This window comes from Microbulbifer maximicatervae (SeqCode) (genome assembly GCF_052468295.1).
Genome location: NZ_CP174340.1, coordinates 1036320 through 1267005, shown reverse-complemented (window position 1 = coordinate 1267005; position 230686 = coordinate 1036320). Strand labels below are relative to the sequence as shown.

Here is a 230686-nt window from a genome sequence, read left to right as displayed (position 1 = left end):
CGTGTGTCACTTGTATTGGCAATCTAGGCTGCACCACCAGATCAATAAACGTACAGAGAAAAGCAGCGTAGAAACCACATCCCAAGCTGTTAAATAGTACTTCCCCACAAAGTGTTACAGAAAAGAAAGTGCCCCCATGTCTGTGACACCTCTCAGTTATCAGCTGGAGCGCCAGATCTATACTCCGCCCCTCAGTCTTCTCACTTGTGAATCTAAAGCCCTACTAAGAAAAGGAAACATTATTTAAGCTTCAGGGTTATACTCCAAGCAATATAACTGTAATTGACAACAAAGACATTACTAATGGAAAACCTTGATCTAGAATCTATCGCAAACCAGCTTTCATGCCCTGAGGGAAAGGCTGGCATTGAAATGGGCAACAAAATGAGTGCTCTCAATCAGATTATTACCAATCAAGCTATTCAAAAACTATCACCGCAAGAAGATGAGTCAATCGTCGAAATCGGACCAGGTAATGGATCGCTGTCGCTACCGATATTGAGCGGATTAGGCATTAATGGGCACTATTTAGGTATTGAAATGTCAGAAGTTATGGCCAGCGAACTTCGAGAAAAACTGAGAGACAGCCAGTGTGCAGCGGAAGTAATTTGTGGTGACTGCCTGGAAGTCCGGCTTAAAGATGGAAGCGTTGACGGTGTTATCGGAGTTAATATTCTGTACTTTATCGACGATTTATTAAGCTTTTTTAGTCATATTAGCAACTGGCTTTCACCTGGAGGGCGAGCAATTTTTGGGATTCGTTCAGATAAATCGCTCAAAAAAATACCCTTTACTCAATTTAAATTTCATATACGCTCTACGGAAGAAATTAAATCTCTTATGAAAAATGCGGGCTTTGATACCGTAGAATCCTATTACTTTGACGAAGAACAAATTCCTTTTGAAAATACAACTGTATCAGCTGATTCGGTTATCATTGTTGGGAAAAAATCCATCTACACAGCTTGAAATACAAGCTCGCTTGCAGAGGCGGTATCTTGCTAAGTATCGCAAAGTAGATATCGCCTTTTGATGTTGCTGTTTACAAAATCTAGAATACTGAATAGGCAGCCAATTACCCTCTGATGCGCCCTATTATTTTCAACTAAAAAGCTCCCTCCGAAGTTGTCAATTGGTGCCACTACCCTCCTAGAGCATAAAGATTCCTAATTACCACTTATGCTAAGCCAATTTTTAGCAACCTTTCTGGCATCGGTGGTGTCCGAAGAGAGACGTAAATCAATCTTGGAATGAGTGCCGACAAATCAAACCTCCGATTAAAGCGATATTGAAATTCTGCCAAATAGCGCTGTGCATATTTCGGCCTAATAGCATGGTAAGTGCTACGTAGCGCACTCTTTAAATTACCAAGTACTGTATTTACCCAATAGAACTCAGGCTCTTCAACAGAAGCTCGGCCACCACCACAAACAATTTTGTCATGTACACAACCGGCCTCCTTAATGGCATTGAAGCATGGAAGACCATCTGAGATGACTGTGCTGCCACTGCAAAGGTACTTTTTACTCCAGGTTGAAATTTCACTGCTTTTGAAGCCCTTGATAATTGAGAGCTTAATACGGGTTGGGCGTCCCTCCTTGGTTGTTTCAACGGCCGCCACAAAGGGAGTTTTACCCTTGGCTCCGCGCCCGGGCTTGCATCCAGTACGCTCACCACCGAGATAGGCATCATCTAGTTCAATAAAACCGGACAGTTTGTATCGTTGGTCTCGCTCCATCATCACTTGCATGAGTTTCTGCTTCATACGCCATGCTGCGTTGTAAGAGATACCTAGATGTCGAGATAGCTCCATAGAGGAAATGCCCTTCTTATCCTGAGTAATCAGGAAAATACCGAGAAACCAGGTGGTGAGGGGGAGCTTCGTGGAGTCAAAAATTGTACGAGAGGTAATCGATGTCTGACGCCGACAATGGTTACATTGCTTAAGCTTGCGATAAGCGAGGTCGCAATGCTTGTCATGCCCGCAGTGAGGACAACTAAAGCCATTGGGCCAACGCCACTGCGACAGTGCATCGAAGCACTGTTCCTCGCTGCCGTACATTTTGAGGAATTGGGTCAAACTAATACCCTTCTGAAACTGTACCTTGTTGCGAGCCATGGCGTATTCCCTTGCAGATCAACGAGATAGCTGTATTTATATACAGTTACGCATAACTTAGCAAGAGTGGTAATTAGGTAAAGATTTACGTAAAATTTCAGCCAGCACTCCAACTATGCGATACTTCCGCCCCAAAAGAAGTGAAAAGAAAACAGGGAAGACCCATGACCAAATTCACACTAACTCTGGCAGCGGTTTTATTGGCTGGCTGTAGTTCAGTCACTCAGCTCTCGGAAAAAACGGCAGGGGAAATCAGACAGGCGGTATCTATACAAGCTAGTGGGGAAAATTCTGGTACTCAGTTCTCAGGGCCGAAATTACAGGCCACTACTGATGGCTCTGACCTGAACCTCTACTACTACAACCTCCGCGCATTTGAACCCGCTGCTAACGAACCAACGAAGTACCACCTACAGATCCATATCACCTATCGCATGGCGTGGCGTCACTATGAGTCTGCGGAGTTAAATGGCGGACAACCAGTAGAGACGGCCCCTATTAACAAAAATGTCCTTCAATGCGTAAGTGGCAATGAATGTATGCTTGAAGAGATTCTGGATATTGCTCTCACTGAGGAACAAATACAGGCTTCGGTGCGCAGTCGAGATAAACTCAAACTTAAACTGAGAGCAAGATCCGGGCACAGCTCTACCATTGAGGTTCCAGCAACCTACTTGCTTGGTTTTTACGCTGCGGTTGCCAATTACGAGGGGTGACTACCACTCTCCGTAGGAAATAAATGTTGACTAAGTGCTCTTTTGTGGGGTCTGAGAGCTTCCTGCCTGGCAATATGCCTGTGCAGTCTCCGCCAGACCTTCACCTAAGGCCACCGGGGGGGTCCAGTCAAGCAACTCTTTGGTTTTAGTGATATCCACTTGTAGTGAACCGCACAAGCGCTCGGCAACTGCCCCCTTTCCTATTAGCTTCAGCGCACTGGTGAGTGCGAATTGGGGAAGAGGCAATAGTCGAGCATCACATCCTATGGCATGGGATAAACCACGCAACAAATCTGTTACCGATACATCCATATCATCGGATACCAGAAATACCTGGTTTGCCGCATTGGGATGAGAAATACAAACGCGGATCAGGTCGATTAAATTGCCGATAGATACCAAGCTTCGGCGATTATGAATAGCCCCTAGTGGCAGCGGGATCCCCTTGGTAAGCCAACGCATCATCGCTTGGAAGTTCGCCTTGACCCCAGGGCCATAGACCAGAGGTGGTCGGATAATAACAACTTCCATCTCCGTAGACTCAGCCAGCTCAAGCAGTGCGTCTTCGGCCTCTTTCTTTGAAATCCCATAGGGATCCGTAGGATCACATTGTTCATCCGCATTAAATGGTAAGCGGTTGTCGGTTGACTCCCCGTTAACCTTAATAGAACTAAGATAAATAAAACGTCTAACACCAGATGAAGCCGCCTGCTGTGCCAGTTTGATAGTGCCCCCGACATTCACCCGACGGAATTCCTCCAGAGGGTTAGCAGAAGTCTCCGTCATTACATGGACACGTGCTGCGGTGTGAATGACTGTATCTATATCAACAAGCGCCTGAGCCCAATCCGTATTGCTTGACAGGTCACCGATCTGAAAGCCGCCCTCAACATCGCTGCGATACACCGGCAAAACCTGGTAACCGTCTTTGCGGAGCTGCGGCAAGAGTGCGGTTCCCACAAAGCCACTAGCGCCGGTTAGTAATATACGTCCTTTCAATGGAGGCCTATTTCTCAGCTGTAGAATTCACGTTAGTTTACACGGACCACTTTTTCGACACACCTTTATCTCGTCAACTACATAGCGAACATGACAAGCTATCAAAGCATCGCTGGCTATTAGAACTCTATTCAATACCACAAAGGCGTTCTTTGTCAGTAATAGCATTTTTAAGCCGAGCCCGGACATTCTTCAGGGCTCTCCCATGTGGAGCTTGAGTATCCGGCCTGCCCCAGCGGGCCTCCCAGGCTTCCCTGGCTTGTAAACAGGCTTTCGCTTGCTTGTACTTCCAGTTCGCCTCCTCGCAAAGAGACAACCCTTTGGGTGACTGACGATCACAAATCTGGTGGTATTTTTTATGGGCTATCTTTTCCTGAAAGTTCTTGGCAGTAGCACCTTCAAAGTGGCGGATCGGTGGCGCTTGTACTTTCCTATCCAGGCCAACCTGCTTATCCGCAGCACTATCCAGGTAGAGCACGCGAAAAGATGTAACAACCAAAAACTCTTGAATAGCATACTGATCACGACCGGAGCTGGTTAATAGCCCTAAGGGATGGGGGGTCGCAAGAACAAGGGGGGGCATTGCCAGCAGGAAAAGTAGCAAAGTCAACAACAACCAAAATGGCCGTCCAGTCGAGGTCTGTGTTGGCATTGAAGTGTGAAGCCTCCCTAAATTATCTACCTACGGCAGTGAATTACGCATTGTGAAGGCCAAATGAACAACACACAGAAGTTTAATGAACCACCTTATCACTCCCAAATCAGCCTGGAGCTACAACACTGGCTATGGACTACTGCACCCAATAAGTCAACACAACAGGCAAAATAAAAATGCTCATAATAGTTGAGAGGAAAATAATACCGGATATCTTCGGGGTATCTTGGGGGCGATAAATAGATATCCAGAGGTAAGTACTAACAGCGCATGGCATAAGGGATTGCAGAATAAGCACCCCTCGCATAGCACCCGTAAAATTAAACAGATTTGTCAAAATAAGCGCGACGGCGCCACCGAGAATTATATGCCCAATAGCAAAGACCAATCCAATCTTAGTATCACCCAGCTTAATTTGGGCCAAGCTATGTCCGAGGGTCAACAACATTAGAGGGATTGCCATACCGCCCAAAATATTAAGAGATGACATAACGGGCTTTGGTAAACTTATATTGAAAATCAATGCGACTATAGAAAAAACCACACTGTAAATTGCTGGGCTAAGCATAATTTCCTTGGCCGACCAGCTACCCGATGTTACTCCAGGAGCAACCACAAAGAAAAAAATCATTCCCACAACAACAAAAGCAATTCCGTATAGAACTCCCGCATGTCCAAATGCTAACGCACATACTGCGAGGCCGATATTGCCTACATTGTTCATACTTAGACAAGAAAAGTAAGTACGTATATTTTGCCTAAATAAAGATAAGAATAGAAGGGCTAGCACTGACATCAACGAGTACATCAGGAAGGCGGCCAACAGCATCCATAGAAATCTACCCAATACTATCTGCTGGCCCAGCATATGATCCAATATCAGCGCCGGATAACCAATATGAGCCATTAATTTGGATACCATTTTGGAATTTAATTCTTGCTTACTTGCTGCAAACAGGTATCCAATAAGAACGCAGATAAATACGGGAATAATAACTTCAAATACGTTCTCAAATAGGGTTCTCATCGAATATTAAACTCCCACCGCCCACTTCTCAGCACTGCGTAATAAGCACCCCTTTAATACGCTGACAATCCCCACCAGAACACACAAAAAAATCGATAATATATTTACCTTCTAACACCCCACAGAATTACGCAGGAAAAATTGCAATGCTCTGACAGATTTTCAAGTTAGAAACTGCAACCATAAAAAATACCTATAAATTCAACTGCAACTCTTTAAGGTTTAAGGTCGGAGTGATCCATATTTCAGCATCAAAGGCCGCAAAAAATTTTTCATTATAGGTCATCAGCTGATCTTGACAGTTCTCCTCAAAGATAAAAATTGCTGCCCGCTTTCCTTGCTCCAAAAAGAAGTAGGAAGCCTCAGGATTGGCTGAGGCGATAAAATCATTCATCGCCACAGACATACTATCATCAGCAATGGACTTATTGCCGGCCTTTGCCGGTATCAGGAGTTTCATTAAGAGGCGCATTTTGATCCTGGCTGTTGTCAAGGTTATAGGATCAAAACATAGCCTTTTCACTATCCAGCTGCGCTGCATTAAGTGACAATTCTCAGAGTATATCAGTGGTAATTTACAACTGATATTCAGTAAGTAGCCATTTCCTTCCTGCCAATAGGATTATTACCTGCAAGAATCATAAAACCTTAAAAGCACGACTCAAAGGAGAGCAGCTGTGCTTTAGGTAGTCACCAAGTCACTGGGATCGCCACCCTTCTTTGACTTACGCTCAACCCACTTAATCCACTTTAAGTCCTCTACCATGGTTGTATAGATGACCGGCACCAAGAATAGTGTTCCAAAAGTGGCCAGGATAAGGCCGCCAATTTGCGCAAAACATAATGGCCGCCAGAGAGGGCCTCCGTGAATGGCTAAGGGAATCAAGGCGAAGGTAGTCGCCGCAATGGTAATTAAAATGGGCCGCAGCCTAAGAATGCCTGCATCAAGTAATGCCTGACGAAGCGAATCTCCTGCGGCATGGCGCATCTCAATAAAATCAAACAAGACAATAATATGACTAACAATGACTCCTATTAGGCTCACTATCCCTAAAAACGCCATAAATCCAAATGGCTGACCGGAAATATATAGAGCCATCAATGCACCAACCATGCCCAATGGCACAGTGGCAAATACAACCAAAGGCTTTATTAAACTGCTAAATTGAAATACCAACGCTAAAAAAATTGCACTGGAAGAGACGGCCATAATCATTAGCAACTGCAAAAATCCATGTTTCGTACTGGCCGCATCTCCAGATATTTGCAGTTGATATCCCGCAGGAAGTGATTCAGAGAATTCTTTCAACTCATCTTTAATATTAGCCATAATATCTGATGAAATAAAACCGGCATATGGAAATGCATATACCGTAATCGTTCGAAACTTCTCCAATCGATAGATTCGCTCTGTCGAAAATAGAATGGAGGTAGTTGCCACCTGTCGCAGTGGGATATGAATATCACTATCAGATGCAAATACATATAGGTTATTGACGTCCTCCAGCTGCCCTCGCTCTGCCAGGCGAAGCTGAGCTACGATGGGAATTTCTTTATCTCCCTGTCGTAAGGTATCCACCTTGGAACCATTAAAGCCAGAGGATGACGCCATGGCAATATCAGCATTAGTAACCCCTGACATCTCAGCCCGATCTTCTATCACATTCATATTCAACACTAAGCTTTTTCCAGCCCAATCAGCGCGGACTACGCGAGCATAGGGAGATCTCTCAACAATTTCTTTAACTTTCGCGGCGTATTCTCGCAGGAGTGCAATATCCTTCTCTTCCTCCAAAGAACCTACAGCCACACGCCCCGAAACTCTTATTTCAACAGGGTGCTCTACTGTACTTGTCTGCAGTTGACGAACGTCCAATCCCGCCCCCGGAATACTCTCAGAAAGAGCACTTTGGATAAGTGGAATTAGGATAGATGTTAGATTTTTATCACTTAATCGGACAATAATCTGCCCATAGTTAGACTGCTTTTGCTGAGGGTTGGCTGTGTACCAAAAACGCGGCGCCCCACCGCCCAAGGTGCTGCTAATCCCCTCCAAAATAGGTGCAGACCCTTTTTTTGAGTGTTTTTGCTCATAGTCCTCAATAGTTTTTCTAATTATTTCTTCGGCTAATTTTGCAACATTATCTGTTGCATCAATACTCGCATCATTTTGTAGCCACACATCCACATAAAAAAGATACTGAACATCTGCCGGGAAAAATGCATTCCTTAACTGGGTCTTTATAACAACACCAAATACAAGCAATCCCAAGGCAACCCACAAAATAATCTTTCTATTACTAATAGCCCAGCCTGCCGCCCGATAGTAACTCCCTGTTAGTCCTTCTTTTCGCCTCACCTCCAAGCTCCGCTCCTTTTTCTCAGGGGGACGCAATAATGTGTTACCCAGATAAGGTATAAACGTCATAGAAACGATTCGGGATGCAGCTAAGGCACAAACCATAACAATAGGAAGGCTATGTAGAAAATCTCCCTGATTTCCTGTCAACAACAAGAACGGTAGGTAAGCAACGATATTAGTTAATGTCGCAAAAAATATGGCTTTCGCTAGTAAAGTTGGCCCCAACCAAGCGGCAATGATAGAGGGCTTACCGGATGCCATTTGCCGCTTGATCGCATCACTGGCAACAACAGGATCATCCACCAAAAGCCCCAAGGCTATAATTAGCGCCGCAATCGATACCTGCTGAATATCTATTCCCAACAACTGCATAAACCCAAAGGTCATAGTTAATGTTACTGGTATAGATATCATTAAAAGCACGGCGGATCGCCAGTCAGAGAATCCGATAAAAGCGATTATCACAACTAAAATAATGGCTTCAATCAATGCCTCCAGGAAGAGGCTTACACTTTCCCGGACCTGTCGAGGCTGATCAGAAACCCGGTCTATAATCAAGTCTGGCGGAAGATCTACCTTAACCTTGTCCAGTACCTCACTAACATTACGCCCCAGCTCCCCTATTTGTTTGCCATCCAGCATTTGCACAGATAAATTTATACTGCGACTACGCTGCCACTCTCCGTTTTCATCTTTATTGACATAGTAATTTAATAAGGGCGGCGGAGTTTCATACCCCATAATAACATCGACAATTCCGCGTAAGTATACCGGCGTTCCGGTGTTACTAAGAGCAACGGGAATATCGGCAATTTCCTCATGGTTACCAAATTCGCCACTAGGCATAATGGCGATACCCAAGTCATTCGAAATGATGGTGCCGCCAGGAATAGTCGTATTACGCGCATTAAGAATCGGGGCAATCATATCAGGTCGCAACCCATAGGAAGCCAGCCTCTCCTGAGAATACAGAAGTTTTACTTCCTGGGTAAGCACGCCAGTTCTCAACACTCTTTTCACTTCAGGAATAGTTCTGATATTTGCAGCAATAAGGTCAGAAAAATCATCAAGCTGCCGATAACTATATTTTGCACCGGCCACTTTCATTAAATGTTCACGAGTGTTGGCGAGATGGCGAACCACGAATGGATCCCAGGCATCGGGGAAAAAGCGCTGGGCGCTTAATTTGTCGGATAAGTAGCGTTTTGTAGCTGCTAGTATTTCGCTGTTACTCTTATCAGATAAGAAATCCACCCCTAAGTATCCGGCACCATTTAAGACTTCAAAATTTGTTCCATATCCCTGCTCTTCAAGCCAACTTGCAAAAATCCATAATCCTGTTGCAGAGTACGTATTAGCCAGTGACAAAGGGAGAGCAACAACAATACTGACACGCCCCTTACCATTCGATTCTTGTCCGCGAACTTCTGAAATACCTTCCCTAATGTCCTCTGCACGCAAGGTAATCTCTGTAGGGCCCGCTCGGGGGCTCGCCACGCTGAGTAATATAGCGGCTGTATCACCGAATTCTGAATTTAGGGAAATTTTGCCCGCACCAGACGGTAACTGCTGCTGTGCATCAATTAATTTCAGATTGAGATCATTAAATGCTTTAGTAACATCAGTTTTCGGTGCCAGCTGCGCTTGCACCATGGAGACACCATTTAGCGTTAAAGATTTTATTGCAAAAGTTCTCGCATCTGGCTCATGCAAGTATTCACTTTGCGCTATCGCTTCTTCAACCTTTCGCGTTACTAACTCTTCAACTCGAACTGCAGACTGACCAGGCCAATAGGTTGTTGCTATCGCTATACGCACAGGAATATCTGGATCTTTGCTTTTCGGCATGAAGAGATAAGCAACTACCCCCCATACCAGGATAGTGACTAGTAATGCAGCGGAAATACTCGGGTTGTCTACAAAAAAACGAGCAGTATTGAAACGGTGGTGACTTTCCGCCTCAATAATTTCTGCCTGTCTTTTTTCTTCCTGATCTGCCATTCCCTAGCCCTCAAGGCACGACAATTATGGCTTCCCCATCTCTGAGCTGAGCAGCACCCGTTGATACAACCTCCTCGCCCTCAGTTAACCCCTGGATAATGACAATATTATTGCCAACTACTTGTCCCGGGAGCACTTTCCTTAGTTTTGCTCGCAATACTTCCTTGTCTCTTTCCAGCACAAATACAGCGAACCCTTTAGATTCCCCGGGATGAGCGACTAGGCAGGATAGTGGTATAAGAACCCTATCTGGAGGTATCGGTATTTTATCCAAGGCCAGAGACATAATCATTCCTACCCGCAATTGCGCCTTGGGATTATCAACAGTAACAGTGACCGCAAAAACCCTGGTTCGGGGATCTGCCATGGGTGAGACTTCAGTGATCATTCCCTTAAAAACAAGATCCGGTAAAGACTCTGTACGCAATGACACTACACTGCCCAGTGGAGCATAACTCAACACGATGTCCGGTACGGAAAATACAACCTTAACGCGGGAAATATCAGCCACAACGAAGCCAACCGACTGCGAGTGAACCAATGTGCCCACCTCTATGTTACGCTGCAGGATAATTCCAGTCAGCGGAGAGCGCAGTACGGTATCTCGTAACTCTTCCTCTGCCCTGTCTAAATGGGCCTTACTGCCAACTACTGCCGCCTGCGCAATTTCATACTCTTCCCTGGCTGAATCATAATCAGGCGCGGTAATACTGGCAGTGGCAAAAAGCGCAGTTGCCCGTTTGTAATTGAGGTCAGCTTTACGCCTCTCTGCTTCTGCTTTACTCACATTTGCAGCGGATTCCACCACGCGATCTCTATATTGTTCGTCATCAATCTTCGCCAGTACTTCATGGCGTTTAACGTAGTCTCCTCCTTGCAGCAGACGAGTATGCCCAAGCGCCTTTCGCGAGGGAATTACACGTACATAGCCCTCTGTACGAAATGCTACATCAACTTGCGTATAAGGATTGACGACTGCAGAGTAGGGATAACCAGCTGCAGCGTCTTGCGAGCGGGCAACAAAAACTTCCACCGGTGTGGGCTTTCTCTCCGGTGGTTGGCGGTGGCAACCACCAACCACCACTAATATAGCGATAATACAGAGGCTGATAACACGCATTTATCACACCTCCCCCACCGACCTTTCATATTCAGCCAGTGTTCCCCATACAGACAGTACCGCTCGGTTGTAGTCGCTATTCGCACGGAAAAGCTGCTTCTCCGCCTCCAGGACATCACTCAGGACGGCAGCTTGTTCGCGGTAACGATTTGTCATTACCCGTACTTTTTCCCTATAAGCGGCTTGTAATTCCCGCGCAACCCCTACAGACTCTTGGGAAGTACGCAAGCGACGTAAACTCTCACGAACCTCGATTTCTATTCGATTGCGAACCTCTTCAGATTTTTTTTCAGCTTCGATAATTTTATTGGCACGACTGGACAGTTCATCGCGTTTCCGCCCCCAATCAAAAAACTCCCAACGCATTTCCAAAGCAATAAATGCTTCAGCATCTGGAATCAACCTGACGTCATAGAGCTTTAGGTACTCAATATTCAAATCAATATCAGGGATATATTCAGACTTCTTCACATCGTAACTATATTCAGCCCGCTCAATCGACAACTCTGATTCAGCGAGATCTGGACGCTGCTCAAAGGCAAGCCCTAAAGAGGTTTCGACATCGAACGCTAAATGATGTGGGTTTGGAAGGCTCTGAATATTGAAGGGGGTCTCAACATCCCGGGCCATCAATGCATTGAGACGCTCCTTCGCTGTCGCCATCTCATCGATAAGGCGCTGGCGCTCCAGCCTGCGCTGGGCCAGGCGTGCTCGCACATCCAAAAGTTCATACTCGAGGGCAACTTGTTGTGCAACATAATTCCCAACAAGTTCACTCAAAGAAGTCAGGAAGATAATGGCTTCATCTACGGCCTGTAAATCACCAAGGATTCTGCCGATTTCAAAATATTGAATCTTGGTGAGGTAGCCTATATCCTGTTGCACCAAGCGAACCTTTTCCTCCGCCATTTCGGTGACAACATACCCCTCACAAATCTCTAGCTCTATGGTGTACAACTGTGTGATAGGTTGAGTCGCGCTGACGGAGAAGGTCTTGGTCACACCTTCCTCTGATGTGATTTCTATGTCCCGAGGGGGGATAGGGCCTATCGGAGAATTCTGCATAAAAACGCCACGATCGAAGGTGTACCTCTCGCGTGTTAGGTTATCGATTATTCCCGCATTCATTTCCAGCCGGGGATAGCGCCTTGTTTTTAATGCCTCGACGTCATCCCAAGCCTCGTTAACTTCGAGCGCGGCCGCTTGAATCCGCAAATTAGCTGTCACTGCCAAATCGACGGCATCTTCCAGGGTCAAAACCGGCTCGCTGGCATAGCTCCAGGCTCCGCCGCCAGTCAGCAGTATTGCGAGCGCACACTCGAACAACGGCCACCTCTATTTCCAGCAACAATTTAAATCTGCTCACTACGCAAATAAATTTAGGATCGAGTAAGTATATCTGTTGACAGCCACTGCCCGGACTGCTGACCCCAGACTGGCGGATTCCTATTTATCCCCTTGGACAATATTCACATTTTTAATAACTTAGTAAGTTTATATTCCACCGACTCTCGACTAGAGATTCATTTTCGAAAACACCAGCATCTCTTAGAGCGGACAGCCCCCTCCCAGCAGTTTTCCGAACAGAAACTGTGTAGACGCCATAAAGAAGCATCACCTGTCGCGATCCTTTAGCTAGGCTAGTTAATGGCGGCAATCAAAACCGTATTTCTTTGGTTCCGTGGAAAACCCTATGGCGGTGAAGTTTATTCCTCTATTGATTCTCGCGGTTTGCACTATCGCCGTGGCTGGGGTGTTGAGCTTATTGGTTTATTTTGACCTGGATGATCAGATTATTGAGCTGATGCAGTGGCTCAATGAGCAGGGCTGGCAGACAAGTTTGCTATTTATCTTAATTGTGGCCGCAGCAATCGTATTTTTACTCCCTGGCGTAATTTTTACCATGGGGGCGGGGTTTGTATTTGGCGTTGTAAAAGGAACTCTACTGGTTATTGCCGGTACCGTACTTGGGGCAACCCTCGCATTTCTTATCGCCCGCTACCTTCTCGGCGAGAAGCCCTCTCGGTGGGTTATGTCTCATATCAAGCCCGCGACTGTTGGCGAAGTGATTCGTCGCGAGGGCTGGCAAATGATTATGTTGACCCGACTGGTTCCCCTATTTCCCTTCAAGTTGTCGAACTACTTCTTTGGACTGACTCCAGTTCGACTGCGTGACTTTGTGATCGGAAATTTCCTTGGAATTATCCCTCTTACATTGCACAACGTTTACATCGGCTCCATCGCAGCAGATCTCACCTCCCTGGGCAAGGTTGAGGAGCGCACTCCAATTCAGTGGGGATTTTATATTGCCGGATTCGCCCTGGCCGTCATCGCACTCATCGGGCTCACCCGAATGGCTCGCCGTGCATTGAAAAGAATTATTAAAGAAGAGGATCTCTGATGCCTTGGATGAAATGGCTACCTTGGCGCTTCTTCGTACGCCGCTTTGCCACCGCTCACGGTTTCCTTGATCCACTCACATTGATGGCGCATTTACAGCGCTTTGCCGAGCCTTCAGAGGTGAGTGAACCCATCGAGCTGCTACGCGCAGGGGCGGTATTTCACGCTCGAGCACTGATCAACAGCAAAGTCATACAACACAACCTGGACTGGGTGTGGCCCTACTGGATTCAGCGCCAGTTCGATCCCTATGACAAGTCGTTTATCCCCCGGGCTTTTTCCATTAGCCACTGCAATCTGAGCCACCGCAACTGGACTGCTGTAGGCATACCCGACTGCGAAGAACTGCCGATTGTCGACCCCCGAGGCCTGCTTACACCCCACTACGATGGTTGGTCTATCGATGTCTGGGTCATCAGTGATAGCGGTGAAGAGCTAATGCCTTCCACCCTCGGCTTCTGCAACCAGCACCAGGAACTGGGAGATGATATTGCGATAGTCACCGAATCCCACCGCCGGGGTCTTAAGTTACATAACAGGGCTTCAGCGAGCTTGCTCCAGGGCCATCCCCGCTGTGTGCTTGAACTCAATGCCCAGTGCCCGGGAGGCGGCTGGTTAATGGTGGTCTTGCGCCCCTGCAATCCGGAGGGCGTCAGCTTCATTCACAAGGTTCGCCTGGGCGATAGCGGGCGCAATTGGCTTATTGAAGACAAGTCTGCAGTGGAGTTCAGTCAACCGGTGGACAAGCACTTGGCGTCCAATTACAAGGGCGGCGACATCTACCTTCACCTCAGGGACAAGGAAAGCAATCGCGAGGGGCTCTGTGATATTGGTATGGCCTCTGCGGCCGCTATGTTTCGTATCGAAGACCGAAAATCCCGCAAGATTGAAGTTGCTATTCCACTGGTTACAGAGGAGAGTAAACAGCGCTCTCCCCTGTGCTGGGAACACGTCCTGGAAGGTCACTGCGCCCTGACTGTTCCCGACGAAAAATTTCAGTTTCTCTACGACTCGGCAATACGCACCCTTATTCTCCACTCTCCCAAAGATGTCTACCCGGGGCCTTACACCTACAAACGGTTTTGGTTTCGGGACGCGGCATTTATGATTCAATCGCTGCTTTTTGCCGGACTGACAGACCGTGCAGAAAGGGCCTTGGAGCAATTTCCCCACCGGCAAAAGCGGGATGGTTTTTTTCACTCCCAGGACGGCGAATGGGACTCCAATGGTGAAGCCCTGTGGATATTCAACCTCTATTGTGAATTAACCGGTAAACCCTTGAAGCAACCGTGGTGCGATCCTGTCGTCAGGGGTGCCAAATGGATTATCAACAAGCGCCTGCCGAATGATGGCAGCCCCTGTGGGGGGCTGCTACCAGCGGGATTCAGTGCAGAACACCTGGGGCCCAACGACTGCTACTACTGGGACGATTTCTGGGGTGTCGCCGGTCTGCAGAGTGCCGCCAGTATTTGCACGCGCGAAGGTATGGATGACAACGCCCATCGCTTCAATACCGCGGCCAGCGACTTCCAGCACACTATTGATCAAAGCTTGCAGGATGCACAGGACCGCCTGGGCCGCCCCGCGATGCCAGCCTCACCAAACCGGCGCCTGGATGCCGGTGCCGTAGGATCGATCGCCGCAGGCTATCCCTTGCAACTCTACCCACCAGAGGACCCGAGGCTGCTAGACCTGGCTGAATACCTGATGGAAAAGTGCTTTGTGAGCGGCGGATTTTTCCAGGACATGATCCACTCTGGAATTAACGCCTACCTCACCCTCCACATTGCCCAGGTATTGCTTCGCGCTGGAGATGCCCGTTGTATTGACCTTATGCGCAGTGTGGCAGAACTGGCATCGCCAACAGGGCAATGGCCGGAAGCCATCCACCCCCATTCTCTCGGCGGATGTATGGGGGATGGACAGCACGCCTGGGCAGCGGCTGAGTGGGTGGCGATGCAACGCAATTGCTTTGTCCGCGAAGAGCAGGACGCTCTGGTTCTCATCTCCGGGCTACCCCCCGAGTGGCTCAAAGGTACTGACTCAGATCAGCCCATCCGCTTTGGGCCCGCGCCAACCCGGTTTGGCTCGGTCACCCTGGAAATTCAACCAGGCTCCACACCAACGGTCTCTTGGGCTGCCGATTGGCATGGGAAGCCCCCACCTATCGCCATTAAGGCCATCGGCTTCCGGCCAGTGCTGATCACCGACGAATCGCAGAGTGCGGAGTTGAGCCCCAAGTGAATATCGTGATGCTCACCAACACCTACTTGCCTCACGTGGGCGGCGTTGCGCACTCCGTCGCCGCGTTTAGTGAGGAATATCGCAAACGTGGGCACAAAGTACTGGTGATCGCACCTGAGTTCCCGCAAAAGTCTGACGATGAAGAACATGTTCTGAGAATTCACTCCATCCAGAATTTTAATGGCACCGACTTTTCCATGGCGCTGCCATTTTCAGGGGTTTTGAATGATGCGCTGGATAAATTCCGTCCGGATATCCTTCATGCCCACCACCCTTTTCTTCTGGGGCTGACAGCCCTGCGCATTTCTCGCGAGCGCGAGCTACCGCTCGTTTTTACACATCACACATTGTACGAGCACTATACCCACAACTTGATGGGAGATTCACAAGCGCTCAAACGCTTTGTAATGGAAGTTGCCACCCGCTTCGCCAATAAAGCTAATCTGGTCCTGGCCCCAAGCCTGAGTGTTGTGAGACTTCTCCGGGAGCGAGGGGTACAAACTCCAATCGCGGAAGTCCCTACGGGAGTGCACCCAGAGCAATACGCCCATGGAGAAGGCAATAAGCTCAGGAAAAAACTGAAAATACCTGCATCAGCATTTTTGTTGGGACACCTGGGCCGCTTTGGGAAGGAAAAAAATCTGGTTTTTCTTTGTCAGGCCGTCGCCAAATTTTTACAGGAATATCCATCCGCACACTTTCTTCTCGCTGGCAGCGGCCCACTGGAAAATCAGCTCCAGCAGTTTTTTACCGACAAAAAATTAATACAACGTGTACATATGCCAGGGAAAGTCATTGGTGATGCCCGCCGGGATGTCTATAGCGCGATGGACACCTTCCTATTTACTTCCACTACTGAAACCCAAGGTCTAGTGCTGTCTGAGGCAATGGCCTCTGGAGTTCCCGTGATCGCCCTGGAAGCCAATGGATCGAGAGATATATTGAAGCAAGGAATTAACGGCTGCCTGGTAACCAAAGAATCGCTCAATGATTTTGTCGCCGCGATACGCTGGTTCCACAACCTGCCTGATGACCGCCGCCAGCAGATGATTAGGGAAGCCAGAATTACGGCCCAGGATTTTTCCATGAATAGTTGCGCCCAGCGAGCACTGGATCTCTATCAACCCCTCGTGCACTACAACTGGCCGCTTGATAACTCTATTTATGCGCGATGTATACGCACTGGAAAATTAATCACCATACAGTGGGAGATTTTCGAGGGCTTCACAGAAGCCGCAGGCGCAGCCTTGAATCAACCACCCAAGCGTTAGTCCAGAAACTATGTTAAGCCGTATCGGACTATCAATCAGACGCTGGCGCCGCCGACTCAGTCGCAGCGAGTGGATTACTCGCTTGCTCGGACTATCCACCAACCCAAATAGCCCCCATGCTCCGGGGCTAATTTTGATCCAGATTGACGGACTGGCCTACCCCGAACTTCTCAAAGCACTGGCCCGAGGGCGAATGCCATTTCTGAAGCGGCTAATTAGAAAAGAACACTATCGCCTGGAGCATATGTATCCGGGAGTCCCCTCGACAACTCCTGCGGTGCAAGCCGAACTTTTTTATGGAGTGCGCCAGGCCGTACCTGCATTTGGCTTCCTCGTCCACGAAACGCAAAAACTCGGACGGATGTACGATCCTGAGGTTGCCGCCCTGGTCGAAAAAAGAATTAAGACTCAACACCGCGACCCTCTTTTGCGAGGGGGCAGCTGTTATCTCAGCCTATTTAAAGCCGGAACAAAAACCGGTGAAGCGCACTTCTGCCCCGCCGACCAGGGATGGGGCCCGGCCCTACGCGAAGCCAGCCCCATGGCAATCGCCATCCTGATTGTCACCAATATTTGGAGCCTTGTTCGCACCACTGCATTAATTTTGATTGAACTGGTTCTATCCCTGATTGATTGCATACGCGGGATTATCGCCGGCCAAAACCTGATTAAGGAGTTGTTGTTTATCCCCACACGGGTAGGCATCACCATTCTCACTAGAGAGCTGTGCACCATGGGGGTAAAAGTTGATATCACCCGCGGCCTGCCGATTATTTATATCAACCTGCTCGGTTACGATGAACAGTCCCACCGGCGCGGGCCGCAATCGGCCTTTGCCCACTGGGTATTGAAGGGGATAGACAGTGCGATAGCCAAAATCTGGAAGGCCGCTCACGGCTCTGAGCGACGACACTACGACGTATGGATTTTTTCAGACCACGGCCAGGAACAAACAGTGGCCTATGAAGAGGTCAATGGGCGCAGCCTTGGCGATGCCCTTTCGGAAGCTCTATCCAATTTACCTTCAGCGCCGCAGATCAAATCTACCACCATCCCAAAAAAGGTCCGTTTCGAACGAGCTCGACTGTTCGGCAGTGAGTGGATGGACAAAAGCAGTATTGAGGAGGAATCCACGCAAGAGGGCGATAGAACACCCACCGCCATAGCGGCCCTGGGCCCAATCGCGATGCTGTACAACATTGATCTGAACGGTACCAGCCGGGCAGATGCCGCCAAAAGGATGGTGGAGCAAGCCAAAGTGCCCCTAGTACTCTATCTGGAAGACCCATCCTCCCCCGCCTCCTCACCAGTGCGTGGGTGGTGGAAAGATGGCCCCATCAAGCTTCCTGAAGACGGCCGCAAATTGATGGGGGACGAACACCCCTACCCGGTTGAAGCCGCAGAGGATATGGCCAGCCTGTGCCGGCACCCGGACTCTGGCGACTTTATGATGTACGGCTGGTGTGCCGGTATGCGGCAACCCATGACTTTCGCCATGGAAAATGGCAGTCACGGCGGCTCTGGCCCCAATGAAACCCATGCCTTCGCCCTGATGCCAGAGGATATCCAGCCCCCAGACCCCAGTCGGGGCTACTGGCGCCCGCAGGATCTGCGCTCCACAGCCCGCGCCTACCTCCGTGGCGCCCGCCCCATGAAGGTAGATAACCACAGGATGCCAAAAACTGTTTTGCGCATCATGACCTACAACGTGCACAGTTGCCGAGGGCTAGATGGCAAGCTCTCCCCACAGCGGATTGCCCGGGTAATTGCCCGCTATCGCCCGGATGTGGTGGCATTACAAGAACTGGATGTCATGCGCAAACGCACCGGAGGCCTCGACCAGGCCGAAAGACTTGCTCGTCTGCTGGCAATGGACCTGCACTTCCAGCCCACCATAAATATGAAAGAGGAGCGCTACGGTGATGCGATCCTCACCCATCTCCCCGCCCGGCTCATCAAGAAAGGGATTTTGCCCGGCCCTCCCTCCGGCAAAGGGGGACTTTTTAACCCCGCTGCAGACGAACCGCGTGGAGCTGTTTGGGTGGAAATCGAAGCCAATGGCAAACCTATCCAGATTATCAACACCCACCTGGGGTTATCCCGTGCAGAGAGGCTGCGCCAGGTGGATGCCCTTCTCGGCCCCGAATGGCTCAGCAATCCCCGCTGCACCGGAGAGCGAGTGCTACTGGGAGACTTCAACGCGCTACCCAACTCTGCCGAGTGCAAGCGACTCGGTGGCTATCTCAGGGATGCCCAGGAACAGGCGCCCCGCCACAACCCCAAAGGCACCTTCCTAAAGGTCCGTATTGATCACATGTTCCTAAGTGCAGGACTTAATGTGAAGCGGGTGCGGGTGCCCAAGACATCGCTGACCCGCCAAGCCTCAGATCACCTGCCGTTGATCGTGGATATCGACCTACCCATCAAGGGGGGAAAGTAATCGATCTCGGCTTATCGAGCCCCACACTCTTCGCACCCTCCAACCCGAGCGATAACACTTGAAAAATGCCCCACAGCCCCCACAATAAGCGGAGAATATTTGAATAAATCCTTTAAAAATATAGGGTTTTTGTGAATTCATAGAGACTGGCAGACGGACGCTAAAAGGGTTTTCCCGACTTGAAGGTCCCCACTGCGAGCTATATGATTCTTCTATCACTTAATAGCAGGAGTCGCTAAATGCAACCGCAAGCTTATACTCAAACCCGCGCACTGGATCGCTCGGAATCGGCGAAGGTGTTGCGCAATACCTATGCCCTACTGGCAATGACCGTTCTCTTCAGTGCCATTACCGCCGGTATTTCCATGTCTATTGGCATGGGTCGTGGCATGAGCCTGGTCTGCTCCCTCGGAGCCCTGGCCCTCATCTGGTTCGTATTACCGCGCACAGCAAACTCCGCCGCAGGTGTGGGTGTTGTGTTCGCATTTACTGGCTTGCTGGGTGCCTCCATTGGCCCATTGCTTAACCACTACCTGGGCATGGCTGGCGGCGGCCAGATCGTTATGCAAGCCCTGGGCACCACTGCCCTGATCTTCTTTGCCCTGTCTGCCTACGTACTGACTACCCGCAAAGACTTCAGCTTTATGGGCGGCTTCCTGGCCGTTGGCCTGATCGCAGTACTGGTATGTTTCTTGGGCGTTATCATCGCTGGCTTCTTCGGCATCCACATGCCGCTGTTTAGCGTGGCCCTGAGCGGCGTTGTTGCCCTGCTGATGTCTGGCTTCATCCTGTACGACACCAGCCGCATCATCAACGGTGGCGAGACCAACTACCTGATGGCTACCGCCTCCCTGTACCTGAACATCTTCAACCTGTTCACCAGCCTGCTGCACATCCTTGGATTCGCATCCTCTGACGACTAAGCATCAGCCTTGTTGAGCAAGTCACAATGCCCCGCACCGCGGGGCATTTTACTATTTGGCCCCCTATGAAGTTTTCCCTAGCCATCTACTCAGCCCCCCACAGCACCCAGTCTTCATCCAGTGCACTCCGGTTTGCCAAAGCCCTTCTAGAGCAAGGCCACGAAATTTATCGAGTGTTTTTCTACTGCGACGGCGTGCAAAACAGCAATGCCATTGCCGTCCCTCCCCAGGACGAAACTGATCTGACTTCAGAGTGGCAGGCACTGGGCCACCAGCACCAATTGGACCTGGTAGTTTGTATTGCCGCTGCGCAACGGCGCGGTGTGCTGAATCAGCGAGAGGCCGAGCGCCTGGAAAGACCCGCCGCCAACTTGGCAGAGGGCTTTGAGCTGGCAGGCCTCGGCCAACTAACCGATGCTGTCGCCAATTCCGATCGCCTGATTACCTTTGGAGGCTGAGCATGAGTACTAAATCATTGGCCCTATGCCGCACCGCCCCCTACGGCAATGCCCTGGCACGGGAAGGTATCGAAGCCGTACTGGCAGCGGCGGCGATGGAACAGGACATGGACCTGCTATTTCTCGGCGATGGGGTATTCCAGTTGCTGGACCAGCAATCACCTGCGGATATCGGCCAGAAAAGCCTGCGACGCAATTTGCAGGCTCTGCCGATGTTTGGCATTGAGCAGTTTTTCGTTTGTGAGAAAAGCCTTGCTGAACGCAATATCACCCTGGAGCAGATCCAGGTTGCCGGCGCCGAGACTAAAGCCGTAAAAGATACCGGCTCACTGATCGCCGCCTACCCCACCGTATTGAGTTTCTGATATGACTTTGCATATTGTCAGTAAATCCCCCTATACCAGCAGTGCCCTTAAGGAATGCCTGGGTGCTTTTTCTCAGGATGACTCGCTCCTGCTTATTGAAGATGGTGTCTATGCGCTGAGGCACGAGGCTCTGGAAACGGTGCCAAGTACCCAAATTTTCTGCCTTGAAGCAGACGCCACTGCCCGAGGCCAGCAGCAACTTGCAGTAAACATGGATAGAGTGGAAATGATCGATGATGCGCGCTGGGTACAGCTCTGTACCGAGCATCACCCCATAGTCAGCTGGTTTCGGTAACAAAAAATGAGCAACCTAGTAGTCAATGGCCAGGAAATCCCCTTGGACAAAGAGGGTTACCTGCGCAGCCTCAGCGACTGGAGCCGGGATGCCGCCCTTCAGTTAGCCAATGCTGAGGGCATCGAGTTAACAGAGGAACACTGGCAAGTTATTGAGCTGTTGCAAGAATTTTACCGCGAGTTTGAACTCTCCCCCGCTATGCGCCCGCTGGTGAAATATATTGGCCAGCATCTAGGCGCAGAAAAGGGCCGTAGTATTTACTTGATGCAGCTCTTCCCCCCAAGCCCAGCAAAAGTGGCCAGTAAAATTGCCGGCTTGCCTAAGCCGACCAACTGCTTGTAATCCCCTCGCAACACTTGGCCAGGTAAGCTAGAAACAACCTGGCCGGCAGACCACCTAAATGGATTTTATCTAATCACCATATAAGGTCAGTGCTTATTTGCGAGTTCTTTGCCTCTTAGACTCAAATCCATATGTGCTGCAAACAACGCCCATGACTCAGGGTCCCAGCGGTTTGCTAAACCTTACCGGGTTGAGGGCTTCCACCTCCAATTTTTTGCCGATTTAACTCGGCGCACGGGGTGTCCAAATCGTGTATCCCTAAAGCTCCAACAAACTCTTATCCTCCACATTAACTATTGCCCCACAAAGCACCAAAGCCTCACGAAAAACTTCAAGATCTCGGTGAAACCCGGTTGGGCCTTCAGCGTGGCAGCGTAGCCGATTACCCTGCTGTTCAAAATCATAAAAAGTAGGACGACCATAGTTGCACCAGTCGTCCAGTACTTTATCCATTAAAGTCAGGGAGTCAGGGTTAAGAGCTTCCAACCGCTCTTCGAGGTAAGCGCCCAACTGTCCACCACATAAACCTTGAATTAAAACCACCCAGTCTGACAATTGGTCCTGCGGGACAGTAATATCAATAGCAAAGCGATTATCACTCATGTTCAGAAACCACCTCTTGCCAAATTTTTTTAATACTAGGGTCTACTGGGTTATTAGCGACATGATCATAAAATCGCTTTAAAAAAGCTATTTGCTGTGACTGGTCATCCAATATAACTTTTGGATTAAATTCAAAATAATTATTCAAGAAGCGCCTTATAAAATATATACAATACTCAACAGACTTGGAATCGGAATTGGCAAGATCACCAAGAGCATCCAAACAAGAAAAAAAGTAATCTAGGCGCTTCATCAGTATAGTTGGATAACCTTTGCGCAAGTAACTCCCTATACACCCACACATTCGATCAAACAAATCATAAGGGTCAACATCCAACTCAACTACTTTCTGGTCTCTGCCGACAGGGACACGACTTTTAACCACTTGCTGATAGATTTCAGGGTGAAAGTAATCAAAAAAGCGAAGCTGAACCTCTTCACTTGGCATCCAGTTTTTATAAGTATTTTCTAACGAATCATAAAAAAACTTCTTAAAGAGCTCAGGCTTCAAGTATTCATTTTGAAATGCAAAATCCCAACCTTCAGCTGTCTGCAAAGGGTAATATATAACGATGGCGCCACTTCGCTCTGCATTTCTAAGGGTTGGAATATCATCACAAGTTCCTGTCAGATATAGCTGCTTAAATTGAGCAACCTTTGCACTGCGGTTATTCTCTTTTAAGTCTGCTTCAAGTGGCTTCCAATATCTTTCTCTTTGATTAATCCACTCAGAATCTTTGGTGAATTCTAAATCAGGCTGACTCGACATATCTAATCCTCTGCAACGGTCACATCAGCAACTTCATCAAAGCCTAGACAGGCTAAACTACTGATCACTTCGTTCGATAAAACCTGGCATTAGTCTTCTTCACATCCCACCGAAACCTGAGTTAAAAAATACTCCCGCACGTCATTTGGCAATACAGCTAACCATTCAGCCAAAGCGGTATTGTCATCATCACCTTCCCGGCTAAACTCCCCCCAAAAGCGCAGACCCTCTCGCACGGCATAGTATTCAATATTGCCGCCATCCCGCTCAATCACGCCATAAAGCTCTATATCTCTACCCTGCTCCACTAGCTTTTTTGCAAAATACATCCAGGCATCGGACAAACTATAAATCACTACACCATCAAAAGCCTCCTCTGCACCTTGCGTAGGCAGGGCTTCATTAACGAGGAGGGAATAGTCTAATTCCTCTAACGGTTCTTTAAACCCCGCTAATTGATAAAGCTCGGTCAGCGCTGACCAGCTAATACAATTGAAAGTTACCAATAGCTTGGGTAAAACCACTTTAGGATTCAGTATTAACAGCGTTCCATCAGCTTCCATAACCTAACCCCCCTACTCTTCTTCCAAGGCTTCGGCGATAAAGCGCGGGAAATCTTCACCCAGCTTGTCACTATGAGCATCAAATACGTCAAAAAAGTTTTTAGCCACTGTCACTTTATAATCACGTTTTTTATCGGTCGGATCTATCAGACCATGGGCATTACGGATTAATTGTTTCATACGGGATTTAGCCGGCCCAATACGCACCGGCAACTCAGGGGATAGTGTCTGCCTGATCTTATAATTCTTGAAATCAAATAACCGGGCGTCTAATAATGGCGGCATGGCATCCATAAAGCGTGGTAGATATTCTAAATAGCTTCCAACACTGTTATTGTCCGTATCTTTTAACCAGCCCGTAAGGTTTCGCATAGCACAACTATAGGCAAAGCTTGCGTCAAGCGGGACTATCGGTTCTTTTATCGGAATCTCTATGTCTATAATTGAATCTGGGAGCCAAGTATCACCCCAAAAGTTCCAAACATAATAGGCATCATCTTGAGGGTGAGCATACTCCCCAATCCTCCCCTCCAATAAAGCTTGTTGCAAGTCAGCAACCTGGTAAGGCTTTAATGGGTTGTCTTTAAAATAACTAAAGTAGTCTTTCCAGCCGGCAATCGTCTTCTTTGGATACAGCGCAAGGTTGCCAACATGATGAGGCTCAACTTTACGCCAATCAGTTTCATCAAATCCGTTATAGAAAAACGCCTTATCTTTTTGATTATAAACTTCCGCTCTTCCATCTTCCCGCTTAGAGACCTCAATTCTTTCCCACTGAGCATTTCTTTCGGTTTTAAACTGGTAATTCTCGAACATTTTAGCCTTCTAAGATAAATTCTTCAGATGCTTCTTTTATTAATTCAGAGCCTACGTCTTCGAGCGCCCCTTGAGCGGCATCAAAACTGCAGTGGCAAACAACATTTTTGGACACCCATCAAACATAAAGTATAAACCACCAACACCATTGACAAAAGAGCGCAAGTCCACAAAACACTGGATATTCCCCCCATATCAATACGTTTACAGTCGATAACTCTACCGCGAAGCACCCAAATATCTCTTGGCGCAACGCCTTATTACCACTGCCTATCCCGCTAAGTACAGCGAGCATTCCTCTGCGGCCGGGATAGTGTATCCGGCGAGAACCGACGCAAGTGGATTGAAAATCGTATGCATAATTTGGCTGAGATTTTTGCCCTGGACCTTGCCACCTATACAGTAATGAGCAACCACTAACATGTGGCACTCTACATTGACAAAAACTCTGCCGATAAGTGGTCTCTTTTTGAGGTGATTGATCGCTAGCAAAAATATTCAAGGCCTCTAATTTGGCCCGGCGCTATCTAAACGGCCATAGTTTGAACGCTACGAGCTTAAGACACTAGATCATGTCGCTTCGATATGGCGAGAACGCTTAACAGGTGTCAGCCGGTTCATGCGCTGTTTAAACGAGCCTATCGCTTACCAAGCTAATGCTGAAGACAAGTGCACGGGTCGCTGGAGCCTTAGCCAGTAAAGCTTCCCCCAACAATCTCTCTACAGGTCGTATCGCCCAGCAACAACCGGGCACTCTTAATGTAAACAAATTATTTAATATAATATTAGTTAATTATACTTTTAAACAACAAGATAGATTAAGGCTCTATAGAGCGCACTCAAATAGGACAAATCCTCTTCAAACACACGACAACCCCACTTAAAAAGAAAATATATTTTAATATAATTTTTATATAGCAATTAGACTGCAAACTTCACATGAACTTATAGCCTTAAATGCAAAATGACATTAGACTTGAACCAATAAACCTCAGAAATTAACCATTCAAAATTGCAGTAAGCCATCATGATTGACCGACGACTATTTATTAAGATGAGTTCCCTTTTGTTCGGAGGCTCCTTATTCGCAAAAAAAACATTAGCCACACAGAGCTTAGCCTATAGCTCGCTTCACATGCCTGATGAAAGTGGCCAACACAAAAGAACATGGATGGCTTTTGTTGCAAACAATTACATTTGGTCACACAAGCAAATTCCTGAGGTGAAAAGAAATCTGGCATTAATTGCGAATACAATTGCCAATTATGAGCCTGTATCTATCCTGGTGAGCAGAAAGGACTTACATGAAGCGAAAACACTACTGGATTTAGATGGTTCAAATTATGAAATTGAGCTACACACTTTTGAAATCGATGACTTGTGGCTCCGTGACACTGCCCCTATCTTCGTAAGATCCAGCTATGGAGAAAAAATCGCTTTAAACTTCAATTTCAATGGTTGGGGCAACAAACAGGAGCACTCACTAGACAAACATGTCGCCAAGTATATCGCTAATCGATCTGGAGCAATCCATGAGAGAGCAAATATCGTACTGGAGGGTGGATGCTTTGAGGTCGACGGCAATGGCACCGCCATAATGACTGAGAGCTGTATTCTCAATGAGAATCGCAATCCAGGATGGTCAAAGTCTGATATTGAGGAGGAACTCAAGGTACTACTCGGTTTACGGAAGATTATTTGGCTCAAAGGTATTAAGGGCAAGGATATCACAGATGGCCATACCGATTTTTATGCACGCTTTATTAAGCCAGGTGAAGTGATAGTTAGCCGAGATAATTATCAATCCTCCTATGACTATTGGGTTACTCGTGAAAACATCAAAACATTAAGCAATAGTGTCGACGCAGATGAAAACCCACTTAAACTACACATTTTGGATACGCCAGAAATTATTAACGAAAGATTTGGCACTAGAGACTTTGCCGCAGGCTATATTGGTTACTATATTTGTAACGGTGCAATAATCTCTCAAAAATTTGGTGATAAAAACGCAGACGCGAAAGCCAGAGCTATTTTACAAGGCGCCTTTCCAAATCATAATATTGAGCAAATAGCAGTTGATGGAATTGCCTCTGGTGGTGGCAGTATTCATTGTTCTACACAACAAGAAATTGTTATTTAAGGATCAAGTTACTAGACGCTCATCAAACGTAAAGTATAGATCGCTAACATTATTGATAAAGGAGCACAAATCTGCAAAACACTAATACTCGTACAGCCGATGACTCTACCGCGAAGCACCCAGATATCTCTTGACGCAAACCTTATTACCACTGCGTATCCCGCTGTGTACGGCGAGCATTTCTTTATGGTCGGAATAGTGTATCCAGGAAAGATTACGAGCATCGACGCGAGTGAATTGAAAATCGCATGCATAATTTGACTGAGGTTTTGCCCTGGATCTTGCCTCCTATGCAATAATGAGCAATCATTACCAAGTGGTACTCTACATTGATAAAAAAACTGCTGATAAGTGGTCTCTTTTCGAGGTGATTGATCGCTGGCAAAGAATATTCAAGGCCCCTAATTTGGCCCAGCGCTATCTAAACAGCGATACTCTTGATCCTTGCGAGTCTATCGCTGAAGATAAGTGCACGGAGCACATCTGAGAAGGACGCGTTAAATCCCAAGCTTTATTGAATGAAAAGGCTCTTGCCGCCTGTGTGGGCTATATCGACCTCAAACTCATCCGAGCCAATATGGCAAAAACTTCAGAAAATCCTGATCACACTCCCATTTTACAGCGTATTCGTGCAGTAATCTTAGAAGTGCAACCCAAAAAGCTACTGCCACTTGTAGGCGGTGAGCGACAGAATATGCCTAAAGCGCTTCCTTTTCGGCTGGATCACTATTTAGAGCTAGTTAATCGGAGCGGACGGCATCTAGCCCCCAGTAAGCGCAGAGCCATTGATGAAAATACTCCTCCCATACTCGAGCGGCTGGATATTCCACCAAGGCACTGGCTTTATCTCAGCCGTAATTTTGAAAGCCGCTTCAAACGTTTGGCAGGGTCTGCTGAGGCCGTACGACACGCTTGCAGGTGACTCAATAAAACTAGGTACGCAGCATAGGCGATTCTCAGCTACACCTTTCTGCAACACCCTGCTAGCCCCCCCGATTCTCTCGATGCTGTTTTCCATACTTGCCCATAACCGCAGTTTTCCTAAGGCCAGCATTGACCTTCAGCACTTCATCTCAACTTAACTAGGGAGCCTCTGAATAACTACGTAATACCTCAGCGGGTCTTGAAGGCTGCAGATGTTAGGCGCAGCTCGCCGCGAATGGCCGTAGCCCTTTGCAAGAGCTGCAACGCAGCAGATGCGGCCTTCAAGGCCCGCCCTTCGGGGCTTGCAGAGCGATTCACACTCCGCGTTGCGACTTCTTGAAAGGCCTAGACATTCCTGCGAAGCCGCGCCTTGATTGTGAACCACTCTGCATGCCAGAGACATCACGGAGTTATTCAGAGGCTCCCTAGCAAACAGAAAGAAATAGATACTGGGGTTAGCGCTAGCAACACTGTTAACGCCTTTCTCCAATCTATGGGTGTCCAGAATAATTTCTAATTTCCGATCGCCTGATTACCTTTGGAGGCTAAGCATGAGTACTAAATCATTGGCCCTATGCCGCACCGCCCCCTACGGCAATGCCCTGGCGAGGGAAGGTATCGAAGCCGTACTGGCAGCGGCCGCGATGGAACAGGACATGGACCTGCTATTTCTCGGCGATGGGGTATTCCAGTTGCTGGACCAGCAATCACCTGCGGATATCGGCCAGAAAAGCCTGCGACGCAATTTGCAGGCTCTGCCGATGTTTGGCATTGAACAGTTTTTCGTTTGTGAGAAAAGCCTTGCTGAACGCAATATCACCCTGGAGCAGATCCAGGTTGCCGGCGCCGAGACTAAAGCCGCTAAAGATACCGGCTCACTGATCAGCGCCTATCCCACTGTATTGAGCTTCTGATATGACTTTGCATATTGTTAGTAAATCCCCTTATACCAGCAGTGCCCTTAAGGAATGCCTGGGTGCTTTTACTCAGGATGACTCGCTCCTGCTTATTGAAGATGGTGTCTATGCGCTGAGGCACAAGGCTCTGGAAACGGTGCCAAGTACTCAAGTTTTCTGCCTTGAAGCAGACACCGCTGCCCGTGGCCAGCAGCAACTTGCAGCAAATATGGATAAAGTGGAAATGATCGATGATGCGCGCTGGGTACAGCTCTGTACCCAGCATCAACCCATAGTCAGCTGGTTTCGGTAACAAAAAATGAGCAACCTAGTAGTCAATGGCCAGAAAATCCCTTTGGACAAGGAGGGTTACCTGCGCAACCTCAGCGACTGGAGCCGGGACGCCGCCCTTCAGCTAGCCAATGCTGAGGGCATCGAGTTAACCGAGGAACACTGGCAAGTTATTGAGCTGTTACAAGAATTCTACCGCGAGTTTGAACTCTCCCCCGCGATGCGCCCGCTGGTGAAATATATTGGCCAGCATCTAGGCGCAGAAAAGGGCCGCAGTATCTATTTGATGCAACTTTTCCCCCCAAGCCCAGCAAGGGTGGCCAGTAAAGTTGCCGGCTTACCTAAACCAACTAATTGCCTGTAAATTTCTCCGCCGGCCAGGCGCACTTTGAAACAGCCTGGTCAATTTCCCCTCTAAATATCCGGCTGACCGCCCCCATCAATCACCTGCTCTAGACTCTGGTAGAAGCGTAATCTATCGCTCTCAATTTTAAATCTCACCAGGAGTCATCCAATGTTAAAGCTGCGCTTTGGAATAGTCGGCAGTGGCGCAATTGCCGACTTTACCTGCAAGGCAATCAGTCGTGCTAACAATGCCTGCCTCTCATCCGTTGCCAGCAGACGGTATTCGCAAGCCAAGGAGTTTGCCCATGAGCATCAAATTCCCAATACCTACGAGGATTGGAAATCCCTGCTAGAAGCGCAAGATTCGGATGCCATTTACGTGGCTAGCCCCACCACCAGCCGCGAGGAAATCTGCCTCTCGGCACTGGCCAACCATAAGCATCTTCTCTGCGAAAAACCTTTTCTCAATACTGCCTCGGTCGACAAAATTGCCGCCAAGGCTCAGTCTGAAGAATTGGCATTTATGGATGCCACACATTTCACCCATCACCCCCGCACTGCCAAGATTATTCAGCGGCAAAAAAATTATCTGGGCCAAGTTAATAGAGTTCACAGCGCCTTTTTTATCCCAATGATGGACCGCGACAATATTCGCTTCAATTCACAAAAAGAACCCACTGGCGCAATCGGGGATATCGGCTGGTACAACATGCGTGCAATCGTCGAATATATGCGCCCTACAGGAGCAATAAAGACAATTTCAGGAGCGATAAAGCGGGACTCACAAACAGGGACCATTATAAGCGGTGCGGGCCTGATTGAATTTGCCAGCGAGCAGACTTCAACTTTTGAGTTCGGCTATGACTCAGGCGTTTGGCAAATGGACCTGGACATTCTGGGAGAAAGCGGCCTAATCCAGCTAGACGACTTTGTACTCGACTGGAGAGACAGCGCTGCCTTTTACAATCCTGAATATACGCCAGAGTTTGTGGTTCGCCGAGGTCAGGCACCGCCAGATAAGTTCGAACACCAACAAGTCCCAATAGAGCAATCGCAGGCGGTACAAATGATCGAAAACTTCTGCTGCTTAACAGGACCAGATAAGCAAGTTGACCGTATCCAGGCTATCGAGAGGGCCCGCGCAACCCAGTCATTGATCGACCAATACTGTCAGGCAGTTGGCGTAGCCGTCTAGCTATCGCCACCAACGCGCCGTATTGAATCAGATATGCAGGATAACGTGCCGAGCCCCGTGGTGATGGCGGTGCTCCCAAAGGTAGATCCCCTGCCAGGTACCCAGCATCAAACGCCCCTTTTGCACTGGAATGGACAAGCTGGTCGCGGTAAGGCTGCACTTGATATGAGCCGGCATATCATCTGGCCCTTCAAGGGTATGGGTATAAAGCGAGTCATTTTCCGGCACCAGTCGATTGAGCCAGTTCTCAAGGTCACGGCGCGCACTGGGGTCGGCATTCTCCTGGATCAGTAAGCTTGCAGAGGTGTGCTGTATAAAAAGTGTACACAACCCCTCATCGAGAGCCTGCTTACTGACCCAATCAACTACACTGCCGGTAAACTCGTGAAGCCCCTGCCCATGAACCGGAATTTTTATCTCACCTATTGCCATACGGTTTCCTATATAATTCGCGCCCGCTTTTTGTACTGACACCGCATTGTAATATGGCACTGTACCGCGTTAATACTGACGACTACCCACAACAGCTTCAAGACAAGGCCGAGCGCCTGCAAGAGGCTTACAGCAAGTTCACTGACCTGGAGCCGGAACTCTTCCCCTCCCCGCCCATTCACTACCGCCTGCGCGCCGAATTCAAGGTGTGGCATGAGGGAGGTGTAGCCAATTACGCCATGTACCGCCAGGGTGAGTACAAGAAGCCCTTTATCATCAATGAATTTACCGTCGGCTCTGAGCTGATGAATCAGTTGATGCCGAAGGTGCTGGCTGCTGTCAATAATAGCGAAGTCCTGCGCAAGCGCCTGTTCTCCGCCGAGTTTCTTACCACGCTGAATGGTGATGCGCTGATTACGCTGATCTACCACAAGAAACTGGATGAGACCTGGGAGCAGGAAGCCAAAGCACTACAGGCACAGCTAGGATTCCCGATTTTGGGGCGCTCACGCAAGCAAAAAGTGGTTTTGGAGCGTGACTTCGTTACCGAGAAACTAGATATCGATGAGAAAACTTACCAGTACAAACAGGTGGAAGGTAGCTTTACCCAACCCAATGGAGAGATCTGTCGCTCCATGATCCAGTGGGCGAGAAGTGCCTGCGGAGATAGTGATAGCGATCTGCTGGAGCTCTACTGTGGCAATGGCAATTTCACCATCCCGCTCAGTGAGAAATTCCGTAAGGTCCTGGCCACTGAAATCTCCAAGGTATCGGTAAATTCCGCCCAGGAGAATATCGCCAACAACCAGATCACCAACCTGGATATCGTACGCCTGTCCAGTGAAGAGTTTACCCAGGCGATCGATAAGGTACGCCCCTTTCGCCGACTTAAGGATATAGACCTTGATAGCTACGACTTCTCCACCGTCCTGGTTGATCCTCCTCGAGCGGGCCTGGATGAAGACACCTGTGCGATGGTCGCCCGCTTCCCGAGAATCCTGTATATCTCCTGCAATCCGGAAACCCAATTGGAAAACCTGGAGTCGCTGACCAAAACCCATCGCATTGAACGATTTGCTCTGTTTGATCAGTTCCCTTATACAGATCATACGGAAACCGGGTTATTGCTAGTGAGGAAGTAGTGCCTCACTAGCTGAAGGCCTCCAGCATTCTGATCCTATTGAACGCTGGAGCCCTTCCTAAGTCCATTTATAAAATCACCATAAAGATTCAAAGCTCAGCAATACAAGTAGCTATTAAAAACTATACTCATTTCTCGATATTATCTGAGCCGAAGAGATTTCGGCTTACTTTCCAAACGATGAGCACCATTAAATAATCTACACACCCTGCTCAAGTCATTGCTGTATTAATCAATGGCCAAAACCAGCCACTCCAATAAGCTTGGGCTTTTTATACGAAGCAGGCTCGACGTAGCGATGCTCAATGTTCGACAACCATTCATAAAAAAGTACGGCTCACCTTTCAATATACATAACACCTTCGCGTATAAAAAATTAATTATCAAGACTTAGGGAGCCTCTGAATAACTCCGTGATACCTCTGGCATGCAGAGCGGTTCACAATCAAGGCGCGGCTTCGCAGGAATGTCTAGACCTTTCAAGAAGTCGCAACGCGGAGTGTGAATCGCTCTGCAAGCCCCGAAGGGCGGGCCTTAAAGGCCACAGCTGCTGCGTTGCAGCTCTTGCAAAGGACTACGGCCATTCACGGCGAGCTGCGCCTAACATCTGCAGCCTTCAAGACCCGCAGAGGCATTACGGAGTTATTCAGAGGCTCCTTAGAGCGTGACACCTAGTGCTGGTGAGTTTGTTAATTAATAAAAAACACCCAAGGGAATAAAGGTAACTGTGGGTAGAAAACTAAATACCAAACTTTAAACAACTATTTTTAGTTGTACCAAATCTTACACAAGACCTAAGATTAACTGTTTAACGCACCCAGCATCACAACTGACACACGATATCAATCTATAAGCCAGACCTATTAAATACACCGATCTAAATCACAGACATAAGGTGCGCCTTATCACATACTTCATGCGAAGTAAAACAGAAAGCTGAGAACAAGCTCATATCGCTGTCCTTTTTAACTTAAATTCATCCCTTCTGGACGCAGCATAACGATGCACATAAAAAATATAACTATTATGTCGCCCTACAAATCAAGCTAGAAAATTCATTCCCAACATTAGCCAAGAGCAATCATCACCAAAAAACAGCAGCACATACAAACAAAAGGACACACACTAAAAATAATAGTTAAATTATTTTTACCCCGAACCAAGCACACTTAACAAGAATTTTGAAATTCTCCTTTTGAATTAAAGAAAAAGTTCATTTCATCACTATTACTATATATAGCTGTTGATAAAACGAGAAATATATGGATCCGTATTTCAAGAAAACAATCAATCCACTGGCAAAAATCTATTTAACAGCATTTTTCGCCTTATTCATAATGGTATTGTCCGGATGTGGTGGTGGAGGCGGGGATAATAGCTCTGATGAAGACCCCACAGAAGCTACCCCCAACTCTCAGGGCAACGGCTCCACTGATGAAACACCGACTTCAAGCGGTGACCCGGATGAGTCCGACGAAGAGACACCAAATTCAAACAGTGATCCAGCTGAGTCCGATAAAGAGGTTGGACAAAACATTGCAGGTAGTGGAACTATCTCTTCCAGTTCTGGCAACGGGGTCCTTGCCATTGATGACCTAAGAAGGACACTTTGGGAAAGTGGTGATACTGCCAACACATCAAGCCTCACCCTTGACCTTAAATCTACACACTTGCTCAGCAAAGTGGTCATAGACTGGGGCGACCACAACGCAAAATCTTACGAGGTACTGGGCTCAAGCGACGGCACAACATGGACCACCCTGGCAACAGCTGATTCAGGAGAATATGGCCAACGCATTGATTCTCACCTAATTGGTGGAGAGTATCGCTATATCCAGCTAAACGGAACTGAACTCAGTGAGGGGAGTTCGCAATATAGTTTGTGGGAACTGATGGTTTTTGATCGTGCGGCAGAGGAAATTAATCAAACCGCGTCCATAGAATATACCCCTCTATTTGATACTGAGCAGCCAGAAGAAGAGTCTCAACACTGGTATATTCAGGAAGATGGCACCATTGTAACACTGGCAAGTGGCCGAGCACGTCTGCGACATGAATCCGAAGATAGTTTTTACGAGTTCCCGACCTTCTACTTTGAACACAGAACCTTTGGCATAGAGATTCACGACCATACGCCCGCCGGTGAGAACCTGATTGAGATCTTTTACTCTGCCGAATACGCGCTTTATCGGCCACCCGAATGCCGCTCCTCTTATTCAAATGAACACCGCGCTGACTTTAATAGCAACGCCAGATTTGATGAAACCCCTTACCGGGAAGCTGATGAAGATGGGAGAGGCCAAGTCTGGGTATGTCGTATCACCTACGATGCTCACGATGGTGATGACGGGCAGCTGGAAGTCGGCGAATGGATGGAGGTGGAGTTTCAGCAATTCATTGGCATTGAGGAGGGCGATGAGAATGTCAGTGGGCAGACAGTTTACTACACAGACACCTACCGCATTCTCCTGGGCCAACCCGGTATTCATATGGTTGCAGACCTGGAAACTGAGACCGCTGTTGAAAGTGCCGGTGAAGCAACCGCAGCATACATCAGGGCTACTGACCCGGTACCCGCTTCAGAAGTCATTTCAGTAAATACTGACGATAATACTCTTACCTACTACGCAGGCAGCGATGGTAAATGGGCAACGGCTTCCGACGCTGATGCCGTTGAAGTCACCTACCCAATACTGGATGGTATTGATGTCTATGATACTTACATCGTGGATAGCGGAATCGCCGACTGGACAGCCTACTTCAGAGAAGCCCTCAACATCCAGTGGGAGACACACAACGAGTTTCTAGATGGTCGCAGGATATTCCACACCCGGTTTAATACCGGAGAGCACGAGGAACTCGGGAACCCAGACTTCAACCAAATGGCAAACCTATCAGCAGGCTTAACCATTGAGCAATCATGTCTGGCGTGCCATATCAATAACGGCCGGGGCCCGGCCCCCTCAGAGGCTAGTGTTCCCAATTCGATGGTCTTTAAGCTGTCGTCCGGTGCAATAACCCAAGCAGGACAACCCCTGCCAAACCACTACTTTGGCCCTGTCCTCCAAACCCATTCACTCAATAGTGACATAGCCCCAGAAGGATCTATTCAAGTCACCTATAGCCCCATTCAAGGTAGCTATGCCAATGGGGATAGCTACACCCTACAGTCCCCCACTTATGTAGTAACAACCAATGAAGGTGAAAACACATCCGCTGATTACTTTTCGCCACGTATGCCACAAAACATCACTGGCTTGGGCTTACTTGAGGCGGTTGACGAAACAGAAATCCTTGAGTGGCACGACCCTAACGATTCCAATAGCGATGGTATCTCTGGGCGAGTATCACTGGTCGATACGGGCTCAACACCTCTTCCCCAGGTAGGACGCTTTGGCTGGAAGGCTACCCAACCGAGCTTGCGCAGCTTCTCAGCAGATGCGTTGAACAATGATATTGGCGTGAACACAGCACTGGAACCCAATGCAAACTGTGGTATCGAACAGCTGGAATGTAAAAAGCACAGTAATCACAACGAAGAGCTCACTGATTCTCACCTGGACGACCTAACTACTTATCTTCAGGCACTGGGCGCACCGCCCAGAAATCCCGATTTAATCAATGAATCCATCGTGGCTCAGGGTGAAGCTCTATTTGAATCGATCAACTGCTCATCCTGTCACCGGCCAGAGATGAACACCAATCACGCTCACCCTCTTGAGGAGTTGAGAGGCAAGGTCATTCGCCCCTATACAGACTTACTCCTGCATGATATGGGCGAAGGTTTGGCAGACAACTTGACAATTAGCGCGGAGTACAACCGCGAGTGGAGAACGCCTCCCTTATGGGGATTGGGTGTTAATAGCGCAGTGAATGGTCACAGTAATTTGTTGCATGATGGTCGCGCCCGGTCTATTGAAGAAGCCATTCTCTGGCACGGGGGAGAAGCTGCTGAGAGCCAACAGAACTATATTGATCTGTCGGCTTCAGAGCGAAACTCGCTACTCAAGTTCTTACAGTCGCTGTAAACCATAACCTAACCAATCACAAGGGTATCCAGCTAAGGTCATAGCTTGCTGGATACCTTTCTGGTGGAGATATACGTTATTGTTCACAGGAAAAATTCAAAGCTTTTACAGAAACGTCCATCCGCAAATAACGTGTTCTATTTTTATCAAAACTTAAAAAATCGATTCAGTAGCAATGGTGCGGCAAGCCTGCACTCTGCCAAAAAGACCTAGGCGCGTGGCTCGCGAAATTACAGCCGGTTAATGCTCCTCCCTCTTCAACTGAGTTATAACCGATTAATCGTTATACAACGACTACCATCTCTTCTGAGTGCTCGGCACCTCCAAAATCGATTAAATATTGGAGGTAGACGTATACACTTCCCTTTTTACTTGGATGACAGTTTAGAAATGGAGCCGTTGAGCTTAGTTACAAGGAAGTTAAACTAGTTTTCAACAGCCGGCATTAATAGCGCACTATTAAGACTCGCCATGATGGTTTCCCATCTCTTTTTCGCAGTTTCTTGTAATGCTTTTTTCTGAGGCCCGTCCATAAAATCCTGCTTGTGCTTACTTAGACGGGTGTAGTGCAGGGCTATTACCTCATATTTCTTATTGTCCTTGAATGCCTGGTAAACACTTTCGACATTCTCAAAACTGTCATCAATGAAGATAATGTTGGAAATTAGGTAGTGCTCACTACTATTAGCCGAAGAATTGTAGGATCGCAGCAAGCAGTCAAGCATAAAACCTTTATCTTGCCCGGCTAAGTACATAATACCTTGCCGATAGCTTACTGGCCTTGCCTCACTTAAATCACAGGGCTTAAACGGACTTGCAAGGCTAAATTGATTATTTGGACTGAAGTTGAGAGTATTTGACCGAATAAGCTCTAATAAATTTTGGTAGGACGTATTCGGGGTTGGCAAGCGTTTGAACTGTCTCTCGGTAGCTGAAACATCTGCATCGCCCCTTGCAGTTTCAACCATCAATCGCACCCCACTTTGCCTCAAACTGTCAAGTACCGGCACAATATTGTCATCTGTATATACCATATTGCTCACAGAGAAGAGCAAACCGGATATATTAATCAACTCCTCTTTTGTTTTTGCCACAAGGAAACCTGAATTAGGATCGGTTTCCAATAAAGTTTCTTGCCATGAGTACCAAGCTGCGCCACCAAGATATTGACATTGAGACTTTTCAGCGCAAGGCATCATACTCAAGGTGTCATCATTATCCATAACCAGTAACGTATTTATTGGGGTGGCTGATTCTTCAATTATATTCTGGACGTCCTCAAAGCTGTTCACCTCTTTCTTAATAGCACCGGCAGACACACAATGGGAAGCCACAATTAAAACAATCGAATACAGTAGAGAATTAAACTTGCTCATAAAATAAATTCCTTTTTACTTACCTTGACTATTAACACAAAAAAGTGAATGGTTTTGGCGTAGCTGGAGACAGAGACTGTACTGGCATGATGCCTAGACTAGATAGTACTTAACTTGTGCCCCTGAAAAATAGCAATTTATCATTCAGAGCCAGAAAAACAGAAAATCGAATCAAGTTCTGAGGGGGGTACCAAATAGGAAGCGTAAGCCGCCAGCTCTATTAGCAAAGAAATAATACTTAATCTGTGAATAATTTGAACAGAGCTTCATATTGTTGTCGTACAATACAACCACCAGCCCCTTAAAAGATATACTTTTCCCAAACCCGGATATTAGATTCTGCTATTAGCGGCATAAATTTGCCCCTCCCCCAACTCGGCATGCTGATAATTCGGCACGCCGGGTGCTTCTAAATAAGCTACTTCCCATTAAGCGAATCTGCGATCCAAATTCAAGGCACCACAGCCCCGACAGTGTTTTATAAACGCTTCTTCTATGCCCAGGGGCTCCTGGCAGTAAAAGCAGTGCCCAGATCTTACCGTTATATGAACAGCCAATTTTTTGCTGTAGAGCATAGGCAATTTAAGTTCACCGCTCAGCGCTTTTATCAAACTTACGCTAATACGCCCCTCAGAAAAATTCCGCGTAATTTTTTGAATGTTCGGCAGGGCCTTATCAGCAAACTCCCAAACTTCACCACAGTGGTCACAGGAAATCATCATTTCCCAATTTACTCCGCCTTTCCAAAGATACAATTATTTTAGTCCCAAAGGCTGAAGTATTTTCTCCATCTGCTTAAAGGAAAGGCGACACAGCAAAGAAGGAAATAATCTTTCCAGCCACCACAGCAACTTAAGTTTTGCTGGCACAACAATGATTTCTTTGTTCTTTGCAATTTGAGACAAAGCCTTTTCTGCAAAAGCATCAGCAGATATTGGCCCCAGAGGCTCGAACATTTCTGCCTGCTGTTGAGGAGGAATGGGAGTTGGCATCCGCCCACTGACGCCACCTCCCTGCAAAATCGGCGTTGATACTGCCCCGGGACACAAAACACTCACTCGTACACCGCAGGACTCGGCCTCAGGGCGAATAGCCTTTGATATTGCCACCACAGCACTCTTGGAGGCTGAGTAGGCGGCCATTGCTGGCGACGGAACTAAAGCCGCCATTGAGGCAGTATTGATAATATGGCCAGAGCCCTGGCGCTTCATGGCCTGGAAACCACATTGGAGCCCATGAATAACGCCAAACAAATTGATATCAATCGCCGCTTTCCAATCTTCAAGATTATGATCGGAAAAATATCCACCCACTCCTATACCAGCATTGTTAAAAAGGAAATCTAACGGAGATATTTCACTAATGACCTGAAAAAATTGATCAAAATTACGAACATCCAAGTGAACAAACGATGCTCTCCCACCGGACTCCTGTATTTGGCTGACAACCTGCGTAGCCAGGTCCCGCTGGATATCCGCGATAATGACTTGAGCCCCAAGTGCTGCCAGTCGACAGGCCAAGGCCGCACCGATTCCAGAAGCACCACCGGTAATCAGTGCCGTCTTGCCACTAAAGTAAGATACCTGATCCATAAGCGCTTTCCCTTCCTTGCTTTTACCACTTTATACCCCAGTTTCTGCTATCATCGCGCCCGCAAAACCTAAGGGGTGGCCTTGCCTGAGATGTCCGGGGATCAAATTGGTCCGTCGCGACAAACCCTTGAACCTGATCCGGTTAATACCGGCGTAGGAATAGGTAGACAAAGCAAAACCTCCCCACGTCGCACTCCGGGTCTCTTTCACTGCCGCTATTCGAGAGAGAACCATGAAAAAACAGTTTCCCACCCACCCTATTGCCTGGTCTGTCAGCCTTGCCAGCAGCCTGTTCGCTGGTATCGCCACCGCTAATACCGCAGAGACAGGGCTTGAGGAAGTGGTGGTTACGGCACAGCTACGGGAAACCAACCTTTTGGAGCTTCCTTCCAGTGTTACCGTGCTGGATGAAAGCGCGATCGATGCGCGGGGCGCGGCCAATCTGGACCAGCTTTTGAACATGGCGCCCAATGTGAATTTTTCCTCCGGCGCCTCCAGGGGACGATTTGTACAGATTCGCGGAATTGGTGAGCGCAGCCAGTTTATCGATCCGGTAAACCCCTCAGTTGGCCTGATCATCGACGGTATCGACTTTACTGGCCTGGGGCTCGCAGCCAGCACCCTGGATATCGATCAAGTGGAAATCCTGCGGGGCCCACAGGGCACCGTGTACGGCGCTAATGCCCTGGCCGGCCTGATCAACATGACCAGTGCAGCGCCCACCAGTGAGTCGACCACCAAGGTGTCCGCCGAGCTAAGCGAGTACAATGGGCAGAGCCTGTCTGCGACTACCAGTGGAGCTTTGAGCGATGCTCTTGGCTATCGATTGGCTGCCAGCAAACGCAAATCCGACGGCTATACCGAGAATGTGTATCTCAACCGCGATGACACCAGCAATATTGATGAGTCTGTACTGCGCGGTAAGCTGGCCTACTCCCCGTCCGACGATTTAAAGCTGGGCGTTACCCTCTTCTATATCGACGTTGATAACGGCTACGATGCTTTCTCTCTCTATAACACTCGCGAAACGCAATCTGACCAGCCCGGCTGGGATCGCCAGGAAACCTTTGCCGGCGCATTGACTGCTCAATGGTCTGGTAACGAGAACTTTACCCTAGAAGGCACCCTCAGCCTCGCCGATTCAGATACAGAATATGGCTACGATGAGGATTGGAGCTATGTCGGCTTTCATCCCTGGGAGTACAGCTCCACGGATAATTACCAGCGCGATAAAGACAATATCAGCATTGACCTTCGCGCACTCTCTACCGAAGAGTCCAAGTTATTCTGGGATCGCAGCCACTGGGTTGTGGGCCTTTATGGCCGCACGGAGCGCGAGGACCTGAATCGCAACCAGAGTTTCCGCAGCACTTTTGATACTGAAAACTCTGCCATCTACGGCCAGCTCTCTACGGAAATCACCCCTGCGATCAACTTGATTACCGGCCTGAGACTGGAAAGACGCGAAGCCGATTACTCAGATTCCTATAACATCGATGCAGATAATGGAGAAAATCTGTGGGGCGGCAATATCTCCCTGCAATACCATTACACCGACAACACCCTGCTCTACGCTACGGTTTCCCGGGGCTATAAAGCCGGCGGTGTAAACGGCAGAATCATCTCAGAATCAACAAGCAACACTGAAATCAACAATGACATGTTCGAGTTCGATACCGAACAACTGCTCAACTATGAATTAGGTATTAAGGGCAGCTGGCTGGAGAATCGTTTGCAAGCCCAGGTTGCGGCTTTCTACCAGGACCGGGATGACGTTCAGGCCAAGGTTTCTATCTTTAACCCTGCCGACTACTCATTTAGTGACTACCTTGCCAATGCTGCCGGCGGAAGCACTACTGGTCTGGAGGTGGAACTGAACTATCAGGCTACCGAAGCCCTGCGCTTTTTCGCCTCTGCTGGCTGGCTGAATGCGGAATTTAAAGACTACGAAAGCAGTTCCCATGTCGATGCCCGCGATGACTACGCAGGAACAGTGTTGGCTGCGGTTGATCTGGATCGCCGCGATATCGCTCACGCTCCCAACTACCAGTTCTTTACCGGTACAGAAATCGATCTGCTTCCCAACCTGATCTTGCGATTGGAGCTTGAGGGTAAAGACGAGTTCTACTTTTCAAATAGCCACGACGAAAAATCCACAGCCTACGAACTGGTCAATGCTCGCCTGACCTACCAGGGAGATAACTGGGATGTTGCCCTGTGGGGAAGAAACCTGACTGACGAAGATTACTATGTGCGCGGGTTTTACTTCAGTAACCAATATGGCAACAACCCGGCCAACGGCTACGCACCCGAGCCCTACTATCAGTATGGTGAGCCCCGGATTGCCGGGGTAACAGGCACCTACACCTTCTAATCACTCAGTGGCTTTGGGGCAGCACTTCGCTGCTCCAGAACTCTCTATCAAGAGGGAAATTATGCAGCTCTCTGTCGAAATCAGTATGTATCCGTTAAAGGACGAGTACATCCCGGCTATTCAAGCGTTTATCGCACAGCTAAACAGCCACCCAGAACTCAAGGTAATCACCAATACAATGAGTACTCAGGTGTTTGGCGATTACGATCTATTGATGGATGTGCTCAAGTTGGAAATGCGCAAATCCTACGAGCAGTTTGGCCGCGCCATTTTTGTATGCAAGTTTATTGACGGCGACCTGGCCCCGGGAGAAGCGCATGTTTGACCAAGATATCAGCACCGCAATCAGCGCTTCGATTGCAGCCATGTCCCTCTGGGAAGTAGCCGCTGTAATACTGGCTCTGGCCTATTTGCTTCTGGCCATGAGGGAGAAAATCATCTGCTGGTATGCCGCGTTTGTCAGTACGGCGATCTACCTGTTTCTGTTTTGGGATGTCAGCCTGTTAATGGAGTCTGCACTACAGGTTTTCTATCTGCTGATGGCAGTTTATGGCTGGTGGCAATGGAGAAATCACCGCAACCGGCAAGACGATTTAAGAATCCATCGCTGGAGCGGAAAAACCCACTCGATAGTTATTGGCGCTACCCTGATATTGACTTTACTGATCGGCTACCTGTTGGATCGCAACACCAGTGCCGCCCTCCCCTACCTGGATTCATTCACGACTCTGGGGGCAATCGTCACCACCTATATGGTCACCCGGAAGGTACTGGAGAACTGGCTTTACTGGATTGTCGTAGACGGAGCTTCAATCTACCTCTACCTGGACAGAGAACTCTACCTTACTGCCGTATTGTTTATGCTGTACCTGGTGCTGGTTGTGATTGGCTATTTCCAGTGGTTAGCCATTTTCCGAAAAGAGAAAAAACAACCCGATAGCGCTCCTCAAACAATGGCAGCGGCATAGTGACCAACTGATATGAGCCAGGACTTGAGCAACATCATCCCCAACGATTGGCATCATTGGAGCAAGGCCCGGCCCACGGTGGTCAGGGCCCTGGCTGGGGGGCTGACCAATAACGCCTTTCTGGTTGAGTCCGCCGATCAGCTGATGGTGCTGCGGATAAACTCCAGCATCAGCGATCAGCTCAATCTCGACAGGGCTGCTGAACAGCAGGCGCTGCAAGCTGCCACATATTCCGACAGCTGTGCCCCTTTGGTTTACTGTGACCCACATTACCGATATTTGGTGACCCGCTATATTGAAGGCACTCCCTGGGATCAAAATGTCGCCCACAGTTTGGAAAAACTTGCCGATCTGCTGCGCCGTATACACAGCTCCCCTGCAATTGATGTCCAATTAAACATCGGTGAGAAAATCTCTAGTTACAGGCAGTTTATCGACAAGCGAGCCAGTTATTTCCACTTGCTCGACACACTGCAAGAGAAACTTCCGCAATTAATTGATGCTGCTTATCGGATGGGCGACGAAATTTGCCTGTGTCACAACGATCTAACGGTTGGCAACCTGATCTGGGCTCCCTCTGACAAGCTATACGCTATCGACTGGGAATACGCGGCAATGGGGGATAAATTCTATGACCTCGCTGTTTTGGTAGAGGAACACAACTTGAATCAGCGAGAGCAAAATAGTTTACTGGAGTGCTATCTTAATCGCACCGTGTCACCTGAAGACAATCAGCGCTTGGGGTTATGGCAGCTGATCTACGGTTACCTTTGTATTCTCTGGCACGGGGTACAATGGAGTAACCAAACCCAAAGGTCCCCGGAGCAAGGGAGATATATCGGGAAAAAAGCCCAACAGTTATTGAAAGGCCTATCGGCTCACAGCCTCAGCTGAGTAAGCCCTGCTAGAATAGGCCCAACCCCTAAGAAGCGACTTTCAGTCACTGCGGCGCAATCCAAGTTGCTTTCGTGGTTGCTACCGAAGTAATTCAACTAGGGCCCGACTCGGCTAAAATACCCCCCCTTTTTTCACACCCCTAAAAAATAACCACAGAGGTACTCCTGTGATCAGATCATTTTTTGCAATACTACTTACCTTTATCGCAATCAACGCACAAGCGGTAGAGAAACCCGAAGGTTTTAAAACGATAGACGGGCTGTTTGCTGCGCTTTCAAACCTGGACCACCAGGCTATGCGAGACGGCGTCAGCGACGATTTTATACTCCTTGAGCACGGTGAAGTCTGGGATATTGAGGACCTTATCGCCGTAATAAAGCCCAAGCCCTCAAAGCTGGAAAGAATCAACTACTTCAGCATTATCAATTTTGAAGAGCGTGAGAACCTGCTGACCATCAACTACTGGACCAAGTCCATTTTTAAATCCAAGGATGGCAATAAAGAAGCGGTGTGGTTGGAAAGCGCCATTGTTAAGAAAATCGATGGCAAGTGGCTAGTAGCCCAATTGCACTCAACCCGCCTGCCCGCAGAGAAATTCCCCAAAGACGTCCAGTTCGAGCAGCAAGTCCTATAATAAAGTGCCTTACAGGCCCTGATCACACAGGGCCTGTGTCTATTTGATCGCTCTCAGCCCCCCCCAACTGGAACAACTACCGGATTTCAAAGCTTCCAAGTGCTAGTATGTGACTCTAAATTGCATATTAGTCTCCAGTTCTACAGGGCCACTCAATGAAGCTTAAAGTTTACCTCTCCGGCGAAATCCACTCCGATTGGCGTGCGCAAATTATCGAAGGTTGCCAAAAAGAAGGGCTGGATATCTCCTTCTCTTCCGCAGTCACCAACCACGATGCCAGCGATGCCGCTGGTGATGGCCTGGGTGAGGAGCAGAACGCTTTCTGGCGGGATCACAAATCTGCCAAAGTTAACGCAATCCGAATCAAGCACCTGATTGAAAACTGTGATTTGGCGGTGATTCGATTTGGCGAGAAATACAAACAATGGAACGCCGCATTTGATGCCGGCTTTTGTGCAGCCTTAGGCAAGTCCTATATCACACTTCACGATGAATCCTTGGTGCACGCACTCAAGGAAGTGGACGGTGCCGCCCAGGCCTGGGCACAGACACCCGCACAGGTTGTCGATATCCTGAAGTACTTAACCACCCAGGCCTAAAGAGCCTCTGGATCGTAGGCCGGCAGGCATCTACTGACAAAACTGCACAATCAGTAGGTGCCGCCAGCTAAAAGCCGTAATTAAGGACACCGGCATAGTTCGGCCGAGAGGCTGCCTCTGCTAACGGGTTGTGCACTAGCTCGCCGCTACGATTGATCGCATAGATTTCCGCACCGCAGTGCTTGCAGAATGCCTTCTCCCGTAAAGCCCCCTCTTTAAAGTGATATTTGCGCAGTGAGTTTTCAGGATCGCTGATATGGATAGCGACTTCAGTATCACCGTGCCCCCTTTGGCCCGCTGGTACAAACAGGGCATCTACAAGCTTGTTGAAATGAATCGCTCCACAATGACAAGTTAACGGATTCATAGCCTTATCTCCCTGGTCGATTAGTATGGGGAAGCAGTTTACTATTTACTTTAATTCAACAAAGGGGATATATTGAAAAGCTCTTTTAGCTTTAAGGAAACAGTCTGTGCGCAGAGAGTACGACAAATACCACTTGATCAACGTTTTTTGCAGTGTTGTTGATCACGGTTCCTTAAGCAAAGCTGCCAAGCACTTGGGCCTGTCTACGCCCACCGTAAGCAAGACTCTCGCCCAACTTGAGCAGGCCCTTGGCCAGGTATTACTCAATCGCACCACTCGGGCAATCGCTGTCACAGACGCCGGAAGGATTGCCTACCAGAAAGGGCAAAAAATAATCAGCTCATTCACCGAGCTGGAAGACCAGATTGCAGAGGCGGCAACGCTCACCCGAGGAAAATTAAAAATCACTTTTCCGGAAACCCTCGGCCTAAAAGTATTCAGTCATATCTGCAATGATTTCCAGAAAGCATTCCCCGATTTCAGCTTGGAGCTTATCTTCAGCCCCTATCACCTGGATTTAATCGAGGACGATATCGACATTGCTTTTCGCGTCTGGGAAACACTGCCCGATTGTCAGTTTTACGCCCAGCCCCTATTTAGTATCCGCCCTATTTTTATTGCCGCGCCAACCTATCTGGAAGAACACGGCTGCCCCAAATCCATTGCCGAGCTCAGCCAACACAACATCATGCTAACCCGCCTTGACGGCCTGGAAGATGGCTGGTCAATTGATGGGAAGTTCTACCAATTCAATGGTAATTTAATCTCCAATAAAACTTTCCATACCCGAGCAGCCGCATTAAACGGGAATGGCATTGCCAAGCTCCCCTCCTATTTTTGCCAACGGGATATCAAAAAGGGGCGACTGGTAGAGGTACTCCCTGACTTGGAGCGAAAAGATAAAACTGTAGGCGCTATCTATAAAGTAAAGCGAAAAGATTCAAAGAAAATTGACGTTTTTTTGAACTTTGCACAAGAGCGCTTGCAGGAGTATGACTTTAGCCTGTTTGATGAGTGAGAATGTGGCACTAAAGAACTCTGCAGCGATTAGAGATCCTCTGTGAAACACTCAGCTGTTTAGCACCACATTAGGTGGTACCATAGAACAATAATAAGCGGCTTGCTACTGGGGCTGAAGAGAGTGAAAACAATACTCTCGAAATACACTGTAGATACATCCCCTCTCCTTTATTGGTAAAGCCGCACAACAGTCATACATTGGAGCTTGAAGTGACAATCACTAAAGAGGTCGAACAAGGCCAAGCTGTCTATTCCAAACCCGTACTTTGGCTTTATGATATGTGGGTTCTGGGCATATCAAACCGCTTTATTTGGAAGTGCCCAACTCCTGGTATACTAGAGCACTTCAATCGAAATATATCTTCCAACCACTTGGATGTAGGTGTTGGAACGGGCTACTTTATGGACAAGTGCCATTTCCCCTCCGACAAAGTCCGCCTCGCCCTGATGGACCTGAACCAAAACAGCCTGGATATCTCAGCGCAAAGAGTGGCTCGGTATAATCCAACACAGTTCCGCTGCAATGTCCTGGATAAAATTACTTTAGAGACTGAAGTTTTTGATTCAATCTCCTTAAATTACCTATTTCACTGCCTTCCCGGCAAGCTGTCAGAAAAACTGGTTGCGCTGGATAATGTCGCAACCCTGCTATCGGATTCAGGCACCGTATTTGGTTCCACCATCCTGTCCGAAGGCGTACCGAAAAGTGGAGCTGCCAAGAAATTAATGGCTATCTACAATAAGAAAGGGATATTTTCTAATACCCAGGATTGTGAAGAGGACCTCAATACATTCCTTGCCAGTCGATTTAAGGAGTACAAAATAGAGGTTCGCGGGTGTGTAGCACTATTCAGTGCGCGGTACAAAATCACTGGCTAGAGTATCTATAGGGCAATTATGAGGATGAAGTTCTCGTTTAAGTTGGGGCTGAATAGTCCACTGATATTCCTTACCTTGATAGCTTTAGCAGTAGCTCCCACTTATTGCCTGGGCCTGCATTTCAGTGTGTTTGAAGATAAATTTGAGTGCATTGATATTCACAATTCTCTAAACTGTGCACGGTCAATCGAAAGTGGATTGAGTGATCAGGTCAACCATATCCAGCGGACGCAACCAGGGCACCTGACTATAGCCCTGAATAGCGGGAAATTACTGACGTACACAGACATCCTTCCCGCTAATAATCCCGCAGAACATATAGCCTACTCTGCAATTGAGCAAATAACTGATAACCTGCTACTGATTCATCAACAGCTCTGGGAAGCACACTCCTACATTTTGCTAGACTTAAGAAACGGCCATGAATATTCTCTTGCCGGCTACCCTTTGCTGTCTCCACAAGGCGGCTACCTTTTTGTTGCCGAACAAGACCTGGATGCCGGTTTTAATGAAAATGCCTTACAGGTTTACAAGCTATCTGAAAATACTTTGGACTTACTATACGAGCTAAAGCCTGAAAAGTGGGGGCCAGACCAAGTTTACTGGACGACAGAAAATACGACCTCTTTTATTAAAAAGCAGCTTAATCCCAACTACCTTTCAAGTAAACACCAGCCATTTAATATTGAGACTAAAGCTGTACTTTCTATTGCCCCTGATAGCCAAAGTGTAAACATTCGATATTTTGATTAAAATGCGCCTCTTTAATGTACCCGAAATATCTTGGAGCTATTTTGACAGCCAATTCAGATCTCTCGATATTATTTGTCTGCCTCGGTAATATTTGTCGCTCCCCCTTAGCGGAAGCTGTTTTCCGCACCAAGGCACAGCAGGCGGGTATTCCTGTTTCTGTCGACTCCGCGGGCATTATCAGCTACCACGCGGGTAAGCGACCAGATCCCCGAACTTTGGCTATTGGTGAAGAAAATGGCTATTCATTTGAAAATAGCTACGCTCGCCAGGTAGCCACTACCGACTTTACAAAATACGATCATATCTTTGCGATGGACAAAGATAACCTGGAAGCATTGCAATCCTTGCAGCCTGACTCATCAGACGCCCAACTAGGGTTATTTTTATCAGTGCTGCAAGATAGTGATTTCGCTGAAGTACCCGATCCTTACTATGGTGGTATTGAAGGGTTTCAACATATTCTCCAGCTTATAGAACAAGCATCTGATGCATTTATCGAGCAGCTTAAAAGCAGAAAATAAGTAAAGACCCCACAAATTCTACCGGGCTTGTGGGGGGAAACTTTCCTCCAAGGCAGACCTATCCCACATTCCTTTATCGGCTGCAGCTTCATAAGTACTCTGCAAAAAGTCAAACAGTGCCTCATCAGGGGAGCGTGAAGCTCTCACCGCATCATAGGGCAGTAAGAACTCCCCCAAATCTTTGGAATAGTAAGCCGAGGCGGGCGCGACCCTTGCTTCGGGAAATCCTTGGGGCTCTGGGTAAGTATATGAATAGAAGCAAGCACCATCTACACCACCGCCACCAGGCCAAAAACCGGCACTGCTAACTTCATGGGAGTAGGCTTCCCTGGCCACCCAATCGGGAAAGTGTGGAACGCCTCCAGGGTGCGGAGGCGCCTCCCTGCCAGAAAAACGGGTAAGTGCTAAATCAAAACTTCCCCAAAAAAAATGAATTGGACTGCACTTGCCAATAAAACGACTGCGAAACTCAGTGAAAACTCGATGAATTTGCACCAACGCCTGCCACAGCTGTTTAGCATATTCGGGATCATACTCGTAGTTATCCTGATCCCTCTCAAAGGGTATCGCGTCCGCCACTTCGGATGGCATGGTGTTAATCTCAACCGGTATACCTAGCTGCTTAAGTGCAGCCATTACTTCCCAGTAGAAATCAGAGACTGTGCGGGACTCCAAGGGTAATACCCATTCTCCCCCCTCAGTGGTCAACAGCTTCAGTACGTGATGATAGAAATCAAAGCCAATAGAAAACGACCGTCCTCCATAAGGGATAAGGGATGTCTCCAGCCCTCTAGCGGTAATATATAAAGGAACATGCCAGGAGTGATTGATCCAAGGGGTTTGTACCAGGCGAATCTTGCCAATAACTTGCATCCACATATGCAGGGTGGCAATCGTATTTACCGACTCAGCGTAGGGTAACTCTGGCCAGTCTTTACTCTCAGACCGATTCTTTAAGTTGCTCACTATACGTGCTCCATCTATCTTTTGACTCGCTCGATACCTAGTGCCTTCTGTTAACCGCCAAGCTTAGACTACTAAAAATACCCCGTCCGCAAAAAACTAAAAACAGATAAACAGCTCTCTTTTGATCATCATGAAAGACTACTTTAAATTCAGGCTCGACAGCCAAGCAACAAGCATTATCGAGACCCCATAGAGAACAATAATGATAAGGGTTCCGATAGTGTTGATTTTTGTTAGCTTTCCTGACTTGTCAGACAACCAAATATTAAAAGCTCTAGTGATCAGCGGCATCGCCACCCAAGTAAGCGATGCAACAATTAATAAGTTGATAAAGAAGTTAGTCGTCGCAAAGGGCCAACTCTCTACCAAAGGTAGCAACCACATCGTAATAACCATAACTATCGGATATAACATCAATAAAATGAGCATGGCCATTTTCCACTGCGAGGGCGCGGTGTCTTGAGCTCGGCCACGAGCCCGAGAAAACCAATCCTCAAAGCCATGCCCTATCCGCTTTATTTTTACATCTTCAAAAAAACCTTCACCACGTTTTACCAATCGCTTATGTTCATCAGAATTAAGCCAGTTATCTAAATGCTTATTGGAGTCAAATCGAAATATTGCAACCCACTCCTCTTGAACCCCCTTTATTGGCTTAGTTAGACCAGCACCCAAGAAGCCTGGATATTTTTTAAGTACTTTATCAATTTCTTTCTGCCACTGCATATATTCACGAAAAAATTCAGGCTTCACTTTTTTGGATATCACAATCGTTACGGGCACTGTTAGTTGATCTGCACCAGCGATAACTTGAGATACTACTTCAACCGAGAATTTCTTCTCTAAAAAAGCAATTAGATCTTTAAGTAAATTATTTCCAAGAAACGTTTCAAGGTGAGCAACCGTATCAAATTGAAATATTTGCACCCACTCATTTTGGATATTAGAAACGGGCTCTAACAAATTCACCTCGAGCAGCCCATCACAATCTAGCGCAACATCCACCAGCTTCTGATGCCATGATCGATACTCATCCCCCAGGTACTTTGGCACCTCCTGAGACAATACGAGACAAGCACTGGAACCCTCTTCCATTATCTGGCAGCAGCCTCCATAAAATCAGGCGGATGAACTAGAGATCAAAGTATTATGCAAGCAGAATGTATTTGTGTTCATTTTTGCGAATGAATGCTTTTACTAAAAACTATCGCAAAAAACAAACTTAGGCGAAATGTCAGGGTTGACATCAAGGGTAGCATTTGGGAAGTAACGCTCCGTACGAATGACGGAGCGGTCTGCGGAAGTGTCGCCTATTTGGGTGACACTTCCGCTAGAAAAATAAATGCGCAAGCAATCAGCCAGTCAGGCTTTCACTAACAACCAGTACTTTGCCGTCACGTCCACCTGCCGCAGCTATTCGTACCGCTTCTTTAATTTCAGACAGAGGGTATGTGCCATGAACTGGTGCAGATAACTTACCTTCCGCTACAAGCTTTGTGATAGTGCCAAAAACTTCCTGTTGCCGCTCTGGGGATGCCGAGCCGAACCATTTGGCCAACCAGAACCCGCGCACGGTGATATCTTTAAAGATGATCATCCCCGGTGCGATAACGCAGGGTTCCCCGCTAAGTGCGCCATAATTCACTAAGGTTGCGCCATTTGACAGAGCTTCGCCCATGCGAGCAGTTGCCATTCCACCAACAGCATCAATGCCTAGCTTGATCTCAGCACCACCAGTAGCCTCAGCCACTCGCTTACCCAGGTGCTCACCATCCACGAGAACCACATCAGCGCCTGCGGCCTTCATCGGCTCAATCAAAGACTCACGGCGGACGACATTGATCACTTTCAGGCCCCGCAACTTGGCCAGGGTTGTCAGATAAGACCCCACACCGGAATTTGCGGCATTCTGAAGAACCCAATCCCCCTCCTTGAGATCTACAAATTCGCTCAACAGCAAGTAAGCTGTTGGCGGATTAATCGTTATCATGGAAAGCTGTAGAGGGTCTACATTATTCGGGAGCGGAATCAGCCCCTGGGCATTGGCCACCATATGTGTAGCCCAGGTGCCGCTTCCTACCGGCAGGAGAACGACCTGGCCAATGGCTGGCGCGGTAACATTAGGTCCATGTTTGACGACCTTAGCAACACCTTCATTGCCTCCAACCGCAGGAAGAGGAGGCAACATCCCATAATCGCCCGTCAGGGTCAGAACATCTGAAGGGTTAATTGGTGCTGCCAGCATCTCCAGCAACACCTGCCCCTCTTGAAGTTCAGGGGTATCAAAGGACACCGCCTCAATAACATCCTGCGGCACTGGTCCGCGCTCTTGATATTCCGCCTTTAACATATCGCCGTATCCTTTTTTCGATTGATTATGAACAACGACCTTCACTCTGTACAAAATGTACCATGAACACTAGAGTTTGACGCTTATTAACAGTCGGGCCATTTAGATTCCTCCTGATAAATCAAACCCATTTACAAACCGCCATTTGGATCTACTTATGTGTGGTTCAAGCTAGCAATTTCAAGTCAGCCACTTGAAGATAAATCCAATGAAGCAAATTGCAGCAGCGATAACAATAAGCAGATAAGAAGTTAAATTAAGCAGGCCGGAGTAAACAACGGCACTTTTGTGTTCTACCCGATCAATTACCGCCTTAAGCACCGGGTCCGCAACAGCAAGTGCAGGGTCAGGCTCTATCACAGAATCTAGAATGGTATAATTCCTGCCCTTTATTGTTTCGAATACATGCAGTGTTTTTCCCATTGTTGTCCCCCCCCCAACTCCTGAGGCCTTGTCACCGCTCCTACCCACTGCAACCTCGCCCCCCTCCTCTAAAATTGCCCAATCGATAGCCAGCGTTTCAGAATGATCTTTATACTTCTCCTTATCAAGAAATTGAATACTCAACCGACAATTTTGCTCGCGAAAATCAAGCACCCTTTCTGTCTGCAACTCCAGCTCGTAGGGCACACTTAATTGCGATCGGAAGTTAAATTCACTTCTCCCCTTTTTTGTAACATCAACAGGATACTCAATCGCTACCCATTTATATTTTTTATAGGAAACAGTTGCATATACCAGAATCAAAACCGCAACATCAACTAACACCAGCGCTAATTTAACGGTTAATCCCACATCTCGCCCTAAATACCTTCCTTAATGCGTCACAGCTACATTCCTTGAGACCCAAGCAGAACCAAGAAATCACACAATGCAAGTCAAACTTAGCAATTCGCAGTACCGAAAAACAGCCTTAACCATTAAAGGCGCCGGGGGCTTTATAAAAATAGACTCTGGTGGGGTGACGATTTCCGGCACGAAAGTCAAAATCAATGAAGGCGGATCGCCGGGTAAAGGGAGCGCGCCTAATGTGGCTTCGCCACAAGAGCCCAATCAGCAGGCGCAGCCAGAGCCTGCCGATCAACGTTAACAGCCGTGAAAATATGTGTCTGTTTTTGCATGCCGTGTTTGAAGTGCAATGGGATAGAGCGTATTGAATGGTGTCAAACAGGCTGACTTTTACGCACTTTTTATAAGATTACCTTATCCAGATAGGGAAAACGAAAATAAGAATAAGGGATTTGCATGCCAAAAGCTGCGCGATTGGGTGATACGGCTGCCGGTCACGGCTGTATGCCTGCAACACCGATTATGGCGGGAAGTGGGGATGTCAGCATTAACGGTATGCCCGCAGCCCGTAAAGGGGATATGGTGCTATTGCACATGTGCCCTTGTCCTAATATGCCTCATGGTATTCATATGCGCAGCGTCAATGCGGGTTCAGCCAATGTCAGTATTAATGGTAAACCTGCAGCGAGAGTCGACGATGCTATTAATTGTGGCGGCAAGATTGCCGCAGGCTCCCCCGATGTGCTGATTGGTGATACGCCTTATCAATCCCCCTCTCATCAATGTGCAGAAGAGGCGGCGGCGTCTCATGCGCCTATGCTGAATTTTGAGCCTATGTTGGCGCCGCTGCTCGCCCAATGGTCAGAGTCTGCCGCTGAGGTGTTTGCGCCTAAGCAAGTCGTTTCAGCAGTTGAGCTGCGAAAAGCGCGATACGAATCAAGAAAGGCCTTAGTGGCCAGTGCCAGTGATAATAGTGACGCTGATATTAAAGCGGCCAGTGAGCGTCTCGCCATGAATAATGACAGTATTTTGCGCGCTGAAGCGGCGCAATATGTCTACCGCGTCGATGAGCATCGGCGGGCTCCTGACAAGTATCCATTGCCTGAGCAGCCAGTTGGGCTGGAATTACTCGATGGAAAAGATATTCCTGGGTTAGAGGATGCCGTTTTTATGGATAAAAAAACTGGCTTTGACGCCGCCTTGTTTCAATCAGAGATCAATGACGAAACCATGCTCACCTTTCGCGGTACCAACAATGGCGTGACAGGAAAGCAAGATTGGATGACCAATGGTACTCAAGGCATTGGGAGAGAGTCAATACAATATAATCAAGCCATGGATTTAGCTGAACTATTTTCTGATTCAGTAGATGATGTTGTTAATGTTGGGCATTCTTTAGGAGGAGGCCTAGCCGCCAGCGGAGTGGGAGTGACAGGCAATCAAGGCCATACCTTTAATGCCGCAGGCTTGCATCCTAAAACGGTAGCGCGCAATGGCGGCCTTAAAATGAGCGAAATTGAGCAATTAATGCAAACCCAATCCGTTAATGGGGAGGTGCTCACCTTGATACAGAGCAACCGTAAAGTAGCTGTGGCGGGTCTCATCGGGGGCACAAGCAGCTTGTTTGGCAATGTGAGCATGGCGGTGGGAGGCGTTCTAAGCGCGGCCGTGTTGGCCAGTGGCGCCTTACCCGAGGCGCCGGGCACCATGTCGCCTCTTGAGAGCATCGACGGCGGCAGCCCAGTGACCCGCCATGGCATGGATCAAGTGATAGCGGGTATTGAAGCGCAAAAAGAAGCCGATATTGCCACGCTTAACGTGAGTGAGTGAGTGAGTGAGTGAGTGAGTGAGTGAGTGAGTGACCAATGTAAGACACATTATTAAAAATGAATATAAAAGCATTTAATAAAGCGGATGCAAGTTATGATCTTGATAAATAAAATGTTGGTGATAAGCCTAGTACTCTTTATCGGCTTATTTACCGCGTGCGAAGGAGAAGGTGGGGCCATGTTTTCAAAAGATCAGTCTTCTAAAATCGATAAAAAAATGCAAGCTCAGGTGTTTTTTGAGCCTGAAATGGTCGAGGTGCTAGCCGCGCTACAACAAGGCAAGCAGGCACAAGCGCAAATGCTGCTTACTGAGCATGATCTCGATTTAAATGTTCACGGCAAAGAAGATATCACCCCCTTGCTATGGCTTATCATGGTTGCGAACGATAAACCTGCAGCAACATTAGCCTTGGATTTAGGCGCCGATCCTAATTTTAAGGATTCTGATGGTGACAATGCAGTGACTATGCTGGCCGGAGGCAAAGATCTGGCTTGGCTTGAGCTGATTTTAAACGCAGGTGGTGATGCCAATGCCATTGATAGGAATGGGCAGCCTGCCTTGTTTGGTGCCATAGGGGAAGCGAATTGGGGTAACATTCATGCCTTATTAGATCATGGCGCGGATGTGAATTTAAAAGATCGCAGTGGACGCAATAGTGCTCTTTATCCAGCCTATATTATGAAGTATGAGCTGAGTTATTTTTTTATACAAAAAGGGGCTACTCCTTTTGAATTTACAACAGGAGGAGCAGATTTGGCTTGGAATATTCATAAAAAATTGACTAAAGGGATTATTAAGCCCGATAGTCATCAATATCCTTGGGTGATGAAAATCAAGCAACACCTTATTGATCAAGGGGTGGTGTTTCCACCATTACCCCCCAAAGAGGTGCGGGCTAAATGGGCTAAAGAAGGTAAGCCAAACTAATGGCTATAAATGGTGTGCCTAATAGATAAGATTAACTGAGCAGTCAGTGAGGAGGAGCTGGAAAGGCTGTATGACGATAATGAGCAGACAGGCACATAAGTTGCCAAATAGTGCACTCCTACACTGCTCAACAAGCAATTATTTAAATTTATTAAAATAATCATCATGGAAAATAAAATATATAGCAAAACGTACCAGTTGGGAGTAGAGTCGCAGAGGCACCCCTAAAATAATCATTTAGATAGTTGCAAGATGTATTTCAAAAAAATTACAAAAAAATTTTAATTTTCCAGGAATTCATCCTGCCTCGCTTACAAAATATACAACCTGACCAAAGAGAACTTTTCAGTTCAGAAATTCTAGGCAAGTACAGAATACTATTATCAAAATCATATCGATTAATACCTTTAGCTTTATGCTGCGTACGTATTAATTTCCATTTAAGAAACTTCAAAAAGTCACAGCTTTTCTCAGCCACGATAATTCGTATTGCGAGCAGGACAGGAGAATAACAATGGGACTCTGCATTGACTCCAGTAATATCACGTTTATCACACAAGTAAGGGCTGCCCTGAATACTCTTGTCGGCGGTGTCGGTACCGCACTTACCTATACACAGGAGCGATACCGAACCGGGGGGCGACATGTGCTGCGAATTACAGAGGGAGTTGGTATTTTGACTGCAGCTGGCTTGAGGGCAAACAGCACCACTCTGCTACGCCGACTAATTACCAGCCGCCACGACACCAGAATTACTGAGCACCACGCTCTCGGATTTCGTCCCGACCAGTGGCTGATGGATCAGGTATGGAGCGGCTTTAAGAGCTACCTCCCACTAGTAAGCCCGGACAGAGGCTTTATGGCCAAAGTGATGAGCAGTGGCTCCAGCGGCGTAGTAATGTGGAACAATACAGCCCTGCAAACCGCCAACCTGGCCAACAACGGCACCGTAGCAATGGGGAATTGCCCCAGCTATATCACCCTGGCCCATGAATTGGTTCACGCTGACCGCTGTAATCGTGGGCGATACCTATCGGGCAGTGCTAATTCCACTTTCCTGGCGGATGAACGCCAGGCACCCATGGGTAGAGTGCTCCGCCAGCAAAATGCCCCCTTAACCATGGCCCGTATTGCCAATGGCGGTCTAAATATTGTTTATAACAATATAACTATCCCGAACCGCAACAACCTGATCTCAACCAGAGCTAGCGGCTGGATTTGGGTAGGTGGCTCCATGGAATTGCGTGAGGAGATCGCCACTGTCGGGCTCAGTGACGATGATGGTAATGTACCTACTGACCCGCTAGCCATTAACGAAAATATGATTCGGGCTGAACATGGCGTAGCGCAGCGGATGAAGTATGGCCAGATCAGAAACCTGAACTAATCTCGTGCATATGCGCCTCACCGGCACCAAAACCTGAGGCCGGCCCACCAAAGCAAACTGACAGATATGATCTGTACCTACTGCTAGCGGTATTAACTTATAAGATATCGCTAGCAGTAAGTTTCTTGCCTTCCCCGCTTTGCATATTGCATCCGACCACAGCATGTCGTTATGCTTTGGCGGCTAGAATCACACCTTCCCTTTGTCTGGAAGGCACACAGAACACCTTGGTCAACATACAGCCAGATCATAACCATGATTGATTATGCCCTTATAAAACACGTCCACATGACCGCCGCAGCGCTCAGTATCCTGCTGTTTACCATCAGAGTGGGATTGGAGTTCAGCCACAACACGGGCTGGCGAAATGGCCCTCTGCGCTGGGTGCCACACCTCAACGACACTTTGCTGTTAGCTGCGGCTGCCGGACTGGTAATTCTCGGCAGCTGGAACCCGGGCACATCGCCCTGGCTAGGTGCGAAAGTAGCCCTGGTATTTGGCTACATTATTGCTGGCGTCTTTGCTCTGCGCCCCAACTTTTCCAAGCCAATTAGAATCACTGCCTGTGTACTTGCCTTCCTGCAAGTAGTCGCTATTTTCTATCTGGCGATGCACAAGCCCAGCTTGTAACTGGATGGCATTGAGCACTCTTGGTATCAACCTCAAACTGGTATCAACCCCAAACATCGTGCTCAATGCCTTTTATTTTAAATTTACTTCCATTGAACACCGGCTCACGCACCCCGGAAGACAACTGACTCTCGTAATCTGCCATTACCTTAAAGGCCACACCAGACAAAAGTAAGATAGCTATAAGGTTTGCCGATGCCATAAAACCCATCGAGACATCGGCCATACGCCAAAGAAAGACAAAGTTTTCCGCACTTCCCGTATCTGCCACCCAAGCCCCAAAAAGCACGAACATTAAAAACAATAGCCGATAACATAAAATGGATGTTCGGGTATGGTAGAGGTAATAAATATTGGTTTCGCCGTAATAGTAGTTACCGATAATTGATGTAAAGGCAAAAAACATCAATGCAGTAGCAATAAAACTGCTTCCCCAGGTACCCACCTCACTCGCCAGTGCGTCTTGAACCAACTCAACCCCTTCCAAATTGCCGACCATAAAGACATCTGCCACCAAGATAATTGCTGCCGTGGAAGTGCAGATAATAATGGTATCGAGAAATACCGATGCCATTTGCACGTATCCCTGCACCATTGGGTGTTTTACATCTGCAGCAGCAGCGACATTGGGCGAGGAGCCAAGTCCAGCTTCATTGGAAAACAGGCCCCGCTTGATTCCATTGGCCACCGCCGCACCAAAGGCCCCCGCCCCAGCCTCCTGAAACCCGAAGGCATTTGCCAGAATTTCCAACAGCACCCCAGGTAATTCAGCAATATTGGCGACCAGAACATAGAATGCTACCAACAAGTAACCAATTGCCATAAAAGGGACAACAATACCGGCAAATCGCGCAATTGAACGAATACCGCCAAAAACAATAATCCCGGCAAAGAGCGCAATAAAAAAACCCACCCATAAAGGGCTTACACCCCAAGCTCCATACAATGCGGCAGCCATCGTATTTGACTGCACAGCATTAAAGGTAAATCCGTAACAAATCATGAGAAAAACTGAAAAAGTCAGGGACAGCCATTTCCACTGTGGTCCCAGCCCCTTTTCAATGTAATAGGCAGGCCCGCCGCGAAACGCCCCGGGAACATCGCCGCGCTCTTTGTAAGTTTGCGCGAGAGTATTCTCCACCAAACTGGTAGCCATCCCCAGCAAGGCCACCAGCCACATCCAAAACACCGCTCCGGGCCCGCCCGCGGTTATAGCCACAGCCACACCAGCAATATTCCCGGTGCCGATTCTCGCAGCTGCGCTAGTGGCAAATGCCTGAAATGCGGTTACTGAATTTTCATTTTCCTTATGGATGCCACGAATCATGACTTTGACCATATGACCAAAGTGACGAAATTGTATAAAGCGAGTGCGAATAGAAAAGTAGAGCCCCGCCGGCAGCAATCCTAAAATCAAGATTCCAAGCCACCAGATGCCACCGACGCCACCCCAGGCAAGCAGGTTTGCCCACTCGATCAGGGTAGTGAAATGATCCAGAAACCCTTGCATTGACCACTCCCAGGACAACTTATCGTTATTAAACAAATCTGTTATTTGGCTCTAAGACTAGCAGGCCAATCTACTAGTCACCTTGGAGTTAATGCTGGAAAAACAGAGCCCATCGGCTCCATATAACAGAGCCGCATCAGTATTCTGATGCGGCCCAAAAGGAGGAAAAGTAATAGCTGACAGTCTACAGCCTCGGAAAGTGATTCCGCAGCAAGGGGCCGGACGCAATCATTGGCACATGCTGCTTTTAGCAGAAAATCTCTCGCGCCCGACTCGGGGACACCACCTTTCGCCCTGTCTCTTCAGCTACAGCCGCAAGAGCCTCAATCAATTGACCATTCCCTGAAGTTCGCTCTCCTCCCGGCAAGTAAAAGGTATCTTCAACTCCTGTGCGCAAATGGCCGCCCAATTCTGCAGTCTTGCGATGCACCGGCCAGATTTCCTCACGGCCGATCACTGTGCTCTGCCATAAGCTCCCGGGCTTCATATATTTTGGAATAATTTCCAGTAAATCGGGATCGGCAGGCATACCTGAAGCCACTCCCATCACCAGGTTGTAGTTGGGCTTATCCACCATCCCTACATCCGCATACATTCCCACAGAGCGAACGATACCGATATCAAAGCACTCAAATTCCGGGCGGGTACCGGTCTCCCGACAAACTGCCAACAGCTCCTCTACCTTATCGACCGGGTTATCAAATACCATGGGTGGCCAAGCCCAGGTGCCGTTGGATCGGGCCTTTAAATAGTTCAGGCTTCCCGCATTACAGGCGGCAATTTCCGGCCTACCGGCACGCACACAACTCAAGGGGCCTTGCTGATCCCGTCCGATAGTGCCAGTTGAAAAATTTAGAATAACGCCAGGGCATTTATCGCGAATTGCATCGGCAATTTCCAAGGCTATTTGCGGGTCCCAGGTGGGTAAATGGCCTTTGTTTTCCTCTTGCGCGCGGAAATGAACATGCATAACGGAAGCCCCCGCATCGTAGGCTTCACGGGCGGATTCCGCCATTTCCTTGGGGGTTACCGGGACCGGGTGCTGCTGGGGGTTGGTAAGCACTCCGGTTAGGGCGCAAGTAATCACCACTTCATCAAACATCGCTGGCTCTCCTGAATTATCTTTGTTAAGGCCGCTGTTTACAGGGCTATCCAGCGTGTGCGCGTCGCTCCTACAGCACCAACTGATCGTAAAAGGACCAAGGCGAGTGGAAGAGCTGATTCTGGATAGCGCATCGACAAAATACAGCACCAAGCGCTTGCTTGGTTATACGAGACTATCATAGGGCCCCCGCCAAGGCACCTTGTTTCCCCGGATTCATCTCGGCAGAATGCGAAAAAACCCAATAAGGAAGTAAGTACCTCATGAGCGAGACTATCACTCCAACCATCGCCCCTTACGGCAGCTGGAAATCTGCAATCAACGCAGAACTTCTTGTGGAGGGCAGCGTTCGCCTGGCAGAAGCCAATTTAGTAGATGGCCGCTATTACTGGCTGGAGTCCCGCCCGTCTGAAAAAGGCAGGAATGTACTGGTGCAGTATTGCCCAAAAAATGGCCGCAAAGATCTCACCCCCGCCCCAATCGCCGTGCGCACCAAAGCCCATGAATACGGAGGCGGCAGTTATCTTGTTTACGGTGACACCGCCTATTTCGTACTGGCAGAAGATCAGCGCATTTATCGCATGAAGCTCGACAATGCGATCCCCGAAGCAATCACCGCAGAAAATAGCTCCCGCTACGCCGATCTGATTATCGATCCCCTGAGAAATCGATTAGTTTGTGTCGAGGAAGATACCAGTGGCCACCAGCAGGGCGAGGAACCCCGTGCACGCATTATCGCGGTAGACCTAAACAACCCACTGGCTAATCCACCGACAATCCTTCAAGAAGGGGCAGACTTTTATTCGAACCCAACCCTGAATCCGGCCGGTGATCAACTGGCTTTTCTGCGCTGGCACCACCCTAACCTCCCCTGGGACGCGACAGAGCTCTGTATCGCCAAACTCGATCAGGTGGGGGATATCGGTGAAGTCACCCAAGTAGCCGGCGGTGAGAATGAATCCGTCTTTCAGCCCCAGTGGTCTCCTGAGGGCGAACTCTGCTATGTCTCTGATCGCAACAACTGGTGGAACCTATATAGGCTGGGACAAAGCGAACCCTTGTGGGAAAAAGAAGCAGAATTCGCCACACCACAGTGGGTATTTGGGATGTCTACTTACGGCTTTATTAGCCCCACGGAAATCCTCTGTACTTACACCCAGAATGGCACTTGGCACCTTGGAAAGGTCGACATAAAAAGCGGAGAGCATCAAACTCTTCCCCAGCCTTATTGTGATATCGAAAGCCTGCACTGTGAAAATGGCAACGGGGTGATGATTGCCGCAGGTGCAGAGAGCTTTCCCGCTGTTATTAGCTTTAACCAAAAGGCGGGTAAAACGGAACAGATTGCCAGTAGCAATAGCAGCTCGCTGCCAACCAATTTGTTCTCCATCGCTCAAGCCGTCACTTTCCAAGTGGATAATCGTGCGGTACACGGATTTTATTACCCACCCCACAACCCCAACTTCCAAGCACCCAGTGGCGACAAGCCACCGCTGATTGTATTTAGTCATGGAGGCCCCACCGGCGCCACATCAGCAGGCCTCAGCCTGAAAGTTCAATACTGGACAAGCCGGGGATTTGCCATTCTGGACGTAAACTACTCCGGCAGTACCGGCTATGGCCGCGAATATCGGGACCGCCTCGCCGATAAGTGGGGCATCTACGACGTGGAAGATGTCTGCGCCGGTGCAGAATACCTGGTAGAAGATGGGCTCGCCGACCCCAATCGCCTGCTGATCAAAGGTGGTAGTGCCGGCGGTTACACAGTGCTGGCAGCGTTGACTTACCACGATACCTTTAAAGCAGGTGCCAGCCATTATGGAATTGGGGAATTGAGCAGCCTCGCCAAAGACACCCACAAGTTTGAGTCCCGCTACCTGGATAAACTGGTAGGACCCTGGCCTTCCGCAGAAAAAGTCTACCTTCAGCGCTCACCCATTAACGATGTGGAAAAGCTGAATTGCCCCGTGATTTTCTTCCAGGGCATGGAGGACAAGGTAGTACCACCCAACCAAGCCGAAACCATGGTGGATGCCCTGAGGGAGCGCGGCATTCCGGTGTCTTATATTACATTTGCCAACGAAGGACATGGATTCCGCAGTGGCGACAGTATCAAGTTGGCTCTTGAGGGAGAGCTTGAATTCTACAGCCGCATATTTAATTTTCCGCTCGCGGAACCCGGCCCGGGAATTACCATCGAAAACCTATAATTAAATAATGTTGCATTAAAAAGAGTTTAAAAAAATACTATGGGAAGATGGAGACCGCCGCGTCCACGCGGCTCCCGCTACATCACCGCAGAGGGTGCGCAGCGTATGCGCGCCGAAGTTAAGCACCTCTGGGAGGAGGAGCGCCCCCGGGTAACCCAGGCAGTTAGCGACGCCGCCAAGCTGGGAGATCGCTCGGAAAACGCAGACTATATCTACGGTAAAAAAAGACTGCGGGAAATCGACAGCCGCGTGCGCTTTCTAACCAAGCGCCTGGAAGAGATCACTGTTGTAGATCGAATACCAGACGATAAGGAAAAGGTTTTTTTTGGGGCCTGGGTAACGCTTGAAGATGATGAGGGAGAGAGCGTTTGCTACCGCATTGTAGGACCCGATGAATTCGATGTAAAAGCAGGCTTGATATCTATGGACTCCCCCGTTGCCCGTGCCTTATTAGGGCGCAAGCTCGATGATGAAGTGGATATCCGTCAGGGGGAAAAGTGGCAGACTTTCTATATTACTGACATTTGTTACGAGGAGTAGAGATCTTGGCTTTCTCAAATACTTAGCTTGAAGGAGTCAATTTAGCAATCCCGTAATTAAAAAGGCTTATTCCACAGAAATAAGCCTTCAAAACTAAACTGCAAGAACATCTTCAGAGATTATTATAATACTGAATCACACCAACAGTGCTTCCAGCAGAAAAAGCAGATTTAACCTGCTCTGAACTCATTCTAATTTTCAAAGCTGCATTGTTCACGTTGAACTCAATAAACAGGCTTCCCGCTTGGGAATAGGCATCATTCCACTCGGCCACCGCTTCGTTGAGGCCATTAATAACTGCTATATAGTTTGCCCCCTCTTCATCTGAAATCGCAGTTTGAATATCACTTATCGCACCGGAAACATCACTTTCAAGTGTTTGCCACTCTTGCAATACGACCTATAAATAATCTTCAACTTGCTGGGTTTCTTCTGCTAGCTGCCCAAAGCTCTGAGACAATATTTGTAGAGTGGATACATCAGCAGTGATCAGGTCCATCTCTGCCTGTTGATCCTGAATATTCTTTCCTAATTACCACTTATGCTAAGCCAATTTTTAGCAACCTTTCTGGCATCGGTGGTGTCCGAAGAGAGACGTAAATCAATCTTGGAATGAGTGCCGACAAATCAAACCTCCGATTAAAGCGATATTGAAATTCTGCCAAATAGCGCTGTGCATATTTCGGCCTAATAGCATGGTAAGTGCTACGTAGCGCACTCTTTAAATTACCAAGTACTGTATTTACCCAATAGAACTCAGGCTCTTCAACAGAAGCTCGGCCACCACCACAAACAATTTTGTCATGTACACAACCGGCCTCCTTAATGGCATTGAAGCATGGAAGACCATCTGAGATGACTGTGCTGCCACTGCAAAGGTACTTTTTACTCCAGGTTGAAATTTCACTGCTTTTGAAGCCCTTGATAATTGAGAGCTTAATACGGGTTGGGCGTCCCTCCTTGGTTGTTTCAACGGCCGCCACAAAGGGAGTTTTACCCTTGGCTCCGCGCCCGGGCTTGCATCCAGTACGCTCACCACCGAGATAGGCATCATCTAGTTCAATAAAACCGGACAGTTTGTATCGTTGGTCTCGCTCCATCATCACTTGCATGAGTTTCTGCTTCATACGCCATGCTGCGTTGTAAGAGATACCTAGATGTCGAGATAGCTCCATAGAGGAAATGCCCTTCTTATCCTGAGTAATCAGGAAAATACCGAGAAACCAGGTGGTGAGGGGGAGCTTCGTGGAGTCAAAAATTGTACGAGAGGTAATCGATGTCTGACGCCGACAATGGTTACATTGCTTAAGCTTGCGATAAGCGAGGTCGCAATGCTTGTCATGCCCGCAGTGAGGACAACTAAAGCCATTGGGCCAACGCCACTGCGACAGTGCATCGAAGCACTGTTCCTCGCTGCCGTACATTTTGAGGAATTGGGTCAAACTAATACCAGGGCTGTCCCATATAAATCGGTGTAAAAACGAACAAAATAGACCTAGAATAGCTATCTTTTTTGATAAATAGAGTGTTTTTCAGACAAAATGGATAGCGTTAGCCTTTTACATCACTTTGACGACATGGAAGATCCTCGAGTTGATCGGCACAAGCTGCACGCCCTGCCCGATATTTTACTTATCATGTTTTGCGGTGTTATTTGTGGTGCTGAAAGCTGTAGAGATTTTGTCGATTTCGCAGAATCTAAGATAGATTACCTAAAACGATTCACCCCGCTAAATAGCGGAATACCCTCAAAAAACACTTTTAGCCGTGTTATTTCAAGCTTAGACCCCGAACAATTTAAGCGCTGCTTTCTGCAGTGGGTCCAAGGTATTCAGCAAGAACTCGGTAACGTGATTGCGATCGATGGCAAGACGCTAAGGCGCAGCTTCGATCAGGCCAGTAAACGATCTCCTATACATATGGTGAGTGCTTTTGCGTCCGAGGCGCGACTTGTCCTTGCTCAGCAAAAGGTAGAAGAAAAGTCGAATGAGATTACGGCCATACCGAAGTTACTGGAGATTCTTGATCTTAATGGTGCGATTATTACGCTTGACGCCATGGGCTGCCAGAAAACGATCACTCAGAAAATTATCGAACGAGGCGGCGATTATGTGATTGCTGTGAAGGGCAACCAGGACAAACTGCACCAGCAAATTACCACGCATTTTAATAATTTGTTCGATATGCAGCACCACAAGCATGTCGATACTGATTGTGTGGAAGAGGTGAGCCGAGGCCGAATAGAATCCAGAAAATGTCTCTCTACTAACAGTATTGATTGGCTCGAAGGTAAAGAGCAATGGCACGGTCTAAGAAGTGTTATCGCAGTCCAGGCGAAACGAACTGTAGATGGGCGAACTAGTTGCGAAACGCGCTACTATATCAGTAGTTTAGAGCCGTGCTCAGCAGAACTCAATCATATTATTCGCTCTCACTGGGGTGTTGAAAACTCGTTACACTGGATTTTAGATGTGGTTTTTCGTGAGGATGATAGTCGCTTCAGATCAGGAAATGCACCAGAAAACATGGCGATCTTGAGGCATTCGGCACTCAATCAGTTGCAAGCGGCAAAGCCCAGCTTTAAAAAAGACATGAGCATTAAAAGGCTTCGGAAAAAGGCTGGCTGGGATAATGAAACCTTGGACAAGATAATTACAGCCACCATTTAGACTGATTTATATGGGACAGCCCTGAAACTAATACCCTTCTGAAACTGTACCTTGTTGCGAGCCATGGCGTATTCCCTTGCAGATCAACGAGATAGCTGTATTTATATACAGTTACGCATAACTTAGCAAGAGTGGTAATTAGGTATTCTTTTGATCGGCAACAATTTTTGCAGCAGCCACCGGCCCCATCACAAACCATTTCAACAAGCCCTCTGGAAAAGCCACGATAGAAGCAACCGTACCGAGAGAGATAACAGTGGCATCGGCAATATCCAGCGTAACGATGCTGGCAGTCAGGGGTTTGATATCTGCCTGTAAATTCTTGATATCCTGCCCCAGATCAGCAATTTTCTGCTCGTCAGCCTGGGAATCCTTTACAGAATTATCGAGATAGGTTGCTTCTTATAATGAATCGCAAGCAAAAATACATTTATATTCACATTGCTGCTATCAAATCAAACCCTCTAGTCCAGTAAGCACCGATCAGAATCACTCAGCCTGGCAACTATCTCCGTCAAATGCTGCAATCAAATCCAAGGCACCCCCAACCTCTTTATATATGATTAGCTTCCGACTATAGGAACCCAGCAACCATGAACCGCAGGCCACCCAGTAAGTGGCTTCTCTTGAGGTAACACAGAAGACGCATTGCGCATCAGATACACGCCAAAACAATCGTCCTTTGGAAAACCCCCTACTCTCGAGTCTCAAAACGCCAATATTATTCTGTTTAGCCCATTGAAGAATTTGCGCCCTGAAAAACTCAGATCTAATCGGCATTAACAAATAGGGAACCACACCCAACAGGGCCAATAGAGCCACTATTACATTGTTCCCCAGAGAGGGGCTAAACATATAGGCCAGCTTCCCCAAAGTTACCGATATTATTAATACAACAAATGGACGCATATTCACTGCCGCCGATTTCAGCTCCCTTTAGAAAGAATGGCAGATAAATATGCAGAGACAAGATTAAGCTACAGGGCGATCGAGTGATCCCGAGTTGGCATGCCCGCGCTATAGCATATTGAAACTAACAGGTAGAGATTGGTCGCATTGAGGCCAAACTCGTTAGAGCTTGACCCGCAGAGTGACTGCCTAACGACAGAGAAAATACACAATAAAGTACTGGAGCAATTTAGTTGCTCTCGATTAAACCCAACATTTCTTTTGCAACCAGTGCAGAAGAAGGTAAAAACATTGTAGAAACAATACGCTGATCAGATATTACATCATGCTTATCAGCAACATTATCCTTATTAATAATAATGGCTCCATTCTCACGAAGGCGTTCCTCTACCAAGAACGGTAATAAAGTACCCTGCTTAGCCCATGACTTCTCTTCTTCTGTAGAGTTCGGGAAACCGGCAACCTTCTTACCCTTTACCATATAATGGCCATCTTTCAGTTTCACATCAGCAAACGCACCTGCCCCATGGCCACAGCTGCCCACAACTCCCCCTTTCTGGTAAATCCCATAATATTTAGCAGCTCACGATTGGATGCCACATCAAATAAGGTTCCATAGCCTCCACCGATATAAACAGCTGCATAATTCTCTATAACTACTTGCTCAGGCTTTAGTGAACTATTTGCCCGTTCTAAAAAACCTTCATGTTTGATGGTGTAACTACTAATCCCCAGTGGATCCATCATAAACGGGACCACCCCACCTTTTGGCGAAACAAAGTCCACGTCATACCCATGGGAAACAAAAATATGGTAAGGCGGAGCGTACTCCCACAAATTATTTCTTGCATCGTGTTTCTCCGGATCACCCATATCCTGAAGATTAGAAGCAACGATTAGTATCCGCTTAGTCTCAGCTGCTTGTGAAGTTGCAATAAAGCCCATCACAAGAATTATCATAGAACAGATAAGGCTACAAATTTTTGCCGTTTTTCCCACGTTCAACTTCCCCATTCGAATAACTTTGATACGAAATAGATAGATTACATGAGTAACGTACAACCTTGACATAAGATCGATAGCTTGCAGGAGAAAAGCGATATAGCGAGGTCAAACTGCCCCAAAAGTAACAACGGCCAACATTTCTATAGCGCCAAGCCTACCACCACAAAGTTAACACCCTATTACCGAGCAGCCTTAATAGTTAGGGCAGTAACAACACCCCAAATCCAATTGAAAAACAACACCAGGACTGGTGTTAAGACTCCCAACTCAAATCCGGCAACACCCTTCCCAACCATCACAGGGAAAACCACAAACAATTGAAATGCAGAGGGAAACAAACTAAGAAGAGTTCCTTTTAAAAGTAACTTCGATGACCAGAACGGAAGAATAAATAGCAGTCCCCATAAGCCACCCCAAACAATACGAGGATAAAGCCACTCAGGAGATAGAGGAGGGGCAATTGATACGCCAAAAGCGGCATTAATCCCCAACTGGCCAAATAGCCACACCGCAATACTGTTTGCCAAAGCACCGAGGCTTCCGGCTGCAAAGAATATCAGTAGGTTTTTCATCTCCCTCTCCTAGAACTGTAGGACCACTGCAATATTTACTGGCGAATCACACCACAATATAGAAGAACCATCGTCACTCAATGGAAAATAACCTCGCGTACGAATCACAACCCCACCCGAGATGACAGAGTAACTTTTCTACTTTACCTACCCAATAATACAGAACATAAACCAGATTTATCTTGAGTACGCCTGCGTACCAATTAGACACAGCGGAAACGCCAGAAAAATTAGATAAAGCACTAGCCCCCTACTTCTCAAGAATGACCACTTAAAAAATATTTTCAATTTGAGAACCAGCAATATCCGCTGATCGTTTTTGCAACTAATCCCGAAAGAAAATAACTAGCTTCTCAAGCGCCAAATTTATGTAATAGATAAGTGGTACGCTTGTATTTATTTTATAAATCAATTAAAACCAAATAGGAACTAGTACTTATGAAAGTGCCATCAGCAGGAGTGCTGTACCCGATTTTATTAGGATTGGCGATTCAGTCAGCGACGTCTCAAGCCCAGTCCTTTGATGAGAGCGCCTATATTGACAGGCAGCTGCAATATATTGAGGAAGGAGTCACCTCTACCAACGATACTGCCGTCGTACTTCAGGCATACACCGGTGATGATCTCAACTGGGATGCGCTAAATAAGAACCTGGATGTACTCCGCAACGGCGGCAAGAAAAATTCTGACTTCACTCTCACCCGCCTAATCCGCATCTTATTCTTCCGCCCCGAAATAAAAGACGAACTCTTTGCCGCACTCGACGGCTATCACTTCTGGTTTAAAGAAGGCGGGACGGGTGACCATGTCTTTGCTTCAGAAAACCATATGATCATGTACACCTCTGCCCAATATCTCCTCCAGGAGAAATATGGGGCATTTGAGGACGACAGAACTTATAAGCGCCTAAAGCGCTATCTGGAAGTGAAGAACCAATATGGTTTCTATGAGTTCTACTCCCCTGTTTACTACCCCTATACCCTCTCGGCACTGCTAAACCTCGTAGACTTTGCAGAGGATGAGGAAATTCGTGAACTTGCAATCGGCGCTGCTCATCGCTTGCTGCAAGATATTTTATTGGTGACCAACGACCAGGGGATCAACTTCGCCGCAGCCGGGCGCAGTAATGACGGCTACCGCCGCAATGGGTCCGGAGGGAATATCAACCGGATTATCTACCTCCTGACAGGTCTGGGCAAAGAGTCAGTACGCACCCCCAGTCCCGCCGGCGTAATGCTCGCCACATCCGGGTTGGAAATCACCGATGAGGTTTTCGAATATTTCGGTAAAGATCTCAACATAAATTATTCAGTCGGCCATTCGCTGGGGGATGCCAGAAACGAGATCTATGCAGACTTTCCCCGGGAAGAGCGCGTACCCTTCTATTGGAGCCAGGGAGCCTACTTCCACCCCGATGTCGCAGCGGATACCGCCTGGTTCGCCAGCAAATACCAACTCGAAGGTTATGAGGGGCTCAAAGCATTTGACCAGTTCCTGGGACTATCCGAAGCAGCCGCCCCTGCGGCCGCCAAGGCGGGGGCTGTATTCAGCCGCAGCTCCGTACTCTCCTCGGCCAACTTTTCCATGTACAAAGATGGCGGAGTTATGATGCACTCCATCCAGAATTATTGGGGAGGCCGCCAGGGCTACCAACAAACCCCCTGGATAGCCACCACCGGTTCCCAGTCTATCTGGGCAAAAGTCGGCGACGGCAATAGCACCATGCAAAATGACCACCTGCCGAAAATAAAGCAGGTAAACAATGTCGCCGTGATCCAATACAACCCCTACCCGGAGATAGAACTGTTTCACTCCGGCGGCTCCGATGTCGCTCTACAGTGGCCCGAAGAGTTCGAGGAGGAGTCCCGCAGCGGTAACTGGAAGTTTGGTAGGGAAGATGATGGATACGTTGCCGTCCGCTACCCCTGTGGCAACGGTGACTCCAACACTGTGACCTGTGATTGGAACGAGCAGACCTGGGTCGTCATCATGGGAAGTGAAGAGCGCTACGGGAGCTTTGATGCTTTTAGACAGAGGGTGCTCAATGAAGTCAGTTACGATGCCGACTGGGAATGGCACGGCTCCTTCTGGAAAGGCACCTTGAAGTATGTGTACGATTCAGATGTAAAGTTTGATGGAACCGATATCAGCTTAACTTGGTAGCACCTAATTAAGCTCACGGGAAGGGGTACCCCCTTCCCAGCCTCTCTGCACCCCCAACCAAATTACCCTCCACAGACTATCAACCCAACCTCCTTCCACCTGAGCTTAGTTGACAGTGTCAACCAATATCAATAAGGTTGACACTATCAACCAGTTAGCATGGCGCCATGAAAGACACCGCAATCAATGAATCCCTCCACCAGCTTATTCACGCCTACAAACGGCGCTTGCGAGCTGGCATACAGGAGCAGCAAATTGGCTTGCCGGTGAGCCATATACGGGTACTCAAAGGTGTCTTCAAATTTCCACTGAGTACTGCCCGATCAATTGCCCAGCGGATGAATTTGGACAAAGCCCAAGTAACACGTGTGCTGAACGACCTGGTGCACTCAGGGTTAATCGAAAAGACCGACAACCCCAATGATCGGCGCAGCCAGTTTTTGACACTAACTACATACGGAATAAGCACGCTGGAAAAAGTAAGCGGACAAGAAACTGAAGTGGCCAGGCAAATGACTCGCAACTTGAGTACTGAAGAGCTAGAAAACTTCGCCCGCATTGCCAGCGTTATGGTCGCTAATATGAAAGAGCACTCCACCCCTGACGAAAGGAGCTAAACCCTATGGCCGAGAAAGTTACCAGAGAATTGGTCGTTATTCGCAGGACACAAGTTACTGAAAATATGCTGCGCATCACCCTCGGTGGCGATGATCTAAAAACTCTCGCCCCCAATCAGGAAAGCGCCTATATCAAATTTCTGTTTCCACAAGCTGGAAGCGAGCGCCCGCTATTGCGAAGCTATACCATCAGACACCAGCGTGAAACTGAAATTGATATCGACTTCGCCCTGCATGAACACGAAGGGCCCGCTCTAAGCTGGGCACTTAAAACACAGCCCGGCGATACGATCTTAACCCGCGGCCCCGGCCCCAAAAAAATGACCAATCCCGAGGCAGACTGGTTTTTACTATTGGGGGACATGACTGCACTGCCAGCCATCAGCGTAAACCTTGCGGAGCTACCCAAGGATGCAAAGGGATACGCATTAATTGAGGTCTCCAGTGAAGCTGATATTCAGGAGCTGGAACACCCAGAGAACCTGCAAATCCAATGGATTATCAATCCGGCTCCATCCGGCGAGAAACTCCTGGAAAAATTACAGGCACTAACCTGGCTCGATGGACAGGCCTCCGTATGGGCCGCCTGTGAATTCGACAGCATGCGCACCCTACGGCAATTCTTTAAGCAGGAAAGAGTAATCCCCAAAACCCATATTTATATCTCCAGTTACTGGAAAATTGGGCAGTCGGACGAAGGCCACAAACTCGCCAAGCGCATGGACAATGAAAAGATGGAAGGACAGGGATAACTTATAGATAGGCGGGAAGAGAAAGCCTTCTGATTATAGGCTTTCCCTACTCAACAGAAACAGGCCTATCTAACCGATACCAATAATTAGACAAAAAACCCCGGGCATCGGGTTTAGATATCTGCCTGATAATTTCCGGGGCACCCGACCTACAGCGCCATTCATACATAGAGGCACGGCCAGCCACTACCGCAGGAATGGTCCCGGAACTTTGATTATCTTTGCAATAGGAAAGCATCGCACCACTCGGCTCCCGACTGGTGTCAGCTTTCTCATCACAGGGGAGATTAGCCCCAACAAAGCAGGCATAGACACTTCCATCCATACATCGCCAATAGGTCCCCCTCGCGATCCAATCTTCAGGCGCCTCTGCACCGAGATTGGCCGCTCTTCTGATACCATCAACGATTTCCTCTGGCATAGCTTGTCCGGCAAAGCGCTGAACTGGGTTGTCATCATTCAATACTGTCGCGCAATATTCAAAGGGATCGCTGGATAGCTTGCCTCCTCCAGCGCTACTTACTTCAGAGTTAACCGCAACGATCAATATCCATAACAGCGCAAAAATACTCACGACTAGAGCAGCCACTTTTAACATCATCCCAGTCCGATCCACAAAGGGTTTACCTGCCACCTACCAATAAGGGAAAAGGAAAGAATACACCGCGCTTGGGGCCCTATGAGGCATGGGTGCCGATTAGGAGCTTACAAGGATGTATTCACAGCGTGTCTCGAGTGCGGTGTATTCTTTCCTTCCACCCCAGTAGTAAGTTCCGCCCGCACTATTCAAGTGCCAGATCCAAGGGTGTTAACAACTTTAGTATGGCGCCCTCTAGTGCTTTACAAACTAACCTTTACTTTCCGTAGTAACCGAGCTTATCAGGCGGCAGAAATCACAAACAGCAACTATACTCATCCGAAGCGATTAGGCAGTGAGCAGAAGCTGCCGAGCTAGAAAGCTGGTTTAGAAAATTCCAATAAAAACCCTGTTTTCAAAAGGAGTAATCATTTGATCAATCACTCCCCCTCAATAACAGACAAAGTGGCCACTCCAGAACTCCCACAGTGGATCAGTTGCCGCGAACGCCTGCCCCATAAAGGGGATGCCACCAGCCGCGGCTATGTACGGGTAATATGGAAATCAACAAGATCTATTAATGGGGACGCTAATACCACCTGGGAAGTGGGTATGGATCATTATGAAAATGCCCGCACCTATTTAGGCTGGATGCCAATAGCCAAAAAGGGGGAACAAACAGTACAAACTAATTGTGCCCACAATTAAATACACCCTAATGATCTTTAGGGTAGTATTTCAACATGAGATTTTTAGGCGCGTACTTCTAGTAGCGATACCACTGCTATCCAGCTGTGCGGGAGAGCGATTCGGTGGCTATAACTTACCGCAACAGACTATTGAGAAAAGTAGAAACTGCGGCTTAGAATACCAGCGCACCCCAGACCAGGACTTCCCTACCACTCTTTCCCTCATCGAAACATGTACTGATCAAACAGATAGAAAACTAATTGGGTACTTCAGAGACAACTTAGCCATAGAGCCAGAAACGCACACCTTTGAGCCCTGTAACATCCAGCTTCTAGAAGCTCAAACTGATAGAGTAATCGAACCCAAATCTATTTGGTTCAGTTCGCAACCAGATATTGAGGTTGCAGACTGGAGCAGTCATTTTCTTATCGCAAAAGGCGAACTACACGGCCCCGGCAGGTATGGGCACTTCAGTACTTACAGCTATTTATTTGTAGCCACCGAAATTATTCATATAACCAATAACGCCAATAGCAACTGCGAACCCCACTTCTACAAGATTGACGAGTAATTGGACCCTAGCGAGCCCGCCCCAACCCTTGATACCATCCGGCAGCTTAATCAACATCGTAGACAATTAGCGCAAGCTGAATCTGGCAGGCTCCCAGCGCCCCCATAGTCAACAAAGGGCAAGTTTCAACCTTCGATCAGTAATAGAGCCGCAGATCAATAAATCGCACCTATAAACCAAGAATACCCTCTTACTCACCGCCATAAAGAAGAACTATCTTACACGAGTATATAACCAACTAACTCTGACCAGATTGAGCCTCTGTATCGCAAAGGTAGCCATCTTCATTTTTTTGAACCTTGTTTTCATATCAAGCAGGGTAAAAGCTCCGAGCCAAGTGTCACAATTTCCCCCTCATTGTAGAAGCGAGCTTTCAACAGCCTCCCATTGACTACAATCATACTGCGCCTGCCGATATCCAACTGTGAGAATCTGGCAAAGGCTTCGCAAGAATCATCCTGCATTTCGCTGTTCAATCTTATCGACGCCAAAATGTTAGCAAGCTTGCCATCACCCAATTCTTGCGAAGCGGTCTCAGATACTATGACGAGCGGCCTGACTCTCGGCAGGATACTTGCCTTTTTGATTGCATTTCTCAGTTCAAATCCCCCATCAATGCAGTGAATAGTGTTCAGCCATGACCCAAATTGTTGAAAACGTCAATGCCAAGCAATCACCCTCTTTCTCCTTAGATAACCTGCTAAAAAGCGACCTCTTTGAGCGTGAAAATAGCTATCTCGATTCGAAGTATTTCGGAATGAAAGGAGAAATTAATCAGCTGTTGATTACTGAAACAGCCAAAGATATGGGAATGCAGGTCGACTATTACTCCAAAGATTTATACAAGATTACATATCAAGAAAAATATGTACTCTTTTGCGGAAACTCTGCACTGGTATCTGAGGCCTATCGTGCTTGCGCTCAACAGAAGCATCTGACGAAAGACTTGCTTGCTAGGAATGGTGTCCCCGTGGCAACAGGTCGGGTCTTCGACGATATCAAAGCTGCAACAGACTATTTCTCAACACTTCACTACCCTGTGGTCATCAAGCCAGTTACAGGTAGTCATGGCCGAGGTATTACCACGGGGATCACATCGGTCGATGCATTGCAAGATGCCTGGAAAACCGCCAGCGCCAAATCAAATAAAATAATCATCGAGCGCCATATCAGTGGCTGCGACTTGAGAGTGAATGTTATCGGGGGATGCGCGGTGTCTGCCTGCCTGAGAATTGCTCCCAACGTCATTGGAGATGGAACGCATAACATCAACGAACTAATCTCGGAGAAAAAAAACAATAAAAGTAAACGCAACCCAAAGTATCGTGTGGACTCGGACTACATACTCAGAACAGAACTGCTGGATGTGAATGGTATTTCCCGTGAATATGTGCCTGCTGAAGGAGAACGCATCTGGTTGGCGGGCGTAGCAAATATTTCTGCGGGAGGAGAAAGTATTCAGTTATTGGACAGACTCGACACTGAGGTCATTCAGGTTGCAGAGCGTGCAGCCAGTGCATTTCCTGGGATTTACTATGTTGGAGTGGATATTATTGTCCCTGACAACTCCTCCGAGACAGCCAGCTCTCCCTATGTGATCGAAGTCAATACAAACTCTGCAACCTCAACACCAGTTTTTCCTGATTTTGGTAAACCGATCGACCTCCCAAGGCTACTTCTGGAATATCTATTCAGTGCCTCCGGGCCAGCCCGCACCATTCAGCACGCCGAGAAAGGCCAGTATTGTCCTGGGCTCCACCCTATCAGACTAGCGGCACCATGGAACTATCCATTCTACACACCAAGATTCCGAAACCGACAAAACGCGCTGATCAGCTTGGCTGCATATAAATACGATTTGAAGCCCTACAACATCAGCACCAGTATCTCTGGTGTCGTATACGGCGACAAACATGTCTTGTTTCATCAATCGACCCCCGATCTTGTGCCTCAAGTAGCGCGTCGTGCCTGCCTAAACCGTGTATTACGAAACAAGAGGCTAAACGAAGCAGGGGTCAATACGAGCTTGACTTCATCCACCCATGATCCTGGTAAAGTGCCTTCTCGGCTCCGAAAATTTCGCGCCCTAACCATTGGCGGACAGGTTGTTGCCGCATTGGAAAGAGGGATAGAGCCAATCCGCAATTATGAAAGTAATAACATTGAGACTCATCAACAGCGCTTCGGAGAATTTTTTCGCGACGTCAGTGAAATATTGCATGCAGATTTCGCATCAATTGCGACCCAATCTGTAGAGGCGCTATTTAATCCACTAATTGCGGGAGTCGACATAGTCGCAGAAGACATTAGTCGGCCATTACCCTCTCAGTACTGGATGGTAAGCCAAATCACATGTAGCCCTTCGCTAGATTGGCATTACTTTCCCACTTATGGTGTTGGGCGCGATGTCGCCTCAGCATTGCTACTGCAACTCTTTCCCAAGTTGGAACAAACTATAATTCAATTGCAACACTGGAGAATCAGGGTCAAAGGAAAAGTTCAAGGTATTGGATATCGAAAGTGGGTTCAACGTTCAGCATTTAGTAAGGGCATCGTCGGAAAGGTATTGAATAGACCTGACAAAAGTGTAGAGATATGGGCGCAGGGCTCTCATACCGCCCTTGCCGCGTTACTTGACCAATGTGCATATGGCCCACATGAAAAGCCAAGCTTCGATATCGATCTGGAACCTCTCCCCATTACCGAATATCAAGGCTTTCGGGTTGATCACTCAAGTACTGCCGCACATCCTGGAACTTCGTCAAAGGAGTGAAGTTCCAATGACCGTCAACCATTACTCAATACAATAAAGCTGGCGTATGTATCCCCCACAGACCGACGCTATGTCGCGTAGCCTCGCCGTATAGAGAGCTTCTTTCCCGGGACTCAAATCAACCGGGGAGACCGTCATCACCTGGCTTCTCAGAAAATCATCACAATCCTCAACGCCCCCCTTGTTCCTGTAGCAGCAGTAGAAAGCATGAGCGCCGTGTATTTCTTTCACTCTCCGCTTTTAGTAACAGCTGTTTCCTGCCTGAAGAAACCTCTCAGAAAATGCAATAAATAAATACCCGCCGCTCGAGCGAAGCTTTTTACCTAAGGGTTTCGAAGCTGCTACAGCACTGAGAAAATCTGACAGAAATTCTATCCCACAAGTCAGGATTATTTGATAAACGCGCCGAGGTGGAAACCTATAAAAATCAATCCAACTAGCCCGCGCTATTTGGTAGCTCTAATCGGCCTTATATTGACTAACTACTACCAAAAGGCAGCAACCACCTGTAGCAATCCCCGCCCTTTTAGTCGAGGAGGATTTTAAACCACAGCCCTTTGTTTTAAGATCGCTTGAAACAACTGATTAGGAGGTTTTTATCAAGCCGAGTGGCCAGCTCTATTATTTAACTCAGCCTTTTAGTGAATAGAAAAATAATTATCCACAAAGCTTCAATCTCACTTTTTGCAGTAATAGCCGCCATTGGATAGACCACAGCCGGCGAATGGAAAACAAATAGGCCAGCACAATAAATGTCTTTGCTGTAAAATGCTAAGCACATCTAAAACATCTTTTCTTTCAAAAGGCTGCGCATACTTTTTGTCTGAAAACTGTCAACAAAATGTAACCAAAACTCCAACTGGATTATTTATTAGCTTTCAAATGAATTCACTTTAAGCCTTAAAATTTTGACACCCCTGCGTATCAAAAAACCCTAATCCATAAACCCTAAGGAGATTTATCATGGAAATGAACTTTAAAGACAGAGGATTCCTCTCAACGTGGCACTTAAATATGGTCACTTTTGATAGAGAGGATAACCTGTGGTGTGTGGGTACTTCGAATAATATCGGAAAGTGGAATTCAAGAACTTTTGGCCTCGTTGACAAAAAAGAGTACAACCAATCCTGGGACTCCAAGATGATTGCATTTGACAAGTCAAATGCCATGTGGAGCGTTGGGACTAAAGGTAATCTTGCCAAGTGGAATACCGCCGCTGGAGCCTGGGAGGAACCTGAGATTAAAAAGCCCTGGCCCCTAAAAATGATTGCCTTCGATAACTTTGGAGTAATGTGGTGTGTAGGCGCTGACGGTAATGTAGGTCAATGGAACCCTATTGACGGCAAGTGGGATGATCAGGGTGATCTCGGCGGCTGGAAACTGGATTGGATAGCCTTTAGGCCCGGTGACCCAAGAAATGATATCTACTGCGTGGGAACCGAGCACAACCTGGGACTTCACGACCCCAAATTCCCAAATGACACTTTCCATATCGCCTCCAATTTTGAATGTAAAAGCCTCTTTTTCCATGAAATATTTGGATTCTGTGTCGGTACTGAAGGCAATATGGGTGTCTCAATTTAATAGGCAATAACTTTATCTGCTGAATAATATTCATTATTTTCAAGCTATTTCGTTGCCCCACCCAAAAAGTGCTCCTCTGGACCTTTTTGGGTGGGGCGCGGCACTTATCAGGTAAATAGTCCAACAACTAGATACTCTCCTGACCAAACCATTTCCCAGCCAATAAATGGAGCTCTCAGTGGGTTTCAAAGGCTGGACAAGTGGACCTCCCATTTCGCAGTGAAGGGAAGCTGTTCTCGCAAATGACATCGTCCTCCTGAACAACTCACCCTCAGTCTCCATCAGGTAAGCACCACGCCATTGCATCGACCATGCCAGCAAGTACGAATCCCGCTATATATCCAAACACAGCCACAGCGAGATATTTCATCGTTTAATGAGTCAAGTAGTATTCAAGCGGGAAAGAAAATAAAGACGACTAGATGCTATGACGAATTTGATTCTGGGTGATACCCTGCCTTTTTCACCTACAAGCGGATAAATTGTCTAAATTCTCTTGTAGATCGCTGTCACAGTACGGAAAGCCGACATGCAAAAATCGCCATGGGTTGAAAACGCCATCGCAAAAGCGGATGCACACTGGCAGGCATCCAAGTCTACCATTGAAGGAAAAGTATTCAGTGATGTACAGGACAACCAGGGCCTTCAGTATGTCGATATCGTGATGGAAGGTGGCGGTATGCTGGGGATCGCCTTGGTGGGATATACCTACATTCTGGAAAAGGCGGGAATTCGGTTTCGCAAAATTGCAGGAACCTCAGCGGGCGCCATCAACGCACTCTTCTTGGCAGCGGCCGGTACACCGAGCACTGGCAAGAGCGAAAAGCTCTTGGGTATCCTGGCCAATGCGGACTTTGCCAGTTTTGAAGATGGCGAGCGCTATGCACGCAAAACGGTACAGCGCCTGCTCAAAGGCAAAGGCTTGATGAGTAGTTTGGCACTGCACCCCTTCGATTCTATCCGCACCTTGCGGCACCTGCTCAGGCATAAGGGGCTAAATCCGGGAGATACCTTTACCCAGTGGTTACAAACGGAGTTGAAACAGCTGGGCATTACCAACACCGCACAGCTCAACCAGAGAATTAACCAGTTCCCACAGCTCCTGTACCGCGGCACACCAGATCACTTGATAGGTAGCGGCGAGGTTGCCCTGGTGGCAGCGGATATCACTACCGAGACCCGCGCGGTATTTCCAGCCAAGGCGCCGCTCTACTTCGATAATCCGAGCGCAGTAAACCCCTCGGAGTTCGTACGTGCCTCCATGTCGGTACCCGGTTTCTTTAAGCCCTACACCGTAAAGGGCATCCCCCAATTAAGTGAGTGCAATACTGTCGCCGAGAATTGGCGCAGCATTAAAGGCATCGGTGATCCCAAACGTTTTTTCCGCGCTGGCTTTCCCAAAGATATTGAATTTGTTGACGGCGGCCTTGTCTCCAATTTCCCTTTCGATATCTTCCATAAACCCATAGGCACCCCCAAATTGCCAACCTTTGGGATCAAGTTGGAAGTGGACCTGTACCAGCCAAAATCAGATAAGGTAGGAAGGTTTGCGATGGGGCTGATCAGCACTTGTCGCAATATGCTCGACAACCATGTGCGCGCGAGCCTGAACGCGGAATACCATGCGCTGGTAAAAGAAATCCCCATCAATCCCACCGATACCGGAGAAAACCCGCACTGGCTGGATTTTTCCATGCCGGACCACCACTGCGAACACCTGTTCTTATCTGGCGTCAATGCAGCAATTGAGTTTTTGAATCAGGGATTCCACTGGGAGGATTACTTGGTGTTGCGCCAGCCGGACTCTTTCTATACCGGAGAAAAGCTGGCTTAAATGCAGGCCCGATGCGATAGTCGCAGCGGGCCCAGCACTTTCATTTAGAAAGAGCGACGACGGTAAGAGCGGTAATCTGCACGCCAGAAGTTGCGCTCTAGCAAACGCTCTAAATGCTCACGGCTCACCTTGGGCGCAACACCATCCAATTGCGCCTGGGCAGCCACTGCCCTGGCAATATGCATGCTCACTTCGCGAATATCATTTAGATGTGGCAATAAGGCACCCTCGCCATCTTTCACCACCGGCGCCTGCTCTGCCAGGGCGTTGGATGCTGCCATCAACATACTGTCAGTCACTTTCGAAGCACCGGAAGCAATAACGCCGAGGCCAATGCCCGGGAATATGTAGACATTGTTACATTGCGCTACCGCATAGTGATGGCCATCGATTTCTACCGCTGCAAAGGGACTGCCGGTAGCCACCAAAGCTTCGCCCTTGGTCCAGCTGAATATCTCAGTTGGAGTCGCTTCAGCACGGGAAGTGGGGTTTGACAGTGGCATCACCAAAGGTCGGCGGTGCCCCTTGTGCAAAGCTTCGATTACTGGCTGGGTAAACAGGCCACCCTGCCCCGACACACCAATCAGGATGCTGGGCTCAACATTGCCGATCAATGTCTCAAGGTTCCAGCTGGACACTCCATCGTACTTGCTCGGGTCCTGGGCCAGAGCCGCTTGGAAGTCGTGCAGGCCTTTCATATCGGAAGTCACAAGCCCGTAGCGATCGAACATAAAGATCTGTTCACGAGCCTCAGCATCGGAGAGGCCAGCCTGCACTTTTGCACTGACGATTTGCTCGGCAATACCACACCCTGCTGAACCGGCACCCACTATCGTCACCTTCTGCGCGGCGAGGGTTTCTTGCCAGGTCTTACAGGCAGCCAGGATAGTACCCAGTGCTACAGACGCCGTGCCCTGGATATCATCATTAAAACAGCACAGGCGATCGCGATAGCGCTCTAACAACGGCGTGGCATTGGTTTGGGCAAAATCCTCAAACTGAACCAATACCTTGGGCCAGCGACGTTTTACCGCTTCAATAAATTGCTCCAGGAATTCATCGTACTCTTCCTGGGATATCCGCTCATGGCGCCACCCCATATACATGGGATCATTCAGCAAAGTGCGGTTATTGGTGCCAACATCCAAGGTGACAGGCAAGGTATAAGCCGGGCTGATACCGCCACAGGCGGTATACAGGGAGAGCTTGCCAATAGGGATACCCATGCCGCCGATACCCTGATCACCTAACCCGAGTATCCGCTCGCCATCGGTCACCACAATAACTTTGACGTTCTCTTTAGTGGCGCTGCGCAGAATATCGTCGATATATTCCCGGTCCGGATAGGAGACAAATAATCCCCGGTGGTTGCGATAAATACTGGAAAACTCTTCACAAGCTGCACCTACAGTGGGGGTGTAGATAATCGGCAGCATCTCTTCCGTATGGTGTTCGATCAGATAGAAAAACAACGTCTCGTTGTCGTCCTGGATTCCCCTCAGGTAGATATGTTTTTCCAGGCCAGTCTTACACTGCTGGAATTGGAGGTAAGCGCGTTTGGCCTGCTCTTCAATCGTCTCAACGGTATTCGGCAGAAGACCGACCAAATTAAACTCGAGACGCTCTTCCAAGCTAAATGCGCTGCCTTTATTGAGCAGTGGTATTTCCAGTAGGGAGGGGCCTGCATGGGGGATGTAAAGTGGACGCTTTTCGTTGTTACTCATATGCCTGCTTTTGCCTATCGCCCGAAGCGATGATTATTGCGTAGCCATATTTCAATATGACTGAATTAGCCAACCATGTTCTTGAAGTTACATAAATGTGCTAACTCAACTGGGGCCGAAGACTATCTATTGTGCCGATAGATAACAAGGCCCCCAGTGTGGCCCAATTCGCGAATACACAGAGTCGCTCAACTATGCTAGCTGTAATTTATCTTCTCTTCGCAACGAATTTTTTTCAGTTAAAAAGTGATCCGACACATTCAGAAAATGGAGCCGCCATCGATGCACAAGAGCAAAGCTGGATTAACCCTGCTCCTCTTTATTCTTGTACTCAACCTTTATAGTTGCAGTAAAAAGCCCGACGGAGATAAAAATACAAATTCAAACGCCCGACAGACAGAGAGCGCCACTCCAGAAAAACAAAGGCCGCTTACGGCGATGGCACCGGAGATAGAAGCGGAGCTGGAAGCCCAACGGGACAGCGATAAACGCATCGCTCGCAATGTCTATTTTGGCGATACACATGTCCATACTGGCTGGTCGGTAGATGCGGGATTGGATGGCGCAATTCTTACTCCCGATGACGCCTATCGGTTTGCCCTGGGAGAAACTGTTACCTCCAACAGCGGACTGAAAGCCAAGCTCAGCCGCCCTTACGACTGGTTCATGATCACCGATCATTCAGACGGTATGGGAGTTATCAGCGAGATCGTCGATGGCAATCCGGAAATGATGTCCAATGCCACCTTGAAAAAATGGCACGAGGCATTAATTTCAGGTAGCGAAGAAGCAACCAATGAAGCAAAAAGTGAAGTCATCGTGCTTCAATCAGAAGGCAAACTGCCCGAGCAGGTAATGGACCCCAAATGGATGAAATCCGCCTGGGAAAAAACCGTTGAAGCCGCAGAGAAATATTACAAACCCGGAGAGTTTTCTACCTTTATCGCCTTTGAGTGGACAGTTAACGCCGATGGTGGCGACAACCTGCACCGCAATATTATTTTTCGTGATGGCGCAGACCGCACTAAGACCCTGCTCCCCCTAACCACCTTTGATACCGAGAACCCGGTAAAACTCTGGGAGTGGATGAAAGCCTACGAGGACAAAACCGGCGGCCGGGTACTCGCCATTCCCCACAACGGCAATATGTCTAATGGCCGTATGTTTATTGAGCGGCAGTTTGATGGCTCCGAACTCACTCCGGAGTGGGCACAAATGCGCGCCCGCTATGAACCCCTTTATGAGCTGGTGCAGGTAAAGGGACAAAGTGAGTCCCACCCTGCCCTCTCCCCGGAAGATGAATTTGCCAACTGGGATCTGTGGGATAGAGGCAACCTGATCTTAAAGCCCAAGCCCCCCGGTGCCCTGCAATACGAGTACTGGAGGGAGGCACTGAAGTCTGGCCTACGCCTGGAGGAGAAGCTGGGCACCAACCCTTTCGTGCTAGGCGCAAACGCAGCCACCGACACCCATACCGGGCTTTCGACACCGGACCAGGACAACTTCTTTGGCAAGTTCAAGACCCTGGAACCCAGCAACAAGGAGCGCTGGGCATTTCCCCTGCTCAAGGGAGTTGGTGGAGAGTACTTCGGCTGGGAACAAGCTGCCTCAGGCGTTACGGGAGTCTGGGCCAACGAGAATACCCGGGAGGCAATATGGGATGCGATGTACCGCAAGGAGACTTTCGCCACCACAGGCCCCCGGATCTCAGTTCGCTTCTTTGGAGGCTATGACTATAACGATGAGGATATTCACGGTGACCTGGTCGCCAATGGCTATAAAAAAGGCGTGCCAATGGGCGGGAAGCTACCTCAAGCCAGTGAGGGACAGGCACCGACATTCCTTATCGCAGCACTGAAAGACCCTGAGGGCGCCAACCTGGACCGTATTCAAATCATCAAGGGCTGGTTGGATAGCAGCGGACTCACCCGGGAGAAGATCTTTAATGTGAAGTGGTCTGGGAGCCGTAAACTGGATACCGAGGGGAAACTACCCCCGGTTGGGACTACTGTGGATATGAAGACGGCGGAATACACCGACTCCATCGGCTCCCCTCAGCTAATCGCGGTATTCAAAGATCCCGACTTTAACCCCAAGGAAAGAGCCGTCTACTACCTGCGCGCCCTGGAGATACCCACACCCCGATGGACTCTATTTGACAAGGTACGCTTCGGTATTGAAATGGATGAAAAAGTACCCCTTACCCAGCAGGGGCGAGCATTCAGCTCGCCAATTTGGTATTCACCCTAGAGTCAAATAGCCCGAATATATACGCGATTCAATTACTTGATGGATATGGCTATCTGAACCTCGTTTCCATCCACATACTGCTCAAAATCTGTGGTGAAAGCTCGCTGATGGGGGCAATCCTCCGCAGCGAAGTAACTCCAAACCTCGCCCCACAAATCAATGGCGACCTGAGGCATTTCCCCTTTGGCGGAAAACATCAGGTATTTGCCTGGCAGTATTTGAATCGACTTGAAATCCTCAGACATATCCTTCGACAACATATCTGAACATGCATAGACATCAAAAAAACCGGTATGGTCAGATTCGTAGTTGGAGTAAACACCAAATACTTTAGGGTTGCCCCTTAATTTGGGGGCAGCCTCTGCGCCGAAGCGCTCCCACATTGGCGTTATCTTTGCTGTTTTTGGGTCAGACTCATTGGCGTTCTTAGTGCGGGTATAAAAACCCACTAATTCCAGGCCTTCTAATTCTCTAACTTCCATTTCTGTGGACCAATTATTTAGTTATTCGTAGAATGCCGAATACTATAACAGCTCTCTGGGAACTCGCCAGGCGCACACGGTCACAAGAAATCACAAGTACCTTTTCAAGCTGACTTTACGGATTTCTGCCTTACCTCTGAAGGGGGGTACCCATACATCGATTTATAAAGCTGGGTAAAATAAGATTGACTTGAGAATCCGCTCTCCAGAGCTATATCGACTAAACGCTTATTGGTAGTCTTCAACTGAATATCAGCATGTTGTAGCCTACGTTCGTTAATCCAAGCCTTTGGTGACTCAGCTTTAAAGACTTGGCCAAACTTATTTTTGAATGATGTGAGACTCATCCCAATCTGTTTAGCATAATTTGCTACAGACCAGTGCTGAGTAGCATTTTCCTCCATAAATCGACGGAAACGCTCGTTCACCGGATTAACCTGCCGAAGCAGCTCGTCAGCTAAGCGACAACCGCAAGCACCCTTCAGCTTTAAGAGAAGTAATTCTTCCAGCTTTAAATAATTCAAACTCTCATCATTTAACTTGCTAAATGCACTCAGTGAGTCCAAAGTAAAGCGTGTCAAGTCACACTCTGGAAAAACAAAAGGCCCGCTTTTGGGAAGCGTTGTCACGCTGGATGCAAGAGCATTCTTTGCTTTAATCAGTACGCGAGTGTGTCGCTCATAAAATCGTGTCAGCATGACCGGGCTGATACTCGCACAGATGATTATTAGGTCTTCTCCCTCAGACAAATTATCAACTGTAACATGGCTCATTTCACCCGATAGCCAGATCTCCCCCGAAGCCATAGGGAATTCGCAAGCATCACTATTGATATCAGCAACACCTGAAATCACCATTGTCAGATTAAAATCTGAAGAAAACCCAATTGAAACATTTCCATTTGGTGAAACAAGTATCTTTTGAAACCGAAACAAGTCACCTAAATACTGACTTTCAAATAAGACATTTTGCCTTATGTGAGTGTCCAAATCCTTTTGGCGAGGGGCAATCATGGAATTCACCACTAAATTTACTTCTTCTGTATCTTTACGCTTCACCTGACTCAGCTGAAGCCAAGCTCCAATCACGACACTTTTGTTTCCACTGTGCTCAGGGAGCACTCATCAAGAGATCCGTGCACGGGGTGCGTGGTCACCAAGGGGGAGACAAAGCCGCTTTCGAGTTCAGCCATTAAAACCCACAATCGTTGAATTGAGCGTTTGAAGAATCATTTGAAAGGCGGATACAGCGAAACTATTTGCAGGACTAAAGTGCCAACCTCTTTAGGAAGGGCAACTTTATTAGCCAGGATAAGGGGAAGGTCTCATAAATTAACCTATAAACAGGAACATACAATCCTGCACTACTTAGCGGGCCCTTCCAAAATTCAATTATTCTTCATGCGCGACAAAGCAAGTAGACACCCCAATGCACCCTTTACATTTATTTACACTACCTTAAACGGAACAAGAGGAGTCTCTGAGAGTGAGGGATTGTGAGGTTTAAGCATCGCCTATTCTATTAGAAATAGTGTCACCATATGAAAATTACTGACTTAAAAACCCTAAGTATTCACTAGCAGCCCGGTGGTAATGAGAGACCTCAGGTATTTGGCAAAAGATATCTAAAACAGGCCCCATAACCATCTACTGGCTTTGTAAATTATGGAAAACCCAAACAATTTGCCTGATTAAGCCCCTCACTCTGGTGTAATCACCCAAAAACCGCTAGGTAATCACAAAGATACTGCCGGGGGTAATGCAGCTGTTAACTTAACTATCTTTAAACTTAATAAACATTTGATTTGTACCAGGTATGATTTTTTTCTAAAATGTGAGAAGATAGCTTTTAACAATATCCCTCGGCTCGTCATGACGGACTCTGTACCAAATAGGTGCCATGGAACCAAGTGGAATATTTATTGATAAATTGAGAGAAGTTTTATATATAAACTATGCAAGCGGATAAGGTCATACCCATACTTAACTTCTATTTTTCAATTATAGATTAGTATTTATTAAGATCTTTTCTGTTAACTCTTTAATTTGCCAGTATTAGTAATCAGCAAAACACCCTAAACCAATAAACTCTTAAGCCTTTGAGATTTATGTCAACTAGTTACTCTAAAGAATTAAATCGGCTTGCCCAACTTATGTGGGAGCAAGAAGCGGAGTTGGAGCTTAAGCCCCAGGAAGAGAAAGAAGCAGCCCCTGAAAAGTCCTCAGTCAACAACGCTCCTAATGACGTTTTTTGGGGCAAATGGAAAGGGCGATATATCGTGGTAATGCGCTATATATCTGGTAGAACAACCTCCAATGTTAAGCTCCCCAATATATATGCCGATGAGGCCGATGCCCGCTCTGCCGCCCTCGATATCATTCGAAAATTTCCAGAAGCATCTATTCGCTATCTTTCAGCTAAAGAACTGGCTGTTTACCTATAGCCAACCCTTAAGAGCTTTAGTTGTTGGTTTTTGAGCAGGGTGGCTGCACTGCAGAACCGCCCCCTCATATTATTTTTATAGGTCACACTATCGGCGATTAATGCTTTGATATAAATTGACGAACTTCCTCCACAAATACATTGGAGGCAGGCTCACGCCCCAGGAGTAAGTGACCGTCGCTATTGAGACCAACAAATCGAGCGCCAGGTATAGCAGAAGCAATTTCACAGCCCGTCTGAACAGGAATACGCTGGTCCCCTAGTGAATGGATCACCAAAGTGGGCACATTAATCTCTTTGAGCTTGTCCCGCACATCAATACTGCCAAAAACCGATAGGAAGCGGACAGCATTTTCCGGCGAAGTAGTCAGCCGCTGAAACTCATTAAACCACTCTAATTCGCTGGCATTCGCGCTTGGCATAAATGTTGTGGAAAAAATCTGCCGATAAGCAGGATTATCCTGTCCCCAGCCCGTCGCTGTCAGGGTCATTACTGCTTCGCGCTCTTTTATCGTGGCCTCACTGGCACCTATTCGCCAACCTGCGTGATAACCCCCAAACAAAATCAGCTGCCTAACACGCTCTGGATGCCTTACTGCATATTCAATAGATACTGCCGCTCCTTGCGATATACCTAGCAAAGTAAAGTTATCAACTTCACAGGCATCGACGACTGTCTCAAGGTCTGTAACAAACGACTCAAAAGAGATATTTTCAACTTCCCAATCCGACAGGCCATTCCCACGCTCATCGTAACGAATAAACTGGTGGTCGACAGAAAGCTCCCGAAACAATGGACTCCATATCGGAGAGTCCCAGTCATGCTCTAAATGACTCAACCAGTTTGCGGCTTTAACTATTGGAAGCCCCTCTCCCATCTTGGCATAGGCAATACGCACACCATCGCTGGCCGTACAAAACTCAACCTTCTGTTGAGTTAGCAGTTTACGCCCCGTAGCTAAATCATCACCGGATTTCTGAACTACCGACTCACCAAGCCTGCAGGGCGACCATGTAATGCCTGCTTTGCGGAATCGGTCAGCAAGCCTTGCCCGTTCGAACTCCACTTCACTACTCAATCCCAATGAGCTCAACAAATGCAGTAACTGCGTTGCAGCGTTTGGGTTATAGGGCTCCAATGCCACCCAGCTGCGGGCCCAAGTTAACTGGTCCGGTATAGGAACACCCGGGTGAGAGGACAAGCGGGACAGTACCCTCCCTTGCAATTGAACAATCTCTTGTCGTTCAGACAGCAACCACCGTTGAAATAGTTCTTGATCGGGAAGATCGATCCCATCCAGGAAAGGCTCCTGCAGCTGTCGATGGATATCTTCCAGCTCTGCTGTCAGAACGCCGGGGGAATCAAGCTTAAGTGCTATTTCGGCAACATCAATACAAATGCCTTCCGTATCCAAGCTGACACGCTCTCTATCAGCAATGAGGCGCTCTATTTCTGGGTCGTTGACAATGGATCGAATTTTACTCAAAGACCAGCGCAGGGAGGCACGCGGATCGTCGGGCAGCTCCCAAAATATCTCACATAAGCGATCTCTCCGGTGAGGTCTCGCAGCCAACAGTAAGAAAGCCAAAAGTGCTCGAGTTTTTCTTGAGGGTGGTAGATTAACTGGGCTGCCATCTCGGGAGACCAGCAGGTCGCCCAGCATTTGGATTGAGATTCCCATTGATAAGTTATTAACCCCTGAAATATAAGGTACTAGCAGTTCTCAGAGAAAGGCGCCAGTGATTTTCTCAAGGATAATTGTTAGCTGCAAACACCGCTCGCGAAAGATGTGAAACCCTCTGTCAAAACCGCTTATTCCAAGTCGCTTGGCAATGACAGTATAAACGCCGCCGTGAGGCTTATCCCTACCCCTAAAAGCGTACAAGGTTTCTTTGAAGGGCTAGGCTGAAATCGAAGAATTGGTCTAATCCGATAGCCTTAGCAAGAGATACTGAGAACGCCAAGAGTAGAGCCAAGCGAACATATCATCGGCAATTGTAAAAAGTAGAGAAGAGTATTGAAAGACCAAGTGAACATATTGAAAGTGAGCTGAAAACCTATTTTTACAAACTCAAAAACTATGTCAGCGCGAGACTTATAATTTAGGCGAGTAGCCAGAGTTTTGGCTCACAAAGGCCCTTCAAAGTTTATGCTAAGGCACGCTCGAAAAACGGAAAATCAACAATAAAAACTGTATGAACCTAAAGTAGAAGGGAGAGCGGCTCCTCTAGGTTTACAACCAGTGGACACCCTACCCAACCACCTAAAGCGCTCCTCAAATGCGCAAGCGCTAATCCATAAGCCTCAACTTATCTGTCGCTATGCACAAAGATATCAAACCCCAAAGCCCTTGAAGTCCTATACAATTTAGAGTCACTGTGATAATGCTCATACCACTTTCTAAATTGTGTATATTTTAGAAACTTAAACTCACCTTTATTGGGGTCGAAAAAGTAGCTTGCTTTATCAGAAGATGGCTCAATACGAAATGCCATCGCATGTCCCCATCCGTTACCTGCTGTTCTCAACATACAATGGATAGTGTTGGACTGCTGTTTGAAGCAATCTTTGGATTCAAGAGCATCAAAAGACGCAGAAAACTGATCTTCTAAAGAAGGGTTTTGCTTTTTCAACGCAATACCACTGCCCGCCTGACCAATATTGCGAAATCCCTGAGACTCCAAATATTGCTTGGTTTCCTTAATCATCTCAAACGATGTGCTAGGCCTACCTTCATTTCCATTTGCAAACTTAAACCGATACATAGAGGCAAATCGCTGGGCAACCACAGCTACCTTCGTATCATCAATACTGCCACCGGTAGTTAAAGCATCCTGAAGCCCCGACTGAAGGGCTTTACTGATCCAACTAACTGACAAAGCCTCACAAATCCCACCCTTGGTATGTGGATGCTTTTTGGTGATTTTTGAATAGCTTCCCTGACTGAACTTCCAGGTTAACTGCCCGCCGTAATTGGACGCACTTGCATCACTATTCATTAAACTTGGCATTTTTCATCCTCACATCACAACCGAATATTCGGCTTTATTTATACTATCCGGGCTTTATGCAAACAATGTGCAAATTTAGTGATTAATTATTATTAGAAAAAATATCACCCGAACATTTCCTTTAAAAACCACGACAAAAATTCAAAGACTGCACCTCAACCGATCAACTCATCACAAGAAAGTGACAAACAAAATACTGAGGTATCACCCACCCTTAAGGGAACCTTAAAATTAAAACGCAGCTTAGCAATGACTATATTAGTTTGAATGGTCGAAAATATAACGTTTTCAACATGCTATATTTTTATAGACCACAAGTCCACGACAAACGATCAATGTCGCCATCAGGCAAAACAACCACAAAATAATTACTGTTATTTAAAATTCACTACAGGCAACAAGGTATTTCGGCTTACTAAATAGAGACTGGTTTTAAATATATTTATCAGTACAGCAATTTAACTAAACACCCAGTTAATTTTAAATCAACACATTGACTTAATTGCCCTCGGTAAACAGGCAGCAATCAGTATCTTTCGCTACACCGCATAACGGACCCAAAAGAGACATAAACAAACGATCAGACGAAAGAATCAATGAACTTGGATCAAAAAGGCTAAAGAGCCACTACATCGAGGCTCTTTTTTGTCTCGGAGGGATATTGCTATTGTTGTGTTCGATACCCGCCAGGGGAAGTCTTAACCTAGGGCGGAAGGAATAAATACTGGAAGCCCTGGAAACAACATCAGTTACACGAGAGAATCTTAAGTATCCTGGCGAACCACTAAACTGCCAAAACCAATCAATAGGTCACCACTAAAACGCTGAACCCTTCTTTGCATATTCCCTCCAATGGAAGCCACTTTCCACTTTGACAACATAGTCGCAAGTGCCAGATACCACAGGAATATTATTGATGCATGAAGTGAGACCAGCAGGAAAGCCTCATAGTAACTAGAGCTGCCAACTGAGATAAACTGCGGAAAGGCCGCGAGATAAAACATCGATACCTTGGGGCTCCAGCAAGAGCAAACACTTCTTACCCTTTATTTCCAAGCCTAGTTCTTTCATGAGCTTACGGGCTCGATAGCACTCAATTTAAATCCTTCTTTACGTAAAAGATTTATTAATTAACGATTTCTTAGACTCTGTCGAGATCCGTAAATAATATCTTTAAACCTTAGCATATTTGCCATACTTGAGCATCTATTGAACTATCATTCCAGCAACGCCAATTGTAATAGCTACTCTTATTTGCCTGTATCACCCAGTAGCCCCCTCTAACAGGGACGCTGTCCTGCTAATTATTCATGGACTGCACTTTACTTCATTTCTTTCACAAAGAAGGCGCGGGGCTTTTAAAGGATTTCTCTCTCCATACGCAACTTCTTTACCTAACGTTGCAGCTAGCCTAATTCAACTCATTCACCAGCCCCTAATCTCACACCACCATCTTCTTACTTCAATTCTATTATCTAGCGACTCTGGCTAGTGGCAGTGGTTCCTACAGCCCCTACTACCTTAATCTCTGAAAACCCCTGATCAAAGACTAAGACTACGGTATCTTCTTTGAATTTCGACGTGTACCTTTCGTTGTCATACCTCACCTCACTTAGTAGTTTTACCATCTTAGCGTGGTATCCGGAAGAGATAGACCACCAGAGAGGACATATAATTTCCTAATTACCACTTATGCTAAGCCAATTTTTAGCAACCTTTCTGGCATCGGTGGTGTCCGAAGAGAGACGTAAATCAATCTTGGAATGAGTGCCGACAAATCAAACCTCCGATTAAAGCGATATTGAAATTCTGCCAAATAGCGCTGTGCATATTTCGGCCTAATAGCATGGTAAGTGCTACGTAGCGCACTCTTTAAATTACCAAGTACTGTATTTACCCAATAGAACTCAGGCTCTTCAACAGAAGCTCGGCCACCACCACAAACAATTTTGTCATGTACACAACCGGCCTCCTTAATGGCATTGAAGCATGGAAGACCATCTGAGATGACTGTGCTGCCACTGCAAAGGTACTTTTTACTCCAGGTTGAAATTTCACTGCTTTTGAAGCCCTTGATAATTGAGAGCTTAATACGGGTTGGGCGTCCCTCCTTGGTTGTTTCAACGGCCGCCACAAAGGGAGTTTTACCCTTGGCTCCGCGCCCGGGCTTGCATCCAGTACGCTCACCACCGAGATAGGCATCATCTAGTTCAATAAAACCGGACAGTTTGTATCGTTGGTCTCGCTCCATCATCACTTGCATGAGTTTCTGCTTCATACGCCATGCTGCGTTGTAAGAGATACCTAGATGTCGAGATAGCTCCATAGAGGAAATGCCCTTCTTATCCTGAGTAATCAGGAAAATACCGAGAAACCAGGTGGTGAGGGGGAGCTTCGTGGAGTCAAAAATTGTACGAGAGGTAATCGATGTCTGACGCCGACAATGGTTACATTGCTTAAGCTTGCGATAAGCGAGGTCGCAATGCTTGTCATGCCCGCAGTGAGGACAACTAAAGCCATTGGGCCAACGCCACTGCGACAGTGCATCGAAGCACTGTTCCTCGCTGCCGTACATTTTGAGGAATTGGGTCAAACTAATACCCTTCTGAAACTGTACCTTGTTGCGAGCCATGGCGTATTCCCTTGCAGATCAACGAGATAGCTGTATTTATATACAGTTACGCATAACTTAGCAAGAGTGGTAATTAGGTATAATTTTAGATATGTATTTAGAGTGGTGCCGTGTTAAATTTATTTATAACAGCACCGCCAAACGCATTTGCAAATGCAACCATTGCTAGGTATTCACCGAGAATTTTCTCGAAGGGCATCCTAGTTATCACTAGAAGCTATTTCTTTGCATCAAAAAAGCACTTCCAAATATTGTAAACATTATATGGGCCTTTAGGATCTTACCCACCTTGATTAGGGGAGCCACCTTCAACTTCACTTGCGACCGAAAAGATCATCCAAAATCACAAGTGAAGCTCATTATATCAAGAGTGGCGCGTCAGACTTATCTAAACTTATCAGTCTCGCCCCCGACCAGAGGTATCACTTCCTGAAGCAACAGCTTGCTACCCCACACTGAAAGATGATTATCATCCTTATAAAGAAGTCTTTTATCACTAACTATTTTACAGCTAGATTGGTCACATAACTGCTCTACTGGGTTTATATAAGTAACATTCTCTTTTCGGGCCACAATACGCTGAAACATACTATCCAAAGTCTTATAGTTGTCTTTTGCTTTCGTAGAGCTACTCGCACCGCAAACCGCATTAATTTCTCGATCACTTTTATTACTTCCATTAATCATTCTTCTAGCACAACGAATCGCACTCTTCAAATGGAGCGGGACTTGCCCAACCAAAATTACATCTACATCCTTAAGTTCAGCCAGCATATTTTCAACACCAAGCTCTAGCAACACAAGATTCCTCTCCTTTGAAAAACTCCCCCTTGCAGGAAGCTCTTCAACAATCCAGTCTTGCCAACGCTGCTCATGCCATGGCTGTGGGTACCCCTTAGTGTTATCGGTAAAAACAAGCTCCCACCTACCTGCCAACAAAACCAAATCTGGACGAGACAGCTGAATCGCCCTACTCCTCTTCCCTTGAAGTTCAGCACATTTTTCGGTCCGGTTATCTTTAACCGCAGACTTGTGCGTGTAAACTTTGAAGACACTTTTAATTGGAAGGCACCCTGGAAAGGTATAGCGGCTATACTCTGAAACAACCCGCATTTTACTTTTTAAGTAAGGTGAAAGCGCTCCTGCATGGCTATCACCAACCAACATCAATGAACCTATAATAAGTTCATTTAAAGCTCCTACTTCTGAAACCACACCACTAGATTTACCATCATCCAAAGCATTGATTTCGCCTCTTGAATGAAAGCCAAATGCACACAACAAAATCAACATACATGACAGAGCTGGAGAAGTTAGAGCCGTGCCAAAATCATACTTTCTAAACGGCTTTTCTACGAGGTAATATAATACAAAACCAAACAACAAACCAAAGCAAATTATTAGCAAGGATAATAAGGACTCTGATTCACCAGCAAATTGATAACTGAACAGAACCGCCACAGGCCAATGAGCTAAGTAAAGAGAATATGAAGCATTTCCAAACAACTGTACTCCAGGCCATCTAACAAATGACGACTCTTGTATCTCATGACCAACATACAAAGTAAGAGCAACAAGAATAGATAAACCTAAAGCTTTAACTCCCGGAAAGCCGCCACTATCGACACCTAAGACTGTGCAATATGCAACAATTAAAGCCATGAGCAACAGCCATACAAACAGCGCTCTCCCTCTCCCCAACTGAATCGACGGTATAAATATAACTAAGGAACCTCTGAATAATTCCAGGCTAATTTGGTAGTATTCATTTATCCGTCAAGACTACGTTAGATCATGCACCAAGTCACCTTTGCCGAAGCAGAATACAATCTAAAACGCCGCATAACTCGCCGAGAGAAGTTTCTTTCTCAGATGGATACTCTCATTCCATGGCTACGGCTAGAGGCTCGAATTGAACCTTATTATCCACAAGGTAAGCGTGGCCGACAGCCATATCTTTTGAGCGTCATGCTGCGCATTCATTGTATGCAGTTGTTTTACAATCTCAGTGATCCAGCCATGGAAGATGCACTCTATGAAATTGAGTCTATGCGCAATTTCGCCGGATTGACTTTAGTTGGTCCAATTCCCGACGAAACGACGATCCTTAACTTCCGTCACTTATTAGAGGCGAATCATCTGAGTAAGGTTCTATTCGAGGAAATCAATAAACATCTTGCTGAGAATGGCATGGCACTGCGTGAAGGCACCATTGTAGATGCCACTATTATCTCTGCGCCAACTTCAACTAAGAATAAAAAGAAAGAGCGTGATCCAGAAATGCATCAAACAAAGAAAGGCAATCAGTGGCACTTTGGAATGAAGATGCATATCGGGGTTGATGATGTGCTCGGAGTAATACACAGCGTAGATACAACAGCAGCGAATTCGCATGATGTCACAGCCACAGAGCGGGTCCTCCACGGGGAGGAAGGAAGAGTCTGGGGTGACTCCGGATACATTGGTGCGGAGAAGCGTGAAGAGTTGAAAGAGCGGGAGGTGGATTGGTACATAGCAATGAAGCCGAGCAAGCTGAAAACTCTTCCTGGGCGTAATGCACTCCGTAAAGCGGAAAAGATCAAGGCGCAGATAAGAGCGAAGGTTGAGCACCCCTTTCGCTACATTAAACGGGTATTTGGTTATAGCAAGGTCCGCTATCGGGGACTGTTAAAGAATACTGAGCGGCTGTGCTTGCTAGCAGGCTTTACTAACTTACTAATAGGGAGAAAATACTTGGCCACCTAGGGGTGGTGCGTCTGAAATCCCCCTACCGGGGATTTTAGGTAAAAAATTAGGGAGCTATTACGTGAAAATTAAGCGTTTTTTCGTAGAAAAGTGAATTTTTTAAATAATTCAGCTTAATTCTAGAAAAATAATTCATTGATCAGAGGTTCCCTAACGCGCCAAGAAGAAATTGGAACATTCGCAAAGGCATTAAATAAAATGCCGCATCTGGGTCACGACCAATAAAGTACTGACTACACCACGCACCGCCAGCAATCATTGCTAAAAGTAATAAAATTGCCCAAAATCGCCTTATAAACACCAGAAAAAAAGCTAGCAAAGGAAAAATCAAGTAGAATTGTTCCTCAACACCTAAACTCCAAAGATGAAGTAGTGGTTTGTCATAAGAGTCTCCAGAGAAATACCCACTATCAAAATAAAAGAAAATATTTGCGAGCGAGAAAACTGAAGCAACTGCTGACTCTAAAAGGCTGGTCAAAAGTTCGCCAGGCAGAAGGAAACCTGATAAAATTACTGTAGCTGCGATTGTAGAAAATAGTGCTGGGAAAAGCCTTACCACCCTTCTCTTATAAAAGTCTTTAAAGTTACCTAATTACCACTTATGCTAAGCCAATTTTTAGCAACCTTTCTGGCATCGGTGGTGTCCGAAGAGAGACGTAAATCAATCTTGGAATGAGTGCCGACAAATCAAACCTCCGATTAAAGCGATATTGAAATTCTGCCAAATAGCGCTGTGCATATTTCGGCCTAATAGCATGGTAAGTGCTACGTAGCGCACTCTTTAAATTACCAAGTACTGTATTTACCCAATAGAACTCAGGCTCTTCAACAGAAGCTCGGCCACCACCACAAACAATTTTGTCATGTACACAACCGGCCTCCTTAATGGCATTGAAGCATGGAAGACCATCTGAGATGACTGTGCTGCCACTGCAAAGGTACTTTTTACTCCAGGTTGAAATTTCACTGCTTTTGAAGCCCTTGATAATTGAGAGCTTAATACGGGTTGGGCGTCCCTCCTTGGTTGTTTCAACGGCCGCCACAAAGGGAGTTTTACCCTTGGCTCCGCGCCCGGGCTTGCATCCAGTACGCTCACCACCGAGATAGGCATCATCTAGTTCAATAAAACCGGACAGTTTGTATCGTTGGTCTCGCTCCATCATCACTTGCATGAGTTTCTGCTTCATACGCCATGCTGCGTTGTAAGAGATACCTAGATGTCGAGATAGCTCCATAGAGGAAATGCCCTTCTTATCCTGAGTAATCAGGAAAATACCGAGAAACCAGGTGGTGAGGGGGAGCTTCGTGGAGTCAAAAATTGTACGAGAGGTAATCGATGTCTGACGCCGACAATGGTTACATTGCTTAAGCTTGCGATAAGCGAGGTCGCAATGCTTGTCATGCCCGCAGTGAGGACAACTAAAGCCATTGGGCCAACGCCACTGCGACAGTGCATCGAAGCACTGTTCCTCGCTGCCGTACATTTTGAGGAATTGGGTCAAACTAATACCCTTCTGAAACTGTACCTTGTTGCGAGCCATGGCGTATTCCCTTGCAGATCAACGAGATAGCTGTATTTATATACAGTTACGCATAACTTAGCAAGAGTGGTAATTAGGTAAAGTTAAACCCTCCCCCCTCAAGCTCATACTTCATCAACCGAAATATTACAAAGCCTGAAATGGTGAAAAATATATCTACACCCAAAAACCCACCAGGAAGCAAGGTTGAGCTGGCATGAAATATAATAACAAACAATACAGACATAGCTCGAAGAGCCTGCACGTCATACCTATACTCTAATTTTTCCACGAATATCCCTAAAACACTTAACCAAACGTACTTTTTTCAGATACGTACTCAAGGTGATTTATCATTTAAATAACAGGTTGAGTCTACTAAATTTCTATCAATACAGGTAAGTTGCCGTACCGGTAGCAATCAATTCATCCGTGTCGTTAATCAACTCCATTCTCGTTACAACCAGCTTGTTACCGGTGCGCAGAATTGAGCCATGGCAGAGAAAGTGTTCTCCCCTGCCCGGCTTTAGGTAGTCTACACGCATGTCGACCGTACCCAGCTTTAATAGGCGATCCACTTTTTCTTTCCAGTGCACATCTCCCAGATGCTGGTAGGCGGCGACCATTGCGGTCAAACCACCAACTGTATCCAGGGCGGTGGCAATTACGCCACCGTGCAGGATGTTCTTCCACACATTGCCGATCAACTGTGGGTTCAGTTCAAAGCCTGCGGAAAGTGTGAGCGCCTCCAGGTCCAGGTCGCGCATCTCAAGTCCAATTTGTTGATTAAAAGGAATCTGCTCAAAAAATTCCTTTACCAACGCCTGAAACTCACTGGGTGAGGGTTCTGTCATAGGCGGGCAACCCGGTTGAGCCCATCCAGTGCAGCACTGCGATATGCCTCTGCCATGGTGGGGTAGTTAAAGGTGGTATTAACGAAATAATCGATTGAATTATTCGGTGCTGGCTGTTTCATAATGGCCTGGCCAATATGCACAATCTCAGCAGCCTCTGCCCCAAAGCAGTGAATGCCCAGGATTTCGTGAGTCTCGATATGGAACAAAATCTTGAGCATGCCTACGCGCTCACCAGAAATCTGCGCCCGCGCAGTATGCTTGAACAGTGCACGGCCCACTTCGTAGGGTACTTTAGCTGCGGTGAGCTCTGATTCGGTTTTACCCACAGAGGAAATCTCTGGAAGGGTATAAATCCCGGTAGGCGCATCTTCAATTACTCGATGGCCACGGCCCGCAATCGCTGCTGCAACCGCACGTCCCTGGTCATAAGAGGCACTGGCAAGGCTGGGCCAGCCAATCACATCACCTACCGCAAAAATATTTTCAATTTCGGTACAGTAGTGATCGTCAACGCTCAATTGTCCGCGATGGTTCGCTTCCAGGCCGACATTCTCCAGGCCGAGGGAGCTGGTGTTGCCAGTACGGCCATTACACCAGAGCAGTGCATCCGCATGAATACGTTTGCCGGACTGCATCTCCATAATTACACCCTGCTCATTGGGCAGTACCCGCGCATACTCCTCCTGGTGGCGAACAGTCACGCCCATATCGCGCAGGTGATAGCTCAGCGCATCAGAAATCTCATCATCGAGAAATTCCAGCAGGCTGTTTCGGGTATTAATCAAATCCACTTTAACGCCGAGGCCAGCAAAGATAGACGCGTATTCACAGCCGATAACACCAGCACCATAGATCATGATGGAGTGAGGGGTGTGCTGCATGTCCAGGATCATATCGCTGTCGTAGACTCGTTCGTGATCAAAGTCTACATCGGCGGGGCGATAAGGGCGTGAGCCAGTAGCAATAATAAATTTCTTCGCGGTAATAGTTTCCGCCGCACCATCGGGCATGAGCACCTCGACAGTATGTTCATCGCGGAACTTGGCTTCGCCGACGATCAGCTCAACCCGGTTGCGGGCATAAAATGAAGTGTGCATTTCCACCTGATAGGAAATGACTTTATTCACCGTCTGCATTACCTGGGGGAAAGTAAGGCGGCGGGGTTCACCCAATGCGCGAAAAACGCTCTGGGTGTTATAACGCATCAACTGTTTGACAGAGTGGCGCAGCGCCTTGGAGGGAATGGTACCTTTGTGAGTACAATTACCACCAACCACTTGGCGCTTTTCAATAACCGCAACGCGCATGCCCTTTTTTGCTGCGCTCATTGCGGCGGCCTCTCCAGCCGGGCCAGAACCAATTACTACCAGGTCAAACTTTTGCTCTGCCATTAAATGCTCTAATTCTATTTTCCAAACGGAGTCCACAACGCGCTAACGCCATTTACTCAATACTAAATATACGGTTATCGACACCACTTGTGCCAATGACATAAAACAACAAGCCCGTTGATCACGGGCTTGTTGGAGAGGGAAAGCTTACTTGCGTTTAGATGCGTCGTAAGCGAGATCTTTGGCAGTCATCTGCTGCTGTCTTTGCCTCTCCTGTTCCTTTTCACACTCATCGTCATCGCCACCGCAGACTGTGCAATCCTGCTTCATGCCGATATTGTTGAGCCCGCCACAAGTTCCCTTTAACGGTTTGTTCTGAACCATGGCCCCGATCGCCATACCGGCAACAACGAGCAACATGGCCACAAAGGCAAATATGAAAATTGTCACTTCTCAGACCTCTCTACATAAGGTTTAAAGCCAGAGCTAGAACGCTCTTCGAAACCTGAATCAGTTTTCACCACCATAAAGACGGCTAGATTATCTCTTTCTGCCAACGCCATGCCGGCATCAGCACCGAGGACATTGATCGCGGTAGCCAGACCATCGGCTTCTGCACAGGTGTCGGCAATAACGGTTACCGATGCCAATTTGTGCTTAATGGACCGCCCGGAGCGTGGGTCAATGCTATGGGAGTAACGAACACCATCCCTTTCGTAGTAGTTGCGGTAGTCTCCACTCGTAGCTACTGCCTTCCCACTCACCGCGATTGGCTCCTGCACCATCTGCCCTGCCGTGCTGGGTACTTCAATGCCAATTACCCAGGTCTTACCCTTTGGATTCACACCCTTAGTTCGCAGTTCACCGCCAATTTCGACCAAGTAGTTTCGAATACCCAGGTCTTCCAATAGCTCCGCAACCCGATCAACTCCATGGCCCTTGGCAATCGCTGAAAGATCCACCTCAACGGGGCGGCTCTTGATAACAGTGTCTGGCTTACGGGTCAGGGTTAACGCATCGGAACCGACGACGGTTAGCAGATCGGCAATGTCTTTATCTGAGGGGATATGCTCCGGTTCGGGCTGGGGACCAAAACCCCACAAGTTGACCAGAGGGCCGACCGTCACCTCGAAAGCGCCTTCACTGCGGCGATAAATATCCAGGGACATTTCCAGTACATCTGCCAAGTGTTGGCTCACCGGGATCGCCTGCCCTACCGGGCTTTGGTTAAAGCGCATTAACTCAGAGTCGTCGATATAGGTCGACATCTCCTGGTTGACCTGCTGCAACTCATCGTCGATCAACTGCTGCAACTCACCCTGCTCCAGCCCAAAGGGCACCTGAACGACGGTGATGTGATAGCTGGTTCCCATGGTGCGGCCAGCCAACTGCCAGGACTCCGGCGAAGGAGCACAAGCCGATAAAATTACAGCCGCCCAAAGCAAAAACAGGGCCGTAAAGACGGGCCCTGTTTTTGAGTTTGTCGGGCCTGTGATTGCTTTTAGCAAGCTAAGCCCTCCAATTATCCGCCGAAGTCATCCAGCAGGATATTTTCATCTTCTACACCCAAGTCCTTGAGCATATTGATGACTGCTGCGTTCATCATGGGCGGCCCACACATGTAGTACTCACAATCTTCCGGAGCCGGGTGGTCCTTCAGGTAGTTTTCATATACCACGTTGTGGATGAATCCTGTGTAACCGGTCCAGTTGTCTTCCGGCTGAGGATCGGACAGAGCCACATGCCACTGGAAGTTATCGAACTCGGAAGCCAGACCGTTGTAGTCATCTTCGTAGAACATCTCGCGCAGGGAGCGCGCGCCGTACCAGAAGCTGATCTTACGGGTGGAGTTCAGGCGCTTGAGCTGATCAAAGATGTGTGAACGCATTGGCGCCATACCGGCACCACCACCGATAAATACCATCTCGTTGTCAGTTTCCTTGGCGAAGAACTCACCAAAGGGACCGTACACCTTAATCTTGTCACCTGCCTTCAGGCTGAATACGTAGGAAGACATCTGACCCGGCGGAATGCCCTCAGTGCGGGGCGGCGGAGTCGCGATACGGATGTTGAACTTAACAACACCTTTCTCTTCCGGGTAGTTAGCCATGGAGTAAGCGCGAACCACAGGCTCGGTCACTTTGGACTCCAGCTTGAAGAAGCCAAAGTGCTCCCAGTCGCCACGGTACTGCTCTTCGACATCGAAGTCAGCAAACTTGACATGGTGAGCCGGAGCTTCCAGCTGTACGTAACCACCAGCGCGGAAGTCAACGTTTTCACCTTCGGGCAGACGCAGGGTCAGCTCTTTAATAAAGGTGGCCACGTTCGGGTTGGATTCCACAGTGCACTCCCACTGCTTAACACCAAACACCTCTTCCGGCACTTCGATTTCCATGTCTTGCTTAACCGCAACCTGACAGGAAAGACGCTTGCCTTCTTTTGCATCGCGCGGGGTAAAGTGAGCCGCTTCAGTCGGCAGCATATCGCCACCACCGGAATTCACCTTACAGATACACTGCGCACAGCTGCCGCCGCCGCCACAGGCGGAGGCCAGGAACAGGTTGTTGGCAGCCAGGGTTTGCAGCAACTTGCCGCCGGCCGGTACGGTGAGAGTCTTCTCACCGTTAACCAGGATGTTGACGTTGCCGGTATTTACCAGGCGCGAGCGGGCCGCAAGGATCACCGCTACCAGCGCCAATACGATGACGGTAAACATCGCTACGCCGAGGATAATTTCAATACTCATTCTATTGTTTTCCCCGCTTAGATATCGATGCCGCCGAAGGACATGAAGCCCAGGGACATCAGACCAACAGTTACGAAGGTGATACCCAGACCTTTCAGGCCATCCGGAACGTCACTGTACTTCAGCTTTTCACGAATACCGGCCAGAGCGGTAATCGCCAGTGCCCAGCCGAGGCCGGCACCGAAGCCGTAGGCAACACTCTCGCCAAACGCGTACTCGCGCTCAACCATGAACAGAGAAGCACCCATGATGGCGCAGTTCACGGTAATCAGCGGCAGGAACACACCCAGCGCGTTGTAGAGAGCTGGTACATATTTATCCAGGAACATCTCCAGGATCTGTACCAGTGCCGCAATTACGCCGATGTAGGACAACAGGCCGAGGAAGCTCAGGTCCACGTCGGGGTAACCGGCCCAGGCCAGTGCACCGTCTTTCAGCAGGTAGGTGTAGATCAGGTTGTTCACTGGTACTGTCAGAGTCAGCACCACGATAACCGCAACACCCAGGCCAATAGCGGCCTCGATCTTCTTCGATACCGCCAGGAAGGTACACATACCGAGGAAGAAGGCCAGCGCCATGTTTTCAACGAAAACGGCGCGGATAATCAAAGAAATATAATGTTCCACGGATTAGGCCTCCTGCGCTTGGGAATTAGGCGCAATCTTGAACTCATCTTCTTCCACCTGTGCCGGTTTCCAGGCACGGATTGCCCAGATGAACAGGCCGATCAGGAAGAATGCACTCGGCGGCAACAGCAGCAGGCCGTTGGGGATATACCAACCGCCGTTGCTCACGGTAGTCAGGATATCTACACCGAACAGTTTGCCGGCGCCGAAGAGTTCACGAACCACCGCGAGACCGATCAGGATCACACTGTATCCCAGACCGTTACCAAGACCGTCGAAGAAGCTGGGCAGCGGCGGGTTCTTCATAGCGAAGGCTTCCGCACGGCCCATTACGATACAGTTGGTAATGATCAGACCAACGAATACAGACAGCTGCTTGGAGATGTCGTAAGCCAGGGCCTTGATCAGCTGGTCTACCAGGATTACCAAAGAGGCAATCACGGTCATCTGTACAATGATACGGATGCTGTTCGGGATCTGTTTGCGGATCAGGGATACCGCAACGTTGGAACAGGCCACAACCGAGGTCAGTGCGATACACATTACCAGGGTAACCTGCAGCGAGCTGGTAACAGCCAGTGCAGAACAGATACCCAGGATCTGCAGCGCGATCGGGTTGTTGTTAAAAATCGGCTCTAGCAGAGTATCTTTAATTTTCATGCTTATGCCTCCCCTGCTTTCAGGTTTTTCAGGAAGGGACCATAACCCTGGTTACCCAACCAGAAGTTCACCAGGTTGCTAACGCCCTTACTGGTCAGAGTTGCGCCAGACAGGCCATCAACTTCGTGAATCGCGTCTGGGCTGTTGGGGTTAACCTGACCCTTGATCACTGCGATATCCACGTCGCCCTGGTTGTTGAAGACTTTCTTACCAATCCACTGGGCTTTCCAGTTGGGGTTGTCAACTTCACCACCCAGTCCCGGAGTTTCCTTGTGCTCGTAGAAGCCGAGGCCCGCTACGGTGTCGAGGTTGCTCTCCAGAGCGAGGAAGCCGTACAGGGTGCCCCACAGGCCATAACCGCGAATCGGCAGAATGATCTTGTCCAGCTTGCCGTCTTTCTCTACCAGGTATACCTCTTTGGTATTTTCCCGGCGGATAATTTTGGCAGTGTCCTCGTCAGCCGGCAGTTTTTCACTATCAGACGGGATCTTGGCAGCAGCGCGACCGCTGCCACCAGCCGGAGCCTGATCGGTAAACTTACCGGTATTCAGGTCGACGTATTTGATTTTTACGTCGGCGAAGGCCTTTTCGACTTCCGCTTTATCAGCGTGAGAGTCTTTCAACAGGCCGCCAGCCATCAGTACGTTGCGCTTCATGTCCAGCTCGGCATTCGCCTGCTGGGCAGGCTTCAGCATTACCGCAGCGGTGGATACCACTACGGAGCACACCAGGCACATTACCAGCGCGACAATCAGAGTACCGGTTACGGAATCTTTATTAGCCACGTGCCAACCTCCGTTTGATATTGGACTGCACCACAAAGTGGTCAAACAGCGGAGCGAACAAGTTGGCGAACAGAATCGCCAGCATCATGCCTTCCGGGAAGGCCGGGTTCACCACACGAATCAGGACAACCATCACCCCGATCAGGATGCCGTACCACCAGCGACCGGTGTTGGTCATTGCAGCGGATACAGGGTCCGTAGTCATAAAGATCAGACCGAAGGCAAAACCGCCCACTACCAGGTGCCAGTACCAGGGAACCTGGAACATCGGGTTGGTCTCGGAACCAATCATGTTAAACATGAAAGAGGTGGCCATCATGCCCAGCAGAGTGCCGGCTACGATGCGCCAGCTGGCAATCTTCATGCCCATCAGGATTACGCCGGCAATCAGGATAGCCAGGGTAGAAGTTTCACCAATGGAACCATGGATCTGACCGAAGAAAGCGTCGAACCAGGTTACCTGGCCAACAGCAGCATTGACGATACCGTTCTGGATACCTTCGCTGGCCATAACAGACAGCGCAGTAGCACCGGTATAACCGTCAACCGCAGTCCAAACCGCATCTCCAGACATTGCTGCCGGATAGGCAAAGAATACGAAGGCACGGCCGGTAAGAGCCGGGTTGAGGAAGTTCTTGCCGGTACCACCGAATACTTCCTTACCGATAACCACACCGAAGCTGATGCCCATAGCCACCATCCACAGAGGCAGATCCGGCGGACAGGTCAATGCGAACAGGATGGAGGTTACAAAGAAGCCTTCGTTGACTTCGTGACCGCGCACCGCAGCAAACAGGACTTCCCAGATACCGCCCACAATAAAAGTGACCGCATAAATAGGCAGGAAGTACATAGCCCCGTAGACAAAGTTGTCCCACAGGCTAGCTGGGTTGTAGGAAGTCAGAGCACCGATAATGGCGTGACGCCAGCCGGACAGATCCGGGTTGGTCATACCTTCCAGAATAGTGTTGGACTGGAAACCGATATTCCACATACCGTAGAACGCCGGGATCATGGCACAAGCCCAAACGGTGATCATAATACGCTTCAGGTCGATACCGTCGCGCACGTGAGCAGTGGTTTTGGTCTTGTCTGCCGGCTGGAACAGACCGGTGTCAATCGCTTCAAACAGGGCGTAGAACTTTTCGAACTTACCGCCTTTGTGAAACTTGGGTTCGATCGAATCGAGGAATTTACGCAACATACTTACCCCTCCTTCTCAATACGGGTCAGGTTGTCCCGCAAAATGGGGCCGTACTCGTACTTGCCCGGACACACAAAGGTGCACAACGCCAGATCTTCTTCGTCCAGCTCCAGTGCGCCCAGCTTCTGCGCCATTGCAGTATCGCCAACGATCAGGGAGCGCAGCAACTGAGTGGGCAGTACATCCAGCGGCATGACTTTCTCATAACTACCGACCGGTACCATGGCACGCTCAGAACCGTTGGTGCTGGTGGTGAAGTTAAACAGCTTGTTCTTCACCAGGCGCGACAGATAAATCGGGAATACAGAGAAACGCTTATTACCAGCACGCAGATAGTGCAGGAACGGACGCTCATCGCCCTCTTCCAGTACAGAAATCTGGTTGTGGTAGCGACCCAGGTAAGCCATCGGGCCAGCAGCGGTGCGGCCACCGAATACAGAGCCGGAGATGATGCGATCGTTATCGCCTTTCAGCTCATCAGAAGTCAGGGTTTCCAGACTGGCACCGAGGCGGGTGCGCAGCAGACGCGGCTGCTTGACCTGAGGGCCTGCCAGGGAAACGACACGATCGGTAAACAGCTTACCGGTGGTAAACAGTTTGCCTACAGCGATCACATCCTGGTAATTAATGGTAAATACACTGCGGTTGCCAGAAACTGGCTTCAGGTAGTGGATGTGGGTACCGGACAGACCTGCCGGATGGGGGCCGGCAAAGGTTTCGCGGCGAATATTCGCTGCGTTCGGTACTGGAATATCCGTATCTGGAGCAGTACAGACGTAAGTGGTTTCTGCCAGTTTGGAAAGAATCTCAACGCCCTGGGAGAAGGCTTTGGGATTCTCAGCAATCACTACTTCTGGATTGGCTGCCAGAGGGTTGGTGTCCATCGCATTGATAAACACAGCTACCGGCTCAGCGTCCAGGGCGGGAACGCGGCTGAACGGGCGGGTGCGCAGTGCGGTCCACATGCCGGACTCAACCAGGTTTTCAACGACCTGTTCGCGAGTCAGACCAGACAGTTTATCTGCGCTGTAGCTTTGGAACTGTTCCGCTGCATCGCCGTCTATGCCAATCACGACGGATTGCAGAACACGACGAGCGCCACGGTTAATCGCAACAACACGACCGGCAGCAGGCGCTGTGTAGCGCACGCCTTCAGTTTTTTTGTCGCTAAACAACAGCTGACCAAGATTGACGCGATCCCCTACAGCCACTGCCATTGTCGGCTTCATCCCGTGATAATCGGGGCCGAGAACAGCAACGGTCTTGATCGCAGGTCCTTTTTGAATGACCTGCTCGGGCGCGCCGGATATGGGTAAGTCCAATCCCCGACGGATCTTTCTCATACGCCTATGCCTAAGTTTCTAGTTTAAAAAAATTGCAATAGGACCCACCGTCCCATGCCTGGGATGACGGGTCCTATTGTGGAATTCCGTGCTGCGAGGGCTTATGCCGTATCACCCGTGAACCGGGAGGAAGGAAGCTAACTAAAAAGGATGTGCGCGCTAACTTCTCGGCGCACGGCCGCCCCGCAAAATCGCGCGCATTATAAAGATGGGCCAGAGTCATTACCAGTCTGGAAAGTCTTTAAGTGGCACTAAGATTGGAAATTTCTGTTGAAAAAACAGGGATTTGGGGAGATATGGTGCGGCGACTGGAACAGTCGCCGAAACCCCGCAGTCGGATCTGGGTACCGACTGCGGCGAGGAGGCGTGACGCCTTAGTCCTCCTGCGGGAACAACTTGTAACGAACACCAGCCATATCTTCCAGGCAGCGAACTACCTGACAGCTATAGCCGAACTCGTTGTCGTACCAGCAGTAAAGCACAGCGTTCTTGCCATCCACGATAGTCGCAGTGGAATCGAATACGCAGGCAACGCGGGAGCCAACAAAATCGCTGGACACCACTTCCGGGGAGTTGGTGAAATCGATCTGCTGACGCAGCGGCGAGTGCAGTGCCACATCGCGCATGTATTCGTTCAACTCTTCCTTGGTGGTCTCTTTACCCAGGTTCAGGTTAAGGATCGCCATGGAAACATTAGGAGTCGGTACGCGAATCGCGTTGCCGGTGAGCTTACCTTTCAGCTCGGGCAGCGCTTTGGCAACCGCCTTGGCAGCACCGGTTTCAGTCAGAACCATATTCAGCGCTGCTGCGCGACCGCGACGCTCACCTTTGTGGTAGTTGTCGATCAGGTTCTGGTCGTTGGTGTAGGCGTGTACGGTTTCTACGTGGCCGTGCTCAACGCCGTAGCCATCCATCATCGCTTTCAGGACAGGCACGATGGCGTTAGTGGTACAGGAAGCGGCGGACAGTACCTTGTCTTCCGGCTTGATGTCGCTGCTGTTGATACCGTAAACGATATTCTTGATATCGCCCTTGCCCGGTGCAGTCAGCAGCACCTTGGAAGCGCCTGGGCTCTGCAGGTGCTGGCTCAGACCTTCTTCATCACGCCATACACCGGTGCTGTCAACGATAATCGCATCGTCGATACCGTGCTGGGTGTAATCCACTTCCTGAGGGGAGTTGGCGTAGATGATCTTGATTTCGTTACCGTTACAGATCAGGGAGTTGGTCTCCTCGTCCACACGGATAGTGCCCTGGAAGGCGCCATGTACGGAGTCGCGACGCAGCAGAGAAGCGCGCTTCACCAAATCGTTGGGGGCCTTGCCCTTGCGCAATACGATAGCGCGCAGACGCAGAACATCACCACTACCAGCCTTGTCGATCAGCAGGCGGGCAACCAGACGGCCGATACGACCAAAACCGTAGATCACAACATCTTTGGATTCGGGCAGAGGCTTGCCGGCACCCGCTGCGTCGGACAGCTCTTCACGTACAAACTCGTCCACAGACAAGCCGCGATCGTCGCGCATGTACTTGTTGGTCATGGTTCCCAGGTCGATATGTACGGGACCCAGCTCCATCTTGCAGATGGCTTCCAATACAGGGAAGGTTTCAAACTCGGAGAGTTCATTTTCCTCAACCTGACGCACGAAACGGTGCGCTTTCATAATGCTCAGCACTGAGCGATTAACCAGGTTGCGGCCGTACATATAAATACCGACGTTGCTCTCACGGTTGAGCTTTCCAATCATCGGAATCATGGATTCAGCCAGTGCTTCACGCTGTTTCCAGTCCTTGAAAAAGTCCGCGGGCTTCGGTCGCTTCTGAGTCACTATCGGACACCTCTGCAATGTATTTAGTAGGCAAGAAATACGGCCTTGAAACCACTCAGGACCGCATGGCTGCGCATTATAGTGTTCGCTTTACACTGCGCAACTGAGCAAAAAAGAGCCAAAAAAATGTAGTAAAACTACCTTTTTGTAGTCCACCCGAGCGACATTGCGCAATCCATAAAAAAGCGTAGTTGTTCCCGACTGGAAACACAGGCAGGGTTAACATTCCCTGCAAGCAAAACTGTTCGCGGCTACAATAGCCGACCTCGAAGACATCTCGAATGAATGCGCGGATATATAAGGAAAGATGACAGAAATACAGCCCCTGACCCCACCGAAGTTTCGCTCCTCCAGTGACCGACAATTTTGGGGACAACTGCATGGCGCAGCTGCCGCGCTCGCCATCCTCAACGCGGCACGCAATAACAAAGCGCCCACCCTGTTAATCACAAAGGACAGTCTCGAAGCGCACCGTTTAGAGGTGCAATTGAAATTTTTTAACAAAGCGCGGCGAGATAAGGGGGAAAACGGGGAGCTGGAAATTTTCCATTTTCCCGACTGGGAAATTCTCCCCTACGACACCTTCTCCCCCCACCAGGACATCATCTCGGATCGCCTCGCCACCCTTTACCAGCTGCCGAAAATGGGGGCCGGGATCGTCATAATCCCAGTTAGCACCCTGATGCACCGGCTACCACCCTGCAATTATATTGCCGGCAATGCGCTGATATTGGAGGAGGGGCAGCAGTTTGATATCGATATCCAGCGGAGACTGCTGGAGCAGGCCGGCTACCACTGCGTAGACACCGTCTACGAACACGGCGAATTCGCTGTGCGCGGCTCACTGATGGATATTTTCCCAATGGGCAGCCCCCTGCCCTACCGCATCGATCTGTTCGACGATGAAATTGAATCCCTTCGCACCTTTGACCCGGAAACCCAACGCACCATCGACAAGGTGAAAACCATTCACCTTTTGCCTGCGCGGGAATTCCCTTTGCACAAGGCTGCCCTATCAGGGTTTCTGCAAAATTGGCACGGTGAATTCGATAGCGACCCCAGCCAAGTGCCAATTTACCAGGATATCAGTGCAGGAATTGCCCCGGCGGGCATTGAGTACTACCTGCCCCTATTCTTCGATGGGAACTGCTCAAGCCTGTTCGACTATCTGCCCGAGGGCAGCCAGGCATTTTTACAGGGAGATATCCAACAGCCGCTGGACAATTTCTGGCGCGAAGTCAGCAATCGCTATGAAAGTCGTCGCGGCGACCTGACCCGTCCCATATTGCCACCGCGCCAGATTTTACTGGAAATTGATGAGCTTAACGGTGCCCTGAAGTCCATGCCCCGGGCAATCTTCTCTGCGGAGAGTCTTCCGGAAGCCCAGGGCAACTGTAATTTTGACACTTCCGTACCCCCCTCACTGCCAGTAGATGGCAAGTCCGAACAACCCCTGGCTGCACTGGAAAGCTACCTGATGGAATACTCCGGTCGGGTGCTATTTTGTGCTGAAAGTAGCGGGCGTCGCGAAGCGCTGCTGGAGCTATTAAAGGGCATACGGCTCAGCCCTCCCAGCTTCCAAAGCTGGCAGGACTTCCTCGCCGCAAAGGACACTATCGGGATTACCGTAGCCCCCATCGATCAAGGGCTGCTGCTTGAGGACCCGCAAATCAACCTGATCGCAGAACCGCAGTTATTTGGTGAGCGGGTACTGCAGCAACGCCGCCGTAAAAAAGCCAAAGATGAAGCGGACAACGCGGTTAAAAACCTGGCTGAACTGCGCATGGGCACTCCCGTCGTTCACATTGATCACGGCGTAGGTCGTTATCGCGGCCTACAGCACCTGGAGATCGACGGGCAACCGGCAGAATTCCTGACCCTTGAATATGCCGACGATGCCAAACTCTACGTACCGGTGGCCAGCCTGCATTTGATCAGCCGCTACTCCGGTGCCGATGAAGCCCTGGCCCCGCTGCACAGAATGGGCAGTGAACAGTGGCAAAAAGCCAAACGCAAAGCCGCCGAGAAAGTCCGCGATGCAGCTGCGGAGCTGCTGGATATCTACGCCCGCCGCGAAGCCCGTATTGGCCATGCCTTCGATAACCCTCAATTGGCCTACCGGGAGTTTTCCGCAGGTTTCCCCTTCGAGGAAACTCCAGATCAACAACAAGCCATCGAGGCAGTTCTTGGGGATATGCTCTCAAATAAGCCGATGGACCGACTGGTTTGCGGCGACGTGGGATTCGGTAAGACAGAAGTGGCCATGCGGGCTGCATTTGTCTCGGCCCACGCAGGTATGCAAGTGGCCATGCTGGTTCCCACCACCCTGTTGGCCCAGCAACACTATCAATCCTTCCAGGATCGCTTTGCCGATTGGCCGATCAATATCGAGGTGATCTCCCGCTTCCGCTCCAGCAAGGAAGTGGACAGCGTGAAAGAGAAGGTTGCCAGTGGCAAGGTGGATATCCTGGTTGGCACCCACAAGCTGTTGCAAAGCGATCTGGACTTTAAAAATCTCGGCCTGCTGATTATCGACGAAGAACACCGCTTTGGCGTCCGACAGAAGGAGCGCCTGAAGAGCCTGCGCTCCGAGGTGGATATCCTCAACCTTACCGCCACCCCTATTCCCCGCACCCTGAATATGGCCATGGCCGGTATTCGCGATCTATCGGTGATCGCCACCCCACCAGCACGGCGCCTCTCTGTGAAAACCTTCGTGCGCGAGCGCGATGATGCCTTGGTAAAAGAGGCTATCCTGCGGGAGATCTTGCGCGGCGGTCAGGTGTATTTCCTGCACAACGAAGTCAAAAGCATTGAGCGAATCGCGCGGGAGCTACAGGAGATGATTCCCGAGGCCCGTATCGGCATAGGCCATGGCCAGATGCGCGAACGGGAGCTGGAACAGGTGATGAGTGACTTCTATCACAAGCGCTTTAATGTCCTGGTCTGTACCACCATTATCGAAACCGGTATCGACGTCCCCACAGCCAACACGATACTGATCGAGCGCGCAGACAAGTTCGGCCTGGCCCAGCTTCACCAGTTGCGCGGTCGCGTGGGACGCTCGCACCACCAGGCCTACGCCTACCTACTGACTCCCAACAAGCGCTCCATGACCGGTGACGCCGTGAAGCGCCTGGAAGCGATTAGCGAGGCCCAGGATCTGGGAGCAGGCTTTACCCTGGCTACCCACGACCTGGAAATTCGCGGTGCAGGCGAACTGCTAGGTGAGGAGCAAAGCGGGCAGATTCAGAGTGTCGGCTTCAACCTGTATATGGAGATGCTCGACAAGGCAGTGAAGGCCATTCGTGAGGGCCGCACACCGAATATTGACGAACCCCTCGAATCCCCTGCGGTGGACGTCAATCTGCGGGTTGCTGCGCTGATTCCCGAGGACTACCTGCCCGATGTCCACGGCCGTCTGATCATGTACAAACGCATTGCCAATGCCACCGACGGGCAGCAACTGAAAGAACTTCAGGTAGAGATGATCGACCGTTTCGGGCTACTGCCGGAATCGGTAAAACACTTATTCCGCACCACGGAGATCAAGTTAAAGGCCGAGAATATGGGCATCCGCAAACTTGAGGCCTCTGCGGCAAGAGGGCGTATCGAATTTGCGGAGAATACCCGTGTAGATCCGCTCACTTTGGTTAAGATGGTGCAAACCCAGCCGGGACGCTACCAGCTGGCCGGCGCCAACCAATTGAATTTCAGTCTCGATGAGGAGGGTACTGATCGCAAGCTCCAGGAAATTAACGAAGTTCTGGAAAAGCTTGCACAGTGATACCATCCGGCAGGCAGCAGCGGGAGCTGGCGGCAAAACTAATTAGTCTCCTACTCCCGCTTAAACGGCCTGTCGGCAATGACACCCTCGGCACCCAAATAGAATTGTTTAAGTGGTAAACCCATGAAAAGGATAATTAGCCTCTGCTCAACCCTGGCGCTCACGCTGGCAGCAACCAGTGCCCAGGCCGTCAACTACGCTGGCAATACTTTCGAAATAGAAATGATCGTATTCGAGCGCCCCCAGGGGATGGAAAGAACCGCAGAGACCTGGCCGACGGCACCCCGTCTTCAGTATCCATCAAAGTGGATCGACTTTGACACCCTGCGCACCCCAACTCAGCCAACAGAGGATGAGGTGTTATCGCTTGAAGACATCATCTCGAGCCCAGAAACGAGCGGCCCAGCCGATATTGAATCATCGGAGCTTGAGGGCGACGCATCTACTAGTTTGCAGAACTCTGAGCAAGCACCAAGAAACTTGCTGCTAAGACCTGTACCCAGGCTGCTGAACAACAAAGCCGCCGCAATTTCCAGGGCTGGTGACAGGGTCCTGTTTCACAAGGCCTGGCGCCAGGTTTTAAAAACCAAGAGAAACTCTCCGGCCATTCTGATTGATGGCGGCAGCCAGCTCAGCGGCCACAGCCAGCTTGAGGGATCTATCACCCTGAGTGTCGCTCGCTATTTACATATCAGTACTAATTTGTGGCTCAGCGATTTTTATACGCAACCCGGGGAACACAGTATTCTTCTTCCTCAACGCCCACAAAATAAAATCGAAAAGCCGCTACAAATCCTAACCGGCAATTACAGTGATATTGAAAATTCATATTCACAAAATAACGGGTTTGATATCGAAAATAGTCAGGGCGCAATTAACACAACTGAGCCACTCACACTGGGCGAGCCGGAACTTATAAAAGAAGAGCCATTATATGTAGCCCATGCTGCAAGACTGCAACACGAGAGACGTTTACGTAGCGGACAACTTCATTATATCGACCACCCTGCATTTGGCATTCTTATTGAAGTGCGCACCGTAGCCAAACCCAAAGAAGACTCGCAAAATATGGATACACTTAATTCCGACCAAGAAAAAGATAACCGCACAGAAAGTTAATTTATTTAAATAATCGACCTTCGCCAAAAGCCCCAGCAAATCTTGCTGGGGCTTTTATTTTAAATATACCTTTAAAACTCCTCACCTCAAACGAATTAATTTCACCATCACTGCAAGCACACCCGACCCAGCCGATATTTAATCAATTTATCTTTAATCAAAACACAGCCAGCAAACAAGCAAATACCGCCACCCCACAACAACATAAAATTGCAATCAGTGGGGCAATATTCCGGGAGTATTAAAATAATAATTAGCACAACGTTATTGAGCACAATAAACTCACTCATACACACAATTACATTGGGAACTTTAGGTGGGGCGGGATATGACCAAATCTACAAAGAGGGACACAAATGCAACTTAAAGAAGAAAAGCCTATATCCACTGCAAAGTAGCAAACAAAAAAGCGGATCATAAAGATCCGCTTTTCAGAGGCGCTGACAGGGCCGGCGTCAATTGAGCCGCAGGACCCTACACGACAACAGTTCTTTCAACGAGTGATCTATAAATCACTCACAGGGAACAACATCTTCCGCCAGCAGTCCTTTGTCACCTTGTTGCATTTCGAACTCTACCGCCTGCCCCTCATTAAGGGTTTTGTAGCCCTCGCCGCGAATGCTGCGATAGTGAACGAAAATATCTTCAGTTCCTTCTCCACAGGTGATGAAGCCATAACCCCGTGCGTTATTAAACCACTTCACTGTACCTGTAACGCGATCACTCATTGAGAAAACCTCATTATTGTTATTGCGCCTACCTCTTTTACCTCACTGCTCAATTCGGCAAGAGGGGCAAACGCCACCCCATTGTTAACAAACTGCTCCATGCAGAATGCTATCTTGCTTAATCCGATGAGCATATACTCAAAGGACGTACCCTGATTCTTAGATAAAACAGCGCCAGTGTCTAGTTTTCTATGTGAAATAAATACTACGTTTTTCCCAATATGCGTAATTAACCGTCAAAATCTTCAATAGTGCTCAATTAGAAACTAATCATTTGTACCTTATTGCACTCCCATTCCTCAACTGTCTAACGCGGCCTCTCGCGTTAATGAAGGTATATCGGCAATATGTAATGTTGAGGTTGGGAATGCACAGGATGCCCCATATCCCTCAATTATTTTAAGAATTGTTAATAGAACATCCTGTTTTACTTCATGATAACGAACCCAATCGGTAGTGCGGGTAAACGTATATATAAAGAAATCCAAAGAAGAGGAAGCAAAACTATTAAAATTAACAATAAGCGTACGATTAGAATCAATTTCCGGATGTTCCTGTAACATATTTTTAACATCCGCCACGATTGCCGCCATATGATGGGCATCTTCATAACGAATACCAATCGTTTCAAAAATCCTACGATTTAACATACGGGAAGGATTTTCTACCGCAATCTGGGTGAAGATGCCATTGGGAACATAGACGGGTCGCATATCAAAAGTGCGGATTCTGGTCAGGCGCCAACCGATATCTTCCACGGTCCCCTCAATCTCCTTATCGGGGGAGCGAATCCAGTCGCCCACCGCAAAGGGCCGATCCAGATAGATCATCAGGCCACCGAAAAAGTTTGCCAGCAGGTCCTTGGCCGCAAAACCGACAGCCAGTCCGCCAATACCACCAAATGCCAAAACACCACTGACGCTATAGCCCAGGAACTGCATGACCACAATTCCCGCCGTGATCACGATTGAGGCCCTGACCAGTTTGCCGATCGCACGTACCGTAGTGGCATCCATCGGCTTGCCCATATAGCGCGGATCGCACAGGTTATGTTCCACGCTGTGTGAGAATCGCCAGGCAAACCAAGCCATCACCAGGATCAAGCCTATTTCCCGCGTCGGTGCAGCCAGGGAGAATATCTCGGCACCAGTGGCGTCCCCCGCTCGCTGGGCAGCGACACTCAAGCCCAGCAGCCATACAAGTACCTGCCCGGGAGGGGAGAGTGCCCCAACCAAAGCATCATCCCAGGGATTAACCGTCTTTTCCGCCTTAATGGCCATGCGCTGCACAAACCGGCCAAATAACCAGGCCAACACCCCAGACGCAAGTACTATGAGGAAAACAGAAACTATCCAGACCCGGTTTTCACCAAGCCAGGACAACAGCACGCTCTCAACGGACTCCACTCGAACCCCTCCGCTTTAACCAACAATCAGTAATATCCGTATAACGCCTTCTCAATAGACGACGGATTTAAACAACTTATCTCAACGCATTATGGAAGCTAACCACTCCCTGGTTCTGTGCCAACGCGCACTCTTCTCAAGCTCCACCCAGGAGCCAATCACCGGCCTGCCACCCATGGCCGACAACCGATGAGTGGACTCCGGCTTGGGCACAAAGGTATCCAGTGCCGCCAGCGCCTCAAAAGCGCCGACACGATTGTTGCATACGATACCCATATCACAACCGGCTTCCAGGGCTGCGCGAATCCTATCGCCATAGCCTCCGGCCGCACCCGCCCCTTCCATAGACAGATCATCACTAAAAATCACTCCATTGAATCCCAGCTGTCGCCGCAATACATCCTGCAGCCAATAGCGGGAGAATCCCACCGGCTGGCTATCAATGTTGATGAAGCGGATATGGGCCGGCATCACTGCGGTAAGTTCCTGGGTTCCAATACAATCGATAAACGGAAGTGCATCGGTTGCCAAGACCTGATCCAACGAGCGCTTATCCTCTGGCAACTCCACATGACTATCTTCCAGCACGTGGCCATGCCCCGGAAAATGCTTGCCTGTCGTGGCCATTCCCGCTTCGCGCATCCCTTGGATAAAGGGGCGAGCCAGTGCGGTTAACTGGGCGGGGTCGGGACAAAAACTCCGATCGCCGATCACCCTGCTGTGACAGTCATCCGCATCCAAAACCGGCGCAAAGCTAAAATCTACTCCTACGGCAAGCAACTCTGCGGCCAGCAGCCAGCCCACATCCTGCAACTGCTCGTTACTGGCGACAGCACTGAGAGCCTGCATTGAGGGTATTCGCGTAAAGTCATCGCGAAACCGCTGAACCCTACCACCCTCCTGATCTACCGCTAGCAGGATCTCTGGTCGCACCGCACGGATGGAGTTAACCAATTGGATAAGCTGCTGGCGATCCCGATAGTTTCTCGCAAAAAAGATCAGCCCGCCCACCATCGGATGCCGAAGTAACTCACAGTCTTCCTCGGTGAGTTCAAGCCCCTCGATATCCACCATGACCGGTCCGGGTGGTAAAGACATATTAAGTTCCTTATCGATTTAAGAGTGCGCCCACTAATTATCTACCTTCAACATGGCCGAAGCAGCGGGTACCAATCGCTCAAGAGTCTGGGTCAGGGTACTGTCAGAACCGAAATCCTCCCGCAGGATAGCCTCAATCGCATCGTGGCTCGACAGTGTGAAAATGGTCGCTCCCAGCATAAAGTAGAGGCGCCAATAGAAAGTTTCTGGGTCCAAGCCCGGTAACGCTTCAGCCAGCAGCCCGGCAAAACGGCGGTAAGTATCCCCGTATCGAGATACGATAAATCGACGCAAATGCCCCTGGAACTGGGTATAGGCCAATCCTAAAAGACGCATAAATCGCTGTGGATCCTTTCCCTCCAGCCCAAGGCTTCCCAACCCAACTCGATACAGGCATTCGATCAGCTCCTCCACCCCCAGGGGCTGCCCCAGGGCAATACGGCGATCAAGTTCTTCTTCCAGAGCGTTAGTGAAAGGCGTTAAAAAGCGTTCAAATACCGCCTGTATCAGTTCTTTCTTGGAGCCGAAATGGTAGTTAACTGCCGCCAGATTAACCCCGGCCGTGCTCGTAATTGTTCTCAATGAGGTTTCAGGAAAACCCCGTTCAGCAAACAGCACTTCCGCTGCATCGAGTATCCGGCTGACCGTATCTATCTGGCTCATAAGTATCAAACCACCATTTAAAACATACGTTTAATCGACGCCAGAGTAGCACATTCTCATTGATCTAGAGCCCGCCAGCTAAGCTCTCCACTCAGCAAAGTACAAGAGTAAAAATAACAGGGAAAAGTATGTCAGGCGGTAAGATCAATACTGCTGGAGTTGATCTCCCGCCAACTTGAGCAAGTACGCCACCCCACCAGCCGACATAGCCTTTTAGTCCGGAGGCAGCTTTAACAAAAATAACTTTGAAAATTTTTTCGGTATTTTAAGATCACCCGAATAATTATTCTTTCACCTGCATATATTTCATAATCAGGGCCGCAGCCTCCTCCACACTATCAACGATATGAAAAAGGTCTAGATCACTGGCATCGATACAATCGCGCTCTAACACTGTATCTACCAACCAATCGTACAGCCCACTCCAGTAACGCTTACCTACCAACACAATTGGGAAACGCCGCACTTTCTGCGTTTGCACCAAGGTAAGAGCTTCAAACAACTCATCCAACGTGCCGTAGCCACCGGGAAGTCCAACGAATCCAAGTGCGTGTTTTACAAACATAAATTTCCGTACAAAAAAGTATCGGAAGTTCAAACTGATGTCCTGATATGGATTTGCCGCCTGTTCAAAAGGCAGCTCTATGTTTAGCCCAATTGATGCGCCGGGCTGCCCGAAAGCCCCTCGGTTACAAGCCTCCATCAGCCCCGGCCCACCACCGGTAATCACGGGGATCCCTTCAGCCGCGAGCAACTCTCCCAACTTTACCCCCTGTTGATATTCAGGACTGTCCTCTGTAAATCTCGCCCCTCCAAACACTGTCACTGCACCACCTAACGCTATCAGCCGCTCTATCCCATCTACCAATTCAGACTGAATACGAAGCACTCTCCAGGCTTCTGGCATTTTTGCATCCAACATTATTTTTCCCTCTTTGTCAGTTCCTTCAACGCTTTCTTCTCTCCTTGCTTTCTCCATCAATGTAGCAGCTCACAAAGACTAAAACCTGAGGATTGCGCGAACAATAAATCTGTATATAATTCCAGCAACTGTATATAAATACAGAAAACTAGGTAAATCTATGACCAATCTCACCGCTCGTCAGTCCCAGGTTCTCGACCTGATCAAGTCCTACCTGGATGAAACAGGCTACCCGCCAACGCGGGCAGAAATTGCCCAGGAGCTCGGCTTCCGCTCACCCAATGCCGCCGAGGAACACCTGAAAGCGCTCGCCAGAAAAGGTGCCATTGAGATGGTTGCCGGCGCTTCCCGAGGCATTCGAATTCCGGATCACCAATCCGGCTTGCCGATTGTGGGTAGAGTAGCTGCGGGGAATCCCATACTCGCCAGCGAACATATTGAAGATTACTGCGACTTGCCCGCGAGCTTCTTCCATCCCCCCGCAGATTATTTGTTGAGGGTGCATGGTATGAGTATGCGAGATGCGGGCATTCTCGATGGAGACTTGCTGGCAGTGCAAAAGACCGAGCAAGTGCGCAATGGCCAAATCGTCGTTGCCCGTATCGATGACGAAGTCACAGTGAAACGCTTTCGCCGCAAGGGAAATCAGGCAACCGTTCAGTTGCTACCTGAAAATGATGACTTTGAGTTAATTCAAGTCGATATGAGAGATAAGAACTTTGTGATTGAGGGATTAGCCGTAGGGGTTATTCGCCAAACGCCTTAAGCCCCCAAAAACGACAACAGCGGCCATTGGCCGCTGTTGTTAAGACTCGAACTAACGCTGATGTTAGTGAATAGTATGATTTACCGGCATTAAATCGTCTTCTTCCTCGAAGTAACCAGCCTCAAGATCGTCTAGATTTTGTACGGCTTCAATACCCGCTTCCAACATAGCCCTTGCCACAGCAACCTTGTTCTTGCGCAGAAACTGAAGGCTTTCCGCAGAAAAAGAAATGCTTACCAAAGGGTCCTCTTTATGGCCAGCACGACGCAAAGCTACATCGCCATTAGCCAGCTCGATTATTTCAAAAGTTTCGGAGGACATTCGCTTTTCCTTCACGGCACAACAGTTTGCGCCCAGTGTACCACAGGCTTGCGATAAGTTTCATTCATCCAATTTGAGAGGCTTCTGGCTCCTGACTTTCGAGGCAGTCTATTACCAGCACGCTGTATCAAAGGATTATCTAAACCACTGAAGAGATCACAAGAGAAGAGTGAATTGCTTTGCACGTTGCACCAGTTGCGGGTTATGTCGAGTGGGCCACAACTACCCCATTGTGGCCCACTCAAAGGACAGCGAACTTTCTCGCAGAGGTACGCCTAATATCTACAACCCTCAAAATTCGCAGAAATATTACGAACCTATTCAGAAGCTCACCTAGGTCGAGTAAGCGTATTAGTTAACATTCATCCAAGTGAGCGCGCTGCCTCACCACCAACTCACTCAGCGAGCGATGCCACTGAAGCAATAACTCTTTGGACAAAGGTGCAAACTCGGGCTTGGCAACTTCGTTGTGTAGCGGGATTAAATTAACCTGTTGCTGTTTTTCATCAGCACCCACAGATATTTTCTGCTGCTCTTCCCAGGCGTAAAGCATATGGGATAACCAACTCTGCGGGTCGCCGACCAGGCCGGACAGCTCATTGGCCTCCGCACTAGCCCTACCCTGAACGCCCAGCGCATCAATGATCAACTGCGGAGACTCCGGTTCAAATCCCAGCTGAAGCTGGGCGGCCTGCTCTGCAAGAAAAGCCCGATAGGCCTTGCACAATTGCATCAACGCTGCCTCTTCCAGCGCATCGCGCTGGAGAGGCAAGTCCCACGGCTGTTGCAGCAACAGCTGGCTCTTGCGCAGAGCCGAAGTGACATGAATCGTGTAAGAGTTACTCATTACCTACTTCTTTGCCGCTGTCTTTTTAGCTGCGGGTTTCTTGCGCTTGGCAGCAGTGCTCTTGGTGGAGGCCTCTACTTTCCAACCACCATCGCGATAAAAAGCACGCCAACCGGTCGCCTTGCCCTCTTCCTCAGATTGAACATATTGCTCCTGGGTTTTGCGGCTGAATCGAACTACGGTATCCCGCCCACTGTCATCTTGCGTCGGAGCAGAGAATAGGAAGCTGTATTTTGGATCGATCTCACTCTGGTGAGGCAGCAGCTCTTTAACCAGGGGCGCACGGGTCTCACGGTTTTTCGGGAACTGGCTGGCAGCCAGGAATAGACCCGAGGCACCATCGCGCAGGATATAGTGATCCTCAACTTTGATACAGGCCAATTCCGGCATGGGAACCGGGTCCATTTTCGGTGGCGCCGGCTGCCCATTTTTCAGTAGCTTGCGGGTGTTTTTACAGTCTTCATTGGTACAGCCGAAGTACTTGCCAAAGCGACCAGACTTCAACTGCATATCACTGCCACACTTATCGCACTCAATAATGGGGCCGTCATAACCTTTAATTTTAAAAGTGCCCTGCTCAATCTCGTAGCCATTGCAATCCGGGTTATTGCCACAGATATGCAATTTACGCTGCTCATCTAACAGGTAGCTATCCATAGCCGTGCCGCACTTGCCGCAGCGGCGCTTCTCCCGCAGCAACCTGGATTCAGCTTCCTCGTCCTTATCCGCATCGACCGCCTCATCACCAGAAACCAGGTTCATGGTATTGGTACAACGCTCTTTTGGCGGCAGTGCATATCCAGAGCACCCCAGGAATACACCGGTGGAGCCAGTGCGGATCTGCATATGGCGGCCACATTTGGTGCACTCGATATCGGTGTCTGTCGGCGTATTGCGACGCATACCTGCATCGGCAGACTGGGCTTTTTCCAGGCGCCCGGAAAAGTCCTGATAAAACTCATCGAGCAGTTGCTTCCAACCCTTATCACCGTCGGCAACCGCATCCAGGGATTCCTCCAGGTTTGCGGTAAATCCGTAGTCCATCAGGTTCTTGAAACTTTCGCTGAGACGGTCAGTAACAATATCCCCCATTTTCTCAGCGTAAAAACGACGGTTTTCCAGGCGGACATAACCGCGATCCTGGATCGTGGAAATAATGGAAGCATAGGTGGAGGGACGGCCGATACCGCGCTTCTCCAGCTCCTTAACCAGGGCCGCTTCACTAAACCGCGCAGGCGGCTTGGTAAAGTGCTGCTTGGGATCCAGCTGTTGCAGGGATAGCTTTTCACCTACCTTCACATCTGGAAGTACCAGATCTTCATCTTTTTTGCCGCTCGGTGGCGCAACTTTCAGGAAACCATCGAAACGAATTACTCGACCCCGCGCACGCAACTCAAAGTCACCTGCGCTGACCACGATTGAAGAGGAAGTAAATTGGGCGGGCGTCATCTGACAGGCCACGAACTGCTGCCAAATCAGGTTGTATAACCTCTCCGCATCCCGCTCAACACCGGACAACATATTTGGGGCGATACGAACATCGGACGGGCGAATCGCTTCGTGCGCCTCTTGAGCGCCCTCTTTACTGCTGTAGCTATTGGGGCTTTCTGGAAGATACTTATCGCCGTAATTCTCGGCAATATAATCCCGTGCAGATTCCACAGCCTCTTTACTGAGATTGGTGGAATCTGTACGCATGTAGGTGATATGACCGGCTTCATACAAGCGCTGGGCCAGGGTCATGGTCTTCTTCACACTGAAGCCGAGGCGGTTACTGGCCGCCTGCTGCAAAGTGGAAGTAATAAATGGTGCGCTGGGCTTGGAGCTGGTTGGTTTATCGTCACGGGCGGAAACAACAAACTCACTGGACTGAAGCTGCTTGGCAGCACTCATTGCCAGCTCTTCGTTGGTAGGACGGAAAGCCTCACCAGCCTGCTTTTTCACCTCGAGGCGCAGCTTGGAAGCCTTTGCCGTCGCCGTATCGGCAAACAGGGTCCAGTACTCTTCCGGGATAAACGCGCGAATCTCCCGCTCCCGCTCAACTACGAGACGGACCGCAACAGATTGCACACGCCCCGCTGACAAGCCTCTGGCCACTTTTTCCCACAGTAGAGGGGATACCATATAGCCAACGATTCGATCGAGGAAACGGCGTGCTTGCTGGGCGTTTACCCGATTAATATTCAGACGGCCGGGATCTTTAAAGGCCTCCTGAATCGCAGACTTGGTAATTTCATTAAACACTACCCGGCGGTAGCGATCGTTATCGCCACCAATTGCTTCACGCAAATGCCAGGCAATTGCCTCTCCCTCGCGATCCAAGTCCGTTGCGAGATAGATATGATCGGCGCCTTCGGCGAGTTTTTGTAACTCACTCACCACTTTCTCTTTACCCGGCAGTATCTCGTAGTGGGCTTGCCACTCGTGATCCGGGTCGATCCCCATACGCTTAATCAGCTGATCGCGGTTTTTCTTCCGCTTGTAAGCCTCTTTCGCCTCGGGGGAAAGCTTGCGTGTTTCCGCTGCACGACGGGCGCGCTCCTTTGCGTCAACCGGTTGTTTATTGCCCCCACCTGTGGGCAAATCGCGAATATGGCCGACACTGGACTTCACAACAAAGTCCTTGCCGAGATATTTATTGATGGTTTTCGCTTTGGCCGGTGATTCGACGATGACCAGTGATTTACCCATAAGCCTTTGATTTCAAATGAAAATTTACTGCTATTGCAAGTCTTTCAAGCCCTCTTATCGGGCTTGTGCTGCGCGAATATATAAGCCTCACTTCAAGCGCGGTCAAGCAAAGCTGACAATTTTCCACTCACAGTCACCAAATTTGGCACTGGGCAGTCCGCCTAAATGCGACTCAGTAGACGCTCTTTTACACCGCTAATACGGCAATCAAGACAGCCCCTCAGTCGCCGCGCGTGAACTCACTTTTCGAATAGCTTCTTCTATTAAGGGGGTGTACTCATCGAGCGACGCCATCAGTTTCTGGAAGGCTTGATTGCCTCCTGACTCCGGCCACTGAATACCGAGACCCACTGGTGTTGCAGTAATCGCACAGGCGTCCCGAGGGATTCTCTCCAGTAGCTCGCGCAAATATTTCCATGCCCCTTGCGGAGCTGGCTGGCCATCAGCCCAATCCCAAACACCGGAAAAATTCAGTTCGTGCTCAATCCGTTGCTTATCCAAAACCCACCCCACACTCAGGCCTTTACGGTTCTGCCAGCGGTGATAATAGACAGCCGCAGTCCCATCACCCAACGCCGCAGGCAGCGCTTGGATTTGTACGGTAATGCCAGCCTGGGCCGCCCGGCTACGCAAATCTGCAAGACGGCTGTCACGGGCATTGGGCTTGAGCCACATCACCGGCCCCAGCACCAAAGCGATGGCAAATCCGACGATAATCACCGGCAACCAATCAGACATAACCACTCCTCATCAGTGGAAAAAAGTGACTATTGTGCGGTGTTCCGCGTGATCTATGTCAATCGGTTTTTTTTGCGGTAGACTCAAAATAGGTGTCACAAGGGTGTTTTTCACAGTCAATAAAAGGGATAGGAGCAGGTAAATTATGGCGAAATACCGACACATCCTCGTGGGCTTGGACCTGTCAAAAGAATCTTCCCAGGTGCTTGATAGGGCCGCTGATATGGCTGAAGCATTTGGTGCAGAGCTAAGCTTACTTCACGCCATTGAGCCCCTGACTTTTGCCTATGGCGGCGACATCCCAATGGACCTCTCCGAGGTACAGGACCAACTACAATCCCAGGCCAAGGAGCAATTGCAAAAAGCCGCCGATCGGCTGGATATCCCCGCAGATCGCCAGCACGTAATACTCGGCCAGCCATCTACTGAGATTCATCGCTTAGCCAAAGATATCGAAGCTGACTTAATCATTATTGGCAGCCACGGTCGTCACGGCTTAGCACTACTACTCGGCTCTACCGCCAACGGCGTTCTCCATGGCGCCAAATGCGATGTTCTGGCGATTCGGGTACATATGGAAGACGAATAATCCTTCAAAATTGGGGAGGGGGAAGCAGCAATAATTGCAGCTTCCCCTTCAACTTAGTCGTCTCCGCCCTCCAGCTCTGACCAGCGTTCAAATGCCTCTTCGAGCTGGGCTTGTCTTTCCGTCAGGGTGTTCAGCTTAGCCTGCACCAACGCCTGCTCCTGCTGATAAAAACTGGGGTCGGCAACCTCTTGCTCAATAGCCCCTATCTCTTCTTCCAAAGACTCAATCAAGGCGGGCAGGCTATCCAGCTCTCTTTGAAGCTTATAGCTCAGTTTCTTTTTCTTCGCTGGAGCCGCCTCCTGGGACTGGGGCTTTTCCTTTGGTTTACTAGCAGCTGGCTTAACTTCTTTCAGCTCAGCGACAAAGCTGCCACCTTGGCGCACAAAATCCCCATAACCGCCCACGTATTCACGGATGCGGCCATCCCCCTCAAATGCGAGGCATGAGCCCACCACATTATCCAGGAAAGCACGGTCATGGCTCACCAGCAGAACCGTTCCGCCAAAGTCCAGGAGTAACTGTTCAAGCAGCTCCAGGGTTTCTACATCCAGGTCATTGGTGGGCTCGTCAAGCACCAAAATATTGGCGGGCTGGCTAAACAATTTTGCCAGCAAGGCGCGATTTCGCTCTCCACCACTCAAGGCGCTGACTTTAGTACGGGCTTTAACACCACTAAAAAGAAAATCGGCCAAATAAGACATTACGTGGCGGCTTTTACCACCAATAGTCACTGAGTCGCGCCCTTCGGCGACATTATCTAGCACAGTCAAATCGGGATTCAGCTGATCCCGGCGCTGATCGAAATAGGCCACTTGCTGCTTGGTACCCAGGCGCACACTCCCCCCCTGGGACTTTAGCTCTCCCAGCAGCAATTTGATCAGGGTACTTTTGCCGACACCATTGGGGCCTATTAGGCCAACGCGGTCTCCACGCATCAGCGTGAATGATAAATCCCTAATCAACGCTTGCTCATCGGGGTAAGCAAAAGTGACGCCCTTCAACTCAGCGACCAATTTGCCGGACATCTCACCGCTATCCAGGGCCATCTTGGCTATACCCTGCTGGGACCGGCGCGCTTCCCTTTGGCGACGCAGTGCTTGAAGCGCTCTAACCCGCCCCTCATTACGGGTTCGGCGAGCCTTGATGCCCTGGCGAATCCAAGCCTCTTCCTGTGCTAACTTCTTGTCGAAAAGAGCTTCATTTTTTGCCTCTTCTTCAAGAAGCTTCTCTTTTTCTTCCTGGTAACGGTCGAACTTGCAGCGAAATGTCCGCAGGTGTCCACGATCCAAATCCCATACGCTGGTGGCCAAACGTTGTGCCAATGCACGATCATGGCTCACAAACAAAAGAGCGCCACGATAGCTGGCGAGGAAATTCTCAAGCCATTCGACTGCAGCAATATCCAGGTGGTTGGTTGGCTCATCCAGTATCAGCAGATCAGGCTCCACCACCAAAGCGCGAGCCAGAGCAGCCCGGCGCTGCCAGCCACCGGAAAGGTCGGCAACCTTTTCGTCTGCATCGAGCCCCAAACGATCTAATACACTGTCCACTTTCGGCAGCAACTCCCAACCGTGAGCCGCTTCGATTTTGGCTTGTAGCTCTGCTGTGGGGGAGTCCCTGTACGCCGACAAAACAGCGCCTATTTCGCCCAATCCCATAGCCACATATCCGTAGACAGAATCGGGGCAATCGGCAGGTAACTCCTGCTCCAAAACCGCTTGAACCATACCGCTGGCACGAACAATCTCGCCGCTATCCGCGTCAACTTGCCCCGCTATCAAGCGCAACAGGCTGGATTTCCCCTCCCCATTACGCCCCACAAGGCATATACGATCTCCACGCTCAACTTTTGCGCTGACATTGTCTGCCAGTACCTGGGTCCCGTAACGAAGACTGACCCCATCCAATAGAAGCAACATAAATAGGCACTACAATTATCAAACCCGAACCTCAATCCCGCTGATGAAAGAAGCGAAGTCGGCTCTTTCGGGTTCTGTGAAAAATCAGCTATTTTACGCGTTTTTACCGTATAGTCAGTCATAGCTGGAAACACACGTCCAACTGAGGTAATTGAGATGTCAGCTGACGCAAAAGGAATCGCGCTTCTTTCTGCCCTAATCATCACCTGTCTCTGCACAGCCGTGCCCACTAATGCACAATCTGTTCAGGCAACCGCTATCGCACCGGAAGTATCCGAAGATAATCGTGCGGCGCAGAGAGAAAAGCTGCGCCAGGCCCGGCAGGCGATAAAATACAAGGATCGACGGCAACTTCGAGCACTTAAAGCTGAGCTCAAAGATTATCCCCTCGCTGCTTATATTGACTATTGGGCGCTCAGTGAAAAACTGCACCAACTGCCCTTAAAAGAAGTTGATCAATTCCTGGAGAGCAACAGAGGCACGGCTATTGGCGACTGGATGATGGTCAGGTTGTTGCGCCAACTCGGTAGTCAAAAAAAGTTCTCGACTTACCTGCGCTATTACCAACCTTCGCAACACAGTCGCACCTCCCTCCGCTGCTATTACGCCGATGCCCTATCGCGCCGAGACAGCTATCAGGCAGAAACACAGCAGTTGATATCAGAACTCTGGCTTGTTGGGCGGTCCCAAGTCGAGGAGTGCGACCCCGTTTTTGCCCGCTGGATGAAAAACGGCGGCTTGACGCAGGAACTCGCTTGGAAGCGGCACCTGCTGGCAGTCGAAGAAGGCAATCTCGATTTGGCACGTTATATCGCCAAAAAAATGACGCCAGCACAAGCAGAGAAAGCCAAACTTTTACGCTCGGTCCATCGCAACCCACAGAAGCTTCTCACTGACACCAAGTTCGCCTACAACCCTCTGGAATATCGCGATATCGTGTTGCACGGATTGCACCAATTGGCGAAAAAAGACGCGATCAAAGCTGAAACTGCGTGGCACCGCTATCAGGCCAGCTACTTGTTTTCCGATGCCCAACAAGAAGCCATGTTCAAGCACTTGGCGCGTCAATTTGCTCGCCAGGATAATATGCAGCGCTTGCAACAGCTGGTTGAACATCACACAGTGACCGACGGCCGTACCATCGAGTGGCTAGCCAGACAATCCCTACGTGAATTAAATTGGCAACAGGTCGCGTTCTGGATTGACCGCCTGCCAGAGGAGAAACAACAACTCGACCGGTGGATATATTGGAAAGCCCGCTCACTGGAAGAACTTTATGGCACAGGAAGTTCCGAAGCTTCCTCCCACCTTTACCGCAAAGCCGCCCGCAATCGCAGTTACTACGGTTTCCTTGCCGCTGATACCTTGGGGCAACAGTACAGCTTTGAGCACCGGCCGGCACCAATCACCCCCATTCAAGTGCAGGAGATGGCAAAGCGCCCCGAACTGCTGAGGGCCCGAGAATTACAAGCGATAGGCGAACTCTTCCATGCCCGAAGGGAATGGAGCTATGCCACAAGAGCTATGGACCACCAGGAATTACTTGCGGCTGGCAAAGTAGCTAGCGCCTGGGGTTGGTACCATAAATCAATCCAGTCAGTGCTTGCGGCTGACTACCTCGACGACTTGGAACTGCGATTCCCACTCGCTTTTTCCGATATTGTTCACGATGTGAGCAAACAGGTTGGTGCCCAGAGCTCGGCACTAGAGCCATATCTGATTTACGCTGTGGCACGACAAGAGAGCCACTTTAGCCACGATGCAAAATCCAGCTCCGGGGCCCTGGGACTTATGCAATTGCTCCCATCCACGGCAAAAGCTACTGCACGCAGAGCGGGGGTGCGCTATCGACGCAGCTGGGACCTTTTGAGCCCCAATACTAACATTGCGCTGGGCAGCTTTTACTTAAGTAGCTTACTTAACCGCTTTGACAATAACCGCTTTCTGGCAGCCGCCGCCTATAATGCCGGGCCAACCCGCGTAGCGGGATGGCTAAAAGAGACCCGAAAACAGCTGCCCTATGATGTGTGGATTGAAACCATTCCATTCCGGGAAACGCGTAATTATGTGCAAAATGTACTCGCCTATTCTGTAATTTACGCCTACCGAAGCGGCACCAAGCTGCAACTATTAAGGGAGAGTGAAGCTGCGAGCCGACTGTAATTTAAAGCCGCTCCTTCAGCCAATCTTGCAATTGCACCTGGTCAAACGGCCAACCGCAAACATCGTCGGGGTCTCCAAGGCCAACCACCGGAATGCGGATAGAAAAGCGCTCCATTAACGCTTCATCCTCGGCGATATCCACCTCGCGAAGACGCAAGTTGAATTTTTCCAGCGCAGGCCAAATTTCAATTTTGGCTTTTTCGCACAGGCCGCAACCCAAAGTGGTGTAAAGCAAAAGCTCTTTTATATCGCTCATCCAAAAACCCCCTGGCTGCTGCCCCAGAGATATCCCGCAACACTTAGCGCAAGCCCCGCTATTAAAAGCCACGTTTTACTTTTAGCCTTTGGCTTATCGACTTCCTCAGGTACCTCCTCGGACAAACTGGGTTGCACTGCATAGGGGACTGTATCGGCTTCTCCAGAGACAGAGGTAGAACTGGGCAATTCGAACTCCGGCAAAACCGGGCGTACAGCCGTTCGGTTGTTATCGTCAGCTGGGCCGACAATTGAAAAACTTAAAGTGTCGAGTCGAAGCTCATCTCCCCTGCGCACCCGACTCTCACTAACCTTTCTATTATTGACAAAAGTCCCATTTGCCGAACCTAAGTCAATAACGAACAGTAAGCCCTCCCTTACTTCGAGACGAGCGTGCCTACGCGAAAGATGAGAAAGCGAAAAAGTGATATCACACTCATCGGAGCGCCCAATTACCGCACTCTCTTTCACAGGGAACACCTTTCCTGCAATAGCCCGGTGATTGGCTCTTAGCGCCCAGGCAACGCCCTGATTCGAAGCAGCCTTAGGGGGGCCAGACTTGAGCTTAGTTACCTTAGGGTCGATTACCTGGAGTAAACGGCTGCCCACTTTGACCTGATCGTTTATTTTTAACTGGCACGGTGTACCAGTTGGCTGACCATTAAGCAAGACACGGGCCGCGCCCGACAAATTGTGCAAAGTCAGAACATCGCCATTAACCGCAATTTTAAGGTGCGACTTCGCTACGGAATCATCGGCAATACACAAGTCACTACTCTGCGCCCGCCCCACAGTTACTCCCGGCGATACCAGCCATACGCTCTGGCTGAGATCATTGACATCACAAAGTTTGAGCATCGAAATCGCTCCTAAAGCCAAAATGGCCGTGTGAAATTGGCCAATTATTGAAGACAGTGAGCTTAACTAATGTTAAAAAGCAGCCGAAACACTCACTTTTATTGATAAAGTTGAGTTTATCATGGGCGATATCATTAGCGTGTGATTCGGTTTGCAGCTTAAAATGGCCCAAAGGTCTAGTATTTAACAGATTCAGCGATGACCTACAAAGTGATCGGCAACTTGAATAAGCCGAGAGCACAACAGGGAAGAGGCGTGTGATTACCGGAGGGTTATCACCGTTAGAAAGATTAAATAAATTACAGGTAGTTGCACGCCAGTGAGTGAAGCCAAAGTACGCGAAGTATCACGGCACAGCGGGATAGTTCAGCATAGCAAAGACGCTACACGCAGTGCCGGCGCAACCCATACCGGCTATAAGCGTGAACAGAACGAAGATGCCTATTGGGCTGCGGAAGACAAAGGTATCTGGGTTGTAGCCGATGGCCTTGGCGGTCACCACGCTGGTGAACTCGCGAGCAAAACTGTTGTTGAAGAAATCCAAAAGTCAGCGGAAACTGACAAGCACTACGAGCGTGCCTTGCAAAAAGCGCACGCCCTTTTACTGGGCGATGAACAAACCACAGCCAATATGGGCTCTACTGCGGTCGTTGTTGCTGAAGAGGGTGACTACTTTCATATCTACTGGGTTGGAGACAGCCGCGCTTACCTCTGGGCTCCCGAAGGCACAACAGGGAAGCTCACCCAACTAACCAGCGACCACTCCTACGTACAGATGTTGATGGATTCAGGCGCTATCAACTCCGAAGAAGCCGCAATTCACCCCAACCGGCATGTAATTACCCGATGTATCGGCGGTAGTACCAACCCCAAACTCGAAGTAGACCGAGTCTCCTATCGCTGGGCAGCAGGACAGAGACTACTCATCTGCAGCGATGGACTTAGTTCGGAAGTACCAGCAAACTCAATCAACCAGATATTGACGGAAAACAGTGATACCCACAGAGCAACAGAACTTCTAATCGCTGCAGCATTGGATGCAGGAGGCAAAGATAATGTCACTGTTCAGGTCATAGATGCCCCATCCACAGCGCAACCTTCTTCTACCGCATCCCTCAACCCAATTAGCGAGCCCACCCTGCCCGGCTCCACACTCAGAAAGTATCGCCCCTTCATTCTCCTCTTCACAGTCGCTTTAGCCACCGCAGTTGCCTACGGACTTTCAACTCTGCTTTAAGATAGGGAAAGCACTTCATGGAAGTCGTCAATAGCGGCACCTCTTCAATGCAGATACCGGGCTACCGCATCCTCAAGAAGATCAATCAGGGGGGAATGTCCTCGGTCTACCTGGCTATACAGCGCAGTGTGGGCCGGCAGGTGGCACTAAAAGTTATGTCGCCAGTATTGAACGCTGATCCAATCTTCAGTGAGCGGTTCCAGCGGGAAGCGAATATCGTTGGGCAGCTGTCACACCCAAATATCGTCGGTATTCACGATATTGGCCGCTACCGCAGCCTGAACTATATCGCCATGGACTACATGCCTGGGGGCTCGGTTGCAGAGCGTTTAAGCAAAGGTGGGCTTGAGCCTCTTGAGGCGCTTAATGTTGTGCGCCAGATAGCCATGGCCCTAGACCACTCCCACAGCAAGGGGTATGTACACCGAGACCTGAAACCGGAGAATATCCTGTTTCGCGAAGATGGATCGGCCGTGCTCAGTGATTTTGGGGTTGCCCGGGCTATCGCGAGAACCACCCGTATGACTAACAGTGGGATGGTTGTGGGAACCCCTCACTATATGAGCCCAGAACAGGCTCGCGGAGCAGCGGTTGACGGTCGTGCCGACCTGTATAGCCTGGGAGTTGTTTTCTATGAAATGCTCACAGGAGCCGTGCCCTATCAAGCAGACGAAGCCGTCGCCATTGCAATAAAGCACCTCACCGACCCAATACCGCGACTGCCAGCCCGATACGCACTTTATCAGCCTCTCCTTGATCACTTCCTGGCCAAAGATCCAGATAAGCGATTTCAACGCGGCCTGGATATCGCCGATGCCGCAGATGATTTCGTTGCAGCCCTCGCCGGAAAACCGGCCAACCAAATCAGCCAGCTCAACAATTCAACTTTAAAAACTTCCAGCTTGGCAAAAGCACTTGTACTGACCATTTATGGCAGTGTGGCAGACCAACTCGGGAGAGTTGCTTCCAGTTGGAAACGGAAGGAAACGCCCGAGAAGCCAGAGCGTAAGGAGCAGGATACTGTTGTACGCCTGCGGCAGTTCCTCGCTGAGCCAACAAAACACAAGCGCTCCTGGCTTATGAGCAGCTTTATCGCTCTTGGCCTTACCTCAACCTGGGGCCTGTATAGCATCGTTGATCACAAGGCCGGCTGGCAACTTGGGCTACCTATATTGGACGGCGCTGCCGATTTTACAGCTGCCACCCTACTAGGCACTGCCGAGCAGCCTGCCAATGTTGGTCCAAATTCAAATACAGAGCCTACACCAGCAGAATCAGCAGCAGATGCCCTAGATTCACAGATACAAGTTACCCAGCTAAATCTACCCTCCACGCTCAATGCAGATGAACAACTACCCCTCAGCGGTAATCAAGCACTGATTGCCAAGAGTAATATTGAGGCCCCAAAAGTACTCACACCTGAACCTGCAGAGCCAAGTGCAGAGAACCAGCCCAAGCTGTACAGCCTAACGATTAATACACAGCCTTCTGATGCCCGTGTGCGGATTATGAACATAGCCCCCCGCTACCAGCCGGGGCTTGAATTGAGTCCAGGCAAATATGATGTGGAAGTGAGTAAGCGGGGCTTCAGTAAAGTTCGCCAGTGGGTCTTGCTGGAAGAACAAAACCTCGAAGTGGCGATCGAATTGGAACCTGCCTACTTTATCGGCAAGCGATTTCAATCTGAATTATCCTCCGGTGGCCTGGGCCCGAAAATGGTCGCAGTAGGAGCAGGCAGCTTTACCATGGGCAATAACCAGCGGCGATTGGCCAGCCCTGCGCACAAGGTAAATGTAGAAAAGGACTTTGCTATATCCATCTATGAGGTCACCTTTGCCGAATACGATCATTTTGCCGAGGCCACCGGAAGCGCCAAACCCAGCGATGCAGGCTGGGGGCGCGGTGATAGACCTGTTATTAATGTGACCTGGCGGGACGCGCAAAGGTATGTGAAGTGGCTGTCAAAGGAGTCTGGCAAGCAGTATCGGCTGGCCAGTGAAGCTGAGTGGGAGTACGCAGCCCGGGGAGGCAGTTCCCACCAATACTGGTGGGCTTCCAGCGACGTCCGGGGAAAAGCGAATTGCCGCAGGGGTTGCTCTAGCGAATTTACAAAGCTGTTCAGCATCAGTACAGCTCCCGTAGGGCATTACAAGGCGAATCCTTTTGGCCTTTTTGACACGGCGGGAAATGTGGCGGAGTGGGTGGAAGACTGCTACCAAGCTGGATACAACCCAGCAAAAACTACTTCCGCACCTGTAAAGATTAACGGCTGCCAACTTCATTCTGTAAGGGGCGGCTCAATGCGTGATACCTCTAGTAAGATTTCTTCTGACTATCGAAAAGGCCTCAATGAAACCGCGCGCTCAAAGGATGTGGGGATACGGGTTGTAATGGATCTGAATGAATAGATCCGGGCTCAAAGCGAATCGGGTTTCTGTGGTTGTACCGTCAAACTTTCGCTATCTTTTTATTTATGCAAAGTTTTAGCTGAAAGCTGCTGGCCAAAATTAACCTAGAATTGAATTACAAGTAAATTGACACTGGACGGCGATTTACCTCCAGCCTGCAAAATCCCTCCATTTCAATGGTCAAAACCTATTAGAGCTTAGGTATTTTAAGCTTGTTTATAGCCGGCCATTAAATTAAGCCGGCCATAAATCACTAAAGCGTTAGTACCACCCTACTTCAGCCGGAGCTCCCAAACATTGTGAATTTTCGGGTTGCGCTGAAAATCCTTATCCAGAAGGTTCAGCTTCTCTACTGAGTATTCACTGGAAACGTCTTCATCCATCTTAAAGCTGCGCAAGTTGTTGGAGAACACCAAGCGACCCTGAGGCGACAACAGGGACATACACTGACGAATCAATTTCCCGTGGTCCCTCTGAATATCTAATACCCCGCTCATCTTGGCGGAATTGGAGAAACTCGGGGGGTCCATGAATATCAAATCGTAATGGCCTTTCCTGTTCTGTTGAGCAGATTCAAGCCACTGCAAACAATCGGCCTCTACCAACTGATGGCGATAAGGATCCATGTTATTAGCACGGAAGTTTTGTCCCGCCCAGTTTTGATAGGTTCGCGACATATCGACACTAGTGCTCTGCTTGCAACCACCCAAAGCCGCTTGGACCGTCGCACTGGCGGTATAGCAGAAAAGGTTTAGGAATGTTTTACCGGCAGAAATCTCTCGCAGATATTTGCGCACCGGCCGATGATCCAGGAAAAGCCCCGTATCCAGATAGCTCCACAGGTCTACCGCCAACTCTGCACCATACTCCCCAACCCAGAGTTCCTTCTTGGATTCCGTCTGCTTTTGGTACTGACTTCCGCCCTTACCTCCACCCTTGTGGCTGTGGCGACGGCGTTCTTTGATGCTGATATTCGCGCGAGGCAATTCGAGCACGGACTGAAGGGCCCTTAATAAATCGCGCAAGCGTCCCCGAGCTTTCTCTTCCTCGATAGTGGCCGGCGGACGATACTCCTGCAAATGCGCGTACACGGCGCCATCCAGGGTTTTATAGATATCGATCGCCGCAGCATATTCAGGCAAATCCGCATCATAGAGGCGATAACAATCCACGCCACTCCTCGCGGCCCATTTACCCGTAGTGCGCAGATTTTTGCGTAAGCGGTTCGCTACCATCTCCGCCTGGGGTGAAAGCTTCGGCCCAGTAGCTTCACTCGCCGCCGCTCTGCTTTGCGCACGAACCTCAAACATTAGCAACTGACTGGGGATACTGCCATTGTATAGCTGGTACTGCTTGTGAGAGCGTAAACCAGTGGCATAACCCAGTTCCGGATTGCCGGTAAACACACCGACTAACCAGCCCGGGAACTCCGCCTTTAACTGCCGCCCCAATTCAAAATAGGTCTCCCGCAGAGCTTCCTGCTCGCCCAAGCGCTCACCGTAGGGCGGGTTTGTCAAAACCAACCCCGCTTTGACTTCTCTATGGCTCGGTACCCTAAACCCTGCTACTGGGCGGCAACTCACTCGCACCTGGCGCTCCAGACCGGCTCGGGCAATATTAGCTTCAGCCGCAAACAAGACTTTTGCATCGGCATCGTAACCGCGAATCTCTGGCAGTTCGCGAGCCAGGCCAACGCCCTGACGCTGCAATGCCTCCTCGCGAAGCTCATTCCAGATATCGCTTTGATGGTTCAGCCAGCGCTCAAAACCAAAGCTATTCCGCATTAATCCCGGTGCTATATCAGCAGCGATCATCGCCGCCTCCACCAGAATAGTGCCAGAGCCACACATCGGGTCGAGCAATGCTCCACCCTGCTCGGCAATCTTTGGCCAGCCGGCTCGCAGCAACAGCGCTGCCGCAAGGTTCTCTTTCAGTGGGGCTGCACCGATATGGGTTCGGTAGCCACGGCGATGTAGGCTGTCACCGCTTAGATCGATGGCAATATCCAACTTATCCCGGTGCAAGCGCAAGGCAACCGTCAAATCTGGATGATGTTTATCAATACTTGGACGGGCTCCCGACTGACGGCGGAGGCGGTCGACAATGGCATCTTTTGCTTTTTGAGCACCGAACTGACTATTGCGGATCTCTCGATTGGTCCCAGAGAATTGCATCCACAGTTTGCCCGAGGGGCGAATGTGGAGTTCCCAGGGTTGCTCGGCAACTGCTTGGTAAAGGTCTTCAGCGGTGGCTACATGCACCTGCGCCAAACGCAACATAATGCGGTTTGCCAAGCGACTCCACAGACAGCAGCGGTAAGCCAGCTTCAGGGAGCCGGAAAAATACACTGCCGCCGGCTGCTCCCTTACAGACCCTGCACCCAGGTCGCGTAATTCATTAGCGAGCAGTCCCTCTATTCCCTTGGGACACGTAGCCGTAAACTCAAATTCTTCGGTTTGTAAATCTGTCAAAATACTTACTCATTAAGCTCCTCCTGTGGAGGAAGTTTTGTGCGCCAATAAAGACCGCCCACTTAAAGCTGCCGGCAACGTCTGCGCCGCCAGTACGCACAAATAAAACTTGGAGGCAAAACCTTTACCGCCCCCAACTAGGGAAATTGAGCATTATCGCCTTGCCCAAAAGAGGACGATTATCCCATTTTGTGGCAGAAGAGAATACGCCCTGCCGTTAATTACTACCTGCCCCATAAGTCATACTGTCATCTAGAGATGTTTTCCGATTCTCACGCAGCCACTTTACTCTTACTAGTAAGGTGGATTGGGTCGGTCCGTTCAAAGACTTATTTCCTTCACTAAAATTCATTGAGAGACACCCCCAAATAGAGCCGTTTGCGAACCTGCCGACAAACTGTCCACAGACCGACAAAGTAGAGGTGCCGTATACGATGAAACGCCAAAAACGAAATCACGCCGACAGGGCATTTTACAAGGGCTATTTGGCAGCCCTGAACAACAAGTCTATGGATAGCTGCCCATTTGTCGAAGAGGATCCTCACCAGGAGTGGATCAACGGTTGGCGTGAGGGGCGGGAAGATTACTGGAATGGCTTCGACAGAGTGACCAAGGCGCAAAAACTGGAGATTTATGGCGCCGTTTCTACCGACATCCAATACCCTGACGGGTGGAGCACCATTTAGCGATGGCAAGTGGGGCTTATCGTCAAAAGCCCCCCTTTTCCTAGCAGTCAGCAACTAATACAGCTTACCCTTGCCCTGTTCGGCGGCGCTCCAAAGCAATTGCCTCTGCCGCCTCACGAATCAATTCAGGCCCCCGATAGATGAAACCGGTATACATCTGTACGGCAGTCGCCCCAGCACGAATCTTTTCAGCCGCACTGTCACCATCAAAAATACCGCCAACCCCAATAATCGGGATCTGCTTGCTCAACTCTTTCGATAACAGCTCGATGACCTTGGTGGATTGCGCTCTCAGGGGTTTTCCGCTCAAACCGCCCTCTTCGCTACCATGGGGCAGCTTGGCGACTGAAGACTTATCGATCGTCGTATTGGTAGCGATCACGCCATCGATATCGTACTCACACAGCGCCTCGGCTATCTGCGCCACCGCATCGCCTTCCATATCCGGGGCAATCTTGACGGCAACAGGGACGTAGCGATCACTCTTTTGAGCCAGCTCCATCTGCTTGTCTTTGATGCTGCCCAGCAAGCGATTGAGACTGTCACCAAACTGGAGGTCACGTAGCCCTTTGGTATTGGGAGAAGAAACGTTGGCAGTGATGTAGTCGGCGTAGCGGTACACCTTCTCCATACACAGGCAGTAGTCATCGGCGGCCTTTTCCACTGGAGTATCTAAGTTCTTACCCACATTAATCCCCAAAACACCGCTATAACGGCGCTTTTTCACTCTTTCAATCAGGTAGTCAACACCGAGGTTGTTAAAACCCATACGGTTAATAATCGCATCGGCCTCTTCCACCCTAAACAGCCTTGGCAGCGGATTGCCGGGTTGGGGACGCGGTGTCACGGTGCCCACTTCAACAAACCCGAATCCCAGGGCTCCGAAACCATTAAAGGCCTGCGCATTCTTATCCAGACCAGCGGCCAAACCAACCGGGTTGGGTAGAGTGAGCCCCATCAACTCGACCGGATCATCCGGCACCGACTTTTTGTACAGGGACATCAAGCCGAGGCGCTCTGCAGCGCCAATGGCATCAATCGACAAATGGTGGGCCCGCTCAGGGTCAAGCGCAAACAAGGCTTTACGCAGTGTTGAATACATACCTTTCCTTACGTGGGGAGGCGAACCCTTCAGAAAAACGAAGGGCTCTATCTTGTGATGACGATACTACAGGGGCCTTTGAGCGGCCCCTGGGCTCTATTCCGCTACTGTTCTGCCAGGGTTTCCCGGTCCGCAGTGGCGTGGGCGAGATACATTAGCTCGCGCAAAGCCACAGTGAACATCGCAAAGTCACCGACAGAAGTAGACTTCAACTCGGCAATCATATTGTGCCAGCGTTGAATTGCGGGCGCCATGATAGCGCTCCAGCGGGACATTGCACCCTCTACATCAAGATTTTCAGCCTTGCCTAAGCGGAGAATGTTCACTGCCAGTGTCGACAACTGGCTGTCCAGGTCATCCATACTGGTCTCCCGGGCCTGCGCCTGCCAGAAGCTGTCTACCGGCAAATCGACGATCAGATTGCCAAACCAATGCAGGTTCAACTCATCCGACAGCCTGAAGTAAACCGTGGCAACTTCCTCTACGGGAGTATCGCTAGCTCGCGCCGACTCGGAAATACCCAGTGCCGAGTAGAGGTAGGTGGGCGACGCCGACAGCAGGGCCAGGGCCTCTGGTACCCCTGCTTCCAGGAGTTTCTGGTAGCGCTGCTCCCATTCGTTAAGGGGCTCGCCACTCAAGACCTGCGGCAACGCTGTAATCACCCGCTGTACCGGCTCCTGGAACAGCTCGCAGTTGGTAGCTGGCTCCAACTCATTGCGGCGATTGCGCAGGAACCACCGGGTTGCCCGGCGCACACGGCCTATCATCGAGTTCAGCAGTTCTGTTTGCAGCTCCGCTGGCACCTTGTAGTCCAGCGCAGCCAGCTGCTCCTGGAAGTCGTGCATCTCGTACACATCACGAGCGCTGACATAAGCGGCAGTTACATCGTTCACATCGGCGCCAGTGGCTGTACCGATACGGTTGTAGAAGGTGATACCCATACTGTTAACCATCTCATTGGCGACCTGGGTAGCCACGATCTGGCGCAACAGCGGATGGTCATAGACTTGGTCGCGATAACGCTCGACCAATTTTTCCGGGAATGCAGACTCAACCGCAAAACGCACCCGCTCATTGTCGGTGATTTGTGCATTTTGCAGCTCTTCTTTCAACTTGACCTTAACGTATGAAATTAGAACCGATAATTCGGGGCGGGTCAGGGACTGCCCTTTGTGCTCGCGCTCAGAAATCTGCTCGTTGTCAGGAATAAACTCCAGCGCGCGGTTCAATCGGCCGTCGTCTTCCAAAGTGTTGATAGTTCTGCGGTACTCGTCCAGGCGCTTGGCAACCTGATATTCCGCCACACTGAGGGCAAAAGTCTGCTCATAGTTATTGTGCAGCACCAATTCACCGACAGCATCGGTCATCCCATCCAACAGCTCATTGCGCTGCTTTTCAGTCAAATCACCCTGGGCAACAACTTTATCCAGAAGGATCTTGATATTTACCTCGTGGTCAGAACAATCCACACCGGCCGCATTATCGATAAAGTCGGTGTTACAACGCCCACCATTGAGAGCAAACTCAATACGTCCACGCTGGGTCATACCCAGGTTGCCGCCCTCGCCAAAGACTTTGGCACGCAACTCCCGACCATCAACGCGCAAGTGATCATTGGACTTGTCACCAACTTCGGAGTCCGTCTCGGTAGTAGCCTTAACATAAGTGCCAATACCGCCATTCCAGATCAGATCCACCGGCGCTCTGAGCAAGGCACTAATCAGCTCGTTGGGGTTCAGTTGATCCTGTTTGATATCAAACGCTTCTTTCATTTCGGGTGTAATAGCAATGGCCTTGGCGCGACGCTCGAAGATACCACCACCTTTGGAAATTAATTTGCGCTCATAATCTCTCCAGCTCGACCGGGGCAACGCGAACAAACGCTGGCGCTCTTTAAAGCTGGATTCTGCATCCGGATTGGGGTCCACAAAAATATGCAGGTGGTTAAAGGCCGCTTTCAGGCAGATATGCTCAGACAGCAACATGCCGTTACCAAAAACATCTCCACCCATATCGCCAATGCCGACAACAGAGAAGTTTTCTTTCTGGACATCCACCCCCATCTCACGGAAGTGGCGCTGCACCGATACCCAGGCTCCACGGGCTGTAATACCCATTTTCTTATGGTCGTATCCCTGGCTGCCACCGGAGGCGAAAGCGTCGCCCATCCAGAAGCCATACTCCCCAGCAATGCCGTTGGCAATATCTGAGAAAGTCGCCGTCCCTTTATCCGCAGCTACTACCAGGTAGGGGTCATCCTCATCCCGGCGAACAACATATTTGGGCGGTACAACTTCGCCATCTTTTAGATTGTCAGTGATATCCAAAAGGCCGCGAATAAAGGTTTTGTAACAGGAGATTCCCTCTTCCATCATGGCTTCGCGGCTGCCATCGGTAGGCGGGCGTCGAACGACAAAGCCACCTTTTGCACCACTGGGTACAATAACTGCATTTTTCACCGCTTGGGCTTTTACCAAGCCCAGAACTTCTGTGCGGAAATCTTCCAGTCGGTCAGACCAACGCAGGCCCCCGCGAGCGACTTTACTGCCGCGCAAGTGCACACCTTCCACGCGAGGGGAGTAAACAAAAATCTCAAACTCCGGGCGGGGTTCGGGGATACCGGGAATATCCCGGGGGCTGAATTTGATCGAAATATAATCCTTGGGCTGCCCTTCATCATCCACCTGGAAGAAGTTAGTGCGCAGGGTTGCCAGGATTAATTCCAAATAACGGCGCAGAACCAAATCTTCATTCAGGTTATCAACCGCATCCAAACCGTCGTGAATTTTAGCGATCAAGCGCTCGACACGGGGCTGCTCCTGCTTACCAGTGCTTAAACGGGGATCGAACATCGCCCTAAACAAGGCTACCAGGTTGCGGGTGATATCCACGTGGCTGGCCAGGGTAGCGGCAATATAGCTCTGGCTGGCACCGGACTTGGTTTGCTTCAGGTAACGGGCGTAGGCACGAAGCATGGATACTTCGCGCCAGTTAAGGCGGGCGGCCAGCACCAGGCGATTGAAGGCATCGCTTTCCGCCGTATGATTCCAGATCGCCGCGAACGCATCCTGGAACAGGCCACGGGATGCTTGCGCATCAATTTTGGTGGGCAGACCAAATTCCAGATGGAATTCGTGCATCCACACATCGGTATAGCCACGGGGGCGAATCGTATAGGGGAATTCACCAATAACCCGCAAGCCCAGATTTTCCAGCACAGGTATCACGTCGGAGAGCGTCAGGCCGCTGCCCCAGTTGAATACCTTGAACCGCAGACTGCCCTGAGCGGCCCCCACCGGCTGGTAGAAACTCATTGCCACCCGGTTATCTTCACTGAGGCTCTGAACGGCTGCTACATCCTGCACCGCAATACGAGGCTCAAAGTCTTCACGGTACCCCGCCGGGAAGGCACGGCCAAAAGTACGATAGAGACGACTGCCCTCTTCTTCCCCGCTATTTTCAATTAGTGATCTTTGGAAAACATCTTCCCAGGAGCGGGTAATATCCACAATTTGCGCCTCCAGCAGCGCGACATCAAAATCAACAGGCTCATCGGGGGACACGCGGAAAACAAAATGAACCCGCGCGAGAATGGATTCGGAGAAGAAAGTGGTGAAGTCCGAGTCCTTCGCATTAATCGCTTTGGCAATATGCGCGCAAATCACCTCGCGCACATCACTGTTAAACAGCTCACGGGGAACGTATACCGTGGCAGTGACGAATTTACCAAAGGGGTCGCGACGCATAAACAGACGAAGGTGAGCCCGCTCATTTAACTGCAGCACCCCCATTACCACGTCAAACAGCTCTTTGGTACTGCCCTGGAATAGTTCATCCCTCGGGAAGGTATCGAGAATCCGGCGCAGGGCTTTGCCATCGTGCCCCTGCCCGGAGAGACCGCTAGACTCGATGATCGAGGCCATCTTGCGGCGAATAATCGGAATTTTCGCCGGGCTCTCGGTGTAAACCGGCGAGGTATAAAGCCCCATAAACGCCGCTTCACCAATCACCTCACCCTCGGTGTTGTAGCGCTTAATCATCACGTAGTCCGAATAGGCCGTGCGGTGCACCCGAGACTTAACGGAGGACTTGGCAAATGTGAGGTAATTGGGCCCTTGGTAGAAACGCTGCTTGCCCTCACTAAAAGAGGTTTCCAGCATCGGCGCAGCCTCTTCCAGCTTTTTGAAAATACCGAGCCTGCGGTCTTCAACTTCATTGAGGATTTTTTTATCCCCGACAACACTGAACTCGTATTCGCGATACCCCAGGAAGGTGAAGTTACCATCGCGCATCCATTGTAAAAATGCACTGGCTTCCAATAGGTTGGTGTCTTCGTCTGGAAGTCCCGCCTGTAACTGCCCCTCCATTGCGCTGCAGGTTTCCAGCATCGGGACATAGTCGTCCACTACCAGCTCCACATCGCCGAGCACGTCTTTTAAGCCAGTCATCATGCCTGAAGCGAACTCAGATGAAGTGTCGTGATTAATCTCGACATAAATCATCGCTTCGTTCGTAATGCGCTTCCCTTTTGCCTGCGGCTTTTCACCCAGCAATTCTTCCTCTGGTGGCAACAGGCGAGTCAGTTTCCCCTTGGCATCGCGTTCGACTCGAACTACCGTACTCTTTATCGAATGAGTCACTGTATTTCGGCGATTGATCTCCATGCGAATGGAGTCCACCAGAAATGGCATATCCCGCTGCAGCACGCCAATGACCGTATGCGAGCACTCCCAACCATCGTCTTCGAGGCGGGGGTTAAAAACCTTCACCTTGGGTAGGCCGCCCGGGCGCTGTTGAATAAAGTTCCACCAGGTGTATATGCAGCCATAGACGTCAACAAGACGACGACCGGCCAGATCCTCTAATGGGTACTGATTGAGGAACTGCTGGGCAAAAGCCACAACGGGTTCGGCTTCGCTGGTCAGCTTGTCACGAATCAGCTCGCAAATCTGCGCAACTAATTCTTCACGGCTGTCGGTAATAACCGTCGCCATATTCACGGGGAACCTCCCAATCTCATTTTTGTCACATCGAATCCAAACACTGTAGATCCGAAAAGGTCATCATCTCAGCCCATACGCAGCTGCAGGGTCGAGTCCTAAAAATTACACTTTCAGTCAGACAGTGAGGAGAAGTCCATTCCACCTCAGAATCTAGTCGGCTCGGCAGAGGCCTACGTCTCAGGAGTTGCCTCTTCATTTGGTGCCGCTAAAATCATCAGTCGCCACCTTCTCGGCGGCGACTATATATAGATGGTAGAAAGCCAGCCAGGTCCGTGCGGCGGCTAAATTCTCAGAAGAAGAGATACTATGGAAGCAAACCAGACTATTAGGGATCATATCGCCGCTTTGGGCGATTGGTTGGAAGAGCAGATTATCGGTCAAGAGAGATTGGTTAACCGATTGCTGATCGCCATGCTGGCCGATGGCCACCTTTTGGTGGAGGGAGCGCCAGGCCTGGCCAAAACCAAGGCCATTAAAACACTGGGCGAAGCTATTGAGGGTGACTTCCATCGCGTTCAATTTACGCCAGATCTGCTTCCGGCGGATATTACCGGCACCGACATTTACCGGCCGGAAACCGGAGAGTTCCATTTTCAACCAGGTCCAGTGTTTCACAACCTGATACTGGCCGATGAGATTAACCGTGCGCCAGCCAAAGTTCAGTCGGCGCTGCTCGAAGCTATGGCAGAACGGCAGATCAGTGTCGGCCGAAAAACTTATCCCCTTCCCCAGTTATTTTTGGTAATGGCTACCCAAAACCCTATTGAGCAGGAAGGGACTTATCCTCTGCCAGAGGCACAATTAGATAGATTCCTAATGCAGGTAAATCTTGCCTATCCCAATGCGGAGGCGGAAGCAAAAATCCTGCGTCTGGCCAGATCCGAGGCTAGCCTTGGCGAAAATCGCCCCACTGAAATTATCAGCCAAGAAACCATTCTTCAGGCGCGCAACCAAATTCTGGAAATGCAGATGGTTGAGGCCGTGGAAACCTATACTGTCCAACTTGTCATTGCTACTCGCGAGCCGGCGAAGTATGACAGCGAGCTGGCGTCATGGCTAGATTTTGGTGCAAGTCCGAGAGCAACAATTGCATTGGATCGCTGCGCGCGCGCTCACGCCTGGCTCGCTGGGCGCGACTACGTCACCCCAGATGATGTGATGAATGTCGCCCCCGATATTTTACGCCACCGACTCCTGTTGAGTTTTGAGGCCGAAGCGGCGGGAATTACTACCGACCAGGTAATTGAGCGATTACTTCAACAGGTGCCTGCGATCTGATGTCCGCTGAAGCATCCCCAACTGAGCTCGAACTGCGCGGGGCTTATCCCGAAGTAACGCCGTTGGTACAAATGCGCTACGCCGCACGGCAGTTGCAATTATTCAAACCGCGCCTGGCCCGCAGTGATCAGGCCGGCAGCCTGCTCACTCGCTACCGCGGCCGCGGCATGAATTTTGAGGAAGTGCGGAACTACCAGGCCGGCGATGATGTACGCTCCATTGACTGGCGCGTAACAGCTCGAACCGGCCAAACCCACACCAAACTTTACCAAGAGGAGCGCGAACGCCCGGTAGTTATCCTGTTGGATTTGCGCTCGCCGATGTTTTTTGGCAGCCAAAGGGCATTTAAATCGGTGACGGCCAGCGGCATTGCGGCAGCGCTGGGTTGGGCTGGTTTACAGCACAGCGATCGGATCGGGGCATTGCTTTTCTCCGACCGGGAAATAGACACAGTGCGTCCGCGCCGCAGCCACCACGCCGTACTTTCGATGATTCACAGTACGGTTGCCCGCGCTGCGGAACTGAGCAGCCCCGTCCCCGAACAGGGCAGCCAAACACTAAAAACATTACTGGAGGAAGCGCGAAGAATCGCACGCCCTGGAAGTGCGCTCTTTTTAATCAGTGATTGCCATGATCTCGACGAGAGCTGCTCGCAGCCACTCTACCTTTTATCCCGTCATGCCGACCTGCAGGTGCTGAGGGTATCGGACCCGCTGGAGCAACATCTGCCCGGCCAATCCCTCACTATATCTGACGGTCGCCAGCGCACATTCCTTCATGCCGGCAATCGGCCGGTTCACGAACATTTTGCCGAAAAGCAAGCCCGAGCCCGCGCCGAGGTTGAACAACTGTGCCGACGTTATCGGCTGCCGTTGCTGGACTTTGATAACACCCAACCGCTTATTCCAGCACTGATGTCCGTCTACGGCTCGCGGCAAAGAAATAATGGCTGGCAAAATACGAGAAGGCCCAAGTAGTAATGAGTTTGAAAGTGCAGAAAAAGCTAGTCGCCAATGTTTTGGCGAACCAAGGAGCGAAGGCAAAACGCACTGGCAATTTAATTGAGGGCCAGTCGTGATAAAAGGAAGTCTTCTGGCAAAACAAATGCAATCCCCAACACCGCAAGCGCCTTCGCCCGAGGCCCAGGAATTGTTATCGCAACTCCGCGATATACAAGAGCCCAATGCGGTTAATTGGTGGCCACCCGCTCCAGGCTGGTGGATGTTGGCCGTATTAATTCTTGTCTGTGTGGCCGCCGCTGCCCTATGGTGGCGGCAGCGGCGCAAAAAAATTGAACGCAATCGCTATCGTGTCGAAGCAGCTTCACTGCTCGCTGCAGTAAATACTGAGGAGGCGGATGCAGTACCAGAAATTAATGAAATACTTAAGCGAGTGGCAGTTACAACCTATAGCCGTACAGAGTGCGGCAATCTTATCGGCACAGCATGGGTCGAATTCCTGAAAAAGTCAGCCCCACTCGAGTGCCCCTCTGATGCGCAACAAGCACTCATTGAAAACCTCTATCGCGGCAGCTGTGACCCAGACAAAAACCGAGCGCTACAGGAATATGCCATTTTATGGGTGAAGCAGCACGGACAACCCACCAAAAACAGCCCACAACACCAGGGCGGGGAGGCCGCGCATGTTTGAATTCGCCTGGCCATGGGTTTTCTTTTTAGCCCCACTCCCGCTACTCGCTCGCTGGCTGCTACCCCGCTCCAAACCCATGAGCAGCGCCCTGAAGGTGCCATTTTATTCGGAGCTATCCCAACGTGGCGGCGGTGAACAAAGCAATCTGCTCAATCTATTTTTGCTGATTCTGATCTGGCTGCTTTTAATTAGCGCCGCAGCCCGCCCCCGGTGGTATGGGGAGCCGATATCTCAACCCAGCAGCGCAAGGGACCTCCTTATTGCCGTAGATATTTCAGGCAGTATGGAAACGCCCGATATGGTAATTAATGGCCGACCGGCGATGCGTATCAATGCAGTAAAACAAGTGGTTGGTGACTTTGTTGAACGGCGTAAAGGTGACCGTTTGGGGCTGGTACTGTTTGGTACTCGCGCCTACCTGCAAGCCCCACTCACCTACGACAGAGAGACGGTAGAAACTCTACTAAAAGAGGCCCAGATCGGCTTTGCTGGACAGGGAACTGCCATCGGCGATGCCATTGGGCTATCGGTCAAACGCCTGACCCAACGCCCCGCAGAGCAACGCGTGCTGATACTCCTCACCGATGGCGCCAACACTGCGGGGGAAGTCTCCCCGCTCAAAGCTGCCGAACTGGCACAGCAAGCGGGCATTACCGTTTACACCATCGGTGTAGGTGCCGACGAAATGGTTCAACCCGGCCTTCTGGGGAGCCGTTTTGGCAGCCGCAGAATTAACCCTTCGCGAGACCTCGACAGCAAGACACTCAAGGAAATCGCCGATAAAACCGGGGGCCGCTATTTCCGCGCCCACAACCCGCAGGAGCTGGCAGAAATCTATGCCGAACTGGATAAGTTAGAGCCTGTCGAACAAGAAGCGGAAAGTTACCGCCCCATGAGGTCCCTGTTCACCTGGCCCCTTAGCATCGCCCTACTACTGGCTGGAATTTGGGCCTTGATTCCCCTGGTGAGCAATTTTCAGCTCCCTGCCAGACGAGAAGAGATAAGTCGTAACAATGGAGGTCAAGCCCAGTGAATATGCTCGACCTAATCCAATCCTTCCACTTCCTGCGCCCAGGGGTTCTGTGGCTGCTAATTCCCGCAGCACTACTCTGTTGGGGATTGGCAAAGATAGTGCTCAACAGCGCTCAACTGCAAAAGGTCATAGACCCAGATCTGCTGCCCCACCTTCTACTGCGCGGTGGCAGTAAAAGACCCTGGTTATTCGCATTAATATTTGCGCTGCTGGTCGCGATGATTATCGCTCTGGCCGGCCCTGCCTGGCGCAAGCTGCCAACCCCGGTGTACAGCAACCAGGATGCTCTGGTCATACTGCTAGACTTGTCACCGTCCATGATGGCGACAGATCTCTCACCCAATCGACTAACCCGCGCCCGCCTTAAAATTTTGGATATTTTGCGCCAGAGAAAAGACGGCCTCACCGCACTCGTCGCCTATGCTGGAGAAGCCCATGTCGTCACCCCTCTTACCGAGGACACGGCTACTATCGCCAATCTGGTACCCGCGTTATCGCCCTCAATCATGCCAGTCCCCGGCAGCAATATCGAAATGGCCGTCGATACCGGGATTCGCCTGTTAAAGGATGGAGCTGCCGGGCGCGGGCAATTACTTGCCGTTACCGACGGCATAGACTCAATGGCCGCCGATGAGGTCACCAAAGCTCTGTCCAACGCAAAAGTTGAGATGAGCATACTCGCCGTGGGCAGCGGCGAGGGCAGCCCCATCCCTCGGGGGAATACCGGTGGATTTGTGACCGACAGTAAAGGGGCCATCGTCATCTCCAATTTCGATGCCAGTGAGCTTCGCCAGCTCGCTCAGTCCAGCGGGGGGCGTTTTGCCAAAATTACGGTAAATGACAGCGATATCGACTATTTACTGCCTCAAACTGACAGCCCGCAACAAGCGCAGCTCACTGAAAGAGAGTTCGACCAATGGCGGGATGAAGGGCCGCTATTACTCCTTTTAATACTACCTTTTGCAGCTCTACTCTTCCGTCGGGGAGCTCTGGCATGCGCCCTGCCCTTGCTACTGCTAACTGGAATTTCAAGTGAAAGCCAGGCTATTGAGTGGCAGGATTTATGGCAACGCAAAGACCAGCAGGGCCAGCGCCTATTAGAAGAGGGGCAGCCGGCAGAGGCCGCGCAAGAATTTCACAACCCCGAATGGAAAGGCACTGCCAACTATCGCGCAGGCAATTATGCAGAGGCCCAAGAAAATTTCGCCCAAAGTAATAATTCACAGAGCTTGTACAATCTTGGCAACAGCCTGGTGCAACAGGGAGACTACGATAAAGCTATCGAAGCTTACGATGAAGCCCTGCAAAAGCAGCCCGAGTTTGCCGATGCCGAGCACAATCGAGAAATTGCTGAAAAGCTGAAAGAGCTGCAAGAAAAACAGCAGCAATCCCAACAGCAGTCCGGTGAACAGCAGCAAAGCGAGCAGGAACAGAATCAGCAGGGCCAGCAGCAGAGCCAGGAACAACAGCAAAACCAAGAGCAGCAAGCTGAGAACAACGAACAGCAGTCCAGCGAGCAGCAACAACAGGGCAATAATCAACAGCCCTCTGGTTCACCAGAGTCCTCTGAGCAACAGCCCCAAGGTGAGGAGCAGCAGGACTCCCAAGAAAAGGGCCAGGAAGAGCAGGAGAGCGAACAACAACAGCAAGGTGAACAACAGGGTGAAGAACAACCGTCGCAAGGGGAATCGCAGCCTACTGGGGCTGAAGAAAGCCCACTCGACCAGGAAACCCAACAAGCCCTGGACCAATGGCTCCGTCAAATTCCCGATGATCCAGCCGGCCTGATGCGCGAGAAGTTCAAATACGAGAGCCTGCAAAGGCGCCGTGCCTATCGCAGCGGAGAGTGGGAGCCACCGGAAAATGGGGCGACACAAAGATGGTAAAGAACAGTAGAACAATGTCGCTGGATTCAAGGACACTGATTTCAAAAATGCCTATGGACGCAATCATTAACAACCGAATAAAACTTTGGAGCCTCCCACTCAGCCACGCCTTCGCTTTGCTACTTCTTGCAATAGCACTTTGTCTGTCGACACCGGTTTTAGCAAGCGATCTTAGCGCAACGGTCGATAGAGATAAGATTGGAATTGATGAGACAGTCAATTTACGTGTGCGCTATTCAGGAGACAAAAGTGGTGGACAACCGGACTTTGACTTGTTGGAACAGGATTTCGATATTCTCTCACGCCAACAGTCCAACCAGTATCGCGTTATCAATGGCCGTGCAGAGAGTTTTGTCGAGTGGGTACTGGCGCTAGCCCCCAAACGGGAAGGCAAACTGTTTATCCCCTCTTTTAACTATCAAGGAGAGGTTTCCGATGCGGTTCCCGTCACAGTCACCGAGGCGCAAAGTGGACCTAACGGCGGTGAAAAGCAGGCTTTTCTGGAAGTAACACTCGACAAGGAAAAGGTCTATGTCCAAGAGCAACTGCTGGTAAAAATTCGCCTGTACACCACTATCGGCTTACACGATATCGCAACAGAGCCTCTCAAGGTTGCCGGCGCTCATGCAGAAAAAGTCGATGAGCAGCGATATGAGCGCAAGCTCAATGATGTGAGCCATGCGGTTTACGAAGTTACCTACGCCGTTTTCCCAGATAGCTCAGGCAAGCTCAGCATTCCCGCACTAACCTACGTGGCCATCGCTGGGCGCAGGGACCCCTTCTCCCTGTTTAATCGCAACAGCCAAAGGCTTCGACTTCGCTCCCAGGAGAAGTCTATTGAAGTGCTGCCAAAACCCGCTGACTACTCTGGCAGCCAATGGCTGCCCGCTGCCAGTCTCGGCATTGTTCAAAGCTGGAGCCAGGACCCGGACACCTTTGCCGTAGGCGAACCTATTACCCGAATTCTTACCGTACGTGCCGAAGGGCTCAGGGCCGCACAGTTGCCCCCACTTCCCAAACTCAACGTGGATGGCCTTAAAACTTACCCCGATCAACCGCAACAAGAAGACCAGGTTGGGCCCAACGGCGTTACCGGAAGCCGTATTGAGACAACCGCGATTGTGGCTACACAACCCGGGGACTACGAGCTTCCTCCCGTCACTGTGACCTGGTGGGATACAAAAAGCCAACGACAACGCACCACTCAACTACCGGCATTCCGCTTCTCAGTTTCCGGTACTGCTGCTGCAGTAACCAGCGACAATGAAACCAGTGCTAAAGTACCTCAGTCAGCTACACCCACCGAACAAGTCGGTGCTGTGAGCCATTTTTGGCGCAACCTGGCTATTATCGCGATTGCCTCTCACTTACTTTGGGTGCTGTACTTTTTCTTTCAGAGGCGCAAACCCGCCCAGCAAATACCGAGCAACCACACCCAGGCCCCCGATTTACAACGTGAAACCCGTACCCTTAAAAAAGCTATGGAGAGTGAGAACCCCATCCATATCCAGCAAGCCACTTTAAAGTGGCTTGCTGCAAAGTGGCCGCAAGTAAATGGGAAGAGCTTGGCTGAGACCGCGAGGCAACTGAACATCCCTGAGCTGGATCAGCTCCAAGCAGTTCTGGACGCCGCTATTTACAAGTCACCGGCTAGTCCTTTGGACATCAATAAGGTGAAAGCAATAGTCGACTTATTACTGAACGCGAAACCTGAAAGTGAACCCAGTGAAACGGATAGCGCCCTGCCCTCACTCTTCTCTTAACAGGAGCCACTTCAAATCAAACAGGGAAAGGTTGGCCTTCACCGCCTATGGGTAAGGCCAATTCCTGTGTATTCGAGCAGTTTAAGAGGTACTTTAAATAGAATCAGAAAAAAGTTTGTGTAGATATGATTTTCTTTGCAGGCCCTAACAATTTCCAGATTTTGATGAATCCGCCCCCAAACGCCCTGGGAACTAACACCCCCTTCACGCATTTTCACAATACATTTTGGCAAACGCCTGAAGCTGATTTTATCCCGATGAAGAAAACGAGCTAGCAATTCAAAATCCGCTGCAACACGGTAGTTGGTTTTATATAAACCTAGCTTTTTATAACAGTCACGCCGTACAAAAAATGTAGGGTGGGGTGGCATCCAGCCCCAGCGAAATTTAGACACCCTAAATTTACTGGAGCCATAAAAACGCACTCTTTGGCTTAAGTTATTGCGAGCCACAATCTCCAGGTCTGCATAGACAGATTGGGCTCCCGAAACTAAAAATTCATTAACAACATTTGAAATTACACGACTATCAGAATAGACATCATCAGAGTTAATTGTGCCGACTATATCGCCAGACGCCAGGCATATGCCTTTATTCATAGCATCATAAATACCTGAGTCTTTTTCAGACACAACTGCCGCGACTTGGTCTTTAAACTCAGATATTATCTCTAGCGTGCCATCAGTAGAGCCACCATCAATAATTATATGCTCAATATTTGCATAATCTTGAGCCAACACGGATAGTATTGTGTCGCGAATGGTGTCAGCACTATTTAGACAAACCGTTATCAGGCTTATTTTTATCACAAAAAGTCTCAAGTTGTCGTTTCGTGAAAAGTAAAACCTCTCTTGAGAACTTTAGTACAAATTACAATATCTGACATTCGATCAACGTAAAATACTTCTATACCAGTCGTATGTTTTCTTTAACCCTACCCCCAAGGAAGTCTGGGAATCCCACCCCAACTTCGATAGCTTTGAGATGTCTAGCAACTTCCGCGGCACACCATCAGGCATTGACCTGTCAAATGTAATATTTCCCTCAAACCCAATGATCTCGGCGATTAAATAAGCCAGCTCCTTAACAGTGCAATCCACCCCAGTACCCACATTTAGGTGGGAGCACATAGGCTCTGTCACGGATCGATATACTCGATCTTCCAAACCCATTACAAACACCAACGCATCAACCATATCCTCTACATACAGAAATTCTCGCCGAACATCACCACTCCCCCAAATCCTGACATTCTGCAGCCCTTCATTTTTGGCCTTATGGAAACGATATATTAATGCAGGGATAACGTGTGAATTTGCAGAGTCAAAGTTGTCATGTGGACCATAAAGGTTTGTCGGCATAACACTGCGATAGTTACGTCCATACTGCCTTGAGTACGACTCGCACAACTTAATTCCGGCAATCTTAGCAATAGCGTAAGGCTCGTTAGTCGTCTCCAACCTACCACCAAGCAAGTACTGCTCTCGTATCGGTTGGGGGGAATTCCTTGGATAAATACAAGACGACCCAATAAACAGCAAATTTTGGATATCAGCCTTGTGCGCCTCATGAATTATATTGCACTGAATCATCAGATTCTGGTAAATAAAATCAGCTGGGAGCTTGCTATTCGCCAATATGCCCCCCACTTTTGCCGCAGCCAAATAAACAGTATCAATCGACTCCGAATTAAAAAAATCAGAAACAGCATCAGTATCTGTCAAGTCCAGCGAATCTCGAGGGCAAGTAATGACTTCACAGTTTTTTAGCGGTCTCAGCCTCTGAATTAATGCCGAACCAACCATACCCCGATGACCTGCGACAAAAACTCTCTGGGAGCATTTCACTAACTACTCCTCAAAAATAGGCTCGGTGCGATAACCATTCCCAGCCAACAACAAATTCCGCTTCGCTTCCCTCAAATCATACTTCACCATCTCCCCAACTAAATCTTTCAAGGTTGTTTTAGGTACCCACCCCAGTTCTTGCCGAGCCAATGAGGCGTCACCTACTAGTGACACCACCTCTGTCGGGCGAAAATAACGAGAGTCCACTTTAACAATTACATCTCCACACTTAATTGCTGGAGCATCTTCTCCCACAATTGAAGCAACAACACCTACCTCTTTCTGCCCTTCTCCATAAAACTCTATCGCTATCCCCAACTCTTGAGCACAATTACAAACAAAATCCCGAACGGAGTATTGCAGCCCTGTAGAGATGATAAAATCCTTAGGACTTTCTTGCTGCAACATCAACCATTGCATTTCAACATAGTCTCTAGCATGGCCCCAGTCCCTCAGTGCATTCAGCTCCCCCAAATACAGGCAACGCTCTAAACCTTGGGCAACATTTGCCAAACCCCGGGTTATCTTTCGAGTAACAAAAGTTTCACCACGCCGTGATGACTCGTGATTAAATAAGATCCCATTGCAAGCATATAAGCCATAGGCCTCACGGAAATTGACCACAGTCCAATAAGCAAACAATTTTGCAATTGAGTATGGAGAGCGAGGGTAAAAAGGAGTGTTTTCATTCTGAGGGGAAGCTTTGGCAGCACCGTAAAGCTCCGATGTTGAGGCTTGATAAAACCTGGTTTTATCCAACCCCAGAAGACGCATCCCCTCAAGTATTCTGAGGGTTCCAAGCCCGTTCACATTTGCAGTATATTCAGGGCATTCAAAACTGACCGCAACATGAGACTGAGCACCCAAATTATAGATTTCATCAGGCCGCACCTCCTGAAGAATTCGGGTCAAATTATTTGTGTCGGTAAGGTCTCCATAGTGAAGAAAAAACCTTCTACTATCATCTTGCGGCCCTTGGTATAAGTGATCTATGCGGCTCGTATTAAATGAAGAAGACCTTCTTTTAACCCCATGAACCTCGTACCCTTTCGCCAATAAAAATTCAGCTAAATAAGAACCATCCTGACCTGTCACACCCGTTATTAATGCTTTTTTCATGTCTCAGCCTGTTAGAATTATTGGCATACAAGCTCACCTCTTCACAATCAATACCGCCCAAACATTTACAAAGATCAATGTCGCTCAGGTTTCGCCCCTAACATCAAGCGAGCCATCTCCCGTATTTCAACCCCCCACAACCTTATCTGAACGAAACTTGCCAACAATCTATAACCTATATAAATTTCCCTTTTCCTCCAAAAAAATACGACCACCCTTACCGGCGGAAGAAGGGTATATAGAATCAGCTTAATCCTCCCAGCCCCTTGAGAGAGGAAAAACTGCCCTCCCTTTATCCGCCTTGCTTTTGTCGCTACAGATTGCCAGGAGCATCTAACTCGATGATGAACAAAAGCAGATTTCAGAAATAAGACTTGGTACCCTCTTACCCTCAACCTTCTGCAAAACTCAAAATCACCACTCGAAAAGGAATTCTCACTAAAGCCGCCAAACTTCAGGAACAAAAACCGATCAACTACCATATTTGCTGTAGCCGCAACTCCTGCAGATACGTAAACCTCTTGTGGTATCCCTCTCATAAAGTCATAGACTTCATAGATATTGGAGAATCCATATTGCTTTTGACTTCGCACATCACCGGCAAATAACTTTACACTCCCCTCCCAACACCCAACCGCCCTATCAATTCCAGCTATCCACTTTGAATCCGGCAGGCAATCAGCATCCGTAAATATAAGCCAATCTCCTTCAGCTAACTCTGCCCCTTTGTTTCTTGCCGCATAAGACCCAGGCTTTTTGCACTTTCCTGTCTTAATCTGAAAACTTCCCCCCCCTAAAAAGGATGGAGAATTCCCATCATTTGATATCAGTACAAGCTCAAAAAGGTCTTTTGAAATGACTTGAGACTCCAAGCAACAAACCAACTCCTCAATGAAGTGCCACTGCTGATAGACCGGAACAATCACGGAAAATTTAACCCGCATAGCAGCACCAATTGCAGATATTGTTAGACATTTGAATCATCACGCGCTGACTAAACGATTAGCACAACACTTGGAATTAGCAACCTACAGCATTGGCCAACAAACAGGATAGGCGGGGATTTCAACAACTGGATCAGGAGAGAGATAGATAGGAACTTCGACAGCAGCCAGGGTAGTTAGAACCTGGCAACCTTAAGGGAAGACCGAAACAGTCAATGAGAAAATAAATTTGGATAAGTCTTAAAGCCCCATAACCTTGAAACCGCAGAACACAAACATACTTCAGGGAATAGCCAGAGACCCGTCCGAAAAGAGAATGATGTAGAAGCTAGCGCTATAAAAAGATGAACCAAAGCCAGCTACCCGTTGATAGCAGCCTCCTCCAACACCTTCAAGGTGGCTTCCGCTGCTCGATCCCAAGAAAACTCTTTTACCCGAGCGCATGCAGATTCCTGAAGGCTATGGACCAAATCCAAATCTGAATGCAGCTGATGGATACCATTAGCCATGCTAGAAACCGAAAGAGGGTCGACTAAAATAGCTCCACCTCCAGCCACCTCCCGCATAGCTCCAGTATTAGAGGTCAAAACCGGCGTATTCTGCGAAAACGCCTCAACAATAGGCAGCCCAAACCCCTCATAAATCGAGGGGATAAGCAAAGCTCTGGCATTATGATACAAGCCACTTAACTCGTGATCAGGCACATAACCCCGCACCTTTACCATTTCTCCTAAACCCAACCCCTCAATAACTTCACTTAATCGAGGCAGCCCCCAGCCTTGCCCACCACAAACATAAAGCGGCAATGCTCCTTGAGTAGCCATATCCAAGTAAGCTCGATATGCGGCCAGCAGGCGTTCCAAATTTTTCCGGGGCTCCAGAGTACCGACGAAAAGGAAATACTCCCCATCAATGCGGTCGTCAGTATTTTCCAGGAAAGGTGCTTCGGGAATAACAACAGTCTTACCCACAGACTTCGGCATTAACTCTGTGAGCTCATCGGCGGTAAATGCTGATACCGCTATCACCGTTTGCGCCGAGTTTACCGAAGGGGGCATCAACCCACGCTCTAGGTGCTTACCAAATACAGACATAGTTTCAGGAAAGCGCGCCCAAACCACGTCGTGAATCGTCACCACCCGGCTTACTGAAGACGGCATCATCAGCGGTAAATGATGCCTGGGGGACCAGAATACCTGCAAGTCATCATGCCTAGCCCAGGATGGGAAGCGGGCTTGAGCAAAAAGAGTACCCAGTGATTTACGCCCAACCTTCCCTGTACGTACGACCACATTAGCTACATCACAGAGCCTCTCAGGCAGCGGCGCATCACTATAAAGGAACCATTCATGCCCGCTTTGTACCATACGCTCAATGAGGGCTTCCGTATAACGGCCAATACCTGTAGTGACAACTGACAATGGTCTGGCATCAACACCAATCCTAAGCACAGGAACTCCTGTCGGAGTCAATCACCTCACTACCAACATCAGACCCTAGAACTTCCCGATAAAGCTCTTGATACGATTCTCGCATCTTCTCGCCCGTGAACAGGGCCTCATAACGCTGGCGAGCTGCAGCCCCCATTATCTTGGCTCTTTCAGGGTTGGAGCTGAGGTCATTCATAGCCGCCCGGAGCGCGGAGCTATCCGCTGGAGGTATCACGTGGCCAGTTACACCATTCTCATTTACAAAGCTGGTACCCGTCCCTATCTCACAACTAATCAGCGGCTTACCGGCCATAAGCCCTTCAATCAAGGTGACCCCGAAGGCTTCAGAACGCAGATGAGAAGGAAAAACTACAGCACCACATAGTCTATACAATGCTGCCTTCTCTTCATCGGATACAAACCCCAGAAATTCAACGTTATTCAGGCCTAGCTTAGAAACAAGAGCGCGCATACGCCCCTCTTCCGGCCCCGCCCCCGCAATCAATATGCGGCAGCCAGCCCCCTCAGCTGCACTAACCAGGTATTCAAGACCTTTATAGTAACGAAGAACACCAACAAAAAGCATGAAACCCTGGCCATAGGTGGCCTCAATACGCTTCAAGTCATCTTCACGCGGGGGCGGCAAGGTATCCTCATCAACCCCCAAGGGAATCACAGAGACCTTATGCTTCCAGCGCTGCAAAACAGGACTTGTTGCCACATACTGCTCTGAAGTAGCGACGATACGATCCGCTTTGGCAAAGAAACGATTCATAAGAGGGGTATAAAGCTTAAGCAGCCACTTCTGTCTCACCACATCAGAATGGTAAGTCACGACTAAAGGGCGCCGCTTGCCTGCAAACAGATAGGCAAGATCACCAAAAGGCCAAGGAAAGTGCAAGTGCAACACTTTCGCTTTGCTACGCCATACATCCAGTAGCAAACCAGGTCCAAAACACATTGACTTGAAAGAAAACCAGCGGCGACTTGCCCGAACTTGCAAGCCCGGCTCAATCTCATAGGAACCAGGCCTGGAAGAAAGTGCTAACACCTCACCTCCCGATCTCGCCATCTGAAATATAGCCTGTTCCAGTCCCCCCTGGGTTTCAGGGAGGAATGTCCTATAACAGTGAGCTGCAGTTACTTTTTGTACCAAAACATATGGCCTTTACAATTTCAACGTACTAGTTTACAGCATGTAAGCTGTTGTTTCTAAAGCTGTTACTGTATATTTGCCGCTACAGTGCATTTATAATGCCATACCTACTTGTAACAGTTACACCTGGATGCTTAAGAATTACTTCAATATTGTTTGGCTCAGAGGCGTTAACGCTTTGAAGGCGGACATGGAAAATACCTACTTGGGAACTATCTGGTGGGTAATGGAGCCGCTTCTCCTCACAGGGCTACTCTATTTCGCATTCTCATCTGGGTTTCGCGGTGGCGAAACAGGGACCGGTTTTCTTGTATTTCTTCTCTGTGGCATGCTGCCATTTAAGTGGTTTGCATCTAGCATTAGCGGCAGTGCCGAATCGATACTCAACAATAAAGGCATACTTGGCCAATTTTATCTGCCCAAGTGGATTTTCCCCTGCTCAATTAACCTATCAATGCTTTTAAGATTCCTGTGCGTCTTGCCAATATTGGGTGGAGTGCTTTGGCTCTCAGGGCTCCCCCCAACGATAGCATGGGTAGGGCTTATACCTATTATTTTTTGTCAGTTGGTCATTAACCTTGGGGTCAGCATGCTTGCTGCTGCCACAATTCCACTGATACCAGACCTCAAACACTTGGTACCCTTGGGCATTACTGGAGTGCTATTCACTTCAGGTATATTTTTTGACATCAATAGCCGCCCCCTAGATGTTCAGGAGCTGCTTATGCTAAATCCATTTGCTGAAGTACTTAATAACTACAGAATGATTTTACTTGAAGGCGAAATACCATCCTTCGGTGATCTCATGTATCCATTTCTTTTTGGTAGCTTATCTTTACTTTTAGCGCTCACTCTAATCAAGGCTCTTGATAAAACATATCCAAGGGTTTTGCTATGAGTTCACCCATATTAACCTTCTGCAAAGTAGGCTTGGCTTACCGGGGTAGAGTAAGCCTGTTTTCAAAGCGCAAATGGGTACTAAAAGATGTTTCATTTGACTTATTTCCTGGTGAGACTCTTGGAGTTATTGGGCGTAATGGCGCTGGCAAATCGACTCTACTCAAACTATTAGCCGATATCATTGCCCCTAATTCGGGTAAAATTATCCGCTCCCCAGGCATTAACTCCCAGTTATTATCTTTAGGGCTAGGGTTCAATAAAAATTTAAGCGGCGCTGATAATGCGCTTATGGCCCTGGTAACTCAGGGAAGCAGCATTCGGCAGGCCAAAAAGCTAATCCCAAATATCAAAGAGTTTTCGGGGCTTGGTGAGGTGATCAGAGAGCCTGTCGGTACTTTTTCTGCTGGCCAAAAAGCGCGCCTTGGCTTTGCAACAGCCATTCATGCTACACCCGACATTCTCCTTCTAGACGAGATCCTTGGGGTTGGCGATAAAGAGTTCAAGAGGAAGTCAGCGAAGGCGCTGAAAGCTAAGGTCCAGTCAAACCAGACCGTGGTATTGGTTTCCCATTCTACTCAAACCTTAAACAACCTATGTGATCGAGTGTTATGGATTGAAAATGGTAAGGTTAAAATAATTGGGAACACACAAGAAGTCCTTAAGGCTTATGAGTCAGAAGTAATACCCGCGTAAGAGTGCGACTGTACTTTCTTCTTCAACATTTATCTAAAAAGCAAACTATATTAAACAGCACTCCCCTTATGAATTAAGACTCTCGAATGCTGTAGGTTAGGGCTCAAGTAAAGATTAATTACAGGGATTGAATCAGCCCAGCCTATAATTAGCGACTATGCCATAATTAAGATCAGTTACAGCTTAAATCAACAAATTAGGAAGCACTGATAAGCACTTGCCCCTTCCGCAGGCCCCAACTAAAACTCATGAAAATTCATATACATATCGGCTCAGACAAGGCTGGCTCTACAGCGATCCAATCTACCCTAAGCCAAAATCGTAAAGCTCTGCTCGAACACGGAGTCTGTTACCCACAGCTTAAGGGAAAGCATATTAACCACGAGATTTTAGCGAAGGAGGTTCAGTGTGGCGAGAAGGGACCTGGCTGGCAAGAGCTAAATAGTCTTCTCAGTAAGAAGCCTGCCCATATAATTCTTAGCTCTGAAGCATTCTGCATGCTCAACCAGGCAGAAATATTTAGGTTTCACGGCTGGCTAAATCATAAAAATACCCAAATACTAGCTTATATTCGTAGTGCGGACCAGTATTTAGAATCCGGGGTGCTTCAGCGCTTAAAGAGTGCCCAGTCATATAATTCATTTAAGAAGCAATATAGACTCGCTATCTATACGCCCGCATTATTAGATCGAAGTGTCTTTTCGGCGGCTTTAAAGGCCCGGTTCCTTACCAAGTGGAATGCGGTATTCCCCTCATCAGTAGTCACTCGCCCCTACGAAAGCTCACAATGGAATGAGCAGAGTATCATTAAAGATCTCTTAAGCAACTTCGATTTACCCAAGGAGGTCCGTGAACTCCCCCTCCTCACGAATAGAAAAAATATAACGCCAAGCATGGCAGGAATATATGCTTTATCAATATTAAGTAGAAATCAACTACCTGGTTTAAGGCATTCTTTATCAGACAGCCTAGAGTCTATTTCCGGAGGACAAAAAAGCGGCCCTATACTAAGTAGGAACAAGAGAGCAATTACAAGATACCTATCCAAACTCTACAACCACCTTACTCTACGCACACTTGCACCAGTGATTTCAAATCCCCCTATAGCTTATTGCGAAAAACAACCCGGCATGACTAGCATTGTTAATGATGCAGAAAACATCATTGCTCAATTCTTATCTAAAGTTAATAACAAAAACAAAAAATTGAAAGCTCAAATAAATAAATAATATAGATAGCAATCCTCGCACCAGGGAGAATCACCTTTCAAACTCACACTTTTTGTCATTTTAGGGGGGGGGGGAGAGAACTGCACTCCCCACCTAAACCATCAGGGATTAAAACCATCAGGGATTAAAACCATCAAATGAAGTGGACTCAATGGTGAAATAAAAGAAAATTATACATCCAGCTTAAATGGTTGACACCTAGACAACAAACTTGACAAGAAAATTCCTAAGCCTAAATAGAAACTTTGTAAAGCGAAACCTATTACCTAGCTTGAACCCCAAAGGCTGATTAAACTCTTTGTACATCTCCATTTTTGAGGAGTAAGTTTCAGCCATCCTCCGCAACGCAGAACCTTTTTCTGCTATCAACGCCGAGTGACAAGAAACTAAAGGTAACTGATCAAAAGAATATCCACTAAAGTGGAAGCATCTAATCACCGCATCACCAACAAAAAACACTTCCCCCTGACAGCTAACCTCATCAGTCTTGTCAACTCTCCAATGTCCCAGATTTAAGCCTGCATCATTAGATATTTTGACCCCATAAAAAAGTGTAGGCACGAGATCCAACCATTTCTGATCTGCATTCACATTTCTAAAATAATCTATTGAGCAATCTGTGTTTACGCAATTTATCCAATAATCGCAAAAAGCTCGCCCCACCGCCCCGGCTTTCACGACAAAGAGGCCAGCATTATATGTACCTGATTTCATTAACGTAGCCCACTCAGAGGCATCTCTCTGGTTGTCAGGCGTAAGGTGGGGGGTTAGCAATACACTCCAACTACCCTCCATAAATTCAAGATTATTATCAAAGAAATATATGTCTGAATCCGCGTAAAGCAGCGAGACATCTCTGTCACCATTTAGTTTCAACATATAATGGAGGGCATGCACTTTCAAATGACAACACCGCTCAGTCAAAGAAAGAAGTTCATATTTCCCTTGATACTCCCCGCCTTCCCCAATCACTTCACGGGAAGAAACAAATTCTATTCTGGGGTCCACTTCAAACCTACAACCAGACATATCACCAATATAAAATACGTAAAACTTTGAAAAGCTAGCCTCTTTCAAAGAATCAAACAGCGCCAAGGCACCGTTTATGCGATCTGTCGTGCATACTGTAAATATTTGCTTATCCATTGAACCTTATACTTAAACCTAACGCAGCCAAAGAGAACTCAGCTTCACGCCCTAAAAGCCAAAATATTAACGCGACTATAAAAAGTTAAAAATCAGTCATTAAAAAAACTATACTTACTTATTACTTAGTAGCACACTATCAAAATAACCTAGGCTCGCCTGCCAGCGGTCCATCATTATATGATCAGAAAAAATTAAATAATTTAAAAAAGGCATACATTCAATTAGACAGTTTTCAAGATGTAAATCTGGCAATTTATCGTGGGTATCACTGTTTTCTGGGAAATAGACAGCCACCTCTGAAAAATACCGCAAAGTTCGGACTCTATTCCTCAGAAGCCGCCAACACAATGAAGAGCTGACCAATAAAATTTTCTCTGGCCCAAGCTGAATGAGTAAACGCTCAACCAAACTACTTAAATCAGTAAGATTTAAGTTTAGACTTCCAACACTAACAACATCAAAAGAAGAGCAAAGAGAATTAAGGGGGTAGCTTCTCTCCTCCTCTACCAGTACAAACAAGGCCTTACCATCTTCTATGCTCAGCCCCTCACTTTTGAAATATTTTGATGCAAAATCTAGCGCTGCCTCTAAATTTTGAGATATAAATACATACGAGTAAGATTTTTTCCGCAATGACGACTTCAGGAGAAAATAATGGCGCCCAAGCTTTTTATCATCTAAGGGTAGGTCGATATGCTGTATAGAGGAAATATCCTTTTTATCCCTCCAAACATTCTCATCAATCTCCCTAGATACTGATGTAAGGTCGACAACAGCCCACTCGGGTATATTTTGGGAGAGCCTTGCTCTAACAAGGCTATAGAGCCCCCTAATATAACTGAAAAACCTCTTAATTAAATTGTTTAGCATATGTAAAGCTTAAAAATAATCAATAAAAATCCCAACTCCAGCTTGGGGGGGGGGCTCACTACCATAAAGAATATATATGACCTGATTTAATCGAACATCTTAGACCTACCTATAGTAGCCCCGCCGTCCTCGTGCGATTTACATAGCGATCCAAACACTTTTCTTCTCTCATATCTAACCGTTTTTGGGACCGAACGATGAATTTTTCCAAGAGACATAGTTTCAGCATTCCAGTGCCAGTCTTCAAACCCCAAGCCCGATTCAACTGCAACCGGCTGATAAGGGACTTCTTTAGCTAATGCTAAATTAGTTACCATACAAGCATTCCAGGGATTTAACTTAAGGAGGACCTCTTTCGCTACGCGATCCGCAATCTGATCAGGCTGACGCCACCATTGCTTCTCTTTGCCGAAAGTTATAATTATCTCAGGGTGGCAAATATACAGCTCGTTCGCCGCCGCTAACTTAACCGCTTGAGTTATCCAGTTCTCTGAAAAGTAATCATCCCCGTCAAATGTACCAACAAAATCACTTTCAGCAACTCCTATTAGATGATTACGAGATTCCCCCAAATCTCCTAGATTTACTTCTAGCACGGAATCATCTTCTCTGAGGAATGGGGAGGCCCGCAGCGTCCTTACCGTCAATTCATCAGCCTTGTCTGCCGAACACAAAATCCTGCACTTAATACCATGATTTTCAGCGAATCGTCTGCACCGATCTATAGAAAGGAGGGTTTTATGCGCAAGAAGCCCCTCCCGGTGAAAGGTAACCAGTGCTGTAAAGCTAGTGAGAAAATTTCGCACAAATCACCACACTTAATATCTAACACGAAGCTGGGCAAACATGGAAACTATCTCCCCTGGCTTACAATCACAACCATTAATAATTAAGAGGGAAACTCATTTCCCCTTTATACTCGCATGGGCGGCCCATACAGATTTTGCTACAATATGCACCTTACCCCCTACTCAAAGCCAAAGACCAACAAGAGCAAGTGGCATAACTTACACTTTAATTAATTACATAGTTATCGGCGCGACTATCAACAGCAGTTAGAATAAAACTCAACTCTTAATTAATTTAAATCCTACTTGCTAATCTTCAAAAATTAACTTGTTACTTTTTTCCGACTTCAAGACTTTATAAATATCCTTAGCATTCTCATTTAAGAACAAGTTTAAAAGATGTATGGTGTTTGGTCTAAAATAGTGATGCAGGTGTTGTGTATCTGCTGAGTATAAATCGACTGTACGAATCCCCTTATAACACCTTTTCGCCATATCTATAAACTTGATACACTGCTCTTCTCCGTATACGGGGAGCGCATCCATTATTGTCTTAAAGCGATGCTTTGAGCTCCTCATCATTGTATATAGAAAAGCGTCCGGATGGTTTTTCAAGTTCTCTCTAACAAGAACAGGCCACGTAAGTTCGTCTTCAATTTTTTTTATAGACAATCCATACGTCATTGAATCGTTATTATCTCGATAAAAATAAGTATAACTCGGACAATACGAAATTGACTCTGCTAGTGGCATTGCTCGACTGACAAAAACCTGATCTTCACCATACATAACCGGTTCGTGAAACTTCAAATCATGCTTTAACATAAATTTGACATCGAAAAGATAAGTATAAACGTTACCCAGGTGCGGCCATAAGTTTGGCTCCTCTCCAAACTTCAAATGGCTTTTATTCTCCATATGCCTAGCGAGCCACGACTCCCTTTTTATACCTTTAGATGTTAATCGTGCGGCATTACCACATATAATGTCACTTTCGGTTTCTAGCGCTCGCCTCAATAATTTTTCAGTGGAATCGTGTGGGATCACATCATCACTATCCACATGCCTAACGTAATCTCCTGTTACATGCCTTAACCCGGTGTTTCGAGCAGCAGGTAAGCCCCTGTTTTCCTTATGCTGAACAAGAGAAATCCTAGCATCTCTCTTCTGCCATTTCCTTACAACATCCACAGCCTTGTCCGGAGAACAGTCATCAACCACTATAATTTCTAAATTGTTGTATGTCTGATTGACTATTCCTTTCAAGCACTCATCCAGGAGACTCTCCGTATTGTATACTGGAACCACTATTGAAACTTTTGGATTTACCATGCCCCTTACCTGCCAACTCATTTATTAATTCAAGGACCCTTGATGTAGAGTTCCCATCACAGCGATTAACAAAATAGTCTCTAAATAATTTATACGCATATTGATCTACAACTCCCCATCTGAGAAAGTTCAACAACTTTAACTCATCCGGACTTTCCATTATTGGACATGGCGCAAGACCTCGATAGTCATATGAGAGCCCGCGATCAAGATCATACAAGTCTATATCCTCTGCATACAAAACCATTTTTTTATTCATCAATACAGCATCGAAAATTATTGAAGAATAGTCTGAAATCACGGCATCAGAAACGGCCAATAATTGATCTATTGAGCAATCACGAGCATCAATTACTTTCCCAGCTACAAAGTCAATATTATGATACCCATTGTAATTAAAAATAGACGGATGTAATTTTACCAAAAACACTTCATCTTCTTGCAAGCGAGATGCTATCTTTGAAAAATCCAATTTACAGCTGTACCAAACATCCGTAGGCCATTGCCCGCGAAATGTAGGTGCAAATAGGTACACTTTCTTTCCGTACAACTCTTTATTTTTGGAAAAAAAATCATCCCTCATACTTTGCAGGCTCGACGGACAAATCAGTTTATCGGTTTTAGGGACGCCCACAGAAAGCACATCTTCAATGCTGACATTAAAGTACTTCGCATACTGATTGCTCATATCATCTGAAGGAGAAGCGATTACATATTTAGAAGAAAGCCTTTTATAAGAGTGGTTATCTACAGATTTCACTGCCCCACTAGCATGCCACAACTCAAGCCTACTTGCCTTTTGGTTTATTTCAGATTTCACTGCACCACAAGCAGATACAATAACTTTCGCCCTGGCAATTTTCAGATCTTTAAAGAATGGGAAAGGCATGTTTTCGAAAAAACACTCCTTTTCAAAAAAACTACCAAAAGTAGTTTTCATATCTTGAAAACCCGGAACATCAATAAAAACTACACCACGAGAGGGTAGCATGCCCCCTATCTTTCGGAGTAACCAGTTGCGGAGAACTACCTTTCTTGACATTACCTTCTTGAGCGACACACGAAAATCCAAGAGGGATCTCAAAAGAAGCTTCATCCATCGCAGAGGTTTGGTGATACGCCATGAAAAAGAGCGCTCAACATCACCGATGTATCGCTGCGCTTTCCTCCATTCATTCAAATAGCTCTCTGGTGATAATCTCTTCTGGTAGGAGAAATTTTTGGTTAGCTCATCCAATTCAAAATTTAGTTGCTGCTGGAGGTTGTAATACGGTACCGAATCAAGCTTTGATCCATACGCTTTGGACTGGCTTACAACCCGTTCGATCATACTTTCCCACTGATCAAACACTCGCCCCCTTTCGTATTTTTTTGCATCTTCCAATGCATTTTTAGATAGCGACTCTAAATAGCCCTCATCTCTGAAGAGAGCTTCGAGAGCTATGGAAATCGCTTGCGGGGTACGCTCTTGTATTAACAACCCATCCACACCATGATGGATCATTTGCTGCACTCCCGTGCAATCATGAAACCCTAATGCCGGAACACCTAGCGCCTTCGACTCGATCAGCGTTAACGGACACCCTTCAAAAACTGATGGGATACAGAAGACTCTTGATCCACCAATAACCTCTTTAGGTTTTTCCGTGAAGCCTTTGAGCTTCACATGATCATGAAGGCTCTCCTGGGAGATGATACTTCTATAATACTCTTTATCCGGTCCATCACCATATATATGTAATTTCCAGCCATTAAGTCTATTTTTTAGCAAGGAAAATGCATGGATAAGTAAGCTAAGATTTTTTCCAGACTCTTCCAGTCTTCCTATCGATACAACTATCTTTTCTCTATCGTTAAAGGTACTGATATCGTCAATCAAGATGGGGACTGGATTAGGAATTACCGACAGCTTATCTTTCAAAAAGTCCGGCAGGTCATCTGCAAATTTATGATTCAGTAAGTGAACTTGATCTGCAGCATAAAAACTCATTAGCCGAGCATGACGCTTTTCCTCCCGCCCTCGCCCAAGGGTCCACCATCGATCAATGTAATACTCTGGATCGCTATGCTCGGAGAGGATTAACGGGATACCAGTCCCACGTAGAGCACCCAAAAAAATACTAACAATGGAATTACTGAACATTGGAATAACAACATCAGGCATCTCGGCCAATAGTATAGAGCGCAATTTTTCTATATTATTTTTACGATAATTGTTACTAATCAAATGCAGTCGAATTCTCTTGCTTAACTCAAGATATTCTGTCTTAAACTTTCCCGGAACAGTTATATAGACTACTTCATGACCTCTTAGCACCATTTCATTGCAAACTTCTACGGCAACCTTATCAATGCCTGTCATCTGCATCTTCAGGCTAAGACTAAATACACATATTTTCATAGCGATTATCTATGCTCAAATACCAATAATTCAGGTGCTTCTTTCTCAGGTCAACTAAAGTCAAGAGCTACTTGTTTAATTATTTTTGATGTCGATATTCCTTCAGTTCTAGAAAAATATTGGACCTTACAGATATTTGAAAAGCAGTCAAATTTGCCTTCCCAATCATTTCCCATAACCAAGATATCTGCATCGTACTGCCTAATATACTGTCCCTTCAGCTCCAAAGATTCCTCCAGAAAGACCTCATCAACACAGTGAAGTGACTCTACAATTTTCATCCTGTCATCTTGATTGTAAATTGGCGGGCGCCCCTTCTTACTAATATTTAGGGCATCAGAGGAAACACCTACAACCAGATAAGCGCCCAACTCTTTGGCTCTCTCTAAAATATTTACATGCCCAATGTGAAACACATCAAAAGTTCCAAATGTAATAATTCTCTTTAAAACTTCCATAACTATCGCCTACTATCAATGTTTACGTATAAAGAAATTTGATCTACATACAGAAAACATTATAAACCCATGATATAACCCTTCTGACGACCGATACGCTAAAAATTTAAAGAGCCAATATTAAAACACCCAGAAAACTCAACAATAACCAGTTGTATTTTATTAGCTTACCGATAAGTGATTAACGCTAATCATCTACATTCCACTGTGAGATGCCACCTCATTAATCTACTCGACCTCGAAAGCTTAATAACTGTGCCGAACCTTTAGAAGCGTCTCTACCTTCTCTTCATGGAAGTCTTCACCCAGAAAGTCAAATATACTTTTAACTTCTCTGCGGGAAACAACACCCTCATAGCTAACTAACAGGCAATCGTCATATTTGCCTGCTAACAGGTTAAATCTCTCCTCAGCCTTGCCCAGTTTTTTCCTAACTAGATTTTCATCACGATTTTTCCACCAACTGGACTTAACTACATCCGTTAAATTTCTCGTATTAAAAATAAATGCCGGCTTATCAAAAACTTGCCTGAGGAATTCTATGTAACTTTCAAGCTCCTCAACTTGGCTAGGCTCGATATATCTTATCTCTTTAAATCCTACAACTTTAGCTCTCTTTTTAAATAGACCTTGGTCACGATTTAACTGCTCTAAAATCGTTTTTTTTGTTGATTTTAAATACTTATCAAAGTCTAGCTTGCTTGCTCCATACCAAGGAGATGTAGGCGACTCTGATCGAGAGTCGCCAAACTCTTTTTCCGTTTTTTTTAGTGAGCAAAATGCTTTATATAAATGCCAGACGAAACTAAAATTCTCACCTCTTATTAAATATCCATCTATAGAGTTCAGAACACCCAAAAGCAAAGTGGAGCCACTTCGCCCATAAGTAATTACAAATACATTGCTATATTTCGGCATATAAATCACAACCTAGCAAAAGAGGATAAATTTAAGGTAAAGAGCATGCTTATGCACCACCAGCCCAGCCAAGTTTGGAGCGACATATTCCATAAAAATTATGCTCCAGGGGGTGTATGAGCGTTAAGCGATGCGGCTTTTTATGAATTCGAATTCGATCGCCCGGCTTTGTGATTACTTGGTCATGGCCGTCACAAGTAACATATGGCTTAGTTATATTTTGCTCGCCAATAATGAGCTCAAACTCACTGCTACCCTCCACTACAATCGGACGACTACTAAGGGTATGCGGATTCAGGGGTACTAAAACAATCGCATCTAGCTTTGGATGCATTATTGGCCCCCCCCCAGAAAGGGCGTAGGCTGTTGAACCTGTTGGTGTCGATATGATGAGACCGTCTGAACGCTGCGTATACACAAATTGACCGTCAATAAATAAGTCAAACTCAATCATTCGAATAAATTCGCCAGGGTGAAGCACTACATCATTCAGAGCAGACCCATTGGCAACCAAGCTACCATTTCTTGAAACCGACATATCGAGCAGGAAACGGCTTTCGGCCATATATTTTCCAGCTAAAACTTCACCAACTTTTTGCTCAACCTCGTCAGGAGTTATATCGGTAAGAAATCCCAGGCGGCCGCGATTTATACCAAGGAGAGGCACACTGAACTTAGCTAAAGCTCGAGCAGCAGAGAGCAAACTTCCATCACCACCAACAACGATGACTAAATCACAGAGTTCACCCAACTTATCTCTTGGGGAAATGCGTGCACTGTGTCTCACTGCGGTTGACGTCTCCTCCTCCAATACGATGGCGTAACCCTCCTTCTCTAGGAAAGCCATCAGACGAGTAAGTGACATTACAGCGCTACTACTTTCAGTGCGTCCGATCAACCCAATATTTTGAAATTCTGACAATGCTCGCCCTCTGAGTTCCCACGCCTGGACCTTATGATCCGCAGCGAACCTAACTGACACGCAATTTCATTATGCATGCATAGCCAATTGTGACAGGCAATTATGCCTTAGCTTGGTACATGAGTCGAATTTAGGACGACAAGTCAAAGGCTGCGCTCTGCCGAACGACCACACTTTTAATTCAAACGGCATGATAGAATCCGCGCCGACCCTGCAGTCCCCCAGAGTGAAGCGCTAACACCTTAAATCCATGGCAAATGCGGCCGGCACGAACTTCTTGAGAAAGGGCATAAAAAAGCTTTGCTGTATACACAGGGTCCAAAGGGATACCGGACTGACATTCAAAAGACTGATGGAAATCCAACAGTGGGGCAGGGTACTTGCCATAGCCGCCACAGTGATACTGACTGGTCAGCTGGATGTTATTCTCAGCAATACGTGAATCATCAGAGGCTTTAATTTGCGATAACTCTGCCCGCCAATGTAGCGCCTCTCGCCTAATCCCACCCCCAGCTCTTAGTACTTCAACGCCATACACCGGGCAACTGCCTACCGATGCGGCCAGCCCCCCCAAAGTTAACCCAGTACCACAGGCCACCCAGAGTTGGTCAAATTTAACCGGGGCCGTCTCTTCGATAATTTGCCCCAACAGGCTCACGCCTCTTGCTCCAGCAAGGTTTGCTCCACCTTCGGGGATGTAGAGTCCGCAACTGGACGCTAGCCCAATTTGCCTCAAAAAATCAGGCTGATGACGAAGCCGATACTCTTGCCTAGAAATAAACAGCAACCGCATCCCCAACCGCTCTGCATCCTGAAGCATACCGCCCATCACGGGTGGTCGCTGGCCGCGAACAATACCAACTGTACGAAACCCAAAGCGTGCCCCCGCCGCTGCTGTAGCATGCAAATGATTCGACCAAGCACCACCGCAAGTGACCAGGACTTCTGCACCCTTCTTGTCAGCTTCGATTAGATTGTACAGGAGCTTGTAAGCCTTATTTCCTGAAATTAGCGGGTCCAGCAGATCATCCCGACGAACCCACACTTCAACCCCGAAAAACTGATCACTATCGACTCGCTGGTAAGGGACTGCCCGTGCTGCATCGACAATGCTCTCCAAGTTAAGGCAAGTTAGATAGCGAATTTTTACACCCCCTCTAGTAGGTAGATATTCAGAAACTTACCCGCAATGTCATACTGCCAAGCGTTACTGATCAAAACGAGAAGTCATTGCTCCGAACGATACGCCCCTTCTACCCGTCATGTCTGACAAACCACATAACAAAATAAAACCGAGCAGTCTCTTCTGAATCGAGGCTTATAATTGACAGTTAAAAAACGGGACAATATTTACCGAAAATCACACCATCACAACGGTCAACCCTACCCATTAAGTAGATAATTCTCAGTCGACTGCTATCAACAAAATCAAAAACAATCGCCGAAACCAATCACCCTAAAAAACAGGCCTCTACCCACTTTCCCTTTTAATCTAACCGAAAATCGCCTCCAGAGCCCACAAAACAAGCCATTACTGGGCTTACCCTTCTCCAGGTCAGATTAATCAGACGCTGCTCCACAACATTCCTGGCAACACCCGAACCCACCAGGCTAAAGCTGGAAATTTGCAATTAACCGCTCAATACACTTTCAATCGGTAAAGAAAAATTATCTACGCGGAAAATCAAATCTATCGGACCAGTTTATACTCGACGAAATAAGCCACAGATCTAGCCCCAATTACGTGCCTTGCCCACAAGGCAAGCAGTCAGCCAGACCAGGCAAAAATCTAAAAGCACCCTCAAAAACCTATTTTTCCGCAAAAAAAAAGGCCCCCTCTTTCGAGGGAGCCTTTTAGATCTGGCGGACCGGACGGGACTCGAACCCGCGACCTCCGGCGTGACAGGCCGGCATTCTAACCAACTGAACTACCGGTCCTCGGTAGTAAACTTCCTCTATGGAAGTTGGTGGGTGGTACAGGGGTCGAACCTGTGACCTACGGCTTGTAAGGCCGTCGCTCTCCCAACTGAGCTAACCACCCGATGCTCTTTGCTATAGGGGCCGTGCCCCCTTGAGTGACGCGCATATTACCCGACTGTAGATTCCTGTCAACAATTTTCACGCCAAATAATCACGTCCGATCAATTTCCATCCGATTCGTCTGGTAAAGAGACAGGAACCCCCCTCATTTCAGCCTCTTCAGTACTTGCTCCCTGCAAGACCTTACCCTGCCGATAGTCTGGGTCTAGCAGATGCCCAGCTATCTTCACTGGGATCCCCCTCGGTATCAGCTGCTCTTTGGGGCGGGCCAAGTCTTGCTCGTTGTAATTACACACGCCGGTAGGAAATATTTTCTTTAGATCTGCCACACGACTGGAAATTTCCTCAGTGAATGGACCGTAGATCCCCTTCGCCAACGCCCGCTCAACCGGCTGTAGAGCGCACTTAAAGACATCATCAGTCACCGGTGCCCCCGCCACTTGCCTTGATGTACTATGAATTGGGTATACCCTCATACACTTCCCGGGAGTTTGGCTATTCCAGGGGCCATCCCAAACCTTACCTCCAGACGCAAGTAAATTTCCTTCTTTGTCGAAGCATCGGTCACTGGCATCATCCGGGCGGTTTTCCACTACACCTTTACCTGGGTTTTCTATGATGTTCTGCATCCAACGGTCGACTAAATCCAGCGCCTCATGCAATGGGTTGTAGCCTTTGTCACTCATCCAAATCAGTTGGTTCTCCGCATGTCCACGGGCACGCCGAATACGCTCGCGTGCGGAAAAAGAGGCTGAGCTGTGGTGCATATCAGGCTCTTTATCGAGGTAGTGCCGCAAATCAATAATGGGGATCTCTGCATCCCCCAGGAAAACGTGCCCGGAACGATATATTCCATTAATAGCCTCCAGACTTGCGCGACTGCGCTTCGCCGGCTTTTGGAGGGTTCCCATATTGAGATTTTGTTCACTCCAAAGGGACAAGCGAACTGGAAACATATTCCCATTCATAAACCACAACTGCTCTTGGCTCTGGTTTTCTGGTGCTTTCCAGCCACCTACAGCAGCATTGACACGTAAAAATGTATCTATATTAATTTCGCCGTTCACCAAGGCTTTCAGGCCGTACTGCACCCCCTCATTATCCCAAGAACTATTTGCGTACCCTGATGCGTTTGCACCATAAAATTGGCGAAGGTCCTCCCAGTGCGTCCAATGCACTTTTGGGACAACCTCAGCAGCGAAACTCTTAGCAAAGTGAACAAAGTTAGGGTTATTAACCAACGGTACTAAGCCTCGCCACCCTTCGACGCATTCAGTGGTTCCCTGCATCCTATCTCGGTAGCGGCTATCAAAAATCCCAGCAAAAAAACTCAATACTCCAAATTTACTTGAACCATTCTCACTGGCAGCTAACCCCTGGATAACCGTGCGCTCCTCTGCTTTTTTCCAGCGTTGATTCTGCCTATCCACAATGTCAAAGAAGTACTCCAGTGGCTCACAGTCGAAGGCATAGATTGTTTGGGACACCATATCTGGGTAGGAATACAAGGGGATAGCGGCATCTAAGAGGCCCGGAGCATTCTGCGCAAATAGATACTGCTGGATCGCTCCACCTGACCCCCCAATGCCAACGGTGTACATTGGATCCCCGTATAACGATACAAATTGCTTTTTCACCCTACGAGCAGTGTCTTCTGCCAGCCACATGTTGTAGTGGTTTCTAGTCTGATTGGCGGTCGAATAGACAATCGCATAACCGCGCGCAAGCTCATCCATTCGCCGCGTGGTGATATCTCCTTTGTTGATTTTTCCCTGGCGCCCTCCAATGCCTACGCCACCACGAAACTGATAGATCAGCCGCTTATTCCAGTTACTACCAGTTGGCCTACCTGCAGACTCACCCTCTCCCCTTAATACTGCTATTGCATAAAAGTGACGGTTGATTGTGCCTGTCTCTACACGAACAATAAAATCTACCTGCTTCCCGTTTACCGTCACCTGATCGATATCATTTCTGGCCTCATGCATATAGTGAAACTGGCCATCAGTGGTACTACGGTAAAAATAGGTAACCTCTGTAGCGTGACTGCAATCCCGGCTATACCCAATAACCTCTTTTGTCTTCCTGCCCTTATCATTTAGGGCAAAGATAGGCACCCCTTCACCATCCTGGTTGTCTACCAGGGGCTGCTTATTTGTAATATTGTTTTTCCCGCAATATAGAGGGTACCTGGCTGGGCCACTGAATAGAGTCTCTACAGGCCCCACCTCTCCCAAGCCAATAGGAAATGGGAAATATTCAGGCGGGCGGGACATCATTCGGGGGTGAGGGCCGGAATAAGCTGACGCAGGTTGATAGTCCAACACCCCTTCAGGAACCTTCAACACCGGAGCATCTACGCTCCCGTGGACTTTTGGCAGCTGGTTATACCCATACCAAGCTGCTGCCCCCAGGCCCACTAGCACCAAGAGCAAAATAGAGAGTATCCAGCCTCTCCTAACGGACATAAGCGCCTCCACAGGAAACATCACTTTCTGTACAGCTTGAGTATATGAACGGATGTCCCAGGCTACTGGCAGTTGGCGCCGAGGAAGACTTAAAGAGAGGCAGGACTTGTAGAGCGGTGCGCAGAAGCGCAAATATCTTTAGGATAAAAACAAAAAAAGGGGATCTAGTGATCCCCCTTTCGAAAGCAGTACCGCCTAGTCTTTAGCGATAATGCCTTTCTCTTGGAGAGTGGAGAGAATCACTTCTACTTCCTCTTCAAGAGTCATTTCAGCAGTATTCAGGTGCAATTCTGGTGAAACAGGTGCCTCATAGGGATCATCAATACCAGTAAAACCTTTGATCTCACCTGCGCGAGCTTTCTTATACAAGCCTTTGGGGTCGCGTGCCTCAGCCTCTTTCAGTGGGCAGTCTACGAACACTTCCATATACGGAAGATCACCTGCTTCATGCATCTTTCTTACTAAATCACGATCTTCACGGTACGGGCTAATAAAACTGGATAAAACAACCACGCCAGTATCCGCAAACAACTTGGAAATTTCGCCTACACGTCGGATATTTTCCTGGCGGTCCTCAGCTGAGAAGCCAAGGTTAGAATTGATGCCCAAGCGGATGTTATCGCCATCCAGACGGTAACTGAGCACGCCTCGAGCAGCCAGAGCCTTCTCTACAGCAACAGCCACAGTGCTCTTACCAGAGCCCGAAAGGCCGGTGAACCAGAGAGTCACGCCTTTGTGGCCGAGGATACTCGCCCGGTTTTCGCGGGTCACATCACCCTCATGCCAATGGACATTGGTCGCTTTTTGCTCAACTGTAGCTGTCACTGATTACTCCAAGTCTTGAATACAATCCTAGTGTCACAGGTATCAAGCATTTCATTGCACTCTGTGCCAATGCCTGCCTGTGATATGGGCGCTAATTATCGAGTATTTGGGCGGTAAGCGTAAAGCCCTCTGTTATAACGTGTCTATTCAACTCAAAGTCTTGAGTGCATAAGCAACAAAGTGGCATTGTTCTAATAGTGGGGCCGAATGGGCAAAATAACCCTATAGACAGGACTTTTTTGCTTGGAATCTACTCCAGTGGTACTACTGCAGGCAGCATCATTTAAACCATTCTGCCACTACCATCCCTTCGTTACGCGAAGGCTGAGTGGGACATCAGATTGTTACACTAATCCATCTATAACTAGGTACTTCTATAAGCTATTGAGCGAAATAAAGAATCGAGCAAGAAGTATCACTAGTCACAAACGCTCGCAGCCAATACCCATCTATATATTTTGTAAATCTATAAATTCTCACCGGAGATGCAAGCTCCTTCCGTCAGCTCCTTTTACTCGCTCCAATGAACAATATGCCGTTGAATTATCATCAGCTGAGGAGCCAAAAACAGGTAGGAAAATTTGGCAAGGAGGCTCCCATGCAATGCTACCCTCCTTAATCTCAAGCAAAGAAACTTAGGAGCATCACTACCCTTTTGGACTAGCTAGGCAAACTAAAGTAGACCATTCAAATCCATAGACAATTGATTATTACAGTTAACACAAAAAACTATTATTCCGTACAACCCGAATACAATAAAATTATATGAGATTAGAATTAAACTTGTCACCTGCCGATAAAAAGCATCATTTAATTTCAAGTCATCGACACCCTCAACTTTTTCACACGAAGCGAATACCCCCCGACAACTGCGCAGGTTTTCTCATTCATCATATTTGCGGCCGACTACCGAGTGACGCGCATTAATCTAGTTAAAAATACAAGTTCCATGGTAATCTGTGGGCCTGAATCGAGAAAAAACAGCCCTATATTTCTTAGGGTCTATAGCCAGTAAAGGAGGATGCTCAACGATGAGTAAAGGGGTTTTAAATAGATTTAAAATTCGCAAAGGAAAAATTTTTGAAGCCCCGCTAGAAGAGGCATTTGGTCGCCTGGTTACTCCTTTTGAGGAATTTATTCATCGCCAAAGCAGCAGTGGTATATTGCTAATGCTCTCTGCGCTTATCGCTTTGATTGTTGCTAACTCTCCTCTGCAAGAGGCTTACAAGCATCTACTTCATATGCCTATTGCGGTAGGTGCAGGAGACTGGACATTTTCCCTTTCCCTACATCACTGGATCAATGACGGCCTAATGGCCATCTTTTTCTTTCTAGTCGGCTTGGAATTAAAACGAGAGTTTCTTGTGGGAGAACTCTCAGATCTCCGTCAGGCAGTACTACCTGTGATGGCCGCTATCGGCGGTATGGTGGTGCCAGCCCTACTATACAGCTCCCTTAATTTAGGTAACGAAGCCGGTCCAGGCTGGGGTATCCCGATGGCAACAGACATTGCCTTTGCGGTAGGCTGTATTGCACTACTAGGCAACCGTGTACCACGAGCAGTAGTGACCTTTTTGGTCGCACTGGCGATCGTAGATGACTTAGGGGCAATTCTCGTTATTGCCATCTGGTACACAGAGCAAGTAAACATGACAGCGCTCATCGCATCAGGTGGCCTGGTTGTAGTGCTCGGGCTGCTCAATGCTGCGGGTATTCGCCGATCCGCGGCCTATGTCTTTGTTGGAGGTCTATTGTGGTACGGACTTCACTCAGCCGGTGTCCACGCTACTCTCGCTGGTGTCATTACCGCTATGGCATTACCTGCCAAGCCAAAATACGATCCTGTAGCATTTAGCACCTTCGTAAAAGATATCATTCGCAGCTTTGACCGCTGCTTCCGCCCAGGTGACAAGATTATCGCTAACGATGATTTACGAGCTCGCGTAATGGGCTTGGGTAATGGCGTGAACTTAGCCCAATCTCCGCTACAACGCATGGAGACTCGCCTGCACATTCCGGTCGGGTTTGTAGTGATACCTATCTTTGCACTGGCTAACGCGGGAATTCCGGTCGACAGCTTCAGTAGCTCCGAAGCGATACTCAACCCGGTCACTCTCGGGGTAATCTTTGGCTTGGTGGTCGGTAAGTTGCTTGGGATTGTAGGGGCCACTTGGGTAGGTTGGAAGCTAGGTTGGGGCCAATTACCCAAAGCGGCGAATTTCCAACATATTGTCGGTGTAGCATTGCTCGCAGGTATTGGGTTCACCATGTCAATTTTTATTGCCGAACTAGCATTTAGCTCACAAAATGAGCTGCTTATTCAGGCGAAAGCCGGCATTCTATTAGCATCAGTTATCGCTGGGACAGCTGGCTTTTTGGTGCTGCGTAACGCTCCTGCCTCAGAAGAGAATGAAGTCAAGGGCGAGGAGCCAGATTACCCAGCCCAAGCTACTTCCAATTAAACAGCAACAATCAAAGTAGGCCGGGCAAACTCCAGTTGCCCGGCCTACAAAAAGCGTCATCACGAATAATGAACGAATAGAAGGCAAACTTTGAGTCGACTATGTCCCTATAACTTAGATTCGAACCAAAGTTACATCACAATGTGCATAGTTCACTATGCTATTAGCGGTAGAACCAATCAGGGAGCTCAAACCTTTCTTGGAGTGAGTTCCCAGAACTATCAGATCCACCTTCCTTTTTTCAGCTTCCTTACAGATAACCTCATAAGGCTTTCCCACTTTAAGGGCCCGATTTCTCTTGCTAACCCCAAAGTCTTCCGTAATCTCCTCAAACTTCGGAATTGCACTCTCTTTCAGCTCTTTTTGATAATCCTTGGGCAGGAAGCTATAAGGCAGTACATTTAAAACTACTAGCTTGCTATCAAATTTCTTAGATAATTCTACCGCTTTAGACAACACATACCTCCCTTCTTGAGACGCTTCTATAGCGCAAAGGATAGTATTGTACATATTCCCCCTCCAGTATATTTGACTAATAACAACTGAACTTATCGAGCACCGATTCCTCCACAGCTTAAATGAAAAGAGTTCGAAGCACAAAGAGGGAAAATTAAAAAGTCAACTTAATACCACATATTATCTATTCAATCCGAACGAACTAAAACCTCGATTACGGCACAACTCTCAAACAGTCATAGGAGGTCAGAAGTTATCATTTTCTTGACCAAACCTCCCGCGAGCTTTAAAAAATTAAAGGTCGAGGAGATATAAGCAACAAACGAACAGGGCACATCTGCGTCGCACGCAAACAATTATTACTATACGATGAACATCTTTATCCACGCAGATGATATCAATAGAATAACTTCCAACTTCAGCAAAATGTATACCTAATAACATCTCATATACAGCCCTAGCTCTCTTCTATTTTGGCACAAGTCTATCTCACAAAAAATCCATTACCAGAAGACATCAATTACAGGGCTTTCTGTTATTTTTAAACTGTCAACTCATCGCTTTCAACAAGTCTCGCCCTAGATCTGATTGTATAACTTAAGGCAACTATGACATTACATTCCCAGCCCTGCACCCAAAACAAAGCTTCATTTCAGAAGCCTACTGTTTCTCCAACAGGATTTGCATTATAAACGCGGGGTCACTCAAAGGCCGAAAGAAACCTGATATGAAAGCCTCATGTGTTGCGGCTATGACTTTTTGTTAGCTGTCTACGCGTTAATGAGATTTGCTAGAAAGTATGGGGACTCTTTTGGCTTGCACAATGGTAGTAGTCAAGATTCAACGTGGTAGTTGCAAATATCCCTATGGACTAGAAGACACTCCCAATTCCCTCTCGACTGTATATGCACGCGGTAATATTAGCTTACTTAAGTAGCCTAGCATTGCAATAATTGGATCCAGAGATACGACAAAAAATGGAATGAAAATGGCTCAAAAAATGGCCAGCCATATTTCTTCTAGAAACAATGTCGTCGACAGCGGGCTAGCCCTGGAAATTGACACAACAGCCTGTAGAGAATGCTAGCTTCTAACTGCAGTCTCACCTACGGATTGCATACAGCAAACCGAAGGTCGAATTATCGACTAACAATGTAAGTATTAGAAAGTGGAGGCCTGTCGGTATCAGAGCACACCTCCCCAACAGTACTTTTTTTGTATACCGAAATAGATTGCAGCTAGGTCTTTCCCAACCCTCATTAATTGTTGAATCTGAAGTTTCGGTAGGCTCAATGAAGTATGTAGATTTCTGCCTCCAGGCTAAACACAAACTCTTTGTATGCTACTTTTGCCCATAAAGATCGATATCACCGTCTCCTAGAACCTTAAAAAGTCAATAAAGCACTGACTTTTTAAGGTTGAAATTATCAAGTTAACACCAACTTCATTATTCTTTTACAAGAAAATTTCTGTACTCGGCAATTCTGACTCGCATCGAGAAAAATTACCGTTCTCCAGCACTCTCAAGTAGTTGATAAACTCGCCCAGGGAAATCACCAATAATCCCATCTACACCAAGGGATATACTGCGCTCAATGTCATCTGTATCGTTAACTGTCCAGAGATCGACGGCCACGCCTTTACTCTGAAAAAAGCGAACATAGGGCTTAGTGGTAATACTGTATGGCAGTTGGGCAACTTCAAAGTCCGGCTTGAAAGCCCATCCAAAGCCCGAACTCCAGGCTAGACTGGCCTCTATAAGTTCACCGATTGTTGCGCTCGTTCTAATCTCTCCCCCACTGACATCACGAAAATGGCCCATAGCCCTATTGTGCTGGCTAGCCACAGTAACTTGCTGCTCCATTCTATAGTCAACAATTACTTGCCATAGTATTTCTGATAGGACCTTATTATTTGGTTTAATTTCAATATTAAAAATGGCACTGGGGTAGCGCTCAAATAGCTCATTTAATGTTAAGAGTACGAGTCCTTGGTTTCGGAATGGGTAGCTATCACCATTATCTAGGGTAAACTCATACCCAGCATCCAATGCTTTTATTTCTACCAAAGTCAAATCTTCTATTTTATCTGAGACACCAGCATTTTTTTTAAGGTCTGCATCGTGATTGATAATAATAAACTGATCTTTCGACAAATGTATATCCAACTCTAGAATATCTGCCCCCTGCTCCAATGCCATATCAAAAGCCAGGGTGGTACTTTGAGGGTACTCACCAGAAGCTCCTCTGTGAGCAAGGATATCAATAGCCAAAACCTTATTGTAAGCCATCATAGATAAAACCAGGCAAGTAACGATCTTGAGCGCGTTGTTCATTTAGAAGTTTCCTATATTTTAAGAGGAGAGCTATTGCTCAGACACAAACAAAAGCCAATCCAAAATAGATACTACAGAGAAATAGTATTAGGTATACTATTTCCCTCACATACAAAGCACGAATTGACTCATTTAACCTATTTAAACTATATAAGAGATACAAAAGTAACTCTTACAGCCTTCAAGGCTCTTTTTGTTCACGTATACCCAACCAAAGAATCAACCATTGAAGTACTTAAATCTGATTGATAAACCACTCTAAATGCACCCATCTATTTTAAGCAATATCATACATTTAAATATTAAGTACTAATGCACAAACCTAGAAAATATCGCCACCAAATTCATTAACTAAACAAAGTATCCATTATCAATTAAGGACATATCGATCAAGCTTCTGAGTTGGAAATTCTATCCTTTAAGCTAAAACAAAACATTTAGATCAAGCTAGGAAGGTTAAGAGCGGTCGAGAGGGCCTGAAAATCCTCCCCCTTCATCTACACAAGCAAGCAAAAATAAAAATATATCGAACAATATAATGCCTAGAGTAATTTAGACCTATTATTCTTGCGCAAACATGTTGCAGATCACGACAAAAACTCTCCTCAAAATGCAAATGCATGTACTGGTTAAGCTTCTATACATAAACAAAAGGGTTAAATTAGAGTACATGGTTAGCATGTAGATTTTATAAAAGATAAAACATACTTCTAGCCGAGAAATTAGCCAACCGCGCTTCGGCGTATTTAGCCGACAGCAACTACCCAAGGCTACCGACTCGGAGCCCAGATTTATAAGTTTGGAGAATCCCATGGAAAGATACGCATTATTTACCGGTACTTATAACCTACTTATGGGTGGAATAAAGGACTTCAAGCGATCATTTCACAATGAGGAGGACGCCTATAAAGAAATAGAACAAATTGCTAAAACTGACCCATTTACTGACTGGGCACAGATATTCGACAAGAGAACTGATAAGGCAAGAATTTTTAATATTATCGATGAAAATGTGATTGAGAATAAAATCAATGATTACCCAAAGCGATCTGCTAAATCAATGGTGAAGGCTGTAACTGAGTTTTGTTAAATAGTATTCAGCCAGCTTGTGAGCCCGCGTAAAGCAGGCTCGCAAACCCTCGCATATTTATTAGTGGTATCGAATAGCAGATACCTATGTGGCTATTCAGTGAATAAGGAGGTTCTTACTTTCCAACAATACCTGTGCGCTATCAATTCTGCGGGTATCTCTACCTCAAATCACCAATAGCAGCAAGTATAAAGAAGAAATTACTCCGATCTTAAAGCTACTCATATGATTCGGAAGGGTAGCTTCGACACAGGCGTATCCCAGTCTACAAAAATTTATAGCGCTAATAGTAAAACTGTGCTGTCCATAGGTGTATCTCGGTGAAACGAAAACCTCATGAAAAACCACTTACATGGACTAGTGGTCCATGCGGAAAGTAATGTAACTAATCGGGGACTGTTCGTATAATATATCTATTACGCGCACACCTAAATCTTTTCAAATTTCTGACAGTGACACGGCTATTCTAAACAAGTGGTGCCGGTCAACAACTCTTCCACATGGACAAATTATGCGAGCGAAGATTATTCTTCAGCTCAGCGAAGGAATGACCCCTACAGATGTAGCTGCCGTGCAGCGAACATCACCGAAGACTGTTCATCGCTGGCGAAACCGTTTTGAACAGGAAGGTATTGAAGGGCTACGAGAACGTTCTCGTACTGAGCAGCCAACTATTATCGAAAAGGACGTTGTAGATCGTGTATTGTTTTTAACAACAAAGCGTATACCCGAAGAAGCAACACACTGGAGTATTGAGCTAATGGCTAAATACGCAGCAGTGACACCACGGCAAGTTCGGCAGATATGGAAAGCAGCTGATCTACGCCCCCATCGCCAAAAAACATTCAAGATCAGCAGTGATCCTGAATTTTCTGAAAAGGTTATCGACATTGTGGGTCTATATATGAACCCACCAGAAAACGCCGTCATTCTAAGCGTTGATGAGAAAACACAAATTCAAGCCTTAGACAGAACACAGCCCGGTCTCCCTCTAAATCCGAGTCGAATTGGCAGTCGGACTCATGATTACAAGAGGCATGGTACTGCGAGTTTGTTTGCCGCCTTCAATACACTGACAGGGAAAGTGATTGGAAAGGTCGCGAATAGAACTACTAGCAAGGAATTCCTATCATTTTTGAAGTTGATCGATCGACGTACGGATTCAAAAAAAGATCTACACATAATATTGGATAACCTCGGTGCACATAAAACCAAAGAGGTTCGAGATTGGGTGGAATCACGTCCGCGCATTCACCTTCATTTTACTCCTACCAGTTCATCATGGTTGAATGCAGTAGAGGGATAGTTTTCCCAACTAGAGCGTAGAGCGCTATACAGGGGAGTGTTCACGAGCGTTTCGGAGCTAAAGCCAGAACTGGAATACTTCATCAAGACTCATAATGCTGAAGCTGCAAAACCATTTAAATGGACAAAGCCTGCCAGTCAAATCCTGGCTTCAGTAGAACGCGCAAAACAATCGTTACAGAATTAACCGCATGGACCACTAGCTCAATCTTAATCTGAAACACCCTATGAAAAGGAGGTGTTTACCGGTTTTGCTGCAGAAACCTAGACCTAAAACCAAAGATAAGCCCGATGATCCATACTAATAATCGCATTATCAAACAAAAAATATGAAGCTCAAACCAGTAAAAGAACTCGGCAATATATCCAAAGTTGATATGATTCAGAATGTATCGAGAGACACCTTAGAAACCGTTTCAATTCGCGACGTAGACACCCTTCTTGAGAAGAATCGATGGGTAGCCAACCGTAAGAACCATGTTGACGCAGCCATTGAAAAAACAGCCTTGACTTATACCCATCTCTAGGAGCCTAACCATCGACAGGTTCAAGTCGTCAGTGAACTGCGTAAACACAGTTCACTTGTGTGTCCTCGTGGCGTTCGAAGCATTTGACTAAGATCAGACTAAAAAAATTCAAACTGAAATTAAAAGAACTTGGGACTACGGTGGAGAAGGGACTCACCCTCACCGAGCCACAAGTTCAGGCTTGGGAGCGAAAGCAGCATAGGAACAGCGATTAGAAATTTCTATCTGAAGTTGGATAACCAGCCTGCTTCCAAGCTACTCATAAAAGTCTTCATATCGTATGACAAAAGGGAGTAGGATCAGTTGAGCTTCTTCCCAGTCGCTCTCTTGACAACAAATTCTATCTGCTACTCTTCACTGCCTACCACCGTACCCAAAAGCTCTATAATCGGCTCTAGTATACCCACCTAACTAATATTTGAATCTTTTTAACGGGACACCGAGAAACAAAGCTTTAATATAGATTAAGGCCCAAATTGCCACACCGAAACAGAAACGAAAAAATTCGCATAGGTGAGTTTGTAAGCCCTTAATAAACAAGGAACAATCAGGGATGGCCGACGGGGATCGAACCCGCGACCTCAGGAGCCACAATCAAACATAAAACCTTTTCGTAATCATACACTTACAACCACCTATGTGGAAATCGTAAGGCGGTTTACACCTCCTTTAAACCCTAAGAACACTCAGCCGCTCAGTTTTTACCACACTCAAAAGCTGTATATTTACACAAGATTTAGACTGTTATCTCTGGCAACTGATCCCACTGAGTTGTATAGGCAGGAGACCGATGCTCTTGCCGCATCTTCCACTTCTTGTTGATGCCTTCAGCTCCCAGAAACAAGGTACCCCGACCAAACCTCTGATTGATCTGATCGATGGCCTGCATGGTCTCACCTGATCGCATTGGCTGGCCCGCGGTGAACATGTCACCCTGACCCAGTGAGCGGGGGATAAGCTCTACCAGCCCTACCCCGGCTTTCAGGAATCGGTGCCCCTGCAGGAACAGCTCTGTAATCGCGCGCTTTACTAGCTGCACTATCAGCCGAGTGTCATCCGTGGGGTATGGGGTTTGCACCACCGTACTGCGGCTGTAGTAGTGCGGTTCATGGGGTGAGGTATGCAGAAATACATGAACAGACTTCACCAGGGAATCCTGGGCGCGCAGCTTCTCTGCTGCCCTGCTCGCATACAGGGTGACGGCCTGCAGTATCGGCTGGAGGTCGGTGAGCTTTTCGCCGAATGAGCGTGTGCAATAGATCTGCTTCTTGGCCGGGGGTTGCTCCTCCAGGCTTAAGCAGCTAATGCCATTGAGCTCTTCTATCGTGCGCTCAATGTTTACGTTCGTGTGGCTGCGCAGAATTTTCGGATTGGCTTGTGCCAGGTCATAGGCTGTCTTGATACCCAGGTGCCCGAGTCGCCTTGATAAGCGCCTGCCTACACCCCACACATCGCCCACCTCAGTGCGCCGTTGCAGCCATTGCCATTTTTCGGGGGAGTCTAACACGCACACGCCCTCACACTTGGGGATCTTCTTGGCGGCTCTATTTGCCAGCTTGGCCAGGGTTTTACTGGGAGCGATACCAACGCCCACCGGCATACGTATATCTCGCCAGAGGGTTTGCCGTATCTGCTGCCCGTAATCCAGCAGGCACTCTTGCAAACCATGCAGATCCAGAAACATCTCGTCGATGCTATAGACCTCAACCTCTGGGCTATACCGCTTCAGTGTTGTCATTACCCGGTGGGAGATATCGCCATAGAGAGCGTAATTACTCGAGAAGATCTTTACCCCATGCTTGCGCAGCAGGTGCTCAATCTTGAAGAACGGCTGCAAGTCAGGAATACCTAACACCTTGGCCTCTTTCGAGCGCGCCACTACGCAACCGTCATTATTGGAGAGGACTACCACCGGGAGCCCGCGCAGGTCGGGGCGGAATATCTGTTCACAGCTGGCATAGCAGCTATTGCAATCAACCAGTGCCAACATCAGCAGGACCGGTGGTACCGTACGGAAGCCTTGACCACTCCCTCGACAATCAATTCCTGCCCTTCCCAAATGGGGATCGGTGCGTATTTATCATTCGCGGACAGTAGCTGCCCTTTTTGCCGATCAAGCACTTTGCAGGTTAGCTGCCCATCCAGGGCAACCACCACCACATCACCGTGAACCGGGGTTAAGGATCGATCAACTACCAGCAGATCCCGGTCAAAAATGCCGAGATCCCGCATGGAATCACCGTTGGCCCTAGCCAGGAAGGTGGCGGCCGGACTGGTGATCAGGTGCTGGTCAAGGCTGAGCGCCGCTTCTTTGTGATCATCTGCTGGCGAAGGAAAGCCGCAGCTGACGCCACTGCCGTATAGAGGGGATAGTTTCATGTGTTCTAACAATATACTGTATTTATATACAGTGTATTGGTCAGCACCCATTAAAGACAAGTAGCCTGTGTGACTCTTAAGCCGCCCAGAGACCGAGAACGGCTGCGGGACAATCGGTATCAAATTGAGGGGAGATGCATTGCGACCGACCCTCCAGTTGAGTTAGGCCTAATCAAATTTATATGGCAATAATAGTGAACCACCCCCCATTTCATTGACTTACACGAGCCTTTGCAGGCGAGCAGTCTTCATATAATCCACCTCAACTTCAGAGGAGGAGCATTGAACATGGGGCACTATGAACAACCAAAGCCGTTCTACCTGAAAGATCGCCGAGAAGTGGCTATTGATATGTTTGTCTCAAAGGACAATATCACCAAAGCAGACTACATCGCGCTAAAGGTTGTCGAACAGGTTGAGGCAGGGCTCGATAAATACCGCAAGTCCGCTGAGGACCTAGATGAAGAGGTTCTACTAAATGAAGCCCATGACTCTGCCAAATTAGGGCGCTATATGGAGAGGAACGGCAAGCCACACCCTGGCGGCAATTGTGATGCCCACGCTATAGTCTCTGGCTCACACCCAATGGCTGTACAGCAAAGAGCTATTTTGGCCTATGTAAAAATCCGGATAGACGATATACGGAATGGCACCTGGCTCCCCAGCAGAACAGCAGACACGCCCCATCCCAAGATGCCGCTCGCAGTACCGCACTCACGCATCCATAGAAACGGGTATTACGAATGGCTACAGAGGGAGTTTGATTCTCTTGATCTAGAAAATCTATCTGCAGATTCAGTAGAAAAACTGCTTAAGGGAATAGAGTATGACCTTAAATTCTCTACCTTCCCAAACTATGTTATGTTGCCAGCAGATGAGCTTAAGCGTGTATTAAAAGTATGAAAATCTATCAATTAAACGCAAATAGCAGCGGCTATATGACCCCCTATTTCGAGCCAAATAATGTGCTCAAAAAGCGGGTAGGCATTAAGTTCCTTTTCAACACAACGCCTAAATCCTACAGTGAAGATTGGGAACCGCTGGAGCTAAGCATCAAAGCGTGCGATTCGGCACCGGTTATTCCGACGCTTTCTCGATGGCAAAATTACTTAGTGCTTCATGAATCGGCTTACAAGGCCCTCGAAAGTACGCTCAATCCTTTTGGGGAGTTCCTCCCCTGCACATATCAAGGCACAGCATTTTACCTGTTTAACCCCCTGACAATTGCTGAAGACCTTGATGCGGTAGTGCCTGGCTCCGTTACCAGAAACGGGAACTTGCTCTCTGGTATTGAATTCAACCAGGAAAAGCTGGAAGGGATACCAGTGTTCAGAACAAAAGAGTCCAATATCAGTAACTATTGCACTGAAGCTTTCAAGGAAATTGTTGAATCCGAAAAGCTTGAAGGTTTGATTTTCAGTAGCAACCTGACACACGATTAACAATCAAAGAAAAGCCACCTTCACAGCAAAACGCAGCTACTGAGTGGCTTTTCTATTGTCATCCCGCCATTGATTGAGCACTCAATGTGTTACAAGTGCTGGATAGGCCACTAGAAAATCATGGGTGGGCTAGCTGGCTTGTCAGCGGATTTCTGCGCATCCTTTACCGGCTGGGTAACAATCAAGAAAACCGCATACACCAACCAGGAAAAGAAAAAGACGCCGAGGAACCAGCCCACTTTTGCCCCGCCGTGGGAACGGCTGGAAACCAACACATGTACCACAGGTACCACAAAGAAGAGCACAATCATCAATAAGATGATCAACTGCCAAATACTAATCCCACCGAATCCCATAACGGCCTCCTTGCCAAGCATAGTTGTTTTTTGACGAACAACCGGCAGCATACCGCAGCTTGCTACATCCGCCTATATTTCTTAGAAATCGTTTCATACTGGCGGACTTGCTGCCGGTATGGTGTGAGGCGGAGGAGATTACTTTGGCGGAGGTGTACGGAGTGGAGAACCTGCACCACTTTGCGCAGATTCCATTTCCGCCTTTTATTGAGCTACTCTATACGCAACTACCGGAAAATCTTCGCAAGCATGTTCACCGAATCATCGAGAGTAGCTATCAGCTATGGAAAGAATGGCAATAAAGCCTCAAGCGGGGACGCTGATCTGTTTCTTCCTTTGCCCTGACTTGTTTAGTCGCTTTGCTTTCTTTTTATCTCGCACCCACAAAATTGTCCCGCTCATTGTTTTTATTTCAAACAAGTCAATAGCTTGAAATAGATCACTTAATTTTTTAAAACCATAATTTCTTTGGTCAAAAGAAGTGTGATTTGAGATATGACTACCAATTAATGCCAACGGAGCCCAACCGTCATCTTCCTCTACAGCCTCAATTGCTTGCCTTAGAAAGCCGACTAACTTGGTATCGCATTTGATATTCTTTGTTTGCTTTTTGACAGGCGGCGCTTTCTCGCTATCCTCATCAAGATAAAGGAAACTAGAGCAGCTATTGACGAAGGCTAATGGTGCTTTACGCTCACCAAAACCAATCACGACTTTACCATCTGCTAATGAACGAGTTACCAATGGAGTAAAGTCACAATCTGACGAAACCAAACATATAACATCAACGTCTTTTGTGTACAGAACATCCATTACATCGATTACCAATGCCATATCTGTGGCATTCTTACCTTTGGTAAAGTCAAACTGTTGAATCGGCTGTATTGCAAACTCATTAAGTATGTCTTTCCACGGCTTCAAATTTGGATTTGTCCAGTTTCCATATGCCTTACGAATATTAACGACACCATAACGAGCCAACTCAAAAAATACCTTATCTATTTTTTTAGCAGGCGCGTTATCAGCATCAACAAATACTGCAATTTTTTCTTTATCCTTCATGACAGCTCGGCAATGCTATATTTTCGGCATCAAAAATTTGATCATCCATAATAATTGAAATTAAAGCCGCTGGCGAGCGACAGGAAAAGGTCATTCCAAATTAAATTCTTACTCCATTACTCGACATCACCATATAGAAAAACTTTTGCAGGGAAATTCATCTTCCCTACAGCACGCAAATTATGCATAAGTTCATAAGCACCCTCTTTACAATTACTTATTTGTCGTTCTATATTCTTCAAGTGAATTTCTAACTCAGAATACACTCTATCTCCGACCATCTTTCGAAAATCGTCCTCAGTAATATGCATTCTAATTGAGGGGGTCTGCTCAGACAAAATAGGATAGACAACCTCCTGGTAATACTGGGTCTTATTTTTTACCACTGCCATCAACCATTGGAAATTTTGCATAAGATCTGAGAATTGTACCAAACTATCAACTCCCCCCCTTACCACCAAGAACTTCAACTCATCTAAATCATATTTCAAGTCCTCAAAAGATGGATATTCATGATGGGATAGCATCTTGGCCAGATGACTTTCATACATCTCAAGGTCCATCTCTATCAGCCTTACCGATTTTTTTAAACGTAGTATATATAAAAGCGCAAAGTTTATTTCACGAAATTGCTTTTTATCTTCTTCACCTTTGTCGCGCTCAATATTAAGTTTAAAAGCCAAGAAAGCACCAACAAATACCCCACCAACTGTAATCACGGCTCTTATTGCAAACTCATAGTATTTTGGTATGACTGCTTGTTCCACAGCTATTCCAGACAAATACAACGCATTCAAAACTAAGACAGCAGTCAATACACCTAACAACTCGGGCCGATAAGATTTCCAGTTACTCACACAAACATCCTATTGTTTTTTTGCCGCTGTGATTATAAATACATTTTCACTAAAAATTGAAAGGATATCCCAATCCTTTGACCGTTCAAATAACCTGATTATCCCAAAACACCCCATCCAAAGCCCCCAACATCTGCCCAACCACCCCAGCCAAATCCGAGCTGATATCCCCAGTGATCTGCGGCAAAGTCGCCGGGCGGTTGGCTATCTGCCAGCCGCTACTGCCGTTGATATATAACAGGCCGTCCGCTTGATTCAGTGCGACCTTGACGGGGAAGAATTGCCAGTAGCCGGGGTCTGCCACATAGCGGGCCAGTTGGCCGTCCTGGCTTGCTCTCTCGTTGGCACCCTCGCCCACGAACAGCGGTCACCATCAACCATATTCACCCACTCGGAATCGCCATAGCCGCAATCGAACTATGTACGGCAAGGCGGTTCGCCACTTCACCAATACAGTCAGAAACCAGGCCGGCAGCCTCATCAACAACGTTAACCGCCATAGCTGCAATAGAACTATGGCGGCTAGGCTGGGTGCCGCCCCTGCAATCACCCCGGACTACCATCATCATCCGCATAAACCCGCTCGTCATAATTCACTGCAGTCATACTCACCCGCTCTGTGCCCGAGGGTTTAATGTCGGTGATTAATGCGGGATAACACCAGCGGTCCGCCTCGCCAAACATAAAGAGCGGCGGTTCCATGCTGCCATCTAAAACCGGCGCAAAGTCCAGGTCGGTATCGATTTCTATCACATTGGCGCTGCCGGTTGCCGTCGCGGTATAGAGCCCGGACAGCTTGCCGTCTGGTTTACGCAGCGCGAGGAAGTGCGTGCCGCCGCCCCACTCCAGTTCCGCATCCAGGGTGATTTCTCGCCCGCTCACCGCCAGCACCCTGCCCGTCTGCGAATAGCCGGGGATATCGTCGGCCAGGGCGCAGTAGCTCAGGTAGCGGCTGTTGAGGCCGTCCATCTCGGTCTTAAAGCTGTAGCGGGTGCGGCGGTAGCGCTGGATGCGGCGTTGACGCATTCCGAAACGCCAGGCTTTGGTCTCGTCGGTGATACCAAAAGCCCTGACTTTCTTGGGGGCCAACCCCTGATCCTCCGACAGGGTGCACAGCACGGTGGCGGGCTTCCAGGTCTGTGGGTCGAAGTATTCCACCTCCACCCCGTCCGGTTCGTCGGGATCAAATAGGCTGATATCCTGCTCCAGCTCACCCACCCGATTATCTGGCTGATACATGTGTTCAAACGCGGTGCGGGGGCCATCGCGTACGGGGATTATTTGCCCGTAATCCAAGGTGGGTTCTGCGTAGCCTACCGCTAATACTTTTTTTAGCGCTTCAAACAGCGTGCTTTTATTGTCGAACACGGCCGAGAAAGTATCGCCGCGCGCGCTCCACAGCTCGTGCAGCGCTTCCAGCTCCTCCAGGCCGATTTGATCATCACTATGGCCGACGCTCTTGATGATATAGGCAAAAAACGGGGCGATATCTTCGGTGGCGTCAGGTGCGGACCAGCTGCCATTTTCATACACCGGCAGCTTGCGCGTGGGAATTAAATTGAATTTATTTTCCGCGCTGCCGGCCAGGGCGTTGGTGCCGCGAATCTTCACCGCAATGGTGGTTACGCCCTCGTAACTGCTGGCGCTGTCGAGCTCGGCCCTGAGTGCCGTCCACTGCACCGTGTCATAAATGCGCGTATCGTCGCTGGCCTCGGTGACGCGCCTGACTCGCACCTCCGGGCGTATGGCCGAGCCGATATTAATTTTCTCGGTATGCCCTAGCTGGTCATTGGTGGCATTGCTAAAGGTGTGGGTGATCGTGGTCCAGGTCGGTGAGCTTTCATCGCGATAATCGATATCGACCGTCACACTGTAGTACTCAAAATCCCCATTGTCCTTGATGCGACCCAGCCCCTGCGGCAGGAAAAAATCCAGCTCGATATAACGGGTGGTTTCGTTTTCCGGGCAGGCGAAAAAGGGGCCTAGATAGCCGCCGGAACCGCCGTTATTACTTATAATTGCAATAGATACCAGCTGCGCATCAACAAACCCACCCCAGCCCGGTACGGCATCGCCGCCGGCATCCACCTTTTCCATTTGCGCGGAATGACCAGACTTCAATACCACACGATATTCCCCATCATTGCTGCTTTCGTTGATGGAGATAATCTCCCCCTCCATATAGGGGAAGTTGCGCGGTACAAAGCCCAGATTATCCTCGCGCTCAATTTCCCGCTCGAACCAGTAACTTTTTAAGGTGGTACCTGAGAAAGTCCAGCGCGCCGCACTGCTGGCGTCGCCGGTGGTGGCGAGCGAGCCCTCCAGCTCCAAACCCGTTTGACCCGAGCTGCTGCCCACTTCCGGAGAAAGATAAAAATTGCGGTGGGCGTCGTGGTCGGTGACATCCTCACCGGGACCAAATACCCGGTACTCAATATCGCCGGCGTAACCGCTCACCGGGGTATTGCCGATATAAATATTGTCCGCACTGATTTCGTAGTCTCCGACACCCACGCATAACATTAAATACAGATATTGTTCGTTATTGTCGTACTGGCGGCGCGGCTGGCACAGCAAGTCCGGGTACACTTTATGGCGGCCGGCAATTTCCGGTACAACCCCCATCAGCCGGGCTTGGTTGCCCTGGGCGTTGGGGTTGTAGATGGTGGAACCATCCGGCGTGGTTTGGTTGTAGTTGTCCGGAATCTGATTGGCAAAATACATCGCCGCTGCTGCAGCAGCCACGGCGACCACTATCATCACAATCGCCGCATAGCCTTTTGCCTCCACCACCAACTCCAATTGATCGCCAGACTGAATCCTATAGCCTGCCCATTCGCTAGGCGGCAATGGCTCATTATTTACTGACGCCGAAAATAGCGGCACGGCTCGGGGCTCATAGCTGGGTACATTATTGTTTAACCAGTGCTCGAAGGTTTGCCCGGGCTCCGCCGTACAGGTTTCGAAGTTATCCCGCTCGAGTTTGCTGGGATAGATTTTAAGAATTGCATTCATAGTGAAAAAATTCGCAGCGTTGGAACAATCGGCGGAAGGCGCGCGGGCTGGTTAATAGCGGTTTTCCATACTGCCGCCCGGTGTGCAGGATTTGGGTCTGGCCGTTATTAATGACTATGCCCACATGAATCAGACAGTCTCCCCTGAAGCCGCAGGCAACAGCGCCGGGTTTACAGGGGCCCGCTAAAAAATCCGGTACCACCTGCAGATAGCTGTCGGTCAGCAGCGGCTTGTCATCCGGGCAAACGTGGCCGAAGGATTCCAGCAGCGGGGTTTTGAATTGCCGGTGCAAGACATCGCGCACCAGCCCCCAGCAATCAAAGCCGTGCATATCCCGCCCGCCGTCCACATAGGAGACGGTGAGATAGTCGTTTATCCAGTGCATAGGGTTAGCCGTAGTATTTCAGGCCGGGGGCAAAGTCGGGGGTATAGAATTTATTGGGCCAGGCTTTATTGACCAGATCGTGAAAGCTGGCAATCACCGAAACGCTTGCCGGATTGGCTTTGACCGAAACGGCGGTCATTACCGTGGCCGGCTGCGCGGGGGCGGACAGGTCGGATTCGAGGAACTGCCGATAGACCACCTGTATTGCGCCGCCCGCCTCCAGCGCGGCCTGAATATTGTGCAGCGCTTCACCGGTGACATTATCCAGTTGGAACTGTAAATCCTGCCGGCCTCGCACCGAGCGCTGCGGCAGGGAGACACCGAAACCGCTCGCGGTAAAGGTTGCAGTTTCCCCGTCCTCCAGCGTCGCTTCGATATCATCAAAACCCTGGCACAGACGAATCGCACCGCCCTCAAAGGCGGCGTGCCTCAGCTCCAGGGTATGGATGATGATTTCATCGATCGGCGCGCTGGCGTAGACGGTTTCCAATACCGCACTCATGCGCTAATGCCGTACTTTGTCATCAGGGTGGAAAACAGGGCGGCGCGGTGGGAGGCGTATTCGGGCAACCCGTAATCCACACTGAACACCAGTGCATCGCCGATGGCACCGTCAAAAAAATTCCCTTGATCGGGGATAAACCCAAGACAGACATCTTCGGGTGCCACTGGCGCGACGAGCGTGGCACTACTCATCTCTGATTCAATACCGTTGATATACACCGCCACCGCCTGGGTCTCGGCGTTATAGCAGGCCATAACGACGTAGTCGGTATTGCTCGCCAGCGTTTCGGTGGTCGACGAGGTTGTGCCGCCGTGATCCACTTGTAATGCTGAGGTCGAGATAATTTTAAAACTGGCCAACCCTGATTCCGCGGACAGCAGGCCGCTCCACCCCCCCAGGACGCCGGGGCGAATAACCGCAACCTTGGTATAAGTACCGAGGGGGTGAGCAGCTTGATCTGTGATATGTGCGCCCTGACTCTCATTCTGGTCAAATACCATCGCGGACTGCCCCCCAATCGCCGCACTGTCAATCGTCCAACTGTTGAGTGCGTACTGCCGGATCTCGTAGGACTGCATGCGCTCGCGCAAACGAGACCCGGCGACACTCTCATACTTTTCCCGGGGATCAAACCATACGCGCAGCCCGGGAAAAGAGGCCATATAAATGTCTTCGTCGCTGACTTCCAGCGTCGGTAGACTGGGCTCGGTAAATGTCACCTCATCCAGTTTGATAATACGTCCAGCCATTAGAGTATCTCCACGGTTTCCAAAAAAGTGACACACCAGTTGCACAGCGGTTCGGTAACCGCCGCACCGTTCATACCCAGCTGAGTTGCTCGCCAGTTCTGAAGTTTTTCACTGGGTGGGGTGGTATCGCTGTCGGCAAGGCAGCCGCGCGGCCCGGTTAATGGCCCGGCGTGCGCCATCAGTTCGCCGGTATAGGCGTAGGCGAGCTCGGTGCCGTTAGGCACATCGCCGTCGGTGGCCACAATGACTTGGGTTTTGTCATCAGAGAGCACCACCGAAGTGATGGCGATTCCGCCGGCATTCAACAATTCGAAACCGTATTGGCCGGGGTCGGATACCCCGTGGGGGTTGTTGGTTTCGTGGTAAATATTAAAACGCAAGTCGCCGACACGGCCCGCAAACGACACCGTGATGGTTTTGCCGTTCGCTTGGACGGACTCGGGCATCAGCGGCGACCAAGTTTCCCCCGCTTGCAGGGCCTTCGCGTAATACTCGTCGAGCAGTCGCGTGCCGTAGGCGCTGGTGTGAATGCCGTCGGGATTGGTCGGGCCGTTGGCGTCGTGGGGAATAAAATACTTTGGCGCGACAAGATAGCCGTAGCCGTCGCGCTGAAACTGATATTGCGCAATCACACTTTTGGAAGTAGCAAAATTCCCCCCAAGAGACCAGCTGTTTTGTTGGCTTATAAGAAGAGGAATATTGTCGGCCTGCCCGGTTATTCTTTTAATATCTGCGTTGTAGTTATCCCGCCATTCAATCAAGTGATCGAGGTACCCACTGTTTTGTGCGTCGGATTCCCCGTGTTCACAAAATAGCGCGGTGACTTTGTAATCTAGGCCCAGCGCATTGGCGGCGCGCTTACCCGCTGCAACCGCCTCGATCGAATTGCGGTACGCCGAATAATTTTCGGCCGGAACGTCTTTTTTTAAGACCGAATAACTCGCCCCGCCCTTGCCGTGCCCGGAGATTAAGAACAATCGCTCCGCCTGGCTGTTAATCGCTTCGCAAGCACCAAAGCCGTGGGATTCGTTATTAAATAGACCATCGCCGGCGGGAATCAGGTATGCCATATTCCCAGGATCGATAGGTACATCCTGAAGCGCTGTATCCCACCAGGCCGAGTCGGTCACGCGATTGGGATTGACCCAACCGTTAAACATAAAAATACCGTAGGGGTCGTTAACCAAATCTCCGGTCAAGCTGGCATCAACCCCCATCCCCCGCTTTGGAATGCTATTGCTCTGCCCAATAATCAGGATATGTTCCAGGGTATTGTTGTGGCTTTTGCAAACCGTTTGCCCCGACAACAACATCCGATACAGTCGCTCGACGCCGTCCCTATCGCTGCTGAATTTTACATAGCTGTTTTTATGAACTGAGGGGTTCCGCGCGTTGTAGCTGCCATCGGTCAAAGGATGCTTGCCGTCAGCATCAATCACAACGAGTTGGTCAAAATCACCGGCGTTTTCCACCAAAACCAAAGGGGAGGCATCGTCACTGGTAAAGCGTGAGCCCTCCAGTAATTCCAGGCGCGTGTCGCAGGCTGTGAGCGCCTGGTCAATGTTGTCACAGCGGTTTGCGATCTCACCGACAGTCTTTCCGCTTTTATCGATACCCAAAGCCACTTGACCGGCGGCGTCGGCCACGCTCCACACAATATTCTCATCAGTTTTAAATCGCAGGCTTTCGGGGTTGGCGAGTCTGGCCCAAAGCTTCCCGTCTCTCGTCAGCGCCAACCCCAAAGCGCCATTCTGATCGCTTATGCCCCAGGCGATATCGGTGCTGCCATCCGGGGCAACGGCCAGCACCTGCGTCTCCACACTGTGCTGACGCTGGGTTAAACCCATCACCTCTTGGCAAATGGAACTGAAAAATTCCCCGTTGGATTTCAGCCCCATGCCGACCTTGCCCTCGCTGTCGGTTATCGCCCAGACAAAATTGTCTAGGGAATGGGGCAGTGGCTGCTCGGGGATACGCGTTTTTAAATTGACATCGGTCTCTTGAATGCGCGTCTTTAGATCGGTGTAGCTGGATAGTTTTGATTCCGTCCAGTGGGTCTCATCCCAACCGTAGAGCTTGTTGTTACCGGGGGTGGGATCGTTCCACACCTCGGCCAGCTCGTTATTTGGCGGCGCGCCAGCCGCATCCATCAGCGCTTTGGTCGCGAAGGTCAAGCGACCGTTGACCATTGCTTGCAGCCCGGCAAATCGGTCGGAGAATGATTTCTCAATACTATTTTTGGTCTTTCCGTTGTAGGTGACAGTGGTGGACTCATCGCCGCCGAAGTATTCGTCCAGCGCATCAATCGCGGCCTGCAGTCTGCTCACCTCGTTAAAATAATTCGCCATATTTATTCCTGGTAACTATCTACGGCATCAACGACGCCCTGGGTAAACTGTTCAACGGTATTGGGATCGAGCAAGCCCGCGACGGTTTGCTCCTCGGTAATCACTGCGCGGTTTTCAATTTCTATCCGCGCGCGATACTCCCAAGTTCGCGGCCCCAGCGGTTTGCAGTCGTTGAGCGGGTGGGTAATAAAGCGCAAGGTGTGGGGGATTAATCCCTGCGGGGTAAGCACATCGGCGCTAAACCAGGCGATGGCATCGCCCAGGGCGTGTACGACAAACCCCTCAAACAGCGCAGCCTGATTACCGTGGCAGCGCCAGCTTGCAGACAGCTCTGTGGGCACGCGGGAAAAGCGGCGGCGCTGACGGGCACGACCGCTGGCCATGGTGGTGCGGATGCGGTTATCCCCCTTTTTTAGCGCATACCCGTCCAGCAGCGGCGCCGGCAGCTCCGCTGGGTATTGAATTAACGCCATGATTAAAATCCGTTGCGGGAAAGGTTGTAGGTGGACTCGTTAATATTGGCTGCGGCGCCACCTTCGCGGACATTCGCTACGTAAATATTTATTACGTCCTCCTCAGTCAAACCTTGCAAGCGCTCTACCTGTCCGGCTTTGGAGGCATCCTCGATCAGGTTGACGGTGATATTTCCCTGCAGACCGCCCCCTCTTAAAGCTTTGGTTAGATCGGTGTTTTGATTGGGAGATAAAACCCGCTCGCCTTTATCCAGCAGATAGGTGGATTCTTTCGGTACATAGTCGAGACCGCCGTGGGCGATGCCAGCTATGGCGGTTCCTGCAATAATCCCAGCTGAGGCATAGCCCATTCCCTTAACAAAAGCTGCGTAAGGAGCGCCAGCAACAGGACCCAAGCCAATGGGTGGCATCGACAATGAGGCAATTGATGCCGATTCAGCATTCATAATCGTTTGCGCAACGGCGACAGCTTTTTGGGCGAGAAAAGCCGCTTTATAAATTGCCGACTGTTCGCCAGTACCTTTCCTGGTGAGGTCCGTCATTTGCCCCATCAGATTTTGAGCACCATAAAGTACAAACTGATTTAAGCCCGCCTCACTTTGGCGGCGTATTTCTGCCTGCTGCTCTTGGATAGAGGTAAGCTTGTCAAACAGCGCCTGCTCTGCGGCAATTTGTTGTTGATGGGCCAGCTCTCGCCGCAACTGTTCCTCCGCCAGCGCAGCCTGTTCACGCTGCCTTTTTTCCTCTCGCCGTGCAGCCTCTTCTGCGAGCGCCGCTTGATAGCGCTCTCTCTCCCGTTGACTGTACTCTTCCTGCAACTGCTCGATAGAATCAAAACCGCGCTTGGTAAGCTCTTCCTCTGCAATCTGCAACGTGGCTATTTGCTGCAGTCGCTGTTCATGGTCGAGTTGAATCTTGCCGCGCCGGTCGGCCAGAAACTCATCAAGCTGGGAAAGCTGCTGGGCTCCAGACTCTTGCTCGGCCTGAAGCCTTGCCATCGCAGCCGAACGCTCACTTGCTTCCCGCTCCAATGCCGCCTTGAACTCTGCTTCAGTCTCCTCCCGAAGCCGCGCTTTATTCGACTTTCCAAGATTTTCCAAGCCGGCATCAGCCTCTTTCAAGGCTTGATTGAGGGTATCAATCTGGTCGTTCAGTTCACGCACCCGAGAATCGTCGTTTCCGAGTGCGACCTGATAACCAAACCGCGAGCCCTCTTTGGTGCCGCCATCCCGCAGCAGGTCCCGTTGTTTAATGAGCTTATTAATTTCTTTTTGCAGACCGTCTCGCTCAACCAAGACCTTTTGCTCGCGGTTGATACGTTGTGCATCAGTCAGCTTTTTCCAGCTACTAGTAAGCTCATTGATCTTGCCTGTCAGCGTTTCAGCATGCGCTTCTGCGGTGGGTTGCGACGCGTTCCAGGCAACCAGAGAGGCCACCGCCACGGTGATCACTCCAACCGGCCCGCCGAGAAAGGCAAATGCAGACTTAAGTCCCGCAGCGGCCATCGTCGCTGTGCGCGTCGCAATAGTCGTGCGGCCGACCACCTGCCCAAACGCATTGGTCTGGACGGTAGCCTTGTACGTTTCCGCATTCAGCAGCGCCAGCTGTGCTACGCGAGGGCCAATTGCGCCCGCAAAGCGGCCAGCCATTAATACAGTCAGCGCCGTAAACGCGGTTCCCAACCCCTCGGCCAATTCATGGGAATTATCGAGCACCCCTGTGAGGCCTTGTATAGCGCGCGTAGCTACACCGGTGGAGCCTGAAGTTCGGCTGAATTCCTCAAGAAATTCCTGCCAAGACTGAGCGAGTGAATCCACTGCGCCCGTCAACCCACCGGCCTCAGCGGAGCCGGCACCGCCCACCTGCTGGGCCAACTTGGCGAGAATATAGCGTTGCGCCTCAGCTACGCGGCCGCTTTCCTGCATGGTTCTAATCTGTTCTTTTTCCACCTCAGTGAACGAAACACCAGAACGCTTGAGCGCAGTTAATCCCGTTGCGGGATCTTCCAACGCCTTACCCAATTGCAGTGCCGCACTCTTGGCATCGCCCCCCATCACTGCGGCAAGGTCTTGCGACAGCACAATGGCATTATCAAAGACATCGGCCTGCACTGACTTGAATGTCAGCAGCACGCCCTGCGCATCGCGAATGCCGGAAATACTGGCCAAAGTTGCGCGGGCAACAGACCTCGCCTGCTCATCCAACTGCTGTGCTGTGCGGCCACTGGCATTACCCGTAGCCCTGAGCAAGCCCTCAATCTTAAGCTGGCCCCGCTCCATTTCTTCGCCGGCGCGGATACTCTGATAAAACGTAGCGACAACACCGGCCACACCCGCCCCAAAAAGGGCCCAACTCGTGGCACCACTGGCCAGCAAACCATTGAGAGCACCGACTCGACCGGAAATACCGCCCAAAGGCCCATCAATGGCAGCGACACCCTGTGCAGCCCCTCGCATGGAGCGGCCGAACATATCACCCGCTGCACTGGTGGACTTCAGTTCTCGGGTTAGCTTTTTATTGCGTGCAGTAGCTTGGTCCATCTCCCGCTTATATTGCGTGGAGCGCAGCTCCAGGTTGGCCACCATCGTGGCCATGGAAGTTTGTTTTGCCATTGCTCAACTCATGGAGTTCCAGATTGCGATTTGCTGTTGCACGGTTTTGGGTTTGTGCAACTGAGGCAGGTATTGAGAGACTTTGCCTCCCAGGGTGCCGGCAGCGATATGGGCGAGCTGCCACTGCTGGACTTCGGTCTGTAAGGGCCGCTCGGCGTGGAATTCATACCAGTGGTCCAACTCGGTAGAACTCATGGAGCGCAACATATTGAAATAGTCGGGACGATTAAAATCCCGCGCGAGTTGCCGGGCAAAGTAGAAACCCGGCACTAGCCTTTTTTTTCGGTTTCCTCGCTTTCTGTTTCGCTATCCGCCTCTTCAGTTTGGACATCGACAAACAGCCCGGATAGCTTAGCCGCAGGGACATAGAGCACATCGATCAATTTAGGCGTAACACCGCGAATCAACCGCTGATGAATATCTTCCAGTGAATCCTGACAGTCCGGCTTCATCCAGATAGCATAGGCAACCAGCAGCAGTTTCTTACTCACCTCCCCCATACGAAAAGCCCAAAGCTGGCCAAAGGTCTCCAGCTGAGTTTCCGGCAACTCTTCATCTTGGGGCAGTGGAATATCTTCAGTAGTTTTTTGCAGATACTCACAGCGGTGGTAGGCACTCAGCTCAAAAAGCTCGACTTCTTGCTGACCGAAAGACACGGTTTCAGATTCTAAAATAGGCGCAGCTACAAAACTCATGGTTAGCTACCTGCGGTTACGGAGGGTTTACCGGAAATCTTAAACTTCACGGTGCGGGTGATCTTGTCATCCTTGGGTACCGCCTTACCCCAGCCGGTAATATGGCCGGTGAATTCCACGGTAGTGCCTTCTGGGTATTCAACCTTGTAATGCTTATTGGTATCGGAGTCGTAATCTGAACGCAGTGCCTGCTGGCCGCTGTCACTCTCTTTCCAGATCAAAGTAATGGAAACCTCACCGGCATCGCGCAAGCCGGAGGGGTCGTAGTCCATATAGCCGCTGGTGCCATCCATCGGGGTCATGTCGACAGAACCGCGGGACTCTTCACCGGGTTCAAGATCCAACATGCCCGCCACCGGGGAATAGGAGCTGCCATCATCACTGCGATAAAACTTGGTTTTGTAACCTTGTGCCATAGTTATGATCTCATTGGGTTGAGTAATTAAAAGTCTGTGGGTTCACTGGAATACTGGGCGCTGTAAGTAAGACGCACTTCGCCCAGGGGGTGATCTTGATCCAGGGCAAATTGCGTTTGGTTCAGCAGGAATAAGTCACAGGTGCCCTCAAGAGAGTCATCTTGCAGGACGCTCTCAATATCGGCCGCTGCGTGATCCAGCTCGACATAAATATCTCCGCTGCTCTTCACTACTGCGGCAATAGTGAGATCCAATTGCCGGCTGGTGCCGCCGTCCATTTGGTGGACGATCGGTTCATTCGCAAAGCCCACCACAATCGCCGGTAGTTTTTCTGGGCAGATGCTCTCTGTGGTACCGGCCGGGGGGAAGGTGTAGCCGGATAGGTTTTTTAACTTGCTTAGTACGGCATCGCGGATGGTGATGCGTTGGGTCATTGGGATTGCTCCAGGAATTTCGGGCATAAAAAAACCCGCTGATGCGGGTTTAGGATCTTACTTAATCAAACTTTTAACTTTGTGAATCACTTATTTTGAGTACCTCAACCAGGAAATCTCTTACCAAACCCATAGATTCAAGCACATAATGACGTTCAATCATTATGACGTCTTCTCCTTCAAAATAGAGGCCATCAGTATTTTCTAACTTGGATACTCTTTCTGGCTTAAGCAACTCAGTATTACCCTCAGTGTGAGCCAAACTATTTCTTAAGATTTGAAAATTAACAATCTTACTCCACAACCGCCCTAAATCACCATTGCCGAAATTAGCCGCTTCAAAGTTATTAGAAAGAAATTGTTTACATCGCACTATCCCTTTATCTCTCGAGCTGACTTGCCCGAACTCCTCATCCTTTTGCCGACAAATAACCGTCATAGAATTTTCAAGAAATGCATACAACCCCAAAATCGCACCCACCCTATGCACTCTAAAGAAAAAGTGGTCGAGTTCTCGTATATCATCTGATAAAAGCTCTTTCACCCTTTCCATTTCTGGATCGTCGTAAACCTCCCTATATCTATCGCACATAGTGTCATATTCAGATTTATGAATATTTTCAACCTTCAAGAAAGCGTCTTTCAACACTGAGATTCGCTTATCTATTAGATTGGCATTAACAGGGTGAAGCTGGAGACTATAGGGGGCCGGCTTAAAAGAAAATTCGTTCATATGCTACCTATGACGTTTAGCAACTATTTAGAAATTACAACAACCTCATTGTTGCCAACCTATCACAGAGACTGTATTAAAATCTAACAAACCTACCATATGAAAAAGGCGGCAGCTGCTGAACACCCAAAGGAGAGTGAGAATTGGGCGAGCGCTATTTCCTTGCGGTTAAAAGCTAGGCGTGCCAAATTGCAGGCACAAAAAAACCGCGAGGCTGTCGGGTGCGGTAACCGCTGAGAATGTTCTAGTTCTCTCAGTGTCCACCAACCCGCACGGAGCTGTCAAGCCCTCAGCCTGGGGTCAGGCTACCCCTATCCCAATCTCCAGTTAATCACTCCAAATATATGGTTTTCTATACAGCCCGCTGCCGCAGGCAATAAAAAACCCCACCAGCGGTGACTAGTAGGGTTTTTTATTGCTACTCAGGGGTTAGTAGCGGTTAACGCTAAGCTAAATGGACCGAAAAGCCGCTAGGCGTTTTGTGCCCATTTTGAGCGCCTTGTTATATTTTTAAATCGCAGTTAGGAAACCTCTAACTCGTATTTTTTGTTAACCTCTGCAACTACCTGAGCTAGAACTCCAAACATACTATCTGGACCACTCCAATCATAACCACTCAACCTAGTTCCACCTTCTGGAACTCCAAATACCTTCATACCTTCTTCATAAGAAGGGTGATTCTGAAGCTCTTCATTTATAGCATCAATGAATTCTGATTCATTAACCATGATTTTTGACATACACAACTCCTTCTGCTGAAAAATGCAGTTAATCGATTTGTCTTCGTAGATCTAATATTGCCAGCATGACAGTTTGAAGCTCTGCATAGTCAACGGACTTGGAAAGGTCTTCATCAGACATCTTTAAGATCCTAGAAGCTAAATCGTTAACGTTAATCTCTAGTTTCTTATCATCACTTTTATAATCCAAGCTATCTCCTTATCTTTGGACTGGGTAAAATAAACGTCGCGCCCTGGGGCAATCCGAAGCATAGCGTAGGTTTGGCCCTAGCAGCAATTTGTTATCTGAATACTTTTTTTCCAAACTGATCGTGATCATAGCTGAACGCCTCAAATAATTTTGAGTTTGCCGCTTTATCCGGGTTTTTCCTTATGTATTCATCAAAACTAGCTTTATGTTTTTCTGGTATTTGGTCGTATGCATCTGATACTGCCTGGGCCTTCTCAACAATGTAATTGATAAAACCATCAGGCCACCAATATTCTCTTGGGCTAATCTTTCCGTGTTTAATGGCTATTCTGCTAGATCTCATCTTTTTCAGATCACTTGCTTTAACTATTCCCAAAATAATGAAACTGGGGAGTTTTGTGTATATGTATAAATCTTTTGAGTTGCCAATAATATCCATCGCCATTGTACGCAAAAAATATCTATTGATATTTGGTGGCAACCCTGTTTCTGTTGTAGACTCAATTCGTTCTAGCGGAAATACATGTTGCTCATACTGGTATAAGTTCGATTCCTCGCCCAGCAAAAATTTCTGCAAGTGTTGCTCAGCAACATCGAGAGATTTGTTGTACTCGTCAGATTTTTTCTCGGCTTCATTCTTACTACGTATATATGTAAGAGTTCGCCAAGACAACGAGGCACATAGCCTTGACATCCATTCACCATAATTTGCTACAGATTCACCTTTATCTGCAAATGGATAAAAAACCTTGTTTGCAAACTCTCGTTCCCAGTCTGAAAACAGCTCTTCACAATCTCCACAAAGCCAATACTCTTTCGCGATATCCTGAGCACGCTTATGAACTTCGTTACCTTCCCGAAGGTAGCCAGTAACACCTGTTTTCTTTACCCATTTTCCAATGAACTTTGGAATGAAATGACTTTCTTTTAACGCCGATTCAGATTGGCAAAGCCGACATACTCCTTGCATCCCAACCTCCTAGTTCAGATAACATTTATATAGTGGTCATCATGACCACTATTATTTTGACTACTATTTCTGATACAAATTTACGCCAATACACCATCTTCTTCTACTGAATCACTTGAATACGATCACTTGGCACTACCGAACCACTTAGGTAAATAATCGACCTACCCATCCACCAACACCCGCCAAACCACCCCATCATCCGCCAACCGCTTGCGCACCGTATAGGCCACACCACCCAGCGTAATCACTGCCTCTGAGTTGTAAGTACCCACCTCACTCACCAGCAGGCTCAGCTCAATGCGCGCTACCCGCAAACGATCATCCTCCTCAAACTCGTCGATCTCCTGATCAAAGATCACCTTGCAATCAATAGGCTCAGCGCCGCTACCATCGGTATAGGTAGCGGCCTTGCCCCATTTGCGAAACGCGCGTTCTGCGGCTCTTTGGTCCAGGTCCATGAGTCACCTAGGCCTTAACAGTGCCCGGTACGCCGGTAAACTTGACGGCAAAACTGGTAACGCCATTCCCGGCAGCCTCTGCTGCGAAGGCGGTGGAGCCGGTGATATCGCCAGTGGCTGCGGTGGCGGCGTTATCATCGAATGAGCTGGAGGCAACCACCCAGGTGAGGGTTTCGCCCTGATTGATCTCTGCGGCGGATACCTTGGGCACGGTGAATACGCCATCAATGGCAATCACACCGGATGCGCCCACGGCGATATCGTCCATCGCGACACCCAGGACGGCACCTGCGATTACCACCTGGCCAGAGGTAATCGCTGCGCTGGTGTTGTTGGTGAAATCGAGCATACGCCCATCTTGTACAAAATTCGTAGCCATAATCTTTCTCTCAGTGGGTAAAGCTGTAGAAATAACAAAGGCCGCGTAGTGCGGCCCTTTCCGATTTAATTTCAGTTGGAATTGAGATTAGGTTTTGGGTGTTTTCACCATGCCTTTTGCATCCCAGGCTTTGGCGGCGGCATCCAGGCGGACCTTGAATTCGACCCCATCAACACTCCAACCATTTTGCTCTTCTAACACCGGGGCTTGCTGGCCATCCAGATAGAGCACTTCGATGGTGTCGTGCGCTACCGGGTCGGCATTGAGGTACCAGCCGTTGTGTCCGCTAAGGCGCGCATCAGAGAGCACTTCGGCAATATTGCGCACGCTGTTTGGAGTGGTGTTGTTTTTAGTGGATTCGCCCACTTCGAATTCGGATTCCAGGGCAACCTTTGCGCTGCCCTCGTCGGCAATATCACAGAGCAGGAACTTGGGCCGGATATTGAGCACTGCGCTGCCATCCTTTTGCTTGCCCATCTTCACCCGTGCAGCATCAATGCTGGCCGTATTGATTAGAGCGGCGCTGGCTAGGTTGCCATGATCTGCATGGAACAGGGCTTTTCCATCTGCCATTTTGGGATTGTTGAGCAAGATGCTGAATACCAGATCCCCCACGGTGCGCACGGCGGCGAGGCCCATCTTTTGCGGGATTCGGGTAAATGCGCCCAGGTCGTCATTAATGATTGCCTGGCGGTTAATGGAGAAGAGTTCGCCGTAAGTAGCCAGTGCAGCAGTTTCGGCACGCTCGCCAATTTCCACATATTTAAATTCTGCTCCGGGTGCCACTTGGCGCAGTGAGGGGAAGCTGCCCAGGTCTGTGCGGGTTGTTAGTTTAAAGTCACTGAGGTTGCCGACACTGGTAAAGCGCGGGAAGATTTCCTGTGCTTCTTCATAACCTTTGAGCATGGATTTATTGGCGATATTGCCGAGCACCGTTGCGAAGTCACCCGAGCTATGGGTAAAGGCTGCGGCAACCACACCCATTCTATCCAGTCCGGACAGGCTTTGGCCGTGGGCCTGCATCAGAATCCGGGCAATTTCCATCATGCTGTAGCCGCTGAGTTCATTGCCCTCCGTGCGTTTTTCACCGAGGGCACGTACAGCAATCGCATTTTCCGCATCGGCTTTCATGCGCTTAATGCCTTCGCCCTCTTGCACCACCACGCTGTAGCTTTGCACGGGGGTTGGGGTTTGGCTGCCGAGGGCTTCAAGCAGTTTGTCTTTGGCTTTATCGGCGGTGCAGTCCATATCATTGAGACATTCCTGCATCACAACACTGTGCGCTTCGAAGCCTTTGAATACGGCCGTGATATCGTCTTTGCGCTTTTTCTCATCGGCGGCAAATTGCGCTTTGGCATCAGCGGCAATCTGCGCTTTCATTTCTGGAGTAACCTCGGGCGCAGCGGTTGCAGCTGGCGTGGTGGAGGTGGTTTTAGGCATGGCTTGCGCTTCCTTGGTTTGGGTTTGGGTTGGATTGCCTGCAACCGCAGACGGGAATCTAAATTCAGTGGTCCCCTGCATGACCAATGCATTAATGGCTTGAGGGGTGTTTTTAAATTGATTTAAGTGATCAGCACTGAAGCTGGCGGCCATCTCGATGGCTGCGGTGGTATCGGTGGCGAAGCCGGCCTCTACCGCTTCTGTGCCGGTATACCAAGTCTCGTCATCCATCACCTGGCTGATGTCCTCATCCGACATTCCGGAGCGGGAGGAATACAGGCTTTTCATGGTGGCTTTAACTTTGGCCAGCAGGCTCTTGGTTTTTTCCAGGGCATGCTCGTCACCGCGAACACCGGCACTGGGGTTGTGCACCATGTAATAGGCATTCTCGGCGATATGGACCGTATCCCCGGCCAGGGCGATCACGCTGCCCATACTGGCTGCGATGCCTTCAATCCAGGTTTCTACTTCGGCTTTATGGTCTTTAAGCAGGTTGTAAATGGCGGTGCCGTCGAACACATCACCGCCGGGGCAGTTGATATGCAGATTGATCTTGCTGACATCACCAAGGGCTTTGAGGTCTCGGGCAAAGTCTTTTGCAGTCATATCCCAGTAGCCGATGTAATCGTACAAATAGATATCGGCTTCACTGGTATTGGCGGCAGCGGTCATGCTGTACCAGGATTTATTCGGCATGGCTGCCTCCTATTCAGATTCAGTTTCTTGCGCGGGTACGGCTTCGCGTTTGGTTGGGGTGGTAATGTCGTTTTGTTTGAGCTTCCGCTGCCAGGCAGCAGTTTGCTTAATTACATCGTCCGGCTTTTTGCCTCGGCGGCGGATGGTCTGCTGTGGGCTGGCCAGTACATTTTCCAGCAGGGTTTCATCGGCACTGGCTTCATGGATCGGATTAATCCAGGGCATCACCGGGGTAATAAAATCGACATGCATTAATGTGGATGGATCGACATCACTCGGCACTTTGAAGGCATCCGCCAGTAAACCCATTTGCACCCAACGGCGGGTGGCTGGCTCTACAATTTCCTCACAGAATTCCAGGCTAAGGGTTTCGTAGTTTCCCCACTGCTCCACCAGTTCCTGGCGTTGCGAACTATAACTACCGTTGTAGTTTTTGCTGATGCTGCTAAAGCTGGCCATGGTGCCGGCGGCAGCCATGCGGTGCATGGTTTCCAAAAAGGGCGTTAGCAGACCACTGGGGCGATTACTTTGAATGGTGCCGACAGATTCTCCAGGGCGTAAATCGTCATAGATGGCGCCGGCACGGATATCGAGAGTGCGGTTTCCTTCATCATCCCAACTACCATCATGCTCGTACTCAGTAGGGCTGCCCTTTTGAATAAAGCCCACCATGGCTGATGCAATCTTGGCTGCGACACGCTCGTTTTCTTCATAGTCTTTAATATCAGTAAGGCGATTCATTACCGCTGCAAAGATGGAAACCCCTCGGGTCTGGTGCAGCCTGCGTACAAATTTCAGGTGCTCGATATTTTCAGCGCTGTGAAACCTGCGCTTCATTCGCCAGTTAAATGAGGCTCCGGGGTGTTCGTCGTACAACCAAAAGCCCGCAGGCTCACCCCAAGCGGATTTTTGAATGCCTTGCACAATGCGCTTGCTGGGATCGTTGTAATCCACCGGCAGGAAGTCCGGTTCCAGGCATTCGATGGAATAAGGCACGGAAGTGCGGTGCTTTAATCCAGGCACTGTGCCCTGCAAGTGCCGCATTAAAGTTTCACCATCGCGCAGCCAGGTATTGCACAAAAGCCGCTGGGCTTTTCCCCAGCTGAATTGCCGGGTGCATTCCGGGCGCCGCGCCCATTCCTTGTGGGCGTCATTCATTTGGCTGGCGAGGCCGTCATGGATATCGCCATCCCAGGTTTTAGGCTGGAATTCCACATCGATGCCCCGTGGGCCAACAATGTTGTTTACCAGGGTTGTAAGGATGCCAAAGGCAAAATCGTGGTTTTGCTCCAGGTGCCTTGCCTGGCCGCGCAGGGTTTCCACACTGCCTTCAACCACCAGGTCGCCGCTGCGGTTATCACCGGGGTTTTTGCGCAGGCGACTGGGGCGCGCAGCTTCATAGGCGGCGGCAATCTCCAGGGCGCGCCGGGCTTGTACGCGGCGCAGGGCAGCCTCGGGTGCAAAAAACCCGATGACAGAATCTAATTTATTCATTAGCAAAAATTCGCGTAGGCGGGCCCAGGGCGTTTGCCGGCGGCCTTTAAGGTTTCAGCAGTTGCGCGGCGCTCCCACTCCTGACGGCCCGCGCGGATTTCCTGCAGGTTCTCGGCGGTAAATTGGCGGCCGTTAATGACCGTGGTTTTTCCGGCGAGCACGTCTATCTCGGCCTCAATATAGAGGTCGACCATTTCTTGAGGCGTTTTAGACATTTAACTATCCAGTAGAGAGCCGGCTGGCTGCGCGGGCTGCCTTGGTTTTTTAACGATGGGCTGTTCGGGTGTTTGTTGAGGTTCGCTAAATAGCGTGCGCTGGCCCAGGCGCGATTCGATGGTGGACCATTTTTTCTCGTTGTATTTGTGCATGCCCATGGCGTGGGCGGCGTGCAGGGCGTAGACCTCGGTATCGGTGCCTTCATTGGGCCGGCCTGGGCGTGGCTGCCAGGTTTCCCGGCCTTTATTTTTCTTGCTGGGGGCTTTGACTTCAGCAGTCACCTGCTCCCAGTAATCCTGCCGCACATGCTTGCAGCTGTGCATATAGGCACTGGTGCCGAGCAGCCGCTTGGCCATCAGGTCTTTGGCTTTGTGGGTGCCAACCATATATACCTTTACCCCAAAGCGGTCTGCCTTGGTGCGGCGCTTGGGGTTGTTAAAATCCACCTGCCGGGGCTGGTTGAATATTTCCTTGGTGCCGAAGTCGTTGCTGTCACCTTTAATCGCCATCACCAGCACGCCGCGATATTTTTTATCGCGGGTTCGTACCCAGTGATACACCGCGTTACTGGTGCCGCCATCGGAGGAGTCGATACTTACCGCCGCTGCGCGAATTTCGCCGAAGCGCTCGTGCTCAAAACTTTGGAACACCAGCTTATCCAGAGCTGACCAGCAATCATCTTTTTTATCGGCGGTATCGCCATCGATCTCGCCCCAGTACATCTGCCAGGATTCTTCATTGCGGCCAAAGGCGCGAATGGTGATTGCGAGGCGGTCGTGCTGAACATCGATGCCGACCGTTACCAGCAAGCCACCGGCAGGGCACACTAATTCCGGGTAATCCTCGGCAGCCTCTTGCAGCTTTTCATGGTCCAGCAAGCGGCTGGCGGCGTACTGGTAGGGCCGGCCCAGTTTGTTGTTCTGAAAAACAATGCGGGCAGATTCATCGCCGCTTTTCGCTTCGTGTTCCGCTTCGAGAAAATCCCGCACTACATCGGCAAGGCCAGTGCCGGGGATACATACATAAAGCTCCGATAGCTCCATAAAGGTTTCTATCGGTTCGATCTCATCTTGCCCAAAGTCTTCACCGCATTGGGTCTTTACCCAGCCGGCAAAGTCATCGCCATTTTCCAGAGCGGTTTTGCAGGTCTGCAAAATATTGGCCTGACGGCGGTAGTCATCCCATTCACTGCCACAGTGCGGGCAGCCATACACTGCGCTTTCTGGCTGGTGCAGACCGAATACCGGGTGCGGTGTGCCGCCCTCTTTCTCCAGCCAGCTGACGTTTTCCCAATCCAACACATGAGACTCACCGCAGTCGTGGCAGGTAATCGGTAACACACGCATGGTGCCGAGTTTGGTGTAGTGCTCTACCTGGGAGAGATCCGCAACCGCCGGGGTGCCACCGATAATTAATTTCTTGTTGCGCATGCGCTTGAGGCGTTCGCGCAGGTGGCGAATGGAATCGCCCTGATCACCGACATCTTTGTTGGTATCGTCAGGCTCCTCCACATAGCCCCGACGGGCTGAAGTAGATTTCACATTGGAAATTGAGTTGGAGCCAATGGTGCGCACCTCACCACCGGGAAATTTCTTTCGCGTTGAGCGGCTGCCGCCTTTGCGGCTGGTGGTGACATCGATCACCCGGTTCACTGCTGGTGAGCCTTCGATAATCGGTACCAGCTTTTCATCCATAAACAGCCGGCCTTTTTCATCCTTGGGGAACAGCATCAGGATGCGGGCTGGCTCAGTAGCGGCAACCTTGCAGATATCGGTGGCCAGTAAAACCGTCCAGCCGATCTGCGCGGCTTTCTGCATCACCACCATCCAGGACACCGGGCTATCCAGCGCGTGCATTACGCCCCAGAAATAAGGCACATAATCGTTGCGGTAATAACCGGCGTTATCACTATCCTCTGACGGCAGTTTGATATTTTCCGGCAACCACTCAATCAGCGGGACTTTAGGCTGCGGTATCCAGGTTTCCCGCACCTCCTTCACTAGGCGCGAGAGATTCGATCTCGTAACTACCAATAGCTCTGAGGGCAGCGTCAATACTAGGCTGTAAGGGTTCTCGATCGACGGTAATGGCATGCTGACTTTCGATAGCAATAAGGATGCTTTCTACCGCTCCTAAAAATTCATTCTTACCAATGGTGGACCACTCCACCATCACCTTACGTACAGACTCAACATCAACTATTAATTGATCCTCTCGGTATAATTCGCGTCTAATTTTCTCCGCGCTCATCCTAGCCTTATCCGCATCAGCTAAGTCTTTCTGATTACGAGCTTCATTAGCCTGACGGCCAGCAGCTTCAGTACGCAGCCGCTCACAATAAACTTGCAGCCACACGCTGTAAGTAGAGCCTTGCGGCAACACCCCAGCCTGCACATGCTTAGCAATTGCCGGTTGAGAAGTTCCCACCAGCCGAGCGAACCCCGACTGAGTGGCCTGATCATTAAGTGATGGGTTGTCAGCCAAGGTATAACCCCCTAGGAAATTTCAGATAGCTGTTAAAAAAACGGGGTCCGAATTACCCGTATCACGGATTTCTCAGGAGGACCCGTTGACGTTTAGGTCAACGCCGCTTGGCTGTCGCAATGGCGCGATCCATTGCCTTATCAAGCTCAATCGGGAAGTGTCGCCGCGCTATGCCCTCGGCAATTCGGAAGAAGGGGAAGCGCTTGCGATAGTTTGGTTTCTTTTTTACGAAGATAAGAATGGGCCTAACGGATCTGCGCCGCTTGTACCCTACCCGCTGCCACACACCTAAGGTGCCTTCAATCTTTCCAACGAAGTAGCCCTTAGTGATGCCCCGCTTGGACTTGCTGCGCTTGCTATTAGTGGCGTTCTGCGTTGGGTCACTGCTAGCACGTACCTGCGATAGGATTTTGGTATAAGTCGCTGCTGAAATATTTCCATATTTATTTAGCTTAGCGCCGTCACCTGCAACCGCATACATCCCAGCAGGTAGTAAGCCAGCATGTCGCAAAGCACGCTCAAATCGCTTTTCATTCCTACTAGTGCCAAACACTGCAGGGGCCAAATATTTACTGGGTGCTGTGCCTTTAGTCGCTTCATCACGAATATATATTTTGGCAACACCCGAGCGTTTAGTGGCCTTCTTTACCAATACGGAGTTTTGAGTTAGTCGTGTTGGGTTCATAAAAACTCGCCCAATTTCTGAACGCTCCTCACCTCGAATACGAAATGCCACATTATTCAGAGCGACTGAACTGGCATAGGGCAAGTGGCGTTTAAGCTCCGTTAAAGCGCGATCAAATACAGAGGTATCCAGCTTGATACTAACGTCCATCGCTCAGCTCCTCAGCAGGGTTATCCTCCCCCCGCTTCATCTGCTCACGCTTCAGCTTGATATCCTGATGCCGGTAATAAGCAAACACCGCGATAGAAAGCAGGCCGGTGGTGAATGCACCGTAGGTAATTACATACTGCTCAAACGCCGATGCAACCTGAGCTGTCACGCTACCCACTCCCGCAATCCATATCATCAGCCGCTCCATTGCTGTATTTGCTGCATCAGTTGGACTCATTGAACCACCCTCTTCGCTGCGCCTTTTACCGCAGCCAATGGCTTCATGATGTGCTGGCTGATCCCATAAGAACCAAAGAAGAAAATGATCACTGCCGAGAAAGCACCGAACATCAGCATCGACCCAGCAACAGACCAAATAAACTTCGCGTACCCAGCATCCCACGGCCACACCACCACAGAGGCCAATACTAAAAACATCTCGATGCGAATAATGGCCAAGGCCGCAAAGCGCCGGGTTAAGCTGCGTTGCGTATTCTCACTCGCCGTGCTCTCAACATGAGCCACCACCGTACTGATAATTTGCTTGCGGGCCTCAGAGGCATGGCGAATTAATTCTTTCGCATCTTCCGCGCTTTCCTGCTCGGTGTAAGACAAGCCATCAATCCAACCCCCCGCCCGCACCAGTAGCCCATTATCCTTGTCGAGGATATCGTCCACGGGTTTAGCGTTACTGCTGAACAACCCTGTTATTCCAGACAAAATACCCATCACGGATACTCCGGCACATAGTGCGTAATTGTCAGATTAAAGTTAGGCGGCAACATATCCCGCAGTTGCCCCATTGCCTTGCGTGACTGCATCACCCACCAGCCACCCGGAGCCACACCAGAACCAACACCAATGCAGCCTTGAACATCAGAGGAATAATTAGCCGTGTGGATTAATATTTTTGAGCGCCCAGGAACCTCCAGCAGTTCCCACACATTGAGGTATCGCTGTGAACTATACGCCTCACAAGAATAAATACCCTCGGGGATACAGCTCTCAAATGGGCGGTTACCCAACCAAGGGCGCTCCACCGTATAAAACACACAGTCGCGCACTCTCAGTCGCCCCAATGTGGCATCAGGCCCATAGGCGAATCGTTGTAAATTGCAGTCCATGTGTTTGCGCTCAGTGCCCTGCATTGCAGAGCAAATAGAATTCAAAAAAAAGGCGCCCCAAAAGAGCGCCATAAAGAACATTAACAAGGATGAAAAATGAGCGATTCAAAACGAAAAAACCCGGCTGGGGGAGCCGGGTTTCTGTTGCAAGCGGAAAAACCGCAAGCTAGAAAAAAAGTACCATCCTGGGTCAAAGTCTGTCAACCCACCTTCAGCAACTTTTCTTTGTAACCCTCGACAACCTCAGACACAGGCCCCAGAGCACGAGCAGGGAGCGGATCTAAACGCCTTTGTAATTTCCTCCAAATATTCTTCCACTCCTGATCCCACGTGGATTTTTGACAACCAACAATAACCCGCGCCTGCTTCACATCTACCTTGCGCCCATTAACATCCCGCAACGCACACGCACTAATACAAAATAACGCCAACTGGCTAACCTTCTCGCGCGGGTGCGGCTCCTCCCACTTATCGAACTCAGACATCAAGAACTGCAACAACGCCGCCCGCTCTTTAAATCTTTTTGCCGGAGGAGCATAGGCAGCCATGCCCCAGCAATAAGCCAACGGATCACTATCCCGCAACTTAGCAACAACGTTTTGAATTATTCCCCTCTCGCAGGCATCCATAATCCGGCTACCGCTTCCCTTCCCCACAACCGTCTCAGTGCCACTCACTCGCGGCGCATCTATCCGGCAAATGACTTGATCCGCCTTGCCCTGCACCTCACCACGAATAACCACCTTCCGGCCCCGGCGCGTGCTTAGGGTGGCCGTACTCCTACCGCCCATGGCCTCGTAATCAAACGCCGCTGCCGACCCATCGAACGCATCATGCCAAGCCTGTCTCGCAGTATCGAATCTCATATCACTCCCCCCAAGACATCAAATGGTAACCTCAACCGGAACAATTACGCAGCCTGCTGAAAACTATCGAAATGCTCCTGAAAAACCTTTCTCGCCACATGCAGATTATCCCGATGGAAAGTCCCCAAATAATCCTCATGCACCTGTCGAATTTTATTTTGAGTCACCACCGTATGGGCAAACACCAAATCCACTTGGCGAGGGTTATCCGTGCGAAATACCGCTAAGGGTCTACTCGCAACGGTAGTCATAATTCGCTCTTTCGCCTTGATGAGGGTCACAACGGTCATAGCATCGCTCCTTGAAAATCCGTGTTTACCAGCCAGTGTCTGTCAGCATTTCACCGATTGGCCGGTCCCGTGTTCGCTGCTGGGGCGCTATTCGCTGCGGTGGAATAAACTTTTCGCGCCTCACCCAGTTGCGCCACACCGCCAACCAATCACGCCGTACCCCCTGCTTGCCCGACTGAGATTTCCAGTAATCACCAAAGCTGGCCGCAATGTCGTAGATCTGGTGCATCACCTCTGGCCGCGTCTTGGCCGCCTCATCGTAAAATTCTTGGGTTAACTGCCAATCATCGGGAAGGCGGGTACCACGCTTCGATGGCGGGGCGGGTTCCTGACGGACAGCAAGGGCACCACCCTGACCGCTCTCTCTCTGGTTATTTTCTAGAGTGGTTACTTTCTTAGTATCTTTACTTTCTTGTGTCGGCAAATCCGGATACGGTAAACCCGTATCTGGTAAATCCGTATCCGGTAAATCCGTATCCGGTAAATCCGTATCCGGTAAATCCGTATCCGGTAAATCCGTATCCGGTAAATCCGTATCCGGTAAATCCGTATCCGGTAAATCCGTATCCGGTAAATCCGTATCCGGTAAATCCGTATCCGGGTTTTCAGGAAGTGGATCAGCATTTCGTGGCATGTCCGAGATTTCATAGTCTGTACCGACTATTTTCCCCCGCTCACCACGCCGAGTAATTCGCTGGCAATAACCAGCGTCGATCAACTCACCCAACAGCTTGTAGATTTTATCCCTGCCCTCCTGAGCCTCTTTAGCCAGTGCCAAAGGGGAAACCTCCCAATGATCCGGCTTCGACAACAAATGCAGTAGCAAGCCACCAGCCGCGAAAGAAATACGGCGATCACACACAACGGAATTTGAGACCACCAAGTAATTTGAAGACGGTCGAGCACTTCTACGAATCATGCAGCAGCCCCCCTAGGAATAAATGAAAGGGTCATATTGTTTTACCTATCCTTGAAAAAACACCGGACAGCCCCGACCGCCTCACCACTACCCAGGTGACGGGTTTCCCGTTATGCTGAGTTCGCCAAAACTAACAGCAACGGAGATTTGCTATGAAAAATGATTCAAATGAACGCATTGCCGCTGACATCCTAATTGCCTGCCTCCAGCGCAACGGAGAAAGCACCTCAAAATCGTTTGAAGGTGATGTTGAAACTTCAGCTAAGGCCTTTCAGGTAATTTTTGAATCCGTTTACAACGCGAGTTCACGGGCTAAATCGAAACGCCAGGCGGAAGCTAATCAGAGTTCACAGAGCTAATCGCGTTCTTGATGGAGTCGACCCAATCATCAACACACCCCCCATTCTGATAGGCGAGCCCCAGGGCCTGATCGAATATTTCTTTCTTCGTTAGATAAATATTCGGGTCAGGCTTTTCTAGGTGAAGCCCTGCTGAGCTACCAGTCACCAGCGCTTTACCCTGTTCAGAATCTACAGTCTTCTCGACTTGCTTATCCACTTTTCCCTCTCCTGTATAAATCCCCATGTACCGCAATGAATTAATCCCGGTCATCAAAAACCGCAGAATGGCAGGACAATAAAATGGGGAATTGAAAATGATCGTTATTCTGGTTTCTGAAACGAACCCGCACGGCCTTAACTTGCCTGCTGAACTTCTGGCATGGCTTGCTGATCAGCAGCTTCAAACAACCGAGCCAGTTTCGGGCAAAGATCCACAGCCCGAACCACCCCTCCTGCCACCAGCTCCGCGCGCAGAGCCAATTCTGCCGACGCACCATGATTTCCATTTAGTAGGTTACTTATGGTGGGCTGACTGATACGCAGGGCCTTAGCTGCCGCTTTCTGGCTTCCAAAGTGCTTAATCAGTTTTCTGACAGCTTCTTCAACCGGATCTTTTCTATTCATGCCCGCAGAATATCGGTCTGCCTATACTGACGTCAACCGGTAATCCGATTTTGAGTGATATAGGCCGCCCTATAACATACAAATCAACTAAAAAACCTTACGGAACTCATCAGTGACCGACCTAAAGGACAGGCTCAAAGAGGCCCGCAAACACGCAGGTAAGACACAAAAGCAAGTTGTTGAAGCCGTAGGCATCTCTCAACCTTCGTACTCCGATCTTGAGCGCGGAAAGTCCTACGGTACGCGCTATACCACCCAAATAGCCGAATACCTTGGCGTTAACGCTTTGTGGCTCGCTACGGGTAAAGGCCCCATGCGAAAACCTCTCATCAATGAGGTTCGGCACAAAAATCTGGAATCACTTGTGGAAGAGCACGGGCTGGAAGAACTAAAGCAAAAGCTTCCTGACGTTGAGAGCCACATTCACTTCGCCATTAATGAAAACCGAGCCATCAATAGCAGGGTGGCCAGAGCGATAGAGAGCGGCTTAGGGCTGCCTATTGGGGTCCTGGATTACGACAAGACAACAGAGGAAACGGGCAGCAATGTAATACCAGGCCCACGTATACAAGGGCGCGTACCCTTGATCAGCTGGGTTCAAGCCGGGGCTTTTTGCGAGTCGATTGACCTGTTTGAACCGGGCGATGCTGAAGACTGGATACCGTGCCCCTCTAACCACTCTGATCGCACTTTCGCTTTACGTGTTCAAGGCGACAGTATGACCAGCCCCTACCCAGGTCAAAAGAGCTACCCAGAGGGAACTATTGTTTTTGTGGACCCTGATAAACCGTTGATCAATGGTTGCAGGGTCATTGCAAAATTAAACGGTGAAGCCACTTTTAAAACCTACGCCGAAGATATGGGGCATATCTATTTACGCCCAATCAACCCAACCTACGCACCGATGGATATCACCGGCAAGAACGTATCCTTTTGCGGTGTAATCATTGGCTCTTACAGCCCCGAATAACTCGCACAAAAAAGCCCGCAAATGCGGGCTTCTTCTAATCCGATACAGTTCCTAGAAAAGTATCTTCTCTGCCATATCAGCCTCAATCACACCAAGGGACACACAAGTCAACGTAATATCCTGCGTAGCCGCTCCTGGCTTGTACTCACCCTGGATATTTGAGCGAATAATCACTTCCCGATCATTTACAACAACATTAAAGGCCACTTCTGTTTTGGTCCGATTATCTTTCAGATAATCGATGCCCATAGTAGTACCACAGCTGGCCTGTTCCGGTGTGAGCTTCCAGTTCTTCAGTGAAGTAGAGATATAACCAGACTCTGGGTCAGAGGACTGGATCTGAAACCCTTCCAAAAGCAGAGCCCGCTCAGCCTGCTTCAGAATCTCAGATTTGCTCGATAAGTGTTCCGTAGCGAACGGCTCATTCTTAACCTCTGGCGCCTCATAGGTCATCGCACATCCCCCGAGACCCACCACCAAAGCCGCTGCCACTCCATAACCTAGCGTTTTCATTGTTGTTTTCCTCCATGGATAAACGCACTCCGAGCATATCAACCGCGAACCTGAATTCAACCTCATACAAAAATATAGGAATACCTATTGTTTTAGAAGACCGGTTTATCTATATTTATCATCAACACCACGGATAGGGCACCCAACATGGACACCGCCACAAGCCACCTAATACCCCTGGCACCACGCCAAGCGGAAGCGCTAACACATCGCGCCCGAGGGCTCTCAAACCGGGAAACCGCCCAGGCTATGCAGTGCTCAGTGACGAACGTCAGCAACCTGCTCGCCGAGTGCTTCTACAAACTGCACGCCCGCAACAGCACCGACGCCGTGGCCAAAGCCATAAAACACGGATTAATCCAGTTCGTCCTGATCGCCACGATTGTCAGCGGAATTGGCGCAGAGCAAGAACAGCTACGCACCCGATTCCAACGCCGCCTCACCTCACAAACCATCCGAAACAACCGGGAGGGAATCGCATGACCGCCACCGTGTTTGTACACCCCACGGCGATGAGTAAAAACAATATCGACCGCCTCAAGCGCCGCATCGATATTGCCAACGCCGTCCACAAAATTGGCACCCGCCTAGTGCAGCCAAAACCCACCACCGCAAAGCCAGTAAATAACAACTGGCCACCGTTTGGAGGTGATGCCGCATGAACCAGAACAACCCAGCTCACAGCGTGGATACCCTGCTCACCGTCGCCAATGGAAATTCTGGAGCCAGCAAAGTTGCCGCACTGGTTTTGCTTTCCGCCTGGAATAGCCACGACTTTTCGCTCCCCATTGCGGAGCTCTCATTGCTCGACGGCGACAACTTCTGGCATGCCATCAACGTGATCAACCTGCGCTACCACGGCAGATCACCTGAAAACGTCATTGCGGATGGTGAGAAAAAATTCCACGCCCTCTACCGCGACTGGAACCACCTGGAAACCCAGAGGAAGGAAGCCGCGTGAACCAAGCCCAGCCGCTACCGCAAATGCCCTGCCCTCACTGTGGCAAGCCAGCAGGGCCTGTATTTAATGGGCAATTGCAATTACGCGGCTGGAATTGCCAACCCTGCCGATACTGGGAACCCGCCATCGGTAGAGAAAGGAAGTTCAAAAAAACGGGGACCGGCCATGAATGAATTCACCCGAATTTTAGAGCTGTACGAAGAGCTGCTGGCCAAGGTGAAGCTGCAAGAAGTTGAAATGAAAAGTATGCGCGAACAAGTCGCCACACTTTCCGAAGCCATCCAAGGCCAAGCCCCACAAAAAGAAAATCAGGAGGCAGCGTGAGAAAGGAAAAAACCTTCACCGTCACCCAAGCCGCCCGCCTATTGGGAATGGGCAGAAACAATTTAATGAAACTCATGCGGAACAACGGCTTATTACACAGCCAAGAACCCATGCGCAACTCCCCCACAAAGTGGGCCACCACACAGGGCCTGCTCGTTGCACAAAACGCTGAATACAAACGCGGCCCAGTGGCAGTGCCTTACATCAACACCAAGGTCACCTCCAACGGCATGGTCTGGATGCGCGACCTTATCGAAAAACAAACCGTACCCGAAGCTAGTTAATCACCCACAAATAAAAGCAAAGGATTGAAAAATGGAACTACAGCAACTCGTCACTGAAAGTCTTGGTAAGTACATCGACAGCGGAAAACTGGAAAAGTCTATCGACTCAAAAGTTGAAGCTACCATTGTTGGAATTTTGGATTCAGTGCTTCGCGAATATAGTGATTTTGGTCAGTCTTTGAAAAAGGCTATTGAAGATAAAATCTCTATCTGCACAAACCAAATAACCCTGCCCGAGTACAACAAATATATTACCGACATGATCGGTGAGCTGTACATCAAAGCTCTAGATGAGCAAGCAGGCGCACATTTAAAACCACTATTAGATAAAGCTCTCCAACCCGTTCCGGCTGCAATAACATCTGAAGAGTTTTTAGAACTCATTAAAAAGGAATGGCAAGAGGAGCACCTTAGTGAAGGGCATGAAGAAATAAGACTAGAGTGGGAGCGATCCGAATATTTTACAAGAGTGAAAATCCTCCACGGTGAATATTCATTCAATAATATTGAGATTTCACTTTATAAGGACCGCGATGAAGAGCATCACTACATCTCGATTATCCGAGAGGATGGCAAAAACTTTAGAAGAGGAGTGCAGGCCCACACACTTAATTACGGGCTTCCCGGTGAACTATTCAAGCTATATGCCCGCAGAACTTTGATTACCGATATAGATGAAATCTACGGCGATTCTATTTACCTCGATTACGATTAATAACTTTCATCCGCGCCCCAGGCGCATCAGTCAGCTGTAACCGTTAGGGCTGCCGGTACGGAGCCCAATTTTAATTAATTGGAGAACTCCATGAAAAGATTCGCACTATTCACTGGCACCTACAACTTAATGATGGGTGGCATCAAAGATTTCAAACGCTCCTACGCCACTGAAGAAGAAGCCTACCAAGAGGTAGAGCGCATTTCCCAGCAGGAGCTGTTCACACACTGGGCCCAGATCTTCGACAAGAAAACCGACACCGCAAAAATTTATCGTATCGACGATAAAAAAATCACCAAGGACAAACCCCAAGAGTGCCCTCACCCAGAACCAAACGCCGCCTGACCCACAGCCAATAACTTTCTAAGCCCGCCCCGTGCGGGCTAAGTGGGTAGAAAAACACGGAGGAAATTATGCTTATTTTCAGATCACCGCTATCAGCTTTAGCCCACATCGTAGCAGCCAACTGGACGGATAAATTAATTGCCACGCCGACCCAGAACGAATTTACCGGCAAGCAAAATAAACTCAGCCAGAAAGCTCGGCGAAAACGAGCCAAGTGGAGCTAAGCTCATGCCCAAGCGTAAACCCCGCAAGCCCATGAGCCAACGCGCCCTGCACGCCCGCCGAGTAAACCGCTGGCTACCCGGTTTAATCCTCACCGCGCGCAGCAGTACCGGCCTGGATACCGATGGCGATCCTATTTTAAAGATCACCCACCGCCGCCAACGCGGCGCCGTAGGCGATATCGCCCGCGCTGATTACCAACATGAAATATTGAACTGGCAACACCACTGGATGGTAACGGTATTTGTTGAGTGCAAAATCCCTGAAGGCGATTTCTATAAAGACTCGACCGAGTTCGAAGCCTACGGCGTCCGCCTCAATGACCTAGCCGAATTCGTGCGCCCAGAACTGGACACCATCAAAAACAAAGCCAACCCCAACCACTACACAGACCACGGCTGGCAGGCAGAGATTCTACCGAATAGTAAACAGGAAAAAGGGAGAGCAGCATGAACATGACAGCAGAGACAAAAGTTGACCCAAATACACCAAAGAAGAAGGCAACCAACGAACGGGCATCAGAGCTCAATTTAGTATCACACTTGCACCGTCAGCGTGAGTTCTCCAAAAATACCTTCGGTCCAGGCCCCCGAGTTGAAGGCATTTTGGATCATATAAGCAAAGAAATTATCGAGGTAAGAAACAATCCACAAGACCTTAGCGAGTGGATTGACTTGGCCCTTTTATCCTTCGACGGTGCGTGGCGTGCCGGATACACACCAGAGCAAATAGCGGCAGCGTTGACGGCCAAACAAGAAAAGAACGAGGGCCGCAGCTGGCCTGACTGGCGCAACGCCCCCAAAGATAGAGCAATTGAGCATAACCGCTCTACGGAAGAGGCTGCGTGATGGAGCAGTCAAAGCTCGGTTCATTGATTGAAACTTGCATCAATACCGTAATCGGCTTTCTGGTTACTTTCATTGCATGGCCTCTAGCCGCCCTACTAACCGGAATTGAGTACAACTACGGACAGCAATTCGGAGTAGTTGCTTTTTTCACCGTTATCAGCGTCGCACGCGGCTATGTAGTGCGCCGCTGGTTTAATGCTCGCCTGAAAGAAGCAGCCACCCGACTAGCTCAAAGCCTGCATCACTCAGAAACCAAGGGGGCGAGCAGGTGAAACTCTGGCAATCCCTCACCGGCATCGCCGCCCTAATCTTCTGCGGCACCAGCCTCGCATTTACCGTGCAGCTGTGGATATCCATGCCCGCAGGTCTCGGCGGGCAGGTGGTGGCCGGTGCTACGGCAGTGGCGCTGGAGCTGTGCAAGTTCAGCTTCGCCCCGCTGGGCCTCTGGTTGTGCAGCCAAGGGCAAAAGAGCGGCTATGCCCTACTCTGCCTTTGGCCCCTGCTGGTAGTAATCAGCATTGTTGCAACGGTCGGATTCCTCGCCACTCACAGCGACGAACAGCAACAGCGCAGCACCCGTAACAGCCAGGAATACCAAGCGTTGCAACAGCAGATAAACAGTTTGCAACAGCAGATCAACACCCTAAACGGCTTGGTCACCACCGACGCCAACAACGGCTACCGCCAACGCGCCATTAATACCGCCGCACAGTTATCCACAATGGAGGCTGAGCGCACGCAGCTCATAGAAAAGCTATCCACCATTGAACAAACACCCAGCACGCACAGCGCCTTCAGCAGCTTGGCGAGCACCCTCAACGCAGACCCGGCAAAGATTCAGCATATCGGCTTCCTCGCCCTGGCGATCATCACAGACATCGTAGGGCTAGTCGCGTTGCTCGCGTTTAACGCTGCTGCAACAGTTGCGAAACGCGCCACTGCACCGTTGCAACAGTCTGAAACGGCTGAAACACAACCGTTACACACCGCCCACTTGAACGAAGAACAACAGCAACTCGCCCAGCGAATCCGCGCCGGAGAGTTCGGCCGCAAGCCCGTAATGCGCAACATCATCAACGATATGCGCCTTAGGCACGGAACCGTTAAACCCGTTTTCGACGCCCTGCAACAGGCGGGCACACTCAAACGCAATGGCCAGGGGTTTGCCCTAGTGCAGAGCTAGAAGGTAAGGATTGCCATGAGTAAGCTACTCACTAAAACAGAGATAGGCCGCCTGACCGGTGCCGGCGCTGATAATATCGAAGAGCAAAAGCGTATTCTTGATGCCAACCGAATCCCCTACGTGCGACGCAAGGACGGCTCACCCGCGCTAACCTGGGAAATGGTCAATCAGGCAACCCTATCCCGAGGGGCGTCTAAACTCAACACCTCAGATATAAGCTTACCTGCAGGCTTTAACCTTGGAGCAGCTGGCTAATGGGCAGAAGACGAAACCCGGAAAATACTTGGATGCCGCCAAATGTAGAGCGGTACAAGAATGGTTTTCGAGTGAATCGAAGAGGCTACCCAACCAAGCATCTGGCAAAACTTGATGCCAGTAAGGCAGAAGTTTGGACTGCTTACGAACGCTACCTGGCCGGGTTGGTAGAGAAGGAGTTCACCCTTAAAGACCTTATTGAGCTGTATTTTGCATCACCTCAATACACCAAACACATCAAACCGCAGACGCAAAAAGACTACCATCGCTATAGCCTGCGTATCTTGGCAGTGTTTGGGGAAATGGCGCCCGATGCTATCACCTCACCACTGGTTCAGATGTTCATTGATGCCCGAGGAGCAGAACACCCTACCGCAGCAAACCGAGAAAAAACCTTTCTAGGCATTGTGATGAAATGGGGCAAAGCCAGAGGGTTTGTAAAAATTGAAGACCCTACAGTTGTAGTTAAAGCACTCAAGGAAAAAGCAGGCGGTCGCTATTTGGAAGACTGGGAGTATGAAGCCTTTTGGCAGTGGCTTGGCGATCGCGGCCATATTATGCATCAGTGCGCTATGGAGATTAGCTATTTGTGTGCAGCCAGGCAGCAGGATGTACTCGCCCTCACCCGAACAGACATGAAAGAAGATGGCCTGCTAATTGTTCAAAGCAAGACCGGAAAAGCGCAGATAAAACTCTGGAGCCCAGCACTCAGGGAAGCGGTTGAGCGCGCACTTGCGAGCAACATTGAAGCACAAATTCAAACAGCTCATATTATTCGCAGCCGTACCGGGCGACCTTTCACCCGCATGGGCTTTAATGCTACTTGGTTAAGAGAACAGCGAGCCGCCTTGGAGGCAGGAGTTATTAAGGAGCGGTTTCGGTTTCACGATTTGAAAATTAAAGCCGCCAGTGATTTTGACGGCGATGTGCAGAAATTTACCGGACACAAAACCCGCTCGATGGCAGAGCGATATAATCGAACAGCGGATAAAGTTGTCAGCCTAGACCGGAAGCGCCCTAAGAAAGGCAAATAATTTAGTTTGCCTTTTGCTCTACATTCTCTTTGGTTTCTACAACTTCAATATGAGCATCTCTTTCAAGCTCAAGTCTCAGTACAGCTCTCAAGTCTTCGATTGATTCAGGTGATAAAGTGACCTGCTCATCTTTCATTTTAGATAACTCAACTGCAATTGAGTGAGTTAGGTTACTTATTGATTCATCAGAGAGAGTGACTGGCTGTAAAGCCACAGGGGAGTTTAGATTTACAGAAATATCTTTATTTTGGGAATAGATCTGTCCTATGAGCGCACCAACAGCTACCAAGGCTGAAAAAACTGCCGCCCAGAACATCTTTTTTGTAAGCCTGAATCCATGCCTTGCAACTTGGGCACTTTGCTTGGCTGCACTTGCACTCACTTTCGCCGCCTCCGAATTAACAGCAGCAATTGTATTTGCAAGTTCAGCAGCATGCACTGAACGCTTCGTTAAGTCAGCCTGCTCCCACTCTAGTTTGCCGCGCCTCAAATCTTCAAGGTCCTTTATACGCGCCTCGATTCTCGTCAAAAATACCTCTATACCCCGCATCTTTGCATCCCGCTCAGTCATGAGCGGCTTCCATGGTGAACCCACCACATGAGATCCCGAGAACCCCTCAAACAGCTCAGGGAGGCAATTCAGGACTTGATGAGTTTCCGATAATTGAGCTTTCCACTTTCTATAATCTGAGAGACCTCGCTCTACATCTGATTCGCTATCTTCAGATAGCAGCTCCTCTATTTCCTTGGATCTTTCTTCAAGCTGAAAGTAATTAGGCGCCTCCGCCAAAACTCTTTTAACTTTCTCTAATTCAGCACCCATGTAGCCACAAATCCTTATGCTCTAACTCATGAATAATATGGAACCTCAACCTAGATTGAGGACAAAATTACCACACCAAATTACCACACTGGAGCCAAAAACGAAAAAACCCCGCACTAGGCGAGGTTTTAAGTCCTTGAAAAACAAGGAAGAATCTGGGGTGGCCGACGGGGATCGAACCCGCGACCTCAGGAGCCACAATCCTGTGCTCTACCAACTGAGCTACGGCCACCATAAAAGTGATATACTTCAGCACCTTGTGGCAGTACTGATTGCCGGATACCTCTTGCAGCCAATCTGGCTTCAGACTAAGTCCTTTTTGCCAAACCAGCACCATCTTGTAAAGATGGCACGCCCGGCAGGACTCGAACCTGCGACCATCCGCTTAGAAGGCGGATGCTCTATCCAGCTGAGCTACGGGCGCAAGGTGAACCCGGAAAATTGGTCGGGGCAGAGGGATTCGAACCCCCGACATCCTGCTCCCAAAGCAGGCGCGCTACCAGACTGCGCTATGCCCCGTTTTTCCAATCATTCGCACCTCTTTGACCCTGTTAACCGCCCCGTAGGTGGTTGTGTAAGTCGCTGTAGCTGCGAAGTGCGTGCATAGTAATGATACCCCCGGCCCATGTCAACGCTTCTAAGCTATTATTTTTAAAGAAGTTTATCCTTTTGCCTATCTGGGCCCAGAAGTGGCGAAATTATTTCCAACCTGTGCGAAAATGGCGCACTTCGCGAATCCGACCGGATAAAAAGTAAGCGTTTTTAAAAATCGCCGGCTTCCGCCCTTCTATATAAAGTAGGTGCTGAAGCAGATTCCGGTCTATTAGCCATCGATTTTTTACTGTTAGAGATAGTATCTATGTCTGCACTGGTTCTGGACGGCAAGGCCCTGGCACAGAAAACTGAAGAGGAACTCTCGGCTCGGGTAGCCGTACTAAAGGAAAAGAGTGGTGGCCAAACGCCAATCCTGGCGACCATTCTGGTAGGTGATGACCCCGCCTCCGCCACTTACGTAAAGATGAAGGGCAATGCCTGCCGCCGAATCGGCATGGACTCCCTCCAGGTGGAACTGCCCTCCTCCACCACCACTGAGCAGCTGCTCGCTAAGATCGAAGAACTCAACACCAACCCCAACGTCCACGGCATTCTGCTCCAGCACCCGGTACCGGCGCAGATCGATGAGCGCGCTTGTTTTGATGCGATCAGCCTGGAGAAAGATGTAGACGGTGTAACCTGCCTGGGCTTTGGCCGTATGGCAATGGGTGAAGAGGCCTATGGCTGCGCGACTCCTAAAGGAATTATGCGCCTGCTGGAAGCCTACAATATTGAATTGAAAGGCAAGCACGCCGTAGTTGTGGGTCGCAGCCCCATTTTGGGTAAGCCGATGGCGGCCATGTTGTTGAATGCCAATGCCACCGTGACTATCTGCCACTCCCGCACCCAAGACCTGGCCGAGCATATCCGCCGCGCCGATATTGTAGTGGGCGCTGTGGGCAAGCCTGAGTTTATCAAGGCCGAGTGGATTAAGGATGGCGCTGTAGTTGTGGATGCCGGTTACCACCCCGGCGGTGTCGGCGATATCGAGCTGGGCCCGCTGGCTGAGCGCGCTGCCGCTTACACCCCGGTACCCGGTGGCGTTGGTCCCATGACCATCAATACCCTGATTTATCAATCTGTCGATTCCGGTGAGCGTAAAATTGGCTAACCTGATTCGTCTGGATAAAGCGGTCAGCCAGGTCACCGACCTCTCCCGCACTGATGTAAAGCGCGCGGCCTGGGCGGGGCGCATTACCGTCAATGGTGAGGTGGTCACCAATGCGGCCACCAAAATACAAGTCAGTGATGAGTTGTGCCTGGATGGTGAGCCCCTGCACGAGCCGGGGCCCCGCTACATTATGTTGAACAAGCCCCTGGGCTATGTCAGTGCCACCAAAGATGGCGAGCACCCAACGGTGCTGGACCTGATTGATGAGCCTAACAAGGAAAAGCTGCATATTGCCGGGCGCCTGGATATTGATACCACCGGCCTGGTGCTGCTTACCGATGACGGCCAGTGGTCCCACAAAGTGACCTCCCCCAACCACCATTGCGACAAGACCTACTACGCTCTGTTGGCCGAGAAAATTGAGGAAGATGCCGTGGCCAAGCTTGCCAAGGGTGTCTGGCTCAATAACGAAAAGAAGAGAACCAAGCCCGCCAAGCTGGAGATCCTCTTTGCCAACGAAGTGCGCATCACCATCGGTGAAGGGCGCTATCACCAGGTGAAGCGTATGTTTGCGGCCCTGGGCAACAAGGTACTGGAGTTGCACCGGGAAAAGATCGGCGAAATCATCTTGGATGAAGAACTTCAGGAAGGTGATTACCGCCTCCTGACCCCTGAAGAAATTGCCTCTATCAATTAAAAAAAGATATGTCAGCCCTTCTACATCAGGAACTTATCCAGGCCCCAGAGGAAACCCTGTGGATCGCCGATGAAAACAGCAAGCCCCTCTTACATCAGGAGGGGTTTCATTTTGCCGGGGATTTAATCAGTAACCGCTGGGATATTGCCGAACTCGCCGAAAATACGGTGAAGCGGAGCTTCTTCAATGATTTCCACTTTGAAGAACTGGACCGCAAATACCGCCGTATTGTCTACGCCGTTTCGAAAGAGAAGGCCGTAGTTCACCATATTATTGATTGCGCACCCCACTTCCTCGGTGAAGGTGGCGAGTTGGTTCTGCTGGGTGAAAAGCAAAGCGGAATCAAAAGCTACGCCGCCAAAGTGGCCGAGCGCCTGGGTACCGCCAAGCACTTGCAAAAAAACGGCAACGACTACCTGAGCAGTAATGTTGTCGCTCACGAGGACACCGGCAATCCAGTCAGTGAGCTTCAGTACGCCCAATTACAGAAGCTGCCCGAGCTTGGAGACCTCTACTCCAAGCCGGGATTGTTCGGCTGGAACAAAATCGATAAAGGCAGTACTCTCCTCGCCCAGCAATTAACGACTGAGTTGCCACAGGACGGTTCTCGTATTGTTGATCTCGGTTGTGGTTATGGCTACCTGAGTATGCAATTAGCCGCTTTGGGTAAATATCATTTTACCGCTACGGATAATAACGCCGCTGCTCTATTGGCCTGCCGCAAGAATTTTACCGAACAGGGAATCGAAGGCATCGTTGTGCCCTCTGATGCAGGCTCTGAACTGGAGAGTGAAATCGCCGATCTGGTGCTGTGCAACCCACCTTTCCACCAGGGCTTTCAGGTGGAGGGAGATTTGACCGATCGCTTTCTGCAACAGAGTGCGCGGATTCTCAAAGATTCCGGCGCTGCGATTTTTGTGGTGAATGAATTTATTCCCCTGGCGAAAAAAGGGCCCCGCTATTTTTCCCAGGTGGATTTAATCACCAAAGAGCAAGGATTTTGCGTATACCGACTGCGCCCCTAAGAGCTGGGGGCGCAGACCGGCAGCAGTCGCCTGGAAACAGGATTAAAGGCTAGTAATCACGCAAATTAAATAAGTTCATCGACAGCGTATGCTCTTCCAACTCTTCGAGTTGTCGCAACCGCTCGAACGCATCCCTGGCTGATGGAGTTTCAGCACCCTGGGCAAGATCCCGATATTGATCGGCCAGGTAGATCTCGATATCCATGGCCAACTTGGCAATCTGCTCCAAGTCTTCAATATCAATGCCGCGCAAGCGCTGCAAAAATTCTTTCTCTCGCCCTTCCGGGGCAAATTGCACCCAGGTATGTAGGGCTCCAGGGGGCAGGTCTGCATGGAAGTTTTCCAATGAATGCTTCATGGAATCTTCCCGTCGTCGCAGCTGATCCAGCAGCAACTCGACCCGTTCATTGGTGGCAAGCTGCTCATACTCTTCGTATTGCAGCGCCAACTTGGCATGAAAATCCCTTCCTTCCTGAATCACTTCCTCAACAGTTTTGTACCGCATCAATCGATCCCGGCAGAACACTTCGCTCACCTTGAGTATAGTCACGAGGTGACAAAGGGCGCCAATGAATATCACTATTAAAGTGACAGGGATTTTTGAAGCCGGCCTCTGTGGGGGCTGTCGAGATCAGCGAAGCTGGCTCATGCGGAAATCCAGGCGCCGGTTGGGGTTGGCGGGATTGATCTTTTCTGGGGCCCTGGCCGCCAACTCACCTTTGCGCAGAGTTCCTCTGCTCACTGCCAGGATGTGATTCTCGTACTGGGGCATATAGGCCATCCAGGCACCGTCGAGTCGCTCGCGCATAGCTTTGTCGCGCCAGGCGCTGTTTTGTAGCTCGGGCCTATCCCCGAAGTTGCTGACCAGCACGCCATCCTTATGAAGCAGGCGCATCAGGCTGGAGCACCAGGACTTATCGGCGGGTACCGCTCGCTGCGCTACGCCGTCGCAGTGCCCAAATAAGTCGTCGATTACCAGGTCGAAAGTGCTGTGAGAGGGTCGCTTTAAGTGGTCGCGTACAAAGTCACAGGCATCCGCACACACCAGTTCAACATCGCGCACGCCAAAGAAGCGACGGGCAATATCCAGGTGCACCGGGTCCAAATCTACGCCGACAATACGCTTAGCGGAGGTGAACGCCTGCAAAAGGCGAATCAGTGCACCACCACCGACGCCGAGTACCAACACCGAATTCAAGCGCTCTTCAGGGAGGAAAAATGCCGGTAGCAGCAATAACTCCCAAAGGGAGCCTTTGAGCGGATCGCGGGAATTCCACTGAGAGTGGAAAACCCCGTTGCTGTAGAGGCGCACACTGGCGCCATGGTTGCGCACCTGGTAACAAGTGTCGTCAACCTGCTTTTGCCAAAGCAGCGCCATCAGCTCGCCGGGAGGTCTGAGGACTTGAGCAATACCCGGGCAAATTCCTGTAGGCCCGCCAGGTCTTCCTCGCTAAAGCGCGCCACACTGGGGCTATCGATATCCAGCACTCCCAGGCAACGACCCGCGTCATCATACAGTGGCACCACCACCTCTGAGGCCGACACGGCATCGCAGGCGATATGGCCGGGGAACTGATGCACATCCTCTACCAATTGGGATTCACCGGTCGAAACAGCAGTACCGCAAACACCGGCGCCCACTGGAATCCGGGTACAGGCAGGCTTGCCCTGGAAGGGCCCCAAACGCAATTCATCACCGTAGAGGAAATAGAAACCGGCCCAGTTGATATCTTCCAACTCCATAAACAACAGCGCACTGGCATTGGCGGTGTTGGCCAGCCAGTCTCGCTCTCCAGAAAGCAATCCTTCCAGCTGCCCATTTAAGGTGGTGTAAAACTTGTTCAGCGACATACCTAGCGCCCCTTGCCCACTTATAATTTCAAATCGTGTCAGCTAAAACTGGCAAACCCGCAAAACAGTATCCTGCGGGAGGCAGGTATTTTGCGGGCTTTGGCGAGGGAATCAATATGCAGAGTGCAAAATTACTGGTAGGGATCGACCACTGCGGGTTCTTCACCGGTCTCACCGCGATACTCATCGGCATCTACAGTTGGGCGAGACCACTCGCTTTCATCATTGTTGCTACGAGTGTTCGACTGGATAGCCGGCGGCGCGCTGGTAACGTCTGATTGCATCAGGTTGCGCGACTTTTCGAAGCGGTCTTCCACTTTTGGCTTGGGCGCAACTTGTGCGGAGTTGCCGCTACCTTCGCGGCGAATGCGGTTGGCCATAGCACTGAGATTAGGGCGGCGGCGTTCCGCAAGCTTCACGGTTTCCAACTCACTGTTCAGGCGGTTGATCTCCGCCTGTAAATCACCCATCTGCGCCTGAAGTTCAGTAATCTGGGTCAACACGCCTTTTACTTTACGGCTTTCCTTTTCGTACATCACGGCGGCGCCGCCAAAGGCCAACGCAAAAATGACCAGGATGGAAAACTGACGCATAGCAAACTCCGGAAACTGCACTTGTTATTCTGAGGGGCATTTTTACAGCATATTTTTTCTATCTTCCGAGAAATTGCGCATAAAAAACAAGTTCAAACGCCCGCCGACGCCTTAATAGTCACCATTCCATAAAAACGAACAATTAAAATTTATCGGATAGCGACATATTCATACTAATGTCCCAGCCAGCTCCCCAATCTCAACAGCCTCCTGATCCACATAGCGATTGCTGTCTGAAATTGCTGGCAGCAGAGTGCTATCTGCATATTGGCAACCAATCGCTTGCACCAGCTTTTGCCCCACCTTTTCCGCCTGCTCTGGAGCATGGGCTTTTCCCGTGCGCAGAAAATGCAGTAACAGATCGTAGCCCGGGCGCCAGCACTGCAAGTCGGGAAAGCTCTTTCTCAGCGCTGCGGCAATCCGCAATCCTTCATAGTCCAGATCCCCCCAGAAAAATGTTGGAACCGTTCGGGACTCCCCATCGTGCCACCAGCTAAGGAATTGCTGCCGGATATTTTCACTAACCACATTAATAGTGCTGAAGCGTACCCTCTCCCCATTGCGAATCCGTTCTGCGCCGCCCTGGTAGCCCTCACTATAAACCAGCGCTGCACGACTGGGTTGCAGCTCCGCCAGGCTAATAAAAGTGTCCTGGTTTTCGATAAAAATGACCTGCTCAAATTGCTTGGGCAGGTAGGCGTGGAGTAAAAGCTGGCGCTCCTGGATTTTACGGCTCAGGTCAGGATAGAGATTGCGCACCAGAGATTGACGGCTGGGTAATTCCAGGTATTTGGAATCCCCTTTAAAGCAGCGCGCGGCTAATTGTCGCCAGGAAATTTTATCGGCAAAGATCAGCTCTTTGCCGACAGACACCCAGCAAGCAATAATTTCTTCGACGGAATCAAACCCCGGTTGGAGTTCCAAGCCTTCAAGGGGAAAAGCAGAGGGATTTTCAAAGCGATCGACATAGGGTTCCAGCAGGCTGGTCCAGGCGGATTGGCGAACTGTGGGGGATGGGCGATTGAGCCACAGGCGCAGCTGTTCCTCGCTGGCATCCCGAAAAATCAATTGGGCCCCCTGCCACTCGGCAATACCCGGCCGCCTTTTCGGATTCGGTTTTACCGTAAAACACTGGTATTCCCGCGCAAAATGCTGCAATTCATTCCACAGCTCCTGCTCGTCTTGATCGGGGTCCCTGAGGGGCTCCAACACTTCCAACCAGCGTTTACTGCCAGCGCGCAAATCCAGCCTGAAACTAATGCGGGCTTCCTTGCCGCGTTCCAGCTGGCTGTCCCGCCGATCCAGAATAAAATTCAGGATGCCGATTAACAGCGGGTTTTCCTCTACCCAATAGGGTAATGTCTTTTCCATCGGTTGCCTCCCTGCCAATGGAGGGGTTTCCCCCGAAAATACCTATCCCTCTACTTCTACCAGGTCCATAAAATCCAGCGATGCCTGTTGGCGAATCGTGCGGCGGTGGTTGGCCCAGAGTTCGGCGATACGCTCCTGGTTGCAGACCTTGCGATCGACATACACCCGGGTATTCAGCTGGCCGATAGGCTTGGCACTGGGGCACTTGCTGAATACAAACTGATTCGAGATCAGGTCCATAAAAGGCCCCGATTTACTGCTGGGCATAATGAACAGCAGCTGTAGCCCCAGGGTTTCAGTCAGGTAACGGATCACTTCCTTGGAGCGGGACTCATCCATTTTGGAGAAGGCCTCATCCACCAGCACCATCTGCAAATGGCTGCCACTCTCACCAAAGCGGAAAGCCGAAGTGACCGCTGCAGAGCGGATAATATAAGCCGGCGTTTCCAGCTGGCCGCCGGAACCGGTGCCGTACTGGCTGAGCGCAATCGGCTCCTTGCCCTCCGGTTCCTTATAGATCTCATAGCTGCGGTAGTTGCGATAGTCGCTGATTCGATCCAGCTCGCGCCGCGCTACCTGCTCGTCTTCACTCAGCAGCATACTCAACAAGCGATCCCGCACCTTGCGGTGCTTGGGTGCCAAGTCCGTGTCGAACAGGCTCTGCTCTTCACCCAGATTCGGCAGTTCAATTACCGCCTTAAAGAAGCTCCAGTACTCCTTAAATTCCGCCACCCACTGGTAGTCGAAACGGAAGCGCTCGCGGTCGGCGCCAAAGCGGTGGTGTTCCAGCTCTTTGTTCAGATCATCCAACACGCGCTTACCATCGTTAATGGACTGGTAAATAGCGTGGCACAAGTGGGTTACAAAAGTGGTGTTAAAGGATTTCTTCAATCCCAGCAATTGATCGTGGCGCTCCACCAGCAGGTTGTTCTTCAGGCGGTTGCGCAGGGTCTCTACCTGATCGCCGAGACCGCTGATCAACTTGAACAAACCATCTTTGTGGCCGCCACTCAAGTCGGGCTCAAACACCAGGGTATCGACGCTGGCACAGGTGGCGTTGTACTCCATCACCGCGCGATCGAGCTGGCGGCTGTATTTCTCCAGCTGTCCCTGCCAACTTTCGATATCCGCTGAGAAGTCGAAGCTGTCGGCAGCGCGCTCTACCTGCTCGTCGGCAGTAACCAGCACTTGCTCGGCATCAAAAGTCGGATCGATGGCGGTAATACGCCTTACCATTTCCTCGCTGTCACTGGCGGCATCGTCCAGGGATTCCAGCTCGCCAGACAGCGCGTATAAGAGTTTTTCGTTGCTTCTTAGCTTGGTCTCCAGAGAGCCATGCTTGCGTTGGAGGTCCGACAGCTGCTTTTGCTGATCTTTGAGCTGGGCCTTGAGTTCATCGACCTGCTGCTCGAACTGCTCGAAGTCCTTCAGGTCCAGGTTTTCCAGAGCCCGCTCGGCGCTGCGCCATTCCCGCTGTGCCGCCAGGGCGGAATCCACAATGGACAACAGCTTGATATTCGCCAGTCCGCGCACCGCGTTGGTGACTCGGCGGTAGAGCTGGTGGCGCTCGTTGACGTGGGCGGCCTCTTCCAGCAACTGCTCCATAGCGCGCTGTTGCGCCGCCAGTGCGCGAGCGCGGGCGCCCTGGCCGAACACCAGCTCGGCATCGTCCATATCACAGCGCCACATGCTGTAGTTGCCACTGGCCATACCGTCGGCAGTCAGGCCCCGGCGGGTGCCGCGCAGCTCGTGTTCATCCTCCACCTGAACCACTGCACCGTAAGAGGCGCGCAGATAGTGCTCGGCAGTTTTATGGGTGAACTCCATCAGTTCGATAATAGAGCCCGCCGGCATATCCAGGCGCTCCGCATCGCGGCGGGCTTTATCTCCCTGTATCACGCGGGCGCGGTTGTTGCGCCCGGGCAGGCTGCGCACGATGCGAATCGCGCGGGCCTCGTGTTCCGGCTCCACAATAATCGAGAAGCGCGCGCCGCCCAAATAGCCTTCAATCGCCATCTGCCAGCGCTCATCCAGCACTTCCACATAATCACACAGGACGCGGGGCTCCGCCTCTGGGCACTGCTCGCGAATTGCGGCCAGGGCCACTTCCACCGATTGGGGGTAGCGCACGCGGTTAGCCTGGAGATGCTGAATGCGGCTCTCCTGGGTGCGCAGCTGCTTTTGCAGTTGCTGCACTTTTTGCTCCCAGCGGGAGGCCTGCTGGGCAATCTGCTCTTTGGGGGAAACCTCATCACTGGCGCCAGCTTTACCACTGCTATCTAGCAGGTCGAAGAGGCGGTTCTGTAGGGCCTCACTGCTGGCGGCACGCTCGCGCAGTGGCTCCAGTGCGGCCAGATCGATCCAGTCCTTGCCCA

General features: G+C 49.1%; 224 protein-coding genes, 5 tRNA genes, 2 pseudogenes and 1 riboswitch (1 of these 232 running past the window's edge). Of the genes and pseudogenes, 95 read left to right on the top strand and 136 right to left on the bottom strand.

Translation table 11 applies throughout. From position 1 onward, the window contains the following. The first annotated feature begins 303 nt into the window (after positions 1–303). Positions 304–969 (top strand): class I SAM-dependent methyltransferase, encoded by a 666-nt coding sequence (locus ACJJIQ_RS06035; RefSeq protein ID WP_445364020.1) that lies wholly within the window; start codon positions 304–306, stop codon positions 967–969. Positions 970–1177: 208 nt separating this feature from the next. Here the strand turns inward: ACJJIQ_RS06035 and ACJJIQ_RS06030 are convergent, their stop codons facing one another. Further along, positions 1178–2119: an IS1595 family transposase gene (locus ACJJIQ_RS06030; RefSeq protein ID WP_445362153.1), complete on the bottom strand. Its 942-nt coding sequence runs from the start codon at positions 2117–2119 to the stop codon at positions 1178–1180. Positions 2120–2283: 164 nt separating this feature from the next. On the opposite strand from ACJJIQ_RS06030, the gene ACJJIQ_RS06025 reads away from it, so the two are divergent. Further along, positions 2284–2835, top strand: a complete 552-nt coding sequence (locus ACJJIQ_RS06025; RefSeq protein ID WP_445364019.1) for a hypothetical protein — start codon at positions 2284–2286, stop codon at positions 2833–2835. 30 nt (positions 2836–2865) lie between these two features. On the opposite strand, the gene ACJJIQ_RS06020 is transcribed toward ACJJIQ_RS06025, so the two are convergent. From ACJJIQ_RS06020 to ACJJIQ_RS05985, 8 genes and pseudogenes are all read right to left on the bottom strand, one after another. Then, positions 2866–3834 (bottom strand): UDP-glucose 4-epimerase family protein, encoded by a 969-nt coding sequence (locus tag ACJJIQ_RS06020; protein WP_445364018.1) that lies wholly within the window; start codon positions 3832–3834, stop codon positions 2866–2868. Between the two features lie 127 nt (positions 3835–3961). Then, positions 3962–4486 carry a hypothetical protein gene (locus ACJJIQ_RS06015; protein WP_445364017.1) on the bottom strand — a complete coding sequence of 175 codons (525 nt, stop codon included), beginning with the start codon at positions 4484–4486 and terminating at the stop codon, positions 3962–3964. A 139-nt stretch (positions 4487–4625) separates the two neighbouring features. Further along, the gene (locus ACJJIQ_RS06010) at positions 4626–5516 is read right to left on the bottom strand and encodes an AEC family transporter (RefSeq protein ID WP_444897626.1); all 891 of its coding nucleotides are present in this window, start codon (positions 5514–5516) and stop codon (positions 4626–4628) included. Between the two features lie 193 nt (positions 5517–5709). Continuing rightward, complete coding sequence (locus ACJJIQ_RS06005) at positions 5710–6057, bottom strand: hypothetical protein (protein ID WP_413662355.1); 348 nt, start codon at positions 6055–6057, stop codon at positions 5710–5712. A 141-nt stretch (positions 6058–6198) separates the two neighbouring features. After that, the gene (locus ACJJIQ_RS06000; protein WP_445364793.1) at positions 6199–9339 is read right to left on the bottom strand and encodes an efflux RND transporter permease subunit; all 3141 of its coding nucleotides are present in this window, start codon (positions 9337–9339) and stop codon (positions 6199–6201) included. A gap of 45 nt (positions 9340–9384) precedes the next feature. Further along, positions 9385–9879 (bottom strand): annotated as a pseudogene (locus ACJJIQ_RS05995) (efflux RND transporter permease subunit); the annotation flags it as partial. Between the two features lie 10 nt (positions 9880–9889). Continuing rightward, the gene (locus ACJJIQ_RS05990) at positions 9890–10999 is read right to left on the bottom strand and encodes an efflux RND transporter periplasmic adaptor subunit (RefSeq protein WP_445364016.1); all 1110 of its coding nucleotides are present in this window, start codon (positions 10997–10999) and stop codon (positions 9890–9892) included. 3 nt (positions 11000–11002) lie between these two features. Then, positions 11003–12325, bottom strand: coding sequence for a TolC family protein (locus ACJJIQ_RS05985; RefSeq protein ID WP_445364015.1), 1323 nt, complete (start codon positions 12323–12325; stop codon positions 11003–11005). 367 nt (positions 12326–12692) lie between these two features. On the opposite strand from ACJJIQ_RS05985, the gene ACJJIQ_RS05980 reads away from it, so the two are divergent. From ACJJIQ_RS05980 to ACJJIQ_RS05940, 9 genes are all read left to right on the top strand, one after another. Beyond that, entirely contained in the window at positions 12693–13400 is a 708-nt protein-coding gene (locus ACJJIQ_RS05980) for a TVP38/TMEM64 family protein (RefSeq protein ID WP_444941457.1), read from the top strand. Next, on the top strand, positions 13400–15643 hold the full coding sequence (locus ACJJIQ_RS05975) for a glucosidase family protein (RefSeq protein ID WP_445364014.1): 2244 nt from the start codon (positions 13400–13402) through the stop codon (positions 15641–15643). Before ACJJIQ_RS05980 ends, ACJJIQ_RS05975 begins: the two co-directional genes overlap by 1 nt. Continuing rightward, complete coding sequence (locus ACJJIQ_RS05970) at positions 15640–16914, top strand: glycosyltransferase (RefSeq protein ID WP_445364013.1); 1275 nt, start codon at positions 15640–15642, stop codon at positions 16912–16914. The genes ACJJIQ_RS05975 and ACJJIQ_RS05970 overlap by 4 nt, the downstream gene beginning before the upstream one ends. Positions 16915–16924: 10 nt before the next feature. Further along, positions 16925–19354: an endonuclease/exonuclease/phosphatase family protein gene (locus tag ACJJIQ_RS05965; RefSeq protein ID WP_445364012.1), complete on the top strand. Its 2430-nt coding sequence runs from the start codon at positions 16925–16927 to the stop codon at positions 19352–19354. A 239-nt stretch (positions 19355–19593) separates the two neighbouring features. Then, the gene (locus ACJJIQ_RS05960) at positions 19594–20277 is read left to right on the top strand and encodes a Bax inhibitor-1/YccA family protein (protein WP_444897635.1); all 684 of its coding nucleotides are present in this window, start codon (positions 19594–19596) and stop codon (positions 20275–20277) included. Between the two features lie 65 nt (positions 20278–20342). Beyond that, complete coding sequence (gene tusD / locus ACJJIQ_RS05955; protein WP_445364011.1) at positions 20343–20735, top strand: sulfurtransferase complex subunit TusD; 393 nt, start codon at positions 20343–20345, stop codon at positions 20733–20735. Positions 20736–20737: 2 nt separating this feature from the next. Continuing rightward, positions 20738–21100 (top strand): sulfurtransferase complex subunit TusC, encoded by a 363-nt coding sequence (gene tusC / locus ACJJIQ_RS05950; protein ID WP_444907989.1) that lies wholly within the window; start codon positions 20738–20740, stop codon positions 21098–21100. A gap of 1 nt (position 21101) precedes the next feature. After that, the gene (gene tusB, locus ACJJIQ_RS05945) at positions 21102–21395 is read left to right on the top strand and encodes a sulfurtransferase complex subunit TusB (protein WP_445364010.1); all 294 of its coding nucleotides are present in this window, start codon (positions 21102–21104) and stop codon (positions 21393–21395) included. A gap of 6 nt (positions 21396–21401) precedes the next feature. After that, the gene (locus ACJJIQ_RS05940; protein ID WP_444913342.1) at positions 21402–21737 is read left to right on the top strand and encodes a TusE/DsrC/DsvC family sulfur relay protein; all 336 of its coding nucleotides are present in this window, start codon (positions 21402–21404) and stop codon (positions 21735–21737) included. A gap of 258 nt (positions 21738–21995) precedes the next feature. Here the strand turns inward: ACJJIQ_RS05940 and ACJJIQ_RS05935 are convergent, their stop codons facing one another. The 4 genes from ACJJIQ_RS05935 to ACJJIQ_RS05920 all read right to left on the bottom strand — a co-directional run bounded on the left by ACJJIQ_RS05935 (position 21996) and on the right by ACJJIQ_RS05920 (position 24488). After that, a complete protein-coding gene (locus tag ACJJIQ_RS05935; RefSeq protein ID WP_445364009.1) occupies positions 21996–22340 on the bottom strand; it encodes a hypothetical protein in 345 nt (114 codons plus the stop codon). Then, positions 22333–23109, bottom strand: coding sequence for a hypothetical protein (locus ACJJIQ_RS05930; RefSeq protein WP_445364008.1), 777 nt, complete (start codon positions 23107–23109; stop codon positions 22333–22335). Before ACJJIQ_RS05930 ends, ACJJIQ_RS05935 begins: the two co-directional genes overlap by 8 nt. Positions 23110–23198: 89 nt before the next feature. Then, positions 23199–23672, bottom strand: a complete 474-nt coding sequence (locus ACJJIQ_RS05925; protein WP_445364007.1) for a hypothetical protein — start codon at positions 23670–23672, stop codon at positions 23199–23201. Positions 23673–23684: 12 nt separating this feature from the next. After that, a complete protein-coding gene (locus ACJJIQ_RS05920; protein WP_445364006.1) occupies positions 23685–24488 on the bottom strand; it encodes a hypothetical protein in 804 nt (267 codons plus the stop codon). Positions 24489–25515: 1027 nt separating this feature from the next. On the opposite strand from ACJJIQ_RS05920, the gene ACJJIQ_RS05915 reads away from it, so the two are divergent. After that, positions 25516–26631: an agmatine deiminase family protein gene (locus tag ACJJIQ_RS05915; protein ID WP_445364005.1), complete on the top strand. Its 1116-nt coding sequence runs from the start codon at positions 25516–25518 to the stop codon at positions 26629–26631. Between the two features lie 577 nt (positions 26632–27208). After that, a complete protein-coding gene (locus tag ACJJIQ_RS05910; RefSeq protein ID WP_445364004.1) occupies positions 27209–27553 on the top strand; it encodes a hypothetical protein in 345 nt (114 codons plus the stop codon). Positions 27554–27744: 191 nt separating this feature from the next. On the opposite strand, the gene ACJJIQ_RS05905 is transcribed toward ACJJIQ_RS05910, so the two are convergent. Then, the gene (locus ACJJIQ_RS05905) at positions 27745–27873 is read right to left on the bottom strand and encodes a hypothetical protein (protein WP_445364003.1); all 129 of its coding nucleotides are present in this window, start codon (positions 27871–27873) and stop codon (positions 27745–27747) included. 233 nt (positions 27874–28106) lie between these two features. Between ACJJIQ_RS05905 and tusC (ACJJIQ_RS05900) the strand changes: the two genes are divergently transcribed. From tusC (ACJJIQ_RS05900) to ACJJIQ_RS05885, 4 genes are all read left to right on the top strand, one after another. Further along, entirely contained in the window at positions 28107–28469 is a 363-nt protein-coding gene (gene tusC, locus ACJJIQ_RS05900) for a sulfurtransferase complex subunit TusC (RefSeq protein ID WP_445364002.1), read from the top strand. 1 nt (position 28470) lies between these two features. Beyond that, a complete protein-coding gene (gene tusB, locus ACJJIQ_RS05895; RefSeq protein WP_445364001.1) occupies positions 28471–28764 on the top strand; it encodes a sulfurtransferase complex subunit TusB in 294 nt (97 codons plus the stop codon). 6 nt (positions 28765–28770) lie between these two features. Next, on the top strand, positions 28771–29106 hold the full coding sequence (locus ACJJIQ_RS05890; RefSeq protein ID WP_445364000.1) for a TusE/DsrC/DsvC family sulfur relay protein: 336 nt from the start codon (positions 28771–28773) through the stop codon (positions 29104–29106). Positions 29107–29256: 150 nt separating this feature from the next. Further along, positions 29257–30282 (top strand): Gfo/Idh/MocA family protein, encoded by a 1026-nt coding sequence (locus ACJJIQ_RS05885; protein ID WP_445363999.1) that lies wholly within the window; start codon positions 29257–29259, stop codon positions 30280–30282. A gap of 27 nt (positions 30283–30309) precedes the next feature. On the opposite strand, the gene ACJJIQ_RS05880 is transcribed toward ACJJIQ_RS05885, so the two are convergent. Beyond that, positions 30310–30714 (bottom strand): secondary thiamine-phosphate synthase enzyme YjbQ, encoded by a 405-nt coding sequence (locus tag ACJJIQ_RS05880; RefSeq protein WP_413662383.1) that lies wholly within the window; start codon positions 30712–30714, stop codon positions 30310–30312. Between the two features lie 53 nt (positions 30715–30767). Between ACJJIQ_RS05880 and trmA the strand changes: the two genes are divergently transcribed. The 3 genes from trmA (at position 30768) to ACJJIQ_RS05865 (ending at position 35883) form a co-directional block, all read left to right on the top strand. Then, a complete protein-coding gene (gene trmA, locus ACJJIQ_RS05875) occupies positions 30768–31856 on the top strand; it encodes a tRNA (uridine(54)-C5)-methyltransferase TrmA (protein WP_445363998.1) in 1089 nt (362 codons plus the stop codon). 500 nt (positions 31857–32356) lie between these two features. Beyond that, the gene (locus ACJJIQ_RS05870; RefSeq protein WP_445363997.1) at positions 32357–32530 is read left to right on the top strand and encodes a hypothetical protein; all 174 of its coding nucleotides are present in this window, start codon (positions 32357–32359) and stop codon (positions 32528–32530) included. 587 nt (positions 32531–33117) lie between these two features. Then, entirely contained in the window at positions 33118–35883 is a 2766-nt protein-coding gene (locus tag ACJJIQ_RS05865) for a di-heme oxidoredictase family protein (RefSeq protein ID WP_445363996.1), read from the top strand. Between the two features lie 425 nt (positions 35884–36308). Here ACJJIQ_RS05865 and ACJJIQ_RS05860 read toward each other — a convergent pair whose 3' ends face one another. Next, the gene (locus ACJJIQ_RS05860; protein WP_282932393.1) at positions 36309–37259 is read right to left on the bottom strand and encodes a DUF2608 domain-containing protein; all 951 of its coding nucleotides are present in this window, start codon (positions 37257–37259) and stop codon (positions 36309–36311) included. Between the two features lie 755 nt (positions 37260–38014). Beyond that, positions 38015–38851: an SDR family NAD(P)-dependent oxidoreductase gene (locus ACJJIQ_RS05855; RefSeq protein ID WP_445363995.1), complete on the bottom strand. Its 837-nt coding sequence runs from the start codon at positions 38849–38851 to the stop codon at positions 38015–38017. A 61-nt stretch (positions 38852–38912) separates the two neighbouring features. Further along, a riboswitch (TPP riboswitch) is annotated at positions 38913–39028 on the top strand. Between the two features lie 55 nt (positions 39029–39083). Between ACJJIQ_RS05855 and ACJJIQ_RS05850 the strand changes: the two genes are divergently transcribed. From ACJJIQ_RS05850 to ACJJIQ_RS05825, 6 genes are all read left to right on the top strand, one after another. After that, a complete protein-coding gene (locus ACJJIQ_RS05850) occupies positions 39084–41225 on the top strand; it encodes a TonB-dependent receptor (RefSeq protein ID WP_445363994.1) in 2142 nt (713 codons plus the stop codon). A 61-nt stretch (positions 41226–41286) separates the two neighbouring features. Continuing rightward, a complete protein-coding gene (locus tag ACJJIQ_RS05845; protein WP_282932390.1) occupies positions 41287–41550 on the top strand; it encodes a hypothetical protein in 264 nt (87 codons plus the stop codon). Beyond that, positions 41543–42193, top strand: coding sequence for a nicotinamide riboside transporter PnuC (gene pnuC, locus ACJJIQ_RS05840; RefSeq protein WP_445363993.1), 651 nt, complete (start codon positions 41543–41545; stop codon positions 42191–42193). Before ACJJIQ_RS05845 ends, pnuC begins: the two co-directional genes overlap by 8 nt. A 12-nt stretch (positions 42194–42205) precedes the next feature. Further along, complete coding sequence (locus ACJJIQ_RS05835) at positions 42206–43087, top strand: phosphotransferase (protein ID WP_445363992.1); 882 nt, start codon at positions 42206–42208, stop codon at positions 43085–43087. Between the two features lie 169 nt (positions 43088–43256). Next, complete coding sequence (locus tag ACJJIQ_RS05830) at positions 43257–43724, top strand: nuclear transport factor 2 family protein (RefSeq protein WP_445363991.1); 468 nt, start codon at positions 43257–43259, stop codon at positions 43722–43724. Positions 43725–43879: 155 nt separating this feature from the next. Beyond that, positions 43880–44323 carry a YtoQ family protein gene (locus ACJJIQ_RS05825; protein ID WP_444893547.1) on the top strand — a complete coding sequence of 148 codons (444 nt, stop codon included), beginning with the start codon at positions 43880–43882 and terminating at the stop codon, positions 44321–44323. A 67-nt stretch (positions 44324–44390) separates the two neighbouring features. On the opposite strand, the gene ACJJIQ_RS05820 is transcribed toward ACJJIQ_RS05825, so the two are convergent. Continuing rightward, positions 44391–44690, bottom strand: a complete 300-nt coding sequence (locus ACJJIQ_RS05820; protein WP_445361609.1) for a GFA family protein — start codon at positions 44688–44690, stop codon at positions 44391–44393. A 106-nt stretch (positions 44691–44796) separates the two neighbouring features. On the opposite strand from ACJJIQ_RS05820, the gene ACJJIQ_RS05815 reads away from it, so the two are divergent. The 4 genes from ACJJIQ_RS05815 (at position 44797) to ACJJIQ_RS05800 (ending at position 47863) form a co-directional block, all read left to right on the top strand. Continuing rightward, on the top strand, positions 44797–45708 hold the full coding sequence (locus tag ACJJIQ_RS05815; protein WP_444893545.1) for a LysR family transcriptional regulator: 912 nt from the start codon (positions 44797–44799) through the stop codon (positions 45706–45708). Between the two features lie 212 nt (positions 45709–45920). Continuing rightward, positions 45921–46589, top strand: a complete 669-nt coding sequence (locus ACJJIQ_RS05810) for a class I SAM-dependent methyltransferase (RefSeq protein WP_444917531.1) — start codon at positions 45921–45923, stop codon at positions 46587–46589. A 24-nt stretch (positions 46590–46613) separates the two neighbouring features. Further along, positions 46614–47342 (top strand): hypothetical protein, encoded by a 729-nt coding sequence (locus tag ACJJIQ_RS05805; protein ID WP_445363990.1) that lies wholly within the window; start codon positions 46614–46616, stop codon positions 47340–47342. 41 nt (positions 47343–47383) lie between these two features. Beyond that, positions 47384–47863, top strand: coding sequence for a low molecular weight protein-tyrosine-phosphatase (locus tag ACJJIQ_RS05800; RefSeq protein WP_444893542.1), 480 nt, complete (start codon positions 47384–47386; stop codon positions 47861–47863). Positions 47864–47881: 18 nt separating this feature from the next. Here ACJJIQ_RS05800 and ACJJIQ_RS05795 read toward each other — a convergent pair whose 3' ends face one another. The 4 genes from ACJJIQ_RS05795 to ACJJIQ_RS05780 all read right to left on the bottom strand — a co-directional run bounded on the left by ACJJIQ_RS05795 (position 47882) and on the right by ACJJIQ_RS05780 (position 51974). Further along, complete coding sequence (locus ACJJIQ_RS05795) at positions 47882–48829, bottom strand: DUF5996 family protein (protein ID WP_444893541.1); 948 nt, start codon at positions 48827–48829, stop codon at positions 47882–47884. Between the two features lie 138 nt (positions 48830–48967). Beyond that, the gene (locus ACJJIQ_RS05790; protein ID WP_445363989.1) at positions 48968–49924 is read right to left on the bottom strand and encodes an antibiotic biosynthesis monooxygenase; all 957 of its coding nucleotides are present in this window, start codon (positions 49922–49924) and stop codon (positions 48968–48970) included. Positions 49925–50183: 259 nt separating this feature from the next. Next, positions 50184–51179: a zinc-dependent alcohol dehydrogenase family protein gene (locus ACJJIQ_RS05785; protein WP_445363988.1), complete on the bottom strand. Its 996-nt coding sequence runs from the start codon at positions 51177–51179 to the stop codon at positions 50184–50186. A gap of 180 nt (positions 51180–51359) precedes the next feature. Next, positions 51360–51974 carry a hypothetical protein gene (locus tag ACJJIQ_RS05780; protein ID WP_445363987.1) on the bottom strand — a complete coding sequence of 205 codons (615 nt, stop codon included), beginning with the start codon at positions 51972–51974 and terminating at the stop codon, positions 51360–51362. A gap of 76 nt (positions 51975–52050) precedes the next feature. On the opposite strand from ACJJIQ_RS05780, the gene ACJJIQ_RS05775 reads away from it, so the two are divergent. From ACJJIQ_RS05775 to ACJJIQ_RS05755, 5 genes are all read left to right on the top strand, one after another. After that, positions 52051–52269, top strand: a complete 219-nt coding sequence (locus ACJJIQ_RS05775) for a hypothetical protein (protein WP_445363986.1) — start codon at positions 52051–52053, stop codon at positions 52267–52269. Between the two features lie 155 nt (positions 52270–52424). Beyond that, complete coding sequence (locus tag ACJJIQ_RS05770; RefSeq protein WP_445363985.1) at positions 52425–53798, top strand: PAAR domain-containing protein; 1374 nt, start codon at positions 52425–52427, stop codon at positions 53796–53798. A gap of 93 nt (positions 53799–53891) precedes the next feature. Continuing rightward, entirely contained in the window at positions 53892–54725 is an 834-nt protein-coding gene (locus ACJJIQ_RS05765; protein WP_445363984.1) for an ankyrin repeat domain-containing protein, read from the top strand. A 514-nt stretch (positions 54726–55239) separates the two neighbouring features. Then, a complete protein-coding gene (locus ACJJIQ_RS05760; RefSeq protein WP_445363983.1) occupies positions 55240–56112 on the top strand; it encodes a M91 family zinc metallopeptidase in 873 nt (290 codons plus the stop codon). Positions 56113–56367: 255 nt separating this feature from the next. Continuing rightward, on the top strand, positions 56368–56742 hold the full coding sequence (locus ACJJIQ_RS05755; RefSeq protein ID WP_444913360.1) for a SirB2 family protein: 375 nt from the start codon (positions 56368–56370) through the stop codon (positions 56740–56742). Between the two features lie 43 nt (positions 56743–56785). Here ACJJIQ_RS05755 and ACJJIQ_RS05750 read toward each other — a convergent pair whose 3' ends face one another. Together ACJJIQ_RS05750 and ACJJIQ_RS05745 are read right to left on the bottom strand one after the other, a co-directional pair. After that, complete coding sequence (locus tag ACJJIQ_RS05750) at positions 56786–58252, bottom strand: alanine/glycine:cation symporter family protein (RefSeq protein ID WP_413662404.1); 1467 nt, start codon at positions 58250–58252, stop codon at positions 56786–56788. Between the two features lie 247 nt (positions 58253–58499). Next, on the bottom strand, positions 58500–59354 hold the full coding sequence (locus tag ACJJIQ_RS05745) for a beta-keto acid cleavage family enzyme (protein ID WP_445363982.1): 855 nt from the start codon (positions 59352–59354) through the stop codon (positions 58500–58502). A gap of 263 nt (positions 59355–59617) precedes the next feature. On the opposite strand from ACJJIQ_RS05745, the gene ACJJIQ_RS05740 reads away from it, so the two are divergent. After that, positions 59618–61564 (top strand): S9 family peptidase, encoded by a 1947-nt coding sequence (locus ACJJIQ_RS05740; RefSeq protein ID WP_445363981.1) that lies wholly within the window; start codon positions 59618–59620, stop codon positions 61562–61564. A gap of 39 nt (positions 61565–61603) precedes the next feature. Beyond that, a complete protein-coding gene (gene greB / locus ACJJIQ_RS05735; protein ID WP_445363980.1) occupies positions 61604–62104 on the top strand; it encodes a transcription elongation factor GreB in 501 nt (166 codons plus the stop codon). 112 nt (positions 62105–62216) lie between these two features. Here greB and ACJJIQ_RS05730 read toward each other — a convergent pair whose 3' ends face one another. Both ACJJIQ_RS05730 and ACJJIQ_RS05725 read right to left on the bottom strand, forming a co-directional pair. Further along, positions 62217–62498 carry a hypothetical protein gene (locus ACJJIQ_RS05730; RefSeq protein ID WP_445363979.1) on the bottom strand — a complete coding sequence of 94 codons (282 nt, stop codon included), beginning with the start codon at positions 62496–62498 and terminating at the stop codon, positions 62217–62219. Between the two features lie 145 nt (positions 62499–62643). Further along, positions 62644–63528 carry an IS1595 family transposase gene (locus ACJJIQ_RS05725; RefSeq protein WP_445364792.1) on the bottom strand — a complete coding sequence of 295 codons (885 nt, stop codon included), beginning with the start codon at positions 63526–63528 and terminating at the stop codon, positions 62644–62646. Positions 63529–63645: 117 nt separating this feature from the next. Here ACJJIQ_RS05725 and ACJJIQ_RS05720 point away from each other — a divergent pair, with 117 nt between their 5' ends. Continuing rightward, the gene (locus ACJJIQ_RS05720) at positions 63646–64773 is read left to right on the top strand and encodes an ISAs1 family transposase (RefSeq protein WP_445362101.1); all 1128 of its coding nucleotides are present in this window, start codon (positions 63646–63648) and stop codon (positions 64771–64773) included. 150 nt (positions 64774–64923) lie between these two features. After that, entirely contained in the window at positions 64924–65091 is a 168-nt protein-coding gene (locus tag ACJJIQ_RS05715; RefSeq protein WP_445363978.1) for a hypothetical protein, read from the top strand. Positions 65092–65911: 820 nt separating this feature from the next. Here ACJJIQ_RS05715 and ACJJIQ_RS05710 read toward each other — a convergent pair. The 3 genes from ACJJIQ_RS05710 to ACJJIQ_RS05700 all read right to left on the bottom strand — a co-directional run bounded on the left by ACJJIQ_RS05710 (position 65912) and on the right by ACJJIQ_RS05700 (position 67259). Next, entirely contained in the window at positions 65912–66187 is a 276-nt protein-coding gene (locus tag ACJJIQ_RS05710; protein WP_445363977.1) for a type 1 glutamine amidotransferase family protein, read from the bottom strand. Further along, positions 66184–66681 carry a type 1 glutamine amidotransferase family protein gene (locus tag ACJJIQ_RS05705; protein WP_445363976.1) on the bottom strand — a complete coding sequence of 166 codons (498 nt, stop codon included), beginning with the start codon at positions 66679–66681 and terminating at the stop codon, positions 66184–66186. The genes ACJJIQ_RS05710 and ACJJIQ_RS05705 overlap by 4 nt, the downstream gene beginning before the upstream one ends. Positions 66682–66866: 185 nt before the next feature. Continuing rightward, positions 66867–67259, bottom strand: a complete 393-nt coding sequence (locus ACJJIQ_RS05700) for a hypothetical protein (protein WP_445363975.1) — start codon at positions 67257–67259, stop codon at positions 66867–66869. Positions 67260–67697: 438 nt separating this feature from the next. Between ACJJIQ_RS05700 and ACJJIQ_RS05695 the strand changes: the two genes are divergently transcribed. The 3 genes from ACJJIQ_RS05695 (at position 67698) to ACJJIQ_RS05685 (ending at position 70791) form a co-directional block, all read left to right on the top strand. After that, complete coding sequence (locus tag ACJJIQ_RS05695) at positions 67698–69422, top strand: hypothetical protein (RefSeq protein WP_445361595.1); 1725 nt, start codon at positions 67698–67700, stop codon at positions 69420–69422. Positions 69423–69589: 167 nt separating this feature from the next. Next, positions 69590–70039 (top strand): MarR family winged helix-turn-helix transcriptional regulator, encoded by a 450-nt coding sequence (locus ACJJIQ_RS05690; protein WP_445361594.1) that lies wholly within the window; start codon positions 69590–69592, stop codon positions 70037–70039. Positions 70040–70044: 5 nt separating this feature from the next. After that, the gene (locus ACJJIQ_RS05685; RefSeq protein ID WP_444907950.1) at positions 70045–70791 is read left to right on the top strand and encodes a siderophore-interacting protein; all 747 of its coding nucleotides are present in this window, start codon (positions 70045–70047) and stop codon (positions 70789–70791) included. Positions 70792–70837: 46 nt separating this feature from the next. On the opposite strand, the gene ACJJIQ_RS05680 is transcribed toward ACJJIQ_RS05685, so the two are convergent. Further along, positions 70838–71380, bottom strand: a complete 543-nt coding sequence (locus tag ACJJIQ_RS05680) for a hypothetical protein (protein WP_445363974.1) — start codon at positions 71378–71380, stop codon at positions 70838–70840. 420 nt (positions 71381–71800) lie between these two features. Between ACJJIQ_RS05680 and ACJJIQ_RS05675 the strand changes: the two genes are divergently transcribed. The 5 genes from ACJJIQ_RS05675 to ACJJIQ_RS05655 all read left to right on the top strand — a co-directional run bounded on the left by ACJJIQ_RS05675 (position 71801) and on the right by ACJJIQ_RS05655 (position 78820). Continuing rightward, positions 71801–72076 (top strand): hypothetical protein, encoded by a 276-nt coding sequence (locus tag ACJJIQ_RS05675; RefSeq protein WP_445363973.1) that lies wholly within the window; start codon positions 71801–71803, stop codon positions 72074–72076. 10 nt (positions 72077–72086) lie between these two features. Beyond that, a complete protein-coding gene (locus tag ACJJIQ_RS05670) occupies positions 72087–72629 on the top strand; it encodes a hypothetical protein (RefSeq protein WP_445363972.1) in 543 nt (180 codons plus the stop codon). A 637-nt stretch (positions 72630–73266) separates the two neighbouring features. Next, the gene (locus tag ACJJIQ_RS05665) at positions 73267–75402 is read left to right on the top strand and encodes an acylphosphatase (RefSeq protein ID WP_445363971.1); all 2136 of its coding nucleotides are present in this window, start codon (positions 73267–73269) and stop codon (positions 75400–75402) included. Positions 75403–76365: 963 nt separating this feature from the next. Then, on the top strand, positions 76366–76986 hold the full coding sequence (locus tag ACJJIQ_RS05660; RefSeq protein ID WP_445363970.1) for a ligand-binding sensor domain-containing protein: 621 nt from the start codon (positions 76366–76368) through the stop codon (positions 76984–76986). A gap of 529 nt (positions 76987–77515) precedes the next feature. Continuing rightward, complete coding sequence (locus tag ACJJIQ_RS05655) at positions 77516–78820, top strand: patatin-like phospholipase family protein (protein ID WP_445363969.1); 1305 nt, start codon at positions 77516–77518, stop codon at positions 78818–78820. Between the two features lie 44 nt (positions 78821–78864). On the opposite strand, the gene ACJJIQ_RS05650 is transcribed toward ACJJIQ_RS05655, so the two are convergent. Continuing rightward, positions 78865–80544 carry an NAD-dependent malic enzyme gene (locus ACJJIQ_RS05650; RefSeq protein ID WP_282932344.1) on the bottom strand — a complete coding sequence of 560 codons (1680 nt, stop codon included), beginning with the start codon at positions 80542–80544 and terminating at the stop codon, positions 78865–78867. 282 nt (positions 80545–80826) lie between these two features. On the opposite strand from ACJJIQ_RS05650, the gene ACJJIQ_RS05645 reads away from it, so the two are divergent. Continuing rightward, positions 80827–82794: a DUF3604 domain-containing protein gene (locus ACJJIQ_RS05645; RefSeq protein WP_445363968.1), complete on the top strand. Its 1968-nt coding sequence runs from the start codon at positions 80827–80829 to the stop codon at positions 82792–82794. Positions 82795–82826: 32 nt separating this feature from the next. Here the strand turns inward: ACJJIQ_RS05645 and ACJJIQ_RS05640 are convergent, their stop codons facing one another. Continuing rightward, on the bottom strand, positions 82827–83276 hold the full coding sequence (locus ACJJIQ_RS05640; RefSeq protein ID WP_413662422.1) for a GyrI-like domain-containing protein: 450 nt from the start codon (positions 83274–83276) through the stop codon (positions 82827–82829). A 104-nt stretch (positions 83277–83380) separates the two neighbouring features. Then, positions 83381–84334, bottom strand: coding sequence for a helix-turn-helix transcriptional regulator (locus tag ACJJIQ_RS05635; RefSeq protein WP_445363967.1), 954 nt, complete (start codon positions 84332–84334; stop codon positions 83381–83383). A 1049-nt stretch (positions 84335–85383) separates the two neighbouring features. On the opposite strand from ACJJIQ_RS05635, the gene ACJJIQ_RS05630 reads away from it, so the two are divergent. After that, the gene (locus ACJJIQ_RS05630) at positions 85384–85719 is read left to right on the top strand and encodes a hypothetical protein (RefSeq protein ID WP_413662424.1); all 336 of its coding nucleotides are present in this window, start codon (positions 85384–85386) and stop codon (positions 85717–85719) included. Positions 85720–85816: 97 nt separating this feature from the next. Here the strand turns inward: ACJJIQ_RS05630 and ACJJIQ_RS05625 are convergent, their stop codons facing one another. The 5 genes from ACJJIQ_RS05625 to ACJJIQ_RS05605 all read right to left on the bottom strand — a co-directional run bounded on the left by ACJJIQ_RS05625 (position 85817) and on the right by ACJJIQ_RS05605 (position 93024). Beyond that, positions 85817–87400 carry a bifunctional AfsR/SARP family transcriptional regulator/alpha/beta hydrolase gene (locus ACJJIQ_RS05625; RefSeq protein ID WP_445363966.1) on the bottom strand — a complete coding sequence of 528 codons (1584 nt, stop codon included), beginning with the start codon at positions 87398–87400 and terminating at the stop codon, positions 85817–85819. Positions 87401–88028: 628 nt separating this feature from the next. Beyond that, on the bottom strand, positions 88029–88730 hold the full coding sequence (locus ACJJIQ_RS05620; protein ID WP_445363965.1) for a YopT-type cysteine protease domain-containing protein: 702 nt from the start codon (positions 88728–88730) through the stop codon (positions 88029–88031). A 764-nt stretch (positions 88731–89494) separates the two neighbouring features. Then, entirely contained in the window at positions 89495–89734 is a 240-nt protein-coding gene (locus ACJJIQ_RS05615; protein WP_445363964.1) for a hypothetical protein, read from the bottom strand. A 686-nt stretch (positions 89735–90420) separates the two neighbouring features. Next, on the bottom strand, positions 90421–91362 hold the full coding sequence (locus ACJJIQ_RS05610; protein ID WP_445362153.1) for an IS1595 family transposase: 942 nt from the start codon (positions 91360–91362) through the stop codon (positions 90421–90423). Between the two features lie 384 nt (positions 91363–91746). Then, positions 91747–93024, bottom strand: coding sequence for an acyltransferase family protein (locus tag ACJJIQ_RS05605; protein WP_445363963.1), 1278 nt, complete (start codon positions 93022–93024; stop codon positions 91747–91749). A 132-nt stretch (positions 93025–93156) separates the two neighbouring features. On the opposite strand from ACJJIQ_RS05605, the gene ACJJIQ_RS05600 reads away from it, so the two are divergent. Beyond that, on the top strand, positions 93157–94107 hold the full coding sequence (locus ACJJIQ_RS05600; RefSeq protein WP_445363962.1) for an IS5 family transposase: 951 nt from the start codon (positions 93157–93159) through the stop codon (positions 94105–94107). Positions 94108–94246: 139 nt separating this feature from the next. Here the strand turns inward: ACJJIQ_RS05600 and ACJJIQ_RS05595 are convergent, their stop codons facing one another. The 14 genes from ACJJIQ_RS05595 to ACJJIQ_RS05530 form a co-directional block, all read right to left on the bottom strand. Continuing rightward, entirely contained in the window at positions 94247–94666 is a 420-nt protein-coding gene (locus ACJJIQ_RS05595; protein ID WP_445363961.1) for an acyltransferase family protein, read from the bottom strand. A 40-nt stretch (positions 94667–94706) separates the two neighbouring features. Further along, positions 94707–95648, bottom strand: coding sequence for an IS1595 family transposase (locus ACJJIQ_RS05590; RefSeq protein WP_445362153.1), 942 nt, complete (start codon positions 95646–95648; stop codon positions 94707–94709). Positions 95649–95721: 73 nt separating this feature from the next. Further along, positions 95722–95919: an acyltransferase family protein gene (locus tag ACJJIQ_RS05585; protein ID WP_445363960.1), complete on the bottom strand. Its 198-nt coding sequence runs from the start codon at positions 95917–95919 to the stop codon at positions 95722–95724. 97 nt (positions 95920–96016) lie between these two features. Continuing rightward, complete coding sequence (locus ACJJIQ_RS05580) at positions 96017–96481, bottom strand: thioesterase family protein (RefSeq protein WP_282932335.1); 465 nt, start codon at positions 96479–96481, stop codon at positions 96017–96019. Then, positions 96478–97875 carry a Si-specific NAD(P)(+) transhydrogenase gene (sthA, locus tag ACJJIQ_RS05575; RefSeq protein ID WP_108733649.1) on the bottom strand — a complete coding sequence of 466 codons (1398 nt, stop codon included), beginning with the start codon at positions 97873–97875 and terminating at the stop codon, positions 96478–96480. Before sthA ends, ACJJIQ_RS05580 begins: the two co-directional genes overlap by 4 nt. Positions 97876–98022: 147 nt before the next feature. Then, positions 98023–98265 (bottom strand): (Na+)-NQR maturation NqrM, encoded by a 243-nt coding sequence (gene nqrM, locus ACJJIQ_RS05570; RefSeq protein ID WP_444893507.1) that lies wholly within the window; start codon positions 98263–98265, stop codon positions 98023–98025. Beyond that, entirely contained in the window at positions 98262–99323 is a 1062-nt protein-coding gene (locus ACJJIQ_RS05565) for an FAD:protein FMN transferase (protein ID WP_445363959.1), read from the bottom strand. Before ACJJIQ_RS05565 ends, nqrM begins: the two co-directional genes overlap by 4 nt. A gap of 14 nt (positions 99324–99337) precedes the next feature. Further along, positions 99338–100561, bottom strand: coding sequence for an NADH:ubiquinone reductase (Na(+)-transporting) subunit F (gene nqrF, locus ACJJIQ_RS05560; protein ID WP_108733652.1), 1224 nt, complete (start codon positions 100559–100561; stop codon positions 99338–99340). 17 nt (positions 100562–100578) lie between these two features. After that, complete coding sequence (gene nqrE, locus ACJJIQ_RS05555; RefSeq protein WP_020413086.1) at positions 100579–101187, bottom strand: NADH:ubiquinone reductase (Na(+)-transporting) subunit E; 609 nt, start codon at positions 101185–101187, stop codon at positions 100579–100581. A 3-nt stretch (positions 101188–101190) separates the two neighbouring features. Continuing rightward, complete coding sequence (locus ACJJIQ_RS05550) at positions 101191–101847, bottom strand: NADH:ubiquinone reductase (Na(+)-transporting) subunit D (protein WP_282932331.1); 657 nt, start codon at positions 101845–101847, stop codon at positions 101191–101193. A gap of 2 nt (positions 101848–101849) precedes the next feature. Next, positions 101850–102632 (bottom strand): Na(+)-translocating NADH-quinone reductase subunit C, encoded by a 783-nt coding sequence (locus tag ACJJIQ_RS05545; RefSeq protein ID WP_282932330.1) that lies wholly within the window; start codon positions 102630–102632, stop codon positions 101850–101852. Next, positions 102625–103836, bottom strand: coding sequence for an NADH:ubiquinone reductase (Na(+)-transporting) subunit B (locus ACJJIQ_RS05540; protein WP_108733655.1), 1212 nt, complete (start codon positions 103834–103836; stop codon positions 102625–102627). The genes ACJJIQ_RS05545 and ACJJIQ_RS05540 overlap by 8 nt, the downstream gene beginning before the upstream one ends. 2 nt (positions 103837–103838) lie before the next feature. After that, positions 103839–105179, bottom strand: a complete 1341-nt coding sequence (locus ACJJIQ_RS05535) for a Na(+)-translocating NADH-quinone reductase subunit A (RefSeq protein ID WP_282932329.1) — start codon at positions 105177–105179, stop codon at positions 103839–103841. Positions 105180–105553: 374 nt separating this feature from the next. After that, a complete protein-coding gene (locus ACJJIQ_RS05530) occupies positions 105554–106939 on the bottom strand; it encodes a glyceraldehyde-3-phosphate dehydrogenase (protein ID WP_413665874.1) in 1386 nt (461 codons plus the stop codon). Between the two features lie 379 nt (positions 106940–107318). Here ACJJIQ_RS05530 and mfd point away from each other — a divergent pair, with 379 nt between their 5' ends. Then, positions 107319–110798, top strand: coding sequence for a transcription-repair coupling factor (gene mfd, locus ACJJIQ_RS05525; protein WP_445363958.1), 3480 nt, complete (start codon positions 107319–107321; stop codon positions 110796–110798). A 123-nt stretch (positions 110799–110921) separates the two neighbouring features. Continuing rightward, entirely contained in the window at positions 110922–111917 is a 996-nt protein-coding gene (locus ACJJIQ_RS05520; RefSeq protein WP_445363957.1) for a CsiV family protein, read from the top strand. Between the two features lie 512 nt (positions 111918–112429). Here ACJJIQ_RS05520 and ACJJIQ_RS05515 read toward each other — a convergent pair. The 5 genes from ACJJIQ_RS05515 to ACJJIQ_RS05495 all read right to left on the bottom strand — a co-directional run bounded on the left by ACJJIQ_RS05515 (position 112430) and on the right by ACJJIQ_RS05495 (position 116734). After that, positions 112430–112645 (bottom strand): cold-shock protein, encoded by a 216-nt coding sequence (locus ACJJIQ_RS05515; protein WP_020413094.1) that lies wholly within the window; start codon positions 112643–112645, stop codon positions 112430–112432. A 299-nt stretch (positions 112646–112944) separates the two neighbouring features. After that, positions 112945–114051, bottom strand: coding sequence for a mechanosensitive ion channel family protein (locus tag ACJJIQ_RS05510; RefSeq protein WP_282932325.1), 1107 nt, complete (start codon positions 114049–114051; stop codon positions 112945–112947). 81 nt (positions 114052–114132) lie between these two features. Then, complete coding sequence (gene nagZ / locus ACJJIQ_RS05505; RefSeq protein ID WP_445363956.1) at positions 114133–115149, bottom strand: beta-N-acetylhexosaminidase; 1017 nt, start codon at positions 115147–115149, stop codon at positions 114133–114135. 33 nt (positions 115150–115182) lie between these two features. Beyond that, positions 115183–115812, bottom strand: a complete 630-nt coding sequence (locus tag ACJJIQ_RS05500; RefSeq protein ID WP_282932323.1) for a TetR/AcrR family transcriptional regulator — start codon at positions 115810–115812, stop codon at positions 115183–115185. Positions 115813–116095: 283 nt separating this feature from the next. Continuing rightward, positions 116096–116734, bottom strand: a complete 639-nt coding sequence (locus ACJJIQ_RS05495) for an LOG family protein (RefSeq protein WP_282932322.1) — start codon at positions 116732–116734, stop codon at positions 116096–116098. Positions 116735–116894: 160 nt separating this feature from the next. On the opposite strand from ACJJIQ_RS05495, the gene lexA reads away from it, so the two are divergent. Beyond that, complete coding sequence (gene lexA / locus ACJJIQ_RS05490) at positions 116895–117500, top strand: transcriptional repressor LexA (protein WP_444893501.1); 606 nt, start codon at positions 116895–116897, stop codon at positions 117498–117500. A gap of 63 nt (positions 117501–117563) precedes the next feature. Here lexA and ACJJIQ_RS05485 read toward each other — a convergent pair whose 3' ends face one another. From ACJJIQ_RS05485 to ACJJIQ_RS05470, 4 genes are all read right to left on the bottom strand, one after another. Further along, a complete protein-coding gene (locus tag ACJJIQ_RS05485; protein WP_282932320.1) occupies positions 117564–117821 on the bottom strand; it encodes a hypothetical protein in 258 nt (85 codons plus the stop codon). 355 nt (positions 117822–118176) lie between these two features. Next, the gene (locus ACJJIQ_RS05480) at positions 118177–118668 is read right to left on the bottom strand and encodes a DUF6586 family protein (protein WP_444911030.1); all 492 of its coding nucleotides are present in this window, start codon (positions 118666–118668) and stop codon (positions 118177–118179) included. Between the two features lie 3 nt (positions 118669–118671). Then, positions 118672–121359, bottom strand: coding sequence for a type I DNA topoisomerase (gene topA / locus ACJJIQ_RS05475; RefSeq protein ID WP_282932318.1), 2688 nt, complete (start codon positions 121357–121359; stop codon positions 118672–118674). A gap of 207 nt (positions 121360–121566) precedes the next feature. Then, positions 121567–122097, bottom strand: a complete 531-nt coding sequence (locus tag ACJJIQ_RS05470; RefSeq protein WP_444907928.1) for a hypothetical protein — start codon at positions 122095–122097, stop codon at positions 121567–121569. Positions 122098–122242: 145 nt separating this feature from the next. Between ACJJIQ_RS05470 and ACJJIQ_RS05465 the strand changes: the two genes are divergently transcribed. Next, positions 122243–122686, top strand: a complete 444-nt coding sequence (locus ACJJIQ_RS05465; RefSeq protein WP_282932316.1) for a universal stress protein — start codon at positions 122243–122245, stop codon at positions 122684–122686. Positions 122687–122739: 53 nt separating this feature from the next. Here ACJJIQ_RS05465 and ACJJIQ_RS05460 read toward each other — a convergent pair whose 3' ends face one another. Next, positions 122740–124605 carry an ATP-binding cassette domain-containing protein gene (locus ACJJIQ_RS05460; RefSeq protein WP_444897700.1) on the bottom strand — a complete coding sequence of 622 codons (1866 nt, stop codon included), beginning with the start codon at positions 124603–124605 and terminating at the stop codon, positions 122740–122742. Between the two features lie 156 nt (positions 124606–124761). Between ACJJIQ_RS05460 and ACJJIQ_RS05455 the strand changes: the two genes are divergently transcribed. Beyond that, positions 124762–126768 (top strand): transglycosylase SLT domain-containing protein, encoded by a 2007-nt coding sequence (locus tag ACJJIQ_RS05455; protein ID WP_445363955.1) that lies wholly within the window; start codon positions 124762–124764, stop codon positions 126766–126768. A gap of 1 nt (position 126769) precedes the next feature. Here ACJJIQ_RS05455 and ACJJIQ_RS05450 read toward each other — a convergent pair whose 3' ends face one another. Beyond that, positions 126770–127024 (bottom strand): glutaredoxin family protein, encoded by a 255-nt coding sequence (locus ACJJIQ_RS05450; protein WP_413662439.1) that lies wholly within the window; start codon positions 127022–127024, stop codon positions 126770–126772. Continuing rightward, entirely contained in the window at positions 127021–127881 is an 861-nt protein-coding gene (locus ACJJIQ_RS05445; RefSeq protein ID WP_445363954.1) for an FHA domain-containing protein, read from the bottom strand. The genes ACJJIQ_RS05450 and ACJJIQ_RS05445 overlap by 4 nt, the downstream gene beginning before the upstream one ends. A gap of 319 nt (positions 127882–128200) precedes the next feature. On the opposite strand from ACJJIQ_RS05445, the gene ACJJIQ_RS05440 reads away from it, so the two are divergent. Both ACJJIQ_RS05440 and ACJJIQ_RS05435 read left to right on the top strand, forming a co-directional pair. Beyond that, positions 128201–129118: a PP2C family protein-serine/threonine phosphatase gene (locus ACJJIQ_RS05440; RefSeq protein WP_444897702.1), complete on the top strand. Its 918-nt coding sequence runs from the start codon at positions 128201–128203 to the stop codon at positions 129116–129118. 17 nt (positions 129119–129135) lie between these two features. Continuing rightward, positions 129136–131526 carry a bifunctional serine/threonine-protein kinase/formylglycine-generating enzyme family protein gene (locus ACJJIQ_RS05435; RefSeq protein ID WP_445363953.1) on the top strand — a complete coding sequence of 797 codons (2391 nt, stop codon included), beginning with the start codon at positions 129136–129138 and terminating at the stop codon, positions 131524–131526. A 272-nt stretch (positions 131527–131798) separates the two neighbouring features. Here the strand turns inward: ACJJIQ_RS05435 and rlmKL are convergent, their stop codons facing one another. Further along, positions 131799–133997: a bifunctional 23S rRNA (guanine(2069)-N(7))-methyltransferase RlmK/23S rRNA (guanine(2445)-N(2))-methyltransferase RlmL gene (rlmKL, locus tag ACJJIQ_RS05430; RefSeq protein WP_445363952.1), complete on the bottom strand. Its 2199-nt coding sequence runs from the start codon at positions 133995–133997 to the stop codon at positions 131799–131801. A gap of 434 nt (positions 133998–134431) precedes the next feature. Here rlmKL and rmf point away from each other — a divergent pair, with 434 nt between their 5' ends. After that, positions 134432–134683 carry a ribosome modulation factor gene (gene rmf / locus ACJJIQ_RS05425; RefSeq protein WP_108733677.1) on the top strand — a complete coding sequence of 84 codons (252 nt, stop codon included), beginning with the start codon at positions 134432–134434 and terminating at the stop codon, positions 134681–134683. Positions 134684–134747: 64 nt separating this feature from the next. Here rmf and ACJJIQ_RS05420 read toward each other — a convergent pair whose 3' ends face one another. Further along, on the bottom strand, positions 134748–135785 hold the full coding sequence (locus ACJJIQ_RS05420) for a quinone-dependent dihydroorotate dehydrogenase (protein ID WP_444911035.1): 1038 nt from the start codon (positions 135783–135785) through the stop codon (positions 134748–134750). A gap of 104 nt (positions 135786–135889) precedes the next feature. Continuing rightward, positions 135890–140779 carry an NAD-glutamate dehydrogenase gene (locus tag ACJJIQ_RS05415; RefSeq protein ID WP_445364791.1) on the bottom strand — a complete coding sequence of 1630 codons (4890 nt, stop codon included), beginning with the start codon at positions 140777–140779 and terminating at the stop codon, positions 135890–135892. Positions 140780–141094: 315 nt separating this feature from the next. Here ACJJIQ_RS05415 and ACJJIQ_RS05410 point away from each other — a divergent pair, with 315 nt between their 5' ends. The 6 genes from ACJJIQ_RS05410 (at position 141095) to ACJJIQ_RS05385 (ending at position 148398) form a co-directional block, all read left to right on the top strand. After that, on the top strand, positions 141095–142066 hold the full coding sequence (locus ACJJIQ_RS05410) for an AAA family ATPase (RefSeq protein ID WP_282932305.1): 972 nt from the start codon (positions 141095–141097) through the stop codon (positions 142064–142066). Then, the gene (locus ACJJIQ_RS05405; RefSeq protein WP_444907919.1) at positions 142066–143043 is read left to right on the top strand and encodes a DUF58 domain-containing protein; all 978 of its coding nucleotides are present in this window, start codon (positions 142066–142068) and stop codon (positions 143041–143043) included. Before ACJJIQ_RS05410 ends, ACJJIQ_RS05405 begins: the two co-directional genes overlap by 1 nt. A 127-nt stretch (positions 143044–143170) precedes the next feature. Further along, positions 143171–143716, top strand: coding sequence for a DUF4381 domain-containing protein (locus tag ACJJIQ_RS05400; RefSeq protein WP_444917566.1), 546 nt, complete (start codon positions 143171–143173; stop codon positions 143714–143716). Next, entirely contained in the window at positions 143709–144749 is a 1041-nt protein-coding gene (locus ACJJIQ_RS05395) for a vWA domain-containing protein (RefSeq protein WP_444917567.1), read from the top strand. Before ACJJIQ_RS05400 ends, ACJJIQ_RS05395 begins: the two co-directional genes overlap by 8 nt. 2 nt (positions 144750–144751) lie before the next feature. Continuing rightward, entirely contained in the window at positions 144752–146635 is a 1884-nt protein-coding gene (locus ACJJIQ_RS05390; RefSeq protein ID WP_445364790.1) for a VWA domain-containing protein, read from the top strand. Next, on the top strand, positions 146629–148398 hold the full coding sequence (locus ACJJIQ_RS05385; protein WP_445363951.1) for a BatD family protein: 1770 nt from the start codon (positions 146629–146631) through the stop codon (positions 148396–148398). The genes ACJJIQ_RS05390 and ACJJIQ_RS05385 overlap by 7 nt, the downstream gene beginning before the upstream one ends. A gap of 38 nt (positions 148399–148436) precedes the next feature. Here the strand turns inward: ACJJIQ_RS05385 and ACJJIQ_RS05380 are convergent, their stop codons facing one another. The 6 genes from ACJJIQ_RS05380 to ACJJIQ_RS05355 form a co-directional block, all read right to left on the bottom strand. Next, positions 148437–149207 carry a glycosyltransferase family 2 protein gene (locus tag ACJJIQ_RS05380; RefSeq protein ID WP_444897711.1) on the bottom strand — a complete coding sequence of 257 codons (771 nt, stop codon included), beginning with the start codon at positions 149205–149207 and terminating at the stop codon, positions 148437–148439. A gap of 81 nt (positions 149208–149288) precedes the next feature. Further along, entirely contained in the window at positions 149289–150245 is a 957-nt protein-coding gene (locus ACJJIQ_RS05375; RefSeq protein WP_445363950.1) for a GDP-L-fucose synthase family protein, read from the bottom strand. A gap of 3 nt (positions 150246–150248) precedes the next feature. Beyond that, positions 150249–151364, bottom strand: coding sequence for a GDP-mannose 4,6-dehydratase (gene gmd, locus ACJJIQ_RS05370; RefSeq protein ID WP_445363949.1), 1116 nt, complete (start codon positions 151362–151364; stop codon positions 150249–150251). Between the two features lie 74 nt (positions 151365–151438). Next, the gene (locus tag ACJJIQ_RS05365) at positions 151439–152308 is read right to left on the bottom strand and encodes a glycosyltransferase family 2 protein (protein ID WP_445363948.1); all 870 of its coding nucleotides are present in this window, start codon (positions 152306–152308) and stop codon (positions 151439–151441) included. A gap of 359 nt (positions 152309–152667) precedes the next feature. Next, positions 152668–153759, bottom strand: a complete 1092-nt coding sequence (locus tag ACJJIQ_RS05360) for a glycosyltransferase family 4 protein (RefSeq protein WP_445363947.1) — start codon at positions 153757–153759, stop codon at positions 152668–152670. Then, positions 153752–154810, bottom strand: a complete 1059-nt coding sequence (locus ACJJIQ_RS05355) for a glycosyltransferase (protein ID WP_445363946.1) — start codon at positions 154808–154810, stop codon at positions 153752–153754. Before ACJJIQ_RS05355 ends, ACJJIQ_RS05360 begins: the two co-directional genes overlap by 8 nt. Before the next feature lie 274 nt (positions 154811–155084). On the opposite strand from ACJJIQ_RS05355, the gene ACJJIQ_RS05350 reads away from it, so the two are divergent. The 3 genes from ACJJIQ_RS05350 (at position 155085) to ACJJIQ_RS05340 (ending at position 157716) form a co-directional block, all read left to right on the top strand. After that, a complete protein-coding gene (locus tag ACJJIQ_RS05350) occupies positions 155085–155792 on the top strand; it encodes an ABC transporter permease (RefSeq protein ID WP_445363945.1) in 708 nt (235 codons plus the stop codon). Then, on the top strand, positions 155789–156487 hold the full coding sequence (locus ACJJIQ_RS05345; protein WP_445363944.1) for an ABC transporter ATP-binding protein: 699 nt from the start codon (positions 155789–155791) through the stop codon (positions 156485–156487). Before ACJJIQ_RS05350 ends, ACJJIQ_RS05345 begins: the two co-directional genes overlap by 4 nt. A 248-nt stretch (positions 156488–156735) precedes the next feature. After that, positions 156736–157716: a hypothetical protein gene (locus tag ACJJIQ_RS05340; protein WP_445363943.1), complete on the top strand. Its 981-nt coding sequence runs from the start codon at positions 156736–156738 to the stop codon at positions 157714–157716. Between the two features lie 198 nt (positions 157717–157914). Here the strand turns inward: ACJJIQ_RS05340 and ACJJIQ_RS05335 are convergent, their stop codons facing one another. From ACJJIQ_RS05335 to cysC, 13 genes are all read right to left on the bottom strand, one after another. Beyond that, on the bottom strand, positions 157915–158862 hold the full coding sequence (locus tag ACJJIQ_RS05335; RefSeq protein ID WP_445363942.1) for a hypothetical protein: 948 nt from the start codon (positions 158860–158862) through the stop codon (positions 157915–157917). A 114-nt stretch (positions 158863–158976) separates the two neighbouring features. Then, positions 158977–159735, bottom strand: coding sequence for a hypothetical protein (locus ACJJIQ_RS05330; protein WP_445363941.1), 759 nt, complete (start codon positions 159733–159735; stop codon positions 158977–158979). A gap of 86 nt (positions 159736–159821) precedes the next feature. Continuing rightward, positions 159822–160331, bottom strand: coding sequence for a glycosyltransferase (locus ACJJIQ_RS05325; RefSeq protein WP_445363940.1), 510 nt, complete (start codon positions 160329–160331; stop codon positions 159822–159824). Between the two features lie 501 nt (positions 160332–160832). After that, complete coding sequence (locus ACJJIQ_RS05320; RefSeq protein ID WP_445363939.1) at positions 160833–161855, bottom strand: glycosyltransferase family 2 protein; 1023 nt, start codon at positions 161853–161855, stop codon at positions 160833–160835. Next, on the bottom strand, positions 161794–164217 hold the full coding sequence (locus tag ACJJIQ_RS05315) for a CDP-glycerol glycerophosphotransferase family protein (RefSeq protein WP_445363938.1): 2424 nt from the start codon (positions 164215–164217) through the stop codon (positions 161794–161796). The genes ACJJIQ_RS05320 and ACJJIQ_RS05315 overlap by 62 nt, the downstream gene beginning before the upstream one ends. Positions 164218–164306: 89 nt before the next feature. After that, positions 164307–164714: an FAD synthase family protein gene (locus ACJJIQ_RS05310; protein WP_445363937.1), complete on the bottom strand. Its 408-nt coding sequence runs from the start codon at positions 164712–164714 to the stop codon at positions 164307–164309. Positions 164715–164960: 246 nt separating this feature from the next. After that, positions 164961–165632 carry a hypothetical protein gene (locus ACJJIQ_RS05305; RefSeq protein WP_445363936.1) on the bottom strand — a complete coding sequence of 224 codons (672 nt, stop codon included), beginning with the start codon at positions 165630–165632 and terminating at the stop codon, positions 164961–164963. 49 nt (positions 165633–165681) lie between these two features. Then, positions 165682–166554 (bottom strand): NAD(+) kinase, encoded by an 873-nt coding sequence (locus tag ACJJIQ_RS05300; RefSeq protein ID WP_445363935.1) that lies wholly within the window; start codon positions 166552–166554, stop codon positions 165682–165684. Between the two features lie 181 nt (positions 166555–166735). Next, complete coding sequence (locus ACJJIQ_RS05295) at positions 166736–167674, bottom strand: 1-aminocyclopropane-1-carboxylate deaminase/D-cysteine desulfhydrase (RefSeq protein ID WP_445363934.1); 939 nt, start codon at positions 167672–167674, stop codon at positions 166736–166738. 741 nt (positions 167675–168415) lie between these two features. Further along, positions 168416–168492, bottom strand: a tRNA-Asp gene (locus ACJJIQ_RS05290). Between the two features lie 27 nt (positions 168493–168519). Continuing rightward, a tRNA-Val gene (locus tag ACJJIQ_RS05285) sits at positions 168520–168595 on the bottom strand. Positions 168596–168695: 100 nt separating this feature from the next. Continuing rightward, the gene (locus ACJJIQ_RS05280) at positions 168696–171062 is read right to left on the bottom strand and encodes a DUF6351 family protein (protein WP_445363933.1); all 2367 of its coding nucleotides are present in this window, start codon (positions 171060–171062) and stop codon (positions 168696–168698) included. A gap of 195 nt (positions 171063–171257) precedes the next feature. Further along, positions 171258–171887: an adenylyl-sulfate kinase gene (gene cysC, locus ACJJIQ_RS05275; protein WP_282932285.1), complete on the bottom strand. Its 630-nt coding sequence runs from the start codon at positions 171885–171887 to the stop codon at positions 171258–171260. Between the two features lie 1031 nt (positions 171888–172918). Between cysC and nhaA the strand changes: the two genes are divergently transcribed. Continuing rightward, a complete protein-coding gene (nhaA, locus tag ACJJIQ_RS05270; RefSeq protein ID WP_445363932.1) occupies positions 172919–174349 on the top strand; it encodes a Na+/H+ antiporter NhaA in 1431 nt (476 codons plus the stop codon). Positions 174350–174463: 114 nt separating this feature from the next. Here the strand turns inward: nhaA and ACJJIQ_RS05265 are convergent, their stop codons facing one another. Beyond that, complete coding sequence (locus ACJJIQ_RS05265; RefSeq protein ID WP_413662467.1) at positions 174464–174859, bottom strand: universal stress protein; 396 nt, start codon at positions 174857–174859, stop codon at positions 174464–174466. Between the two features lie 928 nt (positions 174860–175787). On the opposite strand from ACJJIQ_RS05265, the gene ACJJIQ_RS05260 reads away from it, so the two are divergent. Next, a complete protein-coding gene (locus ACJJIQ_RS05260; RefSeq protein WP_445358107.1) occupies positions 175788–175892 on the top strand; it encodes a hypothetical protein in 105 nt (34 codons plus the stop codon). 145 nt (positions 175893–176037) lie between these two features. Continuing rightward, positions 176038–176163 carry a hypothetical protein gene (locus ACJJIQ_RS24800; RefSeq protein WP_507021907.1) on the top strand — a complete coding sequence of 42 codons (126 nt, stop codon included), beginning with the start codon at positions 176038–176040 and terminating at the stop codon, positions 176161–176163. Between the two features lie 146 nt (positions 176164–176309). Here ACJJIQ_RS24800 and ACJJIQ_RS05255 read toward each other — a convergent pair whose 3' ends face one another. Continuing rightward, on the bottom strand, positions 176310–177077 hold the full coding sequence (locus tag ACJJIQ_RS05255) for a glycerophosphodiester phosphodiesterase family protein (protein ID WP_445363931.1): 768 nt from the start codon (positions 177075–177077) through the stop codon (positions 176310–176312). An 874-nt stretch (positions 177078–177951) separates the two neighbouring features. On the opposite strand from ACJJIQ_RS05255, the gene ACJJIQ_RS05250 reads away from it, so the two are divergent. From ACJJIQ_RS05250 to ACJJIQ_RS05240, 3 genes and pseudogenes are all read left to right on the top strand, one after another. After that, positions 177952–178230: a hypothetical protein gene (locus tag ACJJIQ_RS05250; RefSeq protein ID WP_445363930.1), complete on the top strand. Its 279-nt coding sequence runs from the start codon at positions 177952–177954 to the stop codon at positions 178228–178230. 415 nt (positions 178231–178645) lie between these two features. Further along, a pseudogene (locus tag ACJJIQ_RS05245) lies at positions 178646–179722 on the top strand (IS630 family transposase). Positions 179723–179864: 142 nt separating this feature from the next. Beyond that, positions 179865–180062 (top strand): hypothetical protein, encoded by a 198-nt coding sequence (locus ACJJIQ_RS05240; RefSeq protein ID WP_445363929.1) that lies wholly within the window; start codon positions 179865–179867, stop codon positions 180060–180062. 736 nt (positions 180063–180798) lie between these two features. Here ACJJIQ_RS05240 and ACJJIQ_RS05235 read toward each other — a convergent pair. Further along, the gene (locus tag ACJJIQ_RS05235; RefSeq protein ID WP_445363928.1) at positions 180799–182052 is read right to left on the bottom strand and encodes a Y-family DNA polymerase; all 1254 of its coding nucleotides are present in this window, start codon (positions 182050–182052) and stop codon (positions 180799–180801) included. Then, a complete protein-coding gene (locus ACJJIQ_RS05230; RefSeq protein WP_444927196.1) occupies positions 182052–182441 on the bottom strand; it encodes a LexA family protein in 390 nt (129 codons plus the stop codon). The genes ACJJIQ_RS05235 and ACJJIQ_RS05230 overlap by 1 nt, the downstream gene beginning before the upstream one ends. A gap of 288 nt (positions 182442–182729) precedes the next feature. Between ACJJIQ_RS05230 and ACJJIQ_RS05225 the strand changes: the two genes are divergently transcribed. Beyond that, the gene (locus ACJJIQ_RS05225; protein ID WP_445363927.1) at positions 182730–183344 is read left to right on the top strand and encodes an AHH domain-containing protein; all 615 of its coding nucleotides are present in this window, start codon (positions 182730–182732) and stop codon (positions 183342–183344) included. Next, positions 183341–183883, top strand: coding sequence for a hypothetical protein (locus ACJJIQ_RS05220; protein WP_444927194.1), 543 nt, complete (start codon positions 183341–183343; stop codon positions 183881–183883). Before ACJJIQ_RS05225 ends, ACJJIQ_RS05220 begins: the two co-directional genes overlap by 4 nt. Positions 183884–183993: 110 nt before the next feature. On the opposite strand, the gene ACJJIQ_RS05215 is transcribed toward ACJJIQ_RS05220, so the two are convergent. Beyond that, positions 183994–184290 (bottom strand): hypothetical protein, encoded by a 297-nt coding sequence (locus tag ACJJIQ_RS05215; RefSeq protein ID WP_445363926.1) that lies wholly within the window; start codon positions 184288–184290, stop codon positions 183994–183996. A gap of 92 nt (positions 184291–184382) precedes the next feature. Between ACJJIQ_RS05215 and ACJJIQ_RS05210 the strand changes: the two genes are divergently transcribed. Continuing rightward, positions 184383–184541 (top strand): hypothetical protein, encoded by a 159-nt coding sequence (locus tag ACJJIQ_RS05210; RefSeq protein WP_445363925.1) that lies wholly within the window; start codon positions 184383–184385, stop codon positions 184539–184541. Between the two features lie 4 nt (positions 184542–184545). Here ACJJIQ_RS05210 and ACJJIQ_RS05205 read toward each other — a convergent pair whose 3' ends face one another. From ACJJIQ_RS05205 to ACJJIQ_RS05050, 32 genes are all read right to left on the bottom strand, one after another. Next, a complete protein-coding gene (locus ACJJIQ_RS05205; protein WP_445363924.1) occupies positions 184546–185301 on the bottom strand; it encodes an NYN domain-containing protein in 756 nt (251 codons plus the stop codon). 116 nt (positions 185302–185417) lie between these two features. Then, the gene (locus ACJJIQ_RS05200) at positions 185418–186158 is read right to left on the bottom strand and encodes a hypothetical protein (RefSeq protein WP_445363923.1); all 741 of its coding nucleotides are present in this window, start codon (positions 186156–186158) and stop codon (positions 185418–185420) included. 85 nt (positions 186159–186243) lie between these two features. Further along, entirely contained in the window at positions 186244–186516 is a 273-nt protein-coding gene (locus ACJJIQ_RS05195; RefSeq protein ID WP_445363922.1) for a hypothetical protein, read from the bottom strand. A gap of 25 nt (positions 186517–186541) precedes the next feature. Beyond that, positions 186542–186727 carry a hypothetical protein gene (locus ACJJIQ_RS05190; RefSeq protein ID WP_445363921.1) on the bottom strand — a complete coding sequence of 62 codons (186 nt, stop codon included), beginning with the start codon at positions 186725–186727 and terminating at the stop codon, positions 186542–186544. Beyond that, positions 186705–189173, bottom strand: coding sequence for a host specificity factor TipJ family phage tail protein (locus tag ACJJIQ_RS05185; protein WP_445363920.1), 2469 nt, complete (start codon positions 189171–189173; stop codon positions 186705–186707). The genes ACJJIQ_RS05190 and ACJJIQ_RS05185 overlap by 23 nt, the downstream gene beginning before the upstream one ends. Beyond that, the gene (locus tag ACJJIQ_RS05180) at positions 189157–189558 is read right to left on the bottom strand and encodes an NlpC/P60 family protein (RefSeq protein WP_445363345.1); all 402 of its coding nucleotides are present in this window, start codon (positions 189556–189558) and stop codon (positions 189157–189159) included. Before ACJJIQ_RS05180 ends, ACJJIQ_RS05185 begins: the two co-directional genes overlap by 17 nt. A gap of 4 nt (positions 189559–189562) precedes the next feature. Beyond that, positions 189563–190060 carry a DUF1833 family protein gene (locus ACJJIQ_RS05175; protein WP_445363919.1) on the bottom strand — a complete coding sequence of 166 codons (498 nt, stop codon included), beginning with the start codon at positions 190058–190060 and terminating at the stop codon, positions 189563–189565. Continuing rightward, positions 190057–190812, bottom strand: coding sequence for a hypothetical protein (locus tag ACJJIQ_RS05170; protein WP_445362045.1), 756 nt, complete (start codon positions 190810–190812; stop codon positions 190057–190059). The genes ACJJIQ_RS05175 and ACJJIQ_RS05170 overlap by 4 nt, the downstream gene beginning before the upstream one ends. Further along, positions 190812–193160 (bottom strand): TolB-like translocation protein, encoded by a 2349-nt coding sequence (locus ACJJIQ_RS05165; protein WP_445363918.1) that lies wholly within the window; start codon positions 193158–193160, stop codon positions 190812–190814. The genes ACJJIQ_RS05170 and ACJJIQ_RS05165 overlap by 1 nt, the downstream gene beginning before the upstream one ends. Before the next feature lie 2 nt (positions 193161–193162). Further along, complete coding sequence (locus tag ACJJIQ_RS05160; RefSeq protein ID WP_445363917.1) at positions 193163–193633, bottom strand: hypothetical protein; 471 nt, start codon at positions 193631–193633, stop codon at positions 193163–193165. A gap of 2 nt (positions 193634–193635) precedes the next feature. After that, a complete protein-coding gene (locus ACJJIQ_RS05155; protein WP_445363916.1) occupies positions 193636–196245 on the bottom strand; it encodes a hypothetical protein in 2610 nt (869 codons plus the stop codon). Between the two features lie 3 nt (positions 196246–196248). After that, positions 196249–196515, bottom strand: a complete 267-nt coding sequence (locus tag ACJJIQ_RS05150; RefSeq protein WP_445363341.1) for a hypothetical protein — start codon at positions 196513–196515, stop codon at positions 196249–196251. Further along, a complete protein-coding gene (locus tag ACJJIQ_RS05145) occupies positions 196515–196940 on the bottom strand; it encodes a phage minor tail protein domain-containing protein (RefSeq protein WP_445363340.1) in 426 nt (141 codons plus the stop codon). Before ACJJIQ_RS05145 ends, ACJJIQ_RS05150 begins: the two co-directional genes overlap by 1 nt. A 2-nt stretch (positions 196941–196942) precedes the next feature. After that, the gene (locus ACJJIQ_RS05140) at positions 196943–197356 is read right to left on the bottom strand and encodes a phage tail tube protein (RefSeq protein WP_445363339.1); all 414 of its coding nucleotides are present in this window, start codon (positions 197354–197356) and stop codon (positions 196943–196945) included. A 26-nt stretch (positions 197357–197382) separates the two neighbouring features. Beyond that, positions 197383–197790, bottom strand: a complete 408-nt coding sequence (gpU, locus tag ACJJIQ_RS05135) for a phage tail terminator protein (protein WP_445363915.1) — start codon at positions 197788–197790, stop codon at positions 197383–197385. A 73-nt stretch (positions 197791–197863) separates the two neighbouring features. Further along, the gene (locus ACJJIQ_RS05130) at positions 197864–198523 is read right to left on the bottom strand and encodes a hypothetical protein (RefSeq protein WP_445363914.1); all 660 of its coding nucleotides are present in this window, start codon (positions 198521–198523) and stop codon (positions 197864–197866) included. A gap of 521 nt (positions 198524–199044) precedes the next feature. Continuing rightward, the gene (locus tag ACJJIQ_RS05125) at positions 199045–199263 is read right to left on the bottom strand and encodes a hypothetical protein (RefSeq protein WP_445363913.1); all 219 of its coding nucleotides are present in this window, start codon (positions 199261–199263) and stop codon (positions 199045–199047) included. A 281-nt stretch (positions 199264–199544) separates the two neighbouring features. Next, positions 199545–200423, bottom strand: coding sequence for a hypothetical protein (locus tag ACJJIQ_RS05120; protein ID WP_445363912.1), 879 nt, complete (start codon positions 200421–200423; stop codon positions 199545–199547). A 164-nt stretch (positions 200424–200587) separates the two neighbouring features. Continuing rightward, positions 200588–200884: a head-tail joining protein gene (locus tag ACJJIQ_RS05115; RefSeq protein ID WP_445363911.1), complete on the bottom strand. Its 297-nt coding sequence runs from the start codon at positions 200882–200884 to the stop codon at positions 200588–200590. A gap of 7 nt (positions 200885–200891) precedes the next feature. Further along, the gene (locus tag ACJJIQ_RS05110) at positions 200892–201263 is read right to left on the bottom strand and encodes a capsid cement protein (protein ID WP_445363910.1); all 372 of its coding nucleotides are present in this window, start codon (positions 201261–201263) and stop codon (positions 200892–200894) included. Between the two features lie 87 nt (positions 201264–201350). Further along, on the bottom strand, positions 201351–203399 hold the full coding sequence (locus tag ACJJIQ_RS05105) for a ClpP-like prohead protease/major capsid protein fusion protein (protein WP_445363909.1): 2049 nt from the start codon (positions 203397–203399) through the stop codon (positions 201351–201353). A gap of 9 nt (positions 203400–203408) precedes the next feature. Further along, the gene (locus ACJJIQ_RS05100) at positions 203409–204893 is read right to left on the bottom strand and encodes a phage portal protein (protein WP_445363326.1); all 1485 of its coding nucleotides are present in this window, start codon (positions 204891–204893) and stop codon (positions 203409–203411) included. Next, positions 204893–205108 carry a DUF6148 family protein gene (locus ACJJIQ_RS05095; RefSeq protein ID WP_445363325.1) on the bottom strand — a complete coding sequence of 72 codons (216 nt, stop codon included), beginning with the start codon at positions 205106–205108 and terminating at the stop codon, positions 204893–204895. The genes ACJJIQ_RS05100 and ACJJIQ_RS05095 overlap by 1 nt, the downstream gene beginning before the upstream one ends. Further along, the gene (locus ACJJIQ_RS05090; protein WP_445363908.1) at positions 205109–207100 is read right to left on the bottom strand and encodes a terminase gpA endonuclease subunit; all 1992 of its coding nucleotides are present in this window, start codon (positions 207098–207100) and stop codon (positions 205109–205111) included. It lies immediately after the preceding gene. Next, a complete protein-coding gene (locus tag ACJJIQ_RS05085) occupies positions 207072–207593 on the bottom strand; it encodes a hypothetical protein (protein WP_444919103.1) in 522 nt (173 codons plus the stop codon). Before ACJJIQ_RS05085 ends, ACJJIQ_RS05090 begins: the two co-directional genes overlap by 29 nt. A gap of 97 nt (positions 207594–207690) precedes the next feature. Further along, positions 207691–208428 (bottom strand): hypothetical protein, encoded by a 738-nt coding sequence (locus tag ACJJIQ_RS05080; protein WP_445363907.1) that lies wholly within the window; start codon positions 208426–208428, stop codon positions 207691–207693. Then, positions 208418–208666, bottom strand: coding sequence for a hypothetical protein (locus ACJJIQ_RS05075; protein WP_444893433.1), 249 nt, complete (start codon positions 208664–208666; stop codon positions 208418–208420). Before ACJJIQ_RS05075 ends, ACJJIQ_RS05080 begins: the two co-directional genes overlap by 11 nt. After that, positions 208663–209157, bottom strand: a complete 495-nt coding sequence (locus ACJJIQ_RS05070) for a hypothetical protein (RefSeq protein ID WP_445363906.1) — start codon at positions 209155–209157, stop codon at positions 208663–208665. The genes ACJJIQ_RS05075 and ACJJIQ_RS05070 overlap by 4 nt, the downstream gene beginning before the upstream one ends. Further along, positions 209157–209597 carry a DUF5675 family protein gene (locus ACJJIQ_RS05065; protein ID WP_445363905.1) on the bottom strand — a complete coding sequence of 147 codons (441 nt, stop codon included), beginning with the start codon at positions 209595–209597 and terminating at the stop codon, positions 209157–209159. Before ACJJIQ_RS05065 ends, ACJJIQ_RS05070 begins: the two co-directional genes overlap by 1 nt. A gap of 155 nt (positions 209598–209752) precedes the next feature. After that, complete coding sequence (locus ACJJIQ_RS05060; RefSeq protein WP_445363904.1) at positions 209753–210418, bottom strand: hypothetical protein; 666 nt, start codon at positions 210416–210418, stop codon at positions 209753–209755. Positions 210419–210462: 44 nt separating this feature from the next. After that, on the bottom strand, positions 210463–210708 hold the full coding sequence (locus tag ACJJIQ_RS05055) for a hypothetical protein (RefSeq protein WP_445363903.1): 246 nt from the start codon (positions 210706–210708) through the stop codon (positions 210463–210465). Positions 210709–210733: 25 nt separating this feature from the next. Beyond that, entirely contained in the window at positions 210734–211627 is an 894-nt protein-coding gene (locus tag ACJJIQ_RS05050; protein ID WP_445363902.1) for a hypothetical protein, read from the bottom strand. Positions 211628–211779: 152 nt separating this feature from the next. Between ACJJIQ_RS05050 and ACJJIQ_RS05045 the strand changes: the two genes are divergently transcribed. Then, positions 211780–211986 (top strand): hypothetical protein, encoded by a 207-nt coding sequence (locus ACJJIQ_RS05045; protein WP_445363901.1) that lies wholly within the window; start codon positions 211780–211782, stop codon positions 211984–211986. On the opposite strand, the gene ACJJIQ_RS05040 is transcribed toward ACJJIQ_RS05045, so the two are convergent. Together ACJJIQ_RS05040 and ACJJIQ_RS05035 are read right to left on the bottom strand one after the other, a co-directional pair. Further along, complete coding sequence (locus tag ACJJIQ_RS05040) at positions 211964–212185, bottom strand: hypothetical protein (RefSeq protein WP_445363900.1); 222 nt, start codon at positions 212183–212185, stop codon at positions 211964–211966. The two genes, ACJJIQ_RS05045 and ACJJIQ_RS05040, sit on opposite strands and share 23 nt — an antisense overlap. Positions 212186–212322: 137 nt before the next feature. Then, positions 212323–212592: a helix-turn-helix transcriptional regulator gene (locus ACJJIQ_RS05035; RefSeq protein ID WP_445363899.1), complete on the bottom strand. Its 270-nt coding sequence runs from the start codon at positions 212590–212592 to the stop codon at positions 212323–212325. A gap of 112 nt (positions 212593–212704) precedes the next feature. Between ACJJIQ_RS05035 and ACJJIQ_RS05030 the strand changes: the two genes are divergently transcribed. Continuing rightward, a complete protein-coding gene (locus tag ACJJIQ_RS05030) occupies positions 212705–213562 on the top strand; it encodes a type II toxin-antitoxin system RelB family anti-toxin (protein WP_445363898.1) in 858 nt (285 codons plus the stop codon). Between the two features lie 51 nt (positions 213563–213613). On the opposite strand, the gene ACJJIQ_RS05025 is transcribed toward ACJJIQ_RS05030, so the two are convergent. Next, on the bottom strand, positions 213614–214075 hold the full coding sequence (locus tag ACJJIQ_RS05025) for a hypothetical protein (protein ID WP_444914660.1): 462 nt from the start codon (positions 214073–214075) through the stop codon (positions 213614–213616). 147 nt (positions 214076–214222) lie between these two features. Here ACJJIQ_RS05025 and ACJJIQ_RS05020 point away from each other — a divergent pair, with 147 nt between their 5' ends. The 14 genes from ACJJIQ_RS05020 to ACJJIQ_RS04955 all read left to right on the top strand — a co-directional run bounded on the left by ACJJIQ_RS05020 (position 214223) and on the right by ACJJIQ_RS04955 (position 220246). Beyond that, the gene (locus tag ACJJIQ_RS05020) at positions 214223–214558 is read left to right on the top strand and encodes a response regulator transcription factor (protein ID WP_445363897.1); all 336 of its coding nucleotides are present in this window, start codon (positions 214223–214225) and stop codon (positions 214556–214558) included. Beyond that, a complete protein-coding gene (locus ACJJIQ_RS05015; RefSeq protein WP_444914662.1) occupies positions 214555–214737 on the top strand; it encodes a hypothetical protein in 183 nt (60 codons plus the stop codon). The genes ACJJIQ_RS05020 and ACJJIQ_RS05015 overlap by 4 nt, the downstream gene beginning before the upstream one ends. After that, the gene (locus ACJJIQ_RS05010; protein WP_445363896.1) at positions 214734–215036 is read left to right on the top strand and encodes a DUF7673 family protein; all 303 of its coding nucleotides are present in this window, start codon (positions 214734–214736) and stop codon (positions 215034–215036) included. Before ACJJIQ_RS05015 ends, ACJJIQ_RS05010 begins: the two co-directional genes overlap by 4 nt. Before the next feature lie 165 nt (positions 215037–215201). Then, positions 215202–215360, top strand: a complete 159-nt coding sequence (locus ACJJIQ_RS05005) for a hypothetical protein (protein WP_445363895.1) — start codon at positions 215202–215204, stop codon at positions 215358–215360. Beyond that, entirely contained in the window at positions 215357–215644 is a 288-nt protein-coding gene (locus ACJJIQ_RS05000) for a phage antirepressor KilAC domain-containing protein (protein ID WP_444919084.1), read from the top strand. The genes ACJJIQ_RS05005 and ACJJIQ_RS05000 overlap by 4 nt, the downstream gene beginning before the upstream one ends. Positions 215645–215675: 31 nt before the next feature. Then, positions 215676–216359 carry a hypothetical protein gene (locus tag ACJJIQ_RS04995; protein WP_445363894.1) on the top strand — a complete coding sequence of 228 codons (684 nt, stop codon included), beginning with the start codon at positions 215676–215678 and terminating at the stop codon, positions 216357–216359. A 90-nt stretch (positions 216360–216449) separates the two neighbouring features. Then, positions 216450–216704: a hypothetical protein gene (locus ACJJIQ_RS04990; RefSeq protein ID WP_445363893.1), complete on the top strand. Its 255-nt coding sequence runs from the start codon at positions 216450–216452 to the stop codon at positions 216702–216704. Positions 216705–216772: 68 nt separating this feature from the next. Further along, positions 216773–216928 carry a hypothetical protein gene (locus tag ACJJIQ_RS04985; RefSeq protein WP_445363892.1) on the top strand — a complete coding sequence of 52 codons (156 nt, stop codon included), beginning with the start codon at positions 216773–216775 and terminating at the stop codon, positions 216926–216928. Positions 216929–216932: 4 nt separating this feature from the next. Then, positions 216933–217379 (top strand): hypothetical protein, encoded by a 447-nt coding sequence (locus ACJJIQ_RS04980; RefSeq protein WP_445363891.1) that lies wholly within the window; start codon positions 216933–216935, stop codon positions 217377–217379. Then, positions 217376–217774 carry a dATP/dGTP pyrophosphohydrolase domain-containing protein gene (locus ACJJIQ_RS04975; protein WP_445363890.1) on the top strand — a complete coding sequence of 133 codons (399 nt, stop codon included), beginning with the start codon at positions 217376–217378 and terminating at the stop codon, positions 217772–217774. The genes ACJJIQ_RS04980 and ACJJIQ_RS04975 overlap by 4 nt, the downstream gene beginning before the upstream one ends. Then, positions 217774–218046, top strand: a complete 273-nt coding sequence (locus ACJJIQ_RS04970) for a DUF7220 family protein (protein ID WP_445363153.1) — start codon at positions 217774–217776, stop codon at positions 218044–218046. The genes ACJJIQ_RS04975 and ACJJIQ_RS04970 overlap by 1 nt, the downstream gene beginning before the upstream one ends. Further along, positions 218043–218957, top strand: coding sequence for a hypothetical protein (locus ACJJIQ_RS04965; protein WP_445363889.1), 915 nt, complete (start codon positions 218043–218045; stop codon positions 218955–218957). The genes ACJJIQ_RS04970 and ACJJIQ_RS04965 overlap by 4 nt, the downstream gene beginning before the upstream one ends. 15 nt (positions 218958–218972) lie before the next feature. Then, positions 218973–219212: a DUF4224 domain-containing protein gene (locus ACJJIQ_RS04960; protein WP_445363888.1), complete on the top strand. Its 240-nt coding sequence runs from the start codon at positions 218973–218975 to the stop codon at positions 219210–219212. Further along, the gene (locus tag ACJJIQ_RS04955) at positions 219212–220246 is read left to right on the top strand and encodes a tyrosine-type recombinase/integrase (protein WP_445363887.1); all 1035 of its coding nucleotides are present in this window, start codon (positions 219212–219214) and stop codon (positions 220244–220246) included. The genes ACJJIQ_RS04960 and ACJJIQ_RS04955 overlap by 1 nt, the downstream gene beginning before the upstream one ends. Before the next feature lies 1 nt (position 220247). On the opposite strand, the gene ACJJIQ_RS04950 is transcribed toward ACJJIQ_RS04955, so the two are convergent. The 4 genes from ACJJIQ_RS04950 to ACJJIQ_RS04935 form a co-directional block, all read right to left on the bottom strand. After that, positions 220248–221069, bottom strand: coding sequence for a hypothetical protein (locus tag ACJJIQ_RS04950; protein ID WP_445363886.1), 822 nt, complete (start codon positions 221067–221069; stop codon positions 220248–220250). A gap of 156 nt (positions 221070–221225) precedes the next feature. Then, positions 221226–221301: transfer RNA gene (locus tag ACJJIQ_RS04945), tRNA-His, on the bottom strand. Positions 221302–221416: 115 nt separating this feature from the next. Beyond that, positions 221417–221493, bottom strand: a tRNA-Arg gene (locus ACJJIQ_RS04940). Between the two features lie 18 nt (positions 221494–221511). Beyond that, positions 221512–221588 (bottom strand) — tRNA-Pro (locus tag ACJJIQ_RS04935). Positions 221589–221928: 340 nt separating this feature from the next. On the opposite strand from ACJJIQ_RS04935, the gene folD reads away from it, so the two are divergent. Genes folD through ACJJIQ_RS04920 form a run of 3 tightly spaced genes read left to right on the top strand, consistent with a single transcriptional unit; the run spans position 221929 to position 224496 of the window. Continuing rightward, on the top strand, positions 221929–222774 hold the full coding sequence (gene folD, locus ACJJIQ_RS04930) for a bifunctional methylenetetrahydrofolate dehydrogenase/methenyltetrahydrofolate cyclohydrolase FolD (RefSeq protein ID WP_445363885.1): 846 nt from the start codon (positions 221929–221931) through the stop codon (positions 222772–222774). After that, positions 222767–223471, top strand: a complete 705-nt coding sequence (gene rsuA, locus ACJJIQ_RS04925; protein WP_445363884.1) for a 16S rRNA pseudouridine(516) synthase RsuA — start codon at positions 222767–222769, stop codon at positions 223469–223471. Before folD ends, rsuA begins: the two co-directional genes overlap by 8 nt. Positions 223472–223479: 8 nt before the next feature. After that, positions 223480–224496, top strand: a complete 1017-nt coding sequence (locus ACJJIQ_RS04920; protein WP_445363883.1) for a class I SAM-dependent methyltransferase — start codon at positions 223480–223482, stop codon at positions 224494–224496. A gap of 49 nt (positions 224497–224545) precedes the next feature. Here the strand turns inward: ACJJIQ_RS04920 and ACJJIQ_RS04915 are convergent, their stop codons facing one another. The 6 genes from ACJJIQ_RS04915 to ACJJIQ_RS04890 form a co-directional block, all read right to left on the bottom strand. Further along, positions 224546–225001: a hypothetical protein gene (locus tag ACJJIQ_RS04915; protein ID WP_282932198.1), complete on the bottom strand. Its 456-nt coding sequence runs from the start codon at positions 224999–225001 to the stop codon at positions 224546–224548. Positions 225002–225127: 126 nt separating this feature from the next. Then, positions 225128–225874 carry a spermidine synthase gene (locus ACJJIQ_RS04910; protein WP_444911084.1) on the bottom strand — a complete coding sequence of 249 codons (747 nt, stop codon included), beginning with the start codon at positions 225872–225874 and terminating at the stop codon, positions 225128–225130. Then, entirely contained in the window at positions 225874–226347 is a 474-nt protein-coding gene (msrC, locus tag ACJJIQ_RS04905) for a free L-methionine (R)-S-oxide reductase MsrC (protein WP_445363882.1), read from the bottom strand. The genes ACJJIQ_RS04910 and msrC overlap by 1 nt, the downstream gene beginning before the upstream one ends. 131 nt (positions 226348–226478) lie before the next feature. Then, on the bottom strand, positions 226479–226940 hold the full coding sequence (locus ACJJIQ_RS04900) for a 6TM ABC transporter family protein (protein WP_444893400.1): 462 nt from the start codon (positions 226938–226940) through the stop codon (positions 226479–226481). Between the two features lie 168 nt (positions 226941–227108). Further along, on the bottom strand, positions 227109–228311 hold the full coding sequence (locus ACJJIQ_RS04895; RefSeq protein ID WP_445363881.1) for a Wadjet anti-phage system protein JetD domain-containing protein: 1203 nt from the start codon (positions 228309–228311) through the stop codon (positions 227109–227111). 42 nt (positions 228312–228353) lie between these two features. Beyond that, positions 228354–230686: the 3' portion of an ATP-binding protein gene (locus ACJJIQ_RS04890; protein ID WP_445363880.1), read on the bottom strand. 1315 nt of this gene lie beyond the right edge of the window; the window shows 2333 of its 3648 coding nt (coding positions 1316–3648); the start codon falls outside the window, past its right edge; its stop codon occupies positions 228354–228356.

Excerpts from the sequence above, each read along its gene's own strand:
- sthA (WP_108733649.1), bottom strand. The coding sequence starts at position 97,875 with ATGGCAGAGCAAAAGTTTGACCTGGTAGTAATTGGTTCTGGCCCGGCT.
- ACJJIQ_RS05080 (WP_445363907.1), bottom strand. The coding sequence starts at position 208,428 with ATGGACGTTAGTATCAAGCTGGATACCTCTGTATTTGATCGCGCTTTA.
- ACJJIQ_RS04900 (WP_444893400.1), bottom strand. The coding sequence starts at position 226,940 with ATGCGTCAGTTTTCCATCCTGGTCATTTTTGCGTTGGCCTTTGGCGGC.
- ACJJIQ_RS05755 (WP_444913360.1), top strand. The coding sequence starts at position 56,368 with ATGATTGATTATGCCCTTATAAAACACGTCCACATGACCGCCGCAGCG.
- ACJJIQ_RS05480 (WP_444911030.1), bottom strand. The coding sequence starts at position 118,668 with ATGAGTAACTCTTACACGATTCATGTCACTTCGGCTCTGCGCAAGAGC.
- ACJJIQ_RS05625 (WP_445363966.1), bottom strand. The coding sequence starts at position 87,400 with ATGGGAATCTCAATCCAAATGCTGGGCGACCTGCTGGTCTCCCGAGAT.
- ACJJIQ_RS05455 (WP_445363955.1), top strand. The coding sequence starts at position 124,762 with ATGTCAGCTGACGCAAAAGGAATCGCGCTTCTTTCTGCCCTAATCATC.
- ACJJIQ_RS06015 (WP_445364017.1), bottom strand. The coding sequence starts at position 4,486 with ATGCCAACACAGACCTCGACTGGACGGCCATTTTGGTTGTTGTTGACT.
- ACJJIQ_RS05205 (WP_445363924.1), bottom strand. The coding sequence starts at position 185,301 with ATGAAGGATAAAGAAAAAATTGCAGTATTTGTTGATGCTGATAACGCG.
- ACJJIQ_RS05170 (WP_445362045.1), bottom strand. The coding sequence starts at position 190,812 with ATGGCTGGACGTATTATCAAACTGGATGAGGTGACATTTACCGAGCCC.
- ACJJIQ_RS05385 (WP_445363951.1), top strand. The coding sequence starts at position 146,629 with ATGGTAAAGAACAGTAGAACAATGTCGCTGGATTCAAGGACACTGATT.
- ACJJIQ_RS06030 (WP_445362153.1), bottom strand. The coding sequence starts at position 2,119 with ATGGCTCGCAACAAGGTACAGTTTCAGAAGGGTATTAGTTTGACCCAA.
- ACJJIQ_RS05070 (WP_445363906.1), bottom strand. The coding sequence starts at position 209,157 with ATGGGTATTTTGTCTGGAATAACAGGGTTGTTCAGCAGTAACGCTAAA.
- ACJJIQ_RS05520 (WP_445363957.1), top strand. The coding sequence starts at position 110,922 with ATGAAAAGGATAATTAGCCTCTGCTCAACCCTGGCGCTCACGCTGGCA.
- ACJJIQ_RS05550 (WP_282932331.1), bottom strand. The coding sequence starts at position 101,847 with ATGAAAATTAAAGATACTCTGCTAGAGCCGATTTTTAACAACAACCCG.
- tusB (WP_445364001.1), top strand. The coding sequence starts at position 28,471 with ATGACTTTGCATATTGTTAGTAAATCCCCTTATACCAGCAGTGCCCTT.
- nqrF (WP_108733652.1), bottom strand. The coding sequence starts at position 100,561 with ATGAGTATTGAAATTATCCTCGGCGTAGCGATGTTTACCGTCATCGTA.
- ACJJIQ_RS05785 (WP_445363988.1), bottom strand. The coding sequence starts at position 51,179 with ATGTTAAAGGCGGAATATCAAGAGCGCGGACCAGTGCCGCAGGATGTT.
- pnuC (WP_445363993.1), top strand. The coding sequence starts at position 41,543 with ATGTTTGACCAAGATATCAGCACCGCAATCAGCGCTTCGATTGCAGCC.
- ACJJIQ_RS05805 (WP_445363990.1), top strand. The coding sequence starts at position 46,614 with ATGAAGTTCTCGTTTAAGTTGGGGCTGAATAGTCCACTGATATTCCTT.
- ACJJIQ_RS05630 (WP_413662424.1), top strand. The coding sequence starts at position 85,384 with ATGTCAACTAGTTACTCTAAAGAATTAAATCGGCTTGCCCAACTTATG.
- ACJJIQ_RS05405 (WP_444907919.1), top strand. The coding sequence starts at position 142,066 with ATGTCCGCTGAAGCATCCCCAACTGAGCTCGAACTGCGCGGGGCTTAT.
- ACJJIQ_RS05645 (WP_445363968.1), top strand. The coding sequence starts at position 80,827 with ATGCACAAGAGCAAAGCTGGATTAACCCTGCTCCTCTTTATTCTTGTA.
- ACJJIQ_RS05445 (WP_445363954.1), bottom strand. The coding sequence starts at position 127,881 with ATGCTCAAACTTTGTGATGTCAATGATCTCAGCCAGAGCGTATGGCTG.
- ACJJIQ_RS05395 (WP_444917567.1), top strand. The coding sequence starts at position 143,709 with ATGTTTGAATTCGCCTGGCCATGGGTTTTCTTTTTAGCCCCACTCCCG.
- ACJJIQ_RS05235 (WP_445363928.1), bottom strand. The coding sequence starts at position 182,052 with ATGTTGGCACTGGTTGATTGCAATAGCTGCTATGCCAGCTGTGAACAG.
- ACJJIQ_RS05620 (WP_445363965.1), bottom strand. The coding sequence starts at position 88,730 with ATGCCAAGTTTAATGAATAGTGATGCAAGTGCGTCCAATTACGGCGGG.
- ACJJIQ_RS05340 (WP_445363943.1), top strand. The coding sequence starts at position 156,736 with ATGAAAATTCATATACATATCGGCTCAGACAAGGCTGGCTCTACAGCG.
- topA (WP_282932318.1), bottom strand. The coding sequence starts at position 121,359 with ATGGGTAAATCACTGGTCATCGTCGAATCACCGGCCAAAGCGAAAACC.
- tusC (WP_444907989.1), top strand. The coding sequence starts at position 20,738 with ATGAGTACTAAATCATTGGCCCTATGCCGCACCGCCCCCTACGGCAAT.
- ACJJIQ_RS05600 (WP_445363962.1), top strand. The coding sequence starts at position 93,157 with ATGCACCAAGTCACCTTTGCCGAAGCAGAATACAATCTAAAACGCCGC.
- tusB (WP_445364010.1), top strand. The coding sequence starts at position 21,102 with ATGACTTTGCATATTGTCAGTAAATCCCCCTATACCAGCAGTGCCCTT.
- ACJJIQ_RS05010 (WP_445363896.1), top strand. The coding sequence starts at position 214,734 with ATGAACCAGAACAACCCAGCTCACAGCGTGGATACCCTGCTCACCGTC.
- ACJJIQ_RS04985 (WP_445363892.1), top strand. The coding sequence starts at position 216,773 with ATGCTTATTTTCAGATCACCGCTATCAGCTTTAGCCCACATCGTAGCA.
- ACJJIQ_RS05190 (WP_445363921.1), bottom strand. The coding sequence starts at position 186,727 with ATGATGATGGTAGTCCGGGGTGATTGCAGGGGCGGCACCCAGCCTAGC.
- ACJJIQ_RS05535 (WP_282932329.1), bottom strand. The coding sequence starts at position 105,179 with ATGAGAAAGATCCGTCGGGGATTGGACTTACCCATATCCGGCGCGCCC.
- ACJJIQ_RS05460 (WP_444897700.1), bottom strand. The coding sequence starts at position 124,605 with ATGTTGCTTCTATTGGATGGGGTCAGTCTTCGTTACGGGACCCAGGTA.
- ACJJIQ_RS05060 (WP_445363904.1), bottom strand. The coding sequence starts at position 210,418 with ATGAGATTCGATACTGCGAGACAGGCTTGGCATGATGCGTTCGATGGG.
- ACJJIQ_RS05355 (WP_445363946.1), bottom strand. The coding sequence starts at position 154,810 with ATGGCGAGATCGGGAGGTGAGGTGTTAGCACTTTCTTCCAGGCCTGGT.
- ACJJIQ_RS05175 (WP_445363919.1), bottom strand. The coding sequence starts at position 190,060 with ATGAGTGCGGTATTGGAAACCGTCTACGCCAGCGCGCCGATCGATGAA.
- ACJJIQ_RS05315 (WP_445363938.1), bottom strand. The coding sequence starts at position 164,217 with ATGACAGGCATTGATAAGGTTGCCGTAGAAGTTTGCAATGAAATGGTG.
- ACJJIQ_RS04950 (WP_445363886.1), bottom strand. The coding sequence starts at position 221,069 with ATGGGTGCTGAATTAGAGAAAGTTAAAAGAGTTTTGGCGGAGGCGCCT.
- ACJJIQ_RS05530 (WP_413665874.1), bottom strand. The coding sequence starts at position 106,939 with ATGATTCCGATGATTGGAAAGCTCAACCGTGAGAGCAACGTCGGTATT.
- ACJJIQ_RS04995 (WP_445363894.1), top strand. The coding sequence starts at position 215,676 with ATGGAACTACAGCAACTCGTCACTGAAAGTCTTGGTAAGTACATCGAC.
- ACJJIQ_RS05035 (WP_445363899.1), bottom strand. The coding sequence starts at position 212,592 with ATGAATAGAAAAGATCCGGTTGAAGAAGCTGTCAGAAAACTGATTAAG.
- ACJJIQ_RS05095 (WP_445363325.1), bottom strand. The coding sequence starts at position 205,108 with ATGTCTAAAACGCCTCAAGAAATGGTCGACCTCTATATTGAGGCCGAG.
- ACJJIQ_RS05305 (WP_445363936.1), bottom strand. The coding sequence starts at position 165,632 with ATGCCGAAATATAGCAATGTATTTGTAATTACTTATGGGCGAAGTGGC.
- greB (WP_445363980.1), top strand. The coding sequence starts at position 61,604 with ATGGGAAGATGGAGACCGCCGCGTCCACGCGGCTCCCGCTACATCACC.
- ACJJIQ_RS05025 (WP_444914660.1), bottom strand. The coding sequence starts at position 214,075 with ATGAAAACGCTAGGTTATGGAGTGGCAGCGGCTTTGGTGGTGGGTCTC.
- ACJJIQ_RS05765 (WP_445363984.1), top strand. The coding sequence starts at position 53,892 with ATGATCTTGATAAATAAAATGTTGGTGATAAGCCTAGTACTCTTTATC.
- ACJJIQ_RS05415 (WP_445364791.1), bottom strand. The coding sequence starts at position 140,779 with ATGGCGACGGTTATTACCGACAGCCGTGAAGAATTAGTTGCGCAGATT.
- ACJJIQ_RS05335 (WP_445363942.1), bottom strand. The coding sequence starts at position 158,862 with ATGGATAAGCAAATATTTACAGTATGCACGACAGATCGCATAAACGGT.
- ACJJIQ_RS05935 (WP_445364009.1), bottom strand. The coding sequence starts at position 22,340 with ATGAGTGATAATCGCTTTGCTATTGATATTACTGTCCCGCAGGACCAA.
- gpU (WP_445363915.1), bottom strand. The coding sequence starts at position 197,790 with ATGACCCAACGCATCACCATCCGCGATGCCGTACTAAGCAAGTTAAAA.
- ACJJIQ_RS05760 (WP_445363983.1), top strand. The coding sequence starts at position 55,240 with ATGGGACTCTGCATTGACTCCAGTAATATCACGTTTATCACACAAGTA.
- ACJJIQ_RS05110 (WP_445363910.1), bottom strand. The coding sequence starts at position 201,263 with ATGGCTACGAATTTTGTACAAGATGGGCGTATGCTCGATTTCACCAAC.
- ACJJIQ_RS04910 (WP_444911084.1), bottom strand. The coding sequence starts at position 225,874 with ATGGCGCTGCTTTGGCAAAAGCAGGTTGACGACACTTGTTACCAGGTG.
- ACJJIQ_RS05075 (WP_444893433.1), bottom strand. The coding sequence starts at position 208,666 with ATGAGTCCAACTGATGCAGCAAATACAGCAATGGAGCGGCTGATGATA.
- ACJJIQ_RS05020 (WP_445363897.1), top strand. The coding sequence starts at position 214,223 with ATGGACACCGCCACAAGCCACCTAATACCCCTGGCACCACGCCAAGCG.
- ACJJIQ_RS05465 (WP_282932316.1), top strand. The coding sequence starts at position 122,243 with ATGGCGAAATACCGACACATCCTCGTGGGCTTGGACCTGTCAAAAGAA.
- ACJJIQ_RS05770 (WP_445363985.1), top strand. The coding sequence starts at position 52,425 with ATGCCAAAAGCTGCGCGATTGGGTGATACGGCTGCCGGTCACGGCTGT.
- ACJJIQ_RS04980 (WP_445363891.1), top strand. The coding sequence starts at position 216,933 with ATGCCCAAGCGTAAACCCCGCAAGCCCATGAGCCAACGCGCCCTGCAC.
- tusD (WP_445364011.1), top strand. The coding sequence starts at position 20,343 with ATGAAGTTTTCCCTAGCCATCTACTCAGCCCCCCACAGCACCCAGTCT.
- ACJJIQ_RS05580 (WP_282932335.1), bottom strand. The coding sequence starts at position 96,481 with ATGACAGAACCCTCACCCAGTGAGTTTCAGGCGTTGGTAAAGGAATTT.
- msrC (WP_445363882.1), bottom strand. The coding sequence starts at position 226,347 with ATGTCGCTGAACAAGTTTTACACCACCTTAAATGGGCAGCTGGAAGGA.
- ACJJIQ_RS05975 (WP_445364014.1), top strand. The coding sequence starts at position 13,400 with ATGCCTTGGATGAAATGGCTACCTTGGCGCTTCTTCGTACGCCGCTTT.
- ACJJIQ_RS05160 (WP_445363917.1), bottom strand. The coding sequence starts at position 193,633 with ATGGCGTTAATTCAATACCCAGCGGAGCTGCCGGCGCCGCTGCTGGAC.
- ACJJIQ_RS05215 (WP_445363926.1), bottom strand. The coding sequence starts at position 184,290 with ATGCTGCCGGTTGTTCGTCAAAAAACAACTATGCTTGGCAAGGAGGCC.
- ACJJIQ_RS05685 (WP_444907950.1), top strand. The coding sequence starts at position 70,045 with ATGGCCGAGAAAGTTACCAGAGAATTGGTCGTTATTCGCAGGACACAA.
- ACJJIQ_RS05125 (WP_445363913.1), bottom strand. The coding sequence starts at position 199,263 with ATGTCAAAAATCATGGTTAATGAATCAGAATTCATTGATGCTATAAAT.
- ACJJIQ_RS05865 (WP_445363996.1), top strand. The coding sequence starts at position 33,118 with ATGGATCCGTATTTCAAGAAAACAATCAATCCACTGGCAAAAATCTAT.
- ACJJIQ_RS05885 (WP_445363999.1), top strand. The coding sequence starts at position 29,257 with ATGTTAAAGCTGCGCTTTGGAATAGTCGGCAGTGGCGCAATTGCCGAC.
- ACJJIQ_RS05260 (WP_445358107.1), top strand. The coding sequence starts at position 175,788 with ATGAAAATGGCTCAAAAAATGGCCAGCCATATTTCTTCTAGAAACAAT.
- ACJJIQ_RS05665 (WP_445363971.1), top strand. The coding sequence starts at position 73,267 with ATGACCCAAATTGTTGAAAACGTCAATGCCAAGCAATCACCCTCTTTC.
- ACJJIQ_RS04990 (WP_445363893.1), top strand. The coding sequence starts at position 216,450 with ATGAAAAGATTCGCACTATTCACTGGCACCTACAACTTAATGATGGGT.
- ACJJIQ_RS05910 (WP_445364004.1), top strand. The coding sequence starts at position 27,209 with ATGGCAAAAACTTCAGAAAATCCTGATCACACTCCCATTTTACAGCGT.
- ACJJIQ_RS05960 (WP_444897635.1), top strand. The coding sequence starts at position 19,594 with ATGCAACCGCAAGCTTATACTCAAACCCGCGCACTGGATCGCTCGGAA.
- ACJJIQ_RS05155 (WP_445363916.1), bottom strand. The coding sequence starts at position 196,245 with ATGGCAAAACAAACTTCCATGGCCACGATGGTGGCCAACCTGGAGCTG.
- ACJJIQ_RS05250 (WP_445363930.1), top strand. The coding sequence starts at position 177,952 with ATGGAAAGATACGCATTATTTACCGGTACTTATAACCTACTTATGGGT.
- ACJJIQ_RS05825 (WP_444893547.1), top strand. The coding sequence starts at position 43,880 with ATGAAGCTTAAAGTTTACCTCTCCGGCGAAATCCACTCCGATTGGCGT.
- ACJJIQ_RS06035 (WP_445364020.1), top strand. The coding sequence starts at position 304 with ATGGAAAACCTTGATCTAGAATCTATCGCAAACCAGCTTTCATGCCCT.
- ACJJIQ_RS05120 (WP_445363912.1), bottom strand. The coding sequence starts at position 200,423 with ATGCAAGGAGTATGTCGGCTTTGCCAATCTGAATCGGCGTTAAAAGAA.
- ACJJIQ_RS05610 (WP_445362153.1), bottom strand. The coding sequence starts at position 91,362 with ATGGCTCGCAACAAGGTACAGTTTCAGAAGGGTATTAGTTTGACCCAA.
- ACJJIQ_RS05660 (WP_445363970.1), top strand. The coding sequence starts at position 76,366 with ATGGAAATGAACTTTAAAGACAGAGGATTCCTCTCAACGTGGCACTTA.
- ACJJIQ_RS05165 (WP_445363918.1), bottom strand. The coding sequence starts at position 193,160 with ATGGCGAATTATTTTAACGAGGTGAGCAGACTGCAGGCCGCGATTGAT.
- ACJJIQ_RS05145 (WP_445363340.1), bottom strand. The coding sequence starts at position 196,940 with ATGAGTTTTGTAGCTGCGCCTATTTTAGAATCTGAAACCGTGTCTTTC.
- ACJJIQ_RS05890 (WP_445364000.1), top strand. The coding sequence starts at position 28,771 with ATGAGCAACCTAGTAGTCAATGGCCAGAAAATCCCTTTGGACAAGGAG.
- ACJJIQ_RS05180 (WP_445363345.1), bottom strand. The coding sequence starts at position 189,558 with ATGCACTGGATAAACGACTATCTCACCGTCTCCTATGTGGACGGCGGG.
- ACJJIQ_RS05495 (WP_282932322.1), bottom strand. The coding sequence starts at position 116,734 with ATGTTGGATGCAAAAATGCCAGAAGCCTGGAGAGTGCTTCGTATTCAG.
- ACJJIQ_RS05860 (WP_282932393.1), bottom strand. The coding sequence starts at position 37,259 with ATGAGCAAGTTTAATTCTCTACTGTATTCGATTGTTTTAATTGTGGCT.
- ACJJIQ_RS05105 (WP_445363909.1), bottom strand. The coding sequence starts at position 203,399 with ATGCCGAATAAATCCTGGTACAGCATGACCGCTGCCGCCAATACCAGT.
- ACJJIQ_RS05130 (WP_445363914.1), bottom strand. The coding sequence starts at position 198,523 with ATGAACGAATTTTCTTTTAAGCCGGCCCCCTATAGTCTCCAGCTTCAC.
- ACJJIQ_RS05225 (WP_445363927.1), top strand. The coding sequence starts at position 182,730 with ATGGGGCACTATGAACAACCAAAGCCGTTCTACCTGAAAGATCGCCGA.
- nagZ (WP_445363956.1), bottom strand. The coding sequence starts at position 115,149 with ATGTCTTTACCACCCGGACCGGTCATGGTGGATATCGAGGGGCTTGAA.
- ACJJIQ_RS05850 (WP_445363994.1), top strand. The coding sequence starts at position 39,084 with ATGAAAAAACAGTTTCCCACCCACCCTATTGCCTGGTCTGTCAGCCTT.
- ACJJIQ_RS05980 (WP_444941457.1), top strand. The coding sequence starts at position 12,693 with ATGGCGGTGAAGTTTATTCCTCTATTGATTCTCGCGGTTTGCACTATC.
- ACJJIQ_RS05650 (WP_282932344.1), bottom strand. The coding sequence starts at position 80,544 with ATGAGTAACAACGAAAAGCGTCCACTTTACATCCCCCATGCAGGCCCC.
- ACJJIQ_RS05435 (WP_445363953.1), top strand. The coding sequence starts at position 129,136 with ATGGAAGTCGTCAATAGCGGCACCTCTTCAATGCAGATACCGGGCTAC.
- ACJJIQ_RS05930 (WP_445364008.1), bottom strand. The coding sequence starts at position 23,109 with ATGTCGAGTCAGCCTGATTTAGAATTCACCAAAGATTCTGAGTGGATT.
- ACJJIQ_RS05265 (WP_413662467.1), bottom strand. The coding sequence starts at position 174,859 with ATGTACAATACTATCCTTTGCGCTATAGAAGCGTCTCAAGAAGGGAGG.
- ACJJIQ_RS05845 (WP_282932390.1), top strand. The coding sequence starts at position 41,287 with ATGCAGCTCTCTGTCGAAATCAGTATGTATCCGTTAAAGGACGAGTAC.
- ACJJIQ_RS06005 (WP_413662355.1), bottom strand. The coding sequence starts at position 6,057 with ATGCAGCGCAGCTGGATAGTGAAAAGGCTATGTTTTGATCCTATAACC.
- ACJJIQ_RS05655 (WP_445363969.1), top strand. The coding sequence starts at position 77,516 with ATGCAAAAATCGCCATGGGTTGAAAACGCCATCGCAAAAGCGGATGCA.
- ACJJIQ_RS05920 (WP_445364006.1), bottom strand. The coding sequence starts at position 24,488 with ATGTTCGAGAATTACCAGTTTAAAACCGAAAGAAATGCTCAGTGGGAA.
- ACJJIQ_RS05990 (WP_445364016.1), bottom strand. The coding sequence starts at position 10,999 with ATGCGTGTTATCAGCCTCTGTATTATCGCTATATTAGTGGTGGTTGGT.
- ACJJIQ_RS05590 (WP_445362153.1), bottom strand. The coding sequence starts at position 95,648 with ATGGCTCGCAACAAGGTACAGTTTCAGAAGGGTATTAGTTTGACCCAA.
- ACJJIQ_RS05280 (WP_445363933.1), bottom strand. The coding sequence starts at position 171,062 with ATGTCCGTTAGGAGAGGCTGGATACTCTCTATTTTGCTCTTGGTGCTA.
- ACJJIQ_RS05640 (WP_413662422.1), bottom strand. The coding sequence starts at position 83,276 with ATGGAAGTTAGAGAATTAGAAGGCCTGGAATTAGTGGGTTTTTATACC.
- ACJJIQ_RS05880 (WP_413662383.1), bottom strand. The coding sequence starts at position 30,714 with ATGGCAATAGGTGAGATAAAAATTCCGGTTCATGGGCAGGGGCTTCAC.
- ACJJIQ_RS05485 (WP_282932320.1), bottom strand. The coding sequence starts at position 117,821 with ATGTCCTCCGAAACTTTTGAAATAATCGAGCTGGCTAATGGCGATGTA.
- ACJJIQ_RS05835 (WP_445363992.1), top strand. The coding sequence starts at position 42,206 with ATGAGCCAGGACTTGAGCAACATCATCCCCAACGATTGGCATCATTGG.
- ACJJIQ_RS05515 (WP_020413094.1), bottom strand. The coding sequence starts at position 112,645 with ATGAGTGATCGCGTTACAGGTACAGTGAAGTGGTTTAATAACGCACGG.
- ACJJIQ_RS05055 (WP_445363903.1), bottom strand. The coding sequence starts at position 210,708 with ATGACCGTTGTGACCCTCATCAAGGCGAAAGAGCGAATTATGACTACC.
- ACJJIQ_RS05230 (WP_444927196.1), bottom strand. The coding sequence starts at position 182,441 with ATGAAACTATCCCCTCTATACGGCAGTGGCGTCAGCTGCGGCTTTCCT.
- ACJJIQ_RS05690 (WP_445361594.1), top strand. The coding sequence starts at position 69,590 with ATGAAAGACACCGCAATCAATGAATCCCTCCACCAGCTTATTCACGCC.
- ACJJIQ_RS05745 (WP_445363982.1), bottom strand. The coding sequence starts at position 59,354 with ATGTTTGATGAAGTGGTGATTACTTGCGCCCTAACCGGAGTGCTTACC.
- ACJJIQ_RS04895 (WP_445363881.1), bottom strand. The coding sequence starts at position 228,311 with ATGGAAAAGACATTACCCTATTGGGTAGAGGAAAACCCGCTGTTAATC.
- ACJJIQ_RS05740 (WP_445363981.1), top strand. The coding sequence starts at position 59,618 with ATGAGCGAGACTATCACTCCAACCATCGCCCCTTACGGCAGCTGGAAA.
- ACJJIQ_RS06025 (WP_445364019.1), top strand. The coding sequence starts at position 2,284 with ATGACCAAATTCACACTAACTCTGGCAGCGGTTTTATTGGCTGGCTGT.
- trmA (WP_445363998.1), top strand. The coding sequence starts at position 30,768 with ATGGCACTGTACCGCGTTAATACTGACGACTACCCACAACAGCTTCAA.
- ACJJIQ_RS05015 (WP_444914662.1), top strand. The coding sequence starts at position 214,555 with ATGACCGCCACCGTGTTTGTACACCCCACGGCGATGAGTAAAAACAAT.
- ACJJIQ_RS05775 (WP_445363986.1), top strand. The coding sequence starts at position 52,051 with ATGCAAGTCAAACTTAGCAATTCGCAGTACCGAAAAACAGCCTTAACC.
- ACJJIQ_RS05140 (WP_445363339.1), bottom strand. The coding sequence starts at position 197,356 with ATGGCACAAGGTTACAAAACCAAGTTTTATCGCAGTGATGATGGCAGC.
- ACJJIQ_RS05400 (WP_444917566.1), top strand. The coding sequence starts at position 143,171 with ATGCAATCCCCAACACCGCAAGCGCCTTCGCCCGAGGCCCAGGAATTG.
- folD (WP_445363885.1), top strand. The coding sequence starts at position 221,929 with ATGTCTGCACTGGTTCTGGACGGCAAGGCCCTGGCACAGAAAACTGAA.
- ACJJIQ_RS05670 (WP_445363972.1), top strand. The coding sequence starts at position 72,087 with ATGATCTTTAGGGTAGTATTTCAACATGAGATTTTTAGGCGCGTACTT.
- ACJJIQ_RS05420 (WP_444911035.1), bottom strand. The coding sequence starts at position 135,785 with ATGTATTCAACACTGCGTAAAGCCTTGTTTGCGCTTGACCCTGAGCGG.
- ACJJIQ_RS04915 (WP_282932198.1), bottom strand. The coding sequence starts at position 225,001 with ATGCGGTACAAAACTGTTGAGGAAGTGATTCAGGAAGGAAGGGATTTT.
- ACJJIQ_RS05725 (WP_445364792.1), bottom strand. The coding sequence starts at position 63,528 with ATGTACGGCAGCGAGGAACAGTGCTTCGATGCACTGTCGCAGTGGCGT.
- ACJJIQ_RS05605 (WP_445363963.1), bottom strand. The coding sequence starts at position 93,024 with ATGGCTTTAATTGTTGCATATTGCACAGTCTTAGGTGTCGATAGTGGC.
- tusC (WP_445364002.1), top strand. The coding sequence starts at position 28,107 with ATGAGTACTAAATCATTGGCCCTATGCCGCACCGCCCCCTACGGCAAT.
- ACJJIQ_RS05940 (WP_444913342.1), top strand. The coding sequence starts at position 21,402 with ATGAGCAACCTAGTAGTCAATGGCCAGGAAATCCCCTTGGACAAAGAG.
- ACJJIQ_RS05615 (WP_445363964.1), bottom strand. The coding sequence starts at position 89,734 with ATGTTTTATCTCGCGGCCTTTCCGCAGTTTATCTCAGTTGGCAGCTCT.
- ACJJIQ_RS05470 (WP_444907928.1), bottom strand. The coding sequence starts at position 122,097 with ATGTCTGATTGGTTGCCGGTGATTATCGTCGGATTTGCCATCGCTTTG.
- ACJJIQ_RS05185 (WP_445363920.1), bottom strand. The coding sequence starts at position 189,173 with ATGAATGCAATTCTTAAAATCTATCCCAGCAAACTCGAGCGGGATAAC.
- ACJJIQ_RS05450 (WP_413662439.1), bottom strand. The coding sequence starts at position 127,024 with ATGAGCGATATAAAAGAGCTTTTGCTTTACACCACTTTGGGTTGCGGC.
- ACJJIQ_RS05240 (WP_445363929.1), top strand. The coding sequence starts at position 179,865 with ATGAAGCTCAAACCAGTAAAAGAACTCGGCAATATATCCAAAGTTGAT.
- ACJJIQ_RS05100 (WP_445363326.1), bottom strand. The coding sequence starts at position 204,893 with ATGAATAAATTAGATTCTGTCATCGGGTTTTTTGCACCCGAGGCTGCC.
- ACJJIQ_RS05965 (WP_445364012.1), top strand. The coding sequence starts at position 16,925 with ATGTTAAGCCGTATCGGACTATCAATCAGACGCTGGCGCCGCCGACTC.
- ACJJIQ_RS04960 (WP_445363888.1), top strand. The coding sequence starts at position 218,973 with ATGAGTAAGCTACTCACTAAAACAGAGATAGGCCGCCTGACCGGTGCC.
- ACJJIQ_RS05220 (WP_444927194.1), top strand. The coding sequence starts at position 183,341 with ATGAAAATCTATCAATTAAACGCAAATAGCAGCGGCTATATGACCCCC.
- gmd (WP_445363949.1), bottom strand. The coding sequence starts at position 151,364 with ATGAAAAAAGCATTAATAACGGGTGTGACAGGTCAGGATGGTTCTTAT.
- ACJJIQ_RS05330 (WP_445363941.1), bottom strand. The coding sequence starts at position 159,735 with ATGCTAAACAATTTAATTAAGAGGTTTTTCAGTTATATTAGGGGGCTC.
- mfd (WP_445363958.1), top strand. The coding sequence starts at position 107,319 with ATGACAGAAATACAGCCCCTGACCCCACCGAAGTTTCGCTCCTCCAGT.
- ACJJIQ_RS05700 (WP_445363975.1), bottom strand. The coding sequence starts at position 67,259 with ATGAAAAACCTACTGATATTCTTTGCAGCCGGAAGCCTCGGTGCTTTG.
- ACJJIQ_RS05925 (WP_445364007.1), bottom strand. The coding sequence starts at position 23,672 with ATGGAAGCTGATGGAACGCTGTTAATACTGAATCCTAAAGTGGTTTTA.
- ACJJIQ_RS05365 (WP_445363948.1), bottom strand. The coding sequence starts at position 152,308 with ATGCGGGTTAAATTTTCCGTGATTGTTCCGGTCTATCAGCAGTGGCAC.
- lexA (WP_444893501.1), top strand. The coding sequence starts at position 116,895 with ATGACCAATCTCACCGCTCGTCAGTCCCAGGTTCTCGACCTGATCAAG.
- ACJJIQ_RS05045 (WP_445363901.1), top strand. The coding sequence starts at position 211,780 with ATGAAAAATGATTCAAATGAACGCATTGCCGCTGACATCCTAATTGCC.
- ACJJIQ_RS05345 (WP_445363944.1), top strand. The coding sequence starts at position 155,789 with ATGAGTTCACCCATATTAACCTTCTGCAAAGTAGGCTTGGCTTACCGG.
- ACJJIQ_RS04970 (WP_445363153.1), top strand. The coding sequence starts at position 217,774 with ATGGAGCAGTCAAAGCTCGGTTCATTGATTGAAACTTGCATCAATACC.
- ACJJIQ_RS05050 (WP_445363902.1), bottom strand. The coding sequence starts at position 211,627 with ATGATTCGTAGAAGTGCTCGACCGTCTTCAAATTACTTGGTGGTCTCA.
- ACJJIQ_RS04955 (WP_445363887.1), top strand. The coding sequence starts at position 219,212 with ATGGGCAGAAGACGAAACCCGGAAAATACTTGGATGCCGCCAAATGTA.
- ACJJIQ_RS05410 (WP_282932305.1), top strand. The coding sequence starts at position 141,095 with ATGGAAGCAAACCAGACTATTAGGGATCATATCGCCGCTTTGGGCGAT.
- ACJJIQ_RS05350 (WP_445363945.1), top strand. The coding sequence starts at position 155,085 with ATGGAAAATACCTACTTGGGAACTATCTGGTGGGTAATGGAGCCGCTT.
- ACJJIQ_RS05695 (WP_445361595.1), top strand. The coding sequence starts at position 67,698 with ATGAAAGTGCCATCAGCAGGAGTGCTGTACCCGATTTTATTAGGATTG.
- ACJJIQ_RS05310 (WP_445363937.1), bottom strand. The coding sequence starts at position 164,714 with ATGGAAGTTTTAAAGAGAATTATTACATTTGGAACTTTTGATGTGTTT.
- ACJJIQ_RS04975 (WP_445363890.1), top strand. The coding sequence starts at position 217,376 with ATGAACATGACAGCAGAGACAAAAGTTGACCCAAATACACCAAAGAAG.
- ACJJIQ_RS05720 (WP_445362101.1), top strand. The coding sequence starts at position 63,646 with ATGGATAGCGTTAGCCTTTTACATCACTTTGACGACATGGAAGATCCT.
- ACJJIQ_RS06010 (WP_444897626.1), bottom strand. The coding sequence starts at position 5,516 with ATGAGAACCCTATTTGAGAACGTATTTGAAGTTATTATTCCCGTATTT.
- ACJJIQ_RS05500 (WP_282932323.1), bottom strand. The coding sequence starts at position 115,812 with ATGAGCCAGATAGATACGGTCAGCCGGATACTCGATGCAGCGGAAGTG.
- ACJJIQ_RS05390 (WP_445364790.1), top strand. The coding sequence starts at position 144,752 with ATGCTCGACCTAATCCAATCCTTCCACTTCCTGCGCCCAGGGGTTCTG.
- ACJJIQ_RS05005 (WP_445363895.1), top strand. The coding sequence starts at position 215,202 with ATGAATGAATTCACCCGAATTTTAGAGCTGTACGAAGAGCTGCTGGCC.
- ACJJIQ_RS05820 (WP_445361609.1), bottom strand. The coding sequence starts at position 44,690 with ATGAATCCGTTAACTTGTCATTGTGGAGCGATTCATTTCAACAAGCTT.
- nhaA (WP_445363932.1), top strand. The coding sequence starts at position 172,919 with ATGAGTAAAGGGGTTTTAAATAGATTTAAAATTCGCAAAGGAAAAATT.
- ACJJIQ_RS04920 (WP_445363883.1), top strand. The coding sequence starts at position 223,480 with ATGTCAGCCCTTCTACATCAGGAACTTATCCAGGCCCCAGAGGAAACC.
- ACJJIQ_RS05115 (WP_445363911.1), bottom strand. The coding sequence starts at position 200,884 with ATGGACCTGGACCAAAGAGCCGCAGAACGCGCGTTTCGCAAATGGGGC.
- ACJJIQ_RS05790 (WP_445363989.1), bottom strand. The coding sequence starts at position 49,924 with ATGGAAGAGGGTTCCAGTGCTTGTCTCGTATTGTCTCAGGAGGTGCCA.
- rmf (WP_108733677.1), top strand. The coding sequence starts at position 134,432 with ATGAAACGCCAAAAACGAAATCACGCCGACAGGGCATTTTACAAGGGC.
- ACJJIQ_RS05320 (WP_445363939.1), bottom strand. The coding sequence starts at position 161,855 with ATGGTAAATCCAAAAGTTTCAATAGTGGTTCCAGTATACAATACGGAG.
- ACJJIQ_RS05540 (WP_108733655.1), bottom strand. The coding sequence starts at position 103,836 with ATGTTGCGTAAATTCCTCGATTCGATCGAACCCAAGTTTCACAAAGGC.
- ACJJIQ_RS05750 (WP_413662404.1), bottom strand. The coding sequence starts at position 58,252 with ATGCAAGGGTTTCTGGATCATTTCACTACCCTGATCGAGTGGGCAAAC.
- ACJJIQ_RS05855 (WP_445363995.1), bottom strand. The coding sequence starts at position 38,851 with ATGGATCAGGTATCTTACTTTAGTGGCAAGACGGCACTGATTACCGGT.
- ACJJIQ_RS05915 (WP_445364005.1), top strand. The coding sequence starts at position 25,516 with ATGATTGACCGACGACTATTTATTAAGATGAGTTCCCTTTTGTTCGGA.